The following is a 230686-nucleotide window of genomic DNA, read 5'->3' on the forward strand; positions in this document are numbered from 1 at the left end:
CTCCTCGCCGCCGATCAGCGGGAGGAGGCCGAGGCCGCGGATCGGCCCGAGGAGACCCTGGCCGCCCGGCAGGTGATGAAGACCCCGGCCCGGGAGCGGCAGGCGGCCGGACGGGAAGAGGCTCCGGCGGGCGCCCGCGCCCGTCTCGCCCTGGACCTCGACGCCTCCAAGGACGCCGAGCACGACGACCTCCTCTCGCCGCGGGCCACCGGAGAGGCCGAGGCCCGGGCCGACGCCGCCACGGAGCGGCCGGCGCGGGCCCTGGAGGAGAAGGCCCAGCCTCTCCAGCCGATGAAGAGCGCGCCCGCGGACTTCGCCGACCGCAAGAACGCAGCCGAGGGCGAGGCCTTCGGCTACCAGGCGGCGCCCGAGGGCGGCGGCGCGGGAATGCCCTCCTCGGTCGGTGGCCTCGCCGGGCGGGATCTCTCCTCCGCGAGCGGGAGCAGCCTCGGCAAGACCAGCACCTCCTTCGACTCCCTCGACAAGGGGGGCAAGGCCGCCGGTGCGGGCGAGGGACGGGGCCTCTACCGGGAGCAGCAGGAGTCGCGCAAGGCCGACTCCGCGCCCAGCGCGGGCGCCAGCGCCCGGGGCCGCATCGAGGAGGCCTTCGGGCAGAAGGCGCCGGCGGCCAAGCAGACCCGCGCCGCGCCGAAGCCCACCGCCGCCCCCCGGGCGCCGGCCGGCCCCTCGATGGCCCCGCCGCCCGCCCCCGAGCCCGAGCCCGAAGCCCTGCGGCCCCGCAAGGCCGAGGCGCGCGCGAAGAAGAAGAGCCGCTCGGCGGGCGACGACGGCGAGGCCCTCCTGGCCGGCGACGCCGTGGCGGCCGCCGACGAGCTGGCGCTGGGAGACGACGATCGGGAGGAGGCCCCCGTCGAGGCCACGGTGGAGACGGCCTCGGCGACCCGGCGCTCGCCCGAGGAGCGGGTCAAGGAGCAGAAGAGCGACCTGATGCGCGCCCAGCTGGACCGGGCGGCCGAGCTGGTGAACGCCTCCCGCTGCGCCGACGCGCTGCCGCTCCTCGACGCCATCATCCATCAGGGGCCGGACACCCCCTGGCGGACCGAGGCCTACTTCTACCGGGGCACCTGCCGCTCCCGGCTGGGGCAGGAGTCGGACGCCCGCAGCGACTTCGCCCTGGCCGCCGCGCAGGACACCGGGCGCTGGTCCCGCAAGGCCCGCAAGCAGCTCAAGCAGCTGGACCGGATGATGCTCGACGCCGCCGAGGAGGCGGCCTCCGAGAGCGCGGCGCCCGCGGCGGCCGAGCCGGCGATGCACTGATCGGCCCCCCGGGGCGGCGTCCCACCTTTCCCTACACCGCGTCAGGCTGACCGATGGGCGGAAAGGGGGGGTGGGGTACGATCCCCTCCAGAAAAACGGGGATCGTGGGAGAGATGAGATTCGACCGCAGATCGCGCCTCACGGGGGCGACGATGGACGAGCGTGCTCAGGCCGCGGTGGAGACCGCGCTCGTCCTGCCGCTGATGCTCTTCCTCTTCTTCGGTCTGCTCCAGCTGATCATGGTGCAGCACGCCCGCCTCATGACCGGCTACGCCGCCTTCAACGCCGCGCGCGCGGGCGTGGTCTGGAACGGCGATCCCTGCATGATGCGGCGGGCGGCGGTGGTCAGCCTCCTGCCCACCCTCGGGGCGACCGACACCATCAGCGGCACCTCGGAGCCCTTCGACCGCCCGCGGCCGGGCCTGATGAAGACCTGGACCCGGGCCCAGGCCCTGGTCTCGACCACCGGGGCGGTGGCGGGCCTGCTCGCCGAGCTGGGCATCCAGAACCCGGGCATCGAGCTGGTCGACGTCGAGGTGCTCAACCCCACCGAGGCGATGCTCGGCCACTTCCACAACGGGGAGCTGCCCTTCGACGCCGTCGCCGGTGACCCGGCCGGGCGGGACTTCCAGAGCCGGCCGCAGATGCGGGAGGCCACCCGCCTCACGATCCGGGTGAAGTACCTCTACCCGATGCGGATCCCCTTCGCGAACTGGCTGGTCTTCTCCAGCTACCTCGCCGCCCACGCCGGGATGAGCCAGACCGGCGCGATCATCAACGCCGAGAACAGCCGCGGGGTCGGCGGCGCCAAGAACCTGACCCAGACCGGGGCGGGGGCGCAGGTCGAGGGAGCCAAGGCCATCGCCGCGGGGGGCGCCGAGGTCGACGCGGAGGGCCGCGAGATCTTCTCCCGGGGTAACCTGGCCCTGCTCTGGCAGCTGGGGCTCTCCTCGGGGACCTGGCTCTTCCCCCTCTCCGCCTCCCACACGATGCGGATGCAGTCGAACTTCTACCAGCGGTCCTTCAACAAGGCCGGCTTCTGCCCGCCCTGGAGCTAGAGGAAGATGATCCGCCTCATCCGGGACTTCTGTGGTGACGAGGACGGTCAGGCGATCGTCATCGCCGCCCTGGGTCTCCTCCTCCTCGCCTTCGCGGTCCTCGGGACGGCGACCCTGGGCAACAGCATCCAGGAGAAGGTGAGGCTTCAGAACACCGCGGACGCCGCGGCCTACTCGATGGCGGCCCTCGAGGCGCGGACCTTCAACTTCTACGCCTTCACCAACCGGACGATGGTCAGCCACTACGTGGCGATCATGACCCTGCAGTCCTACATCGCCGTCGCGGGCTTCGTGATGTCGGCGGTGAACACCGTCCGCCTGATCGTCCGGGCGTTACGAAACTTCTGCGATCCATGGTGTACCAAGCCGCTCTGCGAGGCGGTGAAGGCCATCCCCGGCGTGGGCAACATCATCCGGGTGCTCCAGCAGCTGGTGACCGTCATCGACGACGTCCTCCAGCGGGTGGCGAACACCCTCCAGAACGTCCTGTGGGGGACCCACCGGCAGCCCTCCTATCCGGTGCTCTCCCTGAACCTCGATCGGGTGGTGGGGTGGATCGCCATCCCCTTCTTCCTCTTCATGAACGCGGTCCTCTACGTCGCCCAGACCGCGCTGATGAACGCGACGACCCTGACCCTGGCCGGCGCCGCCGATCAGGTGATCGCGGGGACCTACGACACGATCCGCCCCCGGCCGGATCCCTACACCGCGCCGGGCGTCGCCCTGCTCGCCCGCTCCGCCTTCGAGTGGGATCGCGCCCACGATCCGACCGCCATGAACCTGACGCCCTTCGGCAAGGGCGGGCGCCACGCGGTCAGCGACCGCCTGCGGGATCCGATGGAGTCGGTGGACGAGGGGGTCGCCCGGGCCGAGCGGGTGATGACCGAGATCTCCAACGCCACCCGGTGGAACCGCTTCCTCTTCAACCGCAGCCTCGACGGCACGACCTCGGGGAGCATCCTGGAGGTGGTCAGCCGGGCCTCCTTCGGCCTCTTCGAGTTCCACCTCCACGGCACCACCAAGCTCATCACCGACTCGAAGCCGAGCTGGAACGTCGCGCGCCGCAACAGCTACGATCTCCACGATGTCCGCGCGGGGGTGGACGGCCACGCCCGCTACCCCCAGGGCGGCTCGATGGTCGCCGACCAGTGGATCGACGTGAGCTTCGCCTTCGTCGACTACGACATGACCGAGGATCGCCTCTCGATCCCGGGCAAGAGCTGGCGCTTCTCACCCGGCGTGCGGCACAGCGCCGTGGCGGCGACCCACAAGGAGTTCACCGGCCGCTGGGGCTGGCACTGCGTCACCCACCTGACGCCACCCAACCAGAGCCTCTGCATCATCAAGACCGTGAAGTGCATCTGCAAGATCAAGAACATCTACAAGATCGATCCCGACCTCTCCTCCTGCCACCGGCGGGAGCCGGGGGAGTCCGCCGACTCGAAGGGCAACCATCCCTGGTGGGGCATCTTCCCCTTCATGAAGTTCAACCCCAAGGCGGACGGCTCGCCCCTGGTCGCCTTCCACCAGCCGAGCACCTACGTCTGGCTGACCCAGCCCCCCGAGAACATCGACATCGAGCCGCTCCTGCAGCGGGACGTGCTGGGGCTGGGCGGACACACCGCCACCCACGACACCGGCCTCGACCACGTCACCGAGGGGGGGCTGCCGCCGGGCTTCCACGCCTTCGCCCGGGCCGCGGCCTACTACCACCGCCCGGGGAACTGGCGAGAGCACCCCAACTTCTTCAACCCCTTCTGGCGGGCGCGCCTCGCGCCCGTGCAGCCCGTCCTCTCCGATCTGGTCGGTGATCTGGGCGCCGGCGCGGTCCTCGGGGACGCGCTGGGGAAGAGCTTCATCACCCACTGATGTTCCTGCGTGAGACCATCGACCGCGCGAGGCGGTGCGGGCTCGGCGACGAGCGTGGCCAGTCGGTGGTGGAGACCGCCCTGGTCGTCCCCGTCTTCGTCACCCTGGTCTTCTGGGCGGCCTTCTTCTTCGACCTGGTCGATCTGCGGGTGCGGCTGCAGGAGTCGGCGCGCTTCGCTGCCTGGGAGGCGACGGCCTATCCCCTGAGCGACTACGAGAGCTCGGACCACGACGGGGCCTGGGCCGTGGCCCGGGCCGAGATCGGCGAGGCCTACACCGACCTCTACGCGGACCTCGACTCGGCCGACGAGCAGTCGACCAAAGCGCGGCTGGCCACGGACTTCCTGGTCGAGCCGGCCTCCCTCGACAACGTCGAGGTGCGCATGGCCGACGCCCGGGGCGCGAAGGACGTGCTCCCCTCGGAGGAGCTCTCCGAGGTGGCCGACGTCCTCGGGGGGATGCTCGACTCGGCGCTGGGCCAGGTGATGGACAACCTGGCCTTCAACCGGCGGGGCCTGGTCATGGCCGAGGTCGAGGCCACCGTGCACCACAAGCTCCTCCCCCGCGGCTACCACGCCCGGGAGAACGGCGGGATGTTCTCGCGGGCCCTCTACGACGCGACCAGCTTCCGGATGCGGGAGCGGGCGGCGCTGCTGGCGGACACCTGGGCCCTCCACGACGGGCGCTCCGTGCTCCACGAGGATCGGGACCTGCCCTTCTACAAGCAGATCGAGCGCGGCCACATGCTCGGGGCGCTCTCCTCGGTGCCGATCCTCGAGACGCTGGCCGCGGTGATCGACGCGGTGGGCGACTTCGTCGAGGACTTCTTCGGCATCCCCTCCTTCACCAACGGCCGGCTGGCCAGCCAGAGCTACGAGGCCGGCAACGACAGCGATCGGATCCGCCTCGACACCGACGAGCTCCAGAAGAACTTCCACACCCTGCCGGTGCTCGACACCTGCGGGGGAGGCGGCTGCCCCTACGAGGCCTCGGAGTACGCCCGGACCCTGCAGATGCGCAGCGAGTACTACCTGGGCTGCCCCCTGCCGCAGCACACCCCGGGCAAGTGCGACTGGAGGGACGTCCGGTGAGCGCCCGCCGCCAGACCGGGCCCCTGCGCGCCCTGGCGGTCCTCGGGGTGGCGCTCCTGGCCCTGGCGGGCACCCTCCTCCTCGCCCTGGAGGCGACCCGGCCGGCCGAGGCCGAGCCGCCTCCCGCGGGCCCCGCCTGGGCCGGGCTCTTCCCGGGCTACCCCGGTGCGCAGCCGCTGGTGCCGGTCGCCGACGGCCTGCGGGTCGGCGGCCTCTCGGCGCGGGTGGGCTACCACCTCGCCCCCGACGCGCCCGGGGAGGTCCAGCGCTTCTACGCCGACGCCTTCCGGGCCGAGGGCCTCGCGGTGCAGGTCAGCGAGGGCGAGGCGCAGGTGCTGGGCGTGACCGCCCTCGACGGCGCCCGCCACCACCAGCGCAGCGTCACCATCCTGCCCGGCGGAGGAGGCTCGGTGGTCTTCCTCGGGCTGACCCCCACCGACGTCGCCCCCGAGCCCCTGCCGCCGCTGCGGCTGCCGGTCCCCCGGGACGCCCGCCTCGTGAGCGACTCGGCGGCCCGCGACGGCCAGCGCACCACCCGCACCGTCACGATGGTCTCCCAGCTGAGCCCGGCGGAGGCGAGCGAGCAGGTGGCCCAGCGGATGCGCGCCGCGGGCTTCTCGGGCATCGAGGCGCCGCCCGCCGGGGAGACCCTGATCCTGCGCGGCCGCGCGCCCTGGGGCGAGGAGGTCACCTACACCTTCACCGGCGGCGCCGAGCAGCCCACGGCGGTGGTGGCCATCAGCCGTGCGCCCGAGCCCGCCGAGGTGCGGCCGTGAGCGCGCGCCGCACGCTGGCCGCGCTGCTCCTGCTCTCGGGGCTCCTCTGTCTCCCGCCGGGGCGGGCCGCCGCCGCGCCCCTCGAGAACCTGGGCCTGCCCTGGGATCGGCTCTCGGGGCAGGTCGGCCACTGGGTCCGCTACCGGGTGGGGCGCACCGGCGAGACCGGGCAGTACCTTCGCCTGGCGGTGGTCGGAGAGGAGGAGGGGCAGCTCTGGCTCGAGCTCTCGGTCTCCCACCTCGCCACCGCGGCCGCCCCCGGGCTGGCGACCCGGCTGGCCGTCAGCCGCGGCGCCGACGGCGGCCTGCTCACCCGCCGGATGATCATCAGCTTCAACGGCAGCGCGCCCATCGAGGTCGAGCCGGAGCCGGAGGAGGACGCCGGCAGCGGCCCCTCCCTGGCCGAGCAGCAGATCCCGATCTGCCGCGAGGGCGGCGGGCCCTGTCCGCCGGGCTCGGTGCGCTGGCGGCGCCTCGCGCCGGAGTCCCGGATGAGCCCCCTGGGCTCGCTGGAGGTCGCCCCCCTCGAGCTGACGACCGCCGAGGGGACCCTCCTGCGCTACGAGCTCTCCGAGGCGATCCCCCTCACCGGCCTCCTCTCCGCCGACACGCCGCAGGCCGGGCGCCTCGAGCTCGACGCGGTGGGGCAGGGCGCGGTGCGCACCGTCGGGGAGCCGGTGAAGAAGGTGCCGGGCGATCAGCTGGCGGCGGCGCTCACCTCCTCCACGCCGGCCCTCTCCGCCCTCGGGCGGATGGGCATGCTCCTCGATCCCGAGGCCCGGCAGGCCGCCCGGGAGAGCGCGGCGGCGGAGGCGGCGACCGCGAGCGGCAAGGGGGTGACGCCGTGAGCGGGCTGCGCGCGCTGCGGGCCCTCGCCGGCCGGTGGAGGGAGGAGGCCGGCCAGGCCGCCGTGGAGTACGGCGTGCTGACCTGGGCGATGCTGGTCGGCCTCGCGTTCGGGGGCTACCCGATGTTCATCGGGCTGCTCCACGCGGTGCAGATCTACTTCGACTCCTTCTTCCTGGTCCTGCGCCTGCCCATCCCCTAGAAGACGCCCATGCGCCGCTGGCTCCGCCTGCTCGTCTATCTGGGCGTCGCGTGCCTCGCCCTGGGGCTCGCGCTCCTGCGGCTCATCCCCTGGGCGCGGGTCCTGGTGGGGCCGATCAGCGAGCGGGAGGGGCTGGCCTCACCCTGGCCCTGGCTGGTGATCGCCCTCGTCGCGCTCGGCGGCCTGGGCTGGCTGGTGGCGGACCTCGGCCTGGGGCTGCGGCGGATGCCCGCCGTGGTCTCGGCGCTCAGCGTGGGGGCGATGGCGCTGGCGGTGCTGCTCTCCCTCGCCGAGGCGGGCGCGGGCGTGCGGCCCTGGTCGCGGATCTCGGACGCGCCGGCGAAGGTGCAGGCGGTGAAGGCGCTGGGGCTCCTCGGAGGCGCCCTGGGGGATCACCACCGGGAGGCCGGCCGCTTCCCGGAGGACCCCGCGGTGCTCGCCGAGGCCCTGCGGGAGGAGGACGGCCAGCCCATCCTCTCGGCCTACCTCCATGCCGCAGCGCGTCGTCAGCCGCTGCGGGTGGAGGTGCGCGAGGGCGCCGGGCCGCTCACCCGGGTGCCCGAGGGGATCCTCCCCGGAACGCTCCTGGCCGTGTTTTCACCGGGCCGGGAGGCCTACTGGCTCACCGCGGTGGTCGGCGAGGGGGTCCCCGCGCGGGCCGAGATCCTCGCCGGCGAGGAGGGCAGCCCGGTGATCGTCAGCAACGTCCCCCGGGGCTGGGCGCCCCCGTGACGAAGTAACGGCCCGGTAACACCCAGGGGGTGGTTCCCCCTGGCCCCCACCCTTGGCGTATACTGGCACCTCCCTCGCCCGCCACCGTGGGTGAGAATGCTTGGGACATTTGAGAGGAGCTAGATTCCATGCTCAAGGGACGACTTCCACTCGTTATCGCGCTGGTGCTCGGCGTGCTGGCCGGGGCCTTCGCCTGGATGACCATCGAGCGCAAGAAGAAGGAGGTCCAGGAGGGCTGGACCCTGAAGCCGGTCATCGTGGCCTCCCGGGACATCCCCGAAGGGACCATCCTGGACTTCGACATGATCCAGCAGCGCCGGATCCCGGAGCAGTTCGTGACCGGGTCGGTGGTGAAGCCGGAGTCGGCGAACCACGTGGTCCAGCAGAAGGTGCTGGTGCCCCTGCAGCGCGGTGATCCCGTGCTCTGGTCGCACTTCGAGTCCACCAAGGGCTTCGAGAAGCTCTCGACGGTGGTCCAGACCCGCTTCCGGGCCGTGAACGTTGCGGTGGACGACAACCAGGCCGTCGGTGGCTGGGTCCGCCCGAACGATCACGTCGACGTCCTGGGGACCTTCCGGAACCCGACGACGCGCGAGCTCGAGACGATCACCCTGCTCCAGAACGTCATCGTCCTGGCGACGGGCAAGATCACCGGCTCGACCAACATCCAGCTCGTCCCCGAGGCGGAGCGGAAGTACAAGACCATCTCCCTCCTGGTTCTGCCCCAGGAGGCCGAGATCGTCGCCCTCGCGTCCGAGATGGGCAAGCTGACCCTCTCCCTGCGGAACCCCGAGGATCTGGAGTTCGAGCAGGAGCGCAGCCGCGCGACCCTGCAGACCCTGATCACCGGCGAGCGCACCAAGGCGCTGGGGACCAAGCGTCAGCGGATGATCACCGTCATCAAGGGCGGCAGTGGCGAGACCTCCTCCTCGTCGGCGGCGGTCGGCGGCGGCGAGATGGAGTAACCCATGTCGATCGTCGTCTTCCTCCTGGTCACGGGATCCGTCTTCTTCTTCACGCTCGTGATCGCGTCGGTGCTCCACCGCGCGTACGAGTCGTACCAGGAGCGGTACGTGACCCAGGACATGCAGAGCTTCACCGAGGTGCTCCTCTTCGTGGACGCCCGGTCGCTCTTCGTGCTCGCCGTCTGCCTGTCGGCGATGATGGTGACGATGGGCCTGGTCTTCTTCGGCTGGCTGATGACCCTCTTCATGGGGGTCGCCGGCTTCGTCACGCCCATCCTGATGGTGCGCTTCTACCGGAAGAAGCGGCTGCAGACCTTCAACACCCAGCTGGTGGATGCGCTGCAGGCCATGGCCAACGCCTTCAAGGCCGGCCTCACCTTCCCGCAGGCCATCGAGCACGTGGCCCGGGAGGCGCCGAACCCGCTCGGCCAGGAGTTCCAGCTCTTCGTCAAGGAGATCAAGCTGGGCGTGCCCCTCGAGGACGCGCTGGTCAGCATGGCGGGCCGGATGGACTCCGAGGACCTGGAGCTGGTGGTGACCTCCACCAACATCGCCCGGCAGCTCGGCGGCAACATGGCCGAGATGTTCGAGACGATCAGTGGCACCATCCGCGAGCGGTTCCGGCTCGAGGGCAAGATCGCGGCGCTCACCTCGCAGGGCAAGATGCAGGGGTGGATCGTCGCCTCGATGCCCCTCGCGCTGGGCGTCGCGCTCAACTACATGCGTCCCGACCTGATGGAGCCGATGATGAATCATCTCTTCGGCTTCGTGCTGGTCGTGGCGATCATGATCATGGAGGCCATGGGCCTCTGGCTGATCATGAAGATCGTCAACGTGGACGTCTGATCGGGAGGAGATGCACCAATGACGACGATCATGGGAGCCTCCGCCGCGCTGATGGGCGCGGCCGCGATCTTCCTTCTGGTGACAGGGGTCTACGAGACCTTCCTGAAGCGCTTCTTCGCCGAGGTCGGTGAGCAGGACGAGTCCTCCTTCCTCAAGAGCATGCAGAAGGTCGTGCTCTCGAAGCTGGGCGTCATCAACCGCCGCTTCATGAGCGACCGCTTCGAGGCTCGAACCCGGCAGAAGCTGCTCAAGGCGGGAGATCCGGCCGACCTTCAGCCCGAGGAGATCATGGGCCTGCAGGAGATCGGCGCCGTCGCGGGGCTGATCATCGGCATCTACGTGGCCGTGCTCACCGGCTGGACCCTGGCCCTGGTGATCTTCCTGGCCTTCTTCGGGTGGCTCTACCCCCTGATCTGGCTCAACGATCAGGTGAAGAAGCGGCACTTCAAGATCACCCGGGCGCTGCCCTACAACATCGACCTCCTCACCCTCTCGGTGGAGGCGGGCCTCGACTTCACCGCGGCGCTGGCCAAGGTGGTCGAGAAGGGCAAGCAGGGCCCGCTGGTCGACGAGTTCGCCCTCGTGCTGAAGCAGCTCAAGATGGGCAAGACCCGCGAGGAGAGCCTCAAGGCCCTCATCGAGCGGGTCGATCTGCCGCAGCTGACGAGCTTCATCACCGCGCTGATCCAGGCCGACCGGATGGGTACCAGCATCGGCAAGGTGCTCCGGATCCAGTCGACCCAGATGCGGATCGAGCGGACCCAGCGCGCCGAGAAGCTGGCGAACGAGGCCCCGGTGAAGATGCTCTTCCCGCTCATCGCCTGCATCTTCCCGACGGTCTTCGCCGTGCTGTTCGGGCCGATCATCTTCCAGTTCATGTTCGGCGACGCCGGGATGTAGGAGCGCTCGGATGGGCTTCACGCTGAAGGTGACCGCCGGACCGGGGGCGGGACAGTCGCTTTCCTTCGACCAGGCCGAGGTGACCTTCGGCCGTACCTCGGACAACGACGTCGTCCTCTACGATCCGAACGTCTCTCGTCGGCACTTCCACATCGTGCAGAGCGGGGGGGGCTACCTCCTCGAGGATCTGGGCTCCTCCAACGGAACCCAGGTCAACGGGCACGGCGTGCAGAGCCACCCGCTCTCCAGCGGCGATCAGATCTCCGCGGGGGACGCGGTCTTCGTCTTCCAGGAGGCGGGCGCCCGGCGCTCCGCGCCTCCGGCCCGCCGCTCGCGGGGGGGAGGCGAGGCGCCGGCACCGGCACCTCGCGGGGGTGCGGCGCCGGCCGCCCCGCGTAGCCGTGGCGGCGCCGGTGGCGTCCCGGCCCGGCGGGGCGCCGAGGGAGGGGACCAGGCGCTCTCCGCCCGGGAGCGCTTCAAGGCCCGGCAGGCCGAGTCGACCCCCATGGGCAGGGCCAAGGCCTGGTACGGGCGCCTGGAGCCCGGCAAGCAGAAGCTGGTCCTGGCCGGCGGCGGCGTGGCCGCACTCCTCCTGGTCCTCGTCATCGCCTCGGCGGGCGGCGGCGGCGGCGCGGTCTTCCAGAAGGACTGGAGTGACGACGTCCTCGAGCTGGCCGGCCCGGTGACCACCACCACCTTCGGGCTGGGGGTGAAGGACGCGAAGCTCGCCCGCTACCAGGTGAACTTCAAGTTCCGCTACCTCGATGGCCGGGCCACCCTGGTCTACGACATCGGCTGGATCGACAGCGATCAGGAGGTCGAGATCCGCCTCAACGAGGAGCGGATCGTGGGCTACGCCCCGATGGCGCTGAACACCTGGGAGGAGACCATCGAGGTGATCCTCCCCCACGACGCGCTCATCCAGAGCGACTTCAACACCCTCACCTTCGACAATACCCGCAACCCCGGCGAGGGCCCCGACGAGACCTGGGCCGTCCGCAACGTGCGGGTGATCGAGGATCCCCTCCCCGAGCCCGATCCGGTCATCGCCCAGCAGCGCTTCGACATCGCCAAGGATCGCTGGGAGAAGCGGCAGATCGCCCCGGAGAACCTCTACGAGGCCTGCCGGGAGTTCCAGGCCACCCGCGACTACCTGGAGCGGATGGACATGAAGCCGCCGCTCTACGACGCGGCGACGAGCCGGGCCAAGGAGTGCAAGAAGGAGCTCGAGAGCGCCTGGCGCAAGATCAAGTTCTCCTTCCTCAAGGCCGTGGAGTTCAAGGACTACCAGCAGGCCGAGGGCCTCCTCCGGCAGGGGCTGAAGTACTTCCCCGACGAGGGTGATCCGAAGAACCGGATGATCAAGGAGAAGCTCTCGGCCTTCGAGTAGGCCGGGCTTCTCCCCGAGACGCCGCGCCTCGCGCTAACCGTCCTTCGAGACGGCGTACTCGAAGCGCGTCACCTGCTGGCCGTAGTAGGGCTCCGAGGGGTCCGCGGCGGCGGCCTGCTTCGCGGCCTCCAGGGCGGCCTTCCAGTTGCCGAGGGCGCCCTCGAGCTCGGCCAGGGTGTCCCAGAGGGCGCCGTTCTGCGGCTCGGCCTCGAGGGCCTTGCGGGCGACCTCCTTGCCCCAGTCGAGGTGGGCCCGCTCCCGGTAGCAGAACCAGGCCACCGTGTTCGCCGCCTCGGCGCTGTGCTTCTCGGCCGTGAGGTAGGACTGCAGCTTCTTCTTGGCCTCGGCGGACTTGCGCGAGCGCTGGAGGGCCACCGCGATGTGGTAGGGCGCCTCCCGGGCCTGGCTGCTCTCCGGGAACTCCCGCTCCAGCGCCTGCAGGATCTTCAGGGCCCGCCGGTTGTCCCGCCGGCCCCGCAGGAAGAGGTACTTGCCGAGCACCAGGTAGGCCTGGGCCGCGAGGCCGTCGATCTTCTCGCGCTCCTCCTTCGAGACGAGATCCCCGGCGAGCTGCGCGCCGATCGGGCGGGCGAGGGGATCGCCGGTGAGGAGCTGGAGGGCGGTCGCGACCTTCTTCTCGCGGGCACCCTGCTCGAGGAGGCGCTGGCGGGCCTCGAGGATGCGGGCGAAGTGACGGTAGGCGTTGCCCGCGTCTCCGCGCACGGCGTAGCGGGTCCCCACCTCGAGGGCGGCCTCGAGATCGGCCGGCGCCTTCAGGGCCTCCTCGGCCGCGCTGTCGAGGGTGTCGCGCCCCTCCCGGTAGGCCTCCATCGTCGCCGCGAACGCCGCCGGCTCGACGTAGCCGAAGATGCGGTCGATCTCCTTGCCGGAGGGATCCAGGAAGAGCACCGTGGGGAAGCCGACGACGTGGTAGCGCTTGGCCACCTCGAGGCCCTCGCCCAGCTCACCGTCGAGCTTCACCGCGATCCAGGCCTTCGAGGACTCGAGCACCACCTCGTCGGTGAAGACGTTCCGGTCCAGCAGGTGACAGGGGCCGCACCAGGTCGCGTAGACGTCGACCATCAGGGGCTTCTTCTCGGTCTCGGCCCGGGCGAGGGCCTCGGCGAAGCTCGAGTCGACCCACTGCAGCGGGCTGGTGCCGGCCCGGGCGAGGGCGGGCAGGCAGAGGGCGGCGAGGAGGGCGAGCCGGGGGGCGAGGCGCGCCATGGCGCTTCTCCTTCTCATCAGGCACCCCGGCCCCTTCCAGGGCCGGGGGCGGGGCAGGGTGGAGCTACCTTCAGGGCGTGGTGAGGACCACCCCGAGGTCGGTGAAGAGCGGGCCGATCCGGGCGCCCCGGAGGGTCGCGTGGCTCACCCGCAGCTGGCCGCCGGCCAGGGCGATGTCCGCCCAGAAGCCGGCCGAGCCGTCGGTGACGAGGTCGCGCCGCGTCCAGGTGCCGTCGGTGGCGCGGGAGGCGAGGACCAGGTTGCCGCCGGTGCCGTCGTGGTAGGCGACCAGCCACTGGCCGCCGTTGAGCACCAGGGCGTTGTCGGAGCCGACCAGGGAGACGCCGTTCGCGCTCGGATCCCGCAGGCCGTCGTCCACGACGCCGTTGTCGACCGCGGCGCCCGCCGCGGTGACGGTGTTCCAGAGGACGCGGTTCGTGCTGTCGTCCCGGTGGATGATCACGTACTCGCCGGCGCCGTCGAGGGCGATGGCGGGGAAGAGGCCGACGACCTCGCCACCGCCGCCGGCCACCGTGCTGCCGGTGCCCGCGCTGGCGGTCGAGGGATTGACGCCCACCGCCAGATCCAGCGTGCCCCGGATGCGGTCGTGGTAGGCCACGGTCACGCTGCCGGCGCTGGTCACCCAGAGGGCGGGCATCAGGCCGACGCCGACCGGCAGGTCGTCGAGGGCGCTCGCCGAGAGCTCCTCGGAGCAGGCCGCGGCGCCGCCGTCGTCGACGCAGACCTCGCCGCTCGCGCAGGCCGGAGCGCAGTCGGCGCGCTCGGTCTGGCAGGCCGGGCCCGCGCCGAGGTCGGCGCAGAACTCACCGGTGGCGCAGCCGGCGGGGCAGGGCGGCGGCGGGGCGTTGCCCGCCTCGACCGTCACGAAGTCCCAGTCGGCGGCGGCGCCGGGGGTGGCGCTCTTGGCCCGGGCGACCTTCAGGGCGGTCGCCAGCGGATCGGAGTCGCTCTCCTTCTGGAAGTAGGCGATCACCGGGATGCCCGAGCCGTCCACGGCGATGGCGCTGTAGCGGCCCACGTCGCCCGCCTCGTCGACGGTGTGGAAGGTCCAGGCGCCGGCCGAGCGGCGGGCGTAGCGCAGGGCGCTGTTCTCGACGTCGTAGTAGCTGACGTGCACGACGTCGCCGGAGGCCACCGCGATGTCGGTGTAGCGGCCCACCTCGGGGCCGGGGTCGGCGATGCCGCCGCGCGGGCCGTTGGGATCGGCGGTGGGGGTGCCGCCGGCGGGCAGGCCGTCGATCCAGGTGGTCTCACCCCGGGTGCCGTCGGCGCCGAAGGCCACGACCACGAGGTCGCCGTGATCGCCCTCGTAGGCGGAGACCAGGGCGCTGCCGTCGGAGAGGAGGCCGAGGGCCGAGTGCCTTCCCACGTCCCGGGCCGAGAGGGGCGGCAGGGCGAGGCAGTCGCAGGTGAGATCCGCGACGGTGCAGGCGTCGTCGATGTTGGTGTGATCGTCGAAGGCCAGCAGGTAGCCGGCGTCGCAGGTCTGGGCGCAGCTGCTGTTGTCCAGCGGCGCGGCCTGGCAGCGGTTGTTGGAGACGCTGCAGACCTGACCGAAGGAGCAGGCACCACCGCAGGGGTTCTCGCCCACGCAGAAGCCGGCGAAGCAGGTGAGGCCATCGGCGCAGGCGCCGTCGGTGCAGAGCTCGAAGGTGCAGACCTGGGAGACCACCGGCTCGTTGTTGCACGCCGCCGGTCCGAGGCCCCCGGTGGTGTGATCGAGGCACTTCTGGCCGGCGACGGTGCAGTCGACGTCCTCGGAGCAGGCATCGTAGCGATCCACGCAGACGCCGTTGCGGCTGCAGGTCTGGCCCGGGCAGCACTCGGCCTCGCCCTCGTCCTCGCAGAAGCGGGCGCCGGGGCAGCAGGTGCCGTCGAGGCAGAGGTAGCGGGCGCCGAAGCGCTCCATGCACTGATCGTTGGTCGTGCAGCTGTCGCCGATCCCCGCGTCGACGAGGCCCTCCCCCCGGCAGTTCGAGCAGCCGGTGAGGCCGACGAGGATCGGAATCAACAGGATCCAGAGCGTTGCGAATCGCGTCACGGTTACGGTCCCTTTCCCTCTCTTGGGCCGGTCGGAAGGCAGACGGATCCGCCCGAACAGCGGATCTCCCTCTCACGCCCGAATTCCGACCATTCTATCGACTCCGGCGCCGATGCCTCAAGGCGCCGCCCGGGGACCTTGCCTGGAGGCCGCCCGGGGTGGTCTATCCGGCCCATGCCCTCCTTCCTCCTCGTCCTCCTCGCCGGCCCCGAGACCGAGACGGGCCGCGCCCGGGAGGCGATCGCCACCGCCCACGCCCTCCTGGCCTCGGGGATGGCCGAGAAGGTCGAGCTCCTCCTCTCCGGTGCCGGGGTCGACTGGCTCGCCCGCCTGGCCGCCGGGGCCGAGGAGGCGGCGCCGCTGCGATCGGCGCAGGAGGCCGGGGTGGTGCTCAAGGCCTGTACCCGGGCGGCCTCCGAGCGGGGCGTGATCGACACCTTCGACGCCCTGCCCGAGGTGATCGCCGCCGGGGCGCCGACCCTGATCGCCTCCCGCGCCTCCGCCGGCTGGACCCTGCTGACCTTCTAGTCCTCCCGCTGGCCGGGCGAGGGCTCGGCGACGTCCAGGAGGAGATCCAGGACCATCCAGAGGTGGTGGTCGTTCGCGTGGGGTACCACCCGCTGGTAGGCCAGCCGGATGCCGAAGCGGCCCAGGTTCAGGGAGACGCCGAGGGCGCCGGCGAGCTGGAAGGTGGCCCGGGCGGCGCCGCCGGGATCGGTCACCGGACGCGGGATCCAGATCAGCCAGGGATCGGCCTGGGCGAAGAGGTCGAGGAAGGGGAGCGGCCGGTAGGCGGCGGTGCCCGAGAAGCCCATCCGCAGCGCCATCAGGTTGTCCACGTAGAGGCCGCCCCCGCCCTCGACGTGGAAGGCCCAGGCCCCTTCCTGCCGGCGGTAGGTGGCCGCCGCCTCCAGGCCGCCGGAGCTGCGATCCCGCCCGGGGACCATCATGAAGAGACTGTTGCGGGTCCCAGCCGGGAAGATGAAGCGCAGGGAGCCGAGCCAGAACTGCGAGGTGCGGGCGGAGGGGTTGGCGAGCGACCAGTGCGCCTCCACCGCGATGTTGCCGGTGTCCACCGGGCTCTCCGGGAGGGAGGGGGTCAGGAGGATGGGGACCGCCACGCCGAAGACGACCCCCTTGGGGCTGCGCACCAGGCCACGCAGCTGGGCCTCGGCGAAGGTCGGCACCCGGGCGCCCACCGCCAGGCCGGTCTCCAGGCGGGTCCGGGTGGCCAGGCTGGCGCCGATCCCCGCCAGCGGGAGCGGGGCGCCGTCGTCGACCACGCGCCCGAGATCGACCTGCTCCTCTTGATCGCCCCAGCCGGGCACCTGCTCGGCGCTGATCACCGGAGGCGTCAGGGCGTCGGCGGGGGCCGCGCCGGTCTCCTCTGCCGCCGCGGGGGCCGGGGAGAGGAGGAGGAGCGCGAGGAGCGCCAGGAGGTGGCCAACGCGACGCACGACGGGAGTATACTCGACGGCACCATGTGGCGACTCCTCTCGCGGCCCCTGTCGACCGCCCTGGGGCTCCTGCTGGCGGTCGCCCTCGCGGCCCCGGCCTCCGCCGCCGGGCCCGCCACCGGGACCCTGATGGTCACCTCCATCACCCCCGGAGCGCGGGTCGAGCTCGACGGCAAGCTCGTGGGGCACCTGCCCCTGGCGAAGCCCCTGCGCCTGCGGGCGGGCCGGCACAAGCTGAAGGTGAGCAAGCCGGGCTTCATGGAGGTCGAGGAGACGGTCGTCGTGCGGGCCGGCAAGCGCACCGAGCAGGACGTCATGCTCCTGGCCTTCGCCGGGGTGCTCAACGTGCGCTCGGATCCCGAGGGGGCCGAGGTGCGGATCGGCGGCGAGGTGCTGGGGAAGACCCCGCTGAAGAACGCCGAGCTGGTCCCCGGGGAGCAGACCGTGGTGGTGGCCCTGGAGGGCCACGCGCTCTGGGAGAAGAAGCTCGAGGTGCAGGCCGGCAAGACCTACCAGTTCCGGGCGATGCTCGAAGCGACGGCGCCCGGTGATGTGGCCGTCGTGGATCTCGCCGCCATCGACGCGGTGGAGCTGGGGGGGGAGGTCGATCCCTTCGCCATCGTCGAGCTCGACGCGCCGACTCCGACGCCGACGCCGGCCCCGACCCCGGCGACGGCTACCGGGGAGCCCGCCTCCGGCCCGGGCGAGGCGCCCCTGGCGGCCGTGAGCCCGCTGCCCGGGCCGATCGACGTGGGCCCCGCCGTGGCCCCCGGCCCGCGCCGGCCCCTCCTGAAGCAGTGGTGGTTCTGGACCGCCGTGGGCGTGCTCGCCACCGGCGCCATCGCCGCCGGCGCCGCCAGCGCGCCGCCGTGGCCCGTGCTCGACTGCACGCCCGTCTCGGGCGTCGACGGGCACCTCGGCCTCTCGGCCTGCGGCCGCTAGCTGGCTGTGAGCTTCGAGCTGCGAGCTGCGAGCTCGTTCACCCCTCGAGATCCCGGTCAGCACCGGCCAAGAGCGCGGTCGGCGCGCGGTGGCTCGAGAGCGGCGCGCCGGTCGAGGGAGAGCACCCGTCCGGGGGCGTGGAGGGGCCGGCTTCGCGGAGCGAACCAGCACGGATCGAAGCCGGACCCGACCTCGAGCGAGCCGGAGGCGGGTCATCGCGTCAGAGCGTCCGCGTCAGCAGGCGACCCGCCGGAGGGGAGCGTCCCCCGGACGGGTGCTCCCCCTCGGCCGAAGCAGCGCCGCGACGGGCCGCGACGTGCGCCTACCGCTCCTTGCCCTCCCAGAACTCGTCGCGCAGCTCGTCCTTCGCCTCCTCGACCTCCTCGATGATCAGGAAGAGGTCGGTGACCGAGCCGGCGTTGCCGTTGTCGAGCGCGGTGACCTGCAGCTTGAGCCGCTGCTCGCGCGGCAGGCGCAGGGAGAGATCGGGCGTGCGGGCCTCGAAGTTCGGGCTCCACTCGCCGAGGTTCTCGAGCATCTCGTTGCCCTGGTACATGCGCCCGGTGAGGAAGCCGGTCACGAAGGTGTCGATGATCTTGCCGGCCTCGTCGAGGACCTCGACCAGGATCACGTTGTCGACCTTCCAGGGCGCGGTGCCGGCCTCGTCGCCGGCGAAGCTCGCGCGGCTCCTCGGGCCCAGCACGAAGACCGGGGACTCGCCCTTCGCCACGACCGCCGGCACCATCTCGAAGTTGGTCGGGCGGATCTCGATGTCCTCCCGCTTCTCGATCTTCATCAGGGTCTCGGTGGCGGTGGTCGGGACCGCGCTCAAGATCGGGAAGCCCCCGGGCGGCGTGGCCGGGATCGTGGGGATCGTACGGGCGGGGCAGCCCGCGAGGGGCAGCAACGCGAGGGCGAGGAGCATTCCGGTGAGGCGCATGGCGACAGTCTCCCTCCGGGGGCCGGGGGGGCGTCAAGGTGCGCTGGTTTCCAGTAGACTCTGGCGATGCGTCTCCTTCCTTCGAGGCTCGCCTCCGGGCTGGGTGCGGGCCTCCTGGCGCTCGCCCTGATGGGGGCCGGGCCGGCGGCGCCGCAGCCCGGGTCGAAGCCCCCGGTGGTCCCGGAGGTCCCGGCGGCGGGCCCCTGCGCGGCGGCCGCGCCGCTGGTGGAGACCTCGCTGCGCCAGCCCTCGAAGGCGGCGCGAGAGGCCCTGGCGGCCGCGCCCCTCTACGAGGCCGAGCTCTCTCTGGATCCCGAGAAGGGGCTCCTCACCGGCCGGCTGCGGGTGACCGTCCCGGCGAGCTGGGAGGGCCCCATCGTCCTGGTCCTGCCGGTGGAGGGCGGCACCTCGGCCTCGCCCTTCGAGTGGAGTGCCCCGCGGATGGCGGTGGGGGCCGGCCAGCTCGCGCCGGTCGCTCCGAAGGTCCAGCAGGGCCTGCTGATCTTCGAGGGGCCGGCCGGCGAGGGTCCCCGGACGGTCGCCCTGGAGCTCCAGGCCACCTTCCCCTCCCTGGGACCCCCCGGGCTGAACGACGCCTTCCTCGCCCTGCAGCCGGGCCCCATCGACTTCGAGCTGGGGTCCCTGGCCGCGCACCGGCTGGGGATGACCCTGCGGGAGGCCTACCCCGTGCTCCTCGCGCGCGGGGCCGGGCCGCGCCTCGCGCCGACGCCCTGGGGCGCGCCGCTGCCCTCGCCGCCGGCCTGCCACCTGGTGAGCGTCGAGGTGCCGCGCGGCCACACCCTGCGGGCGAGCGGGCTCCAGGTCGGGCGGATCCCCGAGGGCGAGGACCGCCTCCGCTTCGCCTTCGCCGCCGGGGAGCTGCGCCGCTTCTCGCTGGTCGCGCTCCCCGAGGAGCGGCCGGCCGTCGAGGCGAAGCAGAAGGGCCTCACCCTGCGGGTGAGCGCCGAGAGCGAGGAGAGCGCGCGCCGCCTCCTGGGCTGGACCCGCGCGGCCCTCGCCTCCCTCGAGGCCGAGTGGGGGCCCTATCCCCGCGCCACCCTGGAGATCGCGACCGTGCCCCTCTCGGGGGCCGTGGACGGCCTGCGCGGGGGAGGGCTGGTGCTGGTCTCGACCGTCTTCGAGGGGGACGGCGACATCGGGGCGCTGGCCTCCCTGCAGGAGAGCGGCGGCGGCGCCGACCTGCAGGAGCTGACCCTGGTCCACCAGCTCGCCCATCAGTGGATCGGGGAGCAGGTGGCGACCCCCGGGCCCGCCCAGCCGGTGCTCGAGGAGCTGGTGGCGAGCTACGGCCTGCTGCGCCACGCCGCCCGCCGCCACGGCGCCGCCTCGGCCGAGGCCCTCTCCGACTCGGTGCTCGCGCAGCTCTACCGCGCCTGGCGGATGTTCGGCGCGCAGGATGACGCGGCCGACCGGCCCTTCGAGGCCCTGGGCCTCGGCGGGTGGGTGGGGCTCTGCGCCGGCAAGGGCTCGCTCCTCCTGCCGAAGGCCGAGGCCGCCTTCGGGCCGAAGCCCGTGCGCCTGGCCGTGCGCCGCTGGCTCGCCGAGGGCAGGGGAGGGGTGCGGGATCGGGCCTCCCTGGAGGCGGCGCTGGTGAAGGCCGTGGGCGAGAAGCGGGCGCCGGAGGTCCGGCCCCTCTTCGCGCGCCACCTCGACGAGGCTCACGGCGACGAGGACCTGGGCGTGGCCGACCTCGGCGCGCTGGGGAACTTCGGCATGCTCCCCCAGGGGATGCCGATGGCCCCCTTCGGGATGGGCCCCATCGACGACGCGGCCCTCCAGCAGATGATGGAGGAGATGCTCCGCGCCCTGCAGGGCGTCTCGCCCTGATCCAGGATCCCTGCCCCGGCGAGGACGCTTCCACCTAGCCGCCGATGCAGGCGCTCGGCCGCGCCTGGCAGGCGCCGTCGACGCAGAGGCCGGAGAGGCACTGGTCGTGGGCGCTGCAGGCGGCGCCGGCCGCCCGGGGGGCCACGCAGACGCTCACGCTGCAGAAGCCGCTGGCGCAGGGGCGATCGGGGGAGCAGGTGGCGCCCTGGAGGGCCTCCTCCACGCAGCGTCCACCGACGCAGGCGCTCAGGTAGGGGCAGCGGTCGTCCCGGTCGCAGGGGGCGCCGAGGGTCGTGAAGGCCGGCGGAGCGCAGGTGCCGCCGGCGCAGGTCGAGCCGAGCAGGCAGCGATCGTCGACGCCGCAGGCCTCCCCGTTGGGGACCCGCGCCACGCACCGGCCATCGCGGCAGAAGGCCTCGGCGCCGCAGGTGCTCTGGCCCGCCTCGCAGGCAGCGTCGATCCCGGCGAGGGGGAGGCAGGTGCCGCAGAAGTCGAGGCCCAGGACGCAGTCCGTGCCCGGGGCGCAGACGAAGTACTCGGCGTCGAGGCCACACTCGCCCCCGGCGGGCTGGAGGCCCTGCCAGAGGCCCGCGCAGGGGCCGGTGAGCTCGTAGAGCTGGTCGGCGCAGGCCACCGCCTCGAGGTGGGCCTGGCAGGCGGCGAGGGCGCTCGCGTCGAAGGCCAGGAGGCCCGCCGCCTCCAGCTCGACGTAGGCCGTCTCGAAGCCCGCGTGGCAGCTCTCCCCGAAGGCGCTCAGGCAGGCCTCGAGGGTGTCGACGTTCATCCGGCCGCAGCGCAGGTAGAAGTCGCAGAAGGCCGGGGCGATCGTCTCGCAGTAGTCCACGGCCGAGAGGGGCGGACCGGCGTCGAGCGCTGCGCCGCCGTCCGGATCGGCCTCCGGGTCCGCGGCAGAGCAGCTCGCCACGACGCCGAGGAGCAGGATGAGGTGGAGGCAGCGCACGAGGAGACAGTGAGAGACCGGAGCGGGCGCCGTCAACCGCTCACTTCGCGGCGGCCTCGGTGCCCTCCGGTCGGGGAGGCCGCCGGAGGTGCTTGCGACAGAAGGCCTCGAACTCGGGTCGTGGCATGGGCCGGGCGAAGAGGTAGCCCTGGTAGATGTCGCAGTCGTGGGCCCGCAGCTGTGCGCTCTGCGCCTCGGTCTCCACCCCCTCGGCGACCACCTTGAGGTCGAAGATCCGCGCCATCTTGAACATGGTGTCGAGCATCGCCTGGTCCCCGGCGTCGGTGTCGAGCTCCATGATGAAGGCCCGGTCGATCTTCAGCTCGTCGAGAGGGAGGCGCTTGATGTAGCTCAGCGAGGAGTAGCCGGTGCCGAAGTCGTCCATCGAGAAGCGGATCCCGAGGGTGCGCAGCTCGTTCATCAGCTCGACCACCCGATCCAGATCCTCGGCGACGACCGACTCGGTGATCTCGAAGATCAGGTGCCCCCGGAGGGCCTCACCCAGGAGGCGCTCGGTGAGCTGCCTGACCCGGGTGACGAAGCCCTGGTCCAGGAGCTGCCGGATGCTGAGGTTCACCGAGATCTGCTCGGGGGCCAGCCCCGCCTCGTGCCAGCTGCGGTAGTCGGTGAGGATCGTCTCGAGGATGTGGTCACCGAGCTCGATGATGTAGCCGGTGTACTCGGCGATGGGGATGAACTCTCCGGGCGAGACCGGGCCGCACTCTTTGCTGTTCCACCGCACCAGGCCCTCGGCGCCGACCACCAGGCCCTCGGCGTCGACCTGGGGCTGGTAGTGCAGGGAGATCTCCTCGCGCTCGAGGGCGAAGTGGAGCAGGCGCTCGATCTCCAGGTGCCTCTCCACTCGATGGGACATCTCCTGGTTGAAGACGAAGACCCCGTCCCTGCCGGTGGCCTTCACCTCGTACATGGCGATGTCCGCCTGCTTGATCAGCAGTCCGGCGACCTCGTCCCCGGGCAGGATCGGAGAGAGCCCGATGCTGGCGGAGAGGAAGAGGTGGTGACCCTCGATCACGTAGGTCTGCTTGATGGTCTCGAGGAGCTTCGCCGCCAGCGCCCGGGTGGTCTCGCTGCAGATCTCGAGATCGGGCGAGGGGCCGGCGACGGCGATGAACTCGTCACCCCCCAGCCGGGCGAGCACGTAGCCCTCCGGCAGGACCTCCTGGATGCGGCGGGAGACCTCCTGGAGCAGGCGATCCCCCACGTCGTGCCCGAGGGAGTCGTTGACCACCTTGAAGTGGTCCAGGTCGATCAGCAGCAAGCAGGAGTAGGTGCCGTCCTCGCGCAGGCCGTTGACCAGCTGCTGCAGGTGCTCGAGGAAGAACTGGCGGTTTCGCAGGCCGGTGAGCGCGTCGTGGGAGGCCTGATGGTGGGTCCGCAGCAGCAGGGCGTTGGCGCCGTCGGCGGCGTAGATGAGCACCCCGGCCAGGACGAGCGCGAAGGCTGTCAGGACGTGGCTGTACCACTCGCCGATGCTGGCCAGGTAGAGGACCAGAGGGGCGGAGGCCAGCACGATGAGCGGACGGTAGAGGCGGCGGTCGGGATAGAGCAGGGCCGAGGTGACCGTGATGGTGCCGATCTCGGTGAAGACCGCGATGAAGTGGAGGTTCTGCTCCGTGTTCCCCACGTAGATCAGGAAGATGCCCGTCCAGAGGAGGATCAGCACGTAGTAGAAGACCGAGAGCTGCCGGTACCAGCGCTCGAAGCGCCGCTTGCTCATCGTCTCGAGCTCGAGGTCCCGGTAGAGGTACCAGCCGAAGGCCGAGAGGAGGACCAGGCTCGCGTACCAGATCAGCGCCGGGAGCTGGATGCCGTGCCGCCAGCTGAGAACGATGTAGCCGAGCCCCGGGCCCAGAGAGAGCGCGATGATGACCGGAATCTGCCGCCGCAGAAAGGTCGGAAAGAGTGGTCGGTCCATCCCCTCCGCCAGCTTACTACAGGCCCTCGGCGGGAACCCCTAGGCTACTTTCTGCCGCCGCGCTCTTCGCTGTGGCTCGGTTCCGGAGTGTGGAGCTCGCGCAGTTGCTGTACGCGGGTGATGATGTCAGCGGAATCGAATGGGATCACCGCAGTTGGCAGGATCGCAGCACGATCCGGGACCAGGTCTTCTGGCTGGCCGTGGAGGCCTGCCTGCGGCTTTGAGGGGGATGCCCTCACCCCTGCTCGGTTCTCCATCTTCTGGCCCGTGGCGAGGACCCGAGGCCCCCACTTTGGGCTAGACCGGAGCCTCGAACGACTCACCGGCGCCGTCTGAGGATGCGCCTTCCGTCAGAAACACTTCGCCAAGAGGGCGATTGATCCCTGCGCCTACGCCTCGTCGAGTTTCTGTCTCGCCTCGAGCCGTTCGAGATCGACGAGGTCCTGCTTCCGCCCCGAGGCCCGCTTGTTTCTGATGAGGGCTTCCAACCCCAGAAGCTGGATCGGAGCCCCCGCATAGGTCGACTCGATGCGGTCGGGCCACGCCTCGTCGAACTCCACCCCATCGATCGCCGTGATGATGTCGATCCGGTTCGGCTCTACCCCGATCTGGTAGATCGTCCCTGACACCGAGAGGTCATCCTCCCTCAAGTCGGCGAGGGGCGCACCGAAGCGGGTGAGAGCAGCGATGACCCGCGTCGCGTTCTCGGGATCCGGCCGGACCCAGACATCCAGTTCCTTGGTGTAGCGAGGCAGGGTGTGGAGCATCACCGCGTGCGCCCCGACGACCAGGAACTCAGCCCCGGCGTCGGACAAGGCGACAAACAGATCTCTGAAGTCTTCGTTCGCCGGCATCTTCGCCTCGCCAGATGTGCACCTCGTCCACGAGCTCGTGGGCCGCAGCCCAGATTCCTTCCGGGCCCACCTTCGCCCAGAATTCGAGATCGAAGCGCCCGTCGTCCTTCTCTCCGTTGCGGAGCACCCTGCTCATCACCACTGCTCGATCTCGGCTCATAGCCGCCATTCTACCACGGCGATGATGGTGTCAGTGGAGCCGACCCCCGCGGAGCGGATTCCAGGGATCCGATCGTGGAGGGTCACTCCAGGTCCTCGGCGAAGAGGGCCTCGACGAAGGAGGCCGTCTCGAAGGGGCGCAGGTCGCCGACCTGCTCGCCGGTGCCGATGTAGCGGATCGGCAGCGCGGTCTCGGCGGCGATGCCGATGACCACTCCGCCCTTGGCGGTGCCGTCGAGCTTCGTCAGGGCGATGCCGGTCAGCGAGACCGCCTCCTTGAAGAGGCGGGTCTGCTGCAGGGCGTTCTGGCCGGTGGTGGCGTCGACCACCAGGAGCACCTCGTCGGGCGCCCCGGCGCGGGCCTTGCCCATCACCCGGTGGATCTTCTGCAGCTCCTCCATCAGCGGGATCTTGGTGTGCAGGCGGCCGGCGGTGTCCGCGATGATCACGTCGGCCTCCACGGCCTTCGCGTGCTCGATCGCGTCGAAGATCACCGAGGCGGGATCGGCGTTGTCGCTGCCCTTCACGACCTCGGCGCCCACGCGCCCGCCCCAGACCTCGAGCTGCTCGACCGCGGCGGCCCGGAAGGTGTCGCCGGCGGCCAGCACGACCTTCTTGCCCTCGGCCGCGAGGCGGCCGGCGAGCTTGCCGATGGTCGTAGTCTTGCCCACGCCGTTCACGCCCACCACCATGATCACGAAGGGCCCGCCCTCGGCGCCGACCTCGAGCGAGAGGCCCCCGTTCTCCTCGTTCTCGAGCAGGGCGGTGATCCGCTCGCGCAGGGCGCCCTTCAGATCGGCCTCGCCCTTCAGGCCCTTGCCCGCCGCCTCGCGCACCTGCTCGACCAGCTCGGTGGCCGTGTGCACGCCGATGTCGGCGGCGAAGAGGATCTCCTCGAGCTCCTCCAGGGCCTCGTCGTCGATGCTCTTGCCCAGCACCCGGCCGAGCTTCGAGAGGAAGCCGCCGCGGGTGCGGGCCAGGCTCTCGGTGAGGGAGCCGCTCGGGGCGAGGAGCGCGGCCCGGCGGGCCTCCTCCTCGGCGATCCGCGCCTCCTCCTCGGCCTGCTGGCGCGCCGCCTCGGCGGCCTCCTCCTCCTCCTCGGCCTGGCGCCGGGCCTCTGCCTCCTCGCGGGCGCGGGCCTGCTCCTCGAGGAAGGCCTGGCGGCGCTGCTCCTTGGCGGAGAGCTCGGCGTCGGGCTCGGGCGCTGCTTCGGCCGCGGCCGGCTCGGCGGCGGTGGCCGGCACCTGCTCCACGGCGGGCTCGAGGGCCGGCGCGGGTGCGTCCTCGGCGCCGTAGATCTCCGCCCGGCGGCGGGCCCGGGCGCGGCGCAGGGCGTAGACGAAGAAGATCACCACGAGCAGGGACAGCCCCCAGCCCAGGGCGACCGAGGGATCGAAGGGCAGGGCACCCTCCGCCGCCGGCGTCCCGGTGCTCTCGACCGTCCCCGTACCGCTCTCCACCCCGACCTCGGTCTCGCCGACCGCCTCCGCGTCAGCGGTAGCCCCAGCCTCAGCCTCAGCTTCCGCCTCAGCCTCAGCCATGACCTCCGCGTCCCCCTCCGCCGCAGCAACAGCCTCGGCCTCGGCGGGAGCACCGGCGAGGGCCTCGGGCTGGGCCTCCACCTCCACCTCGGGGGTGGCCGGCGGGGCGGTCTCGGTCGTCTCGGGCGTCGTCTCGGTCTTCACGGCCTCGGGCATCCGGACTGTATAGGCCAGCCCGGAGCCCCTGCGAATGCCAAAGACGCCCCTAGGCGGCGGCGGTGGCGGTCGCGGCCTCGGCCGCCTTGAGGTTCACGCTCACCAGCTTGGAGACGCCGGGCTCCTCCATGGTGATGCCATAGAGGGTGTCCGTGATCTCCATGGTCACCTTGTTGTGGGTGATGAGCACGAACTGCGAGCGCTGCGCCATCTCGGCCACGGTCTGGTTGTAGCGGCCCACGTTGTGGTCATCGAGGGGCGCGTCGACCTCGTCCAGGAGGCAGAAGGGCGTCGGCCGCACCAGGAAGATGGCGAAGATCAGGGAGATGGCCGTGAGGGCCTTCTCACCGCCCGAGAGCAGGGTGACGCTCTGGAGCTTCTTCCCCGGGGGCTGGGCGTGGATGTCGACGCCGCTGCGAAGCGGATCGCTGGGGTCGAGGAGGACCAGGCCCGCCTTCCCGCCGTTGAACATGCGGGGGAAGATCTTCTGGAAGCGGACGTTCACCGCCTCGAAGGTCTCGACGAAGCGCCGCTTGCTGGTGCGGTTGATCTTGGTGATGGCCTTGGCGAGGCGCTCGAGGGAGGCGTCGAGGTCGGCCTTCTGCGCGGAGAGGAAGGTGTGCCGCTCGGAGATCTCCTCGAACTCGGAGAGGGCGGTGAGGTTCACCTCGCCCATCTTCTCGATCTTGGAGCGCAGGGCGGCGGCCTGCTCGGCGTCGGTCTCGTCGGGCATCCGGTGGTGGTGCCAGAGGTGGAGGGCTTCGCCGACCGAGAGGTCGTGCCGCTCGCGCAGGCGCTCGGCCAGGTTGCGCAGCTCGATCTCGTGCTCGCGCCCGGCCATCTGCAGGTCCTGGTACTCGGTGCTGCGCGCCTCGCGGCCCTCGCGCAGCTGCTCGAGGGCGGCCTCGCGCTCCTTGAGGACCTCGATGCTGCGGGCGAGCTCGGCGCGGCCCTGCTCCAGGCCCTGGCGAAGGCTCTGGCCCTCCTCCCGGGCCCGGGCGGCGGCGACCCGCGCCTCGTTCATGCCCTCGAGGATCTTCTCGGCTCGCTCGGCGCTGCCGCCCAGCCAGCCCTGGAGGGAAGCCAGCCGCTCGCGCTGCTCGTTGGCGGTGCGCTCGAGGTGGGCGATCTCCTTGCCCAGGGCCTCGTGCCGCTCGGCGTCGGCGGCGTTCTTCACCCGCAGGCGCGTGACCTCGGACTGCTCCTCGGTGAGGTGGGCCTCGGCCTCGTCGCGGGCGCGGCCGAGCTCCTCGACCTTCCGCTCGCGGTCGGTCTGCTCGTGCTCGGTGGTGGAGAGGCGCTCGTGGGTGCGCTTCACCTCCTGGTCGATCTCCTTGAGCGTGGCCTTGAGGGACTCGGACTCGTGGGTGGCCAGGCTCAGGCGCTCGGTGAGGCGCTCCAGCTCGTCGGTCAGGCGGTGCTGCTCCTTCTCCTGGCTGACGATCTCGATCTGCTCGCTGTGGCTGCTCTTGGAGAGGTCGCGGACGGCCTCCTCCAGGCTGCGCTGGTGGTTCACCAGGCGGTCGCGCTCGGCCTTGTTGCGCTCGAGGTCGGCCGTGAGGTTGCTGATCGCGGAGGCGAGCTCGGCGGTCTCCCGGCGCAGCTCGAGGAGGTGCATGCCGGTCTTCTCGGACTCGCCGCCGAGGATGACGCCCTCGCCGGTGAGGACGGTGCCGTCCCGGGTCACCAGGCGCAGGCCGGGCTTGAGCTCGGGCCAGAGGGCGAAGGCCTCCTCCAGGCTGTCCACCAGGACGATGCCCGCCATGAGGTGATCGACGATCTCCTCGAAGCCCGGCTCGACCTTCACGGCCTCCCGGGCCGGGCCGATGATGCCGGGCTTGCCCAGCAGCGAGCTGGGATCCGCGTCGGTGTGGGGCCGCAGGTCGTCCATCGGGACGAAGCCGCCGCGGCCGCCGGTGCGGTCCTTGAGGAAGTTGACCAGGGTCAGGCCGGCCTCGCGGGAGCGCACCAGGATGTGCTGTAGGCGGTCGCCGAGGGCGGCCTCGAGGGCGACCTCGAACTCGGGCTGGGACTGGATGACGTCGGCCAGCAGCCCGGCGACGGCGTCCTCGGCCAGGCCCTCGGCCTCGTCGCGGTGGAGCATGACGGTCTGCACCGCCGGCTCGTAGCCCTCGTAGCTCTGCTGGATGGCGACGATGGACTCGTGCCGCGCCCGCTTGTCGGCGAGCACGTCCCGCAGGGAGCCCAGCTCGGCCTCGAGGCTGGCGATCTTCCCCCGCACGAGGTCCAGCTCGACGCTGGTGGCCTGGCGCCGGTCCTCCAGCTGCAGCTGCAGCTGGCGGGTGCCCTCGAGCTTCTCGCCCAGGGCGCTCTGGTGGACCTGCAGCTCCTCGATGCGGGCGCGAGAGGTCTCGCGCTCCTCGCGGGCCCGCTCCTGCCGGGCCTCGAGGTCCGCGCGCTGCTTGGCCAGGCCCTCGAGGTGGGTCTTGCCCTGGGAGAGGAGGCGGACGGCCTCGAGGGCGGCGGTCCGCTGGGTCTCCAGCCGCTCGGTCAGCCCGGCCAGCTCCTCCCGGTGACGGGTGGTCTGCTGCTGCCGGCCGTCGAGGACCTCCTTGTCGGCGGTGAGGACGGCCTCGAGCTCGCCCCGCTCGGCGGCCAGCTCCTCGAGCTTGGCCTTCAGCTCGGTGAGGCGCTCCTCGAGGTGGGCGATCTCCTCGCGGCTCTCCACCGCGCGGGTGCCCAGGCTCTCCTTCTCGCGCTCGAGGTTCTGGAGCCGCTCCTCGTGGAGGCGGACGTCACCCTCGGCGCGGGCGGCCTGCTCCTGCAGGGCCGCGAGGCGGGCCTCGTCCGCGGTCATGGCCTCGCGGGCCTCGGCGAGGGCAGCCTGGGAGGTGTGGATCTGCTCGGCGTCGTCGTCCAGGTGGAGGTGGGCGGTCTGCTCCTGCAGGCGCAGGGCCTCGCGCTCCGCGCGGACCTCCAGCCAGCGGTGGGAGGTGAGGTGCACCTCGATGTCGCGCAGCTCGGCCTTGTAGGCCTTGTAGCGCTCGGCCTTCTTGGCCTGACGGTTCAGGCTGTTGAGCCGGCTGCCCAGCTCGGCGACGAGGTCGCCGACCCGCAGCAGGTTCTGCTGGGTGGCCTCCATCTTCCGCTCGGCGGCCTTGCGCTTGGCCTTGAAGCGGGTGATGCCGGCGGCCTCCTCGATGATGGCGCGGCGGTCGTCGGGCTTCGCCGAGACGATGAGGCCGATGCGGCCCTGCTCGATGATCGAGTAGGCCTTGGTGCCCATGCCGGTGCCGAGGAAGAGCTCGGTGATGTCGAGGAGCCGGCAGGGCTGCTTGTTGATCAGGTACTCGGACTCGCCGGTGCGGAAGAGGCGCCGGGTGATGGCGATCTCCGCGAAGCTCCGGTAGCGGGTGGGGACCTCTTCGGGGGTGTCGTTCTTGAAGGTGAGGGTGACCTCGGCCATGCCCGCCGGGGGCCGGGCCTGGGAGCCGTTGAAGATGACGTCGGCCATGTTGCCGCCGCGCAGGTGCTTGGCGCTCTGCTCACCGAGGACCCACCGGATGGCGTCCACGATGTTGGACTTCCCGCAGCCGTTGGGGCCGACGACCCCGGTGACCCCGTCGTCGAAGCGCAGGACGGTCCGGTCCATGAAGGACTTGAAGCCGATGATCTCGAGGCGCTTTAGCCGCATTCGCAGGTATCTCCGCTGGTCCCTACTGCCGCCGGACCCCCGGGGGAGCCCCGGTGACCGACAAAAATAGCTTCTCCGAGCCGGATCCGTGAAAGGCGCAACACTTTTGGTCCGGGTCTTCCGCATCGAGGTGCGGTAAAAAACGGAACCTATTCGATCAGGTCGGACCTGATCCATCGAAAAGTGACGTGACCCTACATGACAATACCTGCCAGATCCGGGCCTGAGAAGGCCGGGCGGCCCCGGCTGCGTTCGCTAAGGCGCGAGATTCGCGAGACTCTCGCGCTCTCGGCGCCGGTGGCGGCCACCCAGCTCGGGATGATGGCCATGGGGCTGGTGGACATCGTCATGGTGGGGCCCCTGGGCACCGAGTCCCTGGCGGCGGTCAGCGTGGGCAACTCGGTCTTCTTCGCCCTGCTCATCCTCTGCCTGGGCGTGGTGCAGGCCCTCGATCCCCTGGTGGCCCAGGCCGTCGGGGCGAGGGACCGGGAGGCCGCCGGCCGCCACCTCTGGCAGGGGGCCTGGCTGGCCGTCTTCCTGGGCATCCCCCTGACCCTGCTCTTCATCGACTGCACCTGGATGTTCCGGCTGCTGGCCCAGGAGGAGGCGGTGAGCGTGCTGGCCGGCGACTACCTGGCCGGCCGGGCCTACTCCATCCTCCCCTTCCTGGTCTTCGCCGCCGGGCGCAGCTTCCTCAACGGCCTGGGGGACACCCGGCCGGTGATGTGGGTCGCCCTGGGGGCCAACGCGGTGAACGCCGCGGCCGACTGGGTGCTGATCTACGGCAACCTCGGCGCGCCCCGCCTGGGGGTGATGGGCGCCGGATTGGCGACCTCGATCGTCCGGGTCTGCATGCTCGCCGCGGTCTTCGTCCTCCTCGCCCGGCCCCACTACGCCGCCCTCCGGGGCCGGCCGGCCTGGCCCCACCTCGGGCACCTGCGGCGGATCGCCAACGTGGGGCTGCCCATCGGCGGCCAGCTCTTCCTGGAGGTCGGCCTCTTCGCCACCATGAGCATCTTCTCGGGCTGGCTGGGGGCCCGGGCCCAGGCCGCCCACCAGATCGCCCTCTCCCTGGCCTCCTTCTCCTTCATGGCCCCCCTGGGGCTCTCGATGGGGGCGACCGTGCGGGTGGGGCACGCGGTGGGGGCCGGCCGCCTCGACGCCGCCGAGCGGGCCGGGAAGGTCGCCATCGCGCTGGGCGCGGCGATCATGGGGACCGGGGCCGTCTTCTTCCTGCTCTTCCCCCGGGCCCTCTCCTCGATCTTCTCCCCCGAGCCCGAGGTGCTGGCGACCTCGGCGGTGCTGGTGGCCATCGCCGGCATCTTCCAGGTCTCGGACGGGGTGCAGGTGGTGGCCACCGGCTGCCTGCGGGGGGCGGGCGACACCCGCACCCCCTTCTGGGCCAACGCCCTCTCCCACTGGGCGCTGGGGGTCCCCCTGGCCTGGCTGCTGGCCTTCCCCGGCGAGATGGGGGTGCGCGGGCTCTGGTGGGGGATCACCGCCTCCCTCACCGGGGTGGCGGTGGTGGAGACCATCCTCTTTCTCAGGGGGGGATGGCGGAGCCTGGCCCGCCTCGAGGCCGGCCCGAGTTGACGCGGGGCGGCGTGGGGTCCTAGCTAGCTCCATGGCAGCTCCCCTCTGGATCTCCGTCGACATCGAGTCCACCGGGCCCGCGCCCGGCGTCTTCTCGATGATCTCCTTGGGCGCCTGGGTGGTGGGCAAGGACCGCCAGCAGGAGGGGACGACCTTCTATGCCGAGCTCGAGCCCATCTCCGAGAAGTACCAGGAGGCGGCGCTGAAGGTGGCCGCGCCGGGCAAGACCCACGCCCAGCTCTACACCGACGGAGAGGATCCCCAGATGGTGATGATCCGCTTCGTGGACTGGGTGAAGGATCAGGCGAGGCGCTACGGCGGCAGCCCCACCTTCGTCGCCCACAACGCGCCCTTCGACTGGATGTTCGTCACCTGGTACCTCTGGCGCTACGTCGAGGAGAACCCCTTCGGCTGGGCGGCCGTGGACACCCGGGCCCTCTTCTTCGGGATGAGCGACGCGGGCTGGAGCAAGACCCGCCTCGAGCAGATCAAACAGCGCTTCCCCCTCGACCGGATGCACAAGCACCACGCCCTCGAGGACGCGATCGAGCAGGGCGAGCTCTTCCTGAAGCTCCTCGAGGCCCGCCGGCCGCTGCCCGGCTAGGCACGGGGCCGGGGAGCGGCAAGGTGGGGCAGGGGTGGGGGATGCACCCGCTCTTTCGGCTTCCGTGCCGATTGGGTAGCTTCGCGCCTCCCATAGAACCCCCACCTCCGGAGAGGCGCCATGCTCCCACGCGCGATTTCTCTTCTCGTCCTCCTTCCCTTCCTCCTCCTCCCCGCCTGCCAGACCACGGTCAGCACCCCGGCCGGCGGTGGCGGCGGCGACGCCGTCGCGAAGAAGGCACACGACTGCAGCCAGCACGCCGAGGGCGAGGAGGGCTGCGGGGGTGACTGCGGCGCCAAGGCCGAGGCCAAGGAGGGCGAGGGCCACGACTGCAGCGCCGGCGCCGGAAACAAGATCGAGCACCCCGATGTCGAGAAGGAGGTCGTCGACGGGACGACCGTGCTGAAGGCCGGCGTCCCGCTGGGCAGCACCGCCGGCGCCACGGAGGTCACCGTCCAGGCCCTCCTCGACGAGCCCGAGAAGTTCGCGGGCAAGGTGGTGAAGGTCACCGGTGACGTCTCGGCGATGTGCCACCACAAGCGGGGCTGGTTCGCCCTGGTGGCGCCGGACAAGAGCGGCCGCAACCTCCGCGTGCTCACCGCCCCGAGCTTCCTGGTCCCCGAGGGTGTCATCGGCATGAACGCTTCCACCGAGGGCGTGGTCGAGCTGATCGAGATCCCCGAGGAGGCGGCCCGCCACTACGCCAAGGAGCACAAGCTCGGCGATCCGATGGAGATCGTCGGCCCGCAGAAGCAGGCCGTGATCCGCGCCGCCGGCGCCGCCTTCCGCCAGGCCTGATCCCGCCCGCCTCGATGTCCGACGCCAAGGCGAAGCGCCGGCCCGGCAAGGGCTGGCGACGGTGGCTCTACGACCTGCACCGCGACGCGGGCTTCCTCGTCGCGGGGCTGGTCTTCGTCTACGTGGTCAGCGGCATCGCCGTGAACCACCGCGAGCACTGGGACTTCAACTCGGTCATCGAGGAGAGGACCGAGCCCCTGGCCTCCCCGGCCGAGCTCCTGGGGCTGGCAGACGATCCCCGCGAGCCGGGCGTGCTTGCCCGGGACGAGGAGGCGGCCCTGGTCGCCGCGATCGGGAAGCGGCTGCGCCGCAGCCAGGTCCCCTTCAAACAGATGTGGCGCGGGCCGGACCGGCTCTCCCTCCTCTACGGCGTGGGCGGGAAGGACGTCGTCGACTACTTCCCCTCCACCGGAGAGGTCGAGCACCAGAAGCGCAGGGACCGCTTCCTCTTCCGGGCCTTGAACTACCTCCACCTCAACGAGGGGCGGGGCGCGTGGACCTGGCTGGCCGACGTCTTCGCCCTGCTCCTCTTCTTCCTGGCCGCCTCGGGCCTGGTGATGGTGAAGGCGCGGCGGGGCTGGCGCAGCCGGGCGGGCGTGCTCCTGGCCCTGGGCATCGTGCTGCCCTTCGTGGCGCTGGCGTTGATGCGATGAGCGCGAGGGGCGTGGACAGAGGGCCAGGCCCCCAGCCTATGCTGGGGCGTGCCCAGCCCTCCCGAAGACCCTCCGAGCGCGGCCGGCGCCTCGCCGGTGGTCGCTGCCCTCTCCTTCGCCGCGATCCTCGGCATCGCGGTGGTCGACTGGTGGGTGACCCAGGGGCTCTCCTTCTCGATCTTCTACCTGGTCCCGGTCTCGCTCCTGGCCTGGCGCGGCTCACTCACCCTCGGCCTCGTCGGCGCCGTCGTCGCGAGCTTCTTCTGGTTCGTGGCCGACTACAACAGCACCGTCTACGTCCACGCCTCGATCGGCGTCTGGAACGGCTTCGTCCGGCTCTCGATCTTCGTCGCCGCGGCGGTGGTCCTCGATCGGCACCGCAAGTCCCTCGGCCGGGAGCGGGCCCTGGCGCGCATCGACGGCCTGACCGGCTGCCGGACCTCCCGGGCCTTCTACGGCCACCTGGAGCTGGAGCTCGCCCGGAGCCAGCGCAGCGGCGAGCCCCTCACCGTCGCCTTCATCGACCTGGATCACTTCAAGAACGTGAACGATCGCCTGGGCCACCCGGCGGGGGACCGGGTGCTGGCCAGCGTCGGCGAGCGGCTGCGCGCGGAGGTGCGCCCCACCGACATCGTCGGGCGCCTCGGGGGCGACGAGTTCGGCCTCGTCCTGCCCGGCCTCGGCGAGGCGGCCGCGAAGGATGCCCTCGGGCGGCTCCTGGCGGCGGTCACCACCGTCCTCGACGGGATCGACCCCCTCGCGGGGGAGGTGGGCGCCAGCTTCGGCGCGATCACCTGTCAGGCCCCCGACATCGAGGCCAGGGGTCTGCTGCAGGCCGCCGACGATCTGATGTACCGGGCCAAGCGCGCCGGAGGTGCTCGCCTGCACCTGGAGCTCTGGCCCCCGCCCCCCTCGCCCCCCTCCCTCCCCTCGCAGTGAGAGGTGAAGCCATGCCCCGAGTGACACCCCAGACGCTCCCGGTCCCGGCCCTCCTGGCCGGTCTGCTCCTCCTCGCCCAGCCCGGCTGCCGCGCCGGCGACGACCTCTCCTTCGCCGAGGCGGGCCCGGTGGCGGGGGAGGCCGGGCGGGGCTCCTTCACCTTCGGCGCCGCCACGGCCGCCGCCCAGATCGAGGAGGGCAACGAGCACGCCGACTGGTGGGTCTTCACCCAGCCGGAGTCGGAAGGGGGCCTGGGCAAGGGCACCTTCGTGGGGGACGCGGTGGAGGGGTACTCGCGGGCGCTCGAGGACCTCGCCCTGATCGAGGAGCTGGGCCTCGACGCCTATCGCTTCTCGATCAACTGGGCGCGCATCGAGCCGGAGCGCGACGTGATCGACGCGACGGCGGTGGCCCACTACGGAGAGGTGATCGACGGCCTGGTCGCCGCGGGGGTGAAGCCCATGCTGACCGTCCACCACTTCTCCAGCCCGATCTGGGTGGACGACCCGCGGCAGAGCGCCTGCCCGGCGACGGAGACGGACACCAACCTCTGCGGCTGGGACGGGCCCCACGTGGACGCCGTCATCGCCGAGCTGGCCGAGCTGGCGGGGATGCTCGCCGCCGAGTACGGCGACCGGGTCGACGAGTGGTGCACGGTCAACGAGCCGATCAATTACCTGATCGCGGCCTACGGCATCGGGCAGTTCCCGCCCGGGGGCAACCTGCTCCTCGGGGACATCGGCAACGGGAACCTCGAGGGGACGACCCGGGTCATCAAGAACTACCTGCGGGCCCACGTCGCGATCTACGAGGCGATCGCCGCCAACGACACCATCGATGCCGATGGCGACGGCGTGGCCGCCAACATCGGCCTGACCCTCAACATCAACGAGTGGCAGCCCTGGGGGCCGGACGCCGACGATGTCATGGTCGTCTCCGAACACCCGGATGACGTCCGGGCCGCCGAGAACGTGGAGTACGTCTACCACCACGTCTTCGTCGACGCGCTGGTGCACGGCGAGTTCGACAACGATCTGGATCGGGTGCGCGAGGAGGCGCAGCCGGACTGGGAGGGGAAGATCGACTTCGTCGGCGTGCAGTACTACGCCCGCATCCCGGTGACCGGGGCGTCATCCATGCTGATCCCGAGGGTCGACGGAATGATCTGCTTCGCCGGTCTCTCGGCCCTCGGAGGCTTCGGCGACGAGTGCCCCAGCGCCGGCGACGCGACCCACTGGGTTCCCGACATGCACTACGAGTACTGGGAGCCGGGCCTCTACAACATCCTGGCCGACTTCGGCTCCCGCTGGCCCGACCTGCCGATCACGGTGACCGAGTCGGGGCTGGCGACCCACACCGGCGCTCGCCGCGCCGAGCACGTCGTGCGCTCGCTGGAGCAGATCGCGCAGGCGCGCGACGAGGGCATCGACGTCCGCGGCTACTACCACTGGAGCCTGATGGACAACTTCGAGTGGGCCGAGGGCTACGAGCCGCGCTTCGGCCTCTACACCGTCGATCGCTCGACCTTCGCGCGGACGCCCACCGAGGGCGCCACCCTCTACGCCCAGATCACCGCCGCGCGGGAGATCACGGGCGAGCAGCGGGAGACCTACGGCGGCCTCGGCCCCATGACGCCCGAGGAGTGAGCCCGGGGCTCAGGCCTTCTGGCTGATCATCAGGAGGGGGCAGCGGGTGGCCGTGGCGATCTCGATCAGGGTCTTGCCGAAGGTCAGGCGGCCGCCGCGCCGCCGCTGGAGGCCGAGGATCATCAGGTCGGCCCGATCGGCCTGCGCCGCCACCTCGGCGGTCATCGCCTCGGCGTGGATCACCTCGACGGAGCTGGCCCGGGGGGCCTCGTCGCGGCAGAGCAAGGCGAGCTGGGCCCGCACCCGGCGATCCTCCTCCCGGCTGGCGTCCGCGGGTAGGACCCCCAGGAAGGTGATCTCCCGGGGCGCCGCGCGCAGCAGGGAGCCCAGGAGGCGCGCCCGGATCGGCCCGTGGTCCACCCCGCCGCGGGCGGGGATGAGGATCCGGCGGGCCTCCTCGGGGCGCCAGCCCGGCGGGGCGCGCAGGATCACGACGTCGGCGTCGATGGAGTCGACCAGGTGCTCCAGGGGGCCGGAGATCATCTCCGGGCCGAGCTCACCGACACCCAGCAGCACCCGCTGGCAGCGGGTGCGCCGGGCGATGCGTGCGATCTCGCTCCAGGGATCGTCGCTCAGGGTGATCAGGGCCTCGGGCTGCATCCGGGTCTCCAGCGCCGCCGCCAGCGCGCCACCGAGCACCTGCTGGGCGTCGACGAGGGCGGGAAGCTGGGCGAGGCCCTCGGTCTCCGAGTCCAGGACCTCCGGGCGGCGCACCACCGAGAGGAGCTGGATCCGGGAGGCCGGCCCGGGCGAGAGGGCGCTGGCCAGCTTCACCAGGGTCGGGGCGCTGGCCGGGTTGGCGATGGGGACGAGCACCAGGGGCGTGCGCCCGCGCAGCTTGAGGATCTCCGGGTCGAAGGCCTCGGAGCCGGCGTCGACGGTCCGGGCCCTCGGCGCGAGGAGGGTGACGTAGAGCATCGCGCCCAGGGAGAGCCAGAGGGCGGCGAGGACGCCGGCCGAGGGCACCGCCACCGCCTGGTAGAGCCCGAGGGCCAGGCAGCTCACCCCGCCGAGGGCGGGCACCAGGGGGAAGGCCCGGGTCTGGAAGCCGGAGTGCTGGCTGCCCCGCTTCCGGGCGAGGTAGGCGATGCCGTGGGCGAGGGTGAAGCTCGCCAGGAAGATGAGGCTGGAGACGGCGCCGGCGGTGGCGACGTCCGGCACGGCGATGAGCACGAAGGTCACCGCGCCGGTGGTGAGGAAGATCGCCGCCCGCGGCGTGCGGCCCCGGCCCGAGAGCTCGGCGTAGCGGGGGGGCAGCGTCCGGTCCATCGCCATCGTGCGCGCGAAGGCGGAGGCCGCGAGCAGGTTGGCGTGGAGCGCCGAGAGCATCGAGAGGAGGCCGGCGACGAGCACCAGCCAGTAGCCGCTCGGCCCGAGGAAGGCGCGGGTGGCGGTGGCCACCAGGATCTCGGGATCCTTCGCCGCGGCCTGGGAGATCGGCAGTTCGGGGCTGCCCACCGCCACGATGAGGAAGAGGAGGGGGAGGTAGATGACGAGGGCGGTGCCCAGCGAGAGCAGCATCGCCCGCGGGATGTTCCGCTGGGGATCCTGGACCCGGCCGCCCACGGCGGCGATGAGGTCGAAGCCCTGCAGGGCGATGAAGGTGTAGCCCATGGCCTGGAGCAGGCCGCTGCCGCCCCGGGCCAGGAAGGGCTGGAAGCGCTCCCCGAGGGTGTGGAGGGAGGGCGGCGCCACCACCAGGACGAAGAAGCCCGCCAGGATGAGGAAGCCGAAGACCACGACCTTGCCCACCGTGGCCCACTGGCCGCCGCCGGCCGTCGAGCGCAGGAGGGCCAGGGCGTAGCCGCCGACCGCCAGGAGGGCGAGGACCAGGGCGGCGATCCGGCCGCCGAGCCAGGCGGGCGGCTCGCCGCCGAGGGCGTGGATCAGCGCTTCGAGGAAGGGCACCAGGAAGACGGCGAAGCCCAGGGCGTAGAGCACCGCCGCCACCACGGAGGCGAACCAGACCACCCAGCCGACCCCGAAGGCCGCCTCGATGGTGAGCACCTTGCGGGCGTAGGTGTAGGTGCCACCGGACTGGGGGAAGCGGCTGGCGAGCTCGGCGAAGGAGAGGGCGGTGAGCAGCGCGATGCCGCCGTTGAGCGCGAAGGCCAGGATCGCCGAGGGCCCGGAGGTGGCGAAGGCGACGCCGGCCAGGGCCAGGACCCCGCCGCCGACGATCGCACCGACGCCCACCCCGGTCGCGGGCAGGAGGCCGAGATCGCGCTCTTCGATGGTGTGGCTCGCGCTCATGAACGGGGAAGAGGCATCGCTGTGGCCTCGATCTAGCCCCTCTCCCGGCTAGCGCCAGTCGCCGTGGAAGCGCGCGCCGCCGCCCAGGAGGCAGGCGTCCATCGCCAGGGAGCGGCGGTTGGGGCCGGCCTCCCAGCGGGTCGCCCCGGACTCGCTGACGGCCGTCACCTTCCAGGCGAAGATCGCGCCCACCGGGAGGGGGACGTCCTCGAGCGTGGTCCAGAAGGGGTAGGACGTGGCGTCGGTGAAGAGGGGGACGCCCTCGCCGCGCTCGCCCCACGCGCCGAGGCGCTCGGCGTCGCCCCGCACGTGGACGCTCTCCCCCCACTCGGTCTGGGCCGTGGCGGTGAAGCCCACCGGCGCGTCGGGCCAGCCGGCCTGCGCGAGGAGCTCGGCGGCGACCACCCCGAAGGGGGCCTCATCCTCGTCGGCGCTCTGATCCGCGTAGCGCTCGAGCACCTTCATCCACTGGCCGAGGTAGCGCCGGCCGAGGTGGGGCAGGCCGGCGGCCGCGGTGTCCACGAAGAGCATGCTCTCGTGGTTGCGGGCGGTGCGGGTGTCGGAGCCGAGGGCGGCGTAGGAGTAGTTCGCCGCGTCGGTGATCACCCGGATCCGCGTCCGGCCCAGGATGGCCACCTTGTGGTGCATGGCGGTGAAGGGGGTGGCGCGGTTGGTGACCTCGTAGACGTGGACCCCGGCGCCGCGGAGGCGATCCTCGGTGCGGTCGTTGCGATAGACGGGGTTGCCGTCGGCGTCGACGCCGTCGGACTGCTTGCGGTCGGTGATGAGGTAGACGGGCACGCCGGCCTTCGCCTTCGCCTTCAGGATGTCGACGAGGGAGCCGTCGACCCCCGCGGCGGTGACGTCGCGCAGGCTGTAGACCATCAGCAGGATCTGCTCGTCCTCCTCCTGGAGCCACTGCAGCAGGCGGGTGCCGGCCCGGGGCCCGGAGGCCGCGGGGGTGAAGAGGACGTTGAGGGCGGCGCCCTCGTCCCAGACGTTGGGGACGCGCCGGTCCTCGAGGACCGCCCGGTAGGCCTCGTCGTAGCGGGCGATCAGGGCCGGGTCGCGGATGAGGTGGAGGGTCTCCTCGTTGAGCACGGCGTTGTCGCCGGGGTTCATCGAGCCCGAGATCACCGCCTCGAAGCCCGGCGCCTGGAAGATGCGGGTCTTCAGGTGCATCAGCCCGCTGCCGGTGACGCCGATCAGGTCGGCCTCTCGCCGCCCGCCCTCGTCGAGGGCGCGGTGGTCGGGCGCGTACTCGAAGCCGGCGTCGATCAGGCGCTCGTCCATCTGGTTGTAGTCGCGGGCGGGGTCGAGCTGATCGGCCTCGATCAGCACCTGCACGTCCACCCCGCGCGCGGCGGCGTCGATCAGGGCGTCGGTGATCCGCTCGTTACGCAGGTTGTAGACAGCGTAGCGGATCGTGAAGGGGTTCTCGCCCTCCTCGTGGGCGGCGGGGTCGGCCTCCCGGCGGGCGGCGATCTCCTCGATGAGGGTGAGCTCGAGCGTGCTCACCGGATCGTCGGGCGCGAAGAGCACCGCCAGCGGCGCGTCGAGGACGGCGTCCGCGGGCAGGGGCGCGCTCGCCCTCAGGCTGTCGATGAAGCCGTCGGCCTTGCCCTCGGCGACGGGGCTGCCGTCCTCGTAGCCATCGGGGATCTCCTCGCCGCCGCAGGCGGGAAGGAGGAGCAGGCCGAAGAGGGCGAGAGCAGAGAGCGTGAGGCGACGCATGGCCGCATTCTAGGCTGGCCCCGGCGATCGGTCACGGGCGCAGGAGCGCGTCGGCGTAGGGGTAGCCGCCCTCGATGAGGGTGCGGGCCGAGGCCTGCACCAGGGCCCGGCGCTCGGGGGTGGCCTCGCGCTTCCAGTAGGCGAGGGTGTCGAAGGTCGGGCCGGGGTTCTCCCGGGAGATGTCGTTCATCGCCTCGGCGACCTCGGCGCGCACCCGCTCGATGGGATCGTCCTTGAGGAGGTCGAGCAGATCGAGCGCCGGGTCGGGCCGGTCGGCGAAGTAGGAGAAGGGCTCGGCGCCCGGCAGGTAGGGGCGGATGCCCCTCGCCACCAGCATCCGCACGTGCGCCGAGAGGTCCCGGGTCCAGAGCTTGAGGACCCGGAAGGTCTCGGGGAAGTCGGCCTCGACGAAGATGCGCAGCTGGCGCTCCGCCGAGCAGCGGGTGGTGAGCTGGTGGAGGCCGTTCATGCCCTGTCTCCAGTGCTCGCGGCCGTTCCGGGCGACGAGCTCCAGCGCGGGCAGGACGACCCGCCGGTCCTCGCCCTCTCCGCTCAGGGGGCGGGGCAGGGGGGAGGCGTCGATCAGGAGCCCGACCGCGTCGGCGAAGGACGCGGGCAGCTGCTCGGCCAGGGCGTCGGCCGCGTGGCGGGCGCGCCCCTCGAGGTCGAGGGCCTCGAAGCCCTCGCTGACGCGCGCGAAGAAGGTCCCGGGGTCGAAGTCGGCGTCCACGACGTGGAGCCGCTCACCGAAGGCGCGGAGGGAGGGGAGGTCGAGATCGTCCGGCTGGGCGTGCGCGATGTCGTTCATTCAGGGCAGTCTGCTCTGCCCCTTGGCCGGAGACAACGCCCCGAGGCCGACGCCGGAGCGGGCCCGCGAGGGGAGGGAGGCCACCCGGGCCTGCAGCCAGGTCCCCAGGAGCATCCCCAGCACGGTGAAGAGGGCCAGCAGCTTCCCCTCGCCCAGCTGGACGAAGGCGGTGCCGGGGCAGGTGCCCGAGAGCCCCCAGCCCACCCCGAAGATCGTGGCGCCGGCGAGGGTGCGCGCCGAGACCCGGGTGATCGCGCCGAGATCGGTGGCGAGCCGGCGCCGGGCGCGCAGCCAGACCACCCCGCGGTAGGTGAGGGCGCCCAGGGCGACCGCCCCGCCGATGACCAGGAGGAGGTGGAGCTCGCGCAGCGCGAACATCCCCGCGATGAGGTCGGGGTCGGTGGCCCGCGCCCGGGAGAGGACGAAGCCGAAGGCCGCGCCCCAGAGGAGGAAGCGGTGGCGGTGGAGGAGGGCGGTCATGGCGTGAGGCCTCCCAGGAGGTGGAGGAGGTTCGAGGTCAGGGCCGCCACGAGGAAGAAGACCCCGGTGGCCGCCAGGCTGGTGCGCCGCCCGAGGGCGCAGCCGACGATGCCGTGGCCCGAGGTGCAGCCGCCGCCCTGGCGGGTGCCCCAGCCGATGAGGACGCCGCCGCCGAGGAGGAGGAGGGCCGTCCCGGAGACGCCGCCGGCCAGCGCGCCGAGGCTGCCCATGGAGAGGGAGAGCGAGAGGTCACCGCCGAGGAGGCCCGAGGCCAGGCCGCCGAGGGGGAGGCCCAGGAGGAAGGCGCCGCGCCAGCGGGGCGACTCGGCGGCCGGCCCGTCCCCGCAGGCCGCCGCCCGCTCCGGGACCAGGCCGAGGAGAGCGGAGAGTCCGCTGGACACCCCCAGCCGCCGGCCCTCGACCAGCAGGAGGGCGGTGCTCACGGTGACCAGGCCCAGGGCGGCCAGCCACCAGGGCCAGGGCTCGGAGAGGATCTGCGACCAGTTCATTTACTACTAATCCTATCGTGAATAAAACAGCGATATTCGACGACTAGAAGTTAGTAGCCTGGAAAACGGATCACAAGCCAAAAATAATTACCAGTAAATCGATGTATTATTCCTGGCCGGAGAAGCGCATGGGCACCCGCCCCCGCAGGCGCCCGAGGGCGAGGTAGAGGAGGGCCGCCGAGAGCAGGATCAGGCCCAGGAAGGCGGCCGGGTGGTAGAGGGCGCGGGTCGCCGGAAAGAAGGTGGGCAGGGCCCCCAGGACCAGCACCAGGCAGGCCAGCCCGAAGGAGAGCCCCGGGCGGCCCGGGAGGATGGCCGTGATGGCGACCAGGGTCACCGGCATGGTCATCTGGAAGAGGAACATCCCGGTGACCAGGAGCACCGGGGAGTCGCCGAAGTAGGCGATGAGCGGGGCCGAGAGGACGAGGGCGCCGACGCTGGTGGCGATCCAGCCGAGGCGATCCGAGAGGAAGCCTCCGAGGCCCTTGCCCAGGAAGGAGGCGAGGATGAGGGCCAGGGGCACCCAGGCGAGCTTCGGGCAGTCCCGGCCGCCGGCGTAGCCCACCAGGGCGCGGGTGAAGATCGTGAAGAGGAGCAGCGCGGCGATGAGGTGGGGCGCCGGGATCGCGAGGGTGGGGCGCTCCTCGATCGTCGGGAGGATGGGGTGCTCGGCCCTCCGGGCGAAGGCGAAGCAGAGGGCGAGGGCGAGGACCATCGGCGCGAGGGCGTAGATGCCCTCGTTACCCAGGTGGTAGCCCAGCCCCAGCCCCAGCGCGCCGGGGGCGACGAAGATCCCCGGCGGCGTCGCCCGGCCGGGGCGGACATAGAGGGAGAGCGCCCCGGCGCCCACGTGGAAGAGGGCGTTGCCCAGGCCCACCAGGGCGATCGCCGCCAGCGCCGAGAGGGGCAGGAAGAGCGCGCCGAGGGCCGAGAGGGCGATGCCGGCGAGGAGCGCCTCCCGCGGCCAGCGCAGGCGGTCGACCAGATAGCCCAGGGGCGCCTGGCCGGCGAAGGCCAGCAGGTCGTAGGCGATGATGCCGTAGAAGGTCCACTGCAGGCTCAGGTCGTGGACGATGAGGGTGCTGTAGACCGTCATCACCGTGACCGTGTCGACGACCGCGTGGATCACCCCGTGGGTGAGGGCGAAGTGGCGGGCGGCGCGGGGAGCGAGCATCGGTTCCAGGGTAGTGCGGACGCACGGGCTTCGGTAGCATCGAGGCTGCTCGCTCCCACCGAAAGGAAAGCCATGCGCTACCTTCTCGCCGCCCTCGTGGTCTCGCTCCTCACCGCGTCCCTGGCGTCCCCGGCCCTGGCGGACATCGGGCCCGGCCCCAGCTGCACCATCGACGATCGCTCCGACAAGCGGACGGAGTGCGTCGCCTGCGCCACCACCGCCGAGTGCGAGGCGCTGGGGTCGGAGTGGGTCTACGAGTGCACGGGCGCCGTGGGCGACATCTACTGCCGCCCGGATCCCGACTACGAAGGCGGCTGCGCCAGCAGCGGCGGCGCCCGGAAGCCGGTGATCTTCACCGGGCTGCTCGCGATCTTCGGGGCGCTCCTCCTGCGCCGCTCGCGGCGGAAGGCAGCCTCCTAGGCCCCTTTCGGGGCGGGCATGACCGAGCTGCCTCCGATCGGGCTCTGGGCGCAGGCCTTCGCCCTGACCCTCCTGATCGAGGTGCCGATCTACGCCGGGCTGGCGCCGGAGGGCTGCGGGCGCGCGCGGGCCGCCCTCGCCGGGGCCGCCGGCAGCGCCCTGACCCACCCGCTGCTCTGGTACGTCTGGGTCCCGCTGATCCCGGGGTACGGCCGGGCGGTGATGAGCGGGGAGGTGCTGGTGGTGGTGCTCGAGATCCTCGTCTTCCATCTCCTCACCGGCCGGCGCTCCCTGCGGCGGGCGGCCGCCGCCGCCCTGCTGGCGAACGCCGCCTCCTACGGCCTGGGGCTGGTCTGGCAGGCGCTGCGCTGAGCGGGAGCGCTGGCTTGCGGCGAGGCCTCCGGGCATCCATGTTCGGGTCGGGCGGGGATCCCGACCCGAGGCCCGATCCCGAAAGGACACCGATGAAGACCCCAGACCTGTCCCTTCTCTCCCTGCTGGTGCTCACCCTCCTGGCGCCTTCCGCCGCGGCCGCCGCCGGAGAAGAGGACGAGGGCCTGAGCGTCCGGGCGGCCGCCGAGCTCGGCTACCTCGGGGTGCTCTCCCACGAGATCCAGCTCGACAGCGCGGGCACCCTCATCGACTACAAGGCCGAGGGGGGCCAGGAGGTGCTCTTCCCGGTGAGCCGCCTCTCCCTCGAGCTGGGCCTGAACGCCCGCCACCGGCTGGTCTTCCTCTACCAGCCGCTGCGCATCGAGACCGTCAACGTCCTCCCCCGGGATCTGGTGATCCAGGAGGCGACCTTCGCCGCCGGGACCCCGGTGCGCTTCGTCTACGGCTTCCCCTTCTGGCGGGCGAGCTGGCTCTACGACTTCGCGCCGGGCGCCGAGCGGGAGCTCGCCTTCGGCATCTCGCTGCAGCTGCGCAACGCCACCATCAACTTCGAGAGCCTCGACGGCGCCCTGACCCGCACCAACCGCGACCTCGGACCCGTCCCCATCCTCAAGGGACGCTGGCGCCGGCCCCTCGGCCGCAGCTTCTTCGTCGGGGCCGAGGCCGACGGCTTCTACGCGCCCATCAGCTACATCAACGGCAGCGACAACGAGGTCGTGGGCGCCATCCTCGACGCGAGCGTGCGGGGTGGGGTCGTCCTCGAGGAGGGGCCGGTCCTCTTCCTCAACCTGCGCTACCTCGGTGGGGGCTCGGTGGGCACCGGCACCCCCGACGGTGCGGGGGATGGCTACCTGAAGAACTGGCTCCACTTCTTCACGGTCACCGTGGGGGCCAGCTACGACCTCGCCGTCCGCTGCTAGTCGAGCCCGGCCACGCGCAGCGGGCCGCGGGCCCGCCACCAGGCCGGGAAGAGGGGCGGCGCGCCCTCGCGCAGCTCCACCGGGCGGCCCTGCACCGGCGTGAGGATCAGCGAGCCGGTCTCCGCCGCCGCGATCAGCAGCCGGTCACCCGGCTCGTGCCAGTCGTGGAGGGCGAGCGGGAAGGAGGCCCAGTGGATGGGGAGCATCACCTCGCCCCTCAGCTGGCGGTGGGCCTGCAGGGCCTCCTCCGGGTTCAGGTGCATCTCCGCCCAGGCCTCGTCGTAGGCCCCGATGGGCAGGAGGGTGAGATCGAAGGGCCCCTCGCGCTCGCCGATCTCGGCGTAGCCCGGGAACATCCCCGAGTCGCCGCCGAAGTAGACCCGGTGCTCCGGCCCCCGCACCACCCAGGAGGCCCAGAGGGTGCTGTTGCGGTCGGTGAGCGAGCGGCCGGAGAAGTGATGCGCCGGGGTGCAGACGAGCGTCACGGCCCCGAGGTCGCTCTCCTGCCACCAGTCGAGCTCGACGATCTTCGAGGAGGGGACGCCCCAGCGCTCGAGGTGGGCGCCGATGCCCAGGGGGACGACGAAGCGCTCGGTGCGCGTCTGCAGCGCCTCGATCGTGGGCTGATCGAGGTGGTCGTAGTGGTCGTGGGAGATCACCACGGCCTGCAGCTGCGGCAGGTCGGTCAGCGGGATCGGCGGCGCCTGGAAGCGCTTCGGGCCGGCCCAGGCGACCGGCGAGACCCGCTCGCTCCAGACCGGGTCGAAGAGGATCTGGGCTCCATCGAGGGAGAGGAGGACCGAGGAGTGTCCCATCCAGGTGACCCGCAGCCCGGACGCGGGGGGCGCGGCGAGCTCGGACGCGCTGGGCCGGGCGCGAGGGAGGGGCTTCGCCGGGGAGCGGAGGTTGTCGTCGAAGATCCGCCCCAGGGCCTTCCAGGGCTGGTGGGGGCGAGGCTCGGAGAGGGCGACGTTCAGGAAGGTGCCCTCTCCGAAGTTCGGGGAGGCCTCCATCCTCGCCAGCCGGGGGCCGGTCGCCCGGGCGCCGAAGGCCGCGCCGCAGCCGGTGGAGGCGAAGGCGAAGGCCACGAGGGCCAGGGTGCCGAGGCCCAGGCCCGGCAGGAGCCAGCGGCGGAGGGTTCGGCGGAGGGGAGGGGCCATGGCTTCACGATAGCCCTCCGTCCGGGAGGGACCAGCGTCCGGGTGCGGGGTCGTCATCGGTTTGCGCTCCAAAAGAGAAGGGGGGCGACAGCAGAGCCTCCGGGGAGGTCTCCACCGCCGCCCCCCGCGGGGAGGAACAGGGTCTAGTTGGCGTCGATCCGCGCCACGGTGCCGTCGTTCAGCTGGGCGGCGAGGAACACGTTGCCCATGCTGTCGTTATCGAGGCGGGGACGCCGGCCTCGGAGGCGGCGCGACGGATCCGGGAGGCCCCCGCGGCGAGCGAGCCGGTGGTGGTGACGGCCAAGCCCGGTCGATCGGGCGCCGCTCCTCCAGGGGGCCTACGAGGCGATCCTGGAGTTCCGGCCCCGCCGCCTCGAGCAGATCCTGCTCCGGGTGGAGGGGAGCCTCCCCGCGGCCCGCCTCTTCGAGGAGGTCCTGGTGCCGCTGATGGTGCGGGTGGGGGAGGGCTGGCACCGGGGCGAGCTCGGCGTCGCCCAGGAGCACCTGGCCTCGGTGGTGGTCGATCGGCTCATCACCCGGCTGCTCGGCAGCGTGCAGCCCCTCGAGCCCACCGGCAAGGCGCTGCTCGCCTGTGTGGAGGGGGAGCGTCACGTGCTGCCGCTCCAGGGCGCGGCCCTGCGCCTCACCCAGCAGGGCTACCGGACCCTCCTCCTGGGCGCCGACACCCCGGCCGAGGCCCTGGGGGAGGCGGTGCGGCGGCTGCAGCCCGAGCTCGTCGGGCTCTCGATGACCCCGGACGTGCAGCGAGCGGATCCGGCCGCCTTCCTGGCCGCCTCCGCCCGCGCCTGCGCAGGCGTGCGCTGGGCGGTGGGCGGCGCGGCGACCCGCTCGCTGGCTCCGCTGATCCGCGAGCTCGGCGGCGAGCTCGACCCCGGAAGCGGCGGCGGCTGACCCGGATCTAAACCAGAAATCACGATTCCCGATCACGCCTGGCTTGCAGGCCGCACCCGCCTGCGGCGTCAGGCCTCGGTCACCTAGCTAAGGCTAGGCTCCCTCACCCTTCCTTGCATCCGGGCACGTCCGCGGCGCCATCCGCTGTTCGGGAATCATGATCTCTGGTTTAGCGCTGCAGGGGCCGGTACTTGATGCGGTGGGGCTGGTCGGCCTCCGCTCCGAGGCGGCGCCGGCGGTCCTCCTCGTAGTCGGCGTAGTTGCCCTGGAACCAGACCACCTTCGAGTCGCCCTCGAAGGCCAGGATGTGGGTCGCGATCCGGTCGAGGAACCAGCGATCGTGGCTGATGACCACCGCGCAGCCCGGGAAGGCCAGCAGGGCGTCCTCGAGGGCCCGGAGGGTCTCGACGTCCAGGTCGTTGGTGGGCTCGTCGAGGAGCAGGAGGTTGCCGCCCTGCTTGAGCACCTTCGCCAGGTGCACCCGGTTGCGCTCGCCGCCCGAGAGGTCGCCGACCCTCTTCTGCTGGTCGGTGCCGCGGAAGTTGAAGCGGCCGACGTAGGCGCGAGCCGGGGTGGTGTAGCCGCCCACCTTGATCTCCTCCTCGCCGTTCGAGATCTCCTCCCAGACCTGCTTGCTGTCGTCGAGGCTGTCCCGGCTCTGGTCGACGTAGGCGATCTCGACGGTGGGGCCGATCTTCAGCTCGCCGCCGTCGGGCTTCTCGGTGCCCGCGAGCATCCGGAAGAGGGTGGTCTTGCCCGCGCCGTTGGGGCCGATGATGCCGACGATCCCGCCCGGCGGCAGCTTGAAGTCGAGGCCGTCGATGAGCAGGCGGTCACCGAAGCCCTTCGTCAGGCCCGCGGCCTCCACCACCAGATCACCCAGCCGGGGACCCGGCGGGATGTAGAGCTGCCGGGTCTCGTTGCGGCTCTGGAAGTCCCCGCTCGAGAGCTCTTCGAAGTTCGAGAGGCGGGCCTTGCTCTTCGCGCGCCGCCCCTTGGGGTTCTGGCGCACCCACTCCAGCTCGGCCTGGATGGCCTTGCGCCGGGCGTCCTGCTGCTTCTGTTCGGTCGCCAGGCGCGCCTCCTTCTGCTCCAGCCAGGAGGAGTAGTTGCCCTTCCAGGGGATGCCGTGGCCGCGGTCCAGCTCGAGGATCCAGCCGGCGACGTTGTCGAGGAAGTAGCGGTCGTGGGTGACCGCCACCACCGTGCCCGGGAACTCGGCCAGGAAGCGCTCGAGCCAGGCCACCGACTCGGCGTCGAGGTGGTTGGTCGGCTCGTCGAGCAGCAGCATGTCCGGCTTCGAGAGCAGCAGCCGGCAGAGCGCCACCCGCCGCCGCTCGCCGCCGGAGAGCACGGTGACGTCGGTGTCCCAGGGCGGCAGGCGCAGGGCGTCCGAGGCGATGTCGAGGATGCGGTCGGTGTCGTGGGCCCCGGCGGCCCCGATGATCGCCTCGAGGCGGGCCTGCTCCGCGGCCAGCTTGTCGAAGTCGGCGTCGGGCTCCCCGTAGGCGGCGTAGACCGCGTCGAGGGCGGCCTGGGCCTCGGTGATCGCCGAGAGCCCCTCCTCGACGTTGCCCCGCACGTCCTTGGAGGGGTCGAGGTCCGGCTCCTGGGGCAGGAAGCCCACCCGGATGCCGGGCATGGGCATGGCCTCGCCGTTGTACTCTGCGTCCACCCCCGCCATGATCTTCAGCAGGGAGCTCTTCCCCGAGCCGTTGAGGCCGAGGACGCCGATCTTGGCGCCGGGGAAGAAGGAGAGGGAGATGTCCCGGAGGATCTCGCGCTTCGGCGGCACGACCTTGCCGACGCGCATCATCGAGTAGACGTACTGGTGAGCCATGGGCCGGCATCCTACACCGGAGACCCCGGCTTGCCCGATGGGATCGTGGGGGCGACAATGTGAGCGGGGGGGGTCGACCCAACAAGAGCCGGTGCCCGGGGGGTGCCGGCATCAGCCCGAAAGACGCCCCACGATGATCGAACGCGGAATCTTCGATCGCCGCACCCAGACCCTCTTCGCTCTGGGGCAGGTGGTGGCCTCCCTGGGCTTCGGGTTCGGGGTGCTGGGGCTGGTCCTCCACGATCTGGACTTCGGCGCCATCAACCTCCTGCCGCCCCTGGTCGGCGCGCTCGGCGGGGGGATCGCCCTCTGGTTGCTGGGCGCGGGCCGGGAGCGGGCGGGGGCCTGGGTGTTGCTCTCGAGCGCGCTGGTGGCGGTCACCGGCTCGATGATGTCCATGGGGGGCTTCTCGGGTCAGAGCCCGACGATCTTCGTCTGGCCGGTGCTCATGGCCGGGCTGCTCCTGGGCCAGCGTCACGCCTTCCTCGCGGCCGCCCTGGCCAGCGTCGTCCAGGTGACCCTCGGCCTCCTCGAGCTCGGGGGCCTCTTCTCTCCCTCCCTCCCGCCGACGGACCCCAACCTGCGCATCCTCGCGGTGGGGGTGCCGGTGGTGGTCTTCTGGCTGGTGGCCCTGCTCTCCTGGCTCTCGGCCAAGCACCTGGGCGCCGCCCTGGAGGTCCACGCCCAGGTCCTCGACCACGCCGAGCAGGAGCTGGGGCCAGTCGCCGACAGCCTGGCCTCCAGCATGGAGCAGCTCCTGGAGTCCACCACCGAGGTGAGGGTGCGGACCCGCGAGCTCTCCCGGGGGGCCGAGACCCAGGCGGCCTTCCTCATGCGGGGCCGGGGCTCGGCCGAGATCGTCGCCACCTCGACCCGCGAGCTGGCGCAGCGCGCCCGGGACGCCCAGGGAGCCACCTCCGAAGCGAGCCGGCTCCTCGAGGAGGCGGTGCGGGTCTTCCAGGCTCTCAACCGGCGCCTCGAGGGCATCGACGAGATCGTCGAGACGATGCAGGGGCTGGCCGAGAGGACCGACATCCTGGCCCTCAACGCCACCCTCGAGTCCGCCCGCGCCGGCGAGTACGGTCGCTCCTTCGGCCTGGTGGCGGATCGGGTCCGCGAGAGCGCCGAGCTCACCGGCCAGGCGGCGCGCCGGATCGGAGATCTGAACCGCACGATCGAGGCGGACTTCGAGCTCATCGGTGCCTCGGTGGAACGGGTCCGCCAGGCGATCCACACCGGCGAGCGGCTCGCCACCGACACCGTCTCCGCGATGTTCGAGCAGGAGACCTCCTCGCAGGCCATCGTCGAGGCCCTCACGGAGCTGGCCATCAGCGCCGGCGCCTCCGCCCGCTCGGCAGAGCAGATCGCGGTCACGGTGGATGAGCAGGGTCAATCCGTGGCGTTCGCCACCGAGAGCGCCGGGCGGGTCGCCGCCCTGGTCGAGGCGATCCAGCGCCGGGAGAAGGTCGAGGACGAAGAGCCCTAGCCGAAGTGCACCGCGGAGAGGCGGATGCCGAGGATCTCGTCCCGGTAGGGCAGGCTGGCCGCGTCCTCCCCGGCGGCGCCGGCGATGACGTGGAGGGGCAGCAGGTGCTCCTCCCGGGGATGGCAGTGCCGGGCGTGGGGCGCGCGCTCCCACTCGACCAGGGCGGTGTCCCGTCCGTCGGCGTCGCGGCGCACCGCGGCCTCGAGCCAGTCGTCGAAGGCGGCGGCCGGCCCGGCGGGCGCCGGCCCCCCCTGGAGGGCGACGAGGAGGCCCTGCAGGTTGTGGTAGCTCATGCCGCTGCCCACCAGCAGGATGCCCCGCTCGCGGAGCGGCTCGAGGGCTCGCCCGAGGGCGAGGTGCTGACGGGGGTCGAGGCCCCGCACCAGGGAGAGCTGGAGGGTGGGCACCTCGGCCCCGGGGTAGGCCAGCTTGAGCGGCACGTAGGTGCCGTGATCGAAGCCGCGCTTCGGGTCGGCGCCGGCGGCGATGCCCGCCGCCGCGAGGAGCTCGCTGACCTCGGTGACGACCTCCGGCGCGCCGGGCGCGGGCCACTGCACCTCGTAGGCCTCCGGCGGGAAGTCGAAGTAGTCGTAGAGCATCGGCGGCCGGGGCGAGCTCTGCAGGGTCGCCACGCTCTCCTCCCAGTGGGCCGAGATCACGAGGATGGCGCGCGGGGGCGTCCGGGGGAGGGCCCCGAGACCCTTCAGGTAGGCCGCCATCCGGTCCCAGGTGCCGGGAGGTCCCAGGGGATCGTTCACGAAGGGCCAGGGGCCGCCGCCGTGGGGCAGGAAGAGGGCGGGCATCCGGGCGGTCGTCATCGGCTTCTCCTCACGTGGACGGACCCGGCTCTGGCAGGCCGGGAGGGCCGCGGCCGCGGCGAGGGCGCCGAGCCTTCGCAGCGCCTGCCGGCGGCCGATGAGGTGGGGGTCGCGCATGGGCTCACCCCGGAAGTCAAAACCCCTCCGGGGAAGGCGCCACCTGGGGGCCGCGCGCCTTCAGGCGGTCCGGCGGGCCACCGCGAAGAGCGAGGTCCCCATCGGCAGGGGAGCGCCCCAGCGCAGGAGCGTCATCTCCAGGGCCATCAGCCGGTAGAAGAGGCGGTCGAGGCGGGGGTCGAGCTCGAAGTAGCTCAGCGAGGAGCGGTCGCGGCCCCGGTCGAGCCAGCGGTGGGCCGCCAGCGGAAGGAAGAGGGTGCAGGTCCAGTAGCCGAGCCGCTCCAGCTCGAGCCCGGAGAGGAGGCGCTGGAGGGTCGCCCGGGAGTAGCGCCGGTGGTGGCCCAGCGCCCGGTCATGGGCGCCGTAGAGGAAGGCGTGGGCCGGCACGGTCAGGAGGAGCGCGCCGCCCGGCCGCAGCACCCGGCGGATCTCGGCCAGGGCGACGTGGTCGTCCTCGACGTGCTCGAGCAGATCGAAGGCGGTGACCACGTCGAAGGTGGCGTCGGCGAAGGGCAGGGCGCAGACGTCGCCGACCTGCTTGGCCTCGACCAGGGCCTCGGGTACCAGCGCGACGGCCTCCGGAGAGGCGTCGAGGATCTGGACCCGCCCGTGACGGCGGATGACCTCGAGGTCCTCGCCCACCCCGGCGCCCACGTTCAGGATCGAGAGGTCCCGGGCGGGGGTGTGGCGGCGGAAGAGCGAGGCGATGAGATCGCGCTTGGCCCGGAACCAGAAGTAGTCGGCGGGCACGCCTCGCTGGTGGTCGCGGTAGTCCATCGGCTCCCCCTGCCGGCCCTCAGGGCTGGTGCAGCTCGGTGAGGCGCTCGACCAGCGCCTCGTCGGGAGGCGGCGTGAGCAGCGAGGCGACGACCATGACGAGCGCGCTGGCGCCGAGGCCGAGGAGGGCGCCGGAGAAGGTGGGCAGGGCCTTGGAGAGCTCGACCCCTGCGTAGACGCCGGCGCCCGAGATCATGGAGAGGAGGCCGCCGAGGGTCGTGGCCCGGCGCCACCAGAGCCCCGCGACCAGGGGGACGAAGAGCCCGGCGGCGAGCAGGCCGATGGCCAGCGAGTAGAAGATGGTGATCAGCTTCGGCGGCGAGTAGGCGAGGAACATCGCGACGAGGCCGATGATCCAGGGCACCGCCAGGGTGACGGCCTTGCGCGTGCCCTCGCTCGCCCGGGCCAGGCGCTCGCCGAGGAGGTCGTGGGTGACCGCGGCGCTGCAGGCCAGCAGCAGGGCGTCGGTGGTGGACATCACGGCGGCCAGCACCGCGGCGACCGCCAGGCCCCGCAGGAGGGCCGGGAAGTGCCCCTCCATCACCGAGAGGAAGACCCGGTCCGCGTCCGCCAGCTCGGGGAAGAGGCTCTTGCCCACCGGCACGATGACCAGCACCGCGGCGAGGATCATCACGCTGTAGAAGATCATCGCCAGGTTGAGGGAGAGCCTGGCGCCGGCGGCGTCCTTCGCGGAGAGCACCCGCATGACGATGTGGGGCGTCACCGGGATCGCGGCTGCCCAGAGGACGAAGATGCCCACCAGGCTCGCCAGGGGCTTGTCGAGCATCGTGCCCAGGGCGGGGGCCGCGGTGGTGGCCTCCGTGAGGAGGGTCAGGGGGGAGCCCCGCGAGACGAGGAGCGCGCCGGCGGTGATCAGGATGACCCCGAGCATCAGCACGCCCTGCACGATGTCGGTCCAGGTCACCGCCAGCATGCCGCCCACCGAGACGTAGGCGACGAAGACGACGGTGGCGATGGTGACGGCGGTCTTGTACTCCAGGCCCAGGAGCACCTCGGCGGTGATCCCGGCCGCCTTCATCTGCGCCACGATGTAGACGCTGAAGGAGAGCAGGATCAGCAGCGGCACGAAGGTGCGCACCGCCGGGTGGGGGTAGCGGAAGACGAAGAAGTCACTCAGGGTGAACTTCCCCAGGCGCCGCAGGGGGGCGGCGACCAGGATGGCCGCCAGAGGGAAACCCAGCACCGCGCCGGCGAAGAGGGAGAGCGCGTAGGGGATGCCGCCCTTGTAGGCCAGGCCCATCACCCCGATGATCGAGCCGCCGCTGGCCAGCGCCGCCATGATGGCCAGCGCGTTGGCCCAGACTCCGATCTTCCGCCCGGCCACCCAGAGGTCGTCGGCCGAGGAGAGGCTGCGGCGGGCCGCCCAGAGGCCGATGGCGATGCAGCCCAGGAGGTAGAGGACGACGAGGAGGGCCTCCAGGGTCATGCCTCGTCCTCCCCGTCGGGGCGCGGGCGCCGCTCGCGCAGGGAGCGGACGACCGCGACGAGGGGAACCAGCACCATCAGGCCGGCCATCCACCAGCCGAAGAGGGCCACCCCGGCGAAGCGCTCCTCCCGGAGGGCGGGGACGAGGAAGCCCACCGCGGAGAGGAGGAGGAAGGTCGCGAGGAAGATCGCGTCCCCGCGCTGCATCGCGATCCGGGGCCGGGGCCCGCTCTGCTGCTCCGCCATGCGCCTACCTATACCGGTAGGGCGGAGATGGTTCCAGGTCCGCGAGATCATTTGCCTTTTCGACCACGCTCGCATTCCGGCTTGCGCCTGAACCTGTTCGGCCCAGGCTATGCTCGTGACCCCGGGGGGCCGCGCCAGCAGGAGCCAAGGATGTCCGATCCGACCAAGACCAGCGCCCTGCTCACCAGGCCCCCCGATCCGGTGCAGCTCCGCGAGCTCGTCGAGGAGTTCCTCTCCCGCTCCACGGCGCTCCCGGCCTGAGGCCCCCGGGTCGGGGTGGCGCTCCTGCCCCGAGACGTGGCAGAACGAGGCGAAACACCTGCCGGGAACTCCAAGAGGGGCGAGCACGTGGCCGAGCAGAAGAAGATCCTGATCGTGGACGACATGCGGACGATCCGCGCGCTGCTCGGGGCCTACCTCGAGGGCGCGGACTACCGCTACCTCGAGGCCGAGTCGGGCGTCGATGCGATCCAGAACCTCGTGGTCTACCAGCCGGACCTGGTCATCTCGGACATCAACATGCCAGGGATGAGCGGCATCGAGTTCTGCAATCAGGCCCGGGACATCCCCGGCTTCGAGGAGCTGCCGGTCATCCTGATCACCAGCGATCCCGAGGCGGCCCGGGGCATCGGCGACCTGGACGAGAAGCAGAAGAACGCGCTGCTCACCAAGCCCCTGGATCCCGACGAGATCCGGGAGCTGGTGAAGCGCTTCCTGGGCGAGTAGCTCAGGCGGTCAGCTCGGTCAGGCACTCGTCGAGGATGGCGAGGCCGGTCTCGACGTCGTAGTCGTCGATCACCAGCGGCGGGGCGAGCCGGATGGTGCTGTTGCCGCAGGAGAGGAGCAGCAGGCCCTTCCTGAAGGCCAGCTGCATCAGGTCCTCGGTGAGCTGGGAGTGGGGCTCCTTGCTCTCGCGATCCTTCACGAACTCGACGCCGATGAAGAGGCCGACGCCCCGCACGTCGCCGATGACGGCGTGCTTCTCCATCAGCTTCTCCATGCCGGCCTTCAGCTTCTCTCCCATCACCCGGGCGTTCTCGAGCAGGCCGCCCTCGATCAGGTCGAGGGTGGCCAGGGCCGCGGCGCAGCCCACCGGGCTGCCACCGAAGGTGGAGCCGTGAGAGCCGGGCGCCCACTTCATGATCGACCCCCGGGCCACGATGGCGCCGATGGAGATGCCCGAGCCCAGCCCCTTGGCCGAGAGGAGCACGTCCGGGGCGACGCCGTAGTAGTCCGCGGCCCACATGTGGCCGGTGCGGCCGGCGCCGGTCTGGATCTCGTCGAAGACCAGGAGGATGCCGGTCTCGTCGCAGAGCGCCCGCAGGTCCTCGAGGAAGGACTTCGGCGGGATGACGTAGCCGCCCTCGCCCAGCATCGGCTCGAGGAAGATCGCCGCGATGTCGTCGGGTGAGACGACGCTCTCGAAGATGACCTCGCGGATGTAGTCGACGCCGGTCTTCTTGGTCGGCAGGTCCCGGTAGGGGTCGGGGTAGGGCACGTGGTAGACGCCCGGGAGGAAGGGGCCGAAGCCGGCGCGCTGCTTGGCCTTGCTGGCGGTGAGGCTGATGGCGCCCATGCTGCGGCCGTGGAAGGCGCCCCGGAAGGCGATGAGGCCGCCCCGGCGCCGCGAGTTGCGCACCAGCTTGATCGCCCCCTCGACGGCCTCGGTCCCCGAGTTGGTGAGGAAGACCCGCTTCTTCTCCGGGCCCGGCGCCGACTTCGCGAGCCGCTCACAGAGATCGGACATCTCCGGGTAGTAGAAGTCCGTGGAGCACATCGAGAAGAAGCGACCCGCGACCTCTCGCACCGCCTCGACCACCTTCGGGTGGGCGTAGCCGGTCGAGGCCACCGCGATGCCCGCCATGAAGTCGAGGAAGCGATTCCCATCGACGTCCTCGAGCATGGCGCCCTGGCCGTGAGAGACGACGAGGGGATAGCACTTGATGTAGCTGGTGGAGGCGAACTCGGCGTCCTTGGCGACGATGGGTTTGCCCTTGGGGCCCGGCAGCTCGGTGATGATCTTGGGGTAGTCGCGGGTCGTCATCTCTCGCTCACTCCTCGACGAGGGTGCGGCTCTGCTCTCGCATGAACTGCAGGGTGTAGTACGGGCCGCAGCCGCCCTTGCCGGTGCTGCCGGAGCCCTTCCAGCCACAGAAGGGCTGGGCGCCCGGCCAGGCGCCGGTGGTCGCGCCGGTGCGCTTGTTCACGTAGGTCACGCCGGACTCGATCTCGTCGAAGAAGCGCGCGATCTCCGCCTTGTCGGCGCTGTAGAAGCCGGCGGTGAGGCCGTACTCGGCGCGGTTGCTCTCCTCGAGGGCCTGGTCGAGGGAGTCGACCACGCCGATGGCGAGGAAGGGCGTGAAGAACTCCTCCATGAAGAGGGTGCTCTCCAGGGGGGCCCGGGCGATGGTGGGGGCCACGAAGCGGCCCTTGGCGAGGTCGCCCTCGGTCAGGCGCTCGCCGCCGTGGAGGATCTCGCCCTCCTTCTTCGCCTGGTCGACCGCGCCCTGCCAGGTCCGGATGGCGCCCTCGCTGATCACCGGGCCGAAGTAGACGTCCTTCTGGGTGACGTCACCGATGGTGATCTCCCGGGTGAGCTTCAGCAGCTTTTCGACGAAGGCGTCGGCCACGTCCTTGTGCACGTAGACGCGCGAGCAGGCGCTGCACTTCTGGTTCTGCAGGCCCCAGGCGGACTTCATGACGCCCATGGCGGCCATGTCGAGGTCGGCCGAGGGCATGATGATCGCCGGGTTCTTGCCGCCCAGCTCGAGCAGGCAGGGCTTGATCCACTTCTGGCTCATGCCGTGGAAGATGTGGAGGCCGACGGCCTTGGAGCCGGTGAAGACGACGCCGTCCACGCCCGGGTGGAAGACCAGGGGATCACCCATCACCGAGCCGCGGCCGGTGAGGAAGTTGATCACGCCCGGGGGCACGCCCGCGTCGCGGTAGCACTCGAAGACCTTCAGGCCGGTCCAGGGGGTGTCGGTGGCGGGCTTGTAGATGACCGCGTTGCCGGTCACCAGCGCCGCCGAGGACATGCCGAAGGAGAGGGCCGCCGGGAAGTTGAAGGGGGCGACGCAGGCGAAGACGCCGTAGGGGCGCAGCACGTCGGTGTTGGTCTCGATCGGCGTCAGCTTGTTCATGTCGCGGACCCAGCCCTTGGCGTCCTCGACCTGCTGCGCGTAGTAGTCGATGAGATCGGCGGACTCCTCGGCGTCGCCGAGGGCCTCGAGGCGGTTCTTGCCGACCTCGATGCTCATGATGGCGGCGAGCTCGAACTTGCGCTTGCGCACGACCTTGGCGGCCTCGCGCAGGATGGCGACGCGCTCCTGCCAGGGGCGGGCGGCCCAGGCCTTCTGGGCGGCGCGGGCGGCCTTCACCGCCATGTCGACGTGCTCGAGCTGGCCGTTCTGGAACTTGCCCAGCACGATGCTGGTGTCGATGGGCGAGACGTCCGTGTTGGGCTCGGCGTCGGCGGTGACCTCCTCGCCCCCGATGACGAGGGGGTGGGTCTTGCCGAACTCGCCCCGGATCTTCTCGAGGGCCTCGTCGAAGTACTGGTGGACCTCCTCCATCTGATCGGCGGTGGTCGTGTAGGTGATGCGCAGGTTCTCGGGAGCCGTGGCCATGGCAAACCTCCTTGAGGGGTCGCAATCGTTCGAGAGGGGTCCGCAACCTACCGCTCGCCCCCGGGCGCGGCAAGGACCGCCGTCCGGGGCCGGAGGGCCCTGGAACACGCTGTTTCAGCCGCCCGGAGCGTTCTTCCGGGCGGCTCGGGGTGCGCGGAGCGCTAGCGTCGGCGCCGCCGCAGGGGCAGGGCCAGGAGCGCCAGCAGGGCCGCGAGGGCGATCCCGCCGCCGCCGACGTCGCTCTCGGACGCCATGCAGTTGCAGCCGCGGCCGGTGCCGACGTCCGGCGGCTCGGCGACGGTGAAGGTCCGGATCTCGCCGAAGCCGGTGCCGCCCTCGCTCCCCGCGATGGCGCAGAAGTAGTAGGTGCCCGCGCCGGGGTTGGGCAGCGTCTCGGCGAACTGCACCGCGAAGTTGCCGGCGCCCAGGATGGTGCCCTCGCCCTCGCCGGCGGGCACCCGGGTGCCGAAGCTGTCGTCGCAGGCGGCGGGCTCCTGCAGGCTGTAGCGGAACCAGCCCACCGCGTCGAAGCCCTGCGGGTTGCCGGAGCCGGCGAGGGTGACCTGCTGGGCGTTGGACGAGCTCGAGAGGGTCAACACCAGCGGCGGCACGTCGGCGGTGGTGAAGGACTGCACGTTCCCGAAGGCCGCGCCCGCCAGGTTGCTGGCCGCGGCGCAGTAGTAGTAGGTCGTGCCGGGGCTCAGGCCGGCCGCGTTCACCGAGAAGGGCGCGGGGCTGAAGGCCGCGCCCAGGGCGATGCCGCCGGTGTCCGGCACCCGCTGGCCGAAGGCGTCGTCGCAGGTGCCCGGGTCGGTGTCACCGAGGCGGAACCAGCCGGTGGCCTCGGTGCCGTTCGGGGTCGCGGCGCCGGCCAGGGTGGCCGAGGTCCCCACCACGTCCGTCGCCGGATCGGTGACCACGTCGGGCGCCGTGGCGCCGGTGGTGAAGGACTCGAGCTGCCCGAAGGTCATGCCCAGGCCGTTCTCGGCGATGGCGCAGTAGTAGTAGGTCACGCCCGGATCGAGGCCCGTGGCGGGCTCGGAGAAGGCGACCGGATCGACGCCGGCCCCGAGGTCGTGGCCGAGGGCGTCCGGCAGGCGGATGCCGAAGCTGTCGTCGCAGCTGCCGGGATCGACGCTGTCGATCCGGAACCAGCCCAGGGTCAGGTCGGCGTTGGGGTTGGCCGTGCCGTTGAGGACCGCCGAGGAGAGATCGACCCCGGTCGCCGGATCGGTGGTGACGCTCGGGTAGTCGGCCGGGGTGGTCAGCATCCGCACCTCGCCGAAGCCGAAGCCGTCGCTGTTCTGGGCGATGGCGCAGAAGTAGTAGGTGGTGTTCGGCGTCAGGCCGGTGAGGGTCTCGGTGAAGGGCGTGACCCCGGCGCCGGCGGTGATGGGGGTGCCGCCGCTGGCGGGGAGCCGGGTGCCGAAGAGGTCGTCACAGCTGCCCGGGCTGGTCGTGCCGTAGCGGAACCAGGCGGTGGTGGCGAGGGGGCCGGGTTCGGCCGTGCCGTGGAGGTCGGCGCCGGTCGCGACGATCTGGTCGGCCGGCTCGGTGGTGACCCGCGGCGAGCCGAGGGTGGTGAAGGAGAGGACCGCCCCGAAGCCCAGGCCGGTGGCGTTCTGGGCGACGGCGCAGAAGTAGTAGGTCGTCCCCGCCGTGAGGCCCACCAGGCTTTCGCTGAAGGTGACCGGGCTGGTGCCCGAGCCCAGGGAGGTGCCGCCGAAGGAGGGCGCCCGCATCCCGAAGGTGTCGTTGCAGGTGCCCGGGCTGGTGGTGTCGTAGCGGAAGTAGCCGGTGGAGGCGCCGGCGTTCGGGTTGGCCACGCCCTCCAGGGTGGCGGTGGTGTGGCCGAGGCTGGTGGCCGCCAGGGTGGTGGTCGCCGGGGCCTCCAGGGTGGTGAAGGAGAGGACCGAGCCGATCCCCGTGCCGGTGGCGTTCTGCGCGATGGCGTAGAAGTAGTAGGTCGTGCCGGGCTGGAGGCCGGTGATGCCCTGGGTGTAGGGGACCGGGCTGCTGCCGGAGCCCAGGGCGGTGCCGGAGGCGGCCGGGGCCCGGGTGCCGAAGCTGTCGTTGCAGAAGACCGGATCCGCGGTGTCGTAGCGGAAGTGGCCGGTCGTCGCGGCGAGGTTCGGGTTCGCCGAGCCGCCGAGCACCGCGCTGCTGCCGGTGATCGAGGTGGCCGCCACGGTGGTCACCGAGGGGCTCGCCGGGGTGGTGAAGGAGAGGACCGTGCCGAAGCCCGGGCCGGTCGAGTTCGTGGCGATGGCGCAGTAGTAGTAGGTGGTGCTCGGGGTCAGGCCGGTGATGCCCTGGCTGTACTGCACGGCGCTGCCGCCGTTGCCGAGGCTGGTGCCTCCCGCGAAGGGCGCCCGCGTCCCGAAGGTGTCGTTGCAGCTCGACGGAGCGGTGCTCGCGTAGCGGAAGTAGCCGGTGCTGGCGGAGAGGTTGGGGTTCGCCCAGCCCTCGAGGGTGGCCCCGGTGCTGCTGACGCCGGTCGGGGGCAGGGTGGCGACCGTCGGCGCAGAGGGCGTCGTGAAGGAGAGCACGCTGCCGTAGCCGGCGCCGGTGGCGTTGGAGGCGATGGCGCAGAAGTAGTAGGTGGTCCCCGCCGTGAGCCCCGAGATGGCCTGCGAGTAGGGCACGGCGCTGCTGCCGTTGCCGAGGTCGGCGCCGCCGGAGGCCGGCATCCGCGTGCCGAAGCTGTCGTTGCAGAAGGTGGGATCCGTGGCGCTGTAGCGGAAGTAGCCCGTGGTGGCCGTCAGGTTCGGGTTGGCCGATCCGTTGAAGACCGCGCCGGTGCTGGTCACCGAGGTCGCCGCCACGGTGGTGACGGTGGGCTCGGCCGGGGTGGTGAAGGAGAGGACCGTGCCGAAGCCCGGGCCCTCGCTGTTGGTGGCGATGGCGCAGAAGTAGTAGGTGGTCGCCGGGGTGAGGCCGGTGATGCTCTCGGCGTAGGCCTGCGGGGCGCTACCAGCGCCGAGGTCGGCGCCGCCGCCGGCCGGGGCGCGGGTCCCGAAGGTGTCGTTGCAGGTGCCCGGGCTGGTGGTGGCGTAGCGGAAGTGGCCGGTGGTGGTCGAGGCGTTCGGATCCGCCGAGCCGTTCAGGGTCGCGCCCCAGCCGGAGAGGCTGGTGGCCGCCAGGGTGGTGACCGCGGGAGGCGCCAGGGTGGTGAAGGAGAGCACCTGGCCGAGCTCCAGGCCCACGGCGTTCTGGGCGATGGCGCAGAAGTAGTAGGTCGTCCCGGGGACGAGACCGGTGAGGGTCTGGGTGTAGGTCACCGGGGTGCCGCCGGCCCCGAGGGAGACGCCGCCGGTGGCCGGGGTCCGGGTGCCGAAGCTGTCGTTGCAGGCGCCCGGGTTCACGGGGCCGTAGCGCAACCAGCCGGTGGTGGCCGAGAGGTTCGGGTTGGCGCTGCCCTCGAGGGTGGCGGTGCTGCCGGCCACCCCGCTGGCGGCGAGGGTGGTGACGCTCGGGCTCGCGAGGGTGGTGAAGCTCTGCACCCCGCCGAAGGTGCGCCCCTCGGCGTTCACCGCCGCGGCGCAGAAGTAGTAGGTCGTCGCCGGCGAGAGGCCGGTGACCGCGAGGCTGTAGGGCACGGAGAGGTTGCCGGCGCCGAGCGCCTCACCGCCGGTGGAGGGGTGGCGGGTGCCGTAGGCGTCGCTGCAGGTGCCCGGCGCGGTGGTGCCGAGGCGGAAGTAGCCGGTGGCGGCCGCGAGGTTCGGATCGGCCGAGCCCTCGAGGGTCGCGCCGGTGCTGCTCACCGCCGTCGCGGCGAGGCTCGCCACGGTGGGCGCCGCCGGGGTGGTGAAGGAGAGCACGCTGCCGAAGTCGGTGCCGGTGGCGTTCTGGGCGATGGCGCAGAAGTAGTAGGTCGTCCCGGCGGCCAGGCCCGAGACGGCCTGCGTGAAGGGCACGTTCGCGCTGCCGGCGCCGAGGTTGGCGCCGCCCGAGGCGGGCGCCCGGGTACCGAAGCTGTCGTTGCAGACCGAGGGATCGGTGCTGCTGTAGCGGAAGTAGCCGGTCGTGGGAGACAGGTTCGGGTTGGCCGAGCCGGCCAGGACCGCGCTGCTGCCCGTCACCGAGGTCGCGGGCGAGGTCACGACGTTGGGCGCCGCCGGCGTGCTGAAGCTCGAGATGGCGCCGAAGGAGGTGCCCTGGGCGTTACTGGCGATGGCGCAGTAGTAGTAGGTCGTCGCCGCGGAGAGGCCCACCAGGCTCTGGCTGAAGGGCACGGGGACGCTGCCCGAGCCGAGGCTCGCGCCGCCGGTGAGGGGAGCGCGGGTGCCGAAGCTGTCGTCACAGGCGCCGGGGTTGGTGGTGGAGTAGCGGAAGTGCCCGGTGGTGGCCGAGTTGCTCGGGTTGGCGGAGCCCTCGAGGGTGGCGCTCGTGGCCGCGACGGAGGTCGCGGGCGCGGTGGTCACCGTGGGCGGCGCCGCGGTCGTGAAGGAGAGGACGAGGCCGAAGCCGGTGCCGTAGGTGTTCGAGGCGATGGCGCAGTAGAAGTAGGTCGTGCCCGTCGTCAGGCCGGTGATGGCCTCGGAGAAGGGGACGCTGGCGCCGCCCGAGCCGAGGTCGGTGCCGCCCGCCGCCGGCACCCGGGTGCCGAAGGCGTCGTTGCAGACCCCCGGATCGGTGGTGGCGAAGCGGAAGTGCGCGGTGGTCGCCTCGAAGTTGGGGTTGCCGGAGCCGGTGAGGGTGGCGCCGGTGCCGGTCACCGCGGTCACGGCGCTGGTCAAGACGGTCGGCGCCGCGGCGGTGGTGAAGGTCTGCACGCCGCCGAAGCCCGTGCCCTCGGAGTTGGAGGCGATGGCGCAGTAGAAGTAGGTCGTCCCGGTCGAGAGGCCCGTGAGCGGCTCGCTGAAGGGCACGGGGCTGCTGCCCGACCCGAGCGAGGTGCCGCCGGCGGCCGGGAGCCGGGTGCCGAAGCTGTCGCTGCAGGTGCCCGGATCGGTGGTCGAGAAGCGGAAGTGCCCGGTGGCCGCCCGCAGGTTCGGGGTCGCCGAGGCCTGGAGGGTGGCGGTGGTGCTGGTCACGCCGGTGGCGGCCAGGGTCGCGACGGTCGGGGCCGCCGGCGTGGTGAAGGAGAGGACCGCTCCGTAGCCGTTGCCCGTGCCGCTCTGGGCGATGGCGCAGAAGTAGTAGGTCGTGCCGGCGCCGAGGCCGGTGAGGGCCTGCGAGTAGGGCACCGGGCTGCCGCCCGCACCGAGGGAGACACCGCCGGCGGCCGGGGCCCGGGTGCCGAAGCTGTCGTTGCAGGTGGTGGGGTCGGTGCTGCTGTAGCGGAAGTACCCGGTGGTCGCGTCGAGGTTCGGGTTCGCCGAGCCGTTGAGCACCGCGCTGGTGCTCGTGACCGAGGTCGCCGCAGCGGTGGTCACGGCGGGCAGGGTCGGCGTGGTGAAGGAGAGCACGGCGCCGAGGGCGGTGCCCTCCGCGTTGATGGCGATGGCGCAGTAGTAGTAGGTCGTGCCCGAGGCGAGGCCGGTGAGGACCTCGGTGTAGGCCAGCGGGGCGGCGCCCGAGCCGAGATCGGTCCCGCCCGTGGCCGGGACGCGGGTGCCGAAGCTGTCGTCACAGACCCCGGGGGAGGTCGTCGCGTAGCGGAAGTGGCCGGTGGTGGGGGAGCGGTTGGCGATCGCCGTGCCCTCGAGGGTGGCGCCGGTGGCCGAGACGGCGGTGGCCGGATCGGTGGTCACGACGGGGACGTCGGCGGTGGTGAAGCTCTGGAGCACGCCGAAGCTCGTGCCCACCGCGTTGGTGGCGATGGCGCAGAAGTAGTAGGTCGTCCCGGCGGAGAGGCCGGAGAGGGCCTGGGTGTAGGGCACGGGGCTGCCGCCGCTGCCCAGGGAGGCGCCGCCGGTGGCCGGAGCGCGCAGGCCGAAGCTGTCGTCACAGACCCCGGGGTCGGTCGTCGCGTAGCGGAAGTGGCCGGTGGTGGCCTCGAGGTTGGGATCGGCGGACGCCGAGAGGATCGCGCTGGAGCCGGTGATCGCCGTGGCGCTGCCGGTGGAGACCGAGGGGGCGTCGGCGGTGGTGAAGCTCAGCACGCCGCCGAAGGCCGTGCCCTCGGCGTTGGTGGCGATGGCGCAGTAGTAGTAGGTCGTCCCGGTCGAGAGGCCGGAGAGGGTCCGCGAGTAGAAGACGTCGGAGCTGCCCGCCCCCAGCGCGGTGCCGCCGGTGGCCGGGGTGCGCGTGCCGAAGGTGTCGTTGCAGGTCCCCGGATCGGTGGTGGCGTAGCGGAAGTGGCCGGTCGAGGCCGAGAGGTTGGGGTTGGCGGCGCCCTCGAGGGTCGCGCCGGTGCCGCTCACCGCCGAGGCGGCGAGGGTGGTCACCGCCGGCGCCGAGGGCGTGGTGAAGGAGATCACGCTGCCGAAGCCCGTGCCCGTGGCGCTCTGCGCGATGGCGCAGAAGTAGTAGGTGGTGCCGGAGGCGAGGCCGGTGAGGGAGTTGGAGTAGGGCACCGGGCTGTTCCCCGAGCCCAGGTCCGTCCCACCGGAGGCCGGGGTGCGGGTGCCGAAGCTGTCGTTGCAGGTGGTCGGATCGGTGCTGCTGTAGCGGAACCACCCCGTCGTGGCGTCGAGGTTGGGATCGGCCGAGCCGTTGAGCACCGCGCCGCTGCTGGTCACCGAGGTCGCCGCGGCGGTGGTCACCGTCGGCAGAGTCGGGGTGGTGAAGGAGAGCACGGCCCCGAAGGAGGTGCCCTCGGCGTTCGCCGCGATGGCGCAGTAGTAGTAGGTCGTCGAGGAGGCCAGCCCGGTGAGGACCTCGTCGTAGGGGAGGGCGCTGCTGCCGGCGCCCAGGGCGGTCCCGCCGGAGGCCGGGGCGCGGGTGCCGAAGCTGTCGTTGCAGGTGCCCGGATCGCTGGAGGCGTAGCGGAAGTAGCCGCTGGTGCCCGAGAGGTTCGGGTTGGCGGAGCCCTGGAGCGTGGCCCCGCTGGCGCTGACCGCAGTCGCCGCGAGGGTGCTCACGGTCGGGGCGTCGGGCGTGGTGAAGGAGAGGACGCCGCCGAAGGCGGTGCCCACGGCGTTCGTGGCCGCGGCGCAGAAGTAGTAGGTGGTCGAGGCGGAGAGGCCCGCGAGCACCTCGTCGAAGGAGATCGGCGTGCCGCCGGCGCCCAGGTCGGTGCCGCCCGAGGCCGGGACGCGGGTGCCGAAGCTGTCGTTGCAGGTGCCCGGGTCGATCGTGCCGTAGCGGAAGTAGCCGGTGGCGGCGAGGAGCTGCGGGTTGGCCTGGCCGTCGAGGGTGGCGCCGGTGCTGCTCACGCCGCTGACGGCGACGGTGGTGACGGTCGGCGCCGCCGCGGTGGAGAAGGAGCGGACCACGCCGAAGCCGGTGCCCTCGGCGTTGTTGGCGATGGCGCAGTAGTAGTACGTCGTCCCGGTGGCGAGCCCGGTGACGCTCTGGGTGTAGGGCACGGGCGCGCTGCCGGCGCCGAGGGAGGCGCCGCCGCTGGCCGGGGCCCGGGTGCCGAAGCTGTCGTTGCAGGTGCCCGGATCCGTGGCGCTGTAGCGGAAGTAGCCGGTGGTCGGCGAGAGGTTCGGGCTGGCCGTGCCCTCGAGGGTGGCGCTGGTGCCCGTCACCGCGCTGGCGGTCACGGTGGTCACCCCCGGCGGGCCGGTGGTGGTGAAGGAGAGCACGCCACCGAAGTCGAGGCCGGTGGCGTTCTGGGCGATGGCGCAGAAGTAGTAGGTGATGCCGCTCGAGAGGCCGCTGATGGCCTGGGCGAAGGCGATGGGGCTGCCGCCGGCGCCGAGGGAGGCGCCGCCGGTGGCCGGGGTGCGGGTGCCGAAGGTGTCGTCGCAGCTGGCCGGAGGCGTGGCCGAGTAGCGGAACCAGCCGGTGGTCGAGGAGAGGTTCGGGTTGGCCGAGCCGTTGAGGGTCGCGCCCGAGCTGGAGATCAGGCTGGCGGCGACGGTGGTGACCGTCGGGGTGGCCGGCGTGGTGAAGGTCGCCACGCTGCCGAAGCCGGTGCCCACGGCGTTCGAGGCGATGGCGCAGAAGTAGTAGGTGGTGCCCGAGGAGAGGCCGGTGATGGCCTGGGTGTAGGGCACGGCGATGTCGCCGGCACCCAGCGAGGCGCCGCCGGAGGCCGGGGCGCGGGTGCCGAAGCTGTCGTCGCAGGTGCCCGGATCGGTGGTGTCGTAGCGGAAGTAGCCGGTGCTGCCGTTCAGGTTGGGATCGGCCTGGCCGGCCAGGGTGGCCCCCGAGCTGGTGATCGAGCTGGCCACGCCGGTGGTCACCGTCGGGGCGGCGGGCGTGGTGAAGGAGAGGATCTCACCCACGGCGTTGCCCACGCTGCTCGAGGCGAGGATGCAGAAGTAGTAGGTCGTGCCCGGGTTCAGCGAGGTGACCGCCTGGGCGTGAGGCACCGGCGTGTTGCCGCCGCCGAGGTCCGCCCCGCCGGTGGCCGGGGTGCGGGTGCCGAAGGTGTCGTTGCAGGTGCCCGGGTTGGTGGTGCTGTGGCGGAACCAGGCGGTGGTGGGATCGCCGTTGGGGTTCACCGTGCCGTTGAGGGTCGCGCCGGTGGAGGCGATGGCCGTGGCCGCCAGGGTGGTCGCCGCGGGCGGCGCCGCCGGGGTGGTGAAGGAGAGGACCGGCCCGAGGGTCTTGCCCACGCTGCTCTCGGCGATGGCGCAGAAGTAGTAGGTGGTCGCCGGCGCGAGCCCGGAGAGGGGCTGGGCCATGGCGACCGGCACCGAGCCGCTCCCCAGGGAGTAGGTCGTGGAGACCGTGCCGAAGGTGTCGTTGCAGCCCGCCGGATCGGTGGTGTCGTAGCGGAACCAGCCGGTGGTCGTGTAGCTGTTCGGGGTGATCGCGGCGTTGAGGGTCGCGGTGGTCGAGGTGACCGGCGTGGCGGCCAGGGTGACGACCGTCGGCGGGGTGGTCGTGGTGAAGCTGCGGACGGTGCCGAAGGAGATGCCCACCGCGTTCTGGGCGACGGCGCAGAAGTAGTAGGTCGTCCCCGGGGAGAGCCCGGTGATCGCCTGGGAGAAGCTGGTGTTGCTGGTGCCCGAGCCGAGGTTGGTGCCGCCGGTGGTCGGCGCCCGGGTCCCGAAGCTGTCGTTGCAGGTGCCGGGGCTGGCCGTGCCGTAGCGGTACCAGCCGGTGGTGGCGCTGCCCCAGGGGTTGGCGTAGCCGTTGAGGGTGGCGAGGGTGGGGCTGACGCCGGTGGCGCTGTTGGTGCCGACCGTCGGCTCCACGGAGTCGGTGGTGAAGGTCTGCACCGAGCCCCAGCTGGTGCCGTAGGAGTTCCGGGCCAGCGCGCAGTAGTAGTAGGTCGTCCCGGGCTGGAGGCTGGTGCGCGAGCGGGAGAAGCTCACGACCCCGGCGCCGGTGCCGAGGTAGGTGTCCGAGGTGCTCGAGGAGGGCCAGCGGGTGCCGAAGACGTCGCTGCAGACCCCGGGGTTCGAGGTCGAGAAGCGGAAGTAGCCGTAGGTCCCGTTGTTGTTGGGGTTGGCCGTGCCCTGGAAGACCACCGAGGAGGAGGTGATCGAGGTGGGCGGCTCGGTGGTGACGATCGGCGCGTCGGCGGTGGTCACGGAGACCACCGTGCCGAAGGCCGTGCCCTCGGCGGAGGAGACGATGGCGCAGTAGTAGTAGGTGGTGCCCGCCGAGAGGCCGCTGATGGTCTGGTTGAAGGAGACGCCCGAGGTGCCCGAGCCCAGGCTGGTGCCACCGGTGGTGGGCGCCCGGGAGCCGAAGGTGTCGTTGCAGGTGCCCGGGTCGGTGAGGGCGTAGCGGAACCAGCCGGTGGTGGCCGCGCCGTTCGGGGTGCCAGTGCCGTAGAGGCGCACCGAGGAGTTGGTGATGCTGCCCGCGGCCTCGGTGACCACCGTCGGCGGCGTCGGGGTGGTGAAGCTGACGATCGAGCCGAAGGTCTTGCCGACGCTGTTCTCGGCGATGGCGCAGTAGTAGTAGGTCGTGCCGGCGACGAGGCCGGTGATGTCCTCACTGAAGGAGACGTTGTTGGTGCCCGCGCCGAGGGCGTCCCCGCCGGTGGTGGGGGCCCGGGTGCCGAAGGTGTCGTTGCAGGTGCCGGGGCTGGTGGTCGAGTAGCGGAACCAGCCGGTGGTGGCCGCGCCGCCCGGGTCGGAGGCGCCGCGCAGGGTGGCGGTGGTGCCGGTCAGGTTGATGGCGCTGTAGGTCGTCGCGGTCGGGGCGTCGGGCAGGGTGGTGAAGGAGAGCACCGAACCCCAGCTGGTGCCGTAGGAGTTCCGGGCCAGGGCGCAGTAGTAGTAGGTCGTCCCGGGCAGGAGGCTGGTGTAGGAGCGGGCGTAGAAGACCGGGGCGCTGCCGGTGCCCAGGTAGGTGTCGGAGGTCGTGGAGCTGGGCCAGCGCGTACCGAAGCTGTCGCTGCAGGCGCCCGGATCGGTGGTGGAGAAGCGGAAGTAGCCGTAGGTGCCGGCGGCGTTGGGGTCGGCCGAGCCGTTGAAGAGCACCGACGAGGAGGTGATCGAGGTCGGCGGCTCGGTCGTCACCGTCGGCGCGTCGGCCGTGGTGAAGGTGATCACCGCGCCGAAGGCGGTGCCCTCGGCCGAGGAGACGATGGCGCAGTAGTAGTAGGTCGAGCCCACCGAGAGCCCGGCGATGGACTGGGAGAAGGAGACCCCGCTGGTGCCGGTGCCGAGGTTGGTGCCGCCGGAGGTGGGGGCGCGAGAGCCGAAGGTGTCGTTGCAGGTCCCCGGATCGGTGGGGCTGTAGCGGAACCACCCGGTGGTGGCGGAGCCGTTGGGCGTGCCGGTGCCGCGCAGGGTGGCGTCGTCCTGGGTGATCCCGGTGGCGGGATCGGTGGTGACCAGCGGCGGGGTGGGCGTCGTGAAGCTCACCATCGAGCCGAAGGCCTTGCCCACGCTGTTCTCGGCGATGGCGCAGTAGTAGTAGGTCGTGCCCGCGACGAGGCCGGTGACGTTCTCGTTGAAGGAGACCGTGCTGTTCCCGGCGCCGAGGGCATCACCGCCGGTGGTGGGGGCGCGGGTACCGAAGGTGTCGTTGCAGGTGCCGGGGCTGGCCGTGGCGTAGCGGAACCAGGCGGTGGTCGTGGCGCCGCCGGGGTTCGCGCCGCCCCGCAGCTGGGCGCCGGTGCCCGTCAGGGCGGTGGCGCTGTAGGTGCTCACCGTCGGCAGGGCGGCCAGGGTGGTGAAGGACTGCACGGTGCCCCAGGAGGTCCCGTAGGAGTTCCGGGCCAGGGCGCAGTAGTAGTAGGTGTTCCCCGGCAGGAGGCCCGTGAGGGTGCGGGCGAAGGGCACCGCAGCCGTGCCGGTGCCGAGGTAGGTGTCGGAGCTCGTCGACGAGGGCCAGCGGGTGCCGAAGCTGTCGCTGCAGGTGCCCGGGTTGGTGGTGGAGTAGCGGAAGAAGCCGTAGGCGCCGTTGCTGTTCGGATCACCGGTGCCGTTGAAGACCACCGAGGTGGCCGTGATCGAGTTCGGCGCCTCGGTGGTCACCGCCGGCACGTCGGCGGTGGTGAAGCTCATCACCGCGCCGAAGGCGGTGCCCTCGGCCGAGGCGGCGATGGCGCAGTAGTAGTAGGTGGTCCCGGCCGAGAGGCCGGAGATGGCGCGGGAGTAGGGGACCGCGGCGGTGCCCGAGCCCAGGCTGGTGCCGCCGGTGGTGGGCGCCCGCGAGCCGAAGACGTCGTCGCAGTCGGTGGGCTCGGTCAGGGCGTAGCGGAACCAGCCGGTGGTGGCCGAGCCGTTGGGATCGGCCTGTCCCCGCAGGGTGGCCCCGCTGTTGGTGAGGCCGGTGATGGTGTCGGTGGTGACGATGGGCGGCGTCGGCGTGGTGAAGCTGACGATCGTGCCGTAGGTCTTGCCCTCGCTGTTCTCGGCGATGGCGCAGTAGTAGTAGGTGGTGCCGGCGGTCAGCCCGGAGATGGTCTCGTTGTAGGAGACCGTGCTGGTGCCCGAGCCGACGTCGTCGCCGCCGGTGGTGGGGGCGCGGGTGCCGAAGGTGTCGTTGCAGGTGCCCGGGCTGGAGGTGTCGTAGCGGAACCAGGCGGTGGTGGCCGCGCCGCCCGGATCGACCCCACCGCGAAGCAGCGCGGTGGTGGCGGTCAGGCCGGTGGCGCTGTAGGTCGAGACCCCCGGCGGATCCGCGAGGGTGGTGAAGGACTGCACCGTGCCCCAGTTGGTGCCGTAGGAGTTCCGGGCCAGGCCGCAGAAGTAGTAGGTGGTGCCCGGCAAGAGTCCGGTGATCGTGCGCCCGAAGGGCACCGGATCGGTGCCGGTGCCGAGATAGGTGTCCGAGACGGTCGAGGAGGGGATGCGCGTCCCGAAGCTGTCGCTGCAGGTGCCGGGGTTGGTGGTGCTGTAGCGGAAGAAGCCGTAGGCGCCGTTGCCGTTCGGATCGCCGGTGCCGTTGAGGACGACCGAGGAGGAGGTGATCGAGGTCGCCGGCTCGGTGGTCGCGACCGGCGCGTCGGCGGTGGTGAAGGTGAGCACCGCGCCGAAGGCCGTGCCCTCGGCGGAGGTGACGATGGCGCAGTAGTAGTAGAGGGTGCCGGCCGAGAGGCCGCTGACGTTCTGGTAGTAGCTGACGGCGCTGCTGCCGGAGCCGAGGTTGGAGCCCCCGGTGGCGGGCGCGCGCGAGCCGAAGGTGTCGTTGCAGGTGACCGGATCGGTCGTGCTGTAGCGGAAGTGGCCGGTGGAGGTGGCCAGGTTGGGGGTGCCGGTGCCGTTGAGCCGGGCGCTGCTGTTGGTGAGGCTGGAGGCGGGCTCGGTCGTCGCCAGGGGCGGGGTGGGCGTGGTGAAGGTGCGGACGGTGCCGAAGGCGATGCCCACCGAGTTCTGGGCGATGGCGCAGAAGTAGTAGGTCTGGCCAGCGACCAGGCCGGTGACGGCGTCGTTGAAGCTCACCGTGCTGTTGCCCGAGCCGAGGTCGTCACCGCCGGTGGTGGGGGCGCGGGTGCCGAAGGTGTCGTTGCAGCTGCCGGGGCTGCTGGTGGAGAAGCGGAACCAGCCCGAGGTCGTGGCGCCGCCGGGGTTCGCCGAGCCGTTGAGCTGCGCCGTGGTGCCGGTCAGCAGGGTGGCGCTGCTGGTGCTCACCGTCGGGAGGGCCGCCAGGGTGGTGAAGGACTGCACGCTGCCCCAGTTCGTCCCGTAGGAGTTCCGGGCCAGGGCGCAGTAGTAGTAGGTCGTGCCCGGCACGAGGCTGGTGTAGGAGCGCGAGTAGTCGACCGGGACGTCGCCGGTGCCCAGGTAGGTGTCCGAGGTGCTGGAGGTGGGCCAGCGGGAGCCGAAGGCGTCGCTGCAGGTGCCGGGGTTGGTGGAGCTGAAGCGGAAGTAGCCGTAGGTGCCGTTGAGGTTGGGCGTGGCCGAGCCCTGGAAGACCGCGCTGGTCGCCGTGATGGAGGTCGGGGGGTTGGTGGTCACGTCCGGGGCGTCGGCGGTCTTGAAGGAGACCACGGTGCCGAAGGCCAGGCCCTCGCTGTTCTGGGCGATGGCGCAGAAGTAGTAGGTCGTGCCGGCCGAGAGCCCGCTGACGTTCTGGTAGAAGGTGATGGACGAGGTGCCCGAGCCGAGGGCCGAGCCGCCGGTGGCCGGCGCCCGGGAGCCGAAGACGTCGTCGCAGGTGCCCGGATCGGTGAGGCCGTAGCGGAACCACCCGGTGGCCGAGGCGCCGCTGGGGATGGCCTCGCCGTTGAGGCGGGCGCCGCTGCTGGTGAGGCTGCTCGCGGGGTTGGTGGTGACGATCGGGGCCGAGGGCGTGGTGAAGCTGCGGACGGTGCCGAAGCTCTTGCCCACGCTGTTCTGGGCGATGGCGCAGAAGTAGTAGGTCGTCGCCGAGGAGAGGCCGGTCACGCCCACGGCGTAGCCAACCGACGAGTTGCCCGAGCCGAGGGCCGAGCCGCCGGTGGTGGGGGCGCGGGTGCCGAAGACGTCGTCGCAGGAGGCGGGGTTGGTCGTGGAGTAGCGGAACCAGCCGGTGGTCGCCGCGCCGCCCGGGTTGGCCGAGCCGTTGAGCTGGGCGGAGGTGCCGGTGACGAGGGTGGCGCTGGAGGTCGAGACCACCGGGGCGTTGGCCAGGGCGGTGAAGGAGAGCACCTCGCCGAAGGAGGTGCCGTGGGTGTTACTGGCGATGGCGCAGTAGTAGTAGGTCGAGCCCGGCTGGAGGCCGGTGATGCCGCGGGTATAGGAGACCGGGGAGTTGCCGGAGCCCAGGGCGGTGCCGCCGCTGGCCGGAGCGCGGGAGCCGAAGCTGTCGTCACAGGTGCCCGGATCGATCGTGTCGTAGCGGAACCAGCCGGTGGAGGAGGCCGCGCTGGGGTTCGCCGAGCCCTCGAGGGTGGCGGTGGTGCTGGTGATGGCCGTCGCGCCGACGGTCGTCACGGCGGGGGCGCCCGGCACCGTGAAGGAGACGATCCCTCCGAAGGCGGTGCCCGAGGCGTTGTTCACGATCGCGCAGAAGTAATAGGTGACCCCCGAGGTCAGCCCCGTCGCGAGGATCGAGTAGGGGACCGAGCCGGTGCCCGAGCCCAGATCGGTGCCGCCGGTCACCGGCACCCGGGTGCCGAAGGCGTCGGTGCAGGTGCCGGGATCGGTGGCGCTGATCCGGAACCAGCCGGTGCTCTGCTCGCCGTTCGGGTTGCCCGTGCCGTTGAGCTGGGCCGAGGACGTCGTGATCGACGTCGCCGCCGAGGTCGAGGCCGTCGGCGCGGCGGCGAGCGAAGGAACGGCAGTCAGGAGAACCACTGCGGGCAGAAGAGCCCGGGCAAGAGCACGGCGCATGGGGCAACCCCTCCGGTTGGGTGTCGAGACGACCCAACGAGTTTAGGGGATCGCGCGCGGCCCGGATACGATCGGAGCGAGGGGGGCGGATTTCCCCCGGAGAGCCCGAATTCGGGCTCTATTCGGCAGAAGTGGGGGGCTCGTCCCCCTCGTCATCCTCCCCGTCGGACCAGGCGGAGAGCTTCCGGTAGATCGTCCGGGTGGAGAGGCCCAGGAGGCGGGCGGCGAGCTGCTTGTCGCCCCTCGTCTGCTCCAGCGTCGCGAGGATCACCGAGCGCTCGATCTCCTCGAGGGGAGCGCCGACGGGCACCACCAGCTCCCGCCGCGCACCGCCGCGCTGCTGGGCGATCTCCTCGGGCAGCTCCGGGAGATCGATCCGGTCGCCGCGGCAGAGGACGACGGCCCGCTGCACGATGTTCTGCAGCTGCCGCACGTTCCCGGGGAAGGCGAAGCCCTCCAGGGCGTTCATCGCGGCCTCGGTGAAGCCGGCGAGGTTCTTGCCGTTCTCCGAGGCGTAGCGGGCCAGGAAGTGCTGGGCGAGCAGCGGGACGTCTCCGCTGCGCTCGCGCAGGGGCGGCAGGGTCAGGGTGATGACGTTCAGGCGGTAGAAGAGATCCTCCCGGAAGGTGCCCTGGGACACCGCCTCGGAGAGGTCCTTGTTGGTGGCGGCCAGCACCCGGACGTCGGCCCGGAGGGTCTCGCCGCCGCCGAGCCGCTCGAACTCGCCGCTCTGCAACACCCGCAGGAGCTTGGCCTGCACCGGGGCGGAGAGCTCGCCGACCTCGTCGAGGAAGAGGGTCCCGCGATCGGCCCGCTGGAAGCGTCCGGCCCGCCGCGCCGAGGCGCCGGTGTAGGCGCCCTTCTCGACGCCGAAGAGCTCCGACTCCAGCAGGGTCTCCGGGATGGCCGCGCAGTTCACGGCCACGAAGGGGCCGTCGCTGCGCTCGGAGAGGGCGTGGAGGGCCCGGGCGATCAGCTCCTTGCCGGTGCCCGACTCGCCCTGGAGGAGGACGGTGGCGTTGGAAGGGGCGGCCTGCCGCACCAGATCGAGGGAGGCGCGGAAGGCCGGAGACTGGCCGATGAGCCCGTCGGGGGAGGCCAGGGTCTTCAGGCGGGCCCGCAGGGTGCGGTTCTCCAGGACGAGGGCCTGGCGATCGAGGGCCTTGCGGACGGCCTTCACGATCACCATCCGCTTGAGGGGCTTGGTGACGAAGTCGTAGGCCCCCTCCTTCATCGCCTCCACCGCGGTCTCCACCGTGCCGTGGGCGGTCATCAGGACGACCTCGATCTCCGGGGCGATGGTCCGGACGGCGCGCAGCAGCTCGGTCCCGCTCATCCCCGGCATCATCAGATCGGTGAGGACGACGTTCACCTCTTCTGCCCGGAGCAGCTCGAGGGCCTGCGCCCCGTTGGTGGCCTTCAGGACCTCCCACTCCTCGCGGGAGAAGATCCGCTCGAGGGAGTCGAGGTTCGACTGCTCGTCGTCGACGATCAGGACCTTGGGCGGGGCGTCCATCTCACGCTCCTCCACGCTTACTTCCCGACGGGGGCGTGCACGCCGAGGGTGAGGGAGGGGAAGAGGACGTGCCCGCCCGAGCCCTCCGGCAAGGGGTGATCGATCCCGCCGCTCCAGTCGGTGACATAGCGGGACAACTTCAGAGGCACCCAGGTGATTCCGGCGCCCAGGGAGAGCCAGTCGGTGGCGAAGGCCTCGGCCCGCAGGCCGAAGGCCAGGACCAGCCCGTCCATCGCCCGATCCTCGCCGATCACGCCGTAGCCGGCGCCCAGGTGGATCGACGCGTCCCACCAGCGGCGGGCGGTGGGGGAGAGCACCTCCAGCGCCTCCAGGAGGGCCGCCGGGTGCCAGCCCAGCTCGAGGGTGGCCAGGCCGGCGCCGCCCCGCTGGGAGCTGCCGAGGTCCCAGCCGTGGCCGCGCAGCTGCAGCAGGATGCTGGCGTGGCCCCGGATGTTGTAGCCGATGCCCAGGCCGAGCCCGAGGCTGTTCTCGGTCTGCTGCACCAGGAGGGGATCGACGAAGGGGCGCTCGAAGACCGGCACCTGATCCGCGATCCGGGGACCGTCCAGGGTCCAGGCGGAGTAGCCCGGCTCGAGGCGGATGGTCAGCCCCTCCTCCAGCCGGCGCTGGGGCTCGACCGGGGCGCCGTCCGCCCGGGCGAGGGCGGGCAGCAGGAGGAGGGCGAGGAGGGGGAGGGTGAGGCGGTGCGGCATGGGAGGCGCGTACCAGAGGAAGGCGTCGCTGTCAGCCACCCGCAAGTGCCTAGGTTGATGGCATGGAGCGAGGGGCTCCGGGCCCCTCGCGAAAAGGAGGCGCACGATGATCCGCAGAGGTCCCGGTCATCTCGATCATCTGATCGACCGCCACGTGGCGCTGTTGGATGTCCAGAAGCGAGTCCAGTCCGAGAAGGCCGGAGAGCGCGCTGCCCAGGCCGCCCCCGAAGAGGGGCACTGGTTGACCGTCTCGATGGGGATGGGGGTGCAGGGCGAGGCGATCGGCCGGGCGGTGGGTGAGCGCCTCGGCTGGCGGGTCTTCGATCGCGAGCTCCTCGACGTGATCGCCCGGACCGAGCACACCCGCGAGCGACTGCTCGCCCGCCTCGACGAGCGAGCGGTGGGCAAGCTCGAGGAGTTCTTCTCCCGCTTCCTGATGCCCCGGGAGCCGAGCCGCTCCATCCTGGTCAACGACCTGATGCAGGTGATCTGGGCCCTGGGCCGGGAGGGCTCGGTGGTCCTCCTCGGGCGTGGCGCGAACTTCGTCCTCGCCGGCACCGGCGGCCTGCGGGTGCGGCTGGTCGCCACGCTGGAGGAGCGCGTCGCGCGGGTCGCCGAGGAGGAGAAGCTCTCGAGCGCCGAAGCCAAGGCCAAGATCCTCGCGGACGACACCCGCCGGGAGGGGTTCCTCCGGCAGACCTACGGCCGCGCGATCAACGATCCCCGAGCCTACGACCTCATCCTGAACACCGGCACGCTGGGGGTGGAGCGGTCGGTGGAGCTGATCCTCACCGCCCTGGGCGAGGAAGAGGTCTAGTGCCGCCAGTCGGCGCGCACGAGCTTCCAGTCCTCACCCTCGAGGGTGAAGCCGAAGTCGAGCTCGATGCTGTCGGCGCTCGCGGGGACGATCGTCTCGCCGCGGGCGAGCAGGGCCTTCGTCTGCACGTCGGCCTGGGTCGAGCTCTCCAGGGTGATCTGCCGCTCGGTGAGGAGCACCTGGGTCCAGCGGCCCTGGCGCAGCTGCACGAAGAGCATCCCCTTGAGCTGGTCCCGGGTCATGCCTCGCCCTTTGAAGGACTCGGAGACGTGCTCCATGATCCCGCCCAGGTCCTGCTCCCGCGTCGCCTGCACCATCTCGTCGAGCACCGCCGAGATCGCCTCCTCCGGCGTCTTGGGCTCGTCCGAGGAGAAGAGGAAGAGCCCCGCCGCGACGAGGCAGGAGCCCAGGACCAGCAGAACCAGCGTGCGGACCGACATCCCCCGAGTCTACCCACTCGCAGCTCATAGCTCGAAGCCAATCGAGCCGCCACCGGCGGACTGCGGCGGCTCGAGAGCAGAGCGAGTCGATGTGCGTCGCCGGGGCTACCGGATGAGCGCCTTCGACTCGTCCATCCAGGGCTGGTAGTAGCGCTTGAACTTCTTGTCCTTCTTCAGCGCTTCGCCCACGTCCTCCCGGATCTTGTTGAGCTTGTCCCGCTCCACCCGGTCGTTCTTGAAGAAGGTGAGCGCCTTGGCGAAGAGGGGCAGCGCCTCGTTGAAGTGACCCTGCTCGGAGTAGAGCCAGCCCATCGCCTCGTAGACCTCGGCGTACTGCTCCTTGATGCCGACGGCGGTGTTGTAGGCGTCGATCGCCTTGTCGTACTCCTTCTTCCGCTCCTCCTCGTCCTTCATGCCCCGGGCGGCCTTCTGATGGATCATGCCGATCCGCAGGTAGGCCTCGCGCGCCTCCGGGTCCGCCTTGATGGCGTCCTGGAAGTGCTTCGTCGCCTCCTCGATGTGCTCGTCACCCTTCTTCAGGAGGATGTTGCCGTAGGCGACGTGGTAGTTGGCGGACTTCGCGACGTTCTTGCCCCAGAGCTCCATGATCTGGAGGGCCTCCTCGGCGCGGTTCTGCTCGAGGAGCGCGAGCGCGGCGAGGTGATAGGCGCGAGGAGCGTAGGGGTAGTTCTCGTAGGCGGTCTGGAGGGCCGGCAGGGCGGTGGCGTTGCCCATGTTGGCCAGGGCCACGCCCTTGGCGAAGTGGGCCACCGGCAGCTTCGGCGCCGCCGCGAGGGCCTCCTCGGCCGCGGTCACGGCCTTCTGGTACTCGCGGTTGTAGATGTGGAACTCGGCCAGGGTCGCCTTGGCGTAGGCCAGCAGGTAGGGGTTCAGCTCGCCCTCGGGGCGGGCGAGGACGTCGTCGAGGTTGTCCTTGGCCTTCTTGACGTCGTCGTCGCGGGCGATGTTGACCCGCGACTCGAGGAGCAGGCCCAGGATGTGGTTGGGGTTCGCGTCCAGGGTCTTCTTCACGAAGCTCTTGGCGTTCGTGAGCTCGTTGTCCTGCAGGTAGATCTCGGCGGTGTAGGCGTTGTAGCGCGGGTTGCGCCACTCGCTCTCGGCCGCCGCCCGCAGGCTCTTGCGCGCGTCGCCCAGCTTGCCCTGGTAGCGCTGCGCCAGCCCGAGGCCCTCGAAGATCGAGGCGCCGCGGCCGCCCTGGTTGACGATGTCGACCAGGTAGGTCTCGGCCTCGGCGTACTTGCCCTCGGCGACCATGAGGATGCCCTTGGCGCCGTAGCGCTCCTGCTTCTGGACGTCCTTCTTCTCGGCCTGCCCGGAGAAGTCGTTGGCGACGGCCTTGGCGCTCTCGATCCCGTACTCCTGGTAGAGGCGGGCGTTGATCAGGGCCTTGGTGGCCACGACGTACTTGTGGCCCGAGTCGAGGCCGAGGGCCTCGTCGAGCAGCGTCTGGGCCTTGGCCAGATCGGCGGGGTTGTCCCGCATCATCGCGTCCTTGGCCTGCGACGCGAGATCGCGCACCTGCTCCTGGACCTGGACGTGGTTCCAGTAGAAGTAGAGCGCGCCCATGAAGAGCCCGGTGGCGATGATGATCTGGATGGAGGCCTTGCCGAAGGACTCGCGCGTGACCGGAGCGGTCCGCTGGAAGCCCTCGACGAAAGCCTCGTCGGGCAGCTGTGCACCGCTGCTGCCGTTGGTCCCGCCGTCAGCAATCTTCTCGTCGTCAGACACCGGCTCGACCTCGCGCTGGGGGCTCGACATCCACAGCCTCCGGAAAAACCCCTGTAGGACAAGGGGGTTGGATCAATTGGAAGGAGCGATGGGTAGCAGGGCTTTTCAGAGAGTGTCAAGGATCGACCGCTCCACCACGCCGGCCACCTCCGGCAGGGCCGAGACGGCCAGGAAGGCGCCCGCCCGGGCCCCCACCGCGAGGAGGGGGATGGGGTTGCGGGTGTGGGTCCTCACCGAGAGATCCTCCAGGTTTCCGTGATCACTGGTGACCACGAGGGTGTCCCGGGAGAGGTCGAGGCCCTCGAGGGCGCCCTGCAGCAGGCCCTCCAGGCGCAGGAGGGCGTCCTCGGCGGCCTCGAAGTCCTGGTCGTGGCCGGCCTTGTCGGTGAGGAAGAACTCGAAGAGCCCCAGGTCGAGGTGTTCGCGCTCGGCGGCGAGGATCCGGCCGGCCGCGATCGGCTCCACGGCCGGCAGGTCGAAGCCCCGGCCGCGGGGCCCCGCCAGGGTGACGTCGTGGAAGACCGCCCTCCCCTCGAGGACGTCATCGAAGGTGCGAAAGAGGATCCCCGCGGCGTGGGTCGCCACCGTCGTCACCGAGGGGTGGCGGTAGAGCCGCGGGATCGTCAGCGGCGGCTCGGGACGGCGGGGCGGAGGCTGGGGGAAGCCCACCGCGTTCAGGTACTGCGTGTGGTAGGCGTTGAGGAAGGCGACCGAGCGCCCCCGCCGGGAGAGGCGGGCGAGCAGGCCGTGCTGCTCGACGAAGGCGCGCAGCTTCGGGCCCGGGAAGCCGGTGACGTGGCTGCCCATGAAGGCGCCGGCGTTCTGCCCCGTGAGGAGGCTGGCCTGGCCGGTGGCGCTCTGGGGCCGGCCCGGTAGGCCGAGGTTCGCGTCGATGGCGCGGAAGCGAGCCTCGGGCGGGAGCGGCCGGGAGTGGCTGCCGTCGAGGAAGTGAGAGAGGAGCGTGGGCGTGCGCGCCAGCGGGTTCCGCGCCGGATCGCGCTCGCCGACCCCGACGCCGTCCACGAAGCAAAGGAGGATCATGGCTCCGGCACCCCGTGCCCTCCTCCGCCCGGCGTCTCGATCCACAGGGCGTCGCCCGGCTCGAGGCGCACCTCGCACTTGGCCGGCAGCGCCTCCTTCCGGCCCCCCGCGCGCACGATCCGCTCGGCGCCCGGGAGCCCCGCCCCGCCACCGGCCGCGCCCGCCGGGGCGCGCTCGCGCCGCTCGCCCACCAGGGTCACCTCGGTGGGCTCGAGGGCCAGGTAGCCGCGCACGAGCCCCTCGCCCCCGGGGCGCGCGCCCGCGCCGCCGCTGCCCCGGCGCAGGCGATAGGCCAGCACCCGCAGGGGGGTGGTGTGCTCGATCACCTCGATCGGCGTGTTGAGGGTGTTGGTCATGTGGCTGTGCACCGCCGAGGCGCCCGCCCGTCCGGGGCCGGCGCCCGCGCCGCCGCCGAGGGTCTCGTAGTAGGCCCAGGGGTGGGGGCGGCTGCCGCCCATCAGGACGTTGTTCATCGTGCCCTGGCTCTGGGCCGGGATCTCCCCGGGCAGGGCGCCGGCGAGCGCCGCCAGGATCAGATCGACCACCCGCTGGCTGGTCTCCACGTTGCCGCCGGCCACCGGGGAGGGGTGGCGCGCGTCGAGGATCGAGCCCGGGCGGGTCAGGATCTCCACCGGCTCGAGCAGGCCGCTGGAGTCGGGCACGTCGTCGTCGGTGAGGAGGCGCAGGGCATAGAGGGTGGCGCTGACCACGATGGCCCGCACCGCGTTCAGGGGACCCTCACAGGCGTCGGCGCTGCCCCGGAAGTCGAGGGTGGCGCGCTCGCCCTCGAGGGTGAGGGCGAGGTGCAGCTCGAGCGGGCCGTGGCCGCGGCCGTCGTCGTCGAGCCAGTCCCGCGCCTCGAAGCGTCCGTCGGGCAGGGCCCGCAGGGTCGCCCGCATCGCGCGGCCGGCGTGGGCGACCAGGCCCTGCAGGGCGGCGTCGAGCCGCGCCTCGCCGAAGCGGTCCGCCAGGGAGCGCAGGCGGGCGGCCCCGGCGCGGCTGGCGGCGAGCTGCGCCTCGAGGTCCCCGCGGCGCTCGGCGGGATCCCGGGAGGCGTTGGCGAAGGCCTCGATCGCCGCGCCCACCGGCGCGCCGGCCCGCTGCACCAGGGTCGGGGGCAGCCGCACCCCCTCGGCGTCGATGTGATCGGTGAGGGGCATCGAGCCCGGCCGCTCGCCGCCCACGTCCGCGTGGTGGGCCCGCACCGCGACCAGCCCCAGCAGCCGCTCGCCGCGCTCGTCGAAGACGGCCTCCACGCTGGTGAGGTCGGGCAGGTGCGTCCCGCCGGCGAAGGGATCGTTGAGGATGGCGACGTCCCCGGGGCCCAGGTCGAGGGCCGCGCGGGCCGCGGCGACCGAGAGGGGGGTGGCCCCGAGGTGCACGGGGATGTGCGCGGCGTGGGCCACCATCTCCCCGCCGGGCTCGAAGAGGGCGCAGGAGAAGTCCCGCCGCTCCTTGATGTTGGGGGAGAAGGCGGCCCGGCCGAGGACGACCCCCATCTCCTCGGTCAGCGCCGAGAGGAGGTGCCGCCAGACGGTCAGCTCCACCGGATCGTCGAGGCGCTCCCCCGGGGTGGGCCGGTCGCTCATGGCCTCCTCCCCAGGCGCAGGAGCCCCAGCGCGTCGACCCGCGCCCGGAAGCCGGCGGGCACCCAGGTGGTGCCGGTGCGCTCGACGATCGCGGCCGGGCCCTCGACGAGGCTGCCCGGGCCGAGCTCCTCGCGCCGGGCGGTGACCCCCGCGCCACCGCTGATCGTCCGGGCGCTGCCCGCGGAGACGAGCGGCGCCGGCACCTCCGGGGCCCGGCCCCGCGCCTCGACCCGGGCGGTGACCCACTCCAGGGGGCGGGGGAGGGTGAAGCCGAAGGCCTCGGCGTGCCGGCGGGCGAAGGCGGCGGCCGCGTCGGCGACGAGGGTCGCGCTGGCGGGCTCGACGGGCACCTCGAGGGTGGCGCTCTGGCCCCGGTAGCGCAGCTCGGCGGTGGCCTCGAGCTCGGGGTGCGCCTCGCCCTCGGCGGCGAGGGCCGCGCGGGCCCGGGCCTCGAGCTCGGCGTAGGCGCTGGCGAGCTGCCCGGCGAGGGGAGCGTCCGCGGGGCCCCGCTCGGCGGGCAGGGGGAGCTGGAGGGTGCGCCGGCGCAGATCCCGGCGGCGCGCGGCGAGGGCGCCGTAGGCGCAGAGGAGGCCGGGCTCGGGCGGGACCACCACCTCGGGGATCTCGAGGAGCTCGGCGAGCTCGGCGGCGTGGAGGCCCCCGGCGCCGCCGAAGGGCATCAGGACGAAGTCCCGGGGATCGTGTCCGCGCTCGAGGCTCACCCGGCGCAGGGCCCGGGCCATCACCGCGCCGGCCACCCGCACGATCCCGGCGGCGCAGGCCTCGGCGTCCAGGCCGAGGCGGGCGCCCAGGCCGGCCACCGCGCGGCGGGCCGCCTCGAGGTCGAGGGGCAGCTCGCCGCCCAGGAGGAGGTCGGGGGGTAGGCGGCCCAGCACCAGGTGGGCGTCGGTGAGGGTGGGCTCCTCGCCGCCCCGGCCGTAGGCCGCCGGGCCGGGGTCGGCGCCGGCGGAGCGGGGACCCACCCGCAGCGCGCCGCCGCCGTCGATCCAGGCCAGGGAGCCGCCGCCGGCCCCGACGGTGTAGATGTCGAGGGCGGGAATGCGCAGGGGCAGCTCGCCGATCTCGATCTGATCCCGGCGCAGGGGCGTGCCCTCGACCACCACGCAGACGTCGGTGGAGGTGCCGCCCATGTCGAGGGTGAGCACCCGGGAGAGGCCCGCCTGCCGGGCGACCCGCGCCGCGCCGGTGACGCCGCCGGCGGGCCCGGAGAGGGCCGTGTGCACCGGCGCCACCCGGGCGGAGGCCGAGGCGCGGACGCCCCCATCCGAGCGCAGCACCGTCAACCGGGTGGGCGCGAGCGCCCCGGCGTCGGACGCCGCGGCCAGCGCCTCGTCGACCCGCGCCAGGTAGCGCTGGCAGGTGGGGGCGACGAAGGCGTTGGCGACGCAGGTCGAGCTGCGCTCGTACTCGCGGATCTCGGGCGAGAGCCGGTGGGAGAGGGTGAGGGGCAGGTCCAGGCCGGCGAGGGCCTCGGCGACGCGCGCCTCGTGCTCGCCGTTGGCGTAGGCGTGGAGGAGGACCACCGCCACGGCCTCGGCGCCCAGGCTGCGGAGGCGATCGCGCAGCTGCGCGGCCTCGTCCTCGTCCAGGGTCAGCGCTCGCAGCACCTCGCCGTGGGGTCCCAGCCGCTCGGGGAGGCCCAGCCGCCGCCCGGCCGGGACCAGGGGCGGGGGGAGGGCCGGCTCCAGGGCGTGGAGCTCGGGGCGGCTCTGCCGGCGGATCTCGAGGACGTCCTCGAAGCCCTCGGTGGTCAGCAGCACCACCCGGGCGCCGCGCCGCTCGAGCAGCGCGTTGGTGGCGACGGTGGAGCCGTGGGCGACTCCCTCCGGCGACCGCCCCGCCTCGCGGCGCACCCGCTCGAGGGCCTCGAGCACGGCCCGGGCCGGATCGTCGGGGGTCGAGGGGATCTTCGCCCGGAAGAGGGCGCCGTCCTCGCCGACCGCGATCAGGTCGGTGAAGGTGCCCCCCGTATCTACCCCGATGCGCATGGACGCCGACTATAATCGGTGACGATGACCCGGAGGTGGTTCGAGAGGAGCCCGGCGCGAGGCATGGCGAGATGAGCGACCTGGAGCTGAAGACCGGCGGGGCCCTCGAGCGCCGGGAGGGCGACGACCTGCGCCTCGCCTACGCCGAGCTCACCGCGGCGCGGACCCACCACGCCGCCTTCCTGCTGGAGAGGGAGGCGCGCGAGGCGGCGCTGGGCCGCAAGTCCCACCACGTGCAGGGCGCCCTCGAGGCCGCGAAGGCCTTCCTGGCCGGGGCGGGGGAGGGGGAGGCCGCCGCCTCCCTGCCGGTCCCCGCCGAGGACTTCCGGGCGGAGCTGCAGCAGGGCCGGGAGGCCTTCGAGGCCTGGGCGAGGGAGGAGACCGGGCGCCTGGAGGCGGCGATCGAGGCGGCGTCCGCCGAGGTGACCGCCCGGGTGGAGCGCTGGCTCGAGCACTTCCGGCCGCACCTGCGGCTGGAGGTGGCCGCGATCGGGAAGGAGCGCTCGGTGGTGCACCTGCCCACCCCGCGGGGGGACGAGGCGGTGCTCCTCTGCGCCCTGCTCACCGGCAAGCCCCCCCTCACCTACGACTTCCTCCTCGACGACGCCGTCGACCACCTCGGTCAGCCCTCGGCCCTGGCCGCGGCGGGGGCGGGGATCGATCTCTCGGCCCTGCGGGAGGGGAGCGCCGACGACGAGGACGCGATCGCCCACGGCAGCGAGGCGACGCTCCTCCCCATCCGCCGCCACCTGCCCCTCACCGATCCGATCCTGGGCTGGCCCCGCTTCCGGCTGATGCTGCGCGGCCCGGTCCTGGAGCTGGAGTCCCGGGAGGCGGACACGGGCTACACCCACCTGCTGCCCGCCGCCCACGCCGAGCGCTTCACCGGCTACCTCGTCGCCCTCCAGGCGAAGGGGAAGCTCGAAGTCGCGGTCGATCTGGGCTAATCCAGTAGCCCGGGCATGGCATTGAAGATTCGATCCAGGCGGCGGCTGGCGGCCGCGAGCAGCGGCCTCTTCGTGGGGCTCTTCGTGCTCGCGCTCTCCTTCCTCGAGCTGGTGCCCACCAGCTTCGACGAGATGGCCTACGACGCGCTGATGCGGGCCACCGCCGACGAGACCCGGGCCAGCGATCGGATCGTCCTGGTGCACTTCGACGAGGAGAGCCTGGGCTGGGTGGAGCGGGAGATGGGCGAGGAGTGGCCCTGGCCCCGGGAGTACCACGGCATCCTGCTCTCCACCCTGCGCAGCTGGGGCGCCCGCGTCGTCGCCTTCGACATCCTCTTCGATCAGGACCGGGTGGGGCACTTCGGCTGGTCGGACACCGCGGCCTTCACCGAGCACCTGCGCGAGGCCGGGCAGGCGGTCCTCGCCGGCGGCCACAACGCGGGCGAGCGGGCGCCGATCCCCGCCCGGGGCCACGGGATCCGGCTGGCCGCCTATCCCGACTGGGACGCCGCCCTCGAGGGCGCCGGCCGCCTCACCGCCCTGGCGCGCCAGGCCTACCTGCAGGCCGAGGGCGAGGGCTACCGGCTCTGGGTCGGCGGCTTCGACTCCGACGAGGAGGCCCGGGCGGCGGTCACGGCCTGGGGCACGGCGGTCCTCCCGCTGCTGGAGAAGCGCCCCGAGACGGCGACCCGGGTCGACCGGGCGGCGCTGTCGGCCTGGCTCGCCGAAGTGGTGAAGGACCGGGCCGGCGAGGTGCCGGAGGCCGCCGAGCACGTCGGCGACGCCGAGTTCCTCCGCCGCTTCCGCCTCTCGGCCCCCTCGGGCGAGGCCGAGACCGGCGTGGACACCCTGCCCCAGGCGCCCTTCCTCCTGGCCGCCGCCGGCTTCGGCATCGCCGAGCAGCTCCCCGACTCCGACGGCATCCTGCGCCGGATGCAGCTCACCGCCCGCCTCGAGAGCGGGGTCTACCCCTCCTTCCCCCTCGCCATCTACCTGGCCGCCCAGAAGGGCCACGTGCCGGTGCAGCTGGGGAAGGGGAAGCTGGTGGTGGGGGATCAGAAGGTCCCGGTGGACGCCGAGGACCGGGTGCGGGTGCGGCTGCACGGCGTCGATCCCTACGACGACGTGCCCGCCTGGAAGGTGCTGCGGGCCGCGATCCTCCAGCAGGAGGGGCAGGAGCTCGACCAGGCCGAGCTCGACCCGGCGCGCTTCGCGGATCGCATCGTGATCATGAGCGGGAGCGCGGTCTCCCTGATGGACCGCCGGCCCTCCTCCCTCTCCCAGAGCCACAACGGCTCGGACCTCAACGCCGCCATGGTCGATGCCCTCATCGCCGGGTGCTGGGTGCGCCGCGCGCCGGGCTGGCTGATGGCCCTCTCGACCCTGCTCATGGGGATCTTCGCCGCGCTCCTGGGGGCCTTCGCCACCGAGCCGCGGCCCCTGGCCCGGATCGAAGGCGCCCTGGGCTCGATCCTGCGCCTGGCGACCCGGGGGGTGATGGCCGGCGTCGCCATCGCGGTGGTCATCGGCCCCCTGCTGGTGGTGGCGGTCTACCTCTTCGGCTCCTTCGACTTCTGGGTGCCGGTGGCCCTCCCCATCCTCACCGCCGGCGGCGCCCTGATCACGGCCCTGGGGGTGCTGGAGTACGTCGAGTACCGGGACCGCCGGGCCATCCACCAGGCCCTGGGCATCTACACCAGCGACCTGGTCGCCAACCTGGTCGCCACCGGCGGGGTGAAGGCCCTCGACGCCCGGCGCGACGACGTGAGCGTCTACTTCTCCGACCTCGAGGGCTTCACCTCCTTCTCGGAGAACCTCGAGCCCGAGCAGCTCTCCGCGCTGCTCTCCGACTACCTAACGGCGATGACCGACGTGATCCTCGAGCACGAGGGCGTGGTCGACAAGTACATCGGCGACGCGATCATGGCCTTCTGGGGCTGGCGGGAGACCCAGCCCGACCACCCCCTGCGGGCCGTGCGCTGCGCGGCGGCGATGCGCAGCCGGATGGCCGAGCTGCGACCGGTCTGGGAGGAGCGCTACGGCGTGGTGCTCAAGGCCCGGGCGGGGATCAACTCCGGGATCGCGGTCGTCGGCAACATGGGCTCGGCCCAGAAGATGAACGTCACCCTCCTGGGCGACGTCGTGAACCTCGCCGCGCGGCTCGAGGGCGCCAACAAGGCCTACGGCACCGAGCTGATGGTCGGCGAGGCGACCTACGAGGAGGCGAAGGCGGGCTTCGAGTTCCGGGAGCTCGACATCCTGCGGGTGAAGGGCAAGGCGAAGCCGGTGCGGGTCTACGAGCCGCTGGTGCCCGCCGGCGAGGTCAACGGTGATCTGCGCTGGCGCGATAGCTTCGAGTCCGGGCTCGCCGCCTTCCGGGAGGCCGACTTCTCCGCCGCCCGGGCGCACTTCGAGGAGGTCCTCACCCTGCGCCCCGGGGACGCTCCGGCGAAGCTCTACCTCGAGCGCTGCGCGGCCTACGCGGCCGCCCCGCCCCCGGCGGACTGGGACGGCGTCTACGTGATGACCACGAAGTGATCTCACGCACGCCGCCGCGGGGCGTTGTTGCTACAATGCCGGGATGAGCTTCTCCAAGCGATTCGTGGCCCTGCTGCTCTTCTCGGGGCTGCTCCTCGGGGCCGGCAGCGACGCCGGCTCCTCGGCCTTCTTCGTCCACGAGGTGAAGGCGCACCTGATGCCCCGCACCTCCCGCTTCGGCAAGCCGGTGAAGGTGCTGGGGCTGGGCACGAAGCTGACCCTCGTCGACGACAGCCAGGCCGACGGCGGCTGGCTGAAGGTCCGCACCGAGGACGGCGCCGAGGGCTTCATCCCCCTCCAGGCGGTGACCCACGGGGATCGGCAGCTGCGCGCGGGGAGCTCCGCCGGCGCCGACAAGGTCCACCGCGGCTCGGTGCAGCTGGCCGCCCGCGGCTTCTCGCAGGACGTCGAGCAGGAGAGCCGCAAGGCGCACCCCGAGCTGGACTACACCCTGGTGGACGCCATCGAGGCCAGCGGCCCCGGGCCCGAGCTGGTCACCCGGCACGCCGAGGAAGGCGGCCTGCGCCTCGAGGCGGAGGTGGCGCGATGAGAAGGCCTCACCCGATCCACCTCGCCCTGGCCGCCTTCACGATGGTCTTCCTCCTGGGGGCGTCTCCCTGCGGCACCATGGGGTCGCAGATCCGCAACAACATCCAGCAGGCCGAGCGGAACCTGAGGATCAACAGCGCGCAGGACATCCGCCGCGTCGGCCAGCGGATCACCTCGGCGACCAAGCACCTCGACGCGGCCCTGCAGAAGCACCTGCCGGCCCTGAAGAAGGGCCTGGACCACCCGGCGGCCACCGAGCTCACCCCGGAGCAGGAGTACTACCTGGGCCGGACCGTCTGCGCGCAGATCCTGGCCGAGCGCTTCGAGAACCGGGTCGTGGCCGTGAAGGGCAAGGGCCGCGAGGCCACCGGCAGCGCCGACCTCCACTACCTGCAGGCCATCGCCAACGCCCTGGTGCCGGCCGCCGAGCGATCGCACCTCGACGCCCTGCCCCCCGAGCGGATCCCCACCGCCCTGCGGGTGGCGGTGGTGCCGGGCGACGCCCCCAACGCCTACGCCACCCCCGGCGGCTTCGTCGTGGTCACCTCGGGGATGCTCTCCCTGGCCGAGAACGAGGACGAGCTCGCCGCGGTGCTGGCCCACGAGCTCTCCCACGTGACCCTGGCCCACGGCCTCTCGGCCATCGACAAGGCCGAGGCCCCCCTGCTCAAGCGGATCGGGCGGGGCGCCGAGGCCCTCGGGACCTCGATGGGGGTGGATCTGAGCGAGCTGACCCAGGCCTTCGACAAGTTCACCGGCGCCATCTCGGCGAAGCTCACCAAGGGCTACGACGCCGACTACGAGTTCGCCGCCGACGCCCGGGCCGCCAGCATCCTGGAGGAGGCGGGCTACGACCCCTCGGCGCTGCCCCGGATCGTCGATCGCCTCGGCAGCTGGCTCGAGGCCAACGGTCAGAAGGGCTTCGGCGAGACCCACCCCTCCCCCAAGGACCGCCTGGCCCGGCTGGGTGAGGTGCCCGTCGTGCCCGGCGCCGAGGGTCACCAGCGGGTGAGAGAGGTGCGCTTCGCCGCCCACACCCCCAAGCTGGTCCAGCAGGGCGCCCAGCTGGCGAGCCGCTAGGGGAAGACCGCGAGGGCCAGGCGATGAAGCTCTGGATCGGGGGCAAGGTCACCGGGGCCGCGGTCGGGATGGCCGTGGGGGGGCCGGTGGGCGCGCTGGTCGGCCTGGCCGTCGGCCACGCCCTCGATCACTTCACCAAGCCCGAGGACGTGGACGAGCTGCTGCGTCAGGAGCGTCAGGAGCGGCAGCAGCGCGCGCCGCTGCCCGCCGGGGAGAGCGCGAGCGACCGCGAGGCGCGGCTGCAGTTCACCACCCACCTGGTGGCCCTCTTCGCCGCCGTGGCCCAGGCCGACGGCAACGTGCGCCGGGAGGAGGTCCGCACCATCCGGAGCTTCTTCTCCGACCGGCTCCACATCTCCGGGAAGGATCTGGAGTTCGTCCGGCTGCTGCTCAAGAAGGCGCTGCGGGACCCGGTGGACGTCGAGGCCGCCGCCCGGACCTACAAGGCGGCCTCCACCGGCGCCGACCGGATGCTCTTCGTCCAGGCCCTCTACGAGATGGTCTGCGACCGGGGGGAGCCCAACCCGGCCCAGCAGAAGATGATCAACCAGATCGTGGTGGCCCTCGACCTCTCCGAGGCCGACCACCACACGATCCGCTCGATCTACTTCTCGGTCCCCGGCCTCGACGAGGACTACGCCCTCCTGGGGCTCCCCGAGGGCTGCGGCGACGATGACCTCAAGCGGGCCTTCCGCACCCTGGCCGCCAAGCACCACCCGGACAAGGTGACCCACCTGGGCACCGACGCGGTCGCCATGGCCGGCAAGCGCTTCGCCGAGATCAAGGGGGCCTACGACCGGATCCGGGCCGCCAGGGGCCTTTGAGCCCGGGCCGCATGTGATATTGCGCCTGCCCCAGGAGGGGAGACTCATGAAGACCCATTTCGTTCTGTGGCCGATGCTCGTCCTGCTGGCCGTCTCCGGCTGCAACTGCGGCAAGGGAGAGGGTGACAACGACGGTGGCTCCACCGCCGTCGATCCCACGCGCTCGACCGTGGTGGCGACCTCGCCGGTCCCCGCGGACGGCACCAGCACTTCGGAGGTGACCGTCACCCTCCTCGACGCCGAGGGCAACCCGGTGGCGGGCGTGAGCGTGACCCTGGCCTCCGACCGGGCCGGTGACACGGTGAGCGATCCGGCCGCCGCCTCGGACGCCTCGGGCGTGGCCGTGGGCAGCGTCGCCTCCACCGAGGTGGGGGACGCGGTGATCACCGCCAGCGCCGGAGGCCAGGTCCTCGGGCAGACGGCAACCGTCACCTTCGAGGTCGTCGGCCCGACCTGCAACGGGCAGCCCGTCGACACCGACACCGACCCCCTCCACTGCGGCCGCTGCGACAACGCCTGCCCCGCGGGCCTCAACGAGGAGGCCACCTGCGCCGGCGGCCAGTGCGGGACGACCTGCGCTGCGGGCTTCGACGACTGCAACCCGGCGGTGGACGGCTGCGAGGCCGACCTGACGAGCGCGGCGACCTGCGGCGACTGCGGCACCACCTGCCCCGACGGCGCCAACGCCACCGGCGCCTGTGTCGACCCCTCCACCTCCACCTGCGGCTACGACTGCGCCGCCGGCTGGGGGGACTGCGATCCGGCGGTGGACGGCTGCGAGGTGCGGATCGACACCGCCGCCCGCTGCGGCGACTGCGCCACCGACTGCAACCTCCCGACCATCCTCAACGGGGTGGCCACCTGCGCCGATCCCGCCACCGGCACCTGCGGGGTGAGCTGCGACGTGGGCTCGCAGAACTGCGACGGCGACCCCACCAACGGGTGCGAGCCGCTGACCTCGGCGGCGGCCTGCGGTAGCTGCGCGGTGACCTGCAACGACGAGCCCAACGCCAGCGGGATCTGCGTCGAGCCGACCACCGGCACCTGCGGGCTGGACTGCGATCCGGGCTACGCCGACTGCGATCTGGCCCAGGCCGGCTGCGAGACCGACACCGGCGTGGACATGAACCACTGCGGCGGCTGCAACCGGCCCTGCACGGTCTCCGGCGCCGAGGCCACCGCCACCTGCAGCAACTCCCTCTGCAGCCGGGGCTGCAACGGGGGCTTCGCCGACTGCAACCTCGACCTCGACGATCCCACCGGAGACGGCTGCGAGACCGACCTCTCCACCGGCGACTGCGGGTGCAGCCTCTCGGCCACCGGGGCCACGGCGACCTGCCTGACGGGCGGCTCCGGAGCCCGCACCGTGATCTGGACGCAGCTGCGGGACGCCGGCGGCACGCCCGTGACCGGCGCCACCGTGACCATCGACAGCGCCGACCTCACCTGGCTGGGGCCGGTCACCGAGTCGAGCAGCGCCCCGGGCACCTACTTCCGCGAGGCCGAGCCCCTCGCGGCGACCGGCGCCGTCCAGGTCACCCTCACGGCCAGCTCCGCCACCTGCGGCGCCAGCGCCCCGCTGCGGCCGGTCACCCTCGACATCGTCGACCCCGTCATCGACGCCGGCGCCACCGCGACCGGCGGCTGCGCGCTGCGGCAGACCAACCTGCGGGTGAAGGTCGTCGCCGAGGAGGACGGCGCGCCCCTGGCCGGCGCCTTCGTGATGCTCGGCGAGGCGGTCGACGCCGCGGCCTTCCATGGCAGCTTCGAGGACACCCTCGCCGGCGCCGCCGGGACCCTGGGCAACACGGCCCTCACCGACGCCAACGGCTTCGCCACCTTCGTCGATCACGGCACGATCGGGATGGAGGCGGTGAGCATCGTCAGCGCCGGCGCGGCGAACCGCGCCTACGTCTCCCTGGTGGGCATCGACGCCGGCGACGTCATCCTCTCTCTGCCCCAGCTGCCGCCCTATCCGACGCGGGTCTCCCTCGGAGGCAACGTCACCGGCGCCAGCTACCCGCTGGACAACGACGGCGTGGTGCAGACCGCGATGATCATGCCGGTGCTGGACCTGGACTTCGTCGCGGCCTTCGATCTGAACCGGCTGCTCTCGGACGTCCGGAACCTCACCATCAGCTCTCTGGGCTTCTGCCGGGCCGACGGCCAGACCTTCCCCATCCCCGGGAACATCCACGTGCCGGATCAGGTCGAGCTCGGCGCCTGTCAGCTCGCCGGCGGTCACCCCTGGTACATCGATCACCCCAGCGGCGGGCAGGTGGACCTGGTGGGCGTGCGGGCCGACGGCGACATCTTCAGCCTCCTGGGCCTCATCGGGGGCACCGGCACCGCCGAGGAGCTCCTGGCGCTGATGACCCCCTCCGCGGCCGGGATGATCACCGGGGTCTCCGCCGCCTCGAATCAGACCAACCTCACCATCCCGCTGACCGAGACGGTGACCGAGACCATGCCGGTGGACATCCAGGGCGCGCCCCTGGGCACCCTCTACGCCCTGGCCCTGGCCGACCTCGACGGGGCCAACGGCACCGGGCGGCTCTTCCTCGAGGGCTTCAAGGTCCAGCAGAACGCCACCGACCTCACGACGATGGTGGCCACCTCCGACGGCCTCTCCACCTTCGCCGGCAAGAGCGACCTCGGGGTGGGGCTCTCCACCGACGGCGCGGCGACCTCCATCGTGATGGATCGGACGACCCTCAACGCCACCAGCCCCCGCGTCTTCTCCGACTTCTTCCTCTATCCGGCCGGCGCGGCGGTCGGGCGCACCTTCAGCTGGAGCGACATCGCCGGCACGACCCCGGATCACCACTACAGCAAGTCGGTGCTGCGGCGGGTCTCGGCCCTCGGCGACTACGCCCGGCGCTACGAGCCCTTCTGGATCGTCTACACCGATCCGGGTCACCGCCTGCCCTCGGGCAGCCGTGGCTTCTCCCTGCCGACCCTGCCGGCGAGCGCCCCGCGGGGCTTCGACGGTGGCTACCTCGTGCCGGGCTTCAACCAGGTCAACCGCTGGCTCTTCTCCGGCTGGTACCTGGGCCTGAACCCCAACGCTGCGGCCCTCGATCTGCGCAGCTTCACCTTCCAGAACAACACCCAGGAACTCACCCGGATCGTGAGTGAGTCCGTCGCGATGCCATGACCACACCCAAGCGCTTCATCGCCCTCGCCGGGAACATCGGGACCGGCAAGACCACCGCCGCCAAGATCCTCTCGCGAGAGCTGGGCTACGAGCTCTTCGACGAGCCGGTGATCGACAACCGCTTCCTGCGTCACTACTACGCCGACATGAAGCGGTGGTCCTTCACCCTCCAGCTGGAGTTCCTGATCCGGCGGGTGGAGCACCACGAGCTGATCGCCACGGTGCCGAAGTCCTGCGTGCAGGACCGCACCCTCTACGAGGATCCGGAGATCTTCGCCAAGTACCTCCACGGCCTCGGCTACATGACCGGCGACGAGCTCGATCTCTACTTCGAGTACTTCGACCGCCTGAGCCGCTCCCTCCACAAGCCGGACCTCGTGATCATGCTCCAGGGCGTGACGCCCACCGGGCTCCTCGATCGCATCAAGACCCGCGGCCGCAAGGAGGAGCAGGGCATCCCCGAGGACTTCCTCCAGGGCCTCTCCGGCTACTACCTCTCCTTCCCCATGGTCTGTAAGGAGAAGTACGGCCTGCCGGTGGTGAAGTTCGACGTCTCGGAGACCGACATCCGCAAGGGGCCGGGCCGCCAGGCCTTCCTGGACGCCGTGCAGAAGGGACTCGACGGGCTCGGCGGCCTGCGCAAGGTCAAGTAGGCGCGTCGCCGCCCTCGGAGGCCTCGCTCGCCACCCAGGTGGCGAGGTCGTCCACCCAGTGGCCCACGGCCTTCAGGGCCGCCGAGGTCCGCTCCGGGGCGAAGTTGAAGCCCGCGGCCAGCGAGACCGCGCCCAGGATCAGGAGCAGCACCCCCAGGCGCACCACGCGCCGCATGCGGGAGCGCAGGGTCTCGAGCTGCACCGAGACCTGCAGCAGGGCGCTGGCCTCGGCCAGGTCCTCCTCGTCCTCGGCCTGCGCCTCGAGCGCGATCTCCTCCTCCTCCTCCTCTTCCTCCTCCTCCTCCTCCTCGAGCTCGGGCTCCTCTTCCTCCTCCTCGTCCAGGCCCCGGTTGGCCGAGAGCTCGAGGGAGATCGAGACGTCCTCGCGCTCGTACCACTCGTCGTCGAGGGCCAGGAAGGAGAGGTCGTCGTCGCCCACGTGGCCGAGCTCACGGAGGTAGCGGACCATGCGGGCGGCGGGGTTGCCGGGGACCAGCGCGGCGATGCGCTCCTCGAGGGCCCAGACCAGCTCCGAGGCGCGGCGGTAGCGCTTCTCCGGCTTCACCGCCAGGCACTTCTCGACGATCTTCTCGACCGCCCGGGGGATGTCGGAGTCGATCTGCCGCACCCGGGCCCGGTCGCCGCGGGCGATGGCGATGAAGAGCTCGCCATGGTTCCGGGCCGTGAAGGGCTTGGTCCCGGTGAGGCACTGGAAGAGCACCACCCCCAGGGAGTAGATGTCCGTGCGGTTGTCCGGGCGCTTGCCGGTGACCTGCTCGGGGGAGAGGTAGGCCGGGGTGCCGACGACCAGGCCGGTCTTGGTCAGGTCGTCGAAGGTCAGGTCCTTGGCGATGCCGAAGTCGGTGAGCTTCACCTCGCCGGCGTGGGAGATCAGCACGTTGGAGGGCTTCACGTCCCGGTGGATGACCCGGCGGAAGTGGGCGTGATCCAGCGCGCGGGCGACGCCGTGGGCGATCATCAGGGCGATGTCGAGGGGGAGGGGGCCGTGCTCGAGCAGCTCGGCCACGTCCACGCCCTCGATGTACTCCATCACCATGAAGAGCTGGCCGTTCTTCTCCACCAGGTCGTGGATCGCCACGATGTTCTCCTGGTGGAGGCCGGCCAGGGCCAGCGCCTCCCGGCGGAAGCGGGTCACGGCCTCCCGGTCCTTCGTGATCTCCGGGAGCATGACCTTCACGGCCACCTCCCGCTGGAGGGACTCCTGGAGGCCCCGGTAGACCTCGGCCATCCCTCCCTTGCCCACGGGCTCGAGGAGGCGGGTCGTGCCGATCACCTTGGTGCGGGTGGAGGCCATACCGGGCCGACTCTAGCGCGAAGCGGATCCCCGACGCGAACCATCGCTAGAACTCGAGGAGGATCGTGACCTCCTGGCGGGCATCGACCGAGAAGCGCAGCTCGAGGACCTCCCCGGGCACCCCCGGGTGGGTCGTGGTGGCGGGCAGGATGCTCGCGGAGTCCGCGCCCACCACGGCCACGCTGGCCAGGTCGAAGCCCGGCGGCAGGTGGAAGTAGAGGGCGTGCTCGAAGGGCACAGCCGCGCTGCCCGGCGCCGCGTCGTAGCGCAGGGTCAGGGTCTCGGCCGGGCCCTCCCAGAGCAGGTCCTTCACCTCGACGGCGCCCTGCAGGAGGTGGCGGTTGCCCCCCAGATAGGTGGGCCAGTCGCGCCGCGGGCGCAGGGCGAGGAGCTGCACCGAGTGCGGCTGCACGGTGCGCTCGAGCGCTCCTCCCTCGACCGGGAAGACCTCGCCGGTGAAGAAGTCCCGGGCGAGGTAGGGGCCCTCGAGGAGCCCGAGCGCCTCGAGGTCCACCCTCACCGCGCGCGCGGCGTCGGCCATCGGCGTGTAGGGGTTCGTGGTGAGGTCGTCGTTCGTTCCCCAGTTGAAGAGGGCGACGACGTCGTAGGCCGGCCCGCCGCCCCCGGTGTTGAGGCCCTCGCTCGGCCGCACCGGCAGGTGCCAGACCTCGGGGTACTCGCGCTCGAAGAGATCGAGGGGGCGGGCGCTCTTGCCGAAGACCGGGATGGCGGTGCGGTAGTCGGCGATCCACTCCGGCTGCATCTCGACGATCTTCTCCCCCAGCTTCGTGACGCTCCCCGAGAGGGCCATGGCCGTGAGCAGGGCGCGCGCCTCGTCCCGGGTGATGGGCGGCACGCCGGGGTCCGGGTGCGAGCGGAAGAAGAGCATGTCGTGGTTGAAGTGGAAGACCCGGTCGTGGAGGAAGTAGCGCCGGGCGATGGTGCGCACCGTGGGCTTGAAGCCCTGGGCCATGGCCCGGGTCTGGCTGGCCTGGTCCTTCTCCCAGGCTGGCATGGTGTCGAGGTTCATCCGCAGCGAGTCGACCCGGCCGAGGTGGGGGCCGAGCATGGAGACCGAGAGCCAGAAGGTGTCGCCCGGCTGGCCCCCGGCCTCGAGGGCGCCGGCGTCGAGGCCCCGCTGGATGGCGGCGAGGCCCATCCGGTAGGCCTCCTCCCGGGTGAGGTCGTCCTCGTAGAAGTCGGTGGCGCCCAGGGCCCAGTAGACGAAGTCGGTCTTCAGCCAGCGGTAGCCGTCGGCCCGGATCTGGCGGAAGCGGTCCTCCAGCCAGTCCTGCACCGCCGGGTGGGAGAGATCGAGGATGGCCATGCCGCCCCCGAAGAGGGGGTGCTGCGGCGCGAACCAGCCCTCGGCGACGTGGTCGAGGTAGGTCTGAGAGCTCTGATCCAGCTGGAAGGGGGCGATCCAGACGCCGGGGATGAGCCCCCGGGCCTCGATCTGGTCGGCCATCCAGGCGGCGCCGTCGGGGAAGCGGTCCGTGCGCCAGTCCCAGTCCCCGTAGAAGTGCTCGTAGCCGTCGTCGATCTGGAACCATTCCCCGCCGAAGTCGCCGAACTCCTCGGCCATGGCGTCGAGGTTGGCGATCATCAGGTCCTGATCGATGGTCGCCCCGTAGCCCCCGGAGGAGCCCGAGCCGGTCCAGGAGTTCCAGCCGGTGGGGATGCGGTGGTCCGGGGAGCGCTCGGTGAAGAGCGTGATGCCGTTCCAGGCCTTCACCGCGTCGGCGTAGCGCTCGAGGGCCGCCAGGGCGTCCACCTCGGCGGGGGCCAGGTAGATCGTGCCGCCCTCGAGGCTCTCCTCCGGCTCGAGACGCTTGCCCTGCGGGAGGAGGGGGAACTCGCCGGACCAGTAGGTGAAGCCCGTCCGGCCCCCCGCCTCGGTGGCGAGGGCCGCGTCGAAGGAGGTGTTGAACATCGGCGAGGAGCGCTCGAAGTCCAGGGCGCCGGCCACCAGGGTGAGGCCCGTCTCCTGATCCCGGATGGCGTGGTGCCAGTTGCTGATCGAGTGGCCCCGCTGCCAGCCGTGGATCTCCCCGAGGACCTCCCGCTCGGCGGAGGAGGCGACGTCACCGGGCACCAGGTCCACGAAGAAGTCGCTGACCAGGTAGGAGCCGGCCTCCAGGATCCGGTGGTCGGCGGGGTGAGCCCCCAGGCGCAGGGCTCCGCCCGCCTCGGCGTCGATCTTCAGGGGGACGGCGCGGGTCACGACCAGCGCCTCGCCGGTGGCGTTCCTCACCCGCAGGCCGGCGGTGAGGTAGGGGCGCTGGCTGCTGCCCTCCAGGGTGAGGAAGAGGTCGGGGGCGCCGGGGTGTCCGGTGTAGGCGAGCTCGACGGCGAGGGCGTCCTCGCCGGGCCCCGTGCCCTCGAGGCGCCGGGCCGAGACCACCAGGGTATAGCCCTCGGTGCTGCGGTAGACGGCGGGCTCGGGATCACCTTCGAAGAGGACCTCCACCTCGGCGAAGGCCCCCTCGAGGATCGCGCCGCTCGCGTCGGTCGCTCCCGGCCGCAGGACCGAGATGCGCCCGTCGTCGCTCCAGCGGACCTCGAAGCTGCGGTCGGTCGGCAGGTGGAGCGGGAAGGTCTCGGGCCCGTCGCCGCAGCCCTCACAGCCGACGAAGAGGAGGAGGGGGAGCAGAAGGAGGGGAGTTCGCCCGGTCTTCATGCCCCGGACGAGTAGCGGAGATGCTCCGGCCTGTCAGCGTCCGCCGTGGCTGGAGAAAGGACGGCCCGGGTCAGCCGAAGCCGACCCGGGCCGAAGGAGGGTCCGGTGCGCGGTCTGGATCAGCCGGCGTCGCGGATCTCGAGGTAGACCATGGTCTGGTTGAGGAGCTGGTAGGCCACCTCACCGAAGGTCATCGGGCCCGTGAAGCTCCCGACCTTCTTTCCCTCGAGCTCGGAGTAGAGATAGTTCAGGATGCAGTTGCAGCTGAACGCCGTTCCCGCAGCTCCCTCGGGGACGGCCTCGACGAAGTCGCCGACGTAGTCGGCGACGGGCCTCGCGACGCGGTACTCGGTACCCTCGAAGACAGGGGCGTAGAAGTCGACCTTGCCCGCCTCGGGGTCGACGTTCTGGATGCTGGTGTTGATCTTGGAGCCGAAGACGTCGGCCACCAGCGGCAGGCGGGTGTCGATCTCGTTCTCGGTGAGCCACTCGGCCAGGTTCCGCTCCTCGCCGTCGATCTTGCAGGTGGTCGCACCGAAGCCGGTCTCGGCGAAGGTGAGGACCGGACCCTCGCCCGGCTCGAAGAGGTTCACGATGCCGATGCTGGCCTGCCGCCCTTCGGGCAGCGCGGCGTGGAGGAGCACGGCCCGGTCCTCGAAGGCCTCGCCGGTCCTGCCGTCGAAGGTCTTCGCGCTGACCTTGCCGAGGTCGGCGAGGTCGAAGCCGGTGATCCAGCCGATGATCGGCTTCATGAAGAGCCCGGGGTACTCCGGCGCCTCCTGCGCGTAGCTCAGGTGAGCCTCGCTGAAGGCCGGCAGGACGATGATCGAGAAGCCGTTGTCGGGGGCGTCCGCGGGGATCTTCGCGAGCTCGGCGGCGGGGTAGCTCTTGATCGAGATCTCGGTGACTTCGTCGGTGAGCACCTCGACGAAGATGGCATCCTTGGTCTGGACGCCGCCCTCGTCGCCGATGAAGTAGGGGATGGTCCCGCCGATCCACTCGCCCTTCGGCAGGTCTCGGAGGAGGGCCTCGTCGCCCGCGAGGAGCAGGCGCTTTCCATCTGCGAGGAGGCTCTTCACCTCCTCGACGGTCTTCATGTGGATCGTCATGGTCACCTCCCGAAGATCCGAACTCGGTCGGACTCGAGGATCTTGTCGTACTTGGTGAAGAAGGCGTGGCACTCGCCGACGAGCTTCTCGAGGTTCGCGCTCGAGGCGTCTTTCTCGGCGAGCCGCACGACCCGGTTGAGCATCAGGTTGAGGGAGATCGCATCGAAGGGTCCCTGGACCTTTCCGGTGACGAGCTCCTTCCACCTGGGGTGGTCGGGGGCGGGAATCATTGCACGCTCCTGGGTGCGGGATCGTGTTGGGGGCGATGGGGGTAGACGCGGGGCCTCGCCTCGTTGCTCGGGCCGGTTGGGTTCACCTCGGGTGAGGCCCCGCGCGGCCTGCGTAAAGCAAGCTCGGTGCCAGGCCCGGTGCCAGCCGTGCCAGGCGCCGGATCGGCCCGGATCGGCCTCTCCGGGCAGATCTCGCCGGATGGACTTCCGGGGGGTCCGGGATCCGAGATCCCGATTCCGGCAATCACCCGGATTCGGTCAGTGCGGGCGGAGGGACTCGAACCCCCAAGGCAACCAGTGCCAGCCGGTTTTAAGCCGGCCGCGTCTACCATTCCGCCACGCCCGCGAGAGCTACGTCCGGATCAGTGGCTGGATAAGAAGCGCTTGGCCACGTCGGCCTCGATGAAGAGGCGCAGGAGCTCCTCGTCGAGGAGGCCCCGCTTGGCGTCGGAGGCCAGGATGTCCATCGCTCGCTCGTGGGGCATGGCCTTCTTGTAGGGCCGGTCCTGGGCCGTCAGCGCGTCGTAGATGTCCGCGATGGTCATCATCCGGGAGCCCAGGGGGATCTGCTTCTCGTCCAGGCCGCGGGGGTAGCCCCGCCCGTCGAGCTTCTCGTGGTGGGCGTAGGCGATCTGCGGCACGCCCTTGAGCTCGCGGGTCCAGGGGATCTTGGTGAGGAAGCGGAAGGTGTGGGTGACGTGGCTCTCGATCTCGGAGCGCTCCTCGGCCGAGAGGGAGCCCCGGGGGATCGAGAGCAGCTCGACATCCTTGGCCGTCAGCAGGTCGAGGGGCCCCTCCGGGCCGGGGACCTGGGCCTGGGCGATCTCCTGGAGGCGCTCGAAGCCGCCCTCCTCGAGGACGGTCGGCCGGTTGCACTGCAGGACGAAGGCCCAGAAGTCCTCGAGCTCGGCGAGCTGCCGGTGGAGGTCCTTCTTCATGGGCAGGTCGTCCGCCGGACCCTCGGCGGTCTCCCGCAGGGCGGCCAGCTTGCGGAAGTGGTCGCGCTCGATGCCCATCCGGGCCATCTGGAAGCGCGACTCGAGGCACTCGAGCTCGTAGGGCTGGAGCTTGTTGGCCTTGACCAGCACGTGCTCGCGCACGCCGACCTTGCCGAAGTCGTGGAGGAGGGAGGCGTAGCGGATCTCCCGCATCTCGGCCACCGAGATGAGGGTCTTCTGGTAGGGGCCGTCGTCGGCCCGGTCGACGACCTCGGCCAGCCCGCAGGTCAGCAGGGCCACCCGCTCGGAGTGACCGGAGGTGGTCGGATCCCGGGACTCGATCGCGACCACCGAGGCCTTCACGAAGCCCTCGAAGAGCCGCTCGATCTCCTCGTTGAGCAGGGCGTTCTGGATGGCGGCGCCGGCCTGCCCGCCCAGGGCCAGGAGCAGCTCCTCGTCCTCGTCGTCGAAGGGGTTGCCGTCGGCACGGTTGAGGGCCTGGATGACCCCCACGACCTCGCCGGCGGCGCCCCGCATGGGGGCGCAGAGGATGGAGCGGGTCTGGTAGCCGGTGGCGACGTCCACGGCCCGGTTGAAGCGGTCGTCCTCGTAGGCGTCGGGGATGTTGAGCACCTCGTCGTGCTCGGCCACCCAGCCGCCGATGCCCTGGCCCACCGGCAGGCGGATCTCCTGGGTGGAGAGCCCCTGGGCGATGCGCGACCAGAGGATGCCCTTGTCGGGATCCAGCACGAAGATGGTGCAGCGGTCCGCGTCGATGGTCTTCTTGGCCTCCCTCAGGATGAGGCCCAGGAGGGCGTCGAGGTCACGCTCGACGGTCATGGCCTTGGCCACGTCCAGGATGGCGGTCAGCTTCTCCAGTCGGCGTTCGAGGCTCATGGACCCGGATGTTCCCATCGGGGTGGGGTGGGCGGCAAGGGAACGCTTGCGCCCGGGGGCCGGGAGGGGTAGATAGGCTGCCCTCGCGCGGTTAGCTCAGCTGGATAGAGCGTTGGCCTCCGGAGCCAAAGGTCACAGGTTCGAATCCTGTACCGCGCGCAATTTGGAAGCGAGAAGCGCCAGATTCTTCGAAGAATCTGTCGATATCGCTCCCACCCAGGATTCGCTTCGAGGGGAGAGCGACCTGCGGCCGCTACCATTCGTAGCTCGCGGCTTCGCCGCGCGTCGAAGTCGAATCCTTTCCCGGCTCGCGGCTTCGCCGCTCGAAGTGGTCGGGCCGGGGTCTCGGGCGTGCTCGTGGCCCTAGGCGCGGACCTCCAGCTCGTTGTCGATTCGCAGCCACCCGGCGGCGGCCTCGGCCCGGTAGCCCCAGCTGGCCGGGCTCGTCGGCGAAGACGAAGAAGACCGCGCCGGGTACGGCCTCGGCCACCCGCGCGAGCGCCGCAGCGGGAGGTAGCGGTTCAGGCTCCGGCGCGTCTTCGTCCAGCTGCCCCCGTCACGAAGGGGGCCAGCTCCTAGGCGGTGGCCTCCCTCACCGGGAGGTCGAAGAGGTCCAGCTGGTAGCTGCGTCCGAAGCCGTCGTCCTGGTAGCCGGTGGTGGCGTCGAGGAGCAGCTCGGTGCCGGCGCGCAGCGCCAGGGCCCGCGCCGCGGCGTAGCTGAAGAGCTGGTTGCCCGGCCCGCCCATGATCCGGGCGATGATCATCCGGTCTCGACCTCCCTGGCCTCAGGCTGCTGGTGGGTAGAGACGGGCCTTGCCCTGACGCTCCCCGAGCATGGGTACTGCATAGACCGGGGGTCGGTGATCTGGATAGTTTCGAGCGCTAGATGAGGATGCTCACCCGCCTGATCCCGCTGCTCCTGGTGGCGACGCTGCTCCCCGCCTGCAAGCCGCAGGGCGGGGAAGCCGACGGCGGGGTCGACGCCGGGCCGCCGCCGATCCACACCCCGCGCTGGGCCTTCGAGCCCTGGATCAGCAAGGACATCTCCGACGGGCCGGACACCTACGCCTTCGTCGAGGGCTTCCAGTCCCGGGACATCCCGGTGGGGACGGTGGTCCTCGATAGCCCCTGGGAGACGAACTACAACACCTTCATCCCCAACCCGGAGCGCTACCCGGACTTCGGCCAGATGGTCGCGGACCTGCGAGAGCGCGGGGTGCGGGTGGTGCTCTGGACGACCCAGATGGTCAACGAGGTCAGCTTCGATCTCGAGGCGGGCGGCGACCAGTACGACGGGCCGGCGGAGAACTTCTACGAGGGCCTCGACGAGGGCTACTACGTCGAGGAGGGCGCGACCTCCTTCTGGTGGAAGGGGGAGGGGGCCGGGGTGGACTTCTTCGACCCCGACGCCTCGGCCTGGTGGCGGGCGCAGCAGAACCCGCTGCTCGACCTCGGGGTCGCCGGCTGGAAGCTCGACTTCGGCGAGAACTACCTGGGCGCCGATCCGCTGACGACCGCCGCGGGCGAGCAGAGCCTGCAGGCCTACAGCGAGAAGTACTACGAGGACTTCTGGGTCCACGGCGCCACCCGGCGGGGCACCGAGGAGTTCGTCACCATGGTCCGCCCCTGGGACGCGTCCTACAACTTCGAGGGCCGCTTCTTCGCCCGCCCCGAGCACGCGCCGATCTGCTGGGTGGGGGACAACCGGCGGGACTGGATCGGCCTCATCGACGCCCTCGATCACATCTTCCGCTCGGTGGAGGCGGGCTACGTGGTGGTGGGCTCGGACATCGGGGGCTACCTCGACCGCGACGACGTGGAGCTGACCGAGACGATCCCCTTCGACGAGACGGTCTTCGCCCGCTGGACGGCCGTCGGGGCGATGACCCCCTTCATGCAGCTCCACGGCCGGGCCAACATCACCCCCTGGACGACCCCGGACGATCCGGCCAGGACCGTCGAGATCTACCGCTACTGGTCGAAGCTCCACTCCTACCTGGTGCCCTTCTTCTACTCGCTGGCCCAGGAGGCCTACGCCGGTGGGCCCCACCTGATGGATCCGGTGGGGAGCACCCCGGCCGAGTGGGAGGGCGACTGGCGCTTCCGGGTGGGCGAGGCCTTCCTGGTGGCGCCGATCCTGGACGCCACCGGGGTGCGCGACGTCGCCCTGCCGGCGGGCCGCTGGCTGGACTGGTGGGCGCTCGACGGCGCGCCGCTGGAGGGGGGCGAGACCCTCGCCGCCTACGACGCCACCGCGACCGAGCGCCTGCCCCTCTTCCTGGCCGAGGGGGCGGTGGTGCCGATGGTGGTCCGGGACGCGGCCCTGGGCTTCGGCTCGGCGGCGAGCGCAGGCCGGGACTTCGTGCTGGCGTGGCCGGGCAGCGCGGCCACGACCTTCCGCCGCCACGACGAGGACGGGGAGGTGACGACCCTCTCGGCCTCCAGCGGGAGGCTGGAGCTCTCCCGCCGGCCGCGGGCGGTGGAGCTGCGCCTGCGCACCGGCGCGATCACCGGCGCCTCGGCGGGCGGCGCCCTGACCCGGGTCGCCGATCGGGCGGCGCTCGAGAGCACGGCCAGCAGCTGGCGGCAGGAGGGCGAGTGGATCGAGGTCCGCCTCCCCGCGGGCGGCCCCGTCACGCTCACCTGGCAGTAGCCGCTACTTCTTCTTGCGGGCGGTGCCGATCTTCAGGAGGTCGGCGATGTTCGCCGTCTTCGAGAGCACCGGCTCGATGAGGGGCTTCGGGCAGGTCATCACGGTGGTGATGCCCGGGCCGTGGCCGGCCAGCAGGCAGTCGCTGTGCACGACGATGCCGATCGAGATGGCGCCCTGCTTGTAGGCCCGGCCGTAGGAGTTGTCGTGGTCCAGCAGGGCCACGAAGTCGCCGAAGCGCATCTTGTCGAGGCCGTACTTCTTCACGGTCTCGGCGTCGGAGGTCATCACGTCGTAGTCGCCGCTGGCGACGTTGCTCTGCCCGACGCCCGAGCCCATGCAGGCGGCGGGGACCATCGTGGTGACCGGCACCTTCAGGGTGCCCTTGCCCTCCTTGATCTTCATCTTCTTGAGGAGGGAGGGGTTCAGGTTGAAGAGCTTGATCTCGGGGTGGTCGAGGAGCCTCAGCCCCTGGCCCTTCGCCTTCACCACCAGCTTGTCGTCGTAGGTCAGCTTCTCCTTCACCGAGCGGGGGAAGTCGATGATGAGGTGCTCGGAGCCGCCGTGGTGGCCGATGACCACGCCCTTCGCGCCCTTCGCCTTGCCGCTGACGACGACGGCCTCGTCGCCCACGCAGGCGTAGAGCTGCAGGGCGCTGTTGGGGTGCTCCATCCGCTTGTTGAAGTCGACGATGGCGCTGACGCCCGGCTCGAGGTGGTCGCCGGCCCAGCCGAAGGCGGGATCGCCGGCCTCGATGTTCAGGGTGATGCCGCCGATGGAGGGGAGGATGAAGGGCTCACCCTCGTGGGTGACGCTCCAGCCCCGGAAGGCCACCGGCTGCCCCGGCTGACACTGCAGAAGGAACTCGACGACCTGCTTCTCGTTGGTGCGTAGCATGGACCCTCTCTAGCCGACCCCGGCCGGGCCGGGAACACGGAAATTCGAGGGGGATCGGGGGATCCCGGAGGCGGCCCCGACCCGGACGCCGGGAGAGGCTCCATGATTTCAGGCACTTGGGGGCGGGGGCGGGGTGGTACGGCTCTTGCGAATCCTCGCCCCCGATGAAGGCCGTGCTCCACCTCACCCAGGCTTGCAACCTGCGCTGCACCTACTGCTACGCGCCGGACAAGCAGGTGAAGAAGGCCATGAGCCTCACGACGGCGAAGAAGGCCATCGACCTGGTGACCGGCCTCGGCAACGGCTCGGCCTGCGTCTCCTACTTCGGGGGCGAGCCCCTCCTGGTCTGGGACACCATCGAGACCCTCACCCGCCACGGCCGGGAGGTCGGCGCGCGCCTGGGCAAGACGATGCACTTCCGGCTCTCGACCAACGGCACCCTCTTCGACGAGAGGAAGCTGCGCTTCTGCCGGGAGAACAACATGCTCTTCGCCATCTCCCTCGATGGCGACAAGGAGGCCCACGACGCCCAGCGGATCCTCCCCAACGGCAAGGGCAGCTTCGATCTCCTCGACTCGAAGCTCGACATGATCCTGGAGCTCTGCCCGCACACGGTCTTCACCAGCGTCATCACGCCGCAGAGCGCCGCCCGGCTCTCCTCCTCGATCGAGTACATGTGGGGCCGGGGCATCCGCTACATGGTCCACCAGCTGGACTACACCCACCCCGACTGGGATCCGGACTCGCTGGCCGTCCTGGAGGAGTCCTACCGCCAGATGGCGGCCTTCTACCTGGACAAGGTCCGCGCCGGGGAGCGCTTCCACCTCTCGGTCTTCGACGACAAGCTCAAGACCCACGCCGACTCGCCCATCGCGCTGGGCGCCATCTGCGACTTCGGCTCCAAGAAGATCTCGGTGGCCCCCGACGGGCGCCTCTTCCCCTGCGTGCAGTTCGTCTCCGACCGCGAGGACGCCGCCGCCTACTGCATCGGCGACGTGGAGACGGGCTTCTACCCCCGCCGGGACGAGCTGGTGCGGCTCAACCGGCAGGAGCGCCGCCAGTGCGACGGCTGCGCGCTCCTCGGCCGCTGCTCGAACTACTGCGGCTGCATGAACTGGCAGGTCACCGGCGAGATCACCGAGGTCCCCGGGATCCTCTGCGCCCACGAGCAGATGCTGATCCCCATCGCCGACGAGGTGGGCAACGTCCTCTGGGACGAGAAGAACGCCCACTTCCTGCAGAAGCACTACAAGCACTTCGACTCCCACTTCGCCTATCGCTTCGACTAGAGGAGGGCGCGATGGCACGACACGATTTCCAGGTGAGGCCGCTCGAGCGCTACGAGGGCGCCCGCTACCACTCCGTGCACCTCCAGCGCGCCGCGGACGCGGCGGCGGTCGAGCTGTCCCGGCCGGTCCCCGTCCCCGAGCGCCGCCGGCCCTCGCTGATGGAGCTGGTGCGGATCGCCTCGATGACGATCCTGGTCTTCACGCTCTCGATGGCGATGGTCGCCTGCTACTCCGAGAACGACGACGACCACCAGCAGCAGTGGATCTCCGACGGGGGCAGCGACGGCGGCGACGACACCGACGGCGGTGACATCACGGCCGGGGTGATGGCCGAGTGCACGCCGGGCGACGTCTACTGCAGCGACGCCCAGACCCTGCAGACCTGCACTGACGGCTACTGGTACGAGGCGGTGGACTGCAACACCTGGTGCCAGGAGACCTACGGCCCCGAGTACGGCCAGGCCTGGTCCAACGGCTGCGACGCCGACGCGGCGGAGCCCTGCCAGTGCCAGTACGACATGGTGGCCGGGGAGATGGTGCAGTGCCTGCCCGGGGACATCTACTGCTCGGATCCGGGCACGGCGCAGGTCTGCAACGAGGACCAGATGACCTACTCGGCCATCGACTGCGCGACCCACTGCGAGCAGACCCACGGGCCGAGCTTCGGCACCACCGGCTGTGACGAGAGCGACCCGGAGAACTTCTGCGGCTGCACCGAGTTCGTACCCCCGAAGGGGTAGGTCTCACTTCGTCTCGTAGAGGACGAGGAAGCTCTGCAGGTCGATCCGGCCCGGGAAGTTCGTCGGGTCGGGGGCCGGCTGCGGGACGTAGGGCTGGCCGTCGAGGCCCGCGTCGTAGCTGAAGACGTTGGCGCCCACCTGCAGGCGCGAGGTCACGTCGAAGACGTGGGGCGCCACCTCCAGGCCCGGGCACCAGCCGCCCCGGCCCAGGGGCCAGGTGCCGTACTGGTTGGGGACGACGCCGACCTCCACCTGCTTCATGCAGCCCTCGGGATCGCCCACCCAGGGGTGATCGACGTGAAACTCGCCGCCGCCGTTCACCCCGAAGTCGTGGGTGTGGTTGCAGAACTCGGCGCAGTTGGCGAGGTCGTCCCCGAAGCCGTGGCCGGTCAGCAGCATGACCAGCTCGGCCCGCGGGGGGAGGGTCGCGAGCTCGTGGCTGATCGGCGGGTGGTTCGCCACGTAGTTCTCGTCGAAGGTGCCGCCGGTGAAGAGGGGCAGGAGCGAGGCCGGGCGGGTGGCGCTGCCGGTGTCCCGCAACCGCAGGGTCACGCTGATCAGGTAGGAGGTGCCGTTGGGCTGAACCGGCGCGGTGAAGCGCAGGTGCTTCTCGCCGCCGTCGCCCAGCAGGGCCAGCGCCCAGGTGGCGTCGACCACCCAGCGCCCCTCCCGGTGGTAGGGGGTGATGAAGCGGCCGAGCTGGGTGGGGCAGGCCCCGTCGGCGGTCTCGCAGAGCTGGACGTGGGCGAGGTAGTCCCACTCCCCGCAGTTGTTGTCGTCGTGGCCGGGGCAGGCGAGGACGAGGTCGAGGTCGAGGGCGTCGAAGCTCCGCATCGTCGCGGCGTCGGGGAGGGTGACGGTGGCCCGGTGCTCGCCGGTGGTCTCCACCTCGTCGGCGAAGACGATCTCCAGGTCGGCGGGCGGGAGGCCGGCCGCCAGCTGCTCCTCCCACTCGTAGTAGCGCGCCTCGTTGGCGAGGAAGCGCAGCTGGGCGGGGCCCTGCACCGGCGCCAGCAGGCCCACCTGCCGGAAGCGCTGGCGGGCGTCGATGGCCAGGGCCGCGGGGCCGTGGGTGCGGATGGTGGGGCCGAGCCAGCCGCCCAGGTTGTTGGCCGCCCGGGTCACGTAGTGGATGCGGGCGCGCCAGTAGAGGGCCTCCTCGGTGGGCAGGCCGGCGAGGGCGACCTCGACCCGGTTGCGCTGCGCCGAGACGTGATCAAAGGAGCGATCGACCTGATCGCGGTCCACGTAGGCCAGGAAGTAGAGGTGCACGTTGCGGGGCGTCGCCGCGAGGAAGGCGGCGACGTCCGAGGCCCAGACCTGCTCGGTGTAGGCCACCCCCGCGGCGTAGAGGGAGAAGAGGTGGTGGTCCGCGCCGGTCCACTCCTTCTCCAGGTCCCACTCTCCCCGCAGGGTGGGCAGGACGCTCGGCCCGGCCAGCCCCAGGTAGTCGTTGCTGTAGGGCCCCGCCTGGAAGGGGCGCACCGGCGGCAGGCGTACGTCGACGAGGCACTCGGCGCCCACCCCGCAGCCGGTGGCGTCCAGCAGGCAGGCCCGCACGGTGGCGTCCTCGCAGCCGAAGACGCAGCGCGCATCGTCCACCTCCGGGCAGTCCTCCATCGAGGTGCAGCGCGCCAGGCAGGCATCGCCCGCGTCCACCGGCCCCGCGTCGGGCTCGCCGCCCTCCGGGGAGGGGCAGGCGACGAGCGAGGCGGAGAGCGCGAGGAAGAGGAGGGCCTGCCGGGAGGAGGTCATCCTCCCAGCATAGCCCACGCGAGTCAGCTAGCTCTCCGCCTGCAGGTGCGCCTCGAGCATCCAGAGCTTCTCGTCGGCGCCCCGCACGAGCTCGGTGAAGAGGTCGGCGGTGGCGGGATCCTTCAGCCGCTCGGCCGCGTCGATCGAGGCGCGGAGAGAGCGGGTGTAGGTCCGCACGGCGTCCACGAGGGCCCGGAGGTGCTCGGTGCCCGCCACGGCGTCGCCCGGGTAGGGCGAGAGCGGCGTGCTGGGGACGATGGCCTGGAGGGTGCCCGCGGCGACGCCCCCGAGCTGCACCGCTCGCTCGGCGAGCTGGTCGTTCCAGGCCGAGACCTCGGCGTGGAGCCGGTCGAAGAGCTCGTGGAGCTGCAGGAAGGCCGGGCCCTTCACGTTCCAGTGGGCCTGCTTCGCCTGCAGGGCCAGGTCGAGGCCGGTGGCCAGGTTCCGGTTGAGCAGGCGGATGATCTCCAGCTTGATGTGCTCGAGCTCCTCCTCCCGCGAGCCGCTGTGGGTCTCGGGCTCGTCTGCGCCGAGGTTCAGGAGATTGGAGGGATTCAACTTCTGGACAATGTCTAGCTTCATGGTCGCAGTTGCCGGACGCTTCCCGGTCCGGCCAGGGAAGGGGGTTTCTAGGGGGTCGGGGTCCGCCGACCCCGGAGCACCACCTGGTGCTCGCGGATCGCGAGGCCCTCGAGCTTCTCCAGCCCGGAGACCGAGAGGGCCTCCCAGGCCACGTCGTGGATGCTGCCGTCGTCCTCGTCGACGAAGTGGTGGTGGTCGTCGACCTTCGAGTCGAAGACCACCTTCCCCTCGGTCAGGACGAAGCTGCGCAGCAGGCCCTTCTGCACGAAGAGGTTCAGGGTGTTGTAGACGGTCGCCCGGGAGACCTGGGGGAAGGTCTCCCGCACCCGGGAGAAGACCCGCTCCGCCGAGGGGTGGTCGCCGGTGTGCAGGACGTAGCGGGCGACCGCGACCCGCTGGGCGGAGGGATTGATCCCGTGCTCCCGCAGGAGGGTGACGTCGTCGTGGGCCATGACTTTAGACTAAGTCTAAAGGTGGACTTTGTCAAGCGGACTCAGGGCAGGGGGTGGGGCATCCCCAGGCCGCCCCCGACGAAGTCGAAGCTCTCGCCGTAGGTCTTCATCATCAGCTTGAAGGCGCTGAGCATGTAGGTCCGCTTGTAGCCCTTCGGGAGGGCCAGGACCTCCTTCATCTTGTGCCGGTAGAACTTCATGTAGCAGCGCCCGAGGGCCTTGGTGACCTCCTCCAGGCTCATGGCCTCCGGCTCGATGATGGGGGTCACCAGGTTGTACTTCGAGTAGTCCCAGACCCGGATCCGGTCCTTCATCTCCGCGTAGATCGGCGTGAAGGGCATGGGCGTGACGACCGGGAAGACTGCCACGTCGGGGTTCAGGTAGATGGCCGACTCGATGGTCCGCTCGATCGACTCCCAGGTCTCGGTGGGGAAGCCGATCATGAACGAGGCCTCGGTCATGATCTCGTGCTCGCGCAGCAGATCGAGGGCGCGCTTGTTCTGCTCGAAGGCCGTGCCCTTGTTGAGGACCGAGAGCACCTCGTCCTCGGCGCTCTCGGCGCCGATGTAGACGTGGACGATACCCGCCCGGGCGTACTTCTCGAGGATGTCCTCGTCCCGGATGATGTCCTCGACCCGGGTCTCGATGAGGAGCCGCACGCCGAGCTCCGCCTCGATGAGCAGGTCGAGGTAGTGCTCCCAGCGGCGCCGGTTCTTGGTCGGGTAGGCGTCGATGAGGGTGAAGTACTCGACCTGGTGCGCCTCGATGAGGTGCCGCATCTCGGCGACCACGGCCTCGGGCTCGCGGCTGCGCCAGTCCTTCTCCCAGAACATCCGCTGGCTGCAGAAGGCGCAGCCCATGTCGCAGCCGCGCGAGGAGAGGATCGAGGCCATCCGGCCCTGGGGCTCGACGAGGTAGTGGTAGTCCTCCCAGTCCAGGAGGTGCCAGGCGGGCTCGAGGGTGTCGAGGGCCTCGATGTGCGGCTGGCGGGGGGTCACCACGGTCTCGCTGCCCCGGCGGAAGGCCAGGCCGGCGACCGCGGCGCGGGCCTCGGGGGTCGGGGCCTGCAGGAGGGCCATGAGGATGGCCTCGGGCTCGCCGCGCAGGACGTAGTCGATCTGGTTGGCGGGGTCCCCGAGCATCTCGTGGAACATGAAGGTGGGGTGGGGGCCGCCGGTGAGGGTGACGATCGCCGGATCGACCTCCTTGGCCAGGTTCAGGATCCGGATGACGTCCGGCACGGTGGCCGTGCTGATGGCGCCGGTCACCGGCAGGTAGTCGATGGCCATGACGAAGTCGGGGCGGTAGCGCTCGATCTCCTCGCGGATCTCGGCGAAGCCCAGCTTCTTGTTCATGGCGTCGAAGATGCGGGCCTCGGCGCCCGCCTGGAGGGCGGCGCCGGCGAGGTAGGTCAGGTGGAGCGGCGGCCAGGTGCCCACCACCTGCACCCCCCAGCAGTGATAGGGGGCGGTCACGAACAGGATCTTCTTCATCGAGAGGAGAACCTAGGCCATGGCGGGCGAAGACGCACGCGGCGCGTGCTGGTGTCCGGCTCCCGGGGGCGCTATCTGAAGGAGCGCGATGCACTGGCGTCCACTCCAGCTCACCCTCGTCCTCGCCGGCCTCCTCCTCTCCGCCGCCTGTGCCCACGTGCGGGCGGGGGGGCGCACCCTCGAGCGGGGCGTCGCGCCGCGGGCGGGGGTGGTCGCCTTCTCCCCCGACGGAGAGCGGCTGGCGCTGGTGCGCGGGGGTGACCTCGTCGTGCTCGGCCTCGACGGAGCGGTCGAGCAGACGCTGGACGGCCTCGGCGCCCGGCAGGTGGACTGGAGCGAGGTCCACGGCCTGCTCGTGATCCACGAGGTCGAGGGGGAGCCCCGCCTCTCGCGGATCGATCCGGCGAGCGGGGAGCGAACGCCGCTCCCACTCGAGGGGAGCCCCGACGGCGTGCGCGCCTGGGGCGAGCGGCTGGCAGTGGTCGACGCCCACCTGCGGCCGATGCGCTTCGGGGTGGTCGGCGGCATCGATCTGATCAGCGTGGATCCCGCGGGCCCGGGGCGCCCCCGGCTCTCCCACTCCGTCTCCTTCCCGACCCGGGAGGGTGACCAGGACTTCCTCGCGGGCTGGCTCCACGCCATGCCGCGCCCGGGGGTGGGGAGCCTGGCGGTGGCGCTCTACAAGGACCCTCCGGCCGTGCCCCCCTCCTGCCTGATCGTGGAGGTCGATCCGGTCGCGGGTGAGCCGCGGCGCCTCCACGAGGCCCCGGGCCAGCGCTTCACCCTGCCGCTCTCCTTCTCGGCGGACGGCGGCCGGCTGGCCTACACGGACGACGCCGGGGCGCTGCACCTGGTGGACCTGAAGAGCGGCGCGGTCTCGCCGGGCCCGGAGAGCCCGGCGCGGGGTCTGGCGCCGACCTTCGGTCCGCGGGGCCGCTGGCTGCACCTCGGCGGCTGGCTCGTCGATCTCTCCGCGTCCACCTCCCGCCAGCTCCTGCGCGACGCGCCGGAGGCCCTCGGCACCTTCTCTCCCGACGGCGGACACCTGGCGGTGGTCGATGCGCGGGGCCTGCACCTCTTCACCCTCGCGCGCGACCCGGCGCCCCCGCTCGAGCCCGACGCGGCGCTCGCCGCCAAGCTCGCCACCCTGCGCGGGTTGCTCCGGAAGAACCTCATCACCGAGACCGACTACCTCGAGCGGCGCGATGGCCTGCTGCGCGCCGCAGGGCACCTGCCATGAAGCGCACCCTCGTGATCCTCCTCGCGGCCGGCGTGGCCGCCGCGGCCCTCGGCGCCCCGAAGAAGAAGACCCCGCCGGCGAAGTCCGACTGCGCGGGCTGCCATCAGAAGGAGACGCCAGGGGTGATGAAGCCCTTCAGCGACTCGGCCCACGCGGGCGAGGTCTCCTGCGAGGCCTGCCACGGCGAGAGCTACGAGGCCAACCACCCGGCCCCCGGCGCGAAGCGCCGCAAGGCCGTCGGCAAGGACACCTGCGGTGGCTGCCACGCGCAGGCGACGGCCGACCACGAGAAGAGCGCCCACAGCATCGGCCTGCGGGCGGGCAGCGCTTGCACCCGCAACGAGAAGCACGCCACCGACCCGGACGCGGACTGCGGCACCTGCCACGAGAAGGACACCGCCGTCCCGCGCACGGGGAAGCAGTGCGCCCTCTTCCTGGCCCAGAGCCCCACGATGCAGCAGCAGGGCTGCAGCGCCTGCCACGCGGTGGAGCAGCGCTGCGACAGCTGCCACGGCCCTCACGACACCGACCTCCGCATCGTGAAGGATCCGGCGGTCTGCGCCACCTGCCACATGGGGCCGGACCACGCCCAGTGGGAGATGTGGAAGACATCCCGTCACGGCATCGCCTGGAAGCAGCTGGGCCCCGAGCGCGGGCCGGACTGTCAGCGCTGCCACATGCCGGGCGGCACCCACGACGTGAGCTACGGCATCTCCCTGGACCTGGCCGGCGTGCCCTACCCGCAGCCCCTCTTCGGGAAGCGGCGCGCTGAGATGCTCGACGTCTGCGACGACTGCCACACCCGCGCCTTCTCGGCCCGCGCCCTGGAGGGGGCCGACGTCGTCCACGCCGAGTCGCTGGCGATGGTGCAGGCGGCCGCGGCGATCATCGAGGCCCTGGAGGCGGAGGGCCTGCTCATGCCCTCCATCGCCGAGCGCCCGGCGCACCCCCTCTTCGGCAAGAAGCTCGAGCTGGGCGGGCACATGCTCTACGAGGACCTCTCCGGAGTGGAGACCCTCTACTTCCGGATGAAGACCTTCGCCTTCCTCTCGGCCTTCAAGGGCGCCTTCCACCAGAGCCCGGACTACACCCACTGGTATGGCAACGCGCCCCTGAAGCTCCTGCTCTCCCGGATCCGCTCCGAGGCCGCGACCCTGCGCCGCCTGAAGCTGCTGGAGGAGAAGCTGGAGCTGGTGAAGGGCGGCGCCGGCACGGCGGTCGAGCTGGAGGCCGTCGAGGAGGAGCTGCGGGCCCTCAAGGCCCTGATGCTCGAGGGCGCCATCGACGCCGCGACCTTCGAGACCCGCAAGCGGGCGGTGCTCGAGAAGCACGGGCTCTAGGGTTACCGGCGCGCTCGCTCAGCCCGCCGCGTGGCGCGCGAGGTAGGCGCGCACCCGCACCTTGCGGGCGGTGTTCTCCGAGGACATGTAGCGGACCTTGCCGAAGATGGCGCGCTCGGGGCCCCAGGCCCGGTCGTAGCGGCCGAGCACCCAGAGGATGCCCGAGAGGGAGTTGGGATCGCGCCCGTCGAGGGCGTAGCGGTCGTTGAGCTCGAGCATCACCTTCAGCGCGGCGCGCGGGTCGCGGCTCCACTCCAGGATCTTCTTGCCCCAGAGCATGCGCAGGTAGTTGTGGATGGTGCCCTCGCGCACCAGCTGCCGCTGGGCCGCGTTCCAGAGCTCGTCGTGGGTGCCCGCCTGCTCCAGGGTGCGCGGGCCGTAGGCGTGGGGCCGCGGGTCGGCGGCGTGGAGGTCGAGGGTCTGCCGGGCCCAGGCGGGGAGGGAGCCCCAGGTGCCGAAGCCCGGCTCGTGGGCGCAGGCGTTCAGGCCCAGCTCCCGCCAGGTCACCAGCTGATCGAGGAAGGCCTCGGCCGCGGCGGAGGCACCCCACCAGCCCTCCCGGCTGCCGGTGGCCCTCGGCGCGAGGAGATCGGGCGCCCAGTCCTCCCTCGCCATGAGGCGGGCGAAGATCTCGTGGGCCGAGAGGTGGCCGAAGTGGAGGTAGGGGGAGAGGCCGCTGGCGGCCTCCTGCTCGGGCTGGTTGCGCCCCTCCGGGTAGGCCTCGAGGCGGTGCGCGAGGAAGGCCTCGAGGCGCCGGGCGGCGGCCCGGGCACCGCCTCGCAGCGGCGCGGGCGCGACCGCCTGCGGGTAGGCGAGCGCCGCGAGCGCGCCGTCCTCCGGGAGGTGGGCCGGCCAGCGCCGGGCCAGCTCCGGCGGGCAGGTGACCGGCGGCAGGTCCAGGCCCCGCAAGGGCGCGGCCCGCGGGGCGTGATCGATGTGCGCCGGCAGGGTCTTCTGCAGGTGCCGCCGGAAGGAGGCGGCGGTGGTGAAGATCCGGTCGGTCGCCCGCAGGGGGTGGAGGCCGTTGCCGTCGACCGCCTCCAGGCGCACGGCGAGGCGCTCGGCGGCGGCGGCCTGCATCCGGGGGAGGAAGTAGGCCGGGAGGTCGTCGGTCACCACCAGGGCGGCCTCGCGGGCCCAGGCCTCCAGCAGCCCCCGGCCGGCGCCGGGGGCGGTCTCGACGTAGGGGTGGTAGCGCACCGGCGTGGCCTCGAGGGCCGCGCGGTTGTCCCGCATGCCCTCGACGACGAAGCGATGGAGCCGCTCGCTGGCCCAGGGGTGATCCAGCCGGAGGGCCTCCAGCACCACCAGCCCCACGCCCAGCTCCCGGGCCCGGTCGAGGGCGTGATCGAGGGCGAAGCTCCAGCGGGTGCGCCGGGCGGCGGTCATCCAGTAGAGGACGTGGCTCCCCCCCGGCCGCAGCGGGGCGTCGTTCAGCGCGCGGACGCGGATCGCCGGGACCTTGGAGCTCATGGCGGCAGGATAGTCCCCGATCCCGCGAAACGACGAGGCCGCGCACCCTCGATGAGGGGCGCGGCCTCGAAGGGAGGAGCCGCCGGGGCGGCTCAGGGAGCCCGGACTAGGGCTTCTGGGCGCCCTTGCCCTCGATGCCCCCGAAGAGCTTCACGGCCGCGTCGACGGGGTAGCGGTTGCCGAACATCGAGACCTTCGTCTCGATCTTGCCGACCTTGTTCATCCCCATCACCGAGCGCAGCACGTTGGCCGGGGAGTTCTCGTCGTAGTCGGTCTTCTCGCTGTAGCGCGCGGCGAGGAAGCCCTCGAGGTAGGCCTTGTCGATGGTGAAGCCCTTGGGCATCTTCGTCGTGTTGCCGCTGACGCTGGTGAGCTCGAGATCCGCGAACTCCTCGGCCCGCAGGGTGAGCTTGGTGTTGCTCTCGGGGCTGTACTCGAGGTCGGCGTTCTTGTTCACGAAGAAGCCGTTGTTGTCGATCTTGATGTCCAGCTGGTTGAAGCGGGAGTGATCGATGCCGGCCTGGATGTTGGTCCCGAAGATGTTGTCGTGGACGTCGTAGCTGACCATGGTCATCACGCGGAAGCCGTAGCCCATGTCGAGGAAGTCCTCGAGGCGGCTCCAGGTGAAGAGCACGGTGTTGTGGTCGAACTCGACGTGCCCGCAGAGGTTGGTCTGGCGGGCGGTCGGGCCCGGCTTGGTCACCCGGCAGGTCCCGTAGATCTCGACCGCGGCCATCCGGTTGGCGACGAAGACGTTGTTGCTGACCTTCCAGGTGCCGCCCCGCAGGCCGCCCTGGATGCCGTAGCTGGCGCAGTTGGCGAAGACGTTGTTGGTGATGGTGACGCTGCCCTCCTTGGCGGCGCTCGGGATGGAGAGGCAGGGCTCGGTGACGGTGGCGTTCTGGCCCGGCTCCTTCTTCGGGGGCAGGAGCAGCATGCCGGTCTCGACGCCCGCGGGCTGCCCGTCCTTGCTGGAGTAGGCGTTGCGCTGGCCGAGATCGAAGACGAAGCCGTCGATGACGAGGCCGTCCACCTCGGAGGTGAACTTGAGGAGGGCCTTGCGGGACTTGGCGCCGCTCTTGTTGTCGGGCTGCAGGAGGGTGGGGTGGGCGATGATGTCGCGCTTGCTGAAGTCCTTGCTGTAGCTGCCGTACATCTTCACGGCCTTCTTCGACTCGAAGAAGCCGATGTCGAAGGTGCCGCTGTAGGAGCCGCCGCAGACCAGGATGGTCTCGCCGCCCTTGGCGCTCTTGAGCACCTTGTCGATGTTCTTGAGGGGCGCCTCCTTGGTGCCGGCGGCCTTGTTGTCGCCGCCTTCCTTGCAGACGTGGATGGCGCCGGTGGCGTCGGGCATCTCCATGGCCGAGGCCGGGAGGGCGAAGAGGGAAGCGGTCAGCAGGGCCACGAGCGTACGCGCGTGCATGAGGATCTCCTTTTCGGGGCCTGGAAGCCCGAAGGCGGGAAACGTTCGGGAGCGCGCGGACGGTACCCGCCGACGGTGCGGCGATCAATCGGAGATCACAGAACTGGTTCGAAGATCAGCTCGCGGGGTAGCGCAGCCCCATCACCCAGCGCTCCCACTCGCGCTGGAAGGCCGCCATCTCGGAGGCGCGGCGCCCGAGGATCTCGCGCAGGCTGCGGTAGCCCGTGGGGTCCTTCGAGCGCTGGCGCCGGTAGCGGGCGTAGAAGCCCGGCAGCAGGCCGGCCTCCTGCAGGTAGTAGAGGAGGTAGCGGGCCTGGGCGTAGTTCGTGCCGCGGTCCTCTCGATAGAAGGCGTGGGGGGTGGCCGCGAGGAGGGCCTCGAAGGAGGGGACCTCCCCGGCCGCGATCGCGGCCTGCAGGCCGGGCAGCCGCCAGTTGGTGAGCCCCACGATCCGTCCATCGCGCTCGGCGGACTGCTCGTAGAGGGAGCCGAGGCCCTCGTCCAGCCAGGGCGGGCAGCCCGGCAGGTTGGCCTCGACGTAGGGGTGGACGATCTCGTGGACCAGGGTGCCGCCCCCGGTGGCGATGTTCATCACCAGGGCGTCGTCGGCCGCCGAGTAGTAGCCGTAGGGGGTGTCCGCCACGCTGCCGAAGAGGCGGCGGGCGTTGCGCCGGTAGCTGATGCCGTCACGGAAGAGCCAGGCCTCGACGATGCGATCGGGCGTGCGATCGAAGTAGGCCTCCGCGAGGCGCTCGCTCGCCCAGCGCACCGTCTTCCGGGCGCGGCGCTCGACCACCGCCGGGGCCTCGTCGCCGATGACGACGAAGGGGGGCTCGACCACGATGTGGAAGTGCTGGCCCGGGAGCCGATCGGCGATGCGGGCCTCGATGCCCGCGACCCGCAGCTCGTAGTCGATCTCGGTGAAGCCCCCGAGGAGGGGGAGGGCGACGAGGAGGAGGTGGTGTCCCTTCTTGCCCCCGAGGTTAGAGAGGAGGCGGGCCGCCGGGGGTAACGGCCGGGTAACTCAGCGCCGGGGGCGGCGGCCGGTACGCACCGGCACCGGGGCCAGCTGGAGGTGCGCGCCGTCGGGGATCGTGCACGCATCGTCCTCGCAGCGCCCGGTCAGCCGCAGGCGGTTGCGGGCGAAGACGCGGTAGCCCCAGTCGAGCAGGTGCGAGATCCCGGGCAGGCGGGTCGGCGCCACCAGCCAGCCGAAGCCCAGGAGGGAGTAGAGCCGGCGGAAGACCTCCACCCCCTCGAGGGTGGTTCCGTCGGGCTCCCGGGCGTGGATGCGATCCATGAGGTCCCGATAGGGGATGCCCACGGCCGCGGCGTCGAAGCCCGGCGCGGCCAGGTCCGTGAAGCGGATCTGGCCCCGGTGGTCGCGGGCGCGCAGGAGGCGCATCTCCCGGGTGCAGAGGGGACAGGCGCCGTCGTAGAAGACCTCGAGGCGGGGGTCGGTCTGGGGCTTGTTCATGGCGATAGCATGGGGCCGATTTGGTGGTTTTCAACTTGAAAATCTCCCAAAAGCGACCATAATGACGGTATGGACCACCAAGAAACCACCAAATCCATGAATCGGCCCCGGATCGGCATCTCCTCCTGCTTGCTCGGGGCGGAGGTGCGTCACGACGGCGGGCATCGCCGGGACGCCTGGGTGAGCTCGCGCCTCGCCGACTTCGTGGAGCTGGTCCCGGTCTGCCCCGAGGTCGAGTCCGGGATGCCGGTCCCGCGGGAGAGCCTGCGCCTCGTCGGGGAGGTCGCGCGCCCGCGGCTGGTGGCCCCCCGCAGCGGGACGGACCACACCGCCACGCTCTCGGACTGGTCCTGGCTGAAGGTGGAGGGGCTCGCCCGCCAGCACCTCGACGGCTTCCTGCTGGAGAAGGGCTCGCCCAGCTGCGGTCTGGAGCGGGTGCGGGTCTACCCCGAGCACGAGGGGCGTCCACCGCGCCACGAGGGACGGGGAGTCTTCGCCGGGATCCTCGCCGAGCGCCTGCCCCACCTCCCCCTCTGCGAGCGCGGCTGGCTCAACGACGACGGCCTGCGCGAGAGCTTCCTGGTCCGGGTCTTCACCCACCACCGGCTGCGCGAGCAGGTGCTGGAGCGGGAGGGCGGCCCGACCCTGGCGGCGCTCATCGACTTCCACGGCGCGCACAAGTTCCTCTACCTGGCTCACAGCCCCGCCCACTACCGCTCGCTCGGCCGGCTGGTCGGCAGCGCGGGGGAGCGACCCCTCGAGGAGACCCTGGCGCGCTATCGCCTCGGCGCGATGGAGGCGCTGGCGCTGCGGCCGACCGCGGGCAAGCAGGTGAACGTGCTGGAGCACATCCTGGGCTACTTCAAGGACCAGCTCGACGCCGACGAGAAGCGGGAGCTCCTCGAGCTCATCACCGACTACCGGGCGGGCCTGCGGCGGCGGGAGGTGCCGATGGCCCTCCTCGGCCACCACCTCCGGCGCCTCACCGCCGCCGCCGGGGGAACGCAGGCCGGCCTGCCCTGGCTGGCGCGGCAGGTCTACTTCCAGCCCTTCCCCCTCGAGCTCGCGGGCGCCCGCTGAACGTCGCCTGAACGTCGCCCCGGACCCTTCCCGCATCCCCGCGCTCCGCGCTATCGAGACGGGATGAAGACCAAAGGGATCGGCCTCGCCCTCCTCGCCACCTTCGCGCTCCTCGCCTCGGCGGGCTGCGTGCCGGTGGAGAAGCTCCGCAAGCGCGCCGCCTTCGACATCTCCTGTCCCGAGGAGAAGCTGGAGGTCGTGGATCTCGGGGGCACGACCCGGGGGGTCACGGGCTGCGAGAAGAAGGCGACCTACCTCTGGATCTGCGGGGGCGGTCAGCCCTGCAACTGGGTCATGAACACCGACGCCGGCGCGGCCGGCGAGAAGGAGAGCGAGTGATGGCGGTGCGACAGAAGAAGGCCGAGCGGGATGTCGAGAAGCGCTACCCGGCCAGGCAGTTCGTGGCCAAGCTCCGGCGCCTGGCGGACGCCATCGAGGCCGGCGAGGCCTTTCGCATCCAGGTGGGCGGCGAGCGGGTGACCGTGCCGGCCACCGCCACCGTCAGCGTCGAGCACGAGCGCGAGGGTGGCGAGGAGGAGCTCGAGCTGCAGTTCCGCTGGTGAGCGGCCCGGCGGCCGCCTCAGGCGGCCGCCTCGTCCTTCTTGGCGAAGGGATCGTAGTCCTTGGGCCGGTGGTTCACCGGCCCGCTGTGGATCACGTTCGCGCGCAGGCGCTGGCCGATGATCTCCTCGGCGCGCAGGCCGTTGTCGATCATCTTCCGGATGTCGACGCCGGTGCTCACGCCGCACTCCTCGAGGAGGCAGATCAGGTCCTCGGAGCAGGTGTTGCCGGTGAAGCCGAACTGGTACTTGTTCGCCCCCGTCGCCGGCTGGCCGCCGATGGCCCCCAGGGAGGTGTCGACGTAGCGCAGGCCCAGCTCGAGGGCCGCGAAGGTGTTGATGATCCCGTTGCCCCGGGTGTCGTGGAAGTGCGCGATGAACTCGGTCCCGGGGAAGGTGGTGAGGAGCTCGCCGATCCGCTCGCGCACCTGCAGGGGGTTCGCGGCGCCGGTGGTGTCGCCCAGCATGATGGTGTGGGCGCCCTCCTCGACGTAGAAGCGGGTGACCTTGATGACCTCGGACATCGGCACGTCGCCGGCGATGGCGCAGCCGTAGACCGTGCCGGGGCAGCCGATGACCCGCACGCCCAGGTCGTGGGCCCGCTTCATCACGGCGGCGTGGGCCTGGAAGGCCTCCTCGTGCTTCATCCGGAAGTTGACCGTGTTGTGGGCCTCGCTGGCCGAGATCATCAGGATGATCTCGTCGGCGCCGTAGCCCTCCTTCACGCAGGTCTCGAAGCGCTCGAAGCCCTTGGCGTTGGGCATGAGCACCACGTAGGTGACGTCGTCGACGCGCTTGATGCGCTTGAGCACCTCGACGCTGTCGGCGAACTGCGGCAGGAGCTTCGGGTGCGAGAAGGAGGTGACCTCGAGCTTCTTCACGCCGGAGTCGATGATCCGGTCGATCATCTCGACCTTGTCATCGGTGGAAATCACCTTGGGGATGGACTGGAGCCCGTCGCGGGCCCAGCACTCACAAAGGATCACGGAGTCGGGAAGTGCCATGACCCGCTCATCGCTGGCCGACCTGCGATCTGTCAAGGCACAGCCGGACGCGCGGGCGATTGGTTAGACCGATCCGCTGACTCGACCTATCCTCGACCCCGAGATGGGAGAGCACGAGCCACTGCGGGAGGACCAGGCGAACTGGCGCCACACCCTCCACGAGGTGATCTTCGAGGCCGACACCCCGGCGGGGAAGGCCTTCGACCTGGTCCTGCTCCTGCTCATCGTGGCCTCGATGGTCGCGGTGATGCTCGAGAGCGTGGCGCCCATCGCCGCCGAGTACGGGGCGTGGCTGCGCGTCGCCGAGTGGGTGCTAACCCTCCTCTTCACCCTCGAGTACGCGGCCCGGTTGCTGACGGTCCGCCACCCCCTGCGCTTCGCGCTCTCCTTCTACGGGCTGGTCGATCTGGCGGCCGTGGTCCCGACCTACCTCTCCCTCCTCATCCCCGGCGCGCAGTCCCTGCTCGTCATCCGGGCCCTGCGCCTCCTGCGGGTCTTCCGGGTGCTGAAGCTGGTGCGCTTCCTCGGGGAGGCCGGCGAGCTGGCCCGGGCCCTCAAGCAGAGCCGGGAGAAGGTGATCATCTTCCTCGGGGTGGTGCTCACGGTGGACCTGATCGTCGGCACCCTGATGTACCTGATCGAGGGCGAGGCCTCGGGCTTCGACTCGATCCCCCGGGGCTTCTACTGGGCCATCGTCACCATGACGACGGTGGGCTTCGGGGACATCGCGCCCGTCACGCCCCTGGGCCAGAGCCTGGCGGCCCTGGTGATGATCCTCGGCTACGGGATCATCGCCGTCCCCACCGGCATCGTCACCAGCGAGCTGGCCCGGGCGCGGAAGCCCGCGGTCACCACCCAGGCCTGCCGCAGCTGCATGGCCGAGGACCACGACCCCGACGCGAAGCACTGCAAGCACTGCGGCGAGCGGCTGTAGTTCCCGGACCTAGGGCTTCTCGAGCGTCAGCAGCAACCGGGCGGTGTCGAGGGCCAGGTCGGGCAGGCGCTTCTCGGTGTCGAGCGCGAAGACCTGGTAGAGGCGCCCCTCGCGGCAGGTGACCGCCGCCGCGCCGGGGACCAGCTTCCCTCCGCCGATGTCGGTGCGCGCCCGGGCGAGGAAGAGCCTCTGCTTCTTGTGCCGCAGCCAGCGGCTGTCCTGGAAGTGCACCTTGCCGGGGGCGTCCCGGGGCGCCACGTCGCCGGTGATCTTGGCCCAGTCCGCCTCGTCGAGGGCGTCGCAGGGCTTCGGGGAGGGCCCCTCGCCCAGGCTCAGGAAGGCTCCGGTGGAGGGCACGTAGTAGCGGCCCTGCAGCAGCCAGCTCTCGGGGGGCAGGTCGAGGGTCTCTCCGCCCGCGAAGCGGTAGGCGAGGGCGCCCGGCGACTCCACCACCCTCAGGGAGGCGAAGAGGGCCTTCGCGCCCTTGCCGCCGCGCCGCAGATCGCTGCCCTCGAGGCCGGCGAGCATCATGTTCACGAACCAGCCCCGCACGAAGAAGGAGCGGCTCTCGCCCACGAAGTGGCGCTCGGGCGGCCCGAACTCGAACTCGACCCGCCGGGCGTCCTCGGCGCCGGCCTGCTCGTAGGGCTGCGGCTCGGAGAGGACGAGCCCCTGGGCGCCGATGGCCTCCAGGAACTTCTTCGCGTAGCTCTCCTGCTCCTTCTCCCGCCCCGGCTGCAGGACCCAGGGGGCGGGCTTGTAGGAGACGACGGCGATGCTGTCGGCGGTGCCCAGCTGGATCGAGAGCCAGCCCCGGCCGAAGGTCTGCTCGTAGGTCTTGCCCGGCTCGAGGGCGACCTCGAAGGGCACCCCCCGGCAGCGGTAGACCCCCTCGGGGTCGAGGGGGGCGGTCTTCTGCTGCTGGGTGCAGACCGGGCGCTCGTCGAGGGGCTGGCGCTTCGGGGGCTTCACCTTCTCGGGCTTCTGGAAGGTGCCCGCGTCCGCGGCCCCGGCCGGCGCCGGGAGGGTGAGGAGGGCGGCGAGGAGGAGGAGGGTCGCGCGCATGGGAGCTCCCGGGCGGCCGCGGGCCGCGAGGTTCAGGCCAGGAGGCCGGAGAGGGAGGAGAGGAGGGGGGCGCCGTGGGCGGCGAGGCGCCCGGCGCTCTGGTGGCCCGAGGGGACGAGGTAGCAGCGCAGGCCGAGGGCCTCGGCGACCTCGAGGTCGTGGTCGGTGTCGCCCACCAGGAGGGTGGTCGCGGGGTCGATGCCGGTCTCGTCCAGCCAGTCCCGGCCGATCTCGATCTTCCCGCCGGCGTAGTGGTCGTCGAGGCCGAGGAGCTCGGAGAAGTGGTGGTCGATCGCGTGGTCGCGCGCCTGGCGGTGCAGGCGCGTACGCTGGCTGGCCGAGAGCACGCTCTGGCCGATCCCCCGGCCGGCGATGGCCTCGAGGACCTCTCGTGCCCCGGGCTGCAGCTGGCAGCCGCGCTGGCCGGCCTCGTAGCCCTCGATGAACTCGGTGCCGACGGCCTCCCAGGGCTCCGCCGCGAAGTCGAAGCCCAGGCCGACGTAGTAGTCCTTCACCGGGAAGGCGAAGACCTCCTGGTAGCGCTCGAGGGAGAGGGGCGGGAGGCCCCGGCGGGAGAGGAGGCCGTTCATCACCTCGACGCAGAGCCAGGCGTCGTCGAGGAGGGTGCCGTTCCAGTCCCAGATGAGGTGCCGCACGCCGGCGAGTGGTGAGCCGTTGCCCTTCATGTCGGGGACGAGGGTAGCAGGTCAGCGGTCCTTGAGCTTCTGCACCTGCTTGCGCCAGCGCCCGATCGTGGTCTTCTCGTGGTGGCGCTGGGCGTGGACGCTGGCGCGCCGCTCGGAGACCTCGGCCTCGTGCCGCAGGGCCAGGAAGCGCTCGAGGCGGTCGGCGGCGATCTCGCCGGCCTCCACCGCCACCCGCACCGCGCAGCCCGGCTCGCTGCGGTGCCCGCAGTCGGCGAAGCGGCAGCCGGCGGCCCGCTCGGTGATCTCGTCGAAGGTCTCCTCGAGCCCCTCGAGGTCCCCGAGGAGCCCCACCTCCCGCATCCCGGGGGTGTCGATCATCACGCCCCCGCCGGGCATCGGCAGGAGCACCCGGGCGGTGGTGGTGTGGCGGCCCTTGCTGTCGTCCTCGCGGACCTCGCGGGTGGCCATCGCCTCCCGGCCGAGGAGGCGGTTGAGCAGGGAGGACTTGCCCGCCCCCGAGGAGCCCAGGAGGACCCCGCTGCGGCCGGCGCCGACCTCGGCCCGCAGCGCCTCGACGCCCTCGCCGCTCTGAGCGCTCACCAGCAGCACCGGCACCCCGCGGGCGACGGCCTCCGCCTCCCGCAGGCGGGGCGCCGGATCCTCGAGGAGGTCGGCCTTGTTCAGGACGATCACCGGCACCGCCCCGGCGGTGCGGGTGAGGGCGAGGTAGCGCTCGAGCCGGCGGGGGTTGAAGTCGTGGTCGAGGCCGGCGACCAGGAAGGCGACGTCGATGTTGGCGGCGATGGGCTGCTCGGGCCGCCCCTCGCCGTGGCCCCGGGCGAAGAGGGTCTGGCGGGGCAGGAGGGCGCGCAGCAGCGTGGCGTCGTCGATCTCCTCCAGGGCGCAGAAGTCGCCCGTGGCCGGCGCCCCGGCCTCGCCGCCGCCGGCCACCGGGAGCGGGGTGCGCCAGGTGGCGCTGCGCTCTCCCCGGTCGGTGAAGAGCGTCACCAGCCCCCGGTCCACCCGCACGATCCGGCCGGGGAAGAGGCCGGGCCGCTCGAGGGCGTCGAGGTGGAACTGCCAGATGGGCGACCAGCCCAGGTCGTCGAGGCGCATGGCGGCATGATCGCTCCTGCGGGCCACCGGCGTCGATGGCGGATGGTGGGCTCCGGCGAAACTTGCTAGAGCGAGCCCATGGGGACGCTGGAGCACCTTTGCCGGGAGCACCCGGAGGGCGACCTCCTCTTCGAGGAGGGCGACGTCGGGAAGAAGATGTTCGTCATCCAGTCCGGGCAGGTGCAGATCTTCCGCACGGTGGGCAAGGACCGCATCGTCCTGGCGCACCTCGGGCCCGGAGAGTTCTTCGGGGAGATGGCCATCCTGGAGGGCCTCCCGCGCTCGGCCTCGGCCCTGGTGGTCGAGCCGACGAAGCTCATCGAGGTCGACTCGAGGATGTTCGAGGAGATGATCTCGGAGAACGCCGAGATCGCCATCCGCATCATGCGCAAGCTCGCCGGCCGGGTGCGCGAGCTCGATCTGCGGCTGCAGAACCTCCTCTCGGAGGGCGGCGTGGGCCGGGCCATCGAGGTCCTGCGGCAGATGGCGGCGAAGGGCTCGCCCGAGTCGGGCGGGCGGGTGCGCCTGGCGGCCTCGGCCGTGCACATCGCGATCACCGCCCAGTGCAACCTCTCGCCCGCCGAGGTCGAGCCGGTCCTCGAGCAGCTGCGCCGCAGCGGCTGCATCCGCACCGAGGGGATCGAGATCGTGGTGGCCGACGAGGTCCACCTCGAGCGCTTCGCGGTCTACCTGGACCTCAAGCGGAAGTTCGAGCCGGCGCAGTCGGAGCTCTCGGACACCGCCCGCCGCCGGATGGACCGCCTCATCCGGGCCCTCGAGCTCGAGGAGGACGACCTGCACTTCAACCGCACCGTCCTCGCCGAGCAGTACCAGCGCTACCTCGATCTCAAGGGCGACTTCGAGGCGCTGCCCGCCGCCGGCCCGGGGACCCCGAGCGACGCGCCGTAGGTGGGACGGGGCCGGGGGAGGAGGCGACGATGAAGATGCACCCGCTCACGCTGGCCTTCGAGGATCCGGAGGTCGAGGCGAGCTTCGACGCCGCGCACCGCGAGCGGGGGGCGCGGCGCGTCCGCGGCATCATCCTGGTCTTCTGCGGGGCCCTGCTGCTCTCGATCGGCTTCGACGTCTCGGCCGTGCCTCACCTCTGGCACTTCTCCCTGATCTTCAAGCTGGGCCTCGCCATCCCCGGGCTCCTGATCGTCGCGGCCCTCTCCCGCAAGCCCTTCTTCGTCCGGCACTTCAACGGCGCCGTCCTCATCGGCTCGGTGATCCTGGGGGCCGCGGTGCTCCGGCTCCCCGCGGCGGAGGGCTGGGCCCTGGCCGGCTTCACCTGGGTGCTGCAGTCCCTCGTCCTCTACGGGGCCTACCAGCTCGAGCACGCCGAGCGCCGGGCCTGGCTGGCCAACCGCAAGAGCGAGCGCCTGCTCCTGAACATCCTGCCCGAGCCGGTCGCCCACCGACTCCGCGACCGGCCCGGCACGATCGCCGAGCACTTCGAGGAGGTGACGGTGCTCTTCGCCGACATCGTCGGCTTCACGACCCTCGCCTCGAAGGTCAGCCCCGAGAGCCTGGTCTCGGGGCTCGACGAGGTCTTCTCGGCCTTCGACGATCTCGCGGACCAGGGCGAGATCGAGGTGAAGGGGAAGGGGACCATGCGGGTCTGGGAGCTCACCGGCCGGCAGGCGAGGGCCGCGTGAGGACCGGCGAGCTCCAGGCGATCTCCTGGCGCCTGCTCCAGGAGGAGCGGGCGAAGGGGGAGGCGCGCCTGGCGCGGGTCCGGATGATCGTCCTCTGGCTGGTGACCCTGGTTCAGATCGGCTTCCTCCTCCCGGCGCCCCCCAGCGACCTCGCGGTCCAGCTCCGGGCGGTCCTCGTCTTCGGCGCCGCCGCCCTCGTGGCCACGCTCTGGTGGTGGGTGTACCGGCGCTTCGGGCTCTTCCCCGGCGCCATCGCCCTCTCCACCTCCTTCGACGTCGCGGTGGCCGGGGCGATCACCCTCAACTGGAGCATCTACCCCGGCGGGGAGGTGCTCCCCACCCAGCTGAAGTTCGGGGTGGGCTACGGGATCTTCCTGGCGGTCCTCACCCTGACCGCGGTGCGCTTCGACTACCGCTCGGTGCTCCTGGCCACCGCCGAGAGCCTGCTCTTCTTCGCCGGGCTGGCCCTGCTGGTGGCGAGCGTGGGCGAGGTCGAGTTCGTCGCCGCCGTCGAGGACAGCTTCCAGCCCCACACCGTCAACGCGATCGACCTGGCGGGGCGCTTCACGGTCCTGGTCTTCGCCGGGGGCATCCTGGCCTATGGCGCCTACCGGGTCGATCGGATGCTCCAGCAGGGGGTGAGGATCGCCCACCAGAAGCAGATGCTGGGCCAGTTCGTCAGCCAGCGGGTGGCCGAGGCCCTGGAGACCGGCGACGCCGGGCTCGATCTCTCGGGGCAGCGGCGGCACATCGCCATCCTCTTCTGCGACATCCGGGGCTTCACGACCCTCTCCGAGACGATGGAGCCCGAGGCCCTGCTGGCCTTGCTCAACGCCTACTACGAGCAGGCGGCGGAGGTCGTCTTCGAGCACCAGGGCACCCTCGACAAGTACCTGGGCGACGGCTTCATGGCCCTCTTCGGGGCGCCGACGCCCCTGGCCAGCCCCTCCCGGGCGGCCCTCGACTGCGCCCGGGACCTGCTCCGGCGCCTGGAGACCTTCCGCGGACCGGGGGGCCGGCGGATCTCGATCGGGGTCGGGATCCACAGCGGCGAGGTGGTGGTCGGCAACCTCGGCACCGAGGCCTACAAGAGCTACACGGCCATCGGCCGGGGGGTGAACCTGGCCGCCCGGATCGAGGCCGCCACCCGGGAGGCCGGAGAGGACCTGCTCTTCTCGGAGGCCGTGCGGGCGGCGCTGGCCGACGACGGAGGCGCGCCGGTCGAGGTGATCGAGGCGGGCACCTTCGCCCTCAAGGGCATCGCCGAGCCCCAGGCCCTCTTCACGGTCCGGGAGGGCCCGCCGGGCGCCCCCGCCTGAGGAGGGATCCCCGGCCTGATTTCCCCCGTGATTCCGGGGGTCTGGTGGGGTGATGGAACCATGACCGGGTGGCTATCGCCATCGCGGGGGCGCGATGGTAAACACCCCCCCTCGTGCATCCCGTCAGGGGGCCAGGCGGGGCGCTTTTCCGGGCAGAGCCCGGGGGGCACCGTCCGCCGCGCGCCTCGCTGACCAGCCCGAATCCTGGGGAGCTCACATCATGCGACCGACCGTGACCGGCAGCCCGACGCGCCCCGCCGCCGAGACCCGCTCGGCGGAGACCCTCGCCGAGGTGCTGCCCCGGATCGACCGGGCCTACGCCGTGCTGCCTCCCCGGGCGGACGGGGCGCGGCCCGTGCGCCCCTGGTCGGGCCCGGCCGGGGACGAGGCCCCGGTGGCCATCCTCCCGGCGGCCCCGCTCTCGCAGCTCGGTGATCCGGCCTTCTGCGCGGCCCACGGCCTGCGCCTCCCCTACGTGGGCGGCGCCATGGCCCACGGCATCTCCTCGGTGGAGCTGGTCGTGGCGCTCGGGCGCGCCGGCCTGCTCGGCGTCTTCGGCGCCGCCGGCCTGCCCCTCGCCCGGGTGGAGGCCGCCCTCGACGCCCTCGAGGCCGCGAGAGGGGAGGGGAGCTTCCCCTTCGCGATGAACCTCATCCACAGCCCCTCCGAGCCCTCCATCGAGCAGGGCGCGGTCGACCTCTACCTGCGCCGCGGCGTGCGCCTGGTGGAGGCGTCGGCCTACCTGCGGCTGAACCTGCAGGTGGTGCGCTACCGCCTCAAGGGGCTGCACCGGGACGCCGCCGGCCGGGTCGTGGCCCCCAACAAGATCATCGCGAAGGTCTCCCGGGTCGAGGTCGCCGAGGGCTTCCTCGGGCCGGCCCCGGAGCGGCTCGTGAACGAGCTCTTGCGGCGCGGCGACATCAGCGCCGAGGAGGCCGAGCTCTCGCGGCACGTGCCGGTGGCCACGGACCTCACCGTCGAGGCGGACTCCGGCGGGCACACCGACAACCGGCCCCTGGTGACCCTCCTGCCGACCATGATCGCCCTGCGGGACCGGCTGCAGGCCGAGCATGGCTTCCCCGAGCCGGTGCGGATCGGCGCCGGCGGCGGCATCGCCACCCCCGCCTCGGCGGCCGCGGCCTTCGCGATGGGCGCCGCCTATCTGGTCGTCGGCTCGGTGAACCAGGCCTGCCGCGAGTCCGGGACCTCGGACCTGGTCCGGCAGCTCCTGGCCGAGACCCGGCAGGCCGACATCACGATGGCGCCGGCGGCGGACATGTTCGAGATGGGCGTGAAGGTGCAGGTGCTCAAGCGCGGCACCCTCTTCGCGCAGCGGGCGAACAAGCTCTACGAGCTCTACCGCAAGCACGAGAGCCTGGACGCCCTCCCGCCGAAGGAGCGCGAGGAGCTGGAGCGGAAGGTCTTCCGCCTCCCGCTCACCCAGGTCTGGGAGGAGACCCGGCGCTTCTTCGCCGAGCGCGACCCCTCCCAGCTCGAGCGCGCCGAGACCGACCCCAAGCACCAGCTGGCCCTGACCTTCCGCTGGTACCTGGGCCAGAGCTCCTTCTGGGCCAAGGCCGGCCTCGAGGAGCGGCGGGTGGACCTGCAGATCTGGTGCGGCCCCGCCATGGGCGCCTTCAACGAGTGGACCCGGGGGAGCTTCCTCGAGGCCGCCGCCGCCCGCGACGTCGTGACCGTCGCCCACAACCTCCTCCACGGGGCCGCCCTCCTCGCCCGCGTCCACGCGCTGGCGATCCAGGGGGTGCGCCTGCCGGCCGGCGCCGTGGACACCTCTCCGAAGACCCTCTCGCAGCTCGAGGAGCAGCTTTCGTGAAGCACCCCGTCGCCATCGTCGGAATCGGCTGCATCTTCCCGGACGCCCCGGACTTCGCCCGCTACTGGGCGAACATCAAGCGGGGCCACGACGCCATCCGCGAGATCCCCGAGGGCCACTGGCCCGTCGAGGACTACTTCCGCGACGCGCCGGCGCCGGACCTCACCTACGCGCGGCGCGGCGGCTTCATCCCGCCCACCGACTTCGATCCCCTCGCCTTCGGCATCGTGCCGGACAACCTCGAGGCCACGGACACGACCCAGCTCCTCGGGATGCTCGTCGCCCAGAAGGCCCTCGAGGACGCGGGCTTCGATCCGGCCGAGGAGGACACCGAGAAGGTGAGCGTGGTGCTGGGCGTCACCGGCACCCTGCCCCTGGTCATCCCCCTGGGCGCCCGGCTCGGGCACCCCATCTGGCGCAAGGCCCTGAAGGACGCGGGCGTCGAGGGCGAGCTCGCCGAGGACGTGGTGCAGCGGATCTCCGACGCCTACGTGCCCTGGAAGGAGAACTCCTTCCCCGGGCTGCTGGGCAACGTGGTGGCCGGCCGCATCGCCAACCGCCTCGACCTCCACGGCACCAACTGCGTGGTGGACGCGGCCTGCGCCTCGTCGCTCTCGGCGGCGCACCTCGCGGCGATGGAGCTGGAGAGCGGCCGGGCGGACCTGGTGGTCACCGGCGGCCTCGACACCTTCAACGACATCTTCATGTACATGTGCTTCAGCCAGACGCCGGCGCTCTCGCCCAGCGGCGACTCGCGGCCCTTCGACCGCGACGGCGACGGCACGATCCTCGGCGAGGGGCTGGGCATCGTGGTGCTCAAGCGCCTGGAGGACGCCGAGCGGGACGGCGACCGCATCTACGCCCTCATCAAGGCCGTGGGCTCGTCCAGCGACGGGCAGGGCCAGGCCATCTACGCGCCGAGCGCCGCGGGGCAGGCCCGCGCCCTGCGCAAGGCCTACTCGGCGGCCGGCGTCGGCCCCGAGACCGTGGAGCTCGTCGAGAGCCACGGCACCGGCACCAAGGTCGGCGACGCCATCGAGGCCACCGCGCTCTCCGAGGTCTTCCGGGAGGCCCGCGCCGAGGGGACCTGGTGCGCCCTGGGCTCGGTGAAGTCGCAGATCGGGCACACCAAGGCCGCCGCCGGCGCCGCCGGGCTCATCAAGGCCGCGCTGGCCCTCCACCACCGGGTGCTGCCGCCCACCATCAAGGTCGAGCAGCCCCTGGAGATGCTGGCCGCCGGCAAGACCCCCTTCTACGTGAACACCCAGCAGCGCCCCTGGCTGCCCGCGGCCGCCGGCCACCCGCGCCGGGCGGCGGTGAGCGCCCTGGGCTTCGGGGGCAGCAACTTCCACGTCGTCCTCGAGGAGTACCCCGACAGCCACCCGGGCATCGACTGGACGGGCACCGTGCAGATCGTGCCCTTCTCGGCGAGCAGCCGCGAGCAGCTCCTGGCCGCCCTCGACGGCTGGGAGAAGCTCTCCTGCTGGACCGACCGGCGGGTCTGGGCCGGCGCCCTGCGCGCCAGCTTCGATCCCGGCGCGCCCCTGCGCCTGGCCTTCGTCGCCAGCGCCGAGCCCGGGGACGACGAGGTCGATCTGGAGCGCGTGCGCCGCCACCTCGGGGACGAGAGCAAGACCAGCTTCACCACCCCCGACGGCGCCTGCTTCGAGGCGCGCGCGGGCGAGGCGCCCGGCCGCCTGGCCTTCCTCTTCCCGGGGCAGGGCGCCCAGTACCCCGGGATGCTGCGGGATCTGGCCTGCGCCTTCCCCCAGCTCCAGGAGAGCCTGGCCGCCGCCGACGCCGCCCTGGAGCTCGGCGGAGCGCGCCTCGTCGATCGCATCTACCCCCACTCGATCTTCGACGCCGAGGCCCGGGCCGAGTCGGTGGCGGCGCTGCGCGCCACCGAGGTCGCCCAGCCCGCCCTGGGCGCGGTGAGCCTGGGAGCCCTCGAGCTCCTGCGGCACTTCGGGCTCTCGCCCGACGCGGTGGCCGGCCACTCCTACGGCGAGCTGGTCGCGCTCACCGCCGCCGGCGTGATCGACCCGGCCGATCTGCCGGCCCTCTCGCGGCTGCGCGGCGAGCTGATGGCGGGGATGGCCGAGGGCGACGCGGGCACGATGCTCGCGGCCTCCTGCGAGCTGCCGAGGCTCGAGGCGATCCTCGCCGAGGCCGGCCTGGAGGTGGTCGTCGCCAACCGCAACACCCCCACCCAGAACGTCCTCTCGGGGAGCCGGAAGGCCATCGAGGCCGCCGAGGCCCTGCTGGTCACGAAGGAGATCCCCGTGACCCGGCTGGAGGTGGCCGCCGCCTTCCACAGCCCGCTGGTCGCGGGCGCCGAGGGTCCCCTGCGCGAGGCCCTCGATGGCCGCCCCTTCGGCGAGCCCGGCCTGCCGGTCTGGGCCAACACCACCGCGCGACCCTACCCCCCGGAGGCCGACGCGGCGCGGGCGCTCCTCGCCGGGCAGCTGGCCCGGCCGGTGGAGTTCTGCGCGACCCTCGAGGGCCTCCACGCCGAGGGCGTGCGCACCTTCGTCGAGGTGGGCCCGGGCGCCCGCCTCTCTGGCATGGTGCAGAAGACCCTGCAGGACCCGGACGTGCAGGCCCTCGCCCTCGACGCCTCCTCCGGGCGCCGCAACGGCCTGATCGATCTCGGCCGCCTCCTCGCCCGCCTCGCCGTGCTCGGCCACGAGCTCGAGCTCGAGCGCTGGGATCCCGAGGCCATCGGCTCCAAGCCCGAGGCGCCCGCACGCAAGGGGCCGAAGATGTCGGTGCCCCTCTCGGGCGTGAACTACGTGAGCCCGCGCCCCGCGCGTCCGCCGGCCACGCCTCGCCCCGTCTTGGCGCCGGCGACCGCCGCGCCCGCGCCCGCGCCGGCCGCGCTTCCCTCCTCCGCGCCCGTCGTCGGGACTTCGTCCCGCCCAACGGCGGCGCCCATCGCCTTCACCGAGCAGGTACGCCCGATGTCCGACGATCCCCGCCACGCCGCGCTCAACGCGAACCTCCAGGCGCTGCTGCAGATGCAGTCCCAGACCGCCGACCTCCACCGCCTCTTCCTCGAGGGGCAGGAGGCCGCCACCGCAACCTTCCGGGACCTGATCCTGCGCCAGCAGGGCCTGATCACCGGGCAGGCGGTGGAGCCGCTCGCCCTCTCCACCGGCCACGGCCTCCCGGCGCTGGCGGCGGTGGCCGCGCCGGCGATCGTGGCCGCCCCGCAGCCCGTGCCGGCGCCCGCGCTGGCGCCCGCCCCCGTGGCCCAGCCCGAGCCCGCGCTCACGGCCGTGGCCCCGGCGCCGGCTGCCGGCGTCGAGCTGGCCCCGGCCCTGCTGGAGATCGTCTCCGAGCGCACCGGCTACCCCGTCGAGGTCCTCGAGCTCGACATGGATCTCGACACCGATCTGGGCATCGACTCCATCAAGCGGGTGGAGATCCTCTCGGCCCTGCAGGCAAAGCTGCCCGGGCTGGCCGCGCCCGATCCCGAGGCCCTGGGCCAGCTGCGCACCCTGGGCGAGATCGTCGCCTTCATGCAGGACGCCCCGGCGCCCGCGCCCGCCGCCGCGCCCCTGGCGGGGGCCGCGCCCTCCGCGGCCGACCTGCCCGGCGACGGCTCGGTGATCTCCGCCGCGCTCCTCGAGGTGGTCTCGGAGAAGACCGGCTATCCGGTGGAGGTCCTCGAGCTGGACATGGACCTCGACACCGATCTGGGCATCGACTCCATCAAGCGGGTGGAGATCCTCTCGGCCCTCCAGGCCCGGCACCCCGAGCTGCCGGCCCCGGATCCCGAACAGCTCGCCGAGCTTCGCACCCTCGGCAGCATCGTCTCCTTCCTCTACGGCGCCGCCGAGGGGGTGCCCGCGGCCGCCCCGGCGCCCGCGGCGAAGGCCCCCGTCACCCCCGCGGCGCCCGCCGCCGCGCCGGCCGCCGGACCGCGGCCGCTCTACCGGGCCGAGCTGGCGAGCGCGCCCCTCGGCTCCGAGGCCGGAGCCCTGAGCCTCCCCGCGGGGACGGTGGTGCTCATCGATGGGGGCGACGCCCTGGGCGAGGCGCTGGCCCTGGCCCTGCGGGCGCGCGGCAGCGAGACCCTGCGCCTGGGCTGGCGCGAGGTGGAGGGGGCCGCCCTGCCCGGGCAGGTGGCCGGCCTCCTCCTCCTGCCGCCCCTCACCCTCGAGGCCGAGGCCGAGCTGGAGCTCTTCCAGGCGGCGCTGCGCGGCCTGCAGCGGGTCCGCCCCCTGCTCTCCACCGGCGCGCTCCTCTCCTCCCTCTCCCGGATGGACGGCCACCTCGGCCTCGCCGGGACGGCCTCCGCCGACGCCGTGACCGGCGGTGCCCTCGCGGGCCTGATCAAGACCGCCGGGCTGGAGTGGGAGGGCTGCCAGGCGCGGGTGCTCGATCTCGATCCCGAGCTGGCCGTCTCGGCCGGCGCGATCCTGGACGCGCTCCTCGCCGCCGGCCCGGTCGAGCGCGGCCTCTCGGCCGAGGGGCTGCGGGGCCTGGTCCTGCACGAGGCCGAGGTGCCCGCCGGCGGCCACCGCTTCGGGCGCGAGGATCGCGTGCTCCTCACCGGCGGCGCCCGGGGGGTCACCGCCGCCGCCGCCCTGGCGCTGGCCGAGGCCAGCCAGGCGACCCTCTTCCTCCTGGGCCGCAGCCCGGCCCCCGCGGCCGAGCCCGAGTGGCTCGCGGCCCTCGCCGACGAGGCCGCGATCAAGCGCGCCCTCCTCGAGCGGGGTGGCGGGCAGAGCGGCGCCCTCGCCGCCATCGAGCAGGAGTGCCAGGCCATCCTCCGCGACCGGGAGATCCGGGAGAACCTGCGGCGGATCGAGGCCGCGGGCTCGCGGGTGATCTACCGCTCGGTGGATCTGCGGGACGCGGCGGCCCTCGCGGCCGTCCTCGCCGAGCTCGGCGCCGAGCACGGCGCCCCCACCGCCGTCGTCCACGGCGCCGGCGTGCTGGCCGACGGCCACCTCGACGAGAAGCGCGCCGAGGGGCTGGCGGCCGTCGTCACCACCAAGCTCACCGGCTGGCGCAACCTGCGCGCCGCGCTGGAGGGCGCGCCCCTGAAGGCCCTGGTCTTCTTCTCCTCCACCACCGCGCGGGTGGGGCGCCGGGGCCAGGCGGACTACGCCCTGGCCAACGAGGCCCTCGACAAGCTCGCCCACGTGGAGCGGGCCGCCCGCCCCGGGACCCGCGTCGTCTCCATCGGCTGGGGGCCCTGGGAGGGCGGCATGGTCACCCCCTCCCTGGCCCGCCTCTTCGCCGCCGAGGGCGTGCCGCTGATCCCGCTGCCGGCGGGCGCGCGGCTGCTGGTCGACGAGCTGCAGGCGCCCCCCGAGGCCGCGGCGCAGACCGTGGTGCTCGGCGGCCCGGTCGACCAGCCGGGCCTCGCCCCCGCGCCCCGGAGCGCCGCCGCGCCGGCCGCCGGGGCCGAGCACCTGGCCTTCGAGATCGGCCTCGAGCCCGAGCGCCAGCCCTTCCTCTCCGACCACGTCATCGCCGGTCAGGCGGTGCTGCCCCTGGCCCTCTCGGCGGAGTGGCTGGCTCAGGCCGCGCTCCACGAGCAGCCCGGCCTCGAGCTGATCGGGATCGACGGGCTGCGCCTCTTCAAGGGCGTGCGCCTCGGCGCCGGCGAGCGCCGGGCGCTGGAGCTGCGCTTCGGTGCGGCGCGAGGCGAGGCGGGGCTGCTGCGCCTCCCCGCGCGCCTGCAGGAGCGGGGCGAGCGCCCCAACGTGCAGGCCGAGGTGCTGCTCGGCGACGCGGCGCAGCGGCAGGAGCCGCCCCGGCTCCTCACGCTGCCCGCCCGGCGGATCGCCTCGGGCCTCGCCGCCGAGCCCGCGGCGCTCTACCGCACCCTCTTCCACGGCAACGCCCTGCGCTGCCTCGAGTCCCTCGAGGCGCACACCGAGCAGCAGATCGTCGCCCGCATCCGCCGCGCGCCGCAGCCGGCCGAGTGGCTGGAGGCTCCGCTGCGCGGCAGCTGGCTCACCGATCCCCTGGCCCTCGACGCCGCCTTCCAGCTGGGCATCCTCTGGTCGGTGGCCGCCCGGGGCGAGCCCTGCCTGCCCGCCGCGGTCGCCACCTACCGCCAGAAGGTCAGCCGCTTCCCCGAGACGATGCTGCTCCTGGGCGAGGTCGAGTCCCTCGAGGGGCAGACCCTGAAGATGGCCTTCGACTGGCGCTCGATCGAGGGTGAGCTCCTGGCCTGGATGCGCGGCGCCGAGATGATCCTCGACCCGGCCCTCACCCGGGCCTTCGAGGAGCGGAGCCTCGCGCCCCGGACCGGCCCGGAAGTGCGGATCGAGCAGCGTTGAAGCGGGTGGATCCCATCGCGGTCGTCGGGCTCGGCGGCCGCTTCCCGGATGCGAGGGACGTCGCGGCGTTCTGGGAGCTCGTGCGCGCGGGGCGCTCGGCCGTGCGCGAGGTGCCCGCCGGGCGCTGGGTGATCCCTCCCGCGCGCGCGCTGGCCACGGAGGAGGGCGCGCAGCCCGACCGGGTCACCTCGGCGCGGGCCTGCTTCCTCGAGGACGAGCACCTCGAGCTCGAGGGCCTCGCGCTCTCCGACGAGCTCGTCGAGCTGCTGCCGGGCCTCGACCCGATGTTCCGGATCGGCCTCGCCGCCGCCCGGGACGCCTGGCTCGACTGCCGGCGCGAGGACCTCGACCCGCAGCGGGTCGACGTGGTGCTCGGCAACATCGCCCTGCCCACCGAGACCACCTCCCGCCTGGCCGTGGAGGTCCTCGGCGGAAAGCGGCGCCCGAGCGTCCACCCCCTCAACCGCTTCGTGGTGGGCCTCCCCGCCGGCCTCATCGCCCGGGCCCTCGGGCTCGGCGGCGATCAGCTGGCCCTCGACGCCGCCTGCGCCTCCTCGCTCTTCGCCGTGGCCCTCGCCTGCGAGCGCCTCTGGTCGCGCCGCGCCGACGCCGTCCTCGCCGGCGGCATCGGCCGCCCCGACTCCCTCTACACCCACATGGGCTTCTCCCAGCTGCGGGCCCTCTCGCCCGACGGCCGCTGCGCGCCCTTCGATCGCCGGGGCAACGGCCTGGTGATGGGGGAGGGCGCCGGCGTCTTCGTGCTCAAGCGCCTCGAGGACGCGCTGCGCGCCGGTGACCGCATCCGCGGGCTCATCCGCGGGGTGGGGCTCTCCAACGACACCGACGGCAAGCTCCTCTCGCCGAGCAGCGAGGGGCAGCTGCGCGCGATGCGGGCGGCGTACCGCCAGGCGGGCTGGTCGCCCTCCAGCGTCGAGCTCATCGAGTGCCACGCCACCGGCACCCCGGTGGGCGACGCCACCGAGCTGCGCTCCCTGCGCGCCCTCTGGGAGGACGCCGGGGGAGACGCGCGCCGCTGCATCATCGGCTCGGTGAAGTCGAACGTCGGCCACCTCCTCACCGGCGCCGGCGCCGCCGGGATGATGAAGGCCCTGCAGGCCCTCGAGCACCGCACCCTGCCGCCCACCGCGAACTTCGAGGAGGGCCTCGCCGATCTCGCCGACAGCCCCTTCGAGGTGCTGCGCCGGGCCGAGCCCTGGGCCGCGCCCATCGGCGGCGGCGCCCGCCGCGCGGCGGTGAGCGGCTTCGGCTTCGGCGGCACCAACGCCCACCTCCTCCTGGAGGAGTGGAGGGCCGAAGACGGCCCCGCCGCCGGCCTCGTCGCGCCGGCCCCCGCCCCCCGGGCGCGCCCGGCCGTCGCCATCGTCGGGCTGGGGGGCCGCTTCGGTCCCTGGGCCGGCCGCGAGGCGCTGACCGAGCGCCTCCTGGGGCTCGCGACCCCCGGCGAGCCGCCGGCGCCCGGCCCGCACGCCTGGGCGGACGAGGGGCTCGATCGACCCGGTCACTACCTCGAGGCCATCGAGGTGGCCTTCGGCGCCTTCCGCATCCCGCCCACCGAGCTCAAGGAGATGCTGCCGCAGCAGCTGCTGATGCTGGTGGCTGCGGCCGAGGCGCTCGCGCAGGCGGGCGGCCCGGGGGAGGAGGGCCTCACGACCGGCGCCTACCTCGGCATCGGCCTCGATCTGAACACGACCACCTACCACGCCCGGTGGGTGGCCCTCGAGCAGGGCGCCGAGGCCGCGGCGCGCGTCGGGCCTCCGCTGACGCCGGATCGGACGATGGGGGCGCTGGGCGGGATCGTCGCCAGCCGCATCGCCCGCGAGTTCGGGCTGGGCGGCCCCTGCTTCGTCCTCTCCAGCGAGGAGAGCAGCGCCCTCTCCGCGCTGGAGCTCGCCGTGCGCGCGCTGCAGCGAGGGGAGATCGATCGCGCGCTGGCCGGCGCCGTGGACCTCGCCGGCGACGTGCGCGTGCAGGCCCTGCCGCTGCCGGGGCAGGAGCCCGCGGTGGTGGGGGAGGGCGCGGGGGCCGTCGTGCTGCGCCGCCTCGAGGACGCGCTGGCCGCCGGCGAGGAGGTGCTCGCCGTCATCGAGGGCGTGGGCAGCGCCAGCGGGGGCGGGCTCCTGGAGGGCAGCCCCGAGCCCGAGACCTTCCTGCGCGCGGCCCGGCGGGCGCGCGCCGACGCCGCGGGGGACGAGGCGCTCCCCGTCGACCTCCTCGAGCTGGTCCGCGGGGGGGTGCCCACCCGCGCCCGGCAGGAGCTGATCGGCTGGCTGGAGGAGGGCCGGGATCGCGAGGGCGACGCGCTGACCCTCGTCCGGGCGAGCGAGCGGGTCGGGGAGAGCGGCGCCGCCTCCGGCATGGCCGGCCTGCTGCGCGCCGTCCTCTCCCTGCACCACCGCATCCTCCCGGCCGACGCCGAGGGCGCGGCCCGGCCCTGGCTCCGCGACGCGCAGGGGCCTCCCCGCCGCGCCGCGATCAGCGCGCACTCGGTGGACGGCAAGGTCGTCCACGTCCTGCTGCGCGAGGGCGAGCGCCGCTCGCCCACCCTCGAGCCGCGCCCCGCGACGCTGGCCCGGGAGACCCTCCTGCTCCTCTCCGCCGACGACCGGCCCTCCCTCGCGGCGGCCCTGCGCTCCCTGGCCGGCGAGCTCTCCCGGGAGCCGCTCCTCGAGGTCGCGCGCCGCGCCGCGGCCCGCCAGCAGGCCGAGCCCGGGCGCTTCGGGCTGGCGCTGGTGGCCCGCGACGGCGAGGAGGGGCACGGCCTGGCCACCCTGGCCCTCGCCGTCCTCGAGGATCCCTCGCGCAGCGAGGCCGCCCTCGAGAGCGAGCTGATGCTCGGCAGCCGCGGGCGGATCACCTGCACCTTCTCCCCCCTGGGCGGCGACCCCGAGGCCCTCGCCTTCGTCTACCCGGGCTCGGGCAACCACTTCCCGGGGATGGGCCGCTGGGCCGGGCTGCGCTGGCCCCACCTCCTCGAGCCCGCCGCGGGCGAGGACGCGGCGAAGGCCGGCGGGATCAAGGGGCAGCTGCAGCCCCGCCTCTCCTGGCAGACCGAGCTGGCCGGGATGAACGCCGATCCGGCGGGGCTGATCCGCGCGCAGGTCGCCCTCGGGATCGCCCTGACCCGGCTGGTCGAGGGCTTCGGGCTGCGCCCCCGCCACGCCCTGGGCTACAGCCTGGGAGAGACCGCCGCCCTCTTCTCCCTCGGGGCCTGGACCGACCGCGCCGAGATGGCCCGGCGGATGCGGGAGACCCCGCTCTTCGTCGACCAGCTCTGCGGCGCGAACCTCGCGGCCCGCGAGCTCCTCGGCGAGCGCGAGCCCCTCGAGTGGGCGATGGCCGTCGTGCAGCGCGACCCCCTCTCCCTCAAGCTGCGCCTCGTGGACGAGGAGCGGGTCTTCCTCCTCATCGTCAACACCCCCGAGGAGTGCGTGATCGGCGGTGAGGCCCGGGCCGTCGCGGCCTTCGCCGGCCGGGAGGGCCTCGAGCTCCACCCCGTCGAGGGCGTGACCACCGTCCACTGTCCGGTGGTGCAGCCGGTGGGATCGGCCTACCGTGACCTGCACCTCCTGCCGACGACGCCGCCCGAGGGCGTGACCTTCTACAGCGGCGCCCGGGGCGAGCCCTACCGCGTCGATCGCGAGAGCGCCGCGGACGCCATCCTGGCCCAGGCTCTCGAGGGCATCGACTTCGCCGCCACGGTGGAGAGCGCCCACGCCGGAGGGGCGCGGCTCTTCCTGGAGATCGGACCGGGGGGCTCCTGCACCCGGATGATCTCCCGCACCCTCGCGGATCGGCCGCACGCCGCGGTGGCGCTCCACGTCGCCGGCCAGGATCCCGAGCGGACCCTGCTGCGGGCGCTGGCCCTGCTCCACGTGCACCGCGTGCCGCTGGATCTCTCTCCCCTCTTCGAGGGGCGGAGCGCGCCGCCGGTGAAGGACGAGCGCCCGGGGATGACCCTGAAGGTGGGTCTGGGGCCGATCGCAAGGGAGAAGACGGGGACGGAGACGGGGACGGAAAGGGCGAGGACTCCGATCGTCACGGAGATTCCGATGGCGACGGACGAGCCCCTGCCGCGCACGCGCACGAGCACCCGCACGCGCACGGTCGTTCCCGTCGAGCCCGCGCCACCGCCCCCGGTCCCGATGGCGTCCCCGGCCCCGTGGCCGGCCGCGCCGATGGATCCCATGCTCGCCGCCCTCGCCGACGCGGCGGCGCGCCGGGCGGAGGCCCACCGCTTCTTCCTCGCGAGCAGTCAGGCGAACCTCCAGGCCCTCGGCCAGGGCTTCGCCCAGCTCGCCGGATCCGGGGACGTACACGTACACGTACACGAACACGTCCACGGTCTCTCCCGGGTCGAGCCGGAGCAGCCCTCTCCCCGGGCTCCGCACCCGCTCTCGAGCGAGGTCCCCCGCAGCCTCGATCACGATCAGTGCATCCAGTTCGCCGTCGGCAAGATCGGCGAGGTCCTCGGCGCCCGCTTCGCCCACGTCGACGCCCACCCCACCCGGGTCCGCCTCCCTGAGGGACCCCTGATGCTGGTCGATCGGATCCCCCTCATCGAGGGTGAGCCGAACTCGATGCGGCCGGGGAGGGTGCTCACCGAGCACACCGTCCACCCGGGGCGCTGGTACCTCGACGCCGGCCGGATCCCCACCGGGGTCTGCGTCGAGTCGGGGCAGGCCGACCTCTTCCTCTCGGGCTGGCTGGGCATCGACAGCGAGACGAGGGGAGAGGCGGTCTATCGCCTCCTCGACGCCAAGGTGACCTTCCACCGGGGCCTTCCGCGCTCCGGCGAGACGATCCTCCACGACATCCGCATCCTCGAGTTCTTCCAGCAGGCGGGCAGCTGGTTCTTCCGCTTCGAGTACGACTCGACCATCGAGGGCGAGCCGGTCCTGACGATGCGCGACGGCCTCGCGGGCTTCTTCACCGACGCCGCCCTCGCGGCGGGCGAGGGGCTGAAGGCCTCCCGCCTGGACCTGGAGCAGCGCCGGCCCCGGCCGGCCCCCGAGCTGCCCGCCGCCGCGCCTCCGATCCGGGGCGAGGCCTGGGACGGGGCCGCCCTCGACGCCCTCGAGCGGGGCGACCTCGGGGCCGCCTTCGGCGGCGCCTTCGCCTCCCTCGGCCTGCGCGCGCCGACCCGGCTGCCCGGCGGTAAGCTGCGCCTGGTCGACGCCATCACCGAGGCCGACGAGTCCGGTGGGTGGTACGGGCGCGGCCGGATCGTCGCCACCCGCGCCATCCACCCCGACGACTGGTTCCTCACCTGCCACTTCGTGGACGACCAGGTGATGCCCGGCACCCTGATGTACGAGAGCGCCCTGCAGGCCCTGCGGGTCTTCCTGATGCGCAAGGGCTGGGTGGGCGAGCAGGGCGCGGTGGTCTTCGAGCCGGTGCCCGGCGTGCAGAGCGTGCTCAAGTGCCGGGGGCAGGTCGTCGCCAGCACCCGCGAGGCCACCTACGAGGTGCAGGTGAAGGAGCTCGCCGTCGAGCCCGGCCGCCCGCCCCACGCCCTGGCCGACGTGATCATGTACGCCGACGGCCGGCCCATCGTGGAGATCGTCGATATGTCGCTGCAGGCCACCGGCCTCGACCGGGACGCCCTAGTGGCGCTCTGGGGCGCCCACCCGGCCGAGCCGGCGACCCTCTACGGACCCGAGCAGATCCGCGCCTACGCCGAGGGCCGCCCCTCCGAGGGCTTCGGCGAGCCCTACCGGATCTTCGACGAGGAGCGCCGCATCGCCCGCCTGCCCCGCGACCCCTACCTCTTCATGGACCGGGTCACCCGGGTGAAGGGGGCGCCCTTCGTCTTCGAGAAGGGCGCCGAGGTCGACGCCGAGGTCGCGGTGGATCCGGCGGCCTGGTACTTCCGCGACGGCCGCCAACCCACCCTGCCCTTCGCGGTGCTCCTGGAGATCGCCCTGCAGCCCTGCGGCTGGCTGGCGGCCTACGTGGGCTCGGCGCTGCAGAGCGCGACCGACCTGCACTTCCGCAACCTCGGCGGCGAGGCCCGCCACCACCGGCTCGTCACCGCCGAGACCGGGCTGCTCTACACCCGCACCCGCCTCACCGATCTCTCGAAGTCGGGGGACACGATCATCCAGCACTTCGCCTTCGAGGTGCTCGATGCCCAGGGGCCGGTCTACACCGGCACCACCTACTTCGGCTTCTTCACCGGCGCGGCCCTCGCCAACCAGGTCGGGCTGCGCGGCAAGTCGCTCCACGATCTCTCGGCGCTCCCCGCCGCCGCCTCGTCCGCGCTCGACGGGCCGGGCCTGCCGGTCGGGATGCTGCGGATGATGGACGCCGTCGATCACCTCTCCCGCGAGGGCGGCCCCCACGGGCACGGCGGGGTGCAGGGGAGCAAGACCATCGATCCCGCCGAGTGGTTCTTCCAGGCGCACTTCTACCAGGACCCGGTCTGGCCCGGCTCGCTGGGCATCGAGGCCTTCCTCCAGCTCCTGATGGCCGCCGGGGCCGAGCGCTGGGGCGCCCGCCGCTTCACGCCCGTGCTCGGCGCGGATCACCGCTGGAGCTACCGCGGCCAGGTCATCCCCGCCGACCAGAAGGTCATCGTCCAGACCGTGCCGACGGCGATCGACGACACCACCCGAACCATGAAGGCCGACGGCTTCCTGGCGGTGGACGGCCGCCTGATCTACGAGATGAAGGACTTCGCCCTCCGCTGCGATCCCGAGGAGACCCCATGAGGTACGAGCGGGTCTTCCTCGACACCCTGGCCTTCGAGCTGGCGCCGATGGTGGTGAGCACCGCCGAGCTGGAGGACCGCCTGGCGCCGGCCTTCCGGCGCCTCCACATCCAGCCCGGGCAGGTCGAGGCCCTCACCGGCATCCGCGAGCGCCGCTTCTGGGCGCCGGGCACGAAGGTCAGCGAGGGCGCCATCAAGGCCGCCCGCCGGGCGCTGGCCGACTCGCCGGTGAGCCCGGAGGACCTCGGGGCCCTGATCTTCGCCGGCGTCTGCCGGGACGAGTACGAGCCGGCGACCGCCACCCACGTCGCCGCCGAGATCGGCGTGCACCCCCGGGCGATGGTCTACGACCTCTCCAACGCCTGCCTCGGCGTGCTCAACGGCATCCTCGACCTGGCCAACCGGATCGAGCTCGGCCAGATCCGCGCCGGGATGGTGGTCTCCTGCGAGTCCGCCCGGGAGATCGTCGACGAGATGATCTCCGCGATGCTGGCGCAGGAGGACCCCGACCTCGTCGTCCCCGGTGAGGTCGAGAAGTCTCTCGACGCCTTCCGGCTCGGACTGGCGACCCTCACCGGCGGCTCGGGCGCCATCGCGGTGATCGTCACCGACGGCTCCTTCGCGCCGAAGCGGCGGCGGCTGGTCGGCGGCGTGAACCGCAACGCGCCGGAGCACCACCTGCTCTGCCGCTGGGGCGTGGAGAAGATCGACGCCGAGACCTACCGCCCCTACATGCGCACCGACTCGGTGAAGGTGCTCGAGCACGGGGTGGCCCTCGGGCGGGAGACCTTCCGCGACTTCCTGGCCGAGCTCTCCTGGACCCAGGAGGCCATCGACCGGGTCATCTGCCACCAGGTGGGCGCGGCGCACCAGGCGCAGATCCTCAAGACCCTGGAGATCCCGCCCGAGAAGGACTTCGCCACCTACGGGCACCTCGGGAACATGGGCACCGTCGCCCTGCCCGCGGCGGCGGCCCTCGCCGAGCGGCGGGGCTTCCTCGCCCCCGGTCAGCGGGTGGCCTTCCTGGGCATCGGCTCCGGCCTCAACTGCACCATGCTGGGGATCGAGTGGTGAGAGACTACCCCTTCGAGTCGAACTTCCTTCCCCGCCCCGGCGGCCGCCTCCACTACCTCGACGAGGGGCCGAAGGACGCGCCGCCGGTGCTGATGGTCCACGGTAACCCGACCTGGTCCTACTACTACCGGCACCTGGTGCTCGCCCTGCGCGAGAGCCACCGGGTGATCGTGCCCGACCACCTCGGCTGCGGGCTCTCGGACAAGCCGGCCGAGGGCGAGTACCCCTTCACCCTCGAGGCGCGCATCGCCGACCTCGAGGCGCTGATGGAGCAGCTCGAGCCCCTGCGGCCGGTGAAGCTCGTCGTCCACGACTGGGGTGGGATGATCGGCAGCGGCTGGGCCACCCGCCACCCCGAGCGGGTGGAGCGGCTGGTCGTGCTCAACACCGCCGCCTTCCACCGGCCGGCGGGCAAGGCCATCCCCTGGCAGCTGAAGCTGGTGCGGGAGACCCCCTTCGGCGGCCTGCTGGTGCGGGGCTTCAACGCCTTCGCCCGCGGGGCCGTGCGCTCCTGCGTCACCGAGACGACCCTCGACGCCGAGACCCGGGAGGCCTACCTCGCCCCCTACGGCTCCTGGCAGGACCGCCTGGCGGTGCTGCGCTTCGTCGAGGACATCCCGCTGAAGCGCTCGCACCCCTCCTACGACACGGTGACCGAGGTCGAGGCGCGCCTGCCGGCGCTGCTGGAGAAGCCGATGCGGATCTACTGGGGGATGCGGGACTTCGTCTTCGACGGCGACTACCTGGCCGAGTGGGAGCGCCGCTTCCCCCGCGCCGAGGTCCACCGCTTCGAGGCGGCGGGCCACTACGTCCTCGAGGACCGGCGCGAGGCCATCGTCGCGGGCGTGAGGGAGTTCTTCGGGGCCGGCGCGCCGGCAGTGCAGGAGGCCACCTCGTGAACGTCCGCATCCTCAAGTTCCCGAAGTTCCCCAGCCCCAACGTCGCCAGCCACCTGCCGCGGATGGCGGCCATCCAGCCGGAGCGGGTGGCGGTGGCGGTGGCCCGCGGCCGGGCGGTGGACGGCTCGCGCCGCTACGATCGGCTGACCTTCGCCGAGCTAGACGACGAGTGCGACCGGCTGGCCTGGGGGCTGCAGGCCGTGGGCCTCTCGCGGGGGCAGCGGGTGGTGCTGATGGTCCCGCCCAGCCTGGAGTTCTTCACCCTCACCTTCGCCCTCTTCAAGATCGGCGCGGTGCCGGTGCTGGTCGATCCGGGCATGGGCCTGCCCTCCCTGAAGAAGTGCCTGGAGGAGGCCGAGCCCCGCGCCTTCATCGGCACGACCAAGGCCCACCTCGCGCGGACCCTCTTCGGCTGGGCCCCCGGCGCCGACCGCCTCGTCACCGTCGGGCCCCGCCTCTTCTGGGGCGGCAAGACCCTGGAGCAGGTGCGGGCCGCCGGGCGGGCCCTTCCCCATCAGGTCGCCGACGTGGAGCCCTCCGAGACCGCGGCGATCCTCTTCACCAGCGGCAGCACCGGTGTCCCCAAGGGCGCCGTCTACCGCCACGAGGTCTTCGCCGCTCAGGTCGAGATGCTCCGCAGCCTCTACGGCATCCGGCCCGGCGAGATGGATCTGGCCACCTTCCCCCTCTTCGCCCTCTTCGGTCCGGCGCTGGGGATGAGCGCCATCGTCCCGGAGATGGACGCCTCGAAGCCGGGCTCGGCCGATCCCGAGAAGCTGGTCGCGGCCATCGAGGACTTCGGCTGCACCAACATGTTCGGCTCTCCGGCGCTGGTGGATCGCCTCTCCCGCCACGGCGAGCGCCTGGGGTTGAAGCTGCCGACCCTGAAGCGCGTGCTCTCGGCCGGCGCCCCCGTCCGCGGCGAGGTGCTGGCCCGGATGCAGGGGCTGCTCTCCGAGGGCGCCCAGGTCTTCACCCCCTACGGCGCGACCGAGGTCCTGCCGGTCTGCTCCATCGGCTCCGACGAGCTGCAGGCCACCCTCGAGGCGACGGGGGAGGGCGCCGGGGTCTGCGTCGGGCGGCCCGCCGAGGGCAACGAGCTGAAGATCATCCGCATCGACGACGGCCCCATCGAGCGCTGGAGCGACGAGCTGGAGCTGCCGGCGGGCGAGATCGGCGAGATCGTGGTGCGCGGCCCCACCGTCACCCACGCCTACCACGGGCGCCCGGAGTCCACGGCGCTGGCGAAGATCAGCGACGGCGCGCGCGAATCGCGCTACCCGATCTGGCACCGGATGGGCGACCTCGGCCGCCTCGACGAGGAGGGGCGGCTCTGGTTCCAGGGCCGCAAGGCCCACCGGGTCGTGCTCCCCGGGGGCACGCTCTTCACCGTGCCCTGCGAGCGGGTCTTCGACACCCACCCCGCGGTGCGCCGCACGGCCCTGGTCGGCATCGAGCGCGAGGGCGCGCGGCAGCCGGTGATCTGCGTCGAGCTCGAGCCGGGGATCGGCCGCGGGCAGCACGCGCGGATCACCGCCGAGCTGCGCCGGCTGGGCGCGTGGCGCGCGCACACCCGAAAGATCGAGCGCTTCCTCTTCCACCCGGGCTTCCCGGTGGACGTGCGCCACAACGCGAAGATCTTCCGGGAGAAGCTCGCCCTCTGGGCTCAGGAGGTCGCGCCTTGAGGGTCCTGGTCACCGGCGGCGGTGGCTTCATCGGCGGCGGCCTGGCCCGGCGCCTGGCGGAGGCCGGCGAGGCCGTCCGCACCTTCTCGCGGGGCGACTACCCGGAGCTGGCCCGGCTCGGCGTCGAGCAGCACCGGGGCGACCTCGGAGATCCCGAGGCGGTGGCGCGGGCGGTGGAGGGCTGCGAGCTGGTCTTCCACGTCGGCGCCAAGGCCGGGGTCTGGGGCGCGGCCGAGGACTTCCACCGCGCCAACGTCCTGGGCACCCGCAACGTCCTCGACGCCTGCCGGCGCCACGGCGTGCGCAGGCTGGTCTTCACCTCCTCGCCCAGCGTGGTCTTCGACGGCGGTGACCTCGAGGGCATCGACGAGTCGCAGCCCTACCCCGAGCGCTATCCCTCGCCCTATCCCGAGACCAAGGCCATCTCCGAGCGCGAGGTCCGCGCGGCGGCCAGCGAGGGGCTGATGACCGTCTCCCTGCGGCCCCACTCGGTCTGGGGGCCGGGGGATCCCCACTTCGTCCCTCGCATCGTCGAGCGGGCGCGGGCGGGGCAGCTGCGGCAGATCGGCGACGACACCAAGCTGGTCGACAGCACCTACATCGACAACGTGGTCGACGCGCACCTGCTGGCGGCCGAGAAGCTCGGCCCCGAGCTCAACGGCAGGGTCTACTTCGTGAGTAACGGCGAGCCGCGGCCCACCTGGCAGCTCATCAACGCCATCGCCGTGGCCGCGGGCGCGCCGCCCATCGAGAAGAGGGTCCCCCGGGGCCTGGCCTACGCGGCCGGCTCGGTGGTGGAGGGGATCTGGAAGACCTTCGGGATCGCCTCCGAGCCGCGGATGACCCGCTTCCTGGTGAAGGAGCTGACCACCGCCCACTGGTTCGATCTGAGCGCGATCCGCCGGGATCTGGGCTATTCGCCGCGGATCAGCATCGACGAGGGGCTCCGGCGACTCTCCGTCTCGACCGATCGGTCCTCGACCCGATAGATAGGGCCGATGGGTGATTGGACGGGTGGTTTCAGGGGGCCTCGTGCGGGCCTGTTCGTTCTCTGCGTGCTCCTGGCTCTGCCGGCGAGCGCCCTCGCCGAGGCGGTGAAGGGGGAGGAAGAGGCGCCGCTGCCCTCGCTGGGCTTCCTCGGGATGACCGCCGGCGCGGGCGTCGAGGAGGACCAGACCAAGGCGGTGGCCGACTACATCCAGACCGATCTGGTGGCCATCGGCGCCTACCGGGTCATGGGGCAGAGCGAGATCCAGGCCCTCCTCGATCTCGAGTCGAAGAAGCAGCTCATGGGCTGCGGGGAGGCCAGCTGCATCGCCGAGATCGCCGGCGCCCTCGGCACCGATCGCGCGCTCACCGGCACCCTGGCCCGGCTCGGCGAGTCGGTGATCCTCAACCTCTCCCTCCTCGACGTGGACGACGCCAAGGTCATCCTGCGGGCGGGCCGCCGGGTCGAGGGGGCGGGCACCCTGGAGAAGCTCCTCGATCAGGTCCGCTCGCTCCTGCTGGAGCTGGTGGACGCCGACCCCGAGGCCGAGGCGAGGAACCGCCTCGCCGCCGGGGCGAGCACCCGCCTGATCATGGATCTCGGGCTGCGCCTCGACGGGGATCTCCTGGCCGCCGCCGACCTGCGTCCCATCCCCGGCCTCACCTTCTCCCTGGGCACCCAGCGCGCCGCGGGCGAGGTGACCCTCCTCTGGGTGCCCTCCAGCGGGCTCGCGCCCGGCGGGGTCGAGCGGCCCTTCGTGCTGCGGCTCCAGGGGCGCTACCAGTTCCGGCCGGCCTCCCGGATCCAGCCCTTCGCCGCGGGCGGCGTGGTCCTGGCCATCCCGGACCTGGCCCTGCGGGCCGCCTTCGGGGCCCGCTTCGCCCTGGGCAGCCGCTTCTACGCCCTGACCGAGCTCGCCTTCGAGCGCTTCCTCGTCCAGGAGTCGCCCGAGCTCTTCGACCCCAACGCCTTCGTCTTCGGGGCCGGCTTCGGAGTCAGCCTGTGATCGCCTCTCGTCGCTCCCACCTCCTCGCCGCACTCCTGGCGCTCCTCGCTCCGCTTCCCGCCGCGGCCCAGGCCGCCCTGGAGTGGTCCGATCTGCCGAACGCTCCCTTCTCCGTGTCCAACACGGCCCGCAGCTTCACGGCGACCGGGCTGGCCGACGGCCGGGTGATGATCTTCGGCCCCACCCCGGGCCTGCTCGATCCGGACACCGGGGAGTGGACCCTGCTGTCGCCGACCTACCGGCGGTGGAACCACGACGCGATCCTCCTCCCGGACGGCCGGGTGCTCCTGACCGGCGGGATGGAGACCGGCAGCGGGGCCTGGCTGAACACCGACGAGCTCTGGGCTCCGGAGGACGGGAGCTGGTCCCTGGCGACCGGCTGGCGACCGCGGGTCGACTCCGCCACGGTGCTCCTGAACGACGGCCGGGCCCTCGCCGTGGGGGGGAAGTACGGCATCGGCGCCGCCCAGTCCCCCATCGCCTCCAGCGCGCTCTTCGATCCGGGCACGGACAGCTGGTCCGGGTCGCTCCCGCTGGAGACGGCGCGGCAGTGGCACGGGCTCACCCGGCTGCTGGACGGCCGGGTGCTGGTCGCCGGCGGCTACACCTCCTCGGACGCCTGGGGAGAGGTCTTCGATCCGGCGACGGAGCTCTGGTCCCGGAGCGCCGAGGGGCCCACCGCGATCTTGAGCGCCAGCTCCGCGATCCTCCTCGCCGATGGACGAGCCCTGCTGCCCTCGCAGGACCCGCCCCTGATCTACGATCCGGTCGCCGAGACGATGACCGGCGCGGGGGTCCCGGACATGGCCCCCTCCCATGCGACGGTGTTGCTCCCCGACGACCGCGTCCTGGACCTCTGGCGGAGTGGTGCTGCGCTGGGGAGCCAGACCGCCGAGGAGCTCTACACCCTGGACGAGGCGACCTGGAGCTGGGTGTCGCTGGGACCGAAGCCCTGGACGGCGACCATTCAGGTTCCGGTGCTGCTGCCCGACGGCCGGGTGCTGCTCCTGGGGCCCGATCCCGTCCCCGCGCGGCTGCGCGCCGCGCTCCTCACCGCCCGGGTAGGGGACGCCACCTCGGGAGGGGCGCTGCCGGCCGCCGTGGAGGGGGCGGTGGCGCTGCGCCTGCCCGACGGGCGAGCGCTGCTGGTGGGCGGCCGCGGCGCGGGGGCGGCCGCGACGGACGCCTCCTTCGTCCAGGAGGCGGACGGTAGCTGGAGCCACCTGGGATCGCTCGTCCAGGCCCGGGACCGGCACGCCGCCAGCCTGACCTTCGACGGCAGCGCGCTGGTCACCGGCGGGCGGGACGCCGGCGGCGCCCTGGCCTCGGTCGAGCGGCTCACGGCCGGCGGCGCGGTCTGGAGCGGGGTCAGCCCCCTCGCGGTCGCCCGAGAGGCCCACGCGCAGGTGACGCTGCCGGATCGCTCCGTGCTGGTGGCCGGGGGTCAGGGTGCGGGTGGCGCCGCCCTGTCCAGCACCGAGCGCTACGACGCCGCGAGCGATCTCTGGACCGCCAGCGGCGCGCAGGGGAGCGCCCGCTACCGCCACACCCTCACCCTCCTGCGGGACGGGCGGGTGCTCGCGGTGGGCGGCCTCGACGACGTGGGGCACCTGCGCAGCACCGAGCTCTACGATCCCGCCACCGGCACCTGGAGCCCGGCCGGGGATCTCGCCGCGCCCCGGGCCCGCCACGCGGCCCTCCTGCTGGTCACCGGCGAGGTGCTGGTGGTCGGGGGCACCGACGCCAGCTCGCCCCTGGCCACCGCCGAGCTCTTCGATCCGGTCACCGCCACCTGGAGCAGCGCCGGCACCATGAGCTCCGCCCGGGTGGACCACGCCGCGGCGCTCCTGCCCGACGGCCGGGTGCTCGTGGCGGGGGGCTTCGACGGCACCACGACCCTGGCCGACGCCGAGGTGTGGTCGCCCGCGGAGAAGGCCTGGACCGCGACCGCGGCGCTGGGCGGGGCGCGGAGCCGCGCCGTGGCCATCCCCGGGCGGCGCTCCGGGATCGAGCTGCTCGGCGGCCTGGACGCGAGCGGCCTGCCGCTGGCCGGCACGCTCCACCTCTCCGACTTCCCCGGCCGGACCAGCGGCCGCAGGCCCACCCCCACGCTGGCGGCCGCCGGCGTCATCGGCGGCGATCTGATCCTCGAGGGCACGGGGCTGCGTGGCGCCCACCCCGGGGCGGGCGCCGCCCCGGGCGTCTTCTCGGGCAACGATCACCCGGTGGTCAGCCTGATGGGCCCGGGCGTGGGGCGCCGCTTCCTCCTGACCCGCTCCGAAGGCGCCACCCGCGCGGTGGCCTCCCTGCCGGCCGATCTCCTGCCGGGCTGGTACGAGGCCCGGGTCCACGTGGGGGGGATCGCCAGCGAGGTCCTCCTCGTGCGGGTGAACGACCGGAGCGACGAGCCCCTCGCCCTGGGCTTCACCTCCGCGCCTCACGCGCTGGTCGCCGGGAGCTGCTCCCCGGCCATCACCTTCGAGGTGCGGGACGCCACCGGCCCGACCACCCTCGTCGAGGCGCTCGTCGTGATCCCGGAGAGCGATCAGCCCTCCGAGACCGGCCTCTTCGCGGACGCGGCCTGCACCCAGCCCCTCAGTCAGCTCGAGCTGGCGGCCGGCGCCACGGGCGGCACCTTCCACGTCCGGGCGACCACCGCGGGAGACCTGCGCCTCCGCCTCTACGCACCGGGGCTCCGGGGGGCCGAGCAGACCCACGCCGTCGCGCCGGCCCTCCCGAGCGCGCTGCGCTTCGTCGGTCTGCCGGCGACCTCCCCGGTGGGGAGCTGCGCGGGTCCCGTGGAGCTGCGCACCGAGGACGCCAACGGCAACGCCTCCCTGCTCGCCGCGGACACCGTCTTGAGCCTCAGCGCGACCCCGGCGGGCGCGGTGCTCTTCTACGCCGATCCGGGCTGCACCGCGGCCCTGGGCTCGAGCCTGACGATCCTGGAGGCGCGGGATCGCACGACCCTCTACCTGGTGGGCCAGACCGAGGTCACCGTCGATCTCGCGGCCGCCGCCGCGGGCTTCACCCCGGCGAGCGGGCAGGTGAGTGTCCTCTCCTCCGACATCCCGGTGGCGCTGGGGATGGTCTCCCCGCCCCGCAGCGTCGTGGCCGGCACCTGCTCTCCAGCGGTGACCGTCCGGGCCGAGACCTTCGACGGCCGCAACCCCACCGTCGGCGCCGACCTCCCGCTGGCGATCACCGCTGACTCGCCCACGCTGGCTCTCTTCGCCGACGCGGCCTGCACGGTCCCCCTGAGCGCGCCGGCGATCACCGCGGGAAGCGTCTCCCTCGACCTCCACTTCCTGGACGTCGTGGCCGGCAGCCCGACCCTGAGCTTCGCCGCCGCGGGCCTCGCGCCCACCGCGCAGCAGCAGACCGTCACTCCGGCGGCGGCCGCTCGCCTCGTCTTCGTCGCCCTGCAGAGCACGACCGAGGCCGGCACCCCGCTGGGCTTCGCCCTCGAGGCCCGCGACGCCTACGAGAACGTGGTGCCCACCTACGCCGGCACCGTCACCTTCTCGGTGAGCGGCGATCCCCTGGCCTCGCTGCCGGGGGACGAGACCTTCACCGGCGTCGAGGGCGGCTCGGCCCTGATCGGCGACCAGGGGGATCCCCTGATCCTGCGCACGGCGGGCACCCAGGTCGTGGAGGCCAGCGACGGCAGCATCACGGGACAGCAGAGCGTGCTGGTGAACCCGGCGCCGGCGCACCGGGTGGCGATCACCGGCGCGGCGAGCGCCGACGTGCTGCAGCTCGTCCCCCTGGGCCTCCAGCTGGTCGACGCCTTCGGCAACGACCGGCCCGAGGTCCTGCCCCTCACCGTCGAGGTCCGCGACAGCACGGCGGTGGTGATCGCCAGCACCACCCTCGACGGCGCGATCCCGCCGGGGCGCACCCTGGCCGGGGACACCGACGCGAGCGGCGGCGCCCGCGTGGACGTCCTCTCCACCGCGGCGACCAGCGCCCGGGTCTGCGCCGGGGGAACCCTCCCGGGCGGCGAGACCTGCCACGCGCTCCTCTTCGGCTCGGACGCGGCGGACCACGTGGCCCTGCTGCCGGACGCCACCAGCACGGCGGCGGGGACCACCCTCGGCGTCGAGCTGCGCCTCCTCGACTTCCTCGGCAACGCGGTGGCGGTCGACGCCACCCTCGAGCTCGCGGTCGACGGCGAGGCCCACTTCGTCTCCTCCGGGACCGCCACCGAGACGGTCAGCGTCACCGCCGGCGCGGCCCGGGTCGAGCTCTCCGGAGAGCGGGCGGAGACGGTGACGGTCACCGTCGTCACGGCCGTCGACCCCGGCGGCGCCCTGCCCGAGGTGGTCCCCCACGAGAGCGCCGAGCTGACCTTCGTGCCGGCGGCGGCCAGCGGGGTCCTCCTCGCCGCGGACGACGGCCTCGCCGAGGCCTGCGAGAGCGAGACGATCACGATCCAGGTGGTCGACGCCTTCGGCAACGCCGCGCCGGAGGTGGCCACCCTGCGGATGGGGGTCCGCGCCGCCTCCGGGGCGCCGGTCATCCTGGTGACCTCCCTCGCCGGGGCGAGCGCTGGCGGCAGCGAGGTCACCGGCGACACCGACGCCAGCGGCCAGGCCACGCTCACCGTCAGCCTCGACACCGCCGACGCCCTCGAGGTGCTTCGCCTCACCGGCGGGAGCCTCCCGGCCGATCCCACCACCGAGCCCGTCCTCGGGGTGAGCTTCGGGGTGGGCGCCGCCGATCCGATGGCCTCGACCCTCCAGGCCTCGGGCAGCGAGGTCTTCGCCGGCAGCGGCCAGGTCACCCTCACGGTGGCGCCCCACGACGACTGCGGGGTCTCCCTGGGGCGGGGCCAGCTCGTCGAGCTCTTCGCCAGCTACGGCGCCCTCGAGCCCGTGGTGGACCTCGGCGACGGCACCTACCAGGCGGCCTTCCGTACGGCGGTGGGCGAGTGCCCGGCCGCCGCCGCCGAGATCACCGCCCGGGTCAACGGCGTGGTGCTCTCGGGCAGCGCCTCGATCGACGCCACCTGCCTGCCCCTCGACCCCGGCTCGGCGGTCACCGTCGAGACCACCGGCGTGCGCGCCTGCGCGAGCCAGGGGGAGTGGGCCCGGCTCCACGTCGATCCGCGGGACCAGGGCGGCGCGCCCCTGCCCGCCGGCCAGGAGGTGACCGTGGACGTGAGCCCGCCGCACCTGGTGGCGGGCGCGGTGCGCGAGCTCACCGGCCCCGGCGGCGCGCCCCTCTACGAGGTCGAGGTGGGCTCCGAGCGCTGCGGCGTCCAGGCCGTCCCCCTGCGGGTGGGCGGGGTGCTCCTCGACGAGCAGCCCCTCGTCGACTTCGCCTGCCCGGCGGTCGACCCGGCGGCCATCACCCTGGTGGCGACGCCGAGCAGCCTCGCCGCGGACGGGTCCACCCGGGCCGAGCTGGTGCTCGGCGCCCTCGACGTCTGCGGGAACCCGGCCTTCGATCGCAGCGCCTCCCTGGCGGTGAGAGAGGGCTCGCCTCCGGTGTCCCTCGGCGCGAGCGCGGCGGTGCTGGCCTCGGCCGGCCGGACCGGCGACGACCTCGGCGGCAGCGAGGACGGCGTGGCGCGCTGGGAGGTCAGCAGCCCGGCGGCCGGCGTCGCCGGCTTCGAGGCCCGGGTCGACGGCGTGGGGTATCTGGCGCCCTCGCTCGTGACCTTCACCCTGCCTCCGGAGGCCGTGCTGCGAACCTTCGCCTTCGATCGCGAGGTGGCCGTGGTCGGCGACGCCGTCCTGCTCGAGGCCCAGCTGGAGTCGGCCTACGGCGCGGAGCTCGACGGGCTGACGGTGACGCCGGTCTGGAGCGGCCTGGAGGTGAAGGCCGTGCGCGGCGCGAGCCACGAGGCCGACGGCTCCTTCCTGGTGGGCGAGCTGCCCGCCGGCGAGACCCTGAGCTTCGAGGTCGAGCTGCGGGTGGTCGGTCAGGAGGCGGTGGGCGTCGAGCTCTCGACGAGCTGGCGGGAGCCGGTGACGAACGAGACCGACTCCGCGAGCGAGGCGAGGCTGCCGCTCCCGGTCGAGGCCCGGCACTACTACGACTACCGGGGCTGCGGCTGCGAGAGCGATCGCGCGAGCCACCCCGGGCTGGCCCTCCTGCTCGGCCTGCTGCTCCTGGCCCGCCGCCGTCAGGGAAGCTCGCCGAGCAGGTAGACGGGCAGGGCGCCGTAGGCGACGCGGGCTCCGCCCGCCACCCGCTCGAAGGGGACCTCCACCCCGAGGGCGTTCACCGCCCGGAGGCTCGCGCCCTCCACCACCGGCACCACCACCTCTCCGGCGAAGCGGTCGTCGAGGGACCAGAGGGCGTGGGCCCAGGTCGTGCCCGTCTCGTCGGCGAGGAGGAGGGCGTGGGCGCCGTTGCCCAGCCCCAGGGCGTCGTCGATCCACTCGACGAAGGCGAGGCCGCCCAGCTCGTGGGAAAGGGTGTTCATCGCGTGCCAGGCGGGCTTGGCGTCACCGACCTCGCCGGTGGTCGGGTCCCAGGCGAAGAGGCCGAAGTCGTCCTCGGGCGGGAAGGTGCCGGTGAAGCGGCCGTCGATCATCGTGAACCAGCAGGCCAGCTCGACGCCCGAGGCCAGCAGCCAGAGGGTCTCCCGGGCGAGGTAGGCGGCCTGCAGCTCGCCGCTGACCTCCCCGTAGACCGGCCACCCGAACTCCGTGACCACCAGCGGGTGCTCGAGGCCGTGCTCGTCGAGCACCCCCTGCACGCCCTCGACCATCTCGTCCACCGGCACCTGCCCCTCGTCGGCGCCCTCGGGCGGCGCGGTCGGCGGGTAGAGGGGGTAGGGGTGGAAGGCGAAGGCGTCGAAGTCCTCGCCGGCGTGGGGGTGAGCCTCGAGGTGCGCCTGGAGGAAGGGCAGGGCCCCGGTGATCACCTGCTCGTGGAAGAAGAGACCCCCGTAGACGACGCGGGCCTCCGGGCGCTCGCCGCGCACCGCCGCGGCGGCCTGGTGGAGCAGCTCGGCGTAGGCCGCCGGATCCTCCTGCGGCTTCCAGAAGCGGAAGCCCGAGTTCTGCTCGTTCCAGATCTCGAGGGTGCGGACCCGGTCGCCGTAGCGCGCGGCCATCCGGCCGGCGTAGGCGGCGAAGTCGGCCGGATCGTCGGGGGGGAAGGCGCTGTCGGTGTCGGTCTGGCTGGAGGCCCAGGCGACGCCGTAGTCGAGGATGCCGATCATCTCGAGGCCCCGGGACGCGATCTCGGCGATGCCCGCGTCGAAGGGCTCCCAGTGCAGCTCCCCCTCGGCCGGCTCGTGCAGGCGCCAGCGCAGATCGTGGCGCAGCGTGCCGACCGCGAGCTCCTCGAAGCGATCGAGGTGCCAGGCGCGCTGCTCGGCCTCGGCCGCCGTCTCCCCCAGGCGGAAGCGCTCGTCGGAGATGCAGAGGGTCTCGGCCAGCTTCGTCGCCCCCGCGGCGGCCGGCTTCACCCCCCGGGGCGCCTCGGGCGTCGCCGGGCAAGCGGCCGAGAGGAGCAGCAGGAGGGTGAGGCAGCTCCCGGTGGCGGCGCAGCGCATGGCGCGCAGTATTCCACCGGCGCGCTCCCGTGTCAGGATGAGGCCATGAAGGGTCGGCACGCGAGCACGGGTGGGAGCTGCATCGTCCTCTTCGCGCTCCTCCTCGCCGGGGGTTGTCCCTCGGCGAAGACCGAACGCAAGGAGGCGACCATGGATCCGCGGGCCATCGTCGACGCCGCGCTGAAGAAGAACGGGGATCTCGGGGCCTACGGCGATCTCTCCGCCGGGCTGGCCGCCCTGGAGGCGGAGTTCGACGTCCGGATCGAGGTCGAGGGCGAGGTCCTCCTCGTCGACGCCGGGCCGCACTCGGGAGAGGGTCACGACTTCAGCTTCAAGGTGCTGCCGGCCACCCTCGAGCTGAAGGACGTGGTCATCGGGGAGCTGGACTCGGAGCCCGAGCCCTAGAAGCGCAGGCCGGCCAGCACGATCGAGGGCGGCCCCTCGAGGCGGGCGCTCTGCTGGAGCGAGTAGAGCTCCTCCCGGAGCGAGCGGCGGCGCTCGCGCAGCGCGTCCTTCTCGGTCTTCGCCGCGTTGCTGCCCTCGACGCCCTCCATGATCCCCCAGATCATCAGCACCAGGCCGGCCACGCCGACCGCGCTGAAGACCCCCCCGAGCATCATCAGGCCGGGGCCGCCCGCCTCGCCGCTGGCGCTCCAGGCGACGCCGACGAGGAGGAGGGGGAGGCCCAGGAGGATCACCGGGGCCGTGAAGTAGCCGATGGTGGCCTTGATCAGCGCGCCGGTGGGCCAGGCCACGCCGATGGCGCCGATCTTGGTGTCGAGCTCGGCGATCTCGGCCTTCAGCTGGGCCTCCCGCGCGCCCGGCGCCTGGGCCACCAGCTCCAGGGGGACGCAGGCCTCGCAGCCGAGCCGCATCCCGCCGCCCACCCCGAGCGGGCTGCCGGAGAGGGAGACCGTGGCGACCAGGAGCAGGGCGTGGATCATGTCCGAGAGGATACGAAGGCTCGCGGCGCGGCATCAAGGTATGCTCCCCCCATGCGACGGCACCTCTCGATCCTGCTCCTGCTCCCCCTCCTCCTGCTCGGCGGCTGTCCCTCGGGTGACGACGACGGCCACGACGGGGGCGCCGGCGACGGCGCGGTCACCGACGGTGGCGGCGGTGACGCGGGCAGCGACGGCGGGCTGCCCGGGCCCTACACCACCTGCGACGAGGGGGGCCTCGCCGACTGCTTCTCGAACCACGATTGCCAGGCCAGCGAGGTCTGCCGGGACGTCGGCGTGGCGCCCGACCACCTGCCCTGCTGCGTCCCGGGCGTCCGGGGCACCCTGGCCGCGGGGGAGGCCTGCGATCCGGTGGAGGGCGAGACCCAGTGCGCCAGCTCCCTCTGCCTCGAGGACACGGCCGCCGCGCGCTGCACCGACCGCTGCGTCGCCGACGCCGACTGCCCGACCGGGATGCAGCTCTGCACCGAGATCGTCTTCAGCGGCAGCAGCGACCGCTGGTGCCTCTTCGAGTAGGGGCCGAAAAACAAGAACGGCCCCCGCTCGCGCGAGGGCCGCTCAGGGCTCCCGGGATGGGCGCCAGATCTTCTAGATGAAGATGATGTTGGCGCCCTTGGCGTGATCGAAGAAGTCCATCGCGGAGATGATGCCCTTCACCTGCGGGACGAGGTCGTCCTGGGTGAGCTTCATCATCTCGGCGGCCAGGCCGCAGGCGTACATCTCGGCGCCGGCGTCACCGAGGATCTCGAGCATCTCGCTCACGGGCGGGATGTCGAGCTCCTCGATGGTCTTCTTCATCATGCGAGTGGCCATGGTCTCCATGCCCGGCAGGCCGCCGAGGAAGGTCGGCATCCCCATCGAGGGGTTGCCCACCGGGGTGACGTGGAGCTTGTCCACCTTCTTCTTGGTGATGATGTCCATCCCCCAGAAGGTGAAGAAGAGGGTGGCCTCGATGCCGCTCATCCGGGCGGCGTTCGCCAGGATCAGGCCCGGGTAGGCCATGTCGAGGGTGCCCTTCGAGCAGATGATGGCGATCTTGCGGGTGGGCTCGGCCACGGGGGTGGGCTGCGGCTCGAAGAGGTTCTGATGGGCGTTGGTGATGACGTCGGCCATGGTGGCTTCCTTTCGTCGGTGAAGGGGCGGGCCTAGAGGCAGCCGGTGGGCTTGGCGAGGCCGGAGATCTTGGCGGCCAGCTTGCCGGGGCCGCCGGCGAAGAGGCTGTACATGTCCTTGGTGGGGATGCCGCCGACCTTGGTGATGCGGCGCACGCCCGGGGACTTGCCGGTGTCCTCGAAGTCCTTGCGGCAGAACTGGATGACGGCCCAGTGGGCGTCGGTGAGCTGGATGTTCTCGAGGCGGGCCAGCTCGGCGGCGACCTCCTCGGTCCAGTCGGCGGGGTTCACGAGGAAGCCCTCGTCGTTCACGTTCACGGTGCTTCCGTTGACCTGCAGCGCGGGCATGGCGGTACTCCTTGGGATCAGTTGTGAGAGGGGAGGGCGGGGGTGCCAGGGGTGGGGGCCGCCTGGCGAAGGATGGCGATCATGACGCCGAGGCCGGCCTGGACCTGCGGGTCGCGCATGGCGCCGAGGAGACCGAAGAGGCCCAGGGGCTTGCTGGACGACTCGGGGTGGTCGATGACCTCGAGGGTCTGGTTCAGGGCGGCCAGCATCTCGGGCTGGGTCATCCGCTTCACCGTGTCGAGGATGAAGACGATGTTGTCCGAGAGCCTGTCGATGTCGTCCTGGGTGTAGTGGCCGGCGATGCGGTCCACGAGCTGGAGGCCGCCCTCGGCGAGGCGGAAGTAGCCCTTCTCCTCGGCCGTGTGCAGCTTGCAGACGAGGTCCTTCATGACCTCCTTGCCGAGCGGCTCGATCTCGCTCACGAGGCCGTCCACGCTCTCGAGCATGTCGAGGAGGCGGATGAGGCGCGGGGTCGCCCGCAGGGCCTTTCGCAGGAGGTGCTGGATCTCCTCGGCGTTGAACTCGTGCTCGATTGCTGCGAGCTCCACGGTCAGGGCGGCCATGCCGTCCTTGGCGATCCGCATCAGCTCGTCCTTGAGCTCCTCGAGGGCGACGGTGCGCCGGTAGAGGTGCCCCATCTGCTCGGTGAGGATGTCGAGCTTCCGGTTCATCTCCATCATCTGATCGGCCATCCGGGCCTCGATGGGGACGACGTCGTTGACGATCTTGGCGTGTGCGGTCGCCATGTCAGGCCGCCTTCTTTCCGGCCATCAGCATCTGGGCCTCGATGGGGAGCTCGGAGCCGCGGATGAGCTGGTTCCAGTAGATCCAGCGGAACATCATCTTGCCCCAGTGGTTCATCCGGCTCTCGGAGAGCAGGCTGAAGGGGCCCACGCCCGGCAGGGGGAACTTCCCGGGCAGCGGCTCGGTCTCGTAGTTGAAGTCGATGAGCAGGGCCTTCCCGAAGCCCGACTCGATGAAGCAGTTGGCGTGACCGTCGAAGTCGGGCAGCAGGCTCTGGCCCTCGATCTGCCGCAGCACGTTCTCGGTGAGGACCTCGGCCTGGAAGTGGGCCACCGAGCCGGCCTTGGAGGAGGGCAGGTTGGTCGCGTCACCGAGGACGAAGACGTCCGGGTGGTCGAGGGCGGCCAGGGTGTGCTTGTCGGTGGGGACGTAGTTGAGCTCGTCGCCCATCCCCGAGCGCTCCATCACCGCGTCGCCCATGTTCACCGGGATGGTGACGAAGAGGTCGTAGTCGATCTCCTTGCCGTCGAAGGAGGCGATCTTCTTCGCGCCGCTGTCGACCTCGGAGATGTTGAAGTCGGTGACGACCTCGATGTTCTTCTGCTCGAGGAGGCCGGAGAGGAGCGCGGCGGCCCGGGGCTTGGTGAAGGCCGCGTCCAGCGGGGTCGCGTAGACGAGGTCGACCTTGTCCCGGATGCCCTGGGTGTGGAAGTACCAGTCGGCCAGGAAGAGGAACTCCAGCGGGGCGACCGGGCACTTGATGGGCATCTCGGCGACGTTCAGCACCAGCTTGCCGCCCTCGAAGGAGCGCAGCTTCTGGGCCAGGGCGGCCGAGCCGTCCGGGGTGTAGAAGTCGAAGATGTCCTGGCGCCAGCCCTCACCCAGCAGCCCCTCGGTCTCGCCCGGCTCGATGCGCGTGCCGGTGGCGATGATGAGGATGTCGTAGGAGACGTACTCGCTCTTCTCGACCAGCCGCACCCGCTTCTGGTCCGGCTCGATGACGTCGAGGGTGGCGATGCGGAAGTCGACGCCGGGGGGCAGGAAGTCGGCCTTCAGCTTCTTGTTCTCGCCGGGGGAGTAGATGCCGAAGGGCACGAAGAGGAAGCCCGGCTGGTAGTAGTGCCAGGGGCTCTGGTCGATGAGCGTGATCTGCCACTCGTCGCGGTCGAGGCGTCCGCGGAGCTTGTTCGCCATCATGGTTCCGGCGGTGCCCGCGCCGAGGATGAGGATCTTCTTCACTGTCTTGCTCCCTGAAGGTTCGAAGGGGGTTCGGTTCGTCGCTTGCTATGCCGCATTGCATCGTGCGGGCCAGAAAAGGGTTTCGAGTCATTTCAATGGGTTGCACGATCGGTCACGAATCGAATTGAAACCCTGTGTTCCAAGTGGTTCCAAACAAGAAACGGGGGTTTCTAGATGATTCAGAAGGGTGCAGAATGCGGAACATGGCTGCAACAGAAGGAAACCTCTCCCTGACCATGGCGAGCGCCGCCCTCGACGCCCTCACCCGGCCCGAGGGAGAGACCTTCCACCTCCTCCAGACCATCGCCGACCACCTCACGGAGGGCGTGATCGTGGTGGACGCGGAGCGCAACCTGCTGGTCTTCAACCGGCGGGCCGAGGCCATCACCGGCTTCAAGCGGGACGAGGTCCTCGGCCGCCACTGCCTCACCGGCATCAAGTGCACCCGCTGCCTCGAGTCCTGCGGGGTCTTCGAGCGCGGCCACATCGCCGGGGTCCCCCTCGAGCTCTTCCGCGCCGACGGCTCGCTGGCCCACATCACCAAGACGGCGACCACCCTGCGCGACACCACGGGCAAGGTGGTCGGGGCCTTCGAGATCCTCCGGGAGATCGACGCGGACGGCGCCCCGCTGGAGGAGGGGGCCGGCGGAGCGGCCTCGAACCCCTGGGAGGGCGCGACGGGCCTGATGGAGACCCTCGGCCGCAGCCTCCTGGTCCTGGATCACGAGCTGGTCATCCGGCGGGTCTCGCCGACCTTCGAGGAGCTGGTCGGTGGCAGCGAGGCCTCGGTGGTCGGCCGCCGCGCCGCGGAGGTGCTGGGCGAGGAGCTCTTCGGCGAGGGGGCGGCCTTCCGCGAGGCCCTGCTCGCGGGCGAGAAGCGCGAGGGCTGGCGGGCGAACATCGCCGCGGCCGACGGGAGCCTCTATCCGGTCTCGGTCACCGCCGCGCCCCTGCAGGACGACGTCTCCTGCGGCGCGCTGCCCGCCTCGGAGGGCCGGGTGCTGGTGGTCCTGCGGCCCGAGACGGCGGGCGAGCGGGAGGCCAACGCCACCCGCAGCGCGGTGACCTTCGAGGGGATGGTGGCGCGCTCACCGGCCATGCACCGGGTCTTCGCGCTCATCGATCACCTGAGAGACTCCGACGCCTCGGTGGCGATCTCCGGCGAGAGCGGCACCGGCAAGGAGCTGGTCGCCCGGGCCATCCACGCCCGCTCCCTGCGCGCCAACGAGCCCTTCGTCGCGGTGAACTGCGGGGCGCTGCCCCATGACCTGCTCGAGAGCGAGCTCTTCGGCCACGCGAAGGGCGCCTTCACCGGCGCGGTGCGGGACAAGCCCGGGCGCTTCGAGGCCGCCGGCAAGGGGACCATCTTCCTGGACGAGATCGGCGACCTGCCGCTGCCGCTCCAGGTGAAGCTGCTGCGGGTGCTGCAGGAGCGGACCTACGAGCGGGTGGGCGAGAACCAGACCCGCCGCTTCGAGGGGAGGGTGGTCTCGGCCACCCACGTGGACCTCGCCGCCGAGGTGGCGGCGGGCCGCTTCCGGGAGGACCTCTTCTACCGGCTCAACGTCGTGCCCCTCACGCTGCCGCCGCTGCGGGACCGCCCCGAGGACGTCGAGCTGCTCATCGGTGAGCTCATGGCGCGCATCGGCCTGCGCCGCTCGCGCTCCCTGCGCCTCTCGCCGGGAGCGATGCGGACCCTCCTCTCCTGCTCCTGGCCGGGCAACGTCCGGCAGCTGGAGAACGCCCTCGAGTATGCCCACGCGGTCTGCGACGGGCAGACCATCCACCGCGAGGATCTGCCGGCGGAGATCGGCCGGGAGAGCCCCGAGCTCAGCGGCGTCTTCCAGGTCCCCACCTTCGCAGCCCAGGCGCCGGTCCCGCTCCCCGCGGCCGGGCCGGCGGTCGACGTGCCGCCGCCCGCGCTCCGGAGCGCGGCGCCCGAGGTGACCGCCCCGGTTCAACCGGCGGCGGGCGGCCCGGCCCGCTGGCCCTCCCGGGAGGCGCTCGTCGCGGCCCTCGAGCAGGCGCGCTTCCGCCGCAGCGAGGCCGCCCGGATCCTCGGCGTCAGCCGCACCACCCTCTGGCGGCGGATGCGGGAGTACGGGCTGGCCTAGCTAGCGTGGAGGGCCGAGCTCGGGCAGCCCGGCCTCGGCGCGCAGCCGCCGCTCCTCTTCTCCGAGGGCCATCAACATCTCCCGCAGGTGGTCGGCGAGCTCCTTGTAGGTGCGCAGCCGGGCGGGCCGATCGTGGAAGGCCGAGAGCTCCACGGGCTCCCCGAAGACGAGGGTGATCGTGGCGGCGTGGCGGGAAGCCTCGTCGGCGAAGTTCGTGCGGATCTGCTCGACGATCCGGTTGCCCAGCCCGAGGATCCAGACCGGCAGGACGGTGGCCCGGCTCTGGTGGGCCATCTGCCCGACGCCGGGCTGCGCCGGCAGGAGGGTGTAGGGATCCCCGGTCTTGTTGCGCGTGCCCTCGGGGTGGACGCCGACCACCGTGCCCGGCCGCCGCAGGAGCCGGCCGAGGGCGTCGGAGGTGAAGCGGTTGAAGTCGTGCTGCCGGCCCTGACGCATCACCGGCGGGTACATCGCCATCGCGCTCATCAGGGCGTTGACCACCACTCCGTCCGGGCGCTGGTAGAAGTAGTCGCCGCGCACCGGGAAGAACATCTCCCGGACCCAGTCGGTGCGGCGCAGGAGGACGCTCGCGACCACGTAGAGGTCGAAGAAGGAGCGGTGGTTGCAGACCAGGAGCACGCCCCCCTCCGGCCGCAGGGCCTGGAGGTGCGAGAGGCCATTGACCTGGAGGAGGTTGCGGGTCGCGAGGTGCACCCAGGTCGCCCCGACGGTGCGCAGGAAGGTGTGGCTCGCCCGCTTGAGCAGCGGCCGCCGGTTCACGGTGTCGGCGATCCCGAAGGCCACGCGCTCGAAGCCCCGGAGGGTCGACAGCTGCTCGGCGGTGGGACGGGGGAGATCGCCCATGGCCCGACGACACCCCGGAAGAGGCCGGCTGTAAAGATCCTCAGGCGCCCCGCCGCAGGGGGGCGGTGAGGCAGCGGACGCTGCCGCCGAGGCGGAAGAGGCGATCGACCCGGATGGGGTGGACGCGGGCGCCGGCGGCCTCGAGCACGGCCGCGGCGTGGTCGTCGAGGGCGGGCAGGCCGTAGGTGGGCAGGTAGATCTGCAGCCGACCGCCGCGGCGCTCCATCAGGGCGTTGTTCCAGCTGGCGATCACGTAGCGGCTGGTGGTGGGCAGGGCGGGCAGGGGGATCACCTCGAGCCCCTCCTCCTCCAGCCTCCGGGCGACGGTGGCGAAGCGCGCCAGGCGCTCGGCGGAGACGTCGAGGGTGAGGAGGTGCCCGCCGATCTCCAGGCGCAGATCGTCGCGCAGCAGGCCCGCCGCCTCGAGCAGCTCGAGGCCGAGCAGCGGGTCGGCCACCGCGACCCTCCCCTCGCCCAGCGGGGTCACGAACATCCCGATGTGGTGATCCGGCGAGGGGGCGCCGGGGGCGTCCACCCGCAGGGCCCGCAGGCCGGTCGCCGCCTCGACCCGGGCCAGCAGCTTCCCCTCTCGGGCGAGGCCGGGGTTCCGCTCGAAGAGGGGCGTGGCGACAAAGACGTGCGAGGCGTCGGCGATCAGATCGCCGCCCTCGAAGCGGAAGGCGGCCGCCCGGATCCTCGGCGGGCCGGGCAGCCGATCGGCGAGGGTCCAGGGCACGACCCAGTCGTGCACTCGCTGGGCCGGGCCGACCATCGGTGCGGGCGGCGCGAGGAGGGTGAGGGGCTCGCCGCCGCTGCCGCCGATCACGGCCAGCCGGTCCCGGGCCCAGGAGGTGATCGGGCGGCCGGTGTGGACGAAGCGCAGCGCCGGCCGCGCAGCGCCGCGCGGGAACCAGCCCCGGAAGGCCGCGGCGAAGCGGGCCTCGTCCGCCGGGCCCTCGACGGTGACCACCACCTCGGTGCCTGGATCGAGGGCCGGGACGAGCTGCGCGTAGACCTCGAGGAAGCGCTCCGCGCCGAGCCCCGAGAACTGGAGCTCGAGCTGCTCGAGCGCCCCGCCCGCCGCCGGCATCAGGACGCCGCTCTCCTCGCGCAGGGCCAGCGCCCGGTGGACGTTCCAGCCGAGGTGCCCGGCGACGAGGAGGGCGGCGAGGGCCAGCAGGCGGAGAGGGCGCACGGTGACCTCAGCCCTGGTTCTCCGCCACGGCCTCGGCCTTCACCGCGGCGACCTTCTGGCCGGGGGCGAGGGGGCGCGAGACCCGCAGCCGGGCGAGCGGCGCGACCACCTTCGGGGGCGTGGCCTTCGCGGGCTTCTTCCCCCGGGCGATCCGCTGGCCGAGGCCACCCATGCCGAAGTTCGGACGTCGCGCCTCGGGGGGCGTGCCGCCGGCGAAGATCTCGAAGTCGGTGGTGGAGAAGCCGCCCTCGAAGCCGCCGGTGGGGTAGGCCTCCTCCATGCCCTCGGGGACGAACTGCTTCTGCGGGGCGCAGGCGAGCTTCTGCACCAGGGTCTGGCCCGGCGCGATGGTCGCCACGATCCGATCCGCCGCGACCTCCTCGCGCTGCATACCCATCCGGGACATCGGCGAGCCCATCATCTGGTAGCAGACCGCCTCGAGATCCACCGAGCGGGTCTCCTCCCCGGCGTTGGTCAGGTGCATCAGGAAGGCGTCCTCGGTCTCCTCGATCCGCGCGAGCACCCCCTGCACCTTCGCGGTGGGGACGTCCCGGCCGGTGAGGAAGGCGCCCTCGGGCAGGGCGTCGGGGGCGGGCGTGCTCTCCTCGTCCACGGCGTCGGCGACCTGCCCGACCAGCGCCAGGTCGGCGACGGCGAGCAGCAGCAGGGCGAGGAAGGTGAGGGGGAGAGTGGGGACGGCCGGGCGCTTCATCGCGGACTCCTTCACGAGGGGGTGATCGACTCACCCCCACGCTACGGAGTGCGGACCCCGCGGTGGGTAACGCGCGGGTAACGCGAGCGGAGCGCTAGGCGGCGCTCTCGGCGGCGCCCTCGCGGGCCGGCGGCAGGGCGGCCATCCGCCGGGCCGGCTCGCCGTAGAGCTGCGCGGTGCCCTCCGCGTCCAGCCACTCGTGCAGCTCGGCGACGCGCTCCCCCTGTTTCGTGGGGTGGGGTCGCAGCCAGGCGAAGCACTTGCGGCCGAAGGGGATGGTGCACTCGACGTCCCGGTAGGCCGGGGACCAGGTGCCGGTGTTGAGCACCTCGAGCTCGTCCTCGACCACCTGCCGCTCCCGGTGGGTGTGACCCAGGACGAGGCGCTTCACCCCCGCCAGCTTCGCGGTCTGAGGCAGGCGGGCCTTCAGCTGGCGCTGGTAGTTGGTCACGTCCGAGTTGACCCCCCGCGCGTAGAAGATGAAGGGCGGGAGGGCCACCACGAAGAAGAGCACCCACCACCAGAGCGAGAGGTTCACGAAGACGTTGAGGAAGGAGAAGAGCTGGAAGGTGCCCAGCATGAGCAGGCCCAGGAGGATCGCCCGGTCGAGCCAGAGCTCGCGGGCCAGCTTCAGCGGGCTGAAGTGCGCCGGGTGCACCCGCAGGGCCTGGAGCCCGCGCACCACCCGGGGGGTGCTCTTGGACTTGCGGGCGACCTCGTCGACCCGGTCCTCCATGGTGAAGGGATCGCGCAGGGCCGGGAGGAAGCCCTCGGTCACCGTGGTCCAGAGGGTGAACATCGCGGTCCAGAACCAGCTCCAGGCCAGCAGGGGCTGGATGCGCAGCTGGTAGCGGACGAAGAAGACCACGTACTCCGAGAGCGACTTGATGAAGCTCGACTCGACGTGGGGGTTGAAGAGCCCCATGCCGTTGAGCATGAACTTCCCGGCGATGTTGCCGAAGGGCAGCCGCATCCGGTCGACGCCGCGCACGTGGATGGTCGGGTGGATCGGGTTCGGGCAGACGCAGTAGCTGTCGTACTGGTTGCCGTGCTCGACGAGGGTGTCCCCGCCGCTGACGTAGAACCACTCGCAGAAGACGATCTGCTCCTGCAGCTCGTCGGGGATCTCGAGGGCGTCCCGGATGGCCTGCTGCACCTTCGGCCAGTGCAGCTCGATGTCGTGGTTGCCGATGACGAAGATCAGCCGACGACCGGCGAGCACCCACTTCTGGAGGCCCGCGACGAAGGTCTCGTGGTCGCGGAGGATCACCTGCATCTTGAAGAGGCTCTTCTGCTCCTCCGGCGCCAGCCCCCGCGCGCGCTCCAGCCACCAGATGGTGAACTCCGGGTTCTCGGGGAGCTTCGTCACCGAGTCGTAGTCGAAGACGTCCCCGTTGAGGATCAGCTCGGCCTCCTCGTCGCCGGCCAGCTCGTCGATGTGGTCGAGGAAGCGGCAGAAGCTCTCGTCGATGAAGAGATCCCGGCCCTTGAAGCGCTTCCAGAGCGGGCGGTCCGGGTCGAGCTCCTGGGCGTCCGAGAGGTGCAGGTCGCTGACGACGAAGGTGTGGGACATCTTGCGCTAGAGTAGCCCACCCTCTATCGAGGCAGGGAGCCGGGAGGACGATCATGACGGAATCAGGACCGAGGTGCAGCGCCCACCCCGAGGCGACCGCGGCGATGCTCTGCGACAGCTGCGACGCTCCCATCTGCGACCTCTGCACGACCGCCGTCGGCTACCAGACGGTCTGCCGGCCCTGCCGCAAGAAGCTGGCGGCGCGCGCCACCGTGAAGCGGGCCGTCTTCGGCCTCCTGATCCTGGGGATGATCGGCGCGGGGATCGCGGCAGGGGTCTACTACGCCGCGACGTACGTGCCGCCCTTCGACCACGGCAAGGAGGGCCCCGAGATCCGCAAGCTCCAGGCCCGGCTGAAGGCCGAGCCCTGTGACCGGCGGGCGATCATCGACCTGGGCGAGGCGATGAACCGCGTCGGAGACTACCGGGGAGCGCTGAATGCCTCGCGGTCCTTCCTGGAGGCCTGCGGGGAGTACCCCCGTCTGCGCTGGGTGACCTACACCGCGCACAAGTACCTCTCGGAGTGGGACGAGGCCGCCGCCGAGGCGACGGTGCTGATCGAGGACGTGCCCGACGACAAGGACTACCGCTGGTGGCGCGGCGTGGCCCTGGAGCGGAAGGGCGACCTCGAGGGGGCGGTGCGCGACTACCGCCAGGCCATCGCCCTGGTGCCCGGCCTCGACGGCATCCCCTTCAACCTCGCCAACGTCCTGGAGAAGCAGCAGAAGCCCTGCGAGGCTGCGCTGCCCCTGGAGCAGTTCCTCCACTACCACCCGGACGTGCAGAACGCCGTGATGATCCGCGGGCGGATCAGCCGCCTGCGGGGCGAGGGGGAGTGCGGCGCGGCCACCGGGGAGGGCCGGGCGACCGTGCGCTTCGACCCGGCCCGGCGGATCATCCCGGCCACCGTGGCGCTCGGGCAGGGGGTGGAGGCGAAGGTGATCATCGACACCGGCGCGAGCCTGGTGGCCATCACCCCGCAGGTGGCGGCCGATCTGGCCCTCCGCCTGGACGACGCCCCCACGATGCGCCTCCACACCGCCGGGGGAGTGAAGGAGGGCCGCCACGTCTGGCTGCCCGAGGTCAGCCTCGATGGCCTCACCGCCCGCCGGGTCGAGGCGGTGGTGATGGAGACCCTCCCCGAGGATCTCGACGGCATCCTCGGGCTCTCCTTCCTCTCCCGCTTCGACTTCCAGGCCGACCGCAGCGCGGGGATCCTCACCCTCTCGGTGGCCGGCGCCGGCGAGGCGTCCACGAAAGAGAGCGCCCCGCCGACCCCTCCGATCCGGAAGGGCCAGCGGGGCGCGAAGAAGCGCTGATCCCACTGATCAGCGCGGGTGGGCGGCTTCAGGGCCGATGAGCCGCCCACCGACAGGGGTCACTAACGCGAGGCCGTCTTCGCCTCGGCCTCCTCCTGGAACTCGAGGCTCAGGGTGATGGCGATCTCCTCGCCCACCAGGACGCCGCCGGTCTCGAGGGCCTTGTTCCAGGTCAGGCCCCAGTCGGTGCGGTCGATCGTGGTGGTGGCGGTGAAGCCGCGGATGCGGATCGGCGCGAAGGGGCTCTTCACCGCGTCGGTGTAGGTCACGTCGAGGGTGACCGGCTTCGAGACGCCCTTGATGGTGAGGTTGCCGGTGACCTTCAGCTTGTTCTTGCCGGCCTTCTTCACCTTGGTCGACTCGAAGGTCAGGGCGGGGTGGGCCGCCACGTCGAAGAAGTCACCGCTCTTGAGGTGGCCGTCGCGCTTCTCGTTGCCGGTGTCGATGCTGCTCGCGGCGATGGTGGCCTTCACCTTCGAGTTGGCGAGGTTCTTCTCGTCGAGCTCGAGGGTGGCCTGCACCTCGTCGAAGCTGCCCCGGACCTTGGAGATCATCAGGTGGCTGACTTCGAAGCCCACCGTGGCGTGGGCGGCGTCGACCTGCCAGGTGGAGGCGGAGGCGAGGGAGGGGAGGGCGAGGAGGGTGAGGGCGAGGAGGGAGGGGATGAGCTTCTTCATGGTCGGTCTCCTGTTCGGGAGGGGTTGTCGGTTCGTGACCTATTTTGGATCCTCCACGCCTGGACACAATGGCCAGTTTGGAAGATGTTTGTTTCCAATATGGAAACAAAACTCTCCCTGGAGTTGCTCCCGGCCATGGCGGTCTTCGCCCGGGTGGTCGAGGAGCAGGGGTTCAGCGCGGCGGCGCGCTCGCTCGGGGTCTCCCGCTCGGCGGTGAGCAAGCAGGTGGCTCGCCTGGAGGACGCCCTCGGGGGCCGCCTCCTCCACCGCACCACCCGCTCTCTCTCCCTCACCGGGCTGGGCGAGGAGATCTACCCCCGCTGCGCCCGCCTGGCGGAGGAGGCCCTGGGGGTGGAGACCACCGCCTCCGAGCGCAGCGCCACTCCCCGGGGCGTGCTGCGGGTGAGCGGGCCGGTGAACTTCGGCAACCGCTACCTCGCGCCCCTGGTGGCCGATCTGGTGACCCGCCATCCCGAGCTGAGGGTGGAGCTCTCGCTCGACGATCGCCTGATCTCCCTGGTGGAGGAGGGCTTCGACGTCGCGGTGCGGATCGCCCGGATGGAGGACTCCTCGCTGGTGGTCCGCAAGCTCCAGGAGGTGCACCAGCTCCTCTGCGCCGCGCCGGCCTACCTGGAGCGGGAGGGGGAGCCCGCGCGGATCGCCGACCTCGAGCAGCACGCCTGCCTCACCTACGCCTACCACCCGACCGCCCGGACCTGGTCCTTCCCGGCCATCGACCCGAAGACCACGGTCCGGGTCCAGGGGCCGCTCCACTCCAACAGCGGCGACGCCCTGCGGGAGGCCGCGGTGGCCGGCCTGGGGATCGTCGCCCTGCCGGACTTCATCGCCGGGGAGGACCTGAAGGCGGGGCGCCTGGTGGCCCTCTTCGGGGGGCGGCCGGTGGCCAAGACGAACCTCCAGGTCGTCTACCCTCACCGCGCGAACCTCTCCCCCAACGTCCGGGCCTTCCACGCGGCGGCCCTGGAGGCCCTCTCCGGGGCCCCCTGGCGGGGCTGATCCCCGGGGGCTCGACCCCCCGGCGGATCGGGGTCCGCACCCCCCGATCGGGACCCCGGTCCAGGGGAAGAAAGGCCAGTGATCCCTGGGCCTTGGGCCGCCTCCGGGATCTGGCCCGACCCTTGCTCCTACCAGGGGCCATGCGGGCAACGACCATCCTGACGCTGACGATGACGCTCTCCCTCGGGGGCGCGATGGGCTGCAACCTCCTCGACGACACGGCGCCCGAGGAGCTGGCCGAGCTGGTCCCCCCCTCCTCGGCGGAGGCCGGCGCCTCGGCCCTCGACCTCGATCCGCCGGTGCGGCTGGTCGCCGACCTGAGCGCCCGGATGGAGCTGGATCTGGCCGCCGACCCCGAGGGCGCCCTCGAGACCCTGGTCGATCAGCTCGCCACCAGCACCTGGACCACCCGCCTCTTCGCCAGCGAGCAGCTGACCTACCTCGTGCCCCAGCTGGCGGAGATGGACTGGCGCCTGGATCTGGCCGCGACCAGCTCGGAGCTCACCAGCTTCGAGGTCTCGCCGGCCGGCGTGCTCTCGCTGGCCTACGATGCGCACCTGGTCGTCCTGGCGCCGCCGGGCACCGCGGTGCCCGCCGAGCCGGTGGCGCTGGTCCTGCCCACCAACCCCTGGCGCCTCCAGGCCCGGGCCGGCCACCGTTGCCTGGCCGAGGGGCACCGGGACGCCCCCGCCGAGCGCTACGCCTTCCACTTCGATCCGGGCCGCGAGGGCTGCGAGGAGGCCATGATCTCCATCGGTGTGCGGGGCGAGGAGCTCCGCCTGGGCTTCGTGGCGGCCGAGCAGCCCGCGCCCCTCTGGCCGGAGTACGACCGGATGGCCGAGGACGGCCGGGTCGAGGCCGTGGTGGTGGCCGGCGCCATCTCTCCCTCCTGGGAGCCGGGCCTGGCCGACCCCTCCAAGCGCGACCTGAAGGCGATGACCGAGACCCTCGAGCTCGTCGGCTTCGTCCGCCTCCCGGCCGCCGAGGGCTCTCAGGTCGTCACCCTCGAGCGCCGGATCGAGCTCGACCCGAAGCTCGAGACCTACTTCGAGGAGCAGGTGACGCTCATCGGCCCCGAGGCCCTGGCCGCGGGTGAGGAGCGGGAGGGTGAGATCCTCGAGCGCCTCGCCCGGGCCGAGATCCTGCTGCTGGCCAGCGAGGACGCCGCGGACGCGGTGATCTCCGCCCTCTCCGCCGCCGAGCAGGCGCCGGGCTACCAGGTCTTCGTCCTCGACGGCTCCTGGCGCTACCACGACCAGGCGGTGGAGATCTTCTCCAGCCGCGCCACCCCGGAGGATCCGACCGGCGGCGCCGACCTCGACGTGCTCGCCAACGTGGCGCCGGCCGCGGTGGTCGGGAAGGGTGAGCGGATGCAGCTCTTCGTCCTCAACCTCTTCAAGGGCGCGATGGAGGGCGGCGTCGAGGGCGAGCGCTTCTACTCCTGGGATCGGATCGTGGCCACCGCGAACCTGCGGGCCCGCGAGTCCACCGGCCAGGCCTCGGACAGCCACGCCCTCTTCGGCACCACCGGCCTCGAGGGCAACCGCTTCGTTCCCGCCGCGGAGTAGCTGCTATCCTCTCTCGCCATGCGCGAGACGGAAGCGAAGCGCGAGGCGTGGCTGGCCGCGGGCCTGCGCTTCGAGTGCCAGGGCAGCGGCCGCTGCTGCACCTCCCGGGGAGAGCACGGCTTCGTCTACCTCTCCCTCGCCGATCGCCGGCGCCTGGCCCGCCACCTCGAGCTGGCCACCGGCGCCTTCACCCGGCGCTACTGCGAGAAGAGCGGGGGGCTCTTCCACCTGAAGGCGCCGGAGCAGGACTGCCGCTTCCTGGAGGGCGGCCGCTGCAGCGTCTACGAGGCCCGGCCCGAGCAGTGCCGGGCCTGGCCCTTCTGGAGCGAGAACCTGGAGCCGGGGGTCTGGGAGCGGGAGGTCGCGGCCTTCTGCCCCGGCGCCGGCAAGGGACCCTGCCACGACCGGGAGACCGTGCTGGCCATCGCCGCGAGCGCCGAGGTCACGAACTACGACTAGGTGGCGAGGCCTCGGCCCGGGGCCCAAGGTGAGAGCACGATGATCCTCTCTCGCCGTCACCTCCTCGCCGCCCTCGCCCTGATCGCCGGGGGCGTCACCCTGCCGGCCTGCCCCTCGCAGGAGGCCCGGGCCGAGGATCCGCCGGCGGCCACGACCCCGGGAGCGAAGAAGACGATGTCCGAAGGCAAGATCGAGCTGACCGACGCCGAGTGGAAGGCGAAGCTCACCGACGAGCAGTACCGGATCCTGCGCAAGGCGGGCACCGAGCGGGCCTTCACCGGCGCCCTCTGGGACGAGAAGAAGGCCGGGGTCTACCGCTGCGCCGGCTGCGGCCAGGTGCTCTACCGCTCGGACGAGAAGTTCGACTCGGGCTCCGGCTGGCCCTCCTTCTGGGCGCCGGCCAGCGAGGAGGCCATCGACACCAAGAGCGACCGCACCCTCTGGATGGTGCGCACCGAGCTCCTCTGCTCGAGGTGCGGCGGCCACCTCGGCCACGTCTTCGACGACGGGCCGAAGCCCACCGGCCAGCGCCACTGCATCAACTCGGCGGCCCTGCAGTTCGAGCCCACCGGGGCCAGCGAGGCCGCGCCAGAGAAGTAGCGGCGTGACCGCGATCACGGGCGGGAACGTCCTCGTCTGCCAGGTGTCAGGTCCGGGTGGGAATGACCACTGGCACTTCGGGTTGTAGCCAACCAGGAGGACGAAGATGGGTAGACGCCGGCTCGCAATCATGATCGCCGGGCTCGCCGCCGGAGCAGCGGGCGGAGGCCTCTGGCTCCTCCACGAGCAGAGCCACTGCTGCACCGAGGAGGCCCTGCAGGCCGAGCTCTTCGAGGTCTTCGGGGAGCTCGAGGGCCTGGAGGAGATCGAGGGGATCGGGGGCCTCGGCCTGATCGGGGCGGTCGGGCCCACCGAGGGCCTCGAGGAGAACCTCGATGCCTGGGACTACCTGGCCGAGTCCGCCTCGGTGCGCCTCTTCCACTCCTGCCGGGGTGACCGGGAGAAGGCGGCCCTGGTGCACGGCCCCGACATCGACAGCCTCGAGGATCTCGACGACGTCTGCATCTCCGGCTTCGAGCTCCCCGACGAGTGCGCGCCCTGCCGCGAGGACTACGTCGATCCGGGCGACGACGCCGAGACCCGCCGGGAGGCGCTGGCCGACTACCGCTCGGACCTGCGGGACTGGGAGAGCTTCACCCGCGCCCGCCGCGAGGCGGCCGAGCGGGTCGCCGAGCGCTTCGACGGTGAGCCCTGGCTCCTGGTCAGCCTGAAGGGGCCCGAGGACGAGGCCCTGCGCCGGGAGCAGGTCTTCGTCTACGTGATGACCTTCCGGCCCACGAGCGAGTGCGGGGACGAGGAGGGCGACCCCCTCACCACCCTGCGGATCCTCCCGGAGCCGCTGCCCTGGCCCGCGCCCGGCGAGACCGCCCGGCACTGGCTGCCCGCGGTGCGCTACGCCAACGCCATCCACGGCCTGATCGCCGCGCCCGACGCGGGGATGGCGCTGACCCTCCTCGAGGAGGAGGAGCTGGGCGAGGTCCACTACGACGAGGCCCTCGACTACGCGCCCCTGCCCAACGACGGCGCCTTCGTCCCCGACTGCAGCTGCTGCGGCCAGGGCTAGTTCAGGTCATCTCTCGCCTCCCGGGTTGCTCTCGCGGCCGGCCTTCCGGGCCAGCCACGCCTGCTCCTCGGGGTACCCCGGGTGCTCGGGCGGGAAGGGCGGGAAGCCCATCCGGTCCATCAGGCGCCAGTAGCCGTCCTGGTCGCGGAGGGCCTTCCACTCCGGGTCGTCGAGGGTCCGCGCGGTGAAGGGCAGGATGCGCAGCCAGACGAGGTGGAACTCGCGGTTGGCGTGGGCCTCCTCCAGGAGCGCGAGGGCTCTCTCGGGCTCACCCAGCTCCAACCACACCTGGGCGAGACCGGTCCGGGCCACGGTCTCTTCCTTCGACAGCACCTCGAGGCGCTCGAGGCGCTTGCGTGCCTCGTCCTGGTGGCCGAGGGCGGCGTGGATCAGGGCCAGCATCAACTCGGTGTAGGGGCGGCCGTGCCAGGCCTCCTCCAGCTTCTCTGCCCAGGCCAGGGCCTTCTCCAGCTGTCCGCGCTGGCACATGGCCCCCACCACCAGCGAGTCGAGCACCGGGATGGACCTGGGGTCTTGCTCCAGCAGGCGCAGGAGCATCGCCTCGCCCCGGGCGTGGGTCTCGGCGCTGAAGACGTAGACGCTGGCGATGCCCCGCCCGGGGGGCTCTCCCTCCGGGAGCCCGGCGACCACCTCGTCGACGAGGGCGGTGGCCTCCCGGAAGCGGCCCTCGTAGGTGAACAGCCAGGCCAGGGTGACCTTCGCGCGCTGGTGGGTCGGATCGAGGGCGCTGGCCTTCCGGAAGTGCTCCTCGGCGGCCTCCCACTCCCAGTCGTACATGCTGGCGAGATCACCGAGCTTGAGGTGGGCTTCGGCGAGGTCGGGCTCGAGGGTGAGCGCCTTCTGGGCCGCCCGGCGGGCCAGGGGCACCTTCTCCCTCGCCTCGGCCAGGCCCCAGCCCGCGTACATGAGGTAGGCGTCGCTCAGGGCGAGCCAGGCCGGGGCGTGGTCGGGGGCGAGCTCGACGGCGTGCTCCAGCTTGCCCACCGCCCGGTCCACCGCCTCCTTGGTGTTCACCGAGAGCATGGCCTGAGCGGCGGCGATCGCCTCGAGGGCCGCGGCGTCGACCTCGGGCTCGGTCTCCTGCATCCGGGCGCCGCCCACCCAGAGGATGAGGGTCGCGGCGAGGGAGAGCGCCCCGGCCAGCCCCCAGCGCCGGCCGCTCGCGGCGCTCCGCGTCTTCGTCTCACCCGCGTCATCCTCCAACAGCGCCTCGCCGGGGACGAGGCCGTAGAGGAGGAGAGGTGCGCGGAGGTTCTTCAGCTCCCGGACCTCCCGCCAGGCGATGCTCGCCCGCACCTTGCGGCGGATCTGCTGGAAGACGGCGGCGGTCACGCAGAGGCCTCCCACCGGGGCCAGGGGCTCGAGGCGCGCGGCGATGTTCACGGTCTCGCCGAAGAGGTCCCCGCCCTGCTCGGTGACGTCCCCCACGTGGACGCCGAGGCGCACGGCGATGTGCTCCCCCTCCGGCCGGCCCTCGTTGTGGCGGGCCAGGTCGGCCAGGACTCCCAGGGCGCACTCCACCGCGGCGAGCGCGCTGGGCAGCTCGACCATGAAGGCGTCGCCGATGGTCTTGATCGTCCGGCCCCCCTGCTCGGCGATCCGCGCCTCGAAGATGGCGTTGTGCCGCGCCAGCTTCTCCAGCGTGCCCTGCTCGTCGTCGTCCATCTGACGCGAGTAGCCGTGCATGTCGGAGAAGAGCACGGCGGCGAGGCGCTTCCCATCCATGACGGACATCTTGGATCAGGGTCCGGGGGGACTTACAACCATCCCGGGAGGATCCCATGAGCCAGAAGACCCGCCTGCCCGACGCCGAGGAGATCGCCGCCCTCGTCGCCTTCCTGCCCGTCTTCGAGGCCGAGGGCTTCGTGCCGATCCCCAACTGGCACGCCGCGCGGAACGAGGGCGGGGAGGCGACCTCCTTCCCCTGGCCGATCTACGATCCGGCGGTCGACGCGTTCTTCCGTCTCGCCGGGAAGGAGCCCTGGTGCGACTACGGCTACCGCCCCGAGGTGGCCGGCGAGCTGCTGGCCGACCTCGAGCGGGTGGGGCGCGCGACCCTCGAGGAGGTGAGGTCGATGATCACCTTCTGCGTGCGCGGCGAGCGCTTCTGCGACGGGCACTGGGGAGGGCTCATCGAGGACGGCCGCCTCCAGCGCCTGCTGCGCCGCCTCGCCGAGCTGAGCGCCTGACCCTCAACCCTGGTGGTAGGGTCGCCCCTCGTGGACGAGCTCGAAGTCCGCGTCGAAGACGTAGGCCAGGGGCGGGTCGTCGTCGGTCTCCGAGGCCGCGTCGTCGGCGTAGGTCCGGGCCTCGGCGAGGGTGGCGAAGTCCTGGTGCGTCCGGCGGAGGTCCGCCTCGAGAACCATCACCCGGTACCCGCCCGCCGCGATGGGCCCGATCGCGCGGGCGGCTTCCTGCATCGACGCCGTCACGACACCGCCGGGTCAGCGCAGGAAGCGGCGCATCTGATCGGTGAGGTCGGCGCCGACGATGCGGGCGGCGGTCTCCTCGTCGGGGACCACGAAGTTGATCTTGGCGGAGGCGCGCTGCTTGCCCTCCTGGACCAGCTTGGCCCGCACCACTACGGTCCGGCCCTCGTCGCTCACGATGCGGGCGCTCGCCCGCAGGGGCACGCCGACCCGCACCGGCAGGTAGTAGCGCACGCTCATGTGGGTGGTCAGGCCCATGCAGCCCGCCAGGGCCCCGAGGGCCCAGCCGGCGATCTCGTCCATGAGGGTGGCCTGCAGCCCGCCGTGCAGCACGCCGGGGGGGCCGTCGTGGCCGGCCTCGGGGGTCCAGTCGGTGAAGACATCGTCCCCCTCGCGGAAGAACTTCAGCCGCCAGCCGCGCTCGTTGTGGGGTCCGCAACCGAAGCAGACCTGCTCCTCGCCGAAGAGGTAGGGATCGAGTGGCTCCATGGGCGCCACTTCCAAGCAGGGGAGGGGGGGCACCGTCAAGGGCTCGCCCCGCCCGGCTCCGCTACTCGTCCTTCTGGCGGCGCGCCTCGGTCCGCTGCCACTCACCCTCGGCCTCGAAGGTGAGGGCGATGGAGTTCAACGAGTGGCGCAGCCCGCTCGGGGCCGGTCCGTCCTCGTAGGCCCAGCCCACGTGGCCGTTGCAGCGGGAGCAGCGCAGGTCGTGGCGGGTCTTGCCGAAGGCGGTCTTGGTGTACTTGTCGAGGGCGTCCGGAGCGGCGGGCTCGGAGAAGGAGGGACGGCCGTCACCGGCGTCGTACTTGCTCTCCGAGTGGAAGAGGATCTGACCGCAGGCCCCGCAGCGATAGACGCCCTTCTCGTGGTGGTCCCAGTAGGCGTTGGCGAAGGCCCGCTCGGTCTTGCGCTCGCGCAGGACCTGGTACTGCTCGGCCGAGAGCCGCCGGGCCCACTCCCCCTCCGAGAGATCGATCTTCCCCTGCTCGGGCAGCGGCTTGGTGAGGCTGCGGCTGGTCGCGGTGTTGGCCGAGGCCGAGGGCACGAGCCCCAGGGCGAGGCCGAGCCCGAGGACGACGAGCAGCCGTCCGACGTGGTGCGTCAGGGAGGAGGGAGCGTGGTGGAGCATCGGAGCAGGCGCATCATAGCCACCGAAACGGAATTTTCCACCCCGATCCCCTTTTGGGGGCGGAATCTCCCGACCCGGTTTGGAGCCTAGCGGCTGGCGAGGAGCCGCCAGCGGCCCTTCTGCCGGTCCTTCTCGCCCTCGAAGACCAGGGCGATGGAGTTCAGGGAGTGGCGCAGGCCGGTGGGGGCGGGGCCGCCGTCGTAGACGTAGCCGAGGTGGCTCTGGCAGCGGGCGCAGGTGACCTGGACCCGGGCCCGGCCGAAGCCCGGGACGTAGCGGGCGTCGATCGCCTCGGGGTGGATCGGCCGGGTGAAGGAGGGCCAGCCGGTCCCGGCGTCGAACTTGTGGCGGGAGTGGTAGACGACGTGCCCGCAGCCGGCGCAGCGGTAGACGCCCTCCTCGTGGTTGTCCCAGTAGGCGCCGGAGAAGGCGTGCTCGACCCCACCCTCGCGCAGGAACTTGAACTGCTCCTCGGTGAGCCGGTCCTTCCAGGCCTCCTCCGGCAGCACGACCTTGCCGCGAGAGGGGAGGGGGTCCAGCTCGACCCGGGTATCACCACCGCCGGCGCTGGCGCAGCCCGCCATGGCCGGGATCAGGAGGCCCAGGAGGGCGAGGAAGGTGAGGAGGGAGGGCAGCTTCTTCGACCGGGGGTGACTCGTAGCGCTCATCGGGGACCTTCAGCGTCAGGAGGAGGGGTTGTCCTACACTTCCTCACTTGTACCCCTGCGGTGGGCTACGTCGATTTTTCTGCCCGGAAACGGTCTAAGTCCTCGGAACCAGGATCCGCCTCGCCGTGCACGTCCACGTACACGTACACGTGCTCGGTCTTTCCCGAGGCTTCCGTTCGTGAGGACCGGTACCCGGGAGACCCCGTGCACGTTCACGTGGACGTGCACGTGTACGGGTCTGTCCTCGCGGTCAGTACCGGAAGGTGGACCCCCCGATGAACTCCCGGAGCAGGCTCGTCGAGGGCACGGCGTCCGGCAGGATCGGCACGATGGGGGTGAGCAGCTCCAGCAGCCCGTGGGCCCGCACCCGGGAGGGATGCGAGCGGGGCACCTCGAGCAGGTAGCGCCAGGCGAAGGTCTTGAGGACCCCCAGCTCGAAGACGAGGGAGGAGTCGAAGGTGGCGTGGGCCCGGTGGGCGTGGGGGAAGATGTGCCGCTCCTCACCCCGGCGGACGCTCGGCCAGCGCTCGATGGTCTCGGCGGCCATGGTGCCGCGGTAGCGGCGATCCCGGATGATCCGCCGCAGGAGGCGCAGGTCCGTGGTGTGCATCCGGTGCTGGTGGTCCCGATCCGGCGGCGAGACGGCGTTGACGTAGAGCCGGAAGCAGCTCTCCTGGGGCAGCTCGCGGGTGAGCTCGGGGTTCAGGCCGTGGATGCCCTCGATGAGCAGGATCTGCTGGGGCTCCAGGACGAGTGGGCGCCAGGTCTCCTTCGAGGCGGGGCGCTCGTTCTTGAAGTCGAAGTGGGGGACCCGGACCTCCTCGCCCCGCTGGAGGGCGGCGAGGTGGTGCTGGAGGAGCGCGAGGTCGAGGGCCTCGAGGGCCTCGAAGTCGTACTCGCCGCTCTCGTCCCGGGGGCAGTCGACGCGGTCGCGGTAGTAGTCGTCGAGGCCGATGATCACCGGCTCGATGCCCGCGACCTTCAGCTGGAGGGAGAGGCGGCGGACGGTGGTCGTCTTGCCGGCCGAGGAGGGGCCGGCGAGGGTGACGATGCGCACCGTCTCGCGCTTCTCGGCGATGAGCGCGGCGATGTTCGCCAGATCGCGCTCGTGGCGGGCCTCGGTGATGCGGATGCAGTCCTCGATGTCGCCGTAGAGGATGTGGTGGTTCAGATCGCCGATGGTCGCGACGCCCACCTGGCGGTTCCAGGCCCGGTGGATGTTGGTGATCCGCAGCAGGTGGTGGTCGTCCTCGCCCAGCTGAACCGGGGTCTCCTCCGGCCAGCGGACGATCAGGCCGTTCTCGACGGCGGTCACCTGGAGGGCGCCCACCCTCCCGGTGCTGCGGGCGACCACCCCGTACTTCAGGTCGTGGTAGCTGCCGAGGGTGAGCACCGGGACGGTGGCCTCGGGCCAGGCCGCCAGCAGCCGCTCACGGCTGGGGTGCCCGGGGCCGAGGAGGGCCTCGGCGGCGTCGAGGGAGAGGAGCTGGCTCTCGAAGCGCAGGTCGGCGTCGACCAGCGAGGCGATGCTGCGCTCGAGCTTGCCGGCGAGGTCCTCGAGGGCCTTGCCGACGATGAGCACGCCCTCCTCGTCCCGCACCCGGAAGCGCTGGCCGCTCGGGAGGGAGGGGCCGATGGAGACCTCGACGTCGGGCGCGGCGCGCTCGGCGGCGGCCAGGAAGAGGTAGCGCGCCGAGAGGGAGAGGACCCGCCGGCCCGTCGCCCGGGCCTGATCGACCGGAGCGACGGTGGCCGAGGAGGCCAGGGGGGTGGCCAGATCGTAGAGGTGATTGTCGACGGTGGCCGCCACCACCTCGGGGCCGAAGGCGCCCGCCTGGGCGAGGACGTCTGCCGCCAGGGTGCCCCGGGGCACCTCCAGCGAGCTCTCACCCACGCGGACCCGGATGGTGGGGCCACTCTCGCTCGATGTCATCCTGACAGGCTAGACCGATTCCAGCCTGGCCCGAAAGCGCTCTAGAGGTCCGTCACCTGCGAGGCCAGCCTCCGGACGATGTCGGCGGACTCGAGGATGGGCTCGCCCCTCTGCACCAGGCAGGGAACCTGGAGCTTGCCGGTGAGCTTCTCGAGGGCCTGGGCGTCGGTCTCCCGCTCGGTGATGTTCCGCAGGGGGAGGCTCGCCTCCAGGTGCAGGTTCACCCGCGCGTTGAGGGCGACCTTCGAGAAGCCGCAGCCGGTCTTCACGAAGAGCTCGCTGCCCGCCGGTAGGCCCGCGGGGGCCGGGGCGTCCTCGAGCTTCGGCGCGTAGTCCGCGTCGAGCTGCTGACAGAGCTCGAGCAGGCCGCCGATGTCCCGCTCACCCGCGGGGGTGACGGACTCGGACCAGACCACCGTCCCGCCGGCGTCGATGAGCACGGTCGCCCGGTCGGTGATTCCCCGGTCGACCAGGTAGAGGCCGTAGCTCGCGGCCACGGCGCCCTTCGGGTTGAAGTCCGAGAGGAGGGGGAAGGAGATGCCACCCAGGTCGTGGGCGGCCCAGTTGGCGTGGGAGTGGACGCTGTCGATGCTTGCACCCAGGACCTGGGTGTGAGCCGCCGTGAAGGCCGGGAGAAGGGCCTCCAGCGCCGGCACCTCGCGGCTTCAGGTAGGGGTGAAGTCGAGGGGATAGAAGACCAGCAGCACGTGCCGCTTGCCCGCGAAGTCCTCGAGGGCGACGGTCCGGCCGAGGTGGTCCTGGAGCCTGAAGGCCGGGGCCTTCTCACCGGGAGCGATCATGAATTCCTCCAGGGAGGGAGAGCAGGGGAGCGTCGCTCCGGCACGATCGCGCCGGAGAACCACAGTCATAGGCCGGAGCGGAGCGCTTGTCCCGCCCCGGCGTCGGTGACCCCCCCGGGCCCTCGTGGTAGCCCTTCCTCGATGATCTCCAGACTGGGAAAGGTCCTGAGCCACTGGGCCGCGCGCTTGGTCCCGGATCCCTTCGTCCTCGCCCTGGGCCTCACCCTCGCGGTGGGCCTGCTCGGCCTCGCCCTCACCGGCGGAGAGCTCTTCACCGTGGGCGCCGGCTTCGTGAGCGGCTTCTCCTCGCCGGGGCTGCTCGGTTTCGCCCTCCAGATGTGCCTGGTGCTGGTCACCGGCCACGCCCTGGCGCTCTCGCCCCCGGTGCAGCGCGCCGTGGCCCGCCTGGCCCGCCTGCCCCGCTCGGCGGGCAGCGCCGCCCTGATCGTCGCGGCGGTGGCCTGCCTGGCGGGCGTCGCCCACTGGGGGCTCGGGGCCATCGTGGGCGCCTTCCTGGCCCGGGAGATGGGGCGCCACGCCGCGGCCCGGGGGTTGAAGCTCCACTATCCGCTGCTCGGAGGCGCGGCCTACTCGGGCCTGGCGGTCTGGCACGGGGGCTTCTCGGGCTCCGCGCCCCTGAAGGTGGCCGAGGCCGGCCACTTCACCGAGGCGATCGTGGGGGTGCTGCCCATCACCGAGACCCTCTTCTCGCCCCTCAACCTGGTGGTCACCGGCGCGCTGCTGCTCCTGATCCCGGCGCTCTACTACGGGCTCACCCCCCGGGACGAGGCCGAGCTGGTGGCGCCCGACCTGCCTCCCTTCGAGGAGGAGGCCAGGGAGCGCGAGCCCATCGACAGCGTGCCGGCCTGGCTCCAGGAGAGCCCGCTGGTGGGGGTGGGCGCCGGCGCCGCCGGCCTCGCGTTGCTGCTCGCATTGATCGTCACCGACCGGCTGGGCCTCGACCTCAACTCGGTGAACCTCTTCTTCCTCTTCCTCGGCCTCGCCCTGCAGGCGCGCCTGCGGCGCTACGTCGAGGCCGTGGCGGACGGCGCCCGCGGGGCCGGCGCGATCATCCTCCAGTTCCCCTTCTACTTCGGCATCCTCGGCATGATGAAGGCGTCGGGGATGATCGACTGGATCAGCGAGACCATGGTTTCGATCGCCACCGCCTCCACCTTCCCGACCCTCGCCTTCCTCTCGGCGGGGCTGGTGAACCTGCTGGTGCCCTCGGGCGGCGGCCAGTGGGCAGTGCAGGGGGAGATCCTCCTCTCGGCGGGCAAGGCCCTCGGCGTGGCGCCGGGCACCACGGTGATGGCCTTCGCCTACGGCGACGCCTGGACCAACATGCTCCAGCCCTTCTGGGCCCTGCCCCTGCTCGGGATCATGGGGCTGAAGGCCCGGGAGATCATCGGCTACACCGCCGTGGTCTTCCTCCTCATGGCGCTGGTCGTGCCCGCGCTGCTCCTGCTCATGGCCTGAAGCGGCCGTCGTTGACAGCCTTCCGGGCCCCCTCTATGGGATCGCCCCATGAACAAGGTCTTGAGCTCCGCGAAGGAGGCTGTGGCCGACATCCATGATGGCGTGACCATCATGTCCAGCGGCTTCGGTCTGTGTGGCAACCCCGAGAACCTGATCCAGGCGCTGCTCGAGAAGGGCGTGAAGGATCTGCACATCATCTCGAACAACTGCGGCACCACCGACAAGGGGCTCGGCGTGCTGCTGGCCGCGGGGCAGGTGAGGAAGATGACCTCCTCCTACGTGGGGGAGAACGCCGTCTTCGAGAAGCTCTTCCTCTCGGGTGAGCTCGAGGTCGAGCTCAACCCCCAGGGCACCCTCGCCGAGCGCATCCGGGCCGGCGGCGCCGGCATCGGCGGCTTCTATACCCCGACCGGCTACGGCACCCAGATCGCCGAGGGCAAGGAGACCCGCGAGATCGACGGCAAGATGATGGTCCTCGAGACCGCGCTCCACGCCGAGTTCGCCCTGGTGAAGGCCTGGAAGGGCGACAAGTCGGGCAACCTCGTCTACCGCAAGACCGCCCGGAACTTCGCGCCGATGATCGCGACGGCCGGCAAGATCACCATCGCGGAGGTCGAGGAGCTGGTCGAGGTCGGCGAGCTCGATCCGGATCAGATCCACACCCCCGGCATCTACGTGCAGCGCATCATCAAGGGCGAGAAGTACGAGAAGCCCATCGAGCAGCTGACCCTTTCGGAGAGGAAGTAAGCGATGGCCCTCACCCGCAACCAGCTCGCCGAGCGCATCGCCCACGAGCTCGAGGACGGCTTCTACGTCAACCTCGGCATCGGCATGCCCACCTTGATTCCGAACTACGTCCCCGAGGGGAAGACGGTCATCCTGCAGTCCGAGAACGGGATGCTGGGCATCGGTCCCTTCCCCTTCGCGGGGGATGAGGATCCGGACCTCATCAACGCCGGCAAGCAGACCATCACCGAGCTGCCCGGCACCTCCTACTTCTCCTCGGCCGAGTCCTTCGCGATGATCCGCGGCGGGCACGTCGACATGTGCGTCCTCGGGGCCATGCAGGTCTCGGGCAAGGGCGACCTGGCGAACTGGATGATCCCCGGCAAGATGGTGAAGGGGATGGGCGGCGCCATGGACCTCGTCGCCGGCTCGCGCCGGGTCGTGGTCATGATGGAGCACGTGGCCCGCAACGGCGCGCTGAAGATCCTGAACGAGTGCGACCTCCCGCTCACCGGCGTGGCCTGCGTCCACGAGATCGCCACCGACCTCGCGTGGATGAAGATCACCGACGAGGGGCTGGTCCTCACCGAGCTCGCCCCGGGCGTGACGGTCGAGGAGGTGCAGGAGAAGACCGAGCCGAAGCTCATCCTCCACCCCGAGCTGCGGGAGATGAAGGTCTCCGTCTGAGCCTAGCGAGGGTAGCGGGCCATGGCGCCGAGGTTGTGCACCTTGGTGTAGCCCGCGGCCTTGAGCGCCTTGGCAGCCACCGCCGAGCGGCTGCCCGAGAGGCAGAAGACGACCACGCCCCGCTCCTTGGGGCCGACCTCGGCCATGCGCTTCTGCAGATCGTGGACCGAGATGTTGCGGGCGCCGGGCAGGCTGCCCACCGAGAACTCGTTGGCCGAACGCACGTCGAGGAGGAGCGCGCCCTCCTTGGCCAGGCGGGCGGCCGCGGCCCCGTCGATGTCCGGCCGCTGGCTCATCTTCAGGAGGAGGAAGAGGGCCACGACGACGCCGATGATGATCCAGGGTGTCATGAGGGGGTGGGGTAGGCCCCGGCTCGCACGAAGTCAAGCGAGGGCCTGGCCGCCGGGCCTCGCCCTAGTGGCTGAAGCGCACGTCGTCGAAGGCCGCCAGGCTCGCCAGGGGATCACCGGGGTTGGAGAGGATCTCCCAGGTGAAGGTGACGGTCTGACCGGCCAGGTGAGAGACGTCGTGGGTCGCCTGGTTCCACCCCTCGGAGTCGGTCCTGCAGAGGCGGGCGTTCTGCAGGATCACCGCGCCGTTGGCGTAGAGGGAGAGCTGGTCCCAGTAGGGTGGGTCGCAGATCTCATCCGAGTAGAGGTAGATGAAGTAGTCGAGGCTCACCGGCGCCGCCGGGACGATGACCGTCTGGGAGAGGCGCGCGACGTGGCGGTCGTCCTGGGCGTAGCCGATCCAGCCGACCATCGTGCCGGAGACCGCGACGCCGCCGAGGGAGGAGGCCGGCACGATCAGGCCGGCGGGCTCCTCGACCCAGCCGACCCCCGGGCCCTGCTCGAAGTCCCCGTTGACGAAGGCCGTGGTCGGCCCGCCGCCGCCGCCGCCTCCACCCCCGCCGCCCCCGTCGTCGGGCGAGGGGAAGCAAGCCGGGAGGAGCAGGGCGAGGGACAGGGCGAGCAGGCGTGACATGACGCCCCCCTATGGTTGGGTGGAGCCTACTGGCGGGTGCCGTCGAAGGTGCCGCTGACGACGTGCTGGTTGCCGGAGAGATCCAGGTGACCGGTCCACTGACCGGCGTCCATGTGCAGCGGGTGCCGCTGGCCGTCGTCGCCGTCGAGGTCGGCGATGCCGTCGAGGGTGAGGATCGAGGGGCCGCTGCCGGCCAGGCCGTCGATCTGACCGTCGATCTGGTTGGCGATGTAGCCCAGGCCGGCGTCGCAGGAGGCCTCGAGCTGGGAGGCGGGGATCTGCACCAGACCCAGGTCCAGCTGGCCGTCGGCGGCGCCGTCGGAGGCCTCGATCTCACTGGCCACGGCCTGGCAGTCGATCACCGAGCGCAGGAGGTCGTGGGTGGTGGTCGCGCCGTTCCCGGCGATGTCGGGGTAGACCAGGTTGGTGAGCACGACCCGGTAGAGGCCCACGAAGGGGATCTCCAGGTCGTGCGAGGGGACGATCAGGCGGGCGTCCTCGGCGACCTGCACCGGGTAGAGGGCGCGGGTCTCGGGGAGGCCGGCGGCCGCGAGGTCGACGGTGTGGGGCTGCCCCTTCCAGACGAAGCGGGCGGCGTGCCAGAGCTCGTCGGACTGCAGCTGACCGGTCGCGCTGGTGGGATCCTGGGCGATGACCATCGTCGCGTCGACCCCGAACTGGGTCACGAGGCGGGCGGCCTCGCCCACCCGCTGGAAGAGGCCCTGCAGGCCGGCGGGGATGACGTCCACGAGCAGGTCGTCGACGAGGGAGATGACCATCTCCTCGATGGGGCCGAGGCTGAAGCCGAGCTCGGTCTGGATCCACCCGACCAGGTAGCGGGCGGGATCGTCCGGATCGTCGAAGAGCTGATCGAGGACGGAGAAGACGCCGCCCAGATCGCCCGGCAGCGCGTTGCCGAAGTCGAAGCTGTGGGAGACCGCCCAGGTGCCGGTGGCGTCGAGGCCGAAGGGCAGGAGGCGGACGACCACGCCGCCGTTCTCCTCGGGGGCGAGGACGAGGCCGTCGACGCAGCCGGAGGCCATCTCGGCGCCGGTCTGGGTGCCCACCGCCACGACGGTGAGGGGGACCTCGGTCTTCACGCGGGTGAAGAGGAGCGAGCTCTGGAGATCGGGGAGGAGCTGATCGCCGAGGGGAGCGAAGCTCTGACCGGCCTCGATGCCGGCGCAGTCGATGCCCTCGGCCACGGTCACGCTCACCTCGTCGACCGGCCAGCGGGCCTGCGAGGCGTAGAGCACGCCCACCCGCAGGGTGGCGGGGAGGGGCTCGACCACGGCCGGCTCGATGATGGTCAGGGGGAACTCGGCCTCGCCACCCAGGGAGTGGACGGCCACCACGATCACCTCACCGAGGCCCGGGCCGGCGTCGAGCTCGGCGGCGGCCAGGCCGTTCTCGCGGGTGAGATCGAACTCGGCGGTCAGCTGGGCCTCGCCGGTGACGGTGCGCAGCTCGAAGCGGACCACCTCGGCGGCCATCGGCTCGTCGTCGCGCAGCACCTGGAAGGGCACCTGAACGTGGCTGCCCGCCTCGGCCTCGAAGACGCCCTCGTGCGTCGCCACGATCTTCCAGACCGGGCCGTCGACGGGATCGAGGTTCGTGCCCTCACCGCCGCCATGCAGCTCGGAGTAGGGCGCAGGCACGACGTTCTCGCTGCCGCAGCCGCCGGCGAGCGCGAGGACGGTGGAAGCAGCGATGGCGAAGAGGAACTCGGCGCGAAGCAGGCGAGTCATATCGAAAAACCTCCGGTCGGCCGCGGTGCATCCGCAGGCCACCCCCGTTCGAATTCGCGCGCTGTATACAGATGTAGGACAAGGTATGCAAGTATCCCACGCCTGACATCTCGCGTGAGAAAAAGGGGCCGTGAAGACGGCTACTTGCGAGATCCGCCCGGTCGCGCGACCCCTAGGGGCCGACGCTCTGCCAGGCCGGATCGTGGGCGACGAGGGCCCCGATCCAGGTGTTCAGATCGACGCCCTCCACGCTGTGGCCGCCGGGGTTCGAGCCGAGGAAGGTGTGGAAGTCACCGCGCTCGTAAAAGGACGCCGCGTTGCTGTGGCCGAGCATGACCCGGTCCCGCAGATCGATCAGGCCGGCCTCGAAGTCGGCGGCGGGCATGGTGGCCGGCCGGCTGCAGTCGGCGCTGTAGCCGTAGGAGAAGAAGGTCCGGATGGTCTGATCGCCGGTCGAGGAGAGCAGGCCGAGGTTGCTCCCGGGATAGCGCTCGGCGAGGTAGGGCATGAAGTTCACGATGCCGCCGCCGTCGGCCCCGAAGCAGTCGGCGCAGTCGGCGGGGAGGGTGGCCTCGAGGTTCCAGAGGTCCTTCCACTGCGCCTGCAGGCAGGGCTTGAGGTAGTCGTCGGCCATCGGGGGGCCCGCGTCGTCGAGGAGATCGACGCGCGTGCAGCCGAAGGCCTCCTGCGTCTGGGGGAAGTTGAGCGCCGCGCCGAAGCCGCCGGCGCTCGAGCCGGTGAGGAGCACCTGGCTCGCGCCCTCGAAGGTCGGCACCAGGCGCCCGAGGGCCGCCCGGAAGTTGTCCCAGCCGATCTGCGTCCGGTTCTGGGCGCCGATGAAGGCCGAGCCGGCGTGGACGTCGCCCGAGCAGTAGGGGACGAAGACCATGTTCCAGTCGTGGACGGGGTTGGCGGGATCGGTCGAGTCGAAGATGCCGCGGTCCGCGTTGCTGCTCGCGAAGGAGGCGAAGTCGGCGCCGTCGAAGCCGTTCTGGTTGGCGACCGTGGCGCAGGTGAAGCGATCGAAGCAGGCGCCGCCCCCCTGCAGGTAGATCATCAGCTTGTCGGAGGCGGGGTTCATCCGGATCCCGAAGCCGGTCTGCGAGCCGTCCATGCAGCGGGACTCGGGCACGTCGACCCAGGTCCAGGCGCCGGCGGGCGCGGTCACCGGCGCGCCGCGCGTCAGGGTCGGATCCGGTTCGCACTGCCAGGCCACGCCGCCGTCGCCCCCGCCGCCGTCGGGATCGCCGCCGCCGTCGCTCGCGCCGCCGTCCGCGCCGCCGCCGTCCGGCTCGCCGGTCTCCACCGCCGGCCCGCAGGCGGCGAGGGTCAGGGAGAGGAGGAGGCCGGTGACGAGGGTCGCGGTGCGTGACATGGCGTGCAGCCTAGCGAAGTGGGGGAGGGATCGCCCGCCGATTTCCGAGACGTAAGGCCGCTTGATATCGTCAGACCGCCGGGCTTCCGGCGTCGCTGGTGGGCAACCCGGACAAGGAGGAGGCACCCCATGGGAATGGGCTCGGGCGGGATGGTCATCATCGAGATGCAGCGGCAGATGAAGGCCGCGCGCGGTGGTCAGGACCTCTGGGGCGGCCTCGTCTTCGCCCTCGGCCTCTACGGGCTCTTCGGCACCATCCTCCCGGTGCTCGGGTCCCTGATCCTGGTCGTCGCCATCGCGATCCGCGTGCGGCAGGACCACATCGTCTTCGGCATGATCGACGCCCTCGATCCGAGCGTGCGCACCTCCTTCCCCTGGAGGCTCTGGGCGCTCCTGCTCTCGGCGGCGGTCGTCGCGATCCAGCTCGGCACGATCGCGCTGCTCGAGCCCTGGCTCGTCGCCTACGTCGACACCGGCGCGGCGAGCGCGGCGCTGATGCTGGCCCTCGTCCCCGTCGGCCTCTTCGTCTTCGCGGTCGAGGCCTACTTCGATCCGGTCCGCCTCGGCCTGATCACCGAGTGGGTGCTGCGGCGCCGCCAGCGCTGAGGCTGGCACCGTCCCTGCAAAGACCTCTGCCCGAATGCTCCGATCAGCCAGGGAGCACCGGCACAGAGGGGCCGGTGCGTGGTGGGCTGCGCACACCTGTGCGCACCTTGCGTCGCGCCGGACGCTCCGGGGGGCGGCCCTCGCCCTGCTGCTCGGCGCGCTGGCGCTGCCGGCCACCCGGGCGGAGGCCGGGAAGGACGTCTACGCTCCCTGCCTCTCGCAGAAGCGCAAGGCGCGGCTGCAGCAGCTGACCCGGATGTCCCGGGACCAGGAGGCCTTCCGCCCCTCGGGGATCTGGCTGCCGCCCCTCTTCGTCTCCGACTCCACGCGCCGCTTCCGCTGGATCGGCGGCGTCTACGCCGACTACTCCGACCCCGAGGACGACACCTACACCCGCCTGGCCCTGCCGCTCCTGCTGCATGACTGCCGCCCGGGCTCACGCCTCCTGGTCACCCCCCTCTTCGGCTCCCGGCGGGACGAGGCCGGCATCGCGGGCGTGGTCGGGCCCTACTTCTATCGCCGCGACGCGCTGGCCTCGAGCGACGTGCTCTTCCCCCTGGTCTGGAGCCTCCGGGAGCGCGCGCGGCCGGAGGGGCCGGTGACCTGGCGCAACAGCGCCGTCGTCCCCTTCTACTTCGACTGGCAGCGGGACGACGCGCGCACGGTGCTGGTGCCGCCGCTGCTCTACGGCCGCAAGAGCGACGCCGCGGGCGTGGCGGGGGTGGTGGGGCCCTACTTCTACCGGCGCGACGCGCTGGCCTCGAGCGACGTCCTCTTCCCGCTGATCTGGAGCCACCGGGAGCGAGACCTGCCCGGCGGCCCCTACGTCCGGCGCCGGCTGGTGCTCGGCCCCTACTACCAGCAGACCGACCCCGGGGGCTGGAGCGCCGGGCTGCTGCCCTTCTGGATCGGCGGCCGCGAGGGCGAGCGGCGCTGGGACGTCGTGCCGCCCCTCCTGCTGCATCGCGAGGCCTGGCCCGGCCACCTGCGGGTGCGGGTGGCCCTCGCGAAGTACGAGCGTGACCCCGACGAGTGGCGCTTCTCCCTGCCGCCCCTGATCTGGGCCGGCGGGGACGGCAGCGAGAGCTACGCCCTCGGTCTCCCGGTCTTCGCCGACTGGCACAAGCGGGACCGCTTCCGCTTCACCCTGGTCGGCCCCTTCTTCCGCTACCACCGGCCCCTGCGGGGAGGCGACGCGGAGCAGGAGGACCACCGCCGGTGGGCCGCCGGGATCGTCCCCCTCTGGATCGGCGGCCGCAAGCGCGCCCGGCGCTGGGATCTCGTGCCCCCCCTCCTGATGTGGTGGGACCGCGGCGGCCGGGAGACGACCTTCACCGCCCTGGGCTCCTGGTACCACCGCGACGATCGGGGCTTCACCCTGGGACTGACGCCGCTGGTCTACGTCGCCCGCCGCCCCGAGCGGCAGCACACCCTGGTGCTGCCCTTCTTCGGCCACCTGCAGGGCCCCGACCGGGAGACCACCTTCGTCGGGCCCTTCTACTCCCACCACCGCGACGGCCACTTCTCGGCCGGCGCCTTCCCGCTGTGGATGGCCTGGGGCGGCGAGGGCCGGCGGGTCGACGTGCTGCCGCCGCTCTTGACCCTGCGGCTCTCGGAGGACGGGGGCGAGCGCGTCCGCTTCTGGTCGGTGCAGAGCTGGTACTTCAAGGACGGCGAGGACTTCCGCGCCGGCTCCTTCCCCTTCTTCTTCGCGAAGAGGGAGGGGCGGCAGCACTCCCTCTTCATCCCGCCGCTGGCGACCTACCACGGCGGCGACGGCGAGGAGGAGACGACCGTCGTCCTGGGCTCCTGGTACAAGAAGCGCCCCAACGGCTTCTCCCTCGGCCTGACGCCGCTCCTCTTCGCCGGGCGGGAGGGCTCGCGGCGGCACTTCGTCCTCTTCCCCCTGGCCTGGGACTTCGACGACGGCTGGACCCGCACCACCCTGGTGCTCAACACCTTCTACCAGCGCCGGATCGACGGCTGGCGGGCGGGCTTCGTGCCCCTCTACTTCGGCGGCAAGACCGGGCACCGGCGCTGGGATCTGGTGCCGCCCCTCTTCATCCACCTCGCCCAGGGCGAGGGGCCCGAGCGCAAGGACAGCGTGCTCTTCGGCCCCCTCTACCGGCACCGCATGGCCCAGGGCTGGCACGCCGGCCTCGCGCCCCTCTACTTCGGCGGGCGGCACGCCACCGGCGGCTACGACGTCGTGCCGCCCCTGCTCCTGGCGCGCTGGCGGGACGAGCAGGGCACCCGCCTCTGGTTCGCCAACACCTGGTACCGCCACCGCCCCGACGGCACCTTCTCCTTCAGCAGCTTCCCGCTGGCCTTCGCCGGCCGCACCGAGCACCGGCACTGGCTCTCGATCCCGCCGCTCCTCTTCCACCACTCGGGGCGCGAGGGCGTGGAGCGGACCCTGGCCGGGCCCCTCTACCTCTCCCGGGTGGGCGAGAAGCGCACCCGCGCCCTCTTCCCCCTCTTCTTCAGCCGGCGCACCCCGGAGATGCAGCTCGACCTGGCCCTGCCCGGCTTCTACCGCTACCGGGACGCCGAGGGGTGGGAGGCGGGGCTGCTGCCCCTCTGGGCCGGCGGGCGCAACTCGCGCCGCAGCTTCCACATCATCCCGCCCCTCTTCGCCTACTGGCAGAAGACCGAGGACGAGCTGCGCCTGGGGTTGCTCAACACGCGCTACGTGAAGCGGCCCGACGGACATGCGCTGACCGTCTTCCCCCTCCTCTTCGAGGGCCGGCGAGGGGACCGCCACCACCTGGTGGTGCCGCCCCTCCTCTTCGACTTCGCCTCGCCCGAGCGGCGCCTCACCGTGGTGGGGCCCTTCTACCGGGCGCGCAGCGAGAGCGGCTGGCGGGCGGGCGTCTTCCCCCTCTACCTCGGGGCGCGCACCGACGAGCGCTCGACCGATCTGATCCCGCCCCTGCTGACCTGGCGCAACGTCCACGCGGGGCGCACCTCGCTGGTGGTGGGCCCCTTCTACCGGGTGAAGGACGAGGCCGGCTGGAGCGGCGGCCTCTTCCCCCTCTACTTCGGCTCGCGCAACGAGCGCTTCGACTACGACCTCGTCCCCCCGGCCCTCTTCTACCGCCGGGTGCAGGGGGAGGACGCGACCCTGGTGGCCGGCCCCTACTTCCGCCTGAAGCGGGGCGAGTCGGTCTCGGGCGGGCTCCTGCCCCTCTTCCTCCACGGGCGGGAGGGCGAGCGCCGCTGGACCCTCGTGCCGCCGCTGCTGGCCTACCACTCCCGCGAGCCCGGGCGCTCGACCTTCTGGATGCTCAACACCTGGCACCGGCGAAGGGGCGAGCGGGTCTCCTGGGGCTCCTTCCCCCTCGTCTTCGCCCGGCGCAGCCCCGAGGCCTCCTCCCTGACCCTGCCGCCCCTCCTGATGCACTTCGGCCGCACCCCCGAGGGGAGCACGACCTGGGTCGGCCCCTTCCTCCACCACCGGCGCGGCGAGCGCTCGACCACCGTGGTGGGGCCGGCCTTCCTCCACCGCCGCGGCGGGCGCTGGAGCGCGGGGCTGGCGCCGGTGCTCTTCGCCGGGGGAGGGGAGGGCCACGCCCACGCCTACCTGCCGCCGATCTTCTTCTACCGGCAGCGGCCGGACCGCTCGCGGCTGACCCTGCTGCCGCTCCTGCACTACCGGCGCGACGCGGACGAGGCGACCCTCTACACCCCGCTGGCCTACTACCGCAGCCACCCGGAGGGGCACGCCTTCTACTCGCCGGTGGCCGTCTCCTACCGCAACGGCGATCGCTTCCTGCACTCGGTGGTGGGCCTCTACTGGCGCGGCGCCGGCCCCGACCTCGCGGCCACGGTGGTGGCCCCCTTCTACTGGGACCTGCGCTTCCCGGGCAGCGGCACCCGCTTCCGGGCGCTGGCGCCGATCTACTGGAGCTTCCAGGGCGAGCAGGAGGAGACCCACATCCTGCTCAACATCGCCTGGTCCAGCGGCGTGGGGCCCAAGGGGCCCTCCTACAGCTTCCGGATCGTGCCCCTCTTCTCCTACCAGCGCTACCACCCCGATCACCTCAAGTGGCAGGTGCTCGAGGGGCTGGCCGGCTACGAGCGCGAGGGCGAGCGGCGGCGCTACCGGGCCTTCTACGTCTGGACCCGCCCGACCGGGGGCGAGGTGGCGAGCGAGCCTAGGCCGCCTTCAGGCTCGGAGCCTCCGCCGCCGGTGGAGGCAGCTCCCGCAGGCTGACCATCCTTCCCGAGTCCGCGTCCCAGACGTCGAGCTTCAGGCAGGCCCACACGTCGGCGAGCCGCCAGGAGGTGCGGCCGGGGCTCTGCAGCTCGGGGATGGCCTCCATCGCGTCGCGCAGCCGGTAGAAGGGGATGCGGTGGTTGAGGTGGTGCACGTGGTGGTAGCCGATCTCGCCGGTGAACCAGTGCATCAGGGCGCTCATCTCGAAGAGGCTGGAGCTCTTGAGCGCCGCGTGGGTGTAGTCCCAGTCGCGCCGGCCCTTCAGCTCGATCTCCGGGAAGTTGTGCTGGGCGTAGAAGAGGTAGCTGCCCGCGGCGCAGGCGACGGCCAGCGGGATCACGCCGCCGAAGAGGGCCGCCTGCCACCCGCCCCAGGCGAAGAGGCCCGCCAGGATCGCGGCGTGGAGCGCGAGCGCCACCGGGCCGCCCCAGTGCTGCTTCGGATCGCGCTTGAAGGGCGCGACGCACATCCCCAGGGCGAAGAGGGTGAGGTAGCCGGTGAGCATGGTGAGGGGGTGGCGCACCAGGCGGTAGGCCTTGCGCTGCTTCTCGCTCATGCCGCGGTACATCGCCGCGGTGACCACCGGGTAGGAGCCGATGGCGGAGCCGACCAGCTTCGCGTTGTGCTTGTGGTGGTAGTTGTGGGTCTCGCGCCAGACGCTCGGCGGGGCCAGCACCAGGAAGCCCACCGCGCTCATGAAGGCGCCGCCGAGCCTCGAGTCCACCCAGATCGCCCGGTGCAGGTAGTCGTGGAAGAAGATGAAGGCCCGCACCGTGCACAGGCCCGTGAGGATCGCCGCGGCCAGCCGCGCCCACCACTGGGGCAGGAGCAGCGCCCCGAGCCAGCAGAGGAGCAGCACCGCCAGGGTGGAGAACCAGAGCCGCCAGGTGCGCGCCCGCTCGTCCACCGCGAAGGCCTTGGTGGCCTTGTTGAGCTCGGCGCCGCTGCGCATCTCGGTCACGGACGTGTCGCTGGCGTCGCTCATGCGTGCTCCCCTCGGCCGGATGGCCCCCGCGATCCGGCGGGGGCGTAACTAGCGCCCGGGAGCGCATCTCGCAAGCACGCGAAAGGTCTGACCCTTTCGCCGGGCTGCCTTCAGTTGGAGGCCGGGGCGGGGATCGCAGCGAGTTCCTCTCCGGCGGGCTTCGCGCGATCCTTCAGGGTCAGGAAGAGGGCGACGAAGGCGAGCTCGGCGAAGACCGAGGTCACCACCACGCCGAGGCAGAAGGCCAGGAGGCCCAGGAGGGTCAGCGGGAGGAAGACGAAGGCCCGGCCGCGTTGACCGTGGACCAGGCGCCAGGAGTTCCGCATCGCCTGCAGGGCCCCGACCTCGTCGTCATCCGCCAGCTCGAGCCCGGCGAACATGAACCCCATGGCGACGTAGGCGTAGGGGACGATCGCGAGCAGGAGGCCAATCCCCAGGGCGACGACGGCTCCCGGAGCGAGGGCGTCGCCGCCCTCCAGCGCTCCTGCCGGCAGCTGGGACATCACCAGCTGCAGTAGGCCGTGGTGCCAGGCCGTCAGCGGGAGGTCCAGCACGAGCCAGAGGGCGAGGGTCTGGAGGGCCACCTTCGGGAGCTTGTGGGACTGGCCGAAGAGGGGCCGCAGCGTGGTCTCGCCCTCCCGGAGGAGCTCGAGCATCATCACGTAGAAGCCCAGCTGCAGGACGCCCTGGGCGATCCAGCTGGCCAGCGAGGTCCCGGTGCCCACGACCTGGTAGAGGAGCTCCGGCAGCTCGGTCTCCGGCGAGCGCTGCAGGTTCTCGAAGAAGCGCAGCGCCGCCCGCTCCAGCGCGGCGTCGATGAAGATCATCGCGACGCCCATCAGGAGGGCGGCCAGGAGCAGGCGCCCCCACTGGCGCCGGAAACGCTCCCAGGAGAAGGCGTCGACCGCGCCGATGCTCCAGCTCTCGGGTTCAGGAGGGAGGTGGGTCATCGCCCCGCCCTCCGCGCCCGCGCCTGGATCTCCCAGCGGACGATGCCCAGGAGCACCCGGGCCTCCTCGAGGCGCTCCCGGGGCACCCGCAGCTCGCCGGGCTCGCCCCAGAGGGTGAGCGGGAGGCCGCGGGCGTGGAAGGCGATGCAGACCGCCTCCTCCTCGGCCAGCCCGCGCAGGGTCCCGAGGTGGACCAGGGTCTGCGCGGGGACCGTCCCCCCGACCGAGAGCCGGGGGTGGCCCGCCCGGCGCGCCCGGCGCGGGAGGGGAGGGGGCCGCAGGGGCTGATTCGGGGCTCCGGGCTGGTTCGGCATCACGCACCTCCCACGCTGACTTCGGGTTCAACCCTTCCTGCGCAGGGGGTCCCGGGAACCCGTAGGAGGAAATCCAGCCGCCCTCCTCGAACTTCGAATACCCGTGCTACTGAAGCGTCCCAGAGCGCGGCGGGTATCCACCCCGAAACGACGAGAGAACCTTCGATGAAGCTCACCCACCTCTTCCTCGCCCTCTTCCTCCTCGGCCTCACCGGCTGCCCTCCGGCCGCCATCGAGCGGCGGATCGACCCCTCCTGGGTCGGCACCCCCAAGGCCCGGATGACCGGCTACTTCGTCACCAGCGGCGCGGCCCCCGGCGGCGCCTCGACCGAGAGCGTGCCTCACGGCATCCGCCACGACACGGTCATCGACGAGGCCACCCTGGCCCTGACCGAGTCCGGCCAGACCTGCTTCGACGTGGTGGTCCGGACCTGGTCCGGCGAGGACGAGCCCCTCGAGCAGCTCACGCCGACCTGCACGGTGCGCGACCGGCCGGAGCCGGCGGTGGTCGAGGGCGAGGTCATCGCCGTCCACGATTACAGCGTGATGGGCTCCCGCGAGGTCTTCAGCCTCGAGGGGATCGCGCCGGGCAAGTTCCTCGGCATGTCCCTCTCCGAGCCCGAGGAGAAGACCTTCCGGGTCATCGAGCGCGGCGGCCGCCTCTGCTGCGCGATCAGCGCCTCGGGGCCGGTGGAGCTGCGCCTCACCAGCGAGCGGATGCAGTTCGCCGGCTACCGGTACCAGATCGCCTGGTCCTGGCGCACCCGCTAGCGGACGCTCTCTCCGGCGCGACCGAACCAATTCGGGCTTGATTCTCCATGTGCCCGAAAGGTCTTACCAATTGGGGAAATGGCCCGATTTCGGCCTCCTCCGGCGGATAGCTCACAGGTGATCTGGACCCCTTCCCGGGGGGCCTCGATCGGCCTGCCGCGGCGCGTTGGATTGTCCTGGCAAAACGCGATCTCGATGTGCTATGTGGCGCGCCCTTTTGCCCGGGGGGGCAAATTGGTCAGACGAATCGCGGTCTTAGGGCAACACGCGCCGCGACGGAGGATCCACCCATGAAGGCAGCTCATGCGACCCTCGCCGAGGCCGTCGAGAAGATCGGCGAGCTTCATCCGGAGAACGGTTTCACCTTCCAGGACCTCAAGGGTGCGGAAACGACCTACAGCTTCCCACACCTCGCCGAGCTGACCGCGCACCGCGCCGCCGGCCTGCAGGCGGAGGGCCTGAAGAAGGGCGACCGCATCGGCCTGATCGTCGTCGAGCCCGAGGACTTCGTCATCACCTTCCTCGCCGCGGTGCGCGTCGGCATCATCCCGGTGCCCCTCTATCCGCCCCTCTCGCTCGGCGGCCTCGACGCCTACGCCGAGAAGACGGCCAAGATCCTCGACTGCGCCGGCGCGAAGATCCTCGTCGCCTCCGCTCAGCTGCAGAACGTGCTCTGGGGCATCGTGGGCAAGGTCCCCTCCCTGGACAAGCTGCTCAAGGTCGAGACCCTGGCCGAGTTCCGCGGGACTCCCGAGAAGGTGGAGGTCGGCCCGGACGACATCGCCTTCCTGCAGTACACCTCGGGCTCCACCTCGGATCCCAAGGGCGTCATCGTCACCCACGCCTCGCTGAAGGCGAACTCCGAGGCCATCATGGGCCCCGGCCTGAACGCGACCCCCGAGAAGACCGTGGGCGTCTCGTGGCTGCCGCTCTACCACGACATGGGCCTCATCGGCTTCGTGGTGGCGCCGATGTTCTGGGGCGTGAAGGTCGTCTTCATCCCCACCCTGCGCTTCCTCAAGCGCACCAGCGTCTGGATGGAGACCATCCACCGGCACCGCGGGACCATCTCCTTCGCGCCCCCCTTCGCCTTCGCCCTCGCGGCTCGCAAGGCGAAGCCCAGCGATCTCGAGAAGTGGGACCTCTCCTGCGTCGAGGTCCTCGGCTGCGGCGCCGAGCCGATCAACGCCGAGGCGATCCGGCACTTCAACGAGGTCTTCGGCCCGGGCTGCGGCCTCCCGAAGACCGCGGTGCTGCCCGCCTACGGCATGGCGGAGGCCACCCTGGCGATCTCCCTCAAGCCCCTGCGAGACGAGATGAAGACCCTCGTCGTCGACGCCGAGGCCTTCCAGGAGGAGGGCAAGGTCGTGGCCGCCAACGGCGGCGCCACCATCGAGCAGGTCGCCTGCGGCAGCGCCTTCCCCGAGCACGAGATCTCAGTGAAGTGCCCGGAGAAGGGCGAGGTGCTCGGTGAGGGCCTCGAGGGCGAGATCTGCGTGAAGGGCCCCTCCGTGACCCCCGGCTACTTCGAGAACCCGACGGCGACGGCGGCCACCTTCAAGGGTGGCTGGCTCCACACCGGCGACCTCGGGTTCATCAAGGACGGTCAGGTGTACGTGACCGGCCGCCTCAAGGACCTCATCATCCTCAACGGACGCAACATCCACCCCCAGACGCTGGAGTGGGCGGCCGCGGAGGTGGACGGAGTCCGTCGAGGCAACGTGGTGGCCTTCTCCCGGATGGGAGACACCACCGAGGAGGCGATCGTGGTCCTCGAGACCACCTCGACCGAGCACGATCGCATCGCCGAGCAGGTGAAGGCCGAGATCCAGCGGAGCGTGGGGGTTCCGGTGGCCGAGGTCATCTGCGTGGGTCGCGGCATCCTGCCCAAGACCTCCTCGGGCAAGCTGCAGCGCCGGCGCACCCGGCAGCAGTTCCTCACCGGCAAGCTCGGCACCGAGGGCAACCGCGTCGCCGGGAGCCGGGCCGGAAAAGTAACGCTTGCACGCCACGTCGCGCGGTCCTTGATCACCCGCGCGCGCGCTGCGGCGCCCTCCTTCCGATAATCGCGAACGAACCACGAGAAGACTGCACGAAGGGAGCTCGAGCATGTCGACCCAGGCCGAAGTCGAAGTCAGTTACGACGTCTCCAACGAGTTCTTCCGCCTCTGGCTGGACGAGCGGATGAACTACACCTGCGCGCTCTACGAGGACACCGACAGCCTCGAAGAGGCGCAGATGAAGAAGCTGCACTGGCTGGCGGACGCCGCCAAGGTCAGCCCCGAGGGGCGCTTCCTCGACATCGGCTGCGGCTGGGGTGCCTGCCTGGAGTTCATGGCGACCACCCGCGGCGTGAAGGACTGCACCGGCATCACGCTGTCCCGGTCCCAGCACGCCGAGATCGAGCGGCGGGCCATCCCGGGCGTGAAGGCTCACGTCGTCTCCTACGCCGACTTCCAGCCCGAGCAGAAGTTCGACGCCGTGACCTCCATCTGCATGATGGAGCACATCGCCACCCCCGAGCAGGTGCGCGCGGGCGAGCACATCGCCCTCTACCGGGACTACTTCAAGAAGGCCTGGGAGTGGACCAACCCCGGCGCCTGGTTCGGCCTGCAGACCATCCTGCGCAACCGCGTGCCGCGGAACCGCGAGCACCTGCGGGACATCGGCTGGGTGACCCAGGAGATCTTCCCGGGCGGCCTCTCGCTGCGCCTCGAGGACATCATGATGGCCGTGAACCCCTACTGGGAGATCATGGAGGTCAAGACGCGCCGCGAGGACTACCAGAAGACCTGCGCCGAGTGGCAGCGCCGCCTGCGCCTGAACGAGACCGTCATCCGCGAGAAGTGGGGTGACAAGGTCTTCGACGACTACGACCGCTACCTCGGCGCCTGCGTCACCGGCTTCGAGAACCATTACCAGTCGCTGGCGCAGTATGCTCTGCGCCGCATCGACTAGCCCCCCTTTCGACCGACACCGGAGATTCATCGATGAACGATCAGGAGATCCTGGGCCTCCTCAAGGAGGCCCTCGCCGAGGTGGCCCCCGCGCGCGCCGCCGACTTCGACTCCATCACCCTCGAGGCCACCATCGAGGACCTCGACCTCGACTCCGTCTCCACCATGGAGATGGTCGGCTTCCTCGAGGAGCGGGTCGACGTGATCTTCCCCGACGAGGAGCTCGCCCGCGTCAGCCGCCTGGGCGACCTCGCCGCGCTGATCCGGGGCGAGCGCGTCAGCGCCTGAAGCCCACGGACGACCGACCGCTCCCCACCCAACGCACATAGAGGTGTCCCCATGCGCCAACCGATCGCGATCGTCGGGATGGCCTGCCGCTTCGGCGGCGCAAACGACCTTCACGCCTACTGGGAGCAGGCGCGAGAGGGGCGCGATGCCTTCGCGCCCGTCCCGCCGGATCGGTGGGACACCGAGGTCTTCCTCTCCGACAATCCGCGGGCGACGGACAAGTCCTACGCGCCCCACGGCGCGTGGATAGACGACATCCGGGCCTTCCCGGCCCTGGCGCTGAAGATCCCGCCGCGGCGGGTCGAGGTCATGGATCCGCAGCAGCGCCTCTCCCTCGAGCTGGCCCTGCAGGTCTTCGACGACGCCGGCATCGCCCCGGCCGAGATCGCCGCGCGCTGCGGCGTCTACATGGGCGTCACCGCCACCGAGTACCGCTCGCTCCTCAACAGCCGGGCCACCGCGGCCCTGATGGCCAGCGGCCACCTCGGCAGCGTCGAGGATCCCGAGGCCATCGCCCGGGCCGTCGAGCGGGTCGTGCCCTCCCGGCCCCTCTCGGCGCCGGGCGCGCTGGGCAACATGGTGGCCGCCACGGTCGCCCAGGAGCTGGACCTCAAGGGCCCCGCCTACACCACCGACGCGGCCTGCGCCTCGGCGGCGGTGGCCGTCGCCGACGCCGTGGCCAACCTGCGGGCCGGCACCATCGACGCGGCCGTGGCCGGCGGCGTCTACATCTGCATCACCCCCGACCACCACATCGTCTTCAGCCGCATCGGCGCCATGAGCAAGAGCGGCTACTGCCGCCCCTTCGACTCCCGGGCCGACGGCTTCGTGCAGGGCGACGGCGGCGGCGTGGTCCTCCTCGAGCGCCTCGAGGACGCCATCGCCAAGGGCCGGCGGATCTACGCCGTCATCGAGGGCGTCTCCTCGAACAACGACGGCCGGGGCGACGGCCCCATGGCGCCCCTCGACCAGGGCCAGACCGACGTCATCCTCGACGGGTGGCGGGACGCCGGCCTCGACCCGATGGACCTCGGCTACCACGAGGCCCACGGCACCGGCACCGCGGTGGGCGATCCCACCGAGTTCAAGGCCCTGAACCGGGCCATCGGCGACAAGGCGAGGCGGGTCGCGCTCGGCTCCTCGAAGGCGAACATCGGCCACACGATGTCCGGCGCCGGCGTGGCGGGCCTGATCCGCGCCGCCCTCGCGGTGCACCACTCGAAGCTGCCGCCCATGGCGGGCTTCGAGAAGCCCCGGGACGACATCCCCCTCGAGGGCTCCCCCTTCTTCGTCCCCACCCGGGAGGAGCCCTGGGAGGCCGAGCGCCGCTACGCCAGCGTGAGCTCCTTCGGCTTCGGCGGCACCAACGGCTTCATCGTCCTTCGCAACCTCGAGGAGGCCGAGGCCGGCCGCGTCGCCACGGTGGTCGGCGCCGACCTCCAGGCCGCCCCGGCCGAGCAGGTCGAGCTGGTCCTGATGAGCGCCGGCAGCGAGGCCGACCTGCGCGGTCTCGCCACCCGCACCGCGAAGGTGATGGAGAGCGACTCGTCCCTCACCCTGGCCGGGCTCGCCCGGGCCTGGGCCGGCCGGCCGCGCCAGAGCGTGCGCCTGGGCCTCACGGCCGCGAGCCGCGAGGAGGCCATCGCCCGCCTGCGGGCCGTCGGCGCCGGTGAGGCGGCCGAGGACTGCTTCGTCGGTGAGGCGGCCGAGCACCAGAAGCTCGCCTTCCTCTACCCGGGGCAGGGCGCCCAGCGCCCCGGCATGATCTCGGGCATCCGGGATCGCTTCCCGGTGGTGGCCCGCACCCTGGCCGAGATCGAGGCGGGGCTGGGTGAGACCCTGAGCTGCCCCCTGACCCACCTCCTCTACCCGGAGCGGCGGGCCGAGAAGGTCGACGACGAGACGGCGGCCGCCGAGCTCACCGCCACCGAGAACTGCCAGCCGGCCCTCCTCGCGGTGGGCGTGGCGCTGACCCGCCTCCTCGAGAGCGTGGGCGTGCGCCCGGCGGTGGTCACCGGCCACTCCCTCGGAGAGATGACCGCCGCGGTCGCCGGCGGCGTGCTCACCCCCGCCGGCGGCGCCGCCTTCGTGGCGGAGCGCGGGCGCCGGATGGCCGCCCTGCCCGGCGATCACGGGGCGATGTGCGCCCTGATGACCTCGCCCGACAAGGCCGAGGCCCTGCTGGTCCCCGGCGCCGTGCTGGCGAACTTCAACCATCCCCGCCAGGTCGTCGCCTCGGGCACCACCGAGGCCATCGGGCAGGTGCTCGAGAAGGCCGCCGCCGCGAAGGTGAAGGCCGTCGCCCTGGAGGTCTCCCACGGCTTCCACTCGCCGGCCCTCGACGCCCTGGACTGCGACGACCTGGTGGACGGGCTCGAGATCGCCGATCCGGCCGACGTCGTCTGCGCCTCGGCCATCGACGAGGTGCCCTACGCCGACGCCGCGGCGGCCCGCGAGGTCTTCCGCCGGCACGCCCGCGCGCCGGTGCTCTTCGAGCGCGCCGTCGAGGAGTGCCTGGAGGCCGGGGCCACGATCTTCCTGCAGGTGGGTGCCGGCGGCCCCCTGGCCGCCTTCGCCCGCGGCTGCCTCCCCAAGGGGCAGTACCCGGTCCTCTCCCTGGCGGGGATCGAGGACGAGGACGGCGGCCGCTCGCTGATGGCGACCCTGGCCCGCCTCTTCACCCTCGGCGTCGATCTCGACCCCCGGCCGATCACCGCCCCCGCCACCGTCGCCAGCGTGCCGCCGGTGGTCTGGCCCACCGAGCGCTACTGGGGCGTGAAGGACTCGGCCCAGCTGGGCCTCGAGGTGAAGCTCTCCCGCTCGGCCGGGCAGGCGCCGGCCGAGGCCGCGAAGGTCGTCGCCGAGGCGCCGGCCGCGAGCCCGGCCGCCCCGGCCGACTCCGCCACGGCGGCGGTGGTCGCCGCGGTGGCCAAGGCCAGCGCCTACCCCGAGAGCTCCGTCCGGATGGAGATGACCCTGGTCGATGACCTGGGCTTCGACTCCCTGATGGTGGCCGACCTGGTCGAGGACCTCGTCGCCCGCGTCGAGGGGCTCTCCGGCGTCGAGCAGGACTTCTTCCTCCAGAAGCCCACCGTCGGGATGCTGGTCGAGTACGTCGAGACCCACCAGGGTCAGGCCGCCGAGGTGGTCGACGACGACGCGCCCCTCGCGGCGCTGGCGCCGATCTTCCGTCCCCTCCCGCTGCCCGGGACGGAGCCCGCCACCGCCGCCGGGGTGAAGATCCTGATCAGCGGTGACGACGAGGCGCTGCGCGTCGCGGTCGCCGCCGCCCTCGAGGCCCGGGGCGAGGAGGCGCGCGAGGTCTGGACGCTGGCCCCCGAGGCCGCCGCCACCGACGGCGTGGCCGACCTGGTGGTCTGGTGCGCCGCCTCCGGCGCCCGCCCCGACGAGGACCGCGCCGCGGCCCTGCTGGCGGCCCTGGCCCACCAGGCCCGGGAGAAGGCGAGCCCCGATCTGCTCCTCCTGCGCCGGGAGCAGGACGCGAGCGCGGAGGCCCTCTCGGGCGTCGTGCGGGCGGTGGCCAAGGAGTGGCCCGAGGCCCGGACGAAGGCCCTCTCCTTCGCGGAGGGCACGGAGCCCGCCGCCATCGCCGCCCGCGTCCTGACCGAGTGGCGCTCGGACGATCGCAGCGTCGACGTCTGCTACCGCGGCGACGAGCGGCTCGTCGCCGGCCTCGCGCCCCTGGCCGCCCCTCAGCCCCTCGACCTCGCCGGCGAGACCTTCCTGGTCTCCGGCGGCACGCGGGGCATCGGCGGCAAGCTCGCCGCGCGCCTGCTGGAGGGTGGCGCCCGGGTGGTCCTCCTGGGCCGCTCCGCGCCCTCCGCCGAGATGCAGGCGGTGCTCGAGGCCGCTGGCGAGCGGGCCAGCGTGCTCGCCGCGGATGTCACCGATCGCGCCGCCCTCGAGGCCGCGCTCGAGGCCCTCCCGGGCGGCCGCCCGGAGATCACCCGCGTGATCCACGCCGCCGGCGTCCTCGCCGATGGCGCCCTCGAGTCCGTGAAGGCCGAGGCCGGCGCCCTCGCCCGCGCGGTGAAGGTGCAGGGCTTCGGGAACCTCATCGCGGTGGCCGGCAAGAGCCTGCGCCATGCGCTGGCCATCGGCTCCTGGGCCGGGCGCTTCGGCAACAAGCACCAGGCCCACTACGCCGCCGCCAACGCCGGCCTCGCGGGCCTGACCGGGCTCCTCGGCCTGGAGCTGCCGGTGGTGGTCGCCGAGTTCGGCCCCTGGAGCGACTCGGAGATGGTGGCCACCATCCCCGAGGCGGTGCAGGCGGCGATGCGGGCCGAGGGCGTCGACTTCGTGGGCACCGAGGCCGGCCTCGCCGCGCTGATCGAGGACCTCGCCCGGCCCACGGGCGTGGTCGTCCACGGGCGCCGCCTGCCGCTGCTGCAGCGCCGCTACCAGGCCAGCGAGACCCTCTCGGTGGAGACCCACCCCTACCTCCTCGACCACGCCCTGGAGGGCACGCCGGTGCTGCCCCTGGCCGCGGCGGCCGATCTCCTGGCCGACGCCGGTGGCCTCACGCCGCCCTTCGAGCTGCGCGACCTGCGCCTCTTCGGCGGCGTGGCGGTGGCGAAGGGGGAGGGCACCCGCATCGGCCTCGAGGCCCGCGGCGGCAAGCTGCGCCTGACCCGGGGCGAGAAGCGGCAGCTGGCCTACGAGGCCCGCGTCGCGCCCCTGGGCGAGCTCGAGCTGCCCCCGCCCCGCGAGGGCGGCGAGGCGCCGGGGCTCTCCCTGAAGGCCTTCTACGACGAGGTCACCTTCCACGGACCCCTGCTGCAGGGCATCACCGCCATCGAGGGGGTGGGGGAGGACTTCGTCCGCGGCCGGGTCCGCACCGGCCTGCCGAGGGACTGGATCCCCGGCACCCACCGGGAGCGCTGGAGCGTCGATCCGCTGGCCCTCGACAGCGCCATGCAGCTCTCGGGCTACGTGGCCTGGACGAAGCTGGGGCGGGCGGGCACGCCGGTCTCCATCGGGCGGCTCTGCCAGCTGGCGCCCCTGCCCGCGGGCGAGGTGCTCGCCGAGGTGACCTTCGACGCGCCGGATCCCGGCGCCGCCTCCGATCGCTTCGTGGGCACGGTCCGCCTGCGGGACGCGAGCGGCCAGCTGCTGCTCCTCTGCGAGGAGGTCGTGGCCAACCTGGAGAAGGCCGAGGCCCCCGAGGTCGCGGCGAGCGAGGCCGGCCCGGCCGCGGCGCCGAGCTTCGATCCGGCGAGCGTCGATCCGGGCGAGTGGCCCGAGGTGAAGGACCTCGAGCTGCGCCTCTCGATGGCCGAGGCCGCGGGGATCGCGAACCCCTACTTCCGGGTCCACCAGGGCACCGCCCGCGACACCTCCACGGTGGACGGCCGGGCCCTCAAGAACTTCTCCTCCTACAACTACCTGGGCCTCTCGGGCGATCCCCGGGTGGTGGAGCAGGTGGGGGTGGCGGTCGCGCGCTACGGGACCTCGGTCTCGGCGTCCCGCGTCGCCTCGGGGGAGCGGCCCTTCCACGGTGAGCTCGAGAAGGAGCTGGCCGCGGCGCAGGGCGCCGAGGACGCCCTCGTCTTCACGGCGGGCCACGCCACTAACGTGAACGCCATCGGGCACCTCTTCGGCGAGAAGGACCTGGTCCTCCACGACGAGCTGATCCACGACTCGATCCTCCAGGGCATCCACCTCTCCGGCGCCGCCCGGCGGGGCTTCCGCCACGACGATCCCTCCCACCTCGAGGCCCAGCTCGCGCAGCTGCGAGGCCACTACGAGAAGGTGCTGATCGTGGTCGAGGGGGTCTACTCGATGGACGGCGACGTCTGTCAGCTGCCGGCTTACGTCGAGCTCAAGGAGCGCTACGGCTGCCTGCTGATGGTGGACGAGGCCCACTCCTTCGGGGTCATCGGCGCCACCGGCCGCGGCGTGGGCGAGCACCACGGCGTCCCCGGCTCGAAGGTCGACCTCTGGATGGGCACCCTCTCCAAGAGCCTCGCCTCCTGCGGCGGCTGGATCGCCGGCAGCGAGCGCCTGGTGCGCTACCTGCGCTACACCGCCCCCGGCTTCGTCTACTCGGCGGGCCTGACCCCGGCCAACGGGGTGGCGGCGCTGGCCTCCCTGCGCCTCATGCTGGCGGAGCCCGAGCGGGTGACGCGGCTGCAGGAGGGCGCCCGGCGCTTCCGCCAGGCCCTGGTCGATCATGGCGTCGACACCGGCCCGGCCCGGGGCGAGTCGGCGGTGGTGCCGGCGGTGACCGGCAACTCGATGCACGCCCTCCTGCTCTCGGCGCGCCTGCTGGAGCAGGGGATCAACGTGCAGCCGATCATGTACCCGGCGGTGGCGGACGACGCGGCGCGCCTGCGCTTCTTCCTCTCCTGCCTGCACACCGACGCCCAGCTCGACGAGACCGCCGAGGCGGTGGCCACGACCCTGGCGAAGCTGCGGGAGGAGATGCCCGCGTAGCGGGCAGCCGGCTCATGCGAGTCCGCCTGCGCCTCGCCGATCCGGGAAGCCTCTCCTCCGCCGAGCTCGTGCGGGCGAGGGCGCTCCTCGGCGAGGAGGAGCGCGCCTACCTCGAGCGCTGCCGCCATCCCCGCCGGCAGCGGGAGTACCTCGTCGGGCGGGCCCTGCTGCGCCTCACCCTGGCCGAGCGGCTGGGGGAGCCCGCCGCGGCCCTGGCCTTCGAGGAGGGAGAGCGGGGGCGGCCCGGGCTGATCGGGGCGCCCGAGGGGGCTCCGAGCTTCAACCTCTCCCACACCCAGGGCCTCCTGGTGCTGGCCCTGGCGCCGGCGCAGTCCTCGGTGGGGGTCGATCTCGAGTACACCCCGAGGCGGCTGGAGCTCGACCGGTTGGCCCGGCGACACTTCACCGAGGCAGAGCACGCGGCGATGCTCGCCCTCCCCGAGGAGGTGCAGCGGGAGCGCTTCTTCGAGCTGTGGACCCTGAAGGAGGCCTACATGAAGGCGAGGGGCCTCGGCTTCGCGCTGCCGTCACGGTCCTTCGGGTTCGGGATCGAGGGGGGGAGGGTGGTGAGCTTCCGGCCGGAGGCCGGGCGCGAGGACGAGGCGGGGTCGTGGTCCTTCTCTCTCGACACGCCGACGGCCACGCACCAGGTGGCCGTGGCGGCGTTCACAGGGGGTGAGGGGGTCGAGTTCGTCAGCGAGTGGGTCAGGTCGCTCGACTGAGCCGTACACGCGCACGTACACGTACCCGTACACGGCTTTTCCTCTGGATAGGTGCGGCGCCGACGGGCACCCGGGAGAACCCGAGCACGTGTACGTGTACGTGTACGTGCTCGTGGGGGCGCAACCCGCCCCTCAGAGCCACCGCTCCTTCCGATACCACTCCACCGTCAAAGGCACCCCCTCCTTCCAGGGATACCTCGGCTTCCATCCCACCAGCTCCTCCATCGAGGCGGGGCTGCAGAGCCAGTGACCCTCCAGCGCATTGACCTTGTTCCGGGTCAACATCACCGCCTTGCCGGTGAGCTTCCCCCAGGCCTCGGAGAAGAGGGCCACGAAGCGGAAGAGCCAGACCGGCAGCGCGAGGCGCAGGGCCCAGCTCTTGCCCAGGGACTCGAGGATGACCTCGCCCATCTCGCCCCAGGTGTAGTCGGCGCCGTCGGTGAGGTAGTGGGTGGTCCCGCTCGGGTGGTCGGTGAGGAGGGTCTTCACGATCGCCTCCGCCGCGTCGGGCCCGTAGACCACCGTCGCCCGGAGGTGGCCCCCCCCCATCAGGGGCATCAGCCCCCGGGAGACCGACTGGAAGAAGGCGAACATCTCGATGTCCCGCGGGCCGTAGATGGCGGTGGGGCGCAGGATCGTCACCGGCAGGCGATCGGCGTACTCCAGCACCACCTTCTCGGCGGCCAGCTTGCTCTCCCCGTAGTGGGTCACGGGGTGGGGCTCGGCCCGGGAGGTGTCCTCCTCGGCGGTCGGGCTGGGACCCTGGGCCTCGAGGGAGGAGATGTGGACGAAGCGCTTCAGCGCCGGGGCGGCCGCCAGGACCTCCTCGACGAGGGTGCGGGTGCCCCCCTCGTTGACCCGGAAGAACTCCTCGCGGGAGCGCGCCTTCACGATGCCGGCGCAGTGGACGACCCCCTCGCAGCCCTCCAGGGCCTCGGCCAGCCCCTCTCCCGTCTCGAGGGAGGCGTGGACGAGCTCGACCCCCAGGGCCTCCAGGTGGTCGGTCTTGCTGGAGGCCCGGACCAGGGCCCGGACCTCGTGCTGCTCGGCGATCAGCTTCTCGGCGACGTGGGAGCCGAGGAAGCCGGTGCCTCCGGTGAGAAAGATCTTCATCTGCTGGGAATTCCTCCTGGTAGGCCCTGCTACACCATGCCCGGCTCCCCTGCCAATCGGCTTGTCCCCCGAGCCAGGGGGGGCGTATTGTGTGCGGAATGAAACGCGTCGTGCTCATCGACGACAGCGAGCTCGTGCTGGACGTCGTGGGGGGAGCCCTGGAGGACGCCGGGATCGAGGTGACGGCTCTGGAAGAGCCGGTCGCCGATCAGGTCGCCGGTGATCGCCCGCCAGACATGATCCTCCTCGACATCAACATGCCTCAGATGTACGGCGACGACGTCGTCGGCTACTTCCGCGAGGCCTGTGGCATCGAGGCGCCGATCTACCTCTTCTCGGACATCCCGGAGGAGGAGCTCATCAAGCGGGCCGAGGCCGTGGGTGCCTCTGGCTTCATCTGGAAGGGTCGGGGGATCGAGCACGTGGTCGAAGAGGCCCTGAAGATCCTCGAGTCCCTGGGGTCCGGATGAGCTCGGATCGCGAGGCTTCCTTCGAAGCACGATTCGCCCAGAGCTGCATCGCCCGCCGGGAACGCATCCTGGCCCTGTTGCAGCAGGGCGGTATGCAGAAGGCCCCGGAGATGGTCGCCGAGACCATCCGGATCGAGGCGCACAGCCTCGCGGGGGAGGCCGCCCTGCTCCGGCTGGAGACCGTCCACGACGCCGCCGCCCTGCTCGAGAACCTCTTCGAGCGGGACGAGGTCCGGGCGGGGGGCGAGGCCCTGATGCAGGCCGTGGGCTGGTTCGAGCAGCTCACCGAGCTCGCGGGTCGGGGACCCCAGGGGGGCGAGATCGCCCGCCGGGCCCTCCAGACCCTGGCCAAGGAGATCGGCGAGGCCGCCAGCGCCGACAACTGGTGGCTCGCCCCTCCGGGGGGCGAGGACGAGGCGCCCGAGCCCGGCGGTGAGGCCCGGCCCCGGGTCCTGATCCTCGACGACTCCGAGATCTCGAGGGAGGCCATGGCGGGCATCCTCGAGGAGAGGAACTACCCGGTGGAGACCGCGGGGGATCTGCTGGAGTTCGAGGAGCTGCTGGCCTCCTTCAGGCCGGAGGTGGTGCTCTCGGACCTGAACATGCCGGACATCCAGGGGGACGAGATCTGCCGGACGCTCAAGCAGCGCTTCGAGACCGAGGGGGTGCCCATCATCTTGATCTCCAGCCTCCCCGATGAGGAGCTGGCGGTGCGGGCCCAGGCCGCGGGGGCCGACGGCTTCGTCTCCAAGCACCACGGGCCCGACAGTCTCCTCGATCTCCTCGACGAGCTCCTCTCGCAGATCATCTTCTAACTAAGACCTTCTCCCAGACGGTGGCATGGTGGGCGACGGACCACGCAGCAAGGACGATCGGCTCTTCGATGCCGCCGAGGCGCAGCGAGAGGCCCGCGGCTCGCTCGAGGAGGCCGTCGCCGGTGCTCAGCGCGAGGCGCTGCTCGCCTTCGAGCTCGGCCCCCACACCGTGGCGGTGAAGGCCGAGCACATCCACGAGGTCACCGACCCCATCGCCCCCGTGCCCCTCCCCCAGGCGCCGGCCCACGTGAAGGGGCTGGTGCTGGTCGGCGAGCGCATCCTGCCGCAGGTCGACCTCCTCCACTTCCTGCGGCTCGAGGAGGTCGAGCGGGACAAGGACGCCTTCGGCCGGATGCTGGTGGTCGAGGCGGGCACCGACCGGGTGGCCCTGCTCTGCGGGCGGGTGCGCGGGCTGACCGAGCGCCACGGCCGCACCATCCTCGAGCCCTCGGTCCTCAACGGCACGGTGCTCGGGCCCTACCTGGCCGGAGAGATCCACGACGCCCACCAGGTCATCGGGGTCATCGACCTCGGCGCCCTCCTCGCGGCGGCGGCGGTGCGGTGATGGCGCGCTACGCCGGCCAGATGGAGATCGCCCTGACCCGCGCCGGCCACGTCGCGGTGGCGGTGCCGGCCGACCGGGTCGCCGGGGTGCGGCGCGGCGAGGGCGACGACGACGAGGTCCCCCGCCTGAGCCTGGCCTCCTGCCTGGGCCTGGCCGCCCCGGGGGCGCGGCCGGCGAGCCGCTTCTTGCAGGTGATGACCGAGGGGGGGGCTTACGAGCTGGGGGTGGACGGCAAGGTGGAGATCCGGCGGGTGGAGCTCGCCTCGCTCCACCGCCTGCCCGAGCTGGTGAGCGACCTGGGCCCCAGGATCGGGATCTCGGGTCTACTGGAGCTCGACGACGGGCTCGTTTTCTTCATCGATCTCGATGTGATGACCCGCTGGGCGCTGCGAGATCGAGAGGTTCGAGGAGAGAGCTGATGCAGATGAGGATCAGGACGAAGCTGGTCGCACTCGCCGGGGGGGTCTCGCTGGCCACCGTGGTCGTGCAGTCGATCGTCGCGGGCACGCAGGCGGGTGGGAGCACGGCCGTCCTGCTGATCGTGAGCGCGGTGATGATCGGGCTGTCGTTGCTCGCCGGATTCCTGATGGGGCAGAACCTCTCGAGCCGGGTGGTCGAGCTGGCGGACACCACTCAGGCCATGGCCGAGGGTGACCTCTCCCGGGAGAAGATGGACGTCGGCGGCCAGGACGAGGTCGGCCGGCTGGCCCGCTCCCTCGAGGCGCTGGTCGCGACGCAGCGGAGCCTGGTCAGCCAGATCACCGAAACCGCCGTGCAGCTCAACAGCACCGCGGGAGAGTTCATGGCGACCGCCCAGCAGTATGACCGCGGCGCCACCGAGCAGGCCAGCGCGGTCGAGGAGACCCGCCGGACCCTCGACGCCCTGATCCACTCCGGGCACACCATCGCCGATTCGGCCCAGGACGTGCTCCAGAACGCCGAGCGCACCCAGCAGAACAGCGTCGTGATGGCGGAGCACATCTCGACCCTCTCGGAGCAGGTCCAGCGGATCACCGAGATCCTCGAGGTCATCAAGGCCATCGCCAACAAGTCCGAGCTCCTCGCCCTGAACGCCGCCCTGGAGGGCACCAAGGCCGGCGAGGCCGGCCGGGGCTTCTCCCTCGTGGCCGGCGAGATGCAGCGGCTGGCCGAGAACGTCATGGAGGCCGTCCGGGACATCCGCGAGCTCACCGGGCAGATCCGGGAGTCGACCCAGGCCTCGGTGCTGGCCACCGAGGAGAGCACCAAGCTCTCCGGCGGGACGACCCGCTCCTCCCGCCAGATCGCGATGATCATCCAGCAGCAGCAGTCGGGGACCGAGCAGGTCGCCGCGGCCATGGACGACGTGAGCAAGATCGCCACCCAGTCCGCGGGCTCCGCGCGGGAGATCGTCTCCTCGACCACCGACATCCTGCAGCTCTGTGAGCGGCTCCAGTCCCTGGTAGGCAGCTTCCAGTTCGAGGCGGCCGACCCGGAGGTGGGTTCTTCGAGTGGCCACGCGTAGCGATCGCCGAAAGCGACTGCTCGCGAAGTTCGCGACGGTCGCCCGGGAGCGCCTCACCCGGATGGGTGAGCTCCTGGCGCACCTCCTCGAGGAGGGGGGGGACGAGGAGGCCGTGACCACCCTCATGCGGGAGATCCACACCCTCAAGGGGGAGTCCCGCCTGATGGGCTTCGGGCGCGTCAACGAGCTCTCCCATCGCACCGAGGACCTCCTGGCCTGGGCGCGGGACAAGGCCTTCCAGATCGACGCGGACGCCTCCGAGCTGATCACCTTCGGCTTCGATCTGATGCGCAAGCGCGTGGACGATCCCGACGCCTCCGAGGACGACCACACCGACGAGGAGAAGGGCTACCTCGCCTCCCTCGCCGCCTGCCTCGGCGAGGGCGAGGCGGCCGAGGGCGGGCCGCCGGAGGAGACGCCGGCCGCGGAGTCCGCGCCGCCGCCGAAGCCCGAGCCGGCGGCGCCGGCCCCGGCACCCGAGCCGGCGATGGTGAAGTTCAGCGAGCCCGCCGACGACGACGAGGACAGCGAGCCGGAGTCCTCCGACGAGGACAGCGAGCCGGAGTCCTCCGACGAGCCCACCGGCCGCCGGACCCAGGCCGTCCTCGGCCGCAAGCGCACCCGGGACTTCGTCCGGATCAGCAACGAGGAGGTGGCGGCCCTGACCGAGCTCTCGGCCGACCTCCTCTCGCGGCAGGCCAACATCCACGCGACCATCGAGCAGCTCCTGGCCCGGGATCGCACCGCGCTGGATCGCGAGACCGCGTCCCTGATCCGCGCGCTCGCCGACGCCAGCGCCGAGATCGGCGCCCGGATCGACGCCCTCCAGGGGAGAGTGAGGCACCTGCGCCTCCACGAGGTGCAGGACCTCTTCGAGCGCTACCCGCCGGCCATCCGTGAGCTCGGCCGCGAGCAGGGCAAGCGGGTGAAGGTGGTGGTCGAGCCGACGACGGTCGCCGTGGACCGCCGCGTCCTCGAGACCCTCGACGAGGCGATGCTCCACCTCGTCCGCAACAGCGTCGATCACGGCCTGGAGTCGGCCGAAGATCGCAAGCGGACCGGCAAGAAGGAGTTCGGCACCGTCACCCTCTCGGCCCGCCCCCTCGGCGCGCGGGTGGAGGTGACGATCCAGGACGACGGCCGGGGGGTCGACGTCGATCGGGTCCGCGCCGCCGCCATCGAGCGGGGCAAGGTGGGGGCCGCCGAGGCCGCCGAGCTGGGTGAGGAGTCGATCCTGCAGCTCGTCTTCGAGCCGGGGCTCTCCACCCGCGAGACCATCACCGACATCTCCGGCCGCGGCGTGGGCCTCGACGTCGTCAAGCGCCACGTCGCCAGCCTGGGGGGCACGGTCCACCTCTCCACCCGCCCCGGCCAGGGTACGACCTTCACCATGACCCTGCCGGTCTCCGCCTCGCTCGCCGAGGTGCTGATCGTGCGCGCCGGGCGCTCGCTCTACGCCGTGCCCTCGACCCAGGTCGAGCGCCTGATCCGGGTGGAGCGCCCCGAGATCCGGCAGCTGGGTGAGCGGAGCATCCTCGAGATAGACGGCGAGCCCCTGCCCCTGGTCTCGCTCCGCGAGCTGATGGTCGGCACCCGGGTGGGCGAGCCGGAGGTCTGGCCCCTCTCGGTGGCCGTCCTCGCCCGGGCCGGCAAGCGCCTCTCGGTGTGGGTCGACCAGTTCCTCGGCGAGCACCGACTGGTGCAGCACACCCTGGGAGACTTCCTCAAGGGGATCCGGCGGGTGAGCGGGACGGTCGTGGCGGGCGAGCAGGATCTGGCGCTGGTGGTGAACGTCCCCGAGGTGCTCGAGCACTGGGGCGAGGGGCAGACCACGATGGTCACCCAGGAGGCCGCCATCGTGGACACCGGCCGCCCGACGCGGATCCTCATCGTGGAGGACTCCGAGCTGACCCGCGACATGCTGGTCGGCCTCGCCGAGCGGATCGGCCTCGAGACCCTCGAGGCGGTGAACGGCAAGGACGCCCTGAGCCGCGTCGAGAAGGAGCCCGATCTGATCCTCACCGACCTCGACATGCCGGTGATGGACGGCTTCGCCTTCCTCGAGGCCTTCCGGGCGCGACCCGACGGCAAGGAGACGCCGGTGATCGTCCTCTCCACGCGGGGCTCGGACGAGGACAAGCGGCGGGCCATGGCCGCGGGGGCGAACGCTTACGTGATCAAGGCGGAGTTCTCGGAGGCGACCTTCCGGGACCTCCTCTCCCACTTCGTCGCGTTACCTCAGAAGTGAGCGCACCATGAGCAAGGTCGTCAGAATTCTGGTGGTGGACGACTCTCCTCTCTTCGTCGAGGCCCTCACGATGGTCCTCGAGGAGGATCCGGAGCTGACGGTCGTCGGCTTCGCGGGCGACGGGGTCGCCGCCCTCCGGATGGTGGAGAAGCTCGAGCCCGATCTGATCACCATGGACATCCAGATGCCGCAGATGGATGGCCTGACGGCGGTCGAGAAGATCATGTCGAGCCGGCCCACGCCGATCCTCATGCTCACCGGGGATCCGGCCCGGACCGGAAAGAAGTGGCACTTCGACGCCCTCAAGCGCGGCGCGCTCGATCTGCAGGTGAAGCCCCGGCTCATCACGGAGATCGGGGCCGACCAGGCGACGGTGGAGGCGGAGGCCGAGGCGCTGCGAGCCCACATCAAGCTGCTGGCCTCGGTGCCCGTCGTCTATCGCCGGCAGCGCACCGGGACCATCACCGGCACCCACCGCGCGCGCTCGGCGCAGCCGAGCAGCACGCCTCGGCTCGGCGCCGTGGGGATCGTCTCCTCGACCGGCGGGCCGCCCGTGCTGGCGGAGATCCTCGAGGGCCTCCCGGCGGACTTCCCTCTGCCGATCCTGGTGGTGCAGCACCTCGCGGCGGGCTTCGCGCCGCACCTGGTGGACTGGCTGCGCAGCGCCACCCAGCTGAAGGTCGAGATGGCCGCGGAGGGCGCGCACCCCGAGCCGGGCAAGGTCTACGTGGCGCCCTCGGGCCGGCACCTCGTGCTGGACGGACGGGGCAACCTCCACCTGGACGGCAACACACCGCCCTTCCACGGCCACCGCCCCGCGGGGACGATCCTCCTCGAGAGCATGGCCCGGCAGTGCGGCGCCGCTGCCGTGGGGCTGGTGCTCACCGGGATGGGGGTCGATGGCGCCCGCGGCCTGGCGGCCATCGGAGAGCGAGGGGGGGCGACGCTGGCGCAGGACGAGCAGAGCAGCGCGGTCTACGGGATGCCCCGGGCCGCCGCGGAGGAGGGCAAGGCCTCCCTGATCGTCCCCCGGCACGAGCTCGCCCGAACCCTCCTCGAGGTCTCCCGGCGGCGCGTTGGCTGATTCGGGCGCCAGTGGGGCCGTCGAGCCCCGGTGGATCGGCGAGCTGCTGGAGGTCGTCGAGCAGCGGGTCGGTCTGGATCTGGACATCGCCCAGCAGCGCGAGCGGCTCGTCCCCTGGGTGGAGAGCCGGGTGCGGACCCTGGGCCTGCCCTCGGCCGAGGCCTACGCGGCCCGCCTCTCCCTCGAGGCCGGGCTGGGCGCCGAGTGGGACACCTGCATCCGCGCCCTGACCAACGGCCAGACCTTCTTCTTCCGCGACCCCGAGCACTTCGAGCTGGTCGCCCGGCTGCTCCAGGGACTGGCGAAGATCCGCAAGGGGCCGCTGCAGATCTGGTGCGCGGCCACCTCCTCGGGGGAGGAGCCCTACACCCTGGCGATGCTCGGTCAGGAGCTGGAGCTCGACGTCGAGATCCGCGCGACGGACCTGAACCCCTCCTTCCTCGCCCGCGCCCGGCTGGGGCAGTACAGCCCCTGGGCGATGCGGAACGTCGACGAGGCCCGCCGCCGCCGCTTCTTCAAGCAGCGCGGGGAGACCTTCGCCGTGCGCGACTCCCTGCGCCAGCGCATCATCTTCGAGCAGTACAACCTCATGGACGTCGTCCCGCCGCGGCCGGCCCGGGGCGGCCGCTGGGACATGGTGCTCTGCCGGAACGTCTTCCTCTACTTCCGGCCCGAGCGGGTCCAGGAGATCGTCTGGCGGGTCTCCCGCAGCCTCTCCCCGGACGGCGCCCTCATCCTGGGGTCCTCGGAGTCCCTGGTGGGCCTCAACGTGCCGGTCGAGCTCCAGCGCGACGGCACGCGGACCTTCTACCGGCCCGCGATGGCGGGCGGACCGGCCCCGGGCATCGCCGCCCTGCGCCGCAACGAGCACCGCTGGCATCCCCCGCTGGGGAAGGACCACCGCCCGGTGGTGAGGCGTCCGAAGCCGCCCGCGGTGAAGGCGCCCGAGCCGCCGCCGCCCCCGCCACCCCCGCCACCCCCTCCCGCCCGCGAGGCCGAGTCGCCCCTGGAGCGCCTGATGGCCGCGGTGCGGGAGGACGATCTCGACAAGGCGCGCCGGGCGCTCGGCAAGATCGGTGACGAGCCCGGGGCGGTCCTGCCGGGCCTGCTGCGGGGGCACGTCGAGCTGCGGGCGGGAGACTTCGACCGGGCCCTCCAGGCCTACGGCGAGGCCGAGGAGATCGATCCCTTCCACCCCGAGGTCCACCTCTTCAAGGGCCTGGCCATGCGCAAGGCCCAGCGCTGGAGCGAGGCCGAGGAGGCGCTGCGCCACGCCCTCTTCCTCGCGCCCCACATGGCACCGGCCGCGGCGCTCCTGGTGGGCACCTACCGTCGCCTGGGGAGGGAGAAGGAGGCCGAGCGGGAGGCCGCGCGCCTCGACCGCCTCGTCGCCTCGGGGGCGAGCACCTTCGCCTTCCTGACCCCCGAGGTCTTCCTCGGGTGGTTCAACCTCGTGGCGGCCCGCTAGCGGAAGATCCGCGAGCGGTAGAAGCGCAGCTCCTCGATCGACTGCTGGATGTCGGCCAGGGCCGTGTGCTGGCCGAGCTCGGGCTTGGAGTACTCGAGGTCGTACCAGCTGCGGGCGAGCTCCTTGATCCCCGAGACGTCGATCATCCGGTAGTGGAGGTAGCCGGAGAGCTGGGGCATGTAGGCGTCGAGGAACTTCCGGTCGGAGTGGATCGAGTTGCCGCAGAGGATGGCCTTCCGGTACTCGGCCACCGCCGTGATCCGGGCCATCGTCTCCTGCTCCGCCTCGCGCAGGCCGGTCTCCGAGGCGCGGATCTGCGGGAGCAGCCCGCTCTTCTCGTGCATCCGCCGGACGAAGGGGCTCATCTGGTCGAGCACCGCGTCGGGCTGCCAGATCGTCACCTCGTAGGGGTCGCCGAGCTGCTCGAGCTGGGAGTTGGTGATGATCATGCCGAGCTGCACGATGTGGCAGCTGGCGGGATCGAGCCCGGTCATCTCCAGGTCGATCCAGACGAGTGGGGCAGCGTGCTCGGCCATGGGCGACAGGATAGCCTCCTTCGCCGCCGCAGGTCAGTCGTCGTGGGGCCGGCGGCGGGCCTGCTTGCGCTCGCTCTGGCGCTTCTTGGCCTCCAGGCGGCGCCGCTTCGAGGCCCGGGAGGGCTTCGTCTTCTTCCGGGGCTTCGGGGGCACCCGGGCCGCCCGGATCAGCTCGACGAGGCGGTCGCGGGCCTCCTCGAGGTTCCTCCCCTGGGTGCGGTGGCGCCAGGCGCGGACCACCAGCCGGCCCTCCCGATCCAGCCGGCTCGCCGCGAGGGCGCGCAGCCGCCGCAGGACCGGCGCGGGGAGGAGCGCCTGCTCGTCGCAGGCCGGGAGGTCGAGGCGCAGCGTCACCTTAGTGGAGGTCTTGTTGACCTTCTGGCCGCCGGGGCCCGGCGCGCGGCTCGCCTCCCAGGAGAGCACCTCGGCCGGGAGGACGAGCCCCTCGTCGATCGGCAGGGGCTCGCTCACCGGGGGGTGCCGGTGACCGAGAAGGCCGCCGAGCACTGGCAGCCGATGATGCCGGGGTAGAAGGGCGCGGCGGTGCCGCTGAAGGTGCCGTCGCCGGCGAAGGTCGCCGAGAGCACCGCGTCGACGGTGGTGTCGATGCAGCCGCCGCCGGTGGGGGCGCTGTAGGCGGAGGAGAGGGAGAGCGAGGTCCCGCTCAGGGTGCCGGTCCAGGTGTGGCCGGTGTTGCCCTGGCCGGTGACGTTCCCCTCGGCGTCGAGCACCGTCAGGGTGAGCACCGTGTCGGTGAAGGAGGCGGTGTAGCCGCCGCAGTTCGCGTTGATGGGCGTGATGGCCAGGTCGTAGACCCCGTCGATGTCGATCGGGAAGACCTCGATGGGCCCGCTCCACTCGCCGCTGCGGGCGTCGATGTCCTCGACCGTGAGGCGCACCGTGAAGGTGCCCGAGCGATCGTAGGTGTGGGTGACGGTCTCGCCGGTGGCCGTGGTGCCGTCCCCGAAGCTCCAGCGCCAGGCCGAGATCGCGGCGGCGGCGGTGGAGCCGGTGGCGTCGAAGGTGATCGGCTCCCCGGCGTGCACCGGGGTGGGGAAGCTGGCCACGGCGACCGGCACCGGCTCGGCGATGGTCACCAGGGCCTGGTCCTGGTCCTCGGCGTTCCGGTCGTCGGTGACCGTGAGGGTGGCCAGGTAGTTACCTCCGTCGGCGTAGGTGTGGCTCACCACCACCCCCGAGGCCTCGCTGCCGTCGCCGAAGTTCCAGAGGTAGCTGACGATCTCGCCGTCGAGATCGGTCGAGGCGCTGCCGTCGAAGAAGAGCTCCTCACCGGCGTTGCCCGAGAGGTCGGGGCCGGCCTGGGCCTCGGGCGGATCGTTGTTCAGGTCCGGCCGGTGCTCGTTGCGGCCGCTGCAGGCCGCCAGCAGGAGGACGGCGATGAGGGAGAGGCGCCGACGCATGGGGGGCTCCTAGAGCTTCGTGCCCGCCACGGGCTTGTCGACGCAGTTGAGCAGGCCGCCGGTGTCGATGCTGTAGACGCCGGTGAAGGTGGTGGCGGTGTCGAAGGTCGCGGTGATGATCTGGGTGATGGGGATGCCCATCGAGCTGTCCGTGTAGCTCACCTGCCACTGGGTGGCGTTGAGCATGCCAGTGTAGGTCTGGACCGTGGAGCCGCCGGCCAGCTCCTCGACGCTCATGTTGTTGCCGTTCAGCGTGATCCGCAGCTCGGAGTCCTGGAAGGTGCCGCAGGTGTCGGTGCGCAGGGACTCGTCGGTGAGGTACCAGCGCCACATCCCGCCGTAGCCCGCCGGGCCGGCCTCGATGACCATGGTCTGGGTCGCGGTGTCCGAGGCGCCGTCGTCGTCGTAGACGGTGAGGCTGGCCTCGAAGGTGCCCGCGCTGGCGTAGGCGTGGTCCACGGCCTGGCCGGCGCTGGTGGTGCCGTCGCCGAAGTCCCAGTCGTAGCGCACGATGCTGCCGTCGTCGGTGGAGCCGGCGCCGTCGAAGCGGATGTTCTCGCCCACGCCCGCGGTGGTGGGGGCGCTGATCACGGCCTCCGGGGCCGCGTTGGCGTCGATGAGGATCGAGGCGGTGGCCTGGCCGGTGTCGCCGATGTTGTCGGTGACCGTCAGGGTGACCACGAAGGTGCCGCCCGCGTTGTAGATGTGCTGGGCGATCTCGCCGGACGCGGTGGCGCCGTCACCGAAGTCCCAGGACCAGGTGACGATCCGGCCGTCGATGTCGCTCGAGCCCGAGCCGTCCACCGAGAGCACGGCGCCGGCGGTGCCCGTGACCGGGGCGGAGATCACCGCGGTGGGAGGGTTGTTGTTGATGTTCTGGATGTCGTCCCCGCCGCAGGCGGCGGCGAAGACGATGAGGAGCGCAGGCAGCAGGTTGAGCGCACGCGTGGCCACTTCTTCTTCCTCCCTCGGGTCGGTACGGCAACTCCCGGATCCTACCAAAAGGCGGGGTCAGGCGTCTGCTGCACCCCCCTCGGCCAGGGTCTCCAGGGCCTGCCAGCGCTCGTAGGCCTCCTCCAGCTCCTCCTCGAGGGCCGCCAGGCGATCGCGGATCCGGCTCGCCTCGGTCACCGCCCGCTCGTAGAAGCGGGGATCCGCCATCGAGGCGTGGAGTGCCTCCTGCTCGGCCTCCAGGCGGGCGATGGTCTCGGGCAGCGCCGCCAGCGCCTCCCGCTCCTTGTTGGTGAGCTTGCGGGGGCCGGCCGGTCGATCGCGGGGCGGGCGCTCCTTCTTCCGGGGCGGGGGAGGGGGCGCCTCCTCCTCCCCGGCGGCGGCGCCGGCGGCCTGCCGCTCGTAGTCGCTGTAGCCTCCCGCGTACTCGACCACCCGGCCGTCCTCCCCGACCGCGAGGATCCCCGTCACCACGTTGTCGAGGAAGGCCCGGTCGTGGCTGACCAGCAGGAGGGTCCCCTCGTACTCGACCAGCAGATCCTCCAGCAGGCCGAGGGTCTCGAGATCGAGATCGTTGGTGGGCTCGTCCAGCACCAGCAGGTTGGAGGGGCGGGCGAAGAGCTTCGCCAGCATCAGGCGGCTGCGCTCCCCGCCCGAGAGGATCCGCACCGGGCTGCGGGCACGGTCGGGGGTGAAGAGGAAGTCCTGGAGGTAGGCCAGGGCCGCCCGGGGGCGGCCGCCGATGATCAGGGTCTCGTGCCCCTCGCCCACGTTGTGGAGCACGGTCTGCTCGGGATCGAGCTGCTCGCGCAGCTGATCGAAGTAGAGCAGCTCGCGGCGGGTGCCCGCCCGCACCTCCCCCGCCTCCGGCTCGACCTCTCCGAGGAGCAGCCGCAGGAGGGTCGTCTTGCCCGAACCGTTGGGGCCGACGATGCCCAGGCGATCGCCGCGCATCACCGTGGTGGAGAGCTCGCGGATCACCGGCGCGCCCCCGTAGCCGAAGCTCGCGGCCTTCGCCTCGGCCACCAGGGCGCCCGAGCGCCCCGCCTGCTGGATCTCCATCCGGGCCTTGCCCAGGCGCTGGCGGCGCAGCCGGTGCTCCTCCCGCATCTTCTTCAGGGCGCGCACCCGGCCCTCGTTGCGGGTGCGGCGGGCCTGGATGCCCTGGCGGATCCAGGCCTCCTCCTGCGCCAGCTTCTTGTCGAAGGCGGCCCGCCGCTTCACCTCGTTCTCCAGGAGCTCCTCCCGCCGGCCCACGAACTCGTCGTAGCCGCAGTCGAAGTCGAAGAGGTGACCTCGATCGAGCTCGGCGACCCGGTTGGCCAGGCGGCGGGCGAAGAAGCGATCGTGGGTGACGAAGAGCACCGTCCGCACCGACTCCAGGAGGAAGGTCTCCAGCCAGGTGATGGTCTCGATGTCGAGGTGGTTGGTGGGCTCGTCGAGCACGAGGATCTCGGGGCCCGAGACCAGGGCCCGCGCCAGGAGCGCCCGGCGCCGGGTCCCGCCCGAGAGGGTGGCGAAGTCGGCGTCGAGGGGCAGGCGCAGGTGCTCGGTGACCTGCTCGACCTTGCGCTGCAGCTCCCAGCCGCCGCCCTGCTCGAGCTCGTGCTGCAGGCGCTCGAGCTCGGCGAGGAGCCGGTCGGCCTCTCCCGCCTCGAGGGTCTCGGGGTGGGCGAGGGCCTGGCTCACGCGGTGGTGGCGGGCGAGGAGCGCCGTGGCCTCCCCGAAGCCCCCCGCGACGATCTCGGCGACGCTGCCCCGCAGCTCCTCCGGGACGTCCTGCGGGACGCTGCCCACCCGCAGGTTCTGCTGGCGGTGCACCGCGCCGGCGTCGGGCTGGAGCTCTCCGGTGACCAGGCGCAGCAGGGAGGTCTTGCCGGAGCCGTTGCGCCCGAGCAGGCAGAGGCGGTCGCCGGCCTCGAGGCGCAGGTCGACGCCGTCGAGGAGGGGCGGGCCGCCGAAGGCGAGCTCCACCTTCTGGAGGGAGAGGAGGGGCACGGGAGCGCAGCTATAGCAGAAAGTGGCGGGGCTGCCGCCGGGCCCCTCGGTGCCTTATGTCCGGTGACCAGGGGCCGCATGGGGAAGAAGAAGAGCGCCAGCCAGAGCACCGCACCGCCCGCGCCGCCAGGGGAGCGGACGCCCGCCGGGGATCCCGACCCCGGGCGCCGCTCCCTCCTGCACACTGGCGGGCGCATCGCCCTCGGCGGCTGCGGCCTGCTCCTGGGGGCCGGCGCCCTGCGCACCGCCTGGCCCGACCTCGGCCAGGGGGGACCTGCCCGCCTCTCCCTCGGCCCCCGCAGCGACTTCCACCGCGGCTCGCTGACCTACCTGCCCGCCGCCCGGCTCTTCCTCCTCCACGACGCGGAGGGCCTGGGGGCCTTCTCCTCGCGCTGCACCCACCTGGGCTGCGCGCTGCGGCGCAGCGGCGAGGGCCTGGCCTGCCCCTGCCACGGGGCGCGCTTCGACGCGAAGGGGCGGGTGCTCTCCGGGCCGCCGCGCCGGCCCCTGCCCTGGTTCGCCCTCGAGGTGGACGGGGAGGGCGTCCTCTGGGTGGACCTGCGCCGGGAGGTGGCCGCCGGAACCTCGGAGCCGGCCCTCGCGGAGGGCGCCGCCGGATGAGCGAGCGGGCGCGGCGCGGCTTCGTCGCCCACCTGCACCCCCTCGTCGTCAGCGAGCGGGCGCTGCGGCCGGGGACGACGATGGGGTTGGGCCTGATCTCCCTGACCCTCCTGGGGCTGCTCACCCTCTCGGGCCTGCTCCTGATGGTCTATTACACGCCCTCCCCGGCGCGGGCCCACGGGAGCCTGCTGGACCTGCAGTACGCGGTGACCTTCGGCGCCTTCCTGCGGACGCTCCACCGCTGGTCCACCTACGCCCTGCTCTGCAGCGTCGCCCTCCACGGGCTGCGGGTCGTCCTCCAGGTGGCCTACCGGGATCGTGCGCTCAACTGGCTGCTGGGCCTCTCGCTCCTGTCGCTGATCCTCCTCCTCTCCTTCACCGGCTACCTCCTGCCCTGGGACCAGCGCAGCGTCTGGGCCACGGTGGTCACCTCCGAGCTGCTGCTGCAGGTGCCCGGCCTCGGCGCGCCGCTGGCCGAGCTCTTCCTGGGCGGCCGCGGGGTGGGGGAGGCGGCGCTGCTGCGCTTCTACACCCTCCATGTCGCCCTCGCCCCCGGGCTCCTCCTGGGCCTCCTGGTCTGGCACCTCTGGCGGGTGCGCCGCGATGGCGGGCTGGCGGTGGAGGCGCGCGAGCAGCGCGGCGCGCTCGTGCCCTCGTCCCCGCACCTGCTCACGCGGGAGGCGATCCTGGCCCTCGCTCTGAGCGCCCTCCTCGTCCTCCTCGCCACGGCCTGGCCCGCCTCGCTGGGCGCCGTGGCGGATCTGGAGCACCCGACCAACCCGGAGAAGGCGCCCTGGTTCTTCCTCGGCCTGCAGGAGCTGGTCTCCTACTCGGCCCTCGTCGGGGGGCTGCTCTTCCCCACGGCGCTCTCGCTCCTGCTCCTCTCCCTGCCCTTCCTCGATCGGGAGCGGGGCGGGGTGGGGCGCTGGCCCCGGGGTGGGGCGCTCTTCTGGGAGCTGCTCCTGCCCGCGCTGCTCTCCCTGCTCCTCTTCGGCGCCCTGGCCGCGCGGCGCCTCTCCACCGAGGCCGCGCGCCTGGCCACCGGCGAGCTCGTGAACCCCGCGAGCGGGATGCTCCTCTTCGCCGGCCTCCTCTTCCTGGGGGTGCGGGCCCGCCGCGGCAGCGCCCGGGCGGGGCTGCGGGCGGCGCTGGTCTGCCTCTGCGTCGCGCTCCTCGGCGCGACCCTCCTGGGGCTGCTGCGGGGCCCCGACTGGGTGGTGGACCTGCTCGCCGCGAGCGGAGGCGCCGATGGCTGATCCGCGCCCGGCCCTCGATCTCGAGCGCGACGCGCGCCGCCTCTCGGCCGGGCTCCTCGGGGCGGCCTCGCTCCTCTTCGTGGCGCTGGCGGTGACCGGCGCCCGGGGGCTCGCGGACCGCCCCGCGCGGGCCGTCGAGCAGCAGGCCGGCGCCCTCGACGAGCCCGAGCGCTGCCTCACCTGCCACCCCGCCGGGCGGCGCGAGGCGCGGCCGGGCGCGCCCCCCCACCCCCACCGCGAGCACCTCGAGGCCGGCCTGGGCTGCGTGGTTTGTCACGGGGGGATCGGGCGGGCCACCCGCCTGCCGGCGGCCCACGCGCGGGCGCCGGACACCGGGCGCGATCCCCTCCTGCTGCCGCCCGGTCTGGAGGCGGCCTGCGGCCGCTGCCACCCGCCCGGCGTCGCCGGCAGCGAGACCCTCGCCCGGGGCGCCGCCCTCTTCCTGCGCCTGGGCTGCGCGGTCTGTCACCCGCCGAGCGAGGGCGGCCGGGGCGGCGACGCCTTCGGCCCCGATCTGCGGGCCCGCGCCTTCCTGCCCGCCGACACGCTGCGCCGGGTGATCCGCGAGCCCGCCTCGGTCACCCCCGGGGCCACCATGCCCGCCTTCGAGCGCAGCTTCGGCGAGGAGGATCCCGAGCTCGAGGCGCTCGTCCTCTACCTCACCTCCCTCGCGCTGCCGCGCCCGCGCTCCGGCGATCTCCACCCCGGCCTGCGCGCCGGGGTCGAGGCCCCCTGCACCGACTGCCACGCCGGCCCGGGAGGGCGCGCGAGCGGCCGCCGCCCGCACCGCTGCGTCCACCTCCTCGCGCGGAAGGAGAGCCTGCGCTGCGAGGGCTGCCACGCCGGGGGCGGCCTGCCCGCGGGCGAGCGCTGCCCCCGGGTCGCGGCCGAGCGCGGCGCCTGCGTGGCCTGCCACGACGGCGTCCGGGAGGTGCTGCCATGAAGCTCGATCGACGAGAGGCGCTCCTCGCCCTCCTCGGCGGTGGCGCGAGCGCGGGCCTGGCGACCTGGCAGCTCTGGCCCCCCGCCCCGGCGCTGAAGGCCGACCCCCCGGCCTCCCCCTTCGAGGAGGGGACCCGCCGGACCCTGGCCGCCGCGGTGGAGCGCCTCCTCCCCGGCGCGGTGGAGGCGGGGGTCCCCGAGTACCTCGACTACTGGATGGCCCGGGAGCCCTGGGTGGGCTTCCTCGCCGCGGGGATGCGCACCGGCGCCGGCTGGCTCGATCGCCTCGCCCGCGCGGAGCACCAGCGCGACTTCGCCGCCCTCGAGGGCGCGCAGCAGGACGAGCTCCTCGGGCGCTGCCAGCGCGGCGAGCTGCCGGGGAAGGGCTTCAGCGGCCGGGCCTTCTTCGAGTACCTCCTGCAGTTCACCCTGGAGGGCTTCCTCTCGGACCCGGTCTACGGGGGCAACCGGGGAGAGGTGGGCTGGCGGCACATCGGGCACGCCGCCTGCCACTGGGCGCCGGGCGCCGGGCCCGGGAAGCGAGGCGGAGCGTGAGCCGCCGGGAGCAGACCGAGGTCATCGTCGTCGGCTCGGGCGCCGGGGGCGCGCCGGTGGCCGCCGTCCTGGCCGAGGCGGGCCTGCGGGTCGTCGTCCTGGAGCGGGGCCCCTGGTACACGATCGACGACTTCGGCCACGACGAGGTGAAGAGCTGCCGCCGGGACTTCTGGATCCCCTTCGCCCAGGACGATCCCCACACCCTGCGCGAGGCGGGGCAGGAGCGGGCGCAGCCCTCCCGCGAGGGCTGGACCTCCCGCAACGTCGGCGGCGCCACCGTGCACATGGGCGGCTTCTTCTACCGCCTGCAGCCCGAGGACTTCCGCCTGCGCACCCTCACCGGCGGCGTCGAGGGGAGCACCCTGGCCGACTGGCCGCTGGGGCTCGCCGACCTCGAGCCCTACTACGACGAGATGGAGGTGAGGCTGGGCGTCTCGGGGGACGCCGCCGCCAACCCCCGCGAGCGGCACGCCCGCCCCTATCCCCTGCCGCCCCTGGCCGCCCACCCGGCGGCGCGGCTCATCGACGAGGCGGCGGCCTCCCTGGGCTGGCGGGCCTTCCCCACGCCCCGGGCGGTGCTCTCCCGGGCCTACGGCCGGCGGCCCCCCTGCAACCAGTGCGGCTACTGCGGCGACTACGGCTGCGAGAACCACTCCAAGTCCTCGGCCCTCTCGACCTTCCTGCCGGACGCCCTCGCCACCGGCCGCTGCGAGCTCCGCGCGGGCGCCACGGTCAGCCGGATCCTCGTCGACGAGGGCGGCCCTCGCCCGAAGGTGCGCGGGGTGGAGTACCTCGACCGGGACGGTGGCCTGCATCGCCTCGAGGCGCCGCGGGTCGTCCTCGCCGCCTCGGCCATCGAGAGCGCTCGCCTCCTGCTCCTCTCGCGCACCCCCGCCTTCCCCGAGGGCCTCGCCAACGGCAGCGGGCTGGTGGGCCGCAACCTCACCTTCTCCACCTTCGCCAAGGTCACCGGCCTCTTCGAGCGGGCGGCCCTGGTCGATCGGCTGGGTCCGGAGGGGATGGACCTGCCCTTCCTCCAGCGCTCGATCCAGGACGACTACTTCGACGCCGAGCTGGGCAAGGGCGGCACCTACAACCTCATCCTCCAGCACCCCAACCCCATCAACGCCGCCGTGCGGCTCACGGCGATGGAGGACTACGGGCTCTGGGGGGCGGCCCTGAAGGAGCGCCTCGCGCGCTACTTCCGCGAGGAGCTGTGGATGGAGGCCGAGGTCTTCGGCGAGTTCCTGCCCACCGAGGCCTGCCGGGTCGATCTCGATCCCCGGGTGAAGGATCGCTTCGGCCTGCCGGTGGCGCGCATCACCCACCACCTCCACCCCACCTGCCGGGAGCAGAGCGCGAGGATGGCCGGGCGGGCCGGCCGCCTCTTCGAGGCGGTCACGCCGGCGCCGCTGCGGACCGTCCTCGCCGGCCGGGGGAGCACCACCTTCCACCTCCAGCACGGCACCTGTCGCTTCGGTGACGATCCGGCGAGCTCGGTCCTCGATCGTGACTGCCGGGCGCACGAGGTCGGGGGGCTCCACGTCACCGACGGCAGCTTCATGCCCACCTCCGGCGGCGTGCCGGCCACCGCCACCATCATGGCCAACGCCCTGCGGGTGGCCCACGGGATGGCGCGCGACCGGGGCTGAAGACCGGGTGTTCCCGGCCCGCGCCGGCTGTGCTTTCTTTCCGGCCATGGCGCAGCTCACGGAGACCGGCTGGAAGAAGTGCTCGACCTGCAAGCGGGAGATCGCCCTCGGGGCGCGCTACTGGCTGTGCAGCGTCTCCACCTGCAACCAGAAGCGCACGGGACTCGCCTTCTGCAGCGTCGACTGCTGGGACTCCCACGTGCCGCTGCTGAGGCACCGGGACGCCTGGGCCAAGGAGGCAACCGCGCCGACCTCCCACGAGGCGGGCGACGAGGCGCCGAAGAAGCGGCGCCTGATGGGGGCCGACGGCAGCGAGCGCGAGCAGCGGGAGCGCCGCCCCGAAGCCGTCGATCCCGACGTCGCCGCGGCCGCGCGCCGCCGGCCCCTCGAGGAGCCGCCCCCCGACGAGATCCTCGTCGTCGCCTCGAAGGTGAAGGCCTACATCAAGGCCCGCTCGGACCTGAACACCTCGGCCGCCGTGATGGAGGCCCTCTCGGACAAGGTCCGGGCCGCCTGCGACGAGGCCATCCGCTCGGCCTGGGCCCACGAGCGCAAGACCGTCCTCGATCGCGACGTCTGATCGGGGGTGCCGCGCACCCCCGCCCCACCGGCGAAGCCGTCGGGGCCCCACCCCCGCGCTGAAGGGGGTGGCTGCCGCCCCCCCTTCCCGGCAGGGGACCTGCCGGGTCCCTACCCCCTAGGGGAAGCCGAGGTCCTGGCAGGTGGTGGTCGGGGAGCCGACCTCGGTGCAGCTGTTGGCCTGGAAGTTGGCGGTCTCGGTGGTGAAGAAGCCCGACTCGAGGATCAGGGACTGCGCCGAGACCACCCCGCCGGAGGGGTTCAGGGGGCGGCCGAGGGTCAGGGTGCCCGCGACGCTCAGGGCGGTGGCCAGGGTGAGCTGTCCGGCGCCATCGAAGCGGGCGTTGCCGAGGTAGCTCGCGGCCAGGGACTGGCTCGAGTCCGAGCGCACGATGGTCTTGTGCCCCCCGGAGAAGTCGCTCGCCGCGAGGCCCAGCGTGGCGTCGCCGAGGATCCACAGCTCCCCCGAGCTCAAGTTCCCGACGATCCCCGACTGGAGGGTCAGGTTGCCCCGCACCTCGAGGATGGAGCCGCTCACGTTCATGACCAGGATCGAGCCGGCCGGGAGCGAGAGGTCCCCCAGCACGGTGAGCCGCCAGCTGCCCAGGTCGAGCTGGCAGGAAGAAGCGGGGTAGTCGATCAGCGAGTCGACGATGGTCGGCGCCTGAAGGCTCAGGGAGGCCGCGCAGGAGACCGCGGGCAGCCAGCCGGCCAGGGTGACGGCGCCTTGCGGGGTGAGGTGGCCGTAGATCCGGCCCCCGGCCTGGACGGAGTTGAGCGGGGTCAGGGCGCTCGTCAGCGTGGCGGGCAGCGAGAGGGTGCTCTCGTTGGTCACCTGCAGGCCCCCGACCGTCATCGGGGAGGTGACGTCGACCGGCGCGGTGGCGTCGACGAGGGCCACGTCGCTGCTGCCGGGGAGCGAGCCGCCGCTCCAGTTCTGGGCGTCCTCCCAGCTCCCACCGCCGATAACCTTCGCGCTCGTCGGGTCCACGACCATGATCACCACGCAGCCGTCCTGGGTGCCGCTGGCGGTCTGGTAGGTGAAGCCCAGCTGGGTGATCCCCGCGACCGGGCCGGGCAGGAAGCGGAGGGCCCCGCTCGCGTCGAGCACCGCCCGGCCCATGCTCGAGGTCCTGTCCAGGGCGTCGAAGGCGATCACCCCCGGGGCGCCGCTCAGCACGAGGGTCTGCTCGGTCGTGCTGCCGGCCGCCGCCACGACGAGCGCGTGCTCGAAGATCCGCTGGTGGCCGGGTTCGCAGGTGGGGAAGGTGCCTCCGAAGGTCACCAGCGTGCAGTCCAGGTTGCAGCCGAGGCTGCCCGGGTCGTCGCAGGCCTCGTCGCCCTCTACCGCGCCGTCGCCGCAGGTCGTGCAGGCGCTCGTGTCGAGGACGCAGCTCGCGCTGCAGGAGGCGGTGCCGCCGGTGTAGGTCGTGCCGGGCAGGGCCCCGCAGGCGGTGTCGAAGTCGAGGGGATCGCAGTCCTCGCTCTGGTGGACGATGCCGTCCCCGCAGACCGGGTTGCAGGGGCTCTCGTCGATGAGGCAGGTCGCCGGATCGCAGGTGCTGGCCGGACCGCTGGTGCCCGGCGGGCAGTCGTAGCCCAGGTAGGGGAGCTCGCAGTCCTCGCCCGCGTCGAGGAGGCCGTCGCCGCAGGCGGCGCCGCAGTCGAAGTCGGTCGAGCGCTCGCAGCCCTTCGGGCAGACGCCGTCTCCCGTCTCGCAGCGGAACTCGGGGATGGAGGTGCAGGTCAGGCTGCAGGTCGAGGCGCTGCCGGCGAGGACGTCGTAGGTGCTCAGGTCCCCGTCGTCGCAGTCGGCCGGGCAGTCTCCGTCGCAGGTCTCTCCGGAGTCCCTCTCGCCATTGCCGCAGCTGCCCCCGCAGTCGCTATCCGTCCCCTGGGTGCAGCCGGCCGGGCAGCAGCCGTCACCGTTCACGCAGTGGACGACGGGGAGGTAGGCGCACTGGGCGGTGCAGGCGTTGGGGTTGCCGGTGAGGAGGTCGAGGGTGCAGGCGCTCTGATCGGCGCAGTCGGCCGGCTGGTCGCAGGCGCCGAGCTCGCAGGTCTCGCCGGGGTTGATCACGCCGTTGCCGCAGTACTCGGGGCAGTCGCTGTCGGTGGTCTCGTCGCAGCCCGCGGGGCAGCAGCCGTCGCCGTCGGCGCAGGCCTCGATGCGGGTGAACTCGCAGGCCGCCTGGCAGGGCGAGCCGCCGCCGATCAGGGCGTCGAAGGTGCAGGCGTTGCCGTCGTTGCAGCTGGCCGGGCAGTTCTGATCGCAGCGCTCGCCGGGGTCGATGCTGCCGTTGCCGCAGAGCTCACCGCCATCGGAGCCCCCACCGTCGCCGCCCCCACCGTCGCTGCCGCCGCCGTCGCTGCCGCCGCCGTCGGTGCCGCCACCGTCGGCGGAGGTGGTCCCGCCGGGCTCGTAGGCGCTGTGCTCCAGGCAGGCGGCCGAGAGGAGGAGAGGGAGGAGCAGGATCGGGAGGATCGCGCGTCGCATCAGAGCCTCCAGACCGCGGCCAGGGTGAGGGGGAGGGTGCCGCCGAGGCCCAGGGCCTCGCTGTAGAGGACCTCCAGGCGCAGCCCGAGGAGCCCCGCCGGGGTCCGGAAGCTCGCCCCGACGCTCGCGCCGGCGCCCACCGCCCAGCGCAGCTCGCCGTCGATGCCGGCCGCGGTGCCGGTGAAGGGGGTGGCGCGCAGGACCAGGCCCAGCTCCAGGGGGGCCGTCCGGTAGAGGTAGCGCAGGGAGAGAGGGAAGCTGCCGGGGAGGGCCAGGCCCGCGGCCAGCTCCACCCGCGTCGCCTCGCTCGCGCGCAGGCGGAAGGCCAGCTCGGCGTCGAGGCCCACGCCGTCGGCGAGGAGGAGGGCGTTGGAGACCGCGCCCAGCGAGAGGCCCACCGACCAGGTCCGCGGGCCGCTCGCGGCCGGGGGGGTCGGCGGCGGGGCGAGGCGCGAGGGATCGATGAGCTCGGTCGCCATCGATCGGATCAGGGCGAGGAGGGCCTCCTGACCCTCGAGGGTCTCCCGGGCGATGCTCCGGCGGAGGCCCGCCTTCTCGGTGTCGATGAGGCGCAGGGTGAGGGCGAAGGCCCCGCCGATCTTCCCCACGGTGCCCGCCACGATGTGCTCGGCGCCCAGGGAGCCGGCGATCTCGGTGAGGCAGCTGTCCTCGCCGCAGCCCAGCAGCTGCTTCTGCGCCTCGATCCCCAGCAGGGTGCGCACGTCGTCGCTCGAGGCGACCTCGGCCTCGGGCGCCAGGTCGCGCACGGTGGTGGCGAGGATGCCGTCGAGGATCTCCCGCAGGCTCTCGTCCACCGAGGCGCCCTCCAGATCGAGGACCAGGATCTTCCCTCTGGGCACGCCTTCTCCGGACTCGGCCCGGACCGGCGCACTCCAGAGGAGCGCCAGCCCGGCCGCGAGGACTCCCCAGATCGCAGCAGCTCGGCTCATGGGCCCGGAGGATAGCAGAGGTCAGGAGAGCCCAAATCGGCGCGACGACCATTCGGGGGTGCCGCGCACCCCCGCCTCGCCGGCGAAGCCGTCGGGGCCCTACCCCCGGCCTACGACAGCCCGAAGCGCTGCATCTTCTTGAGCAGGCCCTGGCGGGAGAGGCCCAGCTCCTCGGCGGCGCGGGTGCGGTTGCCGTGGAGGCGCGAGAGGGCGGCCTCGATCTCCCGGCGCTCGAGGGCCTCGACCTTCTCGGCGAGGGTGCTGCTGGCGGGCCGGGGGCTCCCGTTGCCGCCCGCGCGGAAGGCGAGGTCCTCGACCTCGATCGACGCCCGGTCGCCGCAGAGCACGGTGGCGCGCTGCATCTCGAAGCGCAGCTCGCGCAGGTTGCCCGGCCAGTCGTGCTCGAGGAGGGCCGCCTCCGCCGCCGGCGAGAGCTTGCGGGGCCGGCCGTCGGTGGAGAGGGCGCCCGCCAGGTTCAGGAAGTGGGTGGCCAGCAGCGGCAGGTCGCTGGGGCGCTCGCGCAGGGAGGGCAGGTGCACCTCGGCTCCGCGGATCCGCCAGTAGAGATCCTCCCGGAACTCGCCGGCCGCCATCAGCTGCTCGAGATCCTTGTTGGTCGCCGTCACCACCCGCACGTCGACCTTCACCGGCGAGTCCTCGCCCACCGGCAGGATCTCGCCGCTCTCCAGGGCGCGCAGCAGCTCGACCTGCAGGGCGAGCGGCATGTCGCCCACCTCGTCGAGGAAGAGGGTGCCGCCGTCGGCCTGGGCGAAGAGGCCCTTGCGCGCCCTGGCCGCGCCGGTGAAGGCGCCGCGGCTGTGACCGAAGAGGGTGGACTCGAGGAGGGTGTCGGGGAGGGCGCCGCAGTTCACCGCGACGAGCTCCGCGCCGGCGCGGGTCGAGCGGTCGTGGAGGGTGCGGGCCATCAGCTCCTTGCCCGTGCCGTTCTCGCCGGTGATCAGCACCGGCAGGTCGGTGGGCGCGATCCGCTCGGCCATCCGCAGGGCGGCCATGAAGGCGGGGGAGTGGCCGATCATCGCGCCCTCGGGGCGGCCGCGGGTGAGCTCCTCGCGGAGGCGCTCGACCTGCATCTCGAGGGCGTGGCGGGCCAGCGCCCGGCTGACCACCACCAGCAGCACGTCGGGATCCACCGGCTTGGTGAGGAAGTCGTAGGCGCCGTGGCGCACGGCGGTGAGCATGTTGTGCACGTCGCCGGCCCCGGAGGCGACCACCACCTTCGTGCCCGGAGCGCGGGAGAGGATGCCCTCCAGCTCGCGCAGCCCCTGCTCCACCGTTCCGTCGGGCGGCAGCATCAGGTCGAGGATCACCACCGGGAAGCTGCGGGTCTCCAGGGCCGCCCGCGCGCTCGACCGGTCGTCGGCCTCGATGACCTCGAAGCCCGCGCCGGCCAGCACGTCGCGGTAGAGGCGCCGGTAGGCGGCGTCGTCCTCGACCAGGAGGAGGGGTGGGGTGTCGCCGGCCGGGGGATCGAGGGTCATGAGGCTCGGGCTCCGGCCGCGGCGAGGAGCGGCTGACGGCGGGGGAGGGTGAGGAGGAAGGTGGCGCCGCCGAGGCCCTCACCCTCACCCTCCGGGGGTCCCAGGGTGAGGCTGCCGCCGTGGCGGCGGGCGACCTCGCGGGCGATGGCGAGGCCCAGGCCCGTGCCCGAGCGGACGGTGTCCCGCTTGCGGCCGGTGACGAAGGGCTCGAAGAGCCGGTCCGCGATGACCAGCGGCACGCCCGGCCCGTTGTCCGAGACCTTGAGCTCCACCCGGTCCTCCCGGAGGGTGCACTCGACCTCGATCCGCGCGGCGCCGGGGCTGCCCCGCAGGGCCAGGAGGGCGTTCTCGAAGAGCACCACCAGGGCGCCCAGGAGCTGGGCCTGATCCGCCTCGACCTGCATCCCGGGCTCGAGGCCCCGGCGCTCGAGGCGCACCTCGGGGGCCTCCTCGCCCAGGCCGTCCCGGGCGGTGGTGAAGGCGACGTCGACCAGGGCCGCGAGCTCCAGCTCGCGGGGCTCGAGGGTGCCCGGCCGCCCGTAGCGCAGGAGGTCGCCGACGAAGCGCTCGGCCCGCACGACCTGCTCCCGCAGGGTGGCGAGGGTGTCGGGGTCCACGCCCTGCCGCTCGAGCAGGCGCAGGCGCGCCGAGATGATCCCCAGGGGGTTGCGCACCTCGTGGGCCACCGCCGAGGCGAAGGTGCCCACCTCGGCCAGCCGCACCGCCTGCGAGGCGCGGGCCTCCTCGACCACCAGCTGCTCGGCCAGCGCCGGGGCGCCGGCCTTGTCCCGCAGCAGCCAGCGCCCCAGCCCCTCCTGGATCTGCTGGCGCAGGGGCTCGAAGGCCACCGCGGCCATCACCAGGATGAAGAAGGCGGCCAGGCGGTACTCCAGCAGGTCCGGCTCCAGGGCAGAGCTCATCAGCGAGAGCACCCCGAAGAGGAAGCCCGCCGAGAGGAAGGCGGCCACCGTCGAGTAGATCAGCGAGCGCTCCAGCAGGCGCCGGGCGCCGGCCCCCTGCCGGCCGCGCACCACGTGGGCCATCACGAAGAGGGAGGCCAGCACGATGAGGTTGCCGTAGGGGCGAACCATCCCGTGGGAGAGGAGGAAGGCCGTGGTCCAGGCGCCCAGGTAGGAGAGGAGGCCCGCGGCGTAGAGGCCGCGGATCAGCCGCCGCTCCTCGCCCTTCGCGTCCTGGTAGGCCCGGGAGAGCTGCCAGAGGGGGATGGTCGCCGCGACGATCGCCAGGACCATCGAGTGCCAGAAGGCCGGCCCGGTGGTCAGGCCGACCGGGTCGTAGATGAAGCCCGGCCAGACCAGGTGGGCCAGGGTGATGGCGGCGGCCACCGCGTAGGCGACCCAGACCAGGGCGTAGGAGCGCTGGCGGGTGAAGTCGAAGGCGGTGTGGAGGTAGGCGGCGGCCACGAAGCCGCCGGTGGCCACCAGGCGCTGGCCGTAGGGCGCCGTCGGGGGGAAGGAGGCCATCAGCAGGCTGGCGGACCAGACCGCCACCGAGAGGCAGTAGGCGGTCAGGCCCCGGGCGTCCCGGGTGTGGAAGAGCGCGCTCCAGAAGAGGAGCAGCGCCACCGAGAGCACGGGCACCAGGCTGTAGGCGTAGAGCTCGGTCATGGACGGTCCTTCGAGGGGCACAACTATGCCGCCTGCGGCCCCCCGGCAACGGCCGGCGGCCCCGGGCCCGCCGGTTTACATTCCGGCGCGCCGCTTGACCCGCCTCCCCCTGGATTCCTAGGTTCGTGCGGTTTCGAAGCCCCTCCGACCGAAATAGAGGTACCCATGCGCCGCAGCTTCCCGATCTTCCTCCTCGCCGCACTGACCGTGGCGGCCCTGCCCGCGCCGGCCCCGGCCGCCGAGCACGACGAGCGCCTGCTGCTCGCCCTGGCGGCCTACCACGAGGATCCGCCGGCCGAGGCCCTCGACTTCCTGGGGGCGTCCCGCGAGGCGGCCCTCGAGGCGGTGGCCCGGGACGAGTCCCAGATGCGCCTGCGCCGTATCCGGGCCATCTCGGTGCTGGTGCGCGAGGACGGCGAGGCCGGCCGCCGGCTGGCCGCCGAGGTGATCGGCGACGCCCGCTGGTCCTGGCGGCTGCGGATCGCCGCGACCCGCGCCCTGGGCAACTACCAGCAGCACCGGGAGGGCACCGCCGCGCTGCTGCGCCGGGCCACCTTCGACGCCGACCCCGGCGTGCGGGAGACCGCCGTGCGGCAGCTCACCCTCATCGACTCCCCCGAGGCCCGCCTGGCCCTCGAGGAGCTGCGCGGCCGTGAGCGCCACGTGGCGGTGCGGGTCGCCCTGCGCGACGCCCTCCTGAAGGCGAACCCCGGCGCGACCCTCCCCCGCGAGGGCCGCCAGGCCCGCGAGCTCACGCCCGCCACCGTGAAGGAGGTGACGCCGTGAAGCGCTCCATCCTCTTCTCCGCGCTCTTCGCGCTCGCCCTCGGTCTGACCCTCACCGCCTGCCCCCGCGAGGGGGAGGGCAAGCGCTGCGACGGCAACAGCGAGTGCAAGACCGGCACCTGCCAGAACAACATCTGCGTCGAGGACGGCGTGGGCGCCGCCTGCGCCAGCCCGGACGACTGCCGCTCGGGCCTGGCCTGCAACGCCTCGATGCCGGAGGGCTACTGCACCGACACCTGCGCCAGCGCCGACGAGTGCCCCAGCGGCACCGCCTGCGTGGTGCGCGGCGGCCAGGGCCTCTGCCTGCTGGCCTGCAGCGAGGACGCCACCTGCCGCACCGGCTACACCTGCAGCGGCGGCGTCTGCGATCTGCCCTGCACCAACGACGCCGAGTGCGGCGGCGGCGAGGCCTGCGAGAACGGCCGCTGCCGCGACTCGACCGCGGGCAAGGCCTGCAGCGGCGACAACGAGTGCATGATCCCCCTGACCTGCATCTCGGGCACCTGCACCGGCGCCTGCACCACCAGCGGCGACTGCCCCAACGGCGCCGTCTGCGGCCTGGAGAACGGCGACCGCCACTGCGTGGCCGGCTGCCGGGCGGACATCGACTGCGGCGCCGAGGAGCTCTGCCTCGGCGGCGGCTGCATCGACCGCTGCCGCTCCGACGCCGACTGCGGCGGCGGGGTCTGCGACCTGCAGACCGGCCTCTGCTCCAACGCCAACGGCGTGCAGGTCGACGTCATCGACCTGGGCCAGGTCGTCCAGAACACCGTCTACACCTTCACCGTCCCCTCCGGCACCTTCGCCCTGACGATCCAGGTGCAGGGAACCCAGGGCCGCGAGTACCAGTGGATGTCCGTGAAGAAGCCCGACGGCACCGAGCTGGTCGGCGCTTCCGTCGGCGGCGTGCCCTATCCCCTCAAGGTGCTCCCCCAGACCGAGGTCATCACCGCCCAGATCCCGGCCGGCGACGACCCGCGCCTCTCG

The 230686-nt window shown here is 72.2% G+C and carries 180 protein-coding genes, 2 tRNA genes and 1 pseudogene (1 of these 183 cut by a window edge); 97 read left to right on the plus strand and 86 right to left on the minus strand.

Annotated features, from left to right (window positions below; genetic code table 11):
- From P1V51_07945 to P1V51_08000, 12 genes are all read left to right on the plus strand, one after another.
- The coding region (locus tag P1V51_07945; GenBank protein ID MDF1562961.1) for a hypothetical protein at positions 1–1278 on the plus strand (1278 nt) is incomplete at its 5' end.
- A gap of 152 nt (positions 1279–1430) precedes the next feature.
- The gene (locus P1V51_07950) at positions 1431–2336 is read left to right on the plus strand and encodes a TadE/TadG family type IV pilus assembly protein (protein ID MDF1562962.1); all 906 of its coding nucleotides are present in this window, start codon (positions 1431–1433) and stop codon (positions 2334–2336) included.
- 6 nt (positions 2337–2342) lie between these two features.
- A complete protein-coding gene (locus P1V51_07955; GenBank protein ID MDF1562963.1) occupies positions 2343–4205 on the plus strand; it encodes a pilus assembly protein TadG-related protein in 1863 nt (620 codons plus the stop codon).
- The gene (locus P1V51_07960; GenBank protein ID MDF1562964.1) at positions 4205–5296 is read left to right on the plus strand and encodes a pilus assembly protein; all 1092 of its coding nucleotides are present in this window, start codon (positions 4205–4207) and stop codon (positions 5294–5296) included. The genes P1V51_07955 and P1V51_07960 overlap by 1 nt, the downstream gene beginning before the upstream one ends.
- Complete coding sequence (locus P1V51_07965; protein ID MDF1562965.1) at positions 5293–6072, plus strand: hypothetical protein; 780 nt, start codon at positions 5293–5295, stop codon at positions 6070–6072. Before P1V51_07960 ends, P1V51_07965 begins: the two co-directional genes overlap by 4 nt.
- Positions 6069–6920, plus strand: a complete 852-nt coding sequence (locus tag P1V51_07970; protein MDF1562966.1) for a hypothetical protein — start codon at positions 6069–6071, stop codon at positions 6918–6920. The genes P1V51_07965 and P1V51_07970 overlap by 4 nt, the downstream gene beginning before the upstream one ends.
- Positions 6917–7120, plus strand: a complete 204-nt coding sequence (locus tag P1V51_07975; protein MDF1562967.1) for a hypothetical protein — start codon at positions 6917–6919, stop codon at positions 7118–7120. The genes P1V51_07970 and P1V51_07975 overlap by 4 nt, the downstream gene beginning before the upstream one ends.
- A 9-nt stretch (positions 7121–7129) precedes the next feature.
- Positions 7130–7852 carry a hypothetical protein gene (locus tag P1V51_07980; protein MDF1562968.1) on the plus strand — a complete coding sequence of 241 codons (723 nt, stop codon included), beginning with the start codon at positions 7130–7132 and terminating at the stop codon, positions 7850–7852.
- 128 nt (positions 7853–7980) lie between these two features.
- Positions 7981–8817: a Flp pilus assembly protein CpaB gene (cpaB, locus tag P1V51_07985; GenBank protein ID MDF1562969.1), complete on the plus strand. Its 837-nt coding sequence runs from the start codon at positions 7981–7983 to the stop codon at positions 8815–8817.
- Positions 8818–8820: 3 nt separating this feature from the next.
- Entirely contained in the window at positions 8821–9663 is an 843-nt protein-coding gene (locus P1V51_07990) for a type II secretion system F family protein (GenBank protein MDF1562970.1), read from the plus strand.
- Positions 9664–9681: 18 nt separating this feature from the next.
- Positions 9682–10563: a type II secretion system F family protein gene (locus P1V51_07995; protein ID MDF1562971.1), complete on the plus strand. Its 882-nt coding sequence runs from the start codon at positions 9682–9684 to the stop codon at positions 10561–10563.
- A gap of 10 nt (positions 10564–10573) precedes the next feature.
- A complete protein-coding gene (locus P1V51_08000) occupies positions 10574–11953 on the plus strand; it encodes an FHA domain-containing protein (protein ID MDF1562972.1) in 1380 nt (459 codons plus the stop codon).
- 33 nt (positions 11954–11986) lie between these two features.
- Here the strand turns inward: P1V51_08000 and P1V51_08005 are convergent, their stop codons facing one another.
- Together P1V51_08005 and P1V51_08010 are read right to left on the minus strand one after the other, a co-directional pair.
- A complete protein-coding gene (locus P1V51_08005; GenBank protein ID MDF1562973.1) occupies positions 11987–13180 on the minus strand; it encodes a thioredoxin family protein in 1194 nt (397 codons plus the stop codon).
- A gap of 70 nt (positions 13181–13250) precedes the next feature.
- A complete protein-coding gene (locus P1V51_08010) occupies positions 13251–15242 on the minus strand; it encodes a hypothetical protein (GenBank protein MDF1562974.1) in 1992 nt (663 codons plus the stop codon).
- 174 nt (positions 15243–15416) lie between these two features.
- Between P1V51_08010 and P1V51_08015 the strand changes: the two genes are divergently transcribed.
- Complete coding sequence (locus tag P1V51_08015; GenBank protein MDF1562975.1) at positions 15417–15770, plus strand: DsrE family protein; 354 nt, start codon at positions 15417–15419, stop codon at positions 15768–15770.
- Here P1V51_08015 and P1V51_08020 read toward each other — a convergent pair.
- Positions 15767–16699, minus strand: a complete 933-nt coding sequence (locus tag P1V51_08020) for a hypothetical protein (protein ID MDF1562976.1) — start codon at positions 16697–16699, stop codon at positions 15767–15769. The genes P1V51_08015 and P1V51_08020 overlap by 4 nt on opposite strands.
- Between P1V51_08020 and P1V51_08025 the strand changes: the two genes are divergently transcribed.
- Complete coding sequence (locus P1V51_08025) at positions 16682–17641, plus strand: PEGA domain-containing protein (protein MDF1562977.1); 960 nt, start codon at positions 16682–16684, stop codon at positions 17639–17641. The genes P1V51_08020 and P1V51_08025 overlap by 18 nt on opposite strands.
- Before the next feature lie 322 nt (positions 17642–17963).
- Here the strand turns inward: P1V51_08025 and P1V51_08030 are convergent, their stop codons facing one another.
- The gene (locus tag P1V51_08030; protein MDF1562978.1) at positions 17964–18581 is read right to left on the minus strand and encodes a hypothetical protein; all 618 of its coding nucleotides are present in this window, start codon (positions 18579–18581) and stop codon (positions 17964–17966) included.
- Positions 18582–18647: 66 nt separating this feature from the next.
- Here P1V51_08030 and P1V51_08035 point away from each other — a divergent pair, with 66 nt between their 5' ends.
- Positions 18648–20429, plus strand: coding sequence for a hypothetical protein (locus P1V51_08035; protein ID MDF1562979.1), 1782 nt, complete (start codon positions 18648–18650; stop codon positions 20427–20429).
- Positions 20430–20463: 34 nt separating this feature from the next.
- On the opposite strand, the gene P1V51_08040 is transcribed toward P1V51_08035, so the two are convergent.
- Positions 20464–21426 carry a hypothetical protein gene (locus P1V51_08040; GenBank protein MDF1562980.1) on the minus strand — a complete coding sequence of 321 codons (963 nt, stop codon included), beginning with the start codon at positions 21424–21426 and terminating at the stop codon, positions 20464–20466.
- Positions 21427–21430: 4 nt separating this feature from the next.
- Positions 21431–23326: an EAL domain-containing protein gene (locus P1V51_08045; GenBank protein ID MDF1562981.1), complete on the minus strand. Its 1896-nt coding sequence runs from the start codon at positions 23324–23326 to the stop codon at positions 21431–21433.
- Between the two features lie 89 nt (positions 23327–23415).
- Here P1V51_08045 and P1V51_08050 point away from each other — a divergent pair, with 89 nt between their 5' ends.
- Positions 23416–23550 (plus strand): hypothetical protein, encoded by a 135-nt coding sequence (locus P1V51_08050; GenBank protein ID MDF1562982.1) that lies wholly within the window; start codon positions 23416–23418, stop codon positions 23548–23550.
- A 165-nt stretch (positions 23551–23715) separates the two neighbouring features.
- On the opposite strand, the gene P1V51_08055 is transcribed toward P1V51_08050, so the two are convergent.
- The 3 genes from P1V51_08055 to smc all read right to left on the minus strand — a co-directional run bounded on the left by P1V51_08055 (position 23716) and on the right by smc (position 29691).
- Positions 23716–24180 carry a hypothetical protein gene (locus P1V51_08055; protein ID MDF1562983.1) on the minus strand — a complete coding sequence of 155 codons (465 nt, stop codon included), beginning with the start codon at positions 24178–24180 and terminating at the stop codon, positions 23716–23718.
- Between the two features lie 242 nt (positions 24181–24422).
- Complete coding sequence (gene ftsY / locus P1V51_08060; GenBank protein MDF1562984.1) at positions 24423–26036, minus strand: signal recognition particle-docking protein FtsY; 1614 nt, start codon at positions 26034–26036, stop codon at positions 24423–24425.
- 49 nt (positions 26037–26085) lie between these two features.
- Positions 26086–29691: a chromosome segregation protein SMC gene (gene smc / locus P1V51_08065; GenBank protein ID MDF1562985.1), complete on the minus strand. Its 3606-nt coding sequence runs from the start codon at positions 29689–29691 to the stop codon at positions 26086–26088.
- Positions 29692–29988: 297 nt separating this feature from the next.
- Here smc and P1V51_08070 point away from each other — a divergent pair, with 297 nt between their 5' ends.
- From P1V51_08070 to P1V51_08095, 6 genes are all read left to right on the plus strand, one after another.
- On the plus strand, positions 29989–31284 hold the full coding sequence (locus P1V51_08070; GenBank protein ID MDF1562986.1) for an MATE family efflux transporter: 1296 nt from the start codon (positions 29989–29991) through the stop codon (positions 31282–31284).
- Between the two features lie 31 nt (positions 31285–31315).
- Positions 31316–31888 (plus strand): 3'-5' exonuclease, encoded by a 573-nt coding sequence (locus P1V51_08075; GenBank protein MDF1562987.1) that lies wholly within the window; start codon positions 31316–31318, stop codon positions 31886–31888.
- Positions 31889–32008: 120 nt separating this feature from the next.
- Complete coding sequence (locus tag P1V51_08080) at positions 32009–32686, plus strand: DUF4920 domain-containing protein (protein MDF1562988.1); 678 nt, start codon at positions 32009–32011, stop codon at positions 32684–32686.
- Positions 32687–32700: 14 nt separating this feature from the next.
- A complete protein-coding gene (locus tag P1V51_08085; GenBank protein MDF1562989.1) occupies positions 32701–33339 on the plus strand; it encodes a PepSY-associated TM helix domain-containing protein in 639 nt (212 codons plus the stop codon).
- 48 nt (positions 33340–33387) lie between these two features.
- Positions 33388–34278: a GGDEF domain-containing protein gene (locus P1V51_08090; protein ID MDF1562990.1), complete on the plus strand. Its 891-nt coding sequence runs from the start codon at positions 33388–33390 to the stop codon at positions 34276–34278.
- Between the two features lie 11 nt (positions 34279–34289).
- Entirely contained in the window at positions 34290–35924 is a 1635-nt protein-coding gene (locus P1V51_08095; protein MDF1562991.1) for a family 1 glycosylhydrolase, read from the plus strand.
- 9 nt (positions 35925–35933) lie between these two features.
- Here P1V51_08095 and P1V51_08100 read toward each other — a convergent pair whose 3' ends face one another.
- The 6 genes from P1V51_08100 to P1V51_08125 all read right to left on the minus strand — a co-directional run bounded on the left by P1V51_08100 (position 35934) and on the right by P1V51_08125 (position 42882).
- Complete coding sequence (locus P1V51_08100) at positions 35934–38177, minus strand: amino acid permease (GenBank protein ID MDF1562992.1); 2244 nt, start codon at positions 38175–38177, stop codon at positions 35934–35936.
- A gap of 48 nt (positions 38178–38225) precedes the next feature.
- Positions 38226–39911, minus strand: a complete 1686-nt coding sequence (locus P1V51_08105; protein MDF1562993.1) for a phospholipase D-like domain-containing protein — start codon at positions 39909–39911, stop codon at positions 38226–38228.
- 31 nt (positions 39912–39942) lie between these two features.
- Positions 39943–40719: a hypothetical protein gene (locus tag P1V51_08110; GenBank protein ID MDF1562994.1), complete on the minus strand. Its 777-nt coding sequence runs from the start codon at positions 40717–40719 to the stop codon at positions 39943–39945.
- The gene (locus P1V51_08115; GenBank protein ID MDF1562995.1) at positions 40720–41199 is read right to left on the minus strand and encodes a YeeE/YedE thiosulfate transporter family protein; all 480 of its coding nucleotides are present in this window, start codon (positions 41197–41199) and stop codon (positions 40720–40722) included.
- On the minus strand, positions 41196–41708 hold the full coding sequence (locus P1V51_08120; GenBank protein MDF1562996.1) for a YeeE/YedE thiosulfate transporter family protein: 513 nt from the start codon (positions 41706–41708) through the stop codon (positions 41196–41198). Before P1V51_08120 ends, P1V51_08115 begins: the two co-directional genes overlap by 4 nt.
- A 106-nt stretch (positions 41709–41814) precedes the next feature.
- Positions 41815–42882, minus strand: coding sequence for a hypothetical protein (locus tag P1V51_08125; protein ID MDF1562997.1), 1068 nt, complete (start codon positions 42880–42882; stop codon positions 41815–41817).
- A gap of 72 nt (positions 42883–42954) precedes the next feature.
- On the opposite strand from P1V51_08125, the gene P1V51_08130 reads away from it, so the two are divergent.
- From P1V51_08130 to P1V51_08140, 3 genes are all read left to right on the plus strand, one after another.
- A complete protein-coding gene (locus tag P1V51_08130; protein ID MDF1562998.1) occupies positions 42955–43302 on the plus strand; it encodes a hypothetical protein in 348 nt (115 codons plus the stop codon).
- 18 nt (positions 43303–43320) lie between these two features.
- The gene (locus P1V51_08135; protein MDF1562999.1) at positions 43321–43674 is read left to right on the plus strand and encodes a hypothetical protein; all 354 of its coding nucleotides are present in this window, start codon (positions 43321–43323) and stop codon (positions 43672–43674) included.
- A gap of 92 nt (positions 43675–43766) precedes the next feature.
- Entirely contained in the window at positions 43767–44615 is an 849-nt protein-coding gene (locus tag P1V51_08140; GenBank protein MDF1563000.1) for a hypothetical protein, read from the plus strand.
- Here the strand turns inward: P1V51_08140 and P1V51_08145 are convergent.
- A complete protein-coding gene (locus P1V51_08145; GenBank protein ID MDF1563001.1) occupies positions 44612–45775 on the minus strand; it encodes an MBL fold metallo-hydrolase in 1164 nt (387 codons plus the stop codon). The genes P1V51_08140 and P1V51_08145 overlap by 4 nt on opposite strands.
- A gap of 342 nt (positions 45776–46117) precedes the next feature.
- On the opposite strand from P1V51_08145, the pseudogene P1V51_08150 reads away from it, so the two are divergent.
- A pseudogene (locus tag P1V51_08150) lies at positions 46118–46306 on the plus strand (B12-binding domain-containing protein).
- A gap of 21 nt (positions 46307–46327) precedes the next feature.
- Positions 46328–46687 carry a cobalamin-dependent protein gene (locus tag P1V51_08155; GenBank protein MDF1563002.1) on the plus strand — a complete coding sequence of 120 codons (360 nt, stop codon included), beginning with the start codon at positions 46328–46330 and terminating at the stop codon, positions 46685–46687.
- A gap of 169 nt (positions 46688–46856) precedes the next feature.
- Here P1V51_08155 and ettA read toward each other — a convergent pair whose 3' ends face one another.
- A complete protein-coding gene (gene ettA, locus P1V51_08160; protein MDF1563003.1) occupies positions 46857–48527 on the minus strand; it encodes an energy-dependent translational throttle protein EttA in 1671 nt (556 codons plus the stop codon).
- A gap of 133 nt (positions 48528–48660) precedes the next feature.
- On the opposite strand from ettA, the gene P1V51_08165 reads away from it, so the two are divergent.
- Positions 48661–50013 (plus strand): methyl-accepting chemotaxis protein, encoded by a 1353-nt coding sequence (locus tag P1V51_08165; protein MDF1563004.1) that lies wholly within the window; start codon positions 48661–48663, stop codon positions 50011–50013.
- On the opposite strand, the gene P1V51_08170 is transcribed toward P1V51_08165, so the two are convergent.
- Genes P1V51_08170 through P1V51_08185 form a run of 4 tightly spaced genes read right to left on the minus strand, consistent with a single transcriptional unit; the run spans position 50010 to position 53417 of the window.
- Positions 50010–50948 carry a class III extradiol ring-cleavage dioxygenase gene (locus P1V51_08170; protein MDF1563005.1) on the minus strand — a complete coding sequence of 313 codons (939 nt, stop codon included), beginning with the start codon at positions 50946–50948 and terminating at the stop codon, positions 50010–50012. The two genes, P1V51_08165 and P1V51_08170, sit on opposite strands and share 4 nt — an antisense overlap.
- Positions 50949–51008: 60 nt before the next feature.
- Positions 51009–51725, minus strand: a complete 717-nt coding sequence (locus P1V51_08175) for a class I SAM-dependent methyltransferase (protein ID MDF1563006.1) — start codon at positions 51723–51725, stop codon at positions 51009–51011.
- A 19-nt stretch (positions 51726–51744) separates the two neighbouring features.
- Positions 51745–53172 (minus strand): sodium:solute symporter family protein, encoded by a 1428-nt coding sequence (locus P1V51_08180; GenBank protein ID MDF1563007.1) that lies wholly within the window; start codon positions 53170–53172, stop codon positions 51745–51747.
- The gene (locus tag P1V51_08185) at positions 53169–53417 is read right to left on the minus strand and encodes a hypothetical protein (GenBank protein MDF1563008.1); all 249 of its coding nucleotides are present in this window, start codon (positions 53415–53417) and stop codon (positions 53169–53171) included. Before P1V51_08185 ends, P1V51_08180 begins: the two co-directional genes overlap by 4 nt.
- Before the next feature lie 348 nt (positions 53418–53765).
- Here P1V51_08185 and P1V51_08190 point away from each other — a divergent pair, with 348 nt between their 5' ends.
- Positions 53766–54143 (plus strand): response regulator, encoded by a 378-nt coding sequence (locus P1V51_08190; protein MDF1563009.1) that lies wholly within the window; start codon positions 53766–53768, stop codon positions 54141–54143.
- 1 nt (position 54144) lies between these two features.
- Here the strand turns inward: P1V51_08190 and P1V51_08195 are convergent, their stop codons facing one another.
- From P1V51_08195 to P1V51_08215, 5 genes are all read right to left on the minus strand, one after another.
- The gene (locus P1V51_08195) at positions 54145–55461 is read right to left on the minus strand and encodes an acetyl ornithine aminotransferase family protein (GenBank protein MDF1563010.1); all 1317 of its coding nucleotides are present in this window, start codon (positions 55459–55461) and stop codon (positions 54145–54147) included.
- A gap of 7 nt (positions 55462–55468) precedes the next feature.
- The gene (locus P1V51_08200; protein MDF1563011.1) at positions 55469–57046 is read right to left on the minus strand and encodes an aldehyde dehydrogenase family protein; all 1578 of its coding nucleotides are present in this window, start codon (positions 57044–57046) and stop codon (positions 55469–55471) included.
- A 161-nt stretch (positions 57047–57207) separates the two neighbouring features.
- Positions 57208–71733, minus strand: coding sequence for a hypothetical protein (locus tag P1V51_08205; protein ID MDF1563012.1), 14526 nt, complete (start codon positions 71731–71733; stop codon positions 57208–57210).
- Between the two features lie 154 nt (positions 71734–71887).
- Complete coding sequence (locus P1V51_08210; protein MDF1563013.1) at positions 71888–73285, minus strand: sigma-54 dependent transcriptional regulator; 1398 nt, start codon at positions 73283–73285, stop codon at positions 71888–71890.
- A gap of 17 nt (positions 73286–73302) precedes the next feature.
- Positions 73303–74037 (minus strand): hypothetical protein, encoded by a 735-nt coding sequence (locus tag P1V51_08215; protein MDF1563014.1) that lies wholly within the window; start codon positions 74035–74037, stop codon positions 73303–73305.
- A 67-nt stretch (positions 74038–74104) separates the two neighbouring features.
- Here P1V51_08215 and P1V51_08220 point away from each other — a divergent pair, with 67 nt between their 5' ends.
- On the plus strand, positions 74105–74815 hold the full coding sequence (locus P1V51_08220) for a cytidylate kinase-like family protein (GenBank protein ID MDF1563015.1): 711 nt from the start codon (positions 74105–74107) through the stop codon (positions 74813–74815).
- On the opposite strand, the gene P1V51_08225 is transcribed toward P1V51_08220, so the two are convergent.
- The 5 genes from P1V51_08225 to P1V51_08245 all read right to left on the minus strand — a co-directional run bounded on the left by P1V51_08225 (position 74812) and on the right by P1V51_08245 (position 81643).
- Positions 74812–75255 carry a hypothetical protein gene (locus P1V51_08225; GenBank protein ID MDF1563016.1) on the minus strand — a complete coding sequence of 148 codons (444 nt, stop codon included), beginning with the start codon at positions 75253–75255 and terminating at the stop codon, positions 74812–74814. The two genes, P1V51_08220 and P1V51_08225, sit on opposite strands and share 4 nt — an antisense overlap.
- Before the next feature lie 105 nt (positions 75256–75360).
- Positions 75361–77034 carry a tetratricopeptide repeat protein gene (locus P1V51_08230; protein ID MDF1563017.1) on the minus strand — a complete coding sequence of 558 codons (1674 nt, stop codon included), beginning with the start codon at positions 77032–77034 and terminating at the stop codon, positions 75361–75363.
- Positions 77035–77109: 75 nt separating this feature from the next.
- Positions 77110–78045 (minus strand): peptidase, encoded by a 936-nt coding sequence (locus P1V51_08235; GenBank protein ID MDF1563018.1) that lies wholly within the window; start codon positions 78043–78045, stop codon positions 77110–77112.
- A complete protein-coding gene (locus P1V51_08240; protein ID MDF1563019.1) occupies positions 78042–79634 on the minus strand; it encodes a hydantoinase B/oxoprolinase family protein in 1593 nt (530 codons plus the stop codon). Before P1V51_08240 ends, P1V51_08235 begins: the two co-directional genes overlap by 4 nt.
- Positions 79631–81643, minus strand: a complete 2013-nt coding sequence (locus P1V51_08245; protein ID MDF1563020.1) for a hydantoinase/oxoprolinase family protein — start codon at positions 81641–81643, stop codon at positions 79631–79633. Before P1V51_08245 ends, P1V51_08240 begins: the two co-directional genes overlap by 4 nt.
- Before the next feature lie 71 nt (positions 81644–81714).
- Between P1V51_08245 and P1V51_08250 the strand changes: the two genes are divergently transcribed.
- From P1V51_08250 to P1V51_08280, 7 genes are read left to right on the plus strand one after another with little or no spacing between them, the layout of a single operon-like run.
- Positions 81715–82590, plus strand: a complete 876-nt coding sequence (locus P1V51_08250) for a hypothetical protein (GenBank protein MDF1563021.1) — start codon at positions 81715–81717, stop codon at positions 82588–82590.
- A 15-nt stretch (positions 82591–82605) separates the two neighbouring features.
- The gene (locus P1V51_08255) at positions 82606–85128 is read left to right on the plus strand and encodes a CHASE2 domain-containing protein (protein ID MDF1563022.1); all 2523 of its coding nucleotides are present in this window, start codon (positions 82606–82608) and stop codon (positions 85126–85128) included.
- Positions 85129–85171: 43 nt separating this feature from the next.
- A complete protein-coding gene (locus P1V51_08260; protein ID MDF1563023.1) occupies positions 85172–85678 on the plus strand; it encodes an SH3 domain-containing protein in 507 nt (168 codons plus the stop codon).
- Positions 85675–86757 carry a M48 family metallopeptidase gene (locus tag P1V51_08265; protein ID MDF1563024.1) on the plus strand — a complete coding sequence of 361 codons (1083 nt, stop codon included), beginning with the start codon at positions 85675–85677 and terminating at the stop codon, positions 86755–86757. Before P1V51_08260 ends, P1V51_08265 begins: the two co-directional genes overlap by 4 nt.
- Positions 86758–86780: 23 nt before the next feature.
- Positions 86781–87581, plus strand: a complete 801-nt coding sequence (locus tag P1V51_08270) for a TerB family tellurite resistance protein (protein ID MDF1563025.1) — start codon at positions 86781–86783, stop codon at positions 87579–87581.
- Positions 87582–87627: 46 nt separating this feature from the next.
- Positions 87628–90738: an invasin domain 3-containing protein gene (locus P1V51_08275; GenBank protein ID MDF1563026.1), complete on the plus strand. Its 3111-nt coding sequence runs from the start codon at positions 87628–87630 to the stop codon at positions 90736–90738.
- Positions 90735–91391 (plus strand): deoxynucleoside kinase, encoded by a 657-nt coding sequence (locus tag P1V51_08280; protein ID MDF1563027.1) that lies wholly within the window; start codon positions 90735–90737, stop codon positions 91389–91391. The genes P1V51_08275 and P1V51_08280 overlap by 4 nt, the downstream gene beginning before the upstream one ends.
- Here the strand turns inward: P1V51_08280 and P1V51_08285 are convergent.
- The 6 genes from P1V51_08285 to P1V51_08310 all read right to left on the minus strand — a co-directional run bounded on the left by P1V51_08285 (position 91384) and on the right by P1V51_08310 (position 98560).
- Complete coding sequence (locus P1V51_08285) at positions 91384–92706, minus strand: serine/threonine-protein kinase (protein ID MDF1563028.1); 1323 nt, start codon at positions 92704–92706, stop codon at positions 91384–91386. The two genes, P1V51_08280 and P1V51_08285, sit on opposite strands and share 8 nt — an antisense overlap.
- 46 nt (positions 92707–92752) lie before the next feature.
- Positions 92753–95386, minus strand: coding sequence for an alpha-galactosidase (locus P1V51_08290; GenBank protein MDF1563029.1), 2634 nt, complete (start codon positions 95384–95386; stop codon positions 92753–92755).
- 119 nt (positions 95387–95505) lie between these two features.
- Complete coding sequence (locus P1V51_08295) at positions 95506–96495, minus strand: hypothetical protein (protein MDF1563030.1); 990 nt, start codon at positions 96493–96495, stop codon at positions 95506–95508.
- Between the two features lie 2 nt (positions 96496–96497).
- Positions 96498–96725, minus strand: a complete 228-nt coding sequence (locus tag P1V51_08300; GenBank protein ID MDF1563031.1) for a hypothetical protein — start codon at positions 96723–96725, stop codon at positions 96498–96500.
- Between the two features lie 262 nt (positions 96726–96987).
- A tRNA-Leu gene (locus P1V51_08305) sits at positions 96988–97071 on the minus strand.
- Between the two features lie 16 nt (positions 97072–97087).
- Positions 97088–98560, minus strand: a complete 1473-nt coding sequence (locus P1V51_08310; GenBank protein MDF1563032.1) for a GAF domain-containing protein — start codon at positions 98558–98560, stop codon at positions 97088–97090.
- An 85-nt stretch (positions 98561–98645) separates the two neighbouring features.
- On the opposite strand from P1V51_08310, the gene P1V51_08315 reads away from it, so the two are divergent.
- Positions 98646–98719, plus strand: a tRNA-Arg gene (locus P1V51_08315).
- Positions 98720–99135: 416 nt separating this feature from the next.
- Here the strand turns inward: P1V51_08315 and P1V51_08320 are convergent.
- A complete protein-coding gene (locus P1V51_08320) occupies positions 99136–99324 on the minus strand; it encodes a hypothetical protein (protein MDF1563033.1) in 189 nt (62 codons plus the stop codon).
- A gap of 122 nt (positions 99325–99446) precedes the next feature.
- Between P1V51_08320 and P1V51_08325 the strand changes: the two genes are divergently transcribed.
- Positions 99447–101213, plus strand: coding sequence for a glycoside hydrolase family 31 protein (locus tag P1V51_08325; GenBank protein ID MDF1563034.1), 1767 nt, complete (start codon positions 99447–99449; stop codon positions 101211–101213).
- A gap of 3 nt (positions 101214–101216) precedes the next feature.
- Here P1V51_08325 and P1V51_08330 read toward each other — a convergent pair whose 3' ends face one another.
- Positions 101217–102107 (minus strand): DUF4438 domain-containing protein, encoded by an 891-nt coding sequence (locus P1V51_08330; GenBank protein MDF1563035.1) that lies wholly within the window; start codon positions 102105–102107, stop codon positions 101217–101219.
- Positions 102108–102271: 164 nt separating this feature from the next.
- On the opposite strand from P1V51_08330, the gene P1V51_08335 reads away from it, so the two are divergent.
- The gene (locus tag P1V51_08335) at positions 102272–103396 is read left to right on the plus strand and encodes a radical SAM protein (protein MDF1563036.1); all 1125 of its coding nucleotides are present in this window, start codon (positions 102272–102274) and stop codon (positions 103394–103396) included.
- 11 nt (positions 103397–103407) lie between these two features.
- Complete coding sequence (locus tag P1V51_08340; GenBank protein ID MDF1563037.1) at positions 103408–104136, plus strand: hypothetical protein; 729 nt, start codon at positions 103408–103410, stop codon at positions 104134–104136.
- A gap of 3 nt (positions 104137–104139) precedes the next feature.
- Here P1V51_08340 and P1V51_08345 read toward each other — a convergent pair whose 3' ends face one another.
- The 4 genes from P1V51_08345 to P1V51_08360 form a co-directional block, all read right to left on the minus strand.
- Positions 104140–105891: a peptide-N-glycosidase F-related protein gene (locus P1V51_08345; protein ID MDF1563038.1), complete on the minus strand. Its 1752-nt coding sequence runs from the start codon at positions 105889–105891 to the stop codon at positions 104140–104142.
- Between the two features lie 27 nt (positions 105892–105918).
- Entirely contained in the window at positions 105919–106449 is a 531-nt protein-coding gene (gene dps / locus P1V51_08350; GenBank protein MDF1563039.1) for a DNA starvation/stationary phase protection protein Dps, read from the minus strand.
- Positions 106450–106520: 71 nt separating this feature from the next.
- Entirely contained in the window at positions 106521–106925 is a 405-nt protein-coding gene (locus P1V51_08355; protein ID MDF1563040.1) for a Fur family transcriptional regulator, read from the minus strand.
- Between the two features lie 41 nt (positions 106926–106966).
- Complete coding sequence (locus P1V51_08360; GenBank protein ID MDF1563041.1) at positions 106967–108418, minus strand: radical SAM protein; 1452 nt, start codon at positions 108416–108418, stop codon at positions 106967–106969.
- Between the two features lie 88 nt (positions 108419–108506).
- Between P1V51_08360 and P1V51_08365 the strand changes: the two genes are divergently transcribed.
- Positions 108507–109658 carry a hypothetical protein gene (locus tag P1V51_08365; protein ID MDF1563042.1) on the plus strand — a complete coding sequence of 384 codons (1152 nt, stop codon included), beginning with the start codon at positions 108507–108509 and terminating at the stop codon, positions 109656–109658.
- Complete coding sequence (locus P1V51_08370) at positions 109655–110998, plus strand: multiheme c-type cytochrome (GenBank protein ID MDF1563043.1); 1344 nt, start codon at positions 109655–109657, stop codon at positions 110996–110998. Before P1V51_08365 ends, P1V51_08370 begins: the two co-directional genes overlap by 4 nt.
- Positions 110999–111016: 18 nt before the next feature.
- Here the strand turns inward: P1V51_08370 and P1V51_08375 are convergent, their stop codons facing one another.
- From P1V51_08375 to P1V51_08385, 3 genes are all read right to left on the minus strand, one after another.
- On the minus strand, positions 111017–112471 hold the full coding sequence (locus P1V51_08375) for a deoxyribodipyrimidine photolyase (protein MDF1563044.1): 1455 nt from the start codon (positions 112469–112471) through the stop codon (positions 111017–111019).
- A 106-nt stretch (positions 112472–112577) separates the two neighbouring features.
- Complete coding sequence (locus P1V51_08380) at positions 112578–113894, minus strand: right-handed parallel beta-helix repeat-containing protein (GenBank protein MDF1563045.1); 1317 nt, start codon at positions 113892–113894, stop codon at positions 112578–112580.
- A 115-nt stretch (positions 113895–114009) separates the two neighbouring features.
- Positions 114010–114735 carry a hypothetical protein gene (locus P1V51_08385; GenBank protein ID MDF1563046.1) on the minus strand — a complete coding sequence of 242 codons (726 nt, stop codon included), beginning with the start codon at positions 114733–114735 and terminating at the stop codon, positions 114010–114012.
- A gap of 3 nt (positions 114736–114738) precedes the next feature.
- Between P1V51_08385 and P1V51_08390 the strand changes: the two genes are divergently transcribed.
- On the plus strand, positions 114739–114906 hold the full coding sequence (locus P1V51_08390; GenBank protein ID MDF1563047.1) for a hypothetical protein: 168 nt from the start codon (positions 114739–114741) through the stop codon (positions 114904–114906).
- Between the two features lie 12 nt (positions 114907–114918).
- On the opposite strand, the gene P1V51_08395 is transcribed toward P1V51_08390, so the two are convergent.
- On the minus strand, positions 114919–115371 hold the full coding sequence (locus P1V51_08395) for a DUF393 domain-containing protein (protein ID MDF1563048.1): 453 nt from the start codon (positions 115369–115371) through the stop codon (positions 114919–114921).
- Positions 115372–115467: 96 nt separating this feature from the next.
- On the opposite strand from P1V51_08395, the gene P1V51_08400 reads away from it, so the two are divergent.
- The 3 genes from P1V51_08400 (at position 115468) to P1V51_08410 (ending at position 117014) form a co-directional block, all read left to right on the plus strand.
- Entirely contained in the window at positions 115468–116451 is a 984-nt protein-coding gene (locus P1V51_08400) for a DUF523 and DUF1722 domain-containing protein (GenBank protein MDF1563049.1), read from the plus strand.
- Between the two features lie 63 nt (positions 116452–116514).
- Positions 116515–116790 (plus strand): hypothetical protein, encoded by a 276-nt coding sequence (locus P1V51_08405; GenBank protein MDF1563050.1) that lies wholly within the window; start codon positions 116515–116517, stop codon positions 116788–116790.
- A complete protein-coding gene (locus P1V51_08410; protein ID MDF1563051.1) occupies positions 116790–117014 on the plus strand; it encodes an amphi-Trp domain-containing protein in 225 nt (74 codons plus the stop codon). Before P1V51_08405 ends, P1V51_08410 begins: the two co-directional genes overlap by 1 nt.
- Positions 117015–117031: 17 nt before the next feature.
- On the opposite strand, the gene P1V51_08415 is transcribed toward P1V51_08410, so the two are convergent.
- Entirely contained in the window at positions 117032–118015 is a 984-nt protein-coding gene (locus tag P1V51_08415) for a hydroxymethylglutaryl-CoA lyase (protein MDF1563052.1), read from the minus strand.
- A gap of 103 nt (positions 118016–118118) precedes the next feature.
- On the opposite strand from P1V51_08415, the gene P1V51_08420 reads away from it, so the two are divergent.
- Positions 118119–118949: an ion transporter gene (locus P1V51_08420; GenBank protein ID MDF1563053.1), complete on the plus strand. Its 831-nt coding sequence runs from the start codon at positions 118119–118121 to the stop codon at positions 118947–118949.
- Between the two features lie 9 nt (positions 118950–118958).
- Here P1V51_08420 and P1V51_08425 read toward each other — a convergent pair whose 3' ends face one another.
- Genes P1V51_08425 through rsgA form a run of 3 tightly spaced genes read right to left on the minus strand, consistent with a single transcriptional unit; the run spans position 118959 to position 121777 of the window.
- A complete protein-coding gene (locus tag P1V51_08425; GenBank protein MDF1563054.1) occupies positions 118959–120014 on the minus strand; it encodes a hypothetical protein in 1056 nt (351 codons plus the stop codon).
- Between the two features lie 32 nt (positions 120015–120046).
- Entirely contained in the window at positions 120047–120700 is a 654-nt protein-coding gene (locus tag P1V51_08430) for an HAD hydrolase-like protein (GenBank protein MDF1563055.1), read from the minus strand.
- Between the two features lie 21 nt (positions 120701–120721).
- A complete protein-coding gene (gene rsgA, locus P1V51_08435) occupies positions 120722–121777 on the minus strand; it encodes a ribosome small subunit-dependent GTPase A (protein MDF1563056.1) in 1056 nt (351 codons plus the stop codon).
- A 78-nt stretch (positions 121778–121855) separates the two neighbouring features.
- Here rsgA and P1V51_08440 point away from each other — a divergent pair, with 78 nt between their 5' ends.
- The 12 genes from P1V51_08440 (at position 121856) to P1V51_08495 (ending at position 151430) form a co-directional block, all read left to right on the plus strand.
- A complete protein-coding gene (locus P1V51_08440; protein MDF1563057.1) occupies positions 121856–122686 on the plus strand; it encodes a Crp/Fnr family transcriptional regulator in 831 nt (276 codons plus the stop codon).
- A gap of 29 nt (positions 122687–122715) precedes the next feature.
- Positions 122716–123435, plus strand: coding sequence for an adenylate/guanylate cyclase domain-containing protein (locus P1V51_08445; protein ID MDF1563058.1), 720 nt, complete (start codon positions 122716–122718; stop codon positions 123433–123435).
- Entirely contained in the window at positions 123432–124754 is a 1323-nt protein-coding gene (locus P1V51_08450) for an adenylate/guanylate cyclase domain-containing protein (GenBank protein ID MDF1563059.1), read from the plus strand. Before P1V51_08445 ends, P1V51_08450 begins: the two co-directional genes overlap by 4 nt.
- A gap of 220 nt (positions 124755–124974) precedes the next feature.
- Positions 124975–126588: a PfaD family polyunsaturated fatty acid/polyketide biosynthesis protein gene (locus P1V51_08455; GenBank protein MDF1563060.1), complete on the plus strand. Its 1614-nt coding sequence runs from the start codon at positions 124975–124977 to the stop codon at positions 126586–126588.
- Positions 126585–132890, plus strand: a complete 6306-nt coding sequence (locus P1V51_08460; GenBank protein ID MDF1563061.1) for an SDR family NAD(P)-dependent oxidoreductase — start codon at positions 126585–126587, stop codon at positions 132888–132890. The genes P1V51_08455 and P1V51_08460 overlap by 4 nt, the downstream gene beginning before the upstream one ends.
- 5 nt (positions 132891–132895) lie before the next feature.
- A complete protein-coding gene (locus P1V51_08465) occupies positions 132896–139621 on the plus strand; it encodes a beta-ketoacyl synthase N-terminal-like domain-containing protein (protein MDF1563062.1) in 6726 nt (2241 codons plus the stop codon).
- Entirely contained in the window at positions 139618–140694 is a 1077-nt protein-coding gene (locus tag P1V51_08470; GenBank protein MDF1563063.1) for a 3-oxoacyl-ACP synthase III, read from the plus strand. Before P1V51_08465 ends, P1V51_08470 begins: the two co-directional genes overlap by 4 nt.
- Positions 140688–141593: an alpha/beta fold hydrolase gene (locus P1V51_08475; GenBank protein MDF1563064.1), complete on the plus strand. Its 906-nt coding sequence runs from the start codon at positions 140688–140690 to the stop codon at positions 141591–141593. Before P1V51_08470 ends, P1V51_08475 begins: the two co-directional genes overlap by 7 nt.
- A complete protein-coding gene (locus tag P1V51_08480) occupies positions 141590–143278 on the plus strand; it encodes a fatty acid CoA ligase family protein (protein ID MDF1563065.1) in 1689 nt (562 codons plus the stop codon). The genes P1V51_08475 and P1V51_08480 overlap by 4 nt, the downstream gene beginning before the upstream one ends.
- Positions 143275–144267, plus strand: a complete 993-nt coding sequence (locus P1V51_08485; protein MDF1563066.1) for an NAD-dependent epimerase/dehydratase family protein — start codon at positions 143275–143277, stop codon at positions 144265–144267. Before P1V51_08480 ends, P1V51_08485 begins: the two co-directional genes overlap by 4 nt.
- 66 nt (positions 144268–144333) lie before the next feature.
- Positions 144334–145272, plus strand: coding sequence for a hypothetical protein (locus P1V51_08490; GenBank protein MDF1563067.1), 939 nt, complete (start codon positions 144334–144336; stop codon positions 145270–145272).
- A complete protein-coding gene (locus tag P1V51_08495) occupies positions 145269–151430 on the plus strand; it encodes a kelch repeat-containing protein (protein ID MDF1563068.1) in 6162 nt (2053 codons plus the stop codon). The genes P1V51_08490 and P1V51_08495 overlap by 4 nt, the downstream gene beginning before the upstream one ends.
- On the opposite strand, the gene P1V51_08500 is transcribed toward P1V51_08495, so the two are convergent.
- Positions 151406–152788 carry a hypothetical protein gene (locus tag P1V51_08500; protein MDF1563069.1) on the minus strand — a complete coding sequence of 461 codons (1383 nt, stop codon included), beginning with the start codon at positions 152786–152788 and terminating at the stop codon, positions 151406–151408. The two genes, P1V51_08495 and P1V51_08500, sit on opposite strands and share 25 nt — an antisense overlap.
- Positions 152789–152833: 45 nt before the next feature.
- On the opposite strand from P1V51_08500, the gene P1V51_08505 reads away from it, so the two are divergent.
- Positions 152834–153193 (plus strand): hypothetical protein, encoded by a 360-nt coding sequence (locus tag P1V51_08505; GenBank protein MDF1563070.1) that lies wholly within the window; start codon positions 152834–152836, stop codon positions 153191–153193.
- On the opposite strand, the gene P1V51_08510 is transcribed toward P1V51_08505, so the two are convergent.
- A complete protein-coding gene (locus tag P1V51_08510) occupies positions 153190–153732 on the minus strand; it encodes a hypothetical protein (GenBank protein MDF1563071.1) in 543 nt (180 codons plus the stop codon). The two genes, P1V51_08505 and P1V51_08510, sit on opposite strands and share 4 nt — an antisense overlap.
- 51 nt (positions 153733–153783) lie before the next feature.
- Between P1V51_08510 and P1V51_08515 the strand changes: the two genes are divergently transcribed.
- Positions 153784–154266 (plus strand): hypothetical protein, encoded by a 483-nt coding sequence (locus tag P1V51_08515; protein ID MDF1563072.1) that lies wholly within the window; start codon positions 153784–153786, stop codon positions 154264–154266.
- Positions 154267–154338: 72 nt separating this feature from the next.
- On the opposite strand, the gene P1V51_08520 is transcribed toward P1V51_08515, so the two are convergent.
- The 4 genes from P1V51_08520 to P1V51_08535 are packed head-to-tail and all read right to left on the minus strand — an operon-like array spanning position 154339 to position 157193.
- Complete coding sequence (locus P1V51_08520) at positions 154339–154863, minus strand: DsrE/DsrF/DrsH-like family protein (GenBank protein MDF1563073.1); 525 nt, start codon at positions 154861–154863, stop codon at positions 154339–154341.
- A gap of 32 nt (positions 154864–154895) precedes the next feature.
- Positions 154896–155210, minus strand: coding sequence for a TusE/DsrC/DsvC family sulfur relay protein (locus tag P1V51_08525; GenBank protein ID MDF1563074.1), 315 nt, complete (start codon positions 155208–155210; stop codon positions 154896–154898).
- Positions 155211–155227: 17 nt separating this feature from the next.
- Positions 155228–155956, minus strand: coding sequence for a DUF1641 domain-containing protein (locus tag P1V51_08530; GenBank protein ID MDF1563075.1), 729 nt, complete (start codon positions 155954–155956; stop codon positions 155228–155230).
- Position 155957: 1 nt separating this feature from the next.
- Entirely contained in the window at positions 155958–157193 is a 1236-nt protein-coding gene (locus P1V51_08535; protein ID MDF1563076.1) for an FAD/NAD(P)-binding oxidoreductase, read from the minus strand.
- 203 nt (positions 157194–157396) lie between these two features.
- Between P1V51_08535 and P1V51_08540 the strand changes: the two genes are divergently transcribed.
- Positions 157397–159307, plus strand: a complete 1911-nt coding sequence (locus P1V51_08540; protein MDF1563077.1) for a sigma 54-interacting transcriptional regulator — start codon at positions 157397–157399, stop codon at positions 159305–159307.
- On the opposite strand, the gene P1V51_08545 is transcribed toward P1V51_08540, so the two are convergent.
- From P1V51_08545 to P1V51_08560, 4 genes are all read right to left on the minus strand, one after another.
- Positions 159308–160171, minus strand: coding sequence for a lysophospholipid acyltransferase family protein (locus P1V51_08545; GenBank protein MDF1563078.1), 864 nt, complete (start codon positions 160169–160171; stop codon positions 159308–159310). It abuts the gene before it with no gap.
- A 40-nt stretch (positions 160172–160211) separates the two neighbouring features.
- Positions 160212–161366: an agmatine deiminase family protein gene (locus P1V51_08550; GenBank protein MDF1563079.1), complete on the minus strand. Its 1155-nt coding sequence runs from the start codon at positions 161364–161366 to the stop codon at positions 160212–160214.
- A gap of 7 nt (positions 161367–161373) precedes the next feature.
- Positions 161374–162078: a hypothetical protein gene (locus tag P1V51_08555; protein MDF1563080.1), complete on the minus strand. Its 705-nt coding sequence runs from the start codon at positions 162076–162078 to the stop codon at positions 161374–161376.
- 94 nt (positions 162079–162172) lie between these two features.
- Entirely contained in the window at positions 162173–163651 is a 1479-nt protein-coding gene (locus P1V51_08560) for a metallophosphoesterase (GenBank protein MDF1563081.1), read from the minus strand.
- Positions 163652–163704: 53 nt separating this feature from the next.
- Between P1V51_08560 and P1V51_08565 the strand changes: the two genes are divergently transcribed.
- Positions 163705–164970 (plus strand): aspartyl protease family protein, encoded by a 1266-nt coding sequence (locus P1V51_08565; GenBank protein MDF1563082.1) that lies wholly within the window; start codon positions 163705–163707, stop codon positions 164968–164970.
- Between the two features lie 62 nt (positions 164971–165032).
- On the opposite strand, the gene P1V51_08570 is transcribed toward P1V51_08565, so the two are convergent.
- The gene (locus P1V51_08570; GenBank protein ID MDF1563083.1) at positions 165033–165647 is read right to left on the minus strand and encodes a YceI family protein; all 615 of its coding nucleotides are present in this window, start codon (positions 165645–165647) and stop codon (positions 165033–165035) included.
- Positions 165648–165746: 99 nt separating this feature from the next.
- On the opposite strand from P1V51_08570, the gene P1V51_08575 reads away from it, so the two are divergent.
- From P1V51_08575 to P1V51_08595, 5 genes are all read left to right on the plus strand, one after another.
- Positions 165747–166664: a LysR family transcriptional regulator gene (locus tag P1V51_08575; GenBank protein MDF1563084.1), complete on the plus strand. Its 918-nt coding sequence runs from the start codon at positions 165747–165749 to the stop codon at positions 166662–166664.
- Between the two features lie 140 nt (positions 166665–166804).
- A complete protein-coding gene (locus P1V51_08580; protein ID MDF1563085.1) occupies positions 166805–168232 on the plus strand; it encodes a hypothetical protein in 1428 nt (475 codons plus the stop codon).
- Between the two features lie 18 nt (positions 168233–168250).
- On the plus strand, positions 168251–168691 hold the full coding sequence (locus tag P1V51_08585) for a YkgJ family cysteine cluster protein (protein MDF1563086.1): 441 nt from the start codon (positions 168251–168253) through the stop codon (positions 168689–168691).
- Between the two features lie 39 nt (positions 168692–168730).
- Positions 168731–169291, plus strand: coding sequence for a peptide-methionine (R)-S-oxide reductase MsrB (gene msrB / locus P1V51_08590; GenBank protein MDF1563087.1), 561 nt, complete (start codon positions 168731–168733; stop codon positions 169289–169291).
- 130 nt (positions 169292–169421) lie between these two features.
- Positions 169422–170315: a hypothetical protein gene (locus tag P1V51_08595; GenBank protein MDF1563088.1), complete on the plus strand. Its 894-nt coding sequence runs from the start codon at positions 169422–169424 to the stop codon at positions 170313–170315.
- A 6-nt stretch (positions 170316–170321) separates the two neighbouring features.
- On the opposite strand, the gene P1V51_08600 is transcribed toward P1V51_08595, so the two are convergent.
- Positions 170322–172061, minus strand: a complete 1740-nt coding sequence (locus P1V51_08600) for an adenylate/guanylate cyclase domain-containing protein (protein ID MDF1563089.1) — start codon at positions 172059–172061, stop codon at positions 170322–170324.
- Positions 172062–172117: 56 nt separating this feature from the next.
- Here P1V51_08600 and P1V51_08605 point away from each other — a divergent pair, with 56 nt between their 5' ends.
- A complete protein-coding gene (locus P1V51_08605) occupies positions 172118–172525 on the plus strand; it encodes a DUF6508 domain-containing protein (protein MDF1563090.1) in 408 nt (135 codons plus the stop codon).
- 3 nt (positions 172526–172528) lie between these two features.
- On the opposite strand, the gene P1V51_08610 is transcribed toward P1V51_08605, so the two are convergent.
- From P1V51_08610 to P1V51_08635, 6 genes are all read right to left on the minus strand, one after another.
- A complete protein-coding gene (locus P1V51_08610) occupies positions 172529–172702 on the minus strand; it encodes a hypothetical protein (protein MDF1563091.1) in 174 nt (57 codons plus the stop codon).
- A gap of 78 nt (positions 172703–172780) precedes the next feature.
- Positions 172781–173254, minus strand: a complete 474-nt coding sequence (locus P1V51_08615; protein ID MDF1563092.1) for a PaaI family thioesterase — start codon at positions 173252–173254, stop codon at positions 172781–172783.
- Positions 173255–173315: 61 nt separating this feature from the next.
- A complete protein-coding gene (gene msrB, locus P1V51_08620) occupies positions 173316–173894 on the minus strand; it encodes a peptide-methionine (R)-S-oxide reductase MsrB (protein ID MDF1563093.1) in 579 nt (192 codons plus the stop codon).
- A gap of 86 nt (positions 173895–173980) precedes the next feature.
- Positions 173981–174562, minus strand: coding sequence for a peptide-methionine (R)-S-oxide reductase MsrB (gene msrB, locus P1V51_08625; protein MDF1563094.1), 582 nt, complete (start codon positions 174560–174562; stop codon positions 173981–173983).
- A 250-nt stretch (positions 174563–174812) separates the two neighbouring features.
- The gene (locus tag P1V51_08630) at positions 174813–176495 is read right to left on the minus strand and encodes a cyclic nucleotide-binding protein (protein MDF1563095.1); all 1683 of its coding nucleotides are present in this window, start codon (positions 176493–176495) and stop codon (positions 174813–174815) included.
- Between the two features lie 41 nt (positions 176496–176536).
- Entirely contained in the window at positions 176537–177295 is a 759-nt protein-coding gene (locus P1V51_08635; protein MDF1563096.1) for a redoxin domain-containing protein, read from the minus strand.
- A gap of 141 nt (positions 177296–177436) precedes the next feature.
- Between P1V51_08635 and P1V51_08640 the strand changes: the two genes are divergently transcribed.
- The 3 genes from P1V51_08640 to P1V51_08650 are packed head-to-tail and all read left to right on the plus strand — an operon-like array spanning position 177437 to position 180187.
- On the plus strand, positions 177437–178774 hold the full coding sequence (locus P1V51_08640; GenBank protein MDF1563097.1) for a TIGR00366 family protein: 1338 nt from the start codon (positions 177437–177439) through the stop codon (positions 178772–178774).
- A gap of 48 nt (positions 178775–178822) precedes the next feature.
- Positions 178823–179521 carry a CoA transferase subunit A gene (locus P1V51_08645; GenBank protein MDF1563098.1) on the plus strand — a complete coding sequence of 233 codons (699 nt, stop codon included), beginning with the start codon at positions 178823–178825 and terminating at the stop codon, positions 179519–179521.
- 3 nt (positions 179522–179524) lie between these two features.
- Positions 179525–180187 carry a CoA transferase subunit B gene (locus tag P1V51_08650; GenBank protein ID MDF1563099.1) on the plus strand — a complete coding sequence of 221 codons (663 nt, stop codon included), beginning with the start codon at positions 179525–179527 and terminating at the stop codon, positions 180185–180187.
- 2 nt (positions 180188–180189) lie between these two features.
- Here P1V51_08650 and P1V51_08655 read toward each other — a convergent pair whose 3' ends face one another.
- From P1V51_08655 to P1V51_08670, 4 genes are all read right to left on the minus strand, one after another.
- Entirely contained in the window at positions 180190–180537 is a 348-nt protein-coding gene (locus P1V51_08655; GenBank protein ID MDF1563100.1) for a rhodanese-like domain-containing protein, read from the minus strand.
- A gap of 64 nt (positions 180538–180601) precedes the next feature.
- Positions 180602–181171 carry a hypothetical protein gene (locus tag P1V51_08660; protein ID MDF1563101.1) on the minus strand — a complete coding sequence of 190 codons (570 nt, stop codon included), beginning with the start codon at positions 181169–181171 and terminating at the stop codon, positions 180602–180604.
- 26 nt (positions 181172–181197) lie between these two features.
- Positions 181198–182919 (minus strand): hypothetical protein, encoded by a 1722-nt coding sequence (locus P1V51_08665; GenBank protein ID MDF1563102.1) that lies wholly within the window; start codon positions 182917–182919, stop codon positions 181198–181200.
- Positions 182920–183091: 172 nt separating this feature from the next.
- A complete protein-coding gene (locus tag P1V51_08670) occupies positions 183092–184294 on the minus strand; it encodes a pectin acetylesterase-family hydrolase (GenBank protein MDF1563103.1) in 1203 nt (400 codons plus the stop codon).
- A 129-nt stretch (positions 184295–184423) separates the two neighbouring features.
- On the opposite strand from P1V51_08670, the gene P1V51_08675 reads away from it, so the two are divergent.
- On the plus strand, positions 184424–184900 hold the full coding sequence (locus tag P1V51_08675; GenBank protein MDF1563104.1) for a hypothetical protein: 477 nt from the start codon (positions 184424–184426) through the stop codon (positions 184898–184900).
- Positions 184901–184934: 34 nt separating this feature from the next.
- The gene (locus P1V51_08680; protein ID MDF1563105.1) at positions 184935–189116 is read left to right on the plus strand and encodes a hypothetical protein; all 4182 of its coding nucleotides are present in this window, start codon (positions 184935–184937) and stop codon (positions 189114–189116) included.
- Here the strand turns inward: P1V51_08680 and P1V51_08685 are convergent.
- From P1V51_08685 to P1V51_08695, 3 genes are all read right to left on the minus strand, one after another.
- Positions 189058–190104, minus strand: coding sequence for a fatty acid desaturase (locus P1V51_08685; protein MDF1563106.1), 1047 nt, complete (start codon positions 190102–190104; stop codon positions 189058–189060). The genes P1V51_08680 and P1V51_08685 overlap by 59 nt on opposite strands.
- A 110-nt stretch (positions 190105–190214) precedes the next feature.
- On the minus strand, positions 190215–191054 hold the full coding sequence (locus tag P1V51_08690; protein MDF1563107.1) for a hypothetical protein: 840 nt from the start codon (positions 191052–191054) through the stop codon (positions 190215–190217).
- On the minus strand, positions 191051–191368 hold the full coding sequence (locus P1V51_08695; GenBank protein MDF1563108.1) for a hypothetical protein: 318 nt from the start codon (positions 191366–191368) through the stop codon (positions 191051–191053). Before P1V51_08695 ends, P1V51_08690 begins: the two co-directional genes overlap by 4 nt.
- A gap of 165 nt (positions 191369–191533) precedes the next feature.
- On the opposite strand from P1V51_08695, the gene P1V51_08700 reads away from it, so the two are divergent.
- From P1V51_08700 to P1V51_08725, 6 genes are all read left to right on the plus strand, one after another.
- The gene (locus tag P1V51_08700; protein MDF1563109.1) at positions 191534–192139 is read left to right on the plus strand and encodes a hypothetical protein; all 606 of its coding nucleotides are present in this window, start codon (positions 191534–191536) and stop codon (positions 192137–192139) included.
- Positions 192140–192429: 290 nt separating this feature from the next.
- Positions 192430–194205, plus strand: coding sequence for a fatty acyl-AMP ligase (locus tag P1V51_08705; protein MDF1563110.1), 1776 nt, complete (start codon positions 192430–192432; stop codon positions 194203–194205).
- Positions 194206–194248: 43 nt separating this feature from the next.
- Complete coding sequence (locus tag P1V51_08710) at positions 194249–195097, plus strand: class I SAM-dependent methyltransferase (protein MDF1563111.1); 849 nt, start codon at positions 194249–194251, stop codon at positions 195095–195097.
- 32 nt (positions 195098–195129) lie between these two features.
- On the plus strand, positions 195130–195384 hold the full coding sequence (locus P1V51_08715; GenBank protein ID MDF1563112.1) for an acyl carrier protein: 255 nt from the start codon (positions 195130–195132) through the stop codon (positions 195382–195384).
- 51 nt (positions 195385–195435) lie between these two features.
- Positions 195436–201840, plus strand: a complete 6405-nt coding sequence (locus P1V51_08720) for an aminotransferase class I/II-fold pyridoxal phosphate-dependent enzyme (protein ID MDF1563113.1) — start codon at positions 195436–195438, stop codon at positions 201838–201840.
- A gap of 14 nt (positions 201841–201854) precedes the next feature.
- The gene (locus tag P1V51_08725; GenBank protein MDF1563114.1) at positions 201855–202562 is read left to right on the plus strand and encodes a 4'-phosphopantetheinyl transferase superfamily protein; all 708 of its coding nucleotides are present in this window, start codon (positions 201855–201857) and stop codon (positions 202560–202562) included.
- Between the two features lie 132 nt (positions 202563–202694).
- Here P1V51_08725 and P1V51_08730 read toward each other — a convergent pair whose 3' ends face one another.
- On the minus strand, positions 202695–203675 hold the full coding sequence (locus tag P1V51_08730) for an NAD-dependent epimerase/dehydratase family protein (GenBank protein MDF1563115.1): 981 nt from the start codon (positions 203673–203675) through the stop codon (positions 202695–202697).
- A 98-nt stretch (positions 203676–203773) separates the two neighbouring features.
- Between P1V51_08730 and P1V51_08735 the strand changes: the two genes are divergently transcribed.
- The 8 genes from P1V51_08735 to P1V51_08770 are packed head-to-tail and all read left to right on the plus strand — an operon-like array spanning position 203774 to position 211829.
- Positions 203774–204145: a response regulator gene (locus P1V51_08735; GenBank protein MDF1563116.1), complete on the plus strand. Its 372-nt coding sequence runs from the start codon at positions 203774–203776 to the stop codon at positions 204143–204145.
- Positions 204142–204960, plus strand: a complete 819-nt coding sequence (locus tag P1V51_08740) for a response regulator (GenBank protein MDF1563117.1) — start codon at positions 204142–204144, stop codon at positions 204958–204960. The genes P1V51_08735 and P1V51_08740 overlap by 4 nt, the downstream gene beginning before the upstream one ends.
- A gap of 25 nt (positions 204961–204985) precedes the next feature.
- Positions 204986–205525 carry a chemotaxis protein CheW gene (locus P1V51_08745; protein ID MDF1563118.1) on the plus strand — a complete coding sequence of 180 codons (540 nt, stop codon included), beginning with the start codon at positions 204986–204988 and terminating at the stop codon, positions 205523–205525.
- Entirely contained in the window at positions 205525–205944 is a 420-nt protein-coding gene (locus tag P1V51_08750; protein ID MDF1563119.1) for a hypothetical protein, read from the plus strand. Before P1V51_08745 ends, P1V51_08750 begins: the two co-directional genes overlap by 1 nt.
- On the plus strand, positions 205944–207029 hold the full coding sequence (locus P1V51_08755; GenBank protein ID MDF1563120.1) for a methyl-accepting chemotaxis protein: 1086 nt from the start codon (positions 205944–205946) through the stop codon (positions 207027–207029). The genes P1V51_08750 and P1V51_08755 overlap by 1 nt, the downstream gene beginning before the upstream one ends.
- On the plus strand, positions 207016–209277 hold the full coding sequence (locus tag P1V51_08760; protein MDF1563121.1) for a response regulator: 2262 nt from the start codon (positions 207016–207018) through the stop codon (positions 209275–209277). Before P1V51_08755 ends, P1V51_08760 begins: the two co-directional genes overlap by 14 nt.
- Positions 209278–209284: 7 nt before the next feature.
- Positions 209285–210361 (plus strand): chemotaxis-specific protein-glutamate methyltransferase CheB, encoded by a 1077-nt coding sequence (gene cheB / locus P1V51_08765; protein MDF1563122.1) that lies wholly within the window; start codon positions 209285–209287, stop codon positions 210359–210361.
- Positions 210354–211829 (plus strand): hypothetical protein, encoded by a 1476-nt coding sequence (locus tag P1V51_08770; protein MDF1563123.1) that lies wholly within the window; start codon positions 210354–210356, stop codon positions 211827–211829. Before cheB ends, P1V51_08770 begins: the two co-directional genes overlap by 8 nt.
- Here P1V51_08770 and orn read toward each other — a convergent pair.
- Genes orn through P1V51_08795 form a run of 5 tightly spaced genes read right to left on the minus strand, consistent with a single transcriptional unit; the run spans position 211826 to position 216735 of the window.
- Positions 211826–212365 carry an oligoribonuclease gene (orn, locus tag P1V51_08775; protein MDF1563124.1) on the minus strand — a complete coding sequence of 180 codons (540 nt, stop codon included), beginning with the start codon at positions 212363–212365 and terminating at the stop codon, positions 211826–211828. The genes P1V51_08770 and orn overlap by 4 nt on opposite strands.
- 33 nt (positions 212366–212398) lie before the next feature.
- Entirely contained in the window at positions 212399–212836 is a 438-nt protein-coding gene (arfB, locus tag P1V51_08780) for an alternative ribosome rescue aminoacyl-tRNA hydrolase ArfB (protein MDF1563125.1), read from the minus strand.
- Positions 212833–213786, minus strand: coding sequence for a PKD domain-containing protein (locus P1V51_08785; protein MDF1563126.1), 954 nt, complete (start codon positions 213784–213786; stop codon positions 212833–212835). The genes arfB and P1V51_08785 overlap by 4 nt, the downstream gene beginning before the upstream one ends.
- A 9-nt stretch (positions 213787–213795) precedes the next feature.
- Positions 213796–214740: a PKD domain-containing protein gene (locus tag P1V51_08790; protein ID MDF1563127.1), complete on the minus strand. Its 945-nt coding sequence runs from the start codon at positions 214738–214740 to the stop codon at positions 213796–213798.
- 57 nt (positions 214741–214797) lie between these two features.
- Entirely contained in the window at positions 214798–216735 is a 1938-nt protein-coding gene (locus tag P1V51_08795) for an ATP-binding cassette domain-containing protein (GenBank protein MDF1563128.1), read from the minus strand.
- A gap of 78 nt (positions 216736–216813) precedes the next feature.
- Here P1V51_08795 and P1V51_08800 point away from each other — a divergent pair, with 78 nt between their 5' ends.
- Genes P1V51_08800 through P1V51_08825 form a run of 6 tightly spaced genes read left to right on the plus strand, consistent with a single transcriptional unit; the run spans position 216814 to position 222341 of the window.
- On the plus strand, positions 216814–217356 hold the full coding sequence (locus P1V51_08800) for a Rieske (2Fe-2S) protein (protein ID MDF1563129.1): 543 nt from the start codon (positions 216814–216816) through the stop codon (positions 217354–217356).
- Positions 217353–218612: a cytochrome b N-terminal domain-containing protein gene (locus P1V51_08805; GenBank protein ID MDF1563130.1), complete on the plus strand. Its 1260-nt coding sequence runs from the start codon at positions 217353–217355 to the stop codon at positions 218610–218612. The genes P1V51_08800 and P1V51_08805 overlap by 4 nt, the downstream gene beginning before the upstream one ends.
- Complete coding sequence (locus tag P1V51_08810; GenBank protein ID MDF1563131.1) at positions 218605–219555, plus strand: c-type cytochrome; 951 nt, start codon at positions 218605–218607, stop codon at positions 219553–219555. The genes P1V51_08805 and P1V51_08810 overlap by 8 nt, the downstream gene beginning before the upstream one ends.
- Positions 219552–220109, plus strand: a complete 558-nt coding sequence (locus P1V51_08815) for a gluconate 2-dehydrogenase subunit 3 family protein (protein MDF1563132.1) — start codon at positions 219552–219554, stop codon at positions 220107–220109. Before P1V51_08810 ends, P1V51_08815 begins: the two co-directional genes overlap by 4 nt.
- Positions 220106–221761 carry a GMC family oxidoreductase gene (locus tag P1V51_08820; GenBank protein MDF1563133.1) on the plus strand — a complete coding sequence of 552 codons (1656 nt, stop codon included), beginning with the start codon at positions 220106–220108 and terminating at the stop codon, positions 221759–221761. Before P1V51_08815 ends, P1V51_08820 begins: the two co-directional genes overlap by 4 nt.
- A gap of 46 nt (positions 221762–221807) precedes the next feature.
- Positions 221808–222341 (plus strand): hypothetical protein, encoded by a 534-nt coding sequence (locus P1V51_08825; GenBank protein ID MDF1563134.1) that lies wholly within the window; start codon positions 221808–221810, stop codon positions 222339–222341.
- 117 nt (positions 222342–222458) lie between these two features.
- On the opposite strand, the gene P1V51_08830 is transcribed toward P1V51_08825, so the two are convergent.
- The 4 genes from P1V51_08830 to P1V51_08845 form a co-directional block, all read right to left on the minus strand.
- Positions 222459–224837, minus strand: coding sequence for a hypothetical protein (locus tag P1V51_08830; protein MDF1563135.1), 2379 nt, complete (start codon positions 224835–224837; stop codon positions 222459–222461).
- On the minus strand, positions 224837–225787 hold the full coding sequence (locus P1V51_08835; GenBank protein ID MDF1563136.1) for a hypothetical protein: 951 nt from the start codon (positions 225785–225787) through the stop codon (positions 224837–224839). Before P1V51_08835 ends, P1V51_08830 begins: the two co-directional genes overlap by 1 nt.
- A gap of 110 nt (positions 225788–225897) precedes the next feature.
- Complete coding sequence (locus P1V51_08840; GenBank protein ID MDF1563137.1) at positions 225898–227286, minus strand: sigma-54 dependent transcriptional regulator; 1389 nt, start codon at positions 227284–227286, stop codon at positions 225898–225900.
- Positions 227283–228914, minus strand: coding sequence for a HAMP domain-containing sensor histidine kinase (locus P1V51_08845; GenBank protein MDF1563138.1), 1632 nt, complete (start codon positions 228912–228914; stop codon positions 227283–227285). The genes P1V51_08840 and P1V51_08845 overlap by 4 nt, the downstream gene beginning before the upstream one ends.
- Positions 228915–229079: 165 nt before the next feature.
- On the opposite strand from P1V51_08845, the gene P1V51_08850 reads away from it, so the two are divergent.
- Together P1V51_08850 and P1V51_08855 are read left to right on the plus strand one after the other, a co-directional pair.
- Positions 229080–229700: a HEAT repeat domain-containing protein gene (locus tag P1V51_08850; GenBank protein ID MDF1563139.1), complete on the plus strand. Its 621-nt coding sequence runs from the start codon at positions 229080–229082 to the stop codon at positions 229698–229700.
- Positions 229697–230686: the 5' portion of a hypothetical protein gene (locus tag P1V51_08855; GenBank protein ID MDF1563140.1), read on the plus strand. The gene runs 717 nt beyond the window's last position; 990 of the gene's 1707 nt are visible here — the first part of the coding sequence; the start codon lies at positions 229697–229699; the stop codon falls past the right edge of the window. Before P1V51_08850 ends, P1V51_08855 begins: the two co-directional genes overlap by 4 nt.

It is taken from the genome of Deltaproteobacteria bacterium, from assembly GCA_029210625.1.
Classification (GTDB): Bacteria; Myxococcota; Myxococcia; order SLRQ01; family SLRQ01; genus JARGFU01.

Coding starts and splice junctions, on each gene's coding strand:
- P1V51_07950 (MDF1562962.1), top strand. CDS start 1,431: ATGGACGAGCGTGCTCAGGCCGCGGTGGAGACCGCGCTCGTCCTGCCG.
- P1V51_07955 (MDF1562963.1), top strand. CDS start 2,343: ATGATCCGCCTCATCCGGGACTTCTGTGGTGACGAGGACGGTCAGGCG.
- P1V51_07960 (MDF1562964.1), top strand. CDS start 4,205: ATGTTCCTGCGTGAGACCATCGACCGCGCGAGGCGGTGCGGGCTCGGC.
- P1V51_07980 (MDF1562968.1), top strand. CDS start 7,130: ATGCGCCGCTGGCTCCGCCTGCTCGTCTATCTGGGCGTCGCGTGCCTC.
- cpaB (MDF1562969.1), top strand. CDS start 7,981: ATGCTCAAGGGACGACTTCCACTCGTTATCGCGCTGGTGCTCGGCGTG.
- P1V51_07990 (MDF1562970.1), top strand. CDS start 8,821: ATGTCGATCGTCGTCTTCCTCCTGGTCACGGGATCCGTCTTCTTCTTC.
- P1V51_07995 (MDF1562971.1), top strand. CDS start 9,682: ATGACGACGATCATGGGAGCCTCCGCCGCGCTGATGGGCGCGGCCGCG.
- P1V51_08000 (MDF1562972.1), top strand. CDS start 10,574: ATGGGCTTCACGCTGAAGGTGACCGCCGGACCGGGGGCGGGACAGTCG.
- P1V51_08005 (MDF1562973.1), bottom strand. CDS start 13,180: ATGGCGCGCCTCGCCCCCCGGCTCGCCCTCCTCGCCGCCCTCTGCCTG.
- P1V51_08015 (MDF1562975.1), top strand. CDS start 15,417: ATGCCCTCCTTCCTCCTCGTCCTCCTCGCCGGCCCCGAGACCGAGACG.
- P1V51_08030 (MDF1562978.1), bottom strand. CDS start 18,581: ATGCGCCTCACCGGAATGCTCCTCGCCCTCGCGTTGCTGCCCCTCGCG.
- P1V51_08035 (MDF1562979.1), top strand. CDS start 18,648: ATGCGTCTCCTTCCTTCGAGGCTCGCCTCCGGGCTGGGTGCGGGCCTC.
- P1V51_08045 (MDF1562981.1), bottom strand. CDS start 23,326: ATGGACCGACCACTCTTTCCGACCTTTCTGCGGCGGCAGATTCCGGTC.
- P1V51_08055 (MDF1562983.1), bottom strand. CDS start 24,180: ATGCCGGCGAACGAAGACTTCAGAGATCTGTTTGTCGCCTTGTCCGAC.
- ftsY (MDF1562984.1), bottom strand. CDS start 26,036: ATGCCCGAGGCCGTGAAGACCGAGACGACGCCCGAGACGACCGAGACC.
- smc (MDF1562985.1), bottom strand. CDS start 29,691: ATGCGGCTAAAGCGCCTCGAGATCATCGGCTTCAAGTCCTTCATGGAC.
- P1V51_08075 (MDF1562987.1), top strand. CDS start 31,316: ATGGCAGCTCCCCTCTGGATCTCCGTCGACATCGAGTCCACCGGGCCC.
- P1V51_08080 (MDF1562988.1), top strand. CDS start 32,009: ATGCTCCCACGCGCGATTTCTCTTCTCGTCCTCCTTCCCTTCCTCCTC.
- P1V51_08085 (MDF1562989.1), top strand. CDS start 32,701: ATGTCCGACGCCAAGGCGAAGCGCCGGCCCGGCAAGGGCTGGCGACGG.
- P1V51_08095 (MDF1562991.1), top strand. CDS start 34,290: ATGCCCCGAGTGACACCCCAGACGCTCCCGGTCCCGGCCCTCCTGGCC.
- P1V51_08100 (MDF1562992.1), bottom strand. CDS start 38,177: ATGAGCGCGAGCCACACCATCGAAGAGCGCGATCTCGGCCTCCTGCCC.
- P1V51_08105 (MDF1562993.1), bottom strand. CDS start 39,911: ATGCGTCGCCTCACGCTCTCTGCTCTCGCCCTCTTCGGCCTGCTCCTC.
- P1V51_08110 (MDF1562994.1), bottom strand. CDS start 40,719: ATGAACGACATCGCGCACGCCCAGCCGGACGATCTCGACCTCCCCTCC.
- P1V51_08115 (MDF1562995.1), bottom strand. CDS start 41,199: ATGACCGCCCTCCTCCACCGCCACCGCTTCCTCCTCTGGGGCGCGGCC.
- P1V51_08120 (MDF1562996.1), bottom strand. CDS start 41,708: ATGAACTGGTCGCAGATCCTCTCCGAGCCCTGGCCCTGGTGGCTGGCC.
- P1V51_08125 (MDF1562997.1), bottom strand. CDS start 42,882: ATGCTCGCTCCCCGCGCCGCCCGCCACTTCGCCCTCACCCACGGGGTG.
- P1V51_08130 (MDF1562998.1), top strand. CDS start 42,955: ATGCGCTACCTTCTCGCCGCCCTCGTGGTCTCGCTCCTCACCGCGTCC.
- P1V51_08135 (MDF1562999.1), top strand. CDS start 43,321: ATGACCGAGCTGCCTCCGATCGGGCTCTGGGCGCAGGCCTTCGCCCTG.
- P1V51_08140 (MDF1563000.1), top strand. CDS start 43,767: ATGAAGACCCCAGACCTGTCCCTTCTCTCCCTGCTGGTGCTCACCCTC.
- P1V51_08145 (MDF1563001.1), bottom strand. CDS start 45,775: ATGGCCCCTCCCCTCCGCCGAACCCTCCGCCGCTGGCTCCTGCCGGGC.
- ettA (MDF1563003.1), bottom strand. CDS start 48,527: ATGGCTCACCAGTACGTCTACTCGATGATGCGCGTCGGCAAGGTCGTG.
- P1V51_08165 (MDF1563004.1), top strand. CDS start 48,661: ATGATCGAACGCGGAATCTTCGATCGCCGCACCCAGACCCTCTTCGCT.
- P1V51_08170 (MDF1563005.1), bottom strand. CDS start 50,948: ATGCGCGACCCCCACCTCATCGGCCGCCGGCAGGCGCTGCGAAGGCTC.
- P1V51_08175 (MDF1563006.1), bottom strand. CDS start 51,725: ATGGACTACCGCGACCACCAGCGAGGCGTGCCCGCCGACTACTTCTGG.
- P1V51_08180 (MDF1563007.1), bottom strand. CDS start 53,172: ATGACCCTGGAGGCCCTCCTCGTCGTCCTCTACCTCCTGGGCTGCATC.
- P1V51_08185 (MDF1563008.1), bottom strand. CDS start 53,417: ATGGCGGAGCAGCAGAGCGGGCCCCGGCCCCGGATCGCGATGCAGCGC.
- P1V51_08195 (MDF1563010.1), bottom strand. CDS start 55,461: ATGACGACCCGCGACTACCCCAAGATCATCACCGAGCTGCCGGGCCCC.
- P1V51_08200 (MDF1563011.1), bottom strand. CDS start 57,046: ATGGCCACGGCTCCCGAGAACCTGCGCATCACCTACACGACCACCGCC.
- P1V51_08210 (MDF1563013.1), bottom strand. CDS start 73,285: ATGGACGCCCCGCCCAAGGTCCTGATCGTCGACGACGAGCAGTCGAAC.
- P1V51_08220 (MDF1563015.1), top strand. CDS start 74,105: ATGATCCGCAGAGGTCCCGGTCATCTCGATCATCTGATCGACCGCCAC.
- P1V51_08225 (MDF1563016.1), bottom strand. CDS start 75,255: ATGTCGGTCCGCACGCTGGTTCTGCTGGTCCTGGGCTCCTGCCTCGTC.
- P1V51_08230 (MDF1563017.1), bottom strand. CDS start 77,034: ATGTCGAGCCCCCAGCGCGAGGTCGAGCCGGTGTCTGACGACGAGAAG.
- P1V51_08235 (MDF1563018.1), bottom strand. CDS start 78,045: ATGATCCTCCTTTGCTTCGTGGACGGCGTCGGGGTCGGCGAGCGCGAT.
- P1V51_08240 (MDF1563019.1), bottom strand. CDS start 79,634: ATGAGCGACCGGCCCACCCCGGGGGAGCGCCTCGACGATCCGGTGGAG.
- P1V51_08245 (MDF1563020.1), bottom strand. CDS start 81,643: ATGCGCATCGGGGTAGATACGGGGGGCACCTTCACCGACCTGATCGCG.
- P1V51_08250 (MDF1563021.1), top strand. CDS start 81,715: ATGAGCGACCTGGAGCTGAAGACCGGCGGGGCCCTCGAGCGCCGGGAG.
- P1V51_08255 (MDF1563022.1), top strand. CDS start 82,606: ATGGCATTGAAGATTCGATCCAGGCGGCGGCTGGCGGCCGCGAGCAGC.
- P1V51_08260 (MDF1563023.1), top strand. CDS start 85,172: ATGAGCTTCTCCAAGCGATTCGTGGCCCTGCTGCTCTTCTCGGGGCTG.
- P1V51_08265 (MDF1563024.1), top strand. CDS start 85,675: ATGAGAAGGCCTCACCCGATCCACCTCGCCCTGGCCGCCTTCACGATG.
- P1V51_08270 (MDF1563025.1), top strand. CDS start 86,781: ATGAAGCTCTGGATCGGGGGCAAGGTCACCGGGGCCGCGGTCGGGATG.
- P1V51_08275 (MDF1563026.1), top strand. CDS start 87,628: ATGAAGACCCATTTCGTTCTGTGGCCGATGCTCGTCCTGCTGGCCGTC.
- P1V51_08280 (MDF1563027.1), top strand. CDS start 90,735: ATGACCACACCCAAGCGCTTCATCGCCCTCGCCGGGAACATCGGGACC.
- P1V51_08285 (MDF1563028.1), bottom strand. CDS start 92,706: ATGGCCTCCACCCGCACCAAGGTGATCGGCACGACCCGCCTCCTCGAG.
- P1V51_08290 (MDF1563029.1), bottom strand. CDS start 95,386: ATGAAGACCGGGCGAACTCCCCTCCTTCTGCTCCCCCTCCTCCTCTTC.
- P1V51_08295 (MDF1563030.1), bottom strand. CDS start 96,495: ATGACGATCCACATGAAGACCGTCGAGGAGGTGAAGAGCCTCCTCGCA.
- P1V51_08300 (MDF1563031.1), bottom strand. CDS start 96,725: ATGATTCCCGCCCCCGACCACCCCAGGTGGAAGGAGCTCGTCACCGGA.
- P1V51_08310 (MDF1563032.1), bottom strand. CDS start 98,560: ATGAGCCTCGAACGCCGACTGGAGAAGCTGACCGCCATCCTGGACGTG.
- P1V51_08320 (MDF1563033.1), bottom strand. CDS start 99,324: ATGATCATCGCCCGGATCATGGGCGGGCCGGGCAACCAGCTCTTCAGC.
- P1V51_08325 (MDF1563034.1), top strand. CDS start 99,447: ATGAGGATGCTCACCCGCCTGATCCCGCTGCTCCTGGTGGCGACGCTG.
- P1V51_08330 (MDF1563035.1), bottom strand. CDS start 102,107: ATGCTACGCACCAACGAGAAGCAGGTCGTCGAGTTCCTTCTGCAGTGT.
- P1V51_08335 (MDF1563036.1), top strand. CDS start 102,272: ATGAAGGCCGTGCTCCACCTCACCCAGGCTTGCAACCTGCGCTGCACC.
- P1V51_08340 (MDF1563037.1), top strand. CDS start 103,408: ATGGCACGACACGATTTCCAGGTGAGGCCGCTCGAGCGCTACGAGGGC.
- P1V51_08345 (MDF1563038.1), bottom strand. CDS start 105,891: ATGACCTCCTCCCGGCAGGCCCTCCTCTTCCTCGCGCTCTCCGCCTCG.
- P1V51_08355 (MDF1563040.1), bottom strand. CDS start 106,925: ATGGCCCACGACGACGTCACCCTCCTGCGGGAGCACGGGATCAATCCC.
- P1V51_08360 (MDF1563041.1), bottom strand. CDS start 108,418: ATGAAGAAGATCCTGTTCGTGACCGCCCCCTATCACTGCTGGGGGGTG.
- P1V51_08365 (MDF1563042.1), top strand. CDS start 108,507: ATGCACTGGCGTCCACTCCAGCTCACCCTCGTCCTCGCCGGCCTCCTC.
- P1V51_08370 (MDF1563043.1), top strand. CDS start 109,655: ATGAAGCGCACCCTCGTGATCCTCCTCGCGGCCGGCGTGGCCGCCGCG.
- P1V51_08375 (MDF1563044.1), bottom strand. CDS start 112,471: ATGAGCTCCAAGGTCCCGGCGATCCGCGTCCGCGCGCTGAACGACGCC.
- P1V51_08380 (MDF1563045.1), bottom strand. CDS start 113,894: ATGCACGCGCGTACGCTCGTGGCCCTGCTGACCGCTTCCCTCTTCGCC.
- P1V51_08395 (MDF1563048.1), bottom strand. CDS start 115,371: ATGAACAAGCCCCAGACCGACCCCCGCCTCGAGGTCTTCTACGACGGC.
- P1V51_08400 (MDF1563049.1), top strand. CDS start 115,468: ATGAATCGGCCCCGGATCGGCATCTCCTCCTGCTTGCTCGGGGCGGAG.
- P1V51_08405 (MDF1563050.1), top strand. CDS start 116,515: ATGAAGACCAAAGGGATCGGCCTCGCCCTCCTCGCCACCTTCGCGCTC.
- P1V51_08410 (MDF1563051.1), top strand. CDS start 116,790: ATGGCGGTGCGACAGAAGAAGGCCGAGCGGGATGTCGAGAAGCGCTAC.
- P1V51_08415 (MDF1563052.1), bottom strand. CDS start 118,015: ATGGCACTTCCCGACTCCGTGATCCTTTGTGAGTGCTGGGCCCGCGAC.
- P1V51_08420 (MDF1563053.1), top strand. CDS start 118,119: ATGGGAGAGCACGAGCCACTGCGGGAGGACCAGGCGAACTGGCGCCAC.
- P1V51_08425 (MDF1563054.1), bottom strand. CDS start 120,014: ATGCGCGCGACCCTCCTCCTCCTCGCCGCCCTCCTCACCCTCCCGGCG.
- P1V51_08430 (MDF1563055.1), bottom strand. CDS start 120,700: ATGAAGGGCAACGGCTCACCACTCGCCGGCGTGCGGCACCTCATCTGG.
- rsgA (MDF1563056.1), bottom strand. CDS start 121,777: ATGCGCCTCGACGACCTGGGCTGGTCGCCCATCTGGCAGTTCCACCTC.
- P1V51_08440 (MDF1563057.1), top strand. CDS start 121,856: ATGGGGACGCTGGAGCACCTTTGCCGGGAGCACCCGGAGGGCGACCTC.
- P1V51_08445 (MDF1563058.1), top strand. CDS start 122,716: ATGAAGATGCACCCGCTCACGCTGGCCTTCGAGGATCCGGAGGTCGAG.
- P1V51_08455 (MDF1563060.1), top strand. CDS start 124,975: ATGCGACCGACCGTGACCGGCAGCCCGACGCGCCCCGCCGCCGAGACC.
- P1V51_08470 (MDF1563063.1), top strand. CDS start 139,618: ATGAGGTACGAGCGGGTCTTCCTCGACACCCTGGCCTTCGAGCTGGCG.
- P1V51_08500 (MDF1563069.1), bottom strand. CDS start 152,788: ATGCGCTGCGCCGCCACCGGGAGCTGCCTCACCCTCCTGCTGCTCCTC.
- P1V51_08505 (MDF1563070.1), top strand. CDS start 152,834: ATGAAGGGTCGGCACGCGAGCACGGGTGGGAGCTGCATCGTCCTCTTC.
- P1V51_08510 (MDF1563071.1), bottom strand. CDS start 153,732: ATGATCCACGCCCTGCTCCTGGTCGCCACGGTCTCCCTCTCCGGCAGC.
- P1V51_08515 (MDF1563072.1), top strand. CDS start 153,784: ATGCGACGGCACCTCTCGATCCTGCTCCTGCTCCCCCTCCTCCTGCTC.
- P1V51_08520 (MDF1563073.1), bottom strand. CDS start 154,863: ATGGCCGACGTCATCACCAACGCCCATCAGAACCTCTTCGAGCCGCAG.
- P1V51_08525 (MDF1563074.1), bottom strand. CDS start 155,210: ATGCCCGCGCTGCAGGTCAACGGAAGCACCGTGAACGTGAACGACGAG.
- P1V51_08530 (MDF1563075.1), bottom strand. CDS start 155,956: ATGGCGACCGCACACGCCAAGATCGTCAACGACGTCGTCCCCATCGAG.
- P1V51_08540 (MDF1563077.1), top strand. CDS start 157,397: ATGGCTGCAACAGAAGGAAACCTCTCCCTGACCATGGCGAGCGCCGCC.
- P1V51_08545 (MDF1563078.1), bottom strand. CDS start 160,171: ATGGGCGATCTCCCCCGTCCCACCGCCGAGCAGCTGTCGACCCTCCGG.
- P1V51_08555 (MDF1563080.1), bottom strand. CDS start 162,078: ATGAAGCGCCCGGCCGTCCCCACTCTCCCCCTCACCTTCCTCGCCCTG.
- P1V51_08560 (MDF1563081.1), bottom strand. CDS start 163,651: ATGTCCCACACCTTCGTCGTCAGCGACCTGCACCTCTCGGACGCCCAG.
- P1V51_08565 (MDF1563082.1), top strand. CDS start 163,705: ATGACGGAATCAGGACCGAGGTGCAGCGCCCACCCCGAGGCGACCGCG.
- P1V51_08570 (MDF1563083.1), bottom strand. CDS start 165,647: ATGAAGAAGCTCATCCCCTCCCTCCTCGCCCTCACCCTCCTCGCCCTC.
- P1V51_08575 (MDF1563084.1), top strand. CDS start 165,747: ATGGAAACAAAACTCTCCCTGGAGTTGCTCCCGGCCATGGCGGTCTTC.
- P1V51_08580 (MDF1563085.1), top strand. CDS start 166,805: ATGCGGGCAACGACCATCCTGACGCTGACGATGACGCTCTCCCTCGGG.
- P1V51_08585 (MDF1563086.1), top strand. CDS start 168,251: ATGCGCGAGACGGAAGCGAAGCGCGAGGCGTGGCTGGCCGCGGGCCTG.
- msrB (MDF1563087.1), top strand. CDS start 168,731: ATGATCCTCTCTCGCCGTCACCTCCTCGCCGCCCTCGCCCTGATCGCC.
- P1V51_08595 (MDF1563088.1), top strand. CDS start 169,422: ATGATCGCCGGGCTCGCCGCCGGAGCAGCGGGCGGAGGCCTCTGGCTC.
- P1V51_08600 (MDF1563089.1), bottom strand. CDS start 172,061: ATGGATGGGAAGCGCCTCGCCGCCGTGCTCTTCTCCGACATGCACGGC.
- P1V51_08605 (MDF1563090.1), top strand. CDS start 172,118: ATGAGCCAGAAGACCCGCCTGCCCGACGCCGAGGAGATCGCCGCCCTC.
- P1V51_08610 (MDF1563091.1), bottom strand. CDS start 172,702: ATGGTTCTCGAGGCGGACCTCCGCCGGACGCACCAGGACTTCGCCACC.
- P1V51_08615 (MDF1563092.1), bottom strand. CDS start 173,254: ATGGAGCCACTCGATCCCTACCTCTTCGGCGAGGAGCAGGTCTGCTTC.
- msrB (MDF1563093.1), bottom strand. CDS start 173,894: ATGCTCCACCACGCTCCCTCCTCCCTGACGCACCACGTCGGACGGCTG.
- msrB (MDF1563094.1), bottom strand. CDS start 174,562: ATGAGCGCTACGAGTCACCCCCGGTCGAAGAAGCTGCCCTCCCTCCTC.
- P1V51_08630 (MDF1563095.1), bottom strand. CDS start 176,495: ATGACATCGAGCGAGAGTGGCCCCACCATCCGGGTCCGCGTGGGTGAG.
- P1V51_08640 (MDF1563097.1), top strand. CDS start 177,437: ATGATCTCCAGACTGGGAAAGGTCCTGAGCCACTGGGCCGCGCGCTTG.
- P1V51_08645 (MDF1563098.1), top strand. CDS start 178,823: ATGAACAAGGTCTTGAGCTCCGCGAAGGAGGCTGTGGCCGACATCCAT.
- P1V51_08650 (MDF1563099.1), top strand. CDS start 179,525: ATGGCCCTCACCCGCAACCAGCTCGCCGAGCGCATCGCCCACGAGCTC.
- P1V51_08655 (MDF1563100.1), bottom strand. CDS start 180,537: ATGACACCCTGGATCATCATCGGCGTCGTCGTGGCCCTCTTCCTCCTC.
- P1V51_08660 (MDF1563101.1), bottom strand. CDS start 181,171: ATGTCACGCCTGCTCGCCCTGTCCCTCGCCCTGCTCCTCCCGGCTTGC.
- P1V51_08665 (MDF1563102.1), bottom strand. CDS start 182,919: ATGACTCGCCTGCTTCGCGCCGAGTTCCTCTTCGCCATCGCTGCTTCC.
- P1V51_08670 (MDF1563103.1), bottom strand. CDS start 184,294: ATGTCACGCACCGCGACCCTCGTCACCGGCCTCCTCCTCTCCCTGACC.
- P1V51_08675 (MDF1563104.1), top strand. CDS start 184,424: ATGGGAATGGGCTCGGGCGGGATGGTCATCATCGAGATGCAGCGGCAG.
- P1V51_08680 (MDF1563105.1), top strand. CDS start 184,935: ATGCTCCGATCAGCCAGGGAGCACCGGCACAGAGGGGCCGGTGCGTGG.
- P1V51_08685 (MDF1563106.1), bottom strand. CDS start 190,104: ATGAGCGACGCCAGCGACACGTCCGTGACCGAGATGCGCAGCGGCGCC.
- P1V51_08690 (MDF1563107.1), bottom strand. CDS start 191,054: ATGACCCACCTCCCTCCTGAACCCGAGAGCTGGAGCATCGGCGCGGTC.
- P1V51_08695 (MDF1563108.1), bottom strand. CDS start 191,368: ATGCCGAACCAGCCCGGAGCCCCGAATCAGCCCCTGCGGCCCCCTCCC.
- P1V51_08700 (MDF1563109.1), top strand. CDS start 191,534: ATGAAGCTCACCCACCTCTTCCTCGCCCTCTTCCTCCTCGGCCTCACC.
- P1V51_08705 (MDF1563110.1), top strand. CDS start 192,430: ATGAAGGCAGCTCATGCGACCCTCGCCGAGGCCGTCGAGAAGATCGGC.
- P1V51_08710 (MDF1563111.1), top strand. CDS start 194,249: ATGTCGACCCAGGCCGAAGTCGAAGTCAGTTACGACGTCTCCAACGAG.
- P1V51_08715 (MDF1563112.1), top strand. CDS start 195,130: ATGAACGATCAGGAGATCCTGGGCCTCCTCAAGGAGGCCCTCGCCGAG.
- P1V51_08720 (MDF1563113.1), top strand. CDS start 195,436: ATGCGCCAACCGATCGCGATCGTCGGGATGGCCTGCCGCTTCGGCGGC.
- P1V51_08725 (MDF1563114.1), top strand. CDS start 201,855: ATGCGAGTCCGCCTGCGCCTCGCCGATCCGGGAAGCCTCTCCTCCGCC.
- P1V51_08730 (MDF1563115.1), bottom strand. CDS start 203,675: ATGAAGATCTTTCTCACCGGAGGCACCGGCTTCCTCGGCTCCCACGTC.
- P1V51_08735 (MDF1563116.1), top strand. CDS start 203,774: ATGAAACGCGTCGTGCTCATCGACGACAGCGAGCTCGTGCTGGACGTC.
- P1V51_08740 (MDF1563117.1), top strand. CDS start 204,142: ATGAGCTCGGATCGCGAGGCTTCCTTCGAAGCACGATTCGCCCAGAGC.
- P1V51_08745 (MDF1563118.1), top strand. CDS start 204,986: ATGGTGGGCGACGGACCACGCAGCAAGGACGATCGGCTCTTCGATGCC.
- P1V51_08750 (MDF1563119.1), top strand. CDS start 205,525: ATGGCGCGCTACGCCGGCCAGATGGAGATCGCCCTGACCCGCGCCGGC.
- P1V51_08755 (MDF1563120.1), top strand. CDS start 205,944: ATGCAGATGAGGATCAGGACGAAGCTGGTCGCACTCGCCGGGGGGGTC.
- cheB (MDF1563122.1), top strand. CDS start 209,285: ATGAGCAAGGTCGTCAGAATTCTGGTGGTGGACGACTCTCCTCTCTTC.
- orn (MDF1563124.1), bottom strand. CDS start 212,365: ATGGCCGAGCACGCTGCCCCACTCGTCTGGATCGACCTGGAGATGACC.
- P1V51_08785 (MDF1563126.1), bottom strand. CDS start 213,786: ATGCGTCGGCGCCTCTCCCTCATCGCCGTCCTCCTGCTGGCGGCCTGC.
- P1V51_08800 (MDF1563129.1), top strand. CDS start 216,814: ATGGGGAAGAAGAAGAGCGCCAGCCAGAGCACCGCACCGCCCGCGCCG.
- P1V51_08805 (MDF1563130.1), top strand. CDS start 217,353: ATGAGCGAGCGGGCGCGGCGCGGCTTCGTCGCCCACCTGCACCCCCTC.
- P1V51_08810 (MDF1563131.1), top strand. CDS start 218,605: ATGGCTGATCCGCGCCCGGCCCTCGATCTCGAGCGCGACGCGCGCCGC.
- P1V51_08815 (MDF1563132.1), top strand. CDS start 219,552: ATGAAGCTCGATCGACGAGAGGCGCTCCTCGCCCTCCTCGGCGGTGGC.
- P1V51_08825 (MDF1563134.1), top strand. CDS start 221,808: ATGGCGCAGCTCACGGAGACCGGCTGGAAGAAGTGCTCGACCTGCAAG.
- P1V51_08830 (MDF1563135.1), bottom strand. CDS start 224,837: ATGCGACGCGCGATCCTCCCGATCCTGCTCCTCCCTCTCCTCCTCTCG.
- P1V51_08835 (MDF1563136.1), bottom strand. CDS start 225,787: ATGAGCCGAGCTGCTGCGATCTGGGGAGTCCTCGCGGCCGGGCTGGCG.
- P1V51_08840 (MDF1563137.1), bottom strand. CDS start 227,286: ATGACCCTCGATCCCCCGGCCGGCGACACCCCACCCCTCCTCCTGGTC.
- P1V51_08845 (MDF1563138.1), bottom strand. CDS start 228,914: ATGACCGAGCTCTACGCCTACAGCCTGGTGCCCGTGCTCTCGGTGGCG.
- P1V51_08850 (MDF1563139.1), top strand. CDS start 229,080: ATGCGCCGCAGCTTCCCGATCTTCCTCCTCGCCGCACTGACCGTGGCG.